Origin of the sequence: Planococcus ruber, from assembly GCF_022819085.1 — a bacterium.
In the GTDB taxonomy this organism is placed as follows: Bacteria; Bacillota; Bacilli; order Bacillales_A; family Planococcaceae; genus Planococcus; species Planococcus ruber.
The window spans coordinates 1-230,686 of record NZ_JALHAG010000004.1 but is presented as its reverse complement, the minus strand read 5'-3'; the positions used below and the strand labels follow the sequence as shown (position 1 = coordinate 230,686).

Annotated in this window: 225 protein-coding genes, 13 tRNA genes, 1 pseudogene, 2 riboswitches and 5 other annotated features (1 of these 246 cut by a window edge); of the genes and pseudogenes, 35 read left to right on the top strand and 204 right to left on the bottom strand. The window is 46.0% G+C overall.

Annotated elements, in window-relative coordinates; genetic code table 11:
- The 4 genes in view from tgt to ruvA are tightly spaced (at most 25 nt apart) and all read right to left on the bottom strand, a layout consistent with a single transcriptional unit that may run on beyond the window.
- On the bottom strand, window positions 1–911 hold the 5' portion of the coding sequence (tgt, locus tag MTR82_RS09040) for a tRNA guanosine(34) transglycosylase Tgt (RefSeq protein ID WP_052651852.1). It extends 232 nt beyond the left edge of the window; 911 of the gene's 1,143 nt are visible here — the first part of the coding sequence; it begins with the start codon at window positions 909–911; its stop codon lies off the left edge, out of view.
- Window positions 908–1,960: a tRNA preQ1(34) S-adenosylmethionine ribosyltransferase-isomerase QueA gene (gene queA, locus MTR82_RS09035; protein WP_246808774.1), complete on the bottom strand. Its 1,053-nt coding sequence runs from the start codon at window positions 1,958–1,960 to the stop codon at window positions 908–910. Before queA ends, tgt begins: the two co-directional genes overlap by 4 nt.
- A gap of 25 nt (window positions 1,961–1,985) precedes the next feature.
- Window positions 1,986–2,984 carry a Holliday junction branch migration DNA helicase RuvB gene (gene ruvB, locus MTR82_RS09030; RefSeq protein WP_052651854.1) on the bottom strand — a complete coding sequence of 333 codons (999 nt, stop codon included), beginning with the start codon at window positions 2,982–2,984 and terminating at the stop codon, window positions 1,986–1,988.
- 19 nt (window positions 2,985–3,003) lie between these two features.
- Entirely contained in the window at window positions 3,004–3,600 is a 597-nt protein-coding gene (ruvA, locus tag MTR82_RS09025) for a Holliday junction branch migration protein RuvA (protein WP_052651855.1), read from the bottom strand.
- Between the two features lie 126 nt (window positions 3,601–3,726).
- Between ruvA and MTR82_RS09020 the strand changes: the two genes are divergently transcribed.
- Window positions 3,727–4,260, top strand: coding sequence for a transcription repressor NadR (locus MTR82_RS09020; protein WP_246808773.1), 534 nt, complete (start codon window positions 3,727–3,729; stop codon window positions 4,258–4,260).
- Between the two features lie 217 nt (window positions 4,261–4,477).
- Here MTR82_RS09020 and pheA read toward each other — a convergent pair whose 3' ends face one another.
- From pheA to MTR82_RS08895, 25 genes are all read right to left on the bottom strand, one after another.
- Window positions 4,478–5,347: a prephenate dehydratase gene (gene pheA / locus MTR82_RS09015; protein ID WP_246808772.1), complete on the bottom strand. Its 870-nt coding sequence runs from the start codon at window positions 5,345–5,347 to the stop codon at window positions 4,478–4,480.
- A 15-nt stretch (window positions 5,348–5,362) separates the two neighbouring features.
- Window positions 5,363–5,815 carry an ACT domain-containing protein gene (locus MTR82_RS09010; protein ID WP_052651858.1) on the bottom strand — a complete coding sequence of 151 codons (453 nt, stop codon included), beginning with the start codon at window positions 5,813–5,815 and terminating at the stop codon, window positions 5,363–5,365.
- Between the two features lie 81 nt (window positions 5,816–5,896).
- On the bottom strand, window positions 5,897–7,186 hold the full coding sequence (obgE, locus tag MTR82_RS09005) for a GTPase ObgE (protein WP_052651859.1): 1,290 nt from the start codon (window positions 7,184–7,186) through the stop codon (window positions 5,897–5,899).
- A gap of 1 nt (window position 7,187) precedes the next feature.
- Window positions 7,188–7,700, bottom strand: a complete 513-nt coding sequence (locus MTR82_RS09000; RefSeq protein WP_246808771.1) for a Spo0B domain-containing protein — start codon at window positions 7,698–7,700, stop codon at window positions 7,188–7,190.
- A gap of 146 nt (window positions 7,701–7,846) precedes the next feature.
- Complete coding sequence (gene rpmA / locus MTR82_RS08995; protein WP_008431505.1) at window positions 7,847–8,137, bottom strand: 50S ribosomal protein L27; 291 nt, start codon at window positions 8,135–8,137, stop codon at window positions 7,847–7,849.
- Between the two features lie 13 nt (window positions 8,138–8,150).
- Entirely contained in the window at window positions 8,151–8,480 is a 330-nt protein-coding gene (locus MTR82_RS08990; RefSeq protein ID WP_246808770.1) for a ribosomal-processing cysteine protease Prp, read from the bottom strand.
- 3 nt (window positions 8,481–8,483) lie between these two features.
- Window positions 8,484–8,792, bottom strand: a complete 309-nt coding sequence (rplU, locus tag MTR82_RS08985) for a 50S ribosomal protein L21 (protein ID WP_052651862.1) — start codon at window positions 8,790–8,792, stop codon at window positions 8,484–8,486.
- Between the two features lie 14 nt (window positions 8,793–8,806).
- Window positions 8,807–8,890 (bottom strand) — a sequence feature (ribosomal protein L21 leader region).
- 181 nt (window positions 8,891–9,071) lie between these two features.
- On the bottom strand, window positions 9,072–10,010 hold the full coding sequence (locus MTR82_RS08980) for an NERD domain-containing protein (RefSeq protein ID WP_246808769.1): 939 nt from the start codon (window positions 10,008–10,010) through the stop codon (window positions 9,072–9,074).
- Window positions 10,011–10,105: 95 nt separating this feature from the next.
- Window positions 10,106–10,906, bottom strand: a complete 801-nt coding sequence (minD, locus tag MTR82_RS08975) for a septum site-determining protein MinD (RefSeq protein ID WP_052651864.1) — start codon at window positions 10,904–10,906, stop codon at window positions 10,106–10,108.
- A 1-nt stretch (window position 10,907) separates the two neighbouring features.
- Window positions 10,908–11,573 carry a septum site-determining protein MinC gene (gene minC, locus MTR82_RS08970; RefSeq protein ID WP_052651865.1) on the bottom strand — a complete coding sequence of 222 codons (666 nt, stop codon included), beginning with the start codon at window positions 11,571–11,573 and terminating at the stop codon, window positions 10,908–10,910.
- 34 nt (window positions 11,574–11,607) lie between these two features.
- Complete coding sequence (gene mreD, locus MTR82_RS08965; protein ID WP_052651866.1) at window positions 11,608–12,153, bottom strand: rod shape-determining protein MreD; 546 nt, start codon at window positions 12,151–12,153, stop codon at window positions 11,608–11,610.
- Window positions 12,150–13,034: a rod shape-determining protein MreC gene (gene mreC / locus MTR82_RS08960; RefSeq protein ID WP_246808768.1), complete on the bottom strand. Its 885-nt coding sequence runs from the start codon at window positions 13,032–13,034 to the stop codon at window positions 12,150–12,152. The genes mreD and mreC overlap by 4 nt, the downstream gene beginning before the upstream one ends.
- Before the next feature lie 14 nt (window positions 13,035–13,048).
- On the bottom strand, window positions 13,049–14,077 hold the full coding sequence (locus tag MTR82_RS08955; RefSeq protein ID WP_052651868.1) for a rod shape-determining protein: 1,029 nt from the start codon (window positions 14,075–14,077) through the stop codon (window positions 13,049–13,051).
- An 89-nt stretch (window positions 14,078–14,166) separates the two neighbouring features.
- A complete protein-coding gene (radC, locus tag MTR82_RS08950) occupies window positions 14,167–14,862 on the bottom strand; it encodes a RadC family protein (RefSeq protein WP_279577040.1) in 696 nt (231 codons plus the stop codon).
- Window positions 14,849–15,463, bottom strand: coding sequence for a Maf family protein (locus MTR82_RS08945; protein WP_246808767.1), 615 nt, complete (start codon window positions 15,461–15,463; stop codon window positions 14,849–14,851). Before MTR82_RS08945 ends, radC begins: the two co-directional genes overlap by 14 nt.
- A 195-nt stretch (window positions 15,464–15,658) precedes the next feature.
- Window positions 15,659–16,414, bottom strand: coding sequence for a prepilin peptidase (locus MTR82_RS08940; RefSeq protein WP_246808766.1), 756 nt, complete (start codon window positions 16,412–16,414; stop codon window positions 15,659–15,661).
- Between the two features lie 138 nt (window positions 16,415–16,552).
- Complete coding sequence (locus MTR82_RS08935; protein WP_246808765.1) at window positions 16,553–17,515, bottom strand: LysM peptidoglycan-binding domain-containing protein; 963 nt, start codon at window positions 17,513–17,515, stop codon at window positions 16,553–16,555.
- Window positions 17,512–18,276: a PilN domain-containing protein gene (locus MTR82_RS08930; protein WP_246808764.1), complete on the bottom strand. Its 765-nt coding sequence runs from the start codon at window positions 18,274–18,276 to the stop codon at window positions 17,512–17,514. Before MTR82_RS08930 ends, MTR82_RS08935 begins: the two co-directional genes overlap by 4 nt.
- Window positions 18,277–18,278: 2 nt before the next feature.
- Window positions 18,279–19,217 carry a type IV pilus biogenesis protein PilM gene (gene pilM, locus MTR82_RS08925; protein ID WP_246808763.1) on the bottom strand — a complete coding sequence of 313 codons (939 nt, stop codon included), beginning with the start codon at window positions 19,215–19,217 and terminating at the stop codon, window positions 18,279–18,281.
- A gap of 38 nt (window positions 19,218–19,255) precedes the next feature.
- Complete coding sequence (locus MTR82_RS08920) at window positions 19,256–19,714, bottom strand: prepilin-type N-terminal cleavage/methylation domain-containing protein (protein WP_246808762.1); 459 nt, start codon at window positions 19,712–19,714, stop codon at window positions 19,256–19,258.
- 134 nt (window positions 19,715–19,848) lie between these two features.
- Window positions 19,849–21,060: a type II secretion system F family protein gene (locus MTR82_RS08915; RefSeq protein ID WP_246808761.1), complete on the bottom strand. Its 1,212-nt coding sequence runs from the start codon at window positions 21,058–21,060 to the stop codon at window positions 19,849–19,851.
- Window positions 21,061–21,063: 3 nt separating this feature from the next.
- The gene (locus MTR82_RS08910; RefSeq protein ID WP_246808760.1) at window positions 21,064–22,104 is read right to left on the bottom strand and encodes a type IV pilus twitching motility protein PilT; all 1,041 of its coding nucleotides are present in this window, start codon (window positions 22,102–22,104) and stop codon (window positions 21,064–21,066) included.
- A gap of 2 nt (window positions 22,105–22,106) precedes the next feature.
- Window positions 22,107–23,765, bottom strand: a complete 1,659-nt coding sequence (locus tag MTR82_RS08905) for a GspE/PulE family protein (protein ID WP_246808759.1) — start codon at window positions 23,763–23,765, stop codon at window positions 22,107–22,109.
- 21 nt (window positions 23,766–23,786) lie between these two features.
- A complete protein-coding gene (locus tag MTR82_RS08900; protein ID WP_246808758.1) occupies window positions 23,787–25,274 on the bottom strand; it encodes a VanW family protein in 1,488 nt (495 codons plus the stop codon).
- A 1-nt stretch (window position 25,275) separates the two neighbouring features.
- Window positions 25,276–25,665 carry a hypothetical protein gene (locus tag MTR82_RS08895; RefSeq protein ID WP_246808757.1) on the bottom strand — a complete coding sequence of 130 codons (390 nt, stop codon included), beginning with the start codon at window positions 25,663–25,665 and terminating at the stop codon, window positions 25,276–25,278.
- A 341-nt stretch (window positions 25,666–26,006) separates the two neighbouring features.
- Between MTR82_RS08895 and MTR82_RS08890 the strand changes: the two genes are divergently transcribed.
- From MTR82_RS08890 to MTR82_RS08880, 3 genes are read left to right on the top strand one after another with little or no spacing between them, the layout of a single operon-like run.
- Window positions 26,007–26,423, top strand: a complete 417-nt coding sequence (locus MTR82_RS08890) for a prepilin-type N-terminal cleavage/methylation domain-containing protein (RefSeq protein ID WP_052651879.1) — start codon at window positions 26,007–26,009, stop codon at window positions 26,421–26,423.
- Entirely contained in the window at window positions 26,410–26,949 is a 540-nt protein-coding gene (locus MTR82_RS08885) for a PulJ/GspJ family protein (RefSeq protein ID WP_246808756.1), read from the top strand. Before MTR82_RS08890 ends, MTR82_RS08885 begins: the two co-directional genes overlap by 14 nt.
- A gap of 46 nt (window positions 26,950–26,995) precedes the next feature.
- Complete coding sequence (locus MTR82_RS08880; RefSeq protein WP_246808755.1) at window positions 26,996–28,795, top strand: hypothetical protein; 1,800 nt, start codon at window positions 26,996–26,998, stop codon at window positions 28,793–28,795.
- A gap of 40 nt (window positions 28,796–28,835) precedes the next feature.
- Here MTR82_RS08880 and MTR82_RS08875 read toward each other — a convergent pair whose 3' ends face one another.
- Together MTR82_RS08875 and MTR82_RS08870 are read right to left on the bottom strand one after the other, a co-directional pair.
- On the bottom strand, window positions 28,836–30,539 hold the full coding sequence (locus MTR82_RS08875; protein WP_246808754.1) for a sensor domain-containing diguanylate cyclase: 1,704 nt from the start codon (window positions 30,537–30,539) through the stop codon (window positions 28,836–28,838).
- 45 nt (window positions 30,540–30,584) lie between these two features.
- On the bottom strand, window positions 30,585–31,781 hold the full coding sequence (locus MTR82_RS08870) for a bifunctional folylpolyglutamate synthase/dihydrofolate synthase (protein WP_246808753.1): 1,197 nt from the start codon (window positions 31,779–31,781) through the stop codon (window positions 30,585–30,587).
- A 73-nt stretch (window positions 31,782–31,854) separates the two neighbouring features.
- On the opposite strand from MTR82_RS08870, the gene MTR82_RS08865 reads away from it, so the two are divergent.
- From MTR82_RS08865 to MTR82_RS08855, 3 genes are all read left to right on the top strand, one after another.
- Complete coding sequence (locus tag MTR82_RS08865) at window positions 31,855–32,718, top strand: ATP-grasp domain-containing protein (protein WP_246808752.1); 864 nt, start codon at window positions 31,855–31,857, stop codon at window positions 32,716–32,718.
- Window positions 32,715–33,494, top strand: a complete 780-nt coding sequence (locus tag MTR82_RS08860; protein WP_246808751.1) for an ATP-grasp domain-containing protein — start codon at window positions 32,715–32,717, stop codon at window positions 33,492–33,494. Before MTR82_RS08865 ends, MTR82_RS08860 begins: the two co-directional genes overlap by 4 nt.
- 135 nt (window positions 33,495–33,629) lie before the next feature.
- Entirely contained in the window at window positions 33,630–34,721 is a 1,092-nt protein-coding gene (locus MTR82_RS08855) for an NAD(P)-dependent alcohol dehydrogenase (protein ID WP_246808750.1), read from the top strand.
- A gap of 583 nt (window positions 34,722–35,304) precedes the next feature.
- Here MTR82_RS08855 and MTR82_RS08850 read toward each other — a convergent pair.
- The 25 genes from MTR82_RS08850 to MTR82_RS08730 form a co-directional block, all read right to left on the bottom strand.
- Window positions 35,305–37,941: a valine--tRNA ligase gene (locus MTR82_RS08850; RefSeq protein ID WP_279577039.1), complete on the bottom strand. Its 2,637-nt coding sequence runs from the start codon at window positions 37,939–37,941 to the stop codon at window positions 35,305–35,307.
- Window positions 37,942–38,355: 414 nt separating this feature from the next.
- Window positions 38,356–38,576, bottom strand: a binding site (T-box leader).
- Between the two features lie 22 nt (window positions 38,577–38,598).
- Window positions 38,599–39,648, bottom strand: coding sequence for an AbrB family transcriptional regulator (locus MTR82_RS08845; protein WP_246808749.1), 1,050 nt, complete (start codon window positions 39,646–39,648; stop codon window positions 38,599–38,601).
- 187 nt (window positions 39,649–39,835) lie between these two features.
- Window positions 39,836–41,122 carry a glutamate-1-semialdehyde 2,1-aminomutase gene (gene hemL / locus MTR82_RS08840; protein ID WP_246808748.1) on the bottom strand — a complete coding sequence of 429 codons (1,287 nt, stop codon included), beginning with the start codon at window positions 41,120–41,122 and terminating at the stop codon, window positions 39,836–39,838.
- Window positions 41,123–42,103: a porphobilinogen synthase gene (gene hemB / locus MTR82_RS08835; protein WP_052651891.1), complete on the bottom strand. Its 981-nt coding sequence runs from the start codon at window positions 42,101–42,103 to the stop codon at window positions 41,123–41,125.
- Complete coding sequence (locus MTR82_RS08830) at window positions 42,084–42,803, bottom strand: uroporphyrinogen-III synthase (protein ID WP_246808747.1); 720 nt, start codon at window positions 42,801–42,803, stop codon at window positions 42,084–42,086. The genes hemB and MTR82_RS08830 overlap by 20 nt, the downstream gene beginning before the upstream one ends.
- Entirely contained in the window at window positions 42,796–43,725 is a 930-nt protein-coding gene (hemC, locus tag MTR82_RS08825; protein ID WP_246808746.1) for a hydroxymethylbilane synthase, read from the bottom strand. The genes MTR82_RS08830 and hemC overlap by 8 nt, the downstream gene beginning before the upstream one ends.
- A 17-nt stretch (window positions 43,726–43,742) precedes the next feature.
- The gene (gene ccsA / locus MTR82_RS08820; protein ID WP_052651894.1) at window positions 43,743–44,573 is read right to left on the bottom strand and encodes a cytochrome c biogenesis protein CcsA; all 831 of its coding nucleotides are present in this window, start codon (window positions 44,571–44,573) and stop codon (window positions 43,743–43,745) included.
- Between the two features lie 84 nt (window positions 44,574–44,657).
- Window positions 44,658–46,025 (bottom strand): glutamyl-tRNA reductase, encoded by a 1,368-nt coding sequence (gene hemA / locus MTR82_RS08815; RefSeq protein WP_246808745.1) that lies wholly within the window; start codon window positions 46,023–46,025, stop codon window positions 44,658–44,660.
- Window positions 46,026–46,428: 403 nt separating this feature from the next.
- Window positions 46,429–47,010: a ribosome biogenesis GTP-binding protein YihA/YsxC gene (gene yihA, locus MTR82_RS08810; RefSeq protein ID WP_052651897.1), complete on the bottom strand. Its 582-nt coding sequence runs from the start codon at window positions 47,008–47,010 to the stop codon at window positions 46,429–46,431.
- Window positions 47,007–49,334, bottom strand: a complete 2,328-nt coding sequence (lon, locus tag MTR82_RS08805; RefSeq protein ID WP_246808744.1) for an endopeptidase La — start codon at window positions 49,332–49,334, stop codon at window positions 47,007–47,009. Before lon ends, yihA begins: the two co-directional genes overlap by 4 nt.
- 136 nt (window positions 49,335–49,470) lie before the next feature.
- Window positions 49,471–50,742 (bottom strand): ATP-dependent protease ATP-binding subunit ClpX, encoded by a 1,272-nt coding sequence (clpX, locus tag MTR82_RS08800; RefSeq protein ID WP_052651901.1) that lies wholly within the window; start codon window positions 50,740–50,742, stop codon window positions 49,471–49,473.
- A 213-nt stretch (window positions 50,743–50,955) separates the two neighbouring features.
- Window positions 50,956–52,269 carry a trigger factor gene (tig, locus tag MTR82_RS08795; RefSeq protein WP_246808743.1) on the bottom strand — a complete coding sequence of 438 codons (1,314 nt, stop codon included), beginning with the start codon at window positions 52,267–52,269 and terminating at the stop codon, window positions 50,956–50,958.
- Between the two features lie 103 nt (window positions 52,270–52,372).
- Entirely contained in the window at window positions 52,373–53,353 is a 981-nt protein-coding gene (locus MTR82_RS08790; RefSeq protein ID WP_246808742.1) for a tetratricopeptide repeat protein, read from the bottom strand.
- Window positions 53,354–53,445: 92 nt separating this feature from the next.
- Window positions 53,446–53,850 (bottom strand): transcriptional regulator Spx, encoded by a 405-nt coding sequence (gene spx, locus MTR82_RS08785; protein WP_052651907.1) that lies wholly within the window; start codon window positions 53,848–53,850, stop codon window positions 53,446–53,448.
- 17 nt (window positions 53,851–53,867) lie between these two features.
- Window positions 53,868–54,503: a TetR/AcrR family transcriptional regulator gene (locus tag MTR82_RS08780; protein ID WP_246808741.1), complete on the bottom strand. Its 636-nt coding sequence runs from the start codon at window positions 54,501–54,503 to the stop codon at window positions 53,868–53,870.
- 136 nt (window positions 54,504–54,639) lie between these two features.
- Complete coding sequence (locus tag MTR82_RS08775; RefSeq protein WP_246808740.1) at window positions 54,640–54,942, bottom strand: TIGR04104 family putative zinc finger protein; 303 nt, start codon at window positions 54,940–54,942, stop codon at window positions 54,640–54,642.
- 114 nt (window positions 54,943–55,056) lie between these two features.
- Window positions 55,057–55,130, bottom strand: a tRNA-Arg gene (locus MTR82_RS08770).
- Between the two features lie 139 nt (window positions 55,131–55,269).
- A complete protein-coding gene (locus tag MTR82_RS08765; protein ID WP_246808739.1) occupies window positions 55,270–55,875 on the bottom strand; it encodes an XTP/dITP diphosphatase in 606 nt (201 codons plus the stop codon).
- Window positions 55,872–56,621, bottom strand: coding sequence for a ribonuclease PH (gene rph, locus MTR82_RS08760; protein WP_246808738.1), 750 nt, complete (start codon window positions 56,619–56,621; stop codon window positions 55,872–55,874). Before rph ends, MTR82_RS08765 begins: the two co-directional genes overlap by 4 nt.
- A 76-nt stretch (window positions 56,622–56,697) precedes the next feature.
- Window positions 56,698–57,501: a glutamate racemase gene (gene racE / locus MTR82_RS08755; protein WP_052651958.1), complete on the bottom strand. Its 804-nt coding sequence runs from the start codon at window positions 57,499–57,501 to the stop codon at window positions 56,698–56,700.
- Window positions 57,502–57,517: 16 nt separating this feature from the next.
- The gene (locus MTR82_RS08750; RefSeq protein WP_052654547.1) at window positions 57,518–57,970 is read right to left on the bottom strand and encodes a MarR family winged helix-turn-helix transcriptional regulator; all 453 of its coding nucleotides are present in this window, start codon (window positions 57,968–57,970) and stop codon (window positions 57,518–57,520) included.
- Between the two features lie 75 nt (window positions 57,971–58,045).
- The gene (locus MTR82_RS08745) at window positions 58,046–58,510 is read right to left on the bottom strand and encodes an acyl-CoA thioesterase (protein WP_246808737.1); all 465 of its coding nucleotides are present in this window, start codon (window positions 58,508–58,510) and stop codon (window positions 58,046–58,048) included.
- 293 nt (window positions 58,511–58,803) lie between these two features.
- Entirely contained in the window at window positions 58,804–59,574 is a 771-nt protein-coding gene (gene sdhB / locus MTR82_RS08740) for a succinate dehydrogenase iron-sulfur subunit (protein ID WP_052651960.1), read from the bottom strand.
- 18 nt (window positions 59,575–59,592) lie between these two features.
- Window positions 59,593–61,341, bottom strand: coding sequence for a succinate dehydrogenase flavoprotein subunit (gene sdhA / locus MTR82_RS08735; protein WP_246808736.1), 1,749 nt, complete (start codon window positions 61,339–61,341; stop codon window positions 59,593–59,595).
- A 45-nt stretch (window positions 61,342–61,386) separates the two neighbouring features.
- Entirely contained in the window at window positions 61,387–61,977 is a 591-nt protein-coding gene (locus MTR82_RS08730; protein ID WP_279577038.1) for a succinate dehydrogenase cytochrome b558 subunit, read from the bottom strand.
- Between the two features lie 222 nt (window positions 61,978–62,199).
- On the opposite strand from MTR82_RS08730, the gene MTR82_RS08725 reads away from it, so the two are divergent.
- The gene (locus tag MTR82_RS08725; RefSeq protein ID WP_246808734.1) at window positions 62,200–62,601 is read left to right on the top strand and encodes a YslB family protein; all 402 of its coding nucleotides are present in this window, start codon (window positions 62,200–62,202) and stop codon (window positions 62,599–62,601) included.
- Between the two features lie 82 nt (window positions 62,602–62,683).
- Here MTR82_RS08725 and MTR82_RS08720 read toward each other — a convergent pair whose 3' ends face one another.
- The 13 genes from MTR82_RS08720 to zapA all read right to left on the bottom strand — a co-directional run bounded on the left by MTR82_RS08720 (window position 62,684) and on the right by zapA (window position 77,572).
- Window positions 62,684–63,898, bottom strand: coding sequence for an aspartate kinase (locus tag MTR82_RS08720; RefSeq protein ID WP_246808733.1), 1,215 nt, complete (start codon window positions 63,896–63,898; stop codon window positions 62,684–62,686).
- A 144-nt stretch (window positions 63,899–64,042) separates the two neighbouring features.
- Window positions 64,043–64,216: riboswitch (Lysine riboswitch) on the bottom strand.
- 37 nt (window positions 64,217–64,253) lie between these two features.
- Window positions 64,254–66,050: an excinuclease ABC subunit UvrC gene (gene uvrC, locus MTR82_RS08715; RefSeq protein WP_246808732.1), complete on the bottom strand. Its 1,797-nt coding sequence runs from the start codon at window positions 66,048–66,050 to the stop codon at window positions 64,254–64,256.
- Window positions 66,051–66,099: 49 nt separating this feature from the next.
- Window positions 66,100–66,414 carry a thioredoxin gene (trxA, locus tag MTR82_RS08710; RefSeq protein WP_052651965.1) on the bottom strand — a complete coding sequence of 105 codons (315 nt, stop codon included), beginning with the start codon at window positions 66,412–66,414 and terminating at the stop codon, window positions 66,100–66,102.
- A 496-nt stretch (window positions 66,415–66,910) separates the two neighbouring features.
- The gene (locus tag MTR82_RS08705) at window positions 66,911–67,876 is read right to left on the bottom strand and encodes an electron transfer flavoprotein subunit alpha/FixB family protein (RefSeq protein ID WP_052651966.1); all 966 of its coding nucleotides are present in this window, start codon (window positions 67,874–67,876) and stop codon (window positions 66,911–66,913) included.
- A gap of 87 nt (window positions 67,877–67,963) precedes the next feature.
- Window positions 67,964–68,737 carry an electron transfer flavoprotein subunit beta/FixA family protein gene (locus tag MTR82_RS08700; RefSeq protein ID WP_052651967.1) on the bottom strand — a complete coding sequence of 258 codons (774 nt, stop codon included), beginning with the start codon at window positions 68,735–68,737 and terminating at the stop codon, window positions 67,964–67,966.
- Between the two features lie 20 nt (window positions 68,738–68,757).
- A complete protein-coding gene (locus MTR82_RS08695) occupies window positions 68,758–69,531 on the bottom strand; it encodes an enoyl-CoA hydratase (RefSeq protein ID WP_246808731.1) in 774 nt (257 codons plus the stop codon).
- Between the two features lie 16 nt (window positions 69,532–69,547).
- Window positions 69,548–70,132 (bottom strand): TetR/AcrR family transcriptional regulator, encoded by a 585-nt coding sequence (locus tag MTR82_RS08690; RefSeq protein ID WP_052651969.1) that lies wholly within the window; start codon window positions 70,130–70,132, stop codon window positions 69,548–69,550.
- A gap of 144 nt (window positions 70,133–70,276) precedes the next feature.
- Window positions 70,277–71,968, bottom strand: coding sequence for an AMP-binding protein (locus tag MTR82_RS08685; RefSeq protein ID WP_246808730.1), 1,692 nt, complete (start codon window positions 71,966–71,968; stop codon window positions 70,277–70,279).
- Window positions 71,969–72,194: 226 nt separating this feature from the next.
- The gene (locus MTR82_RS08680) at window positions 72,195–72,608 is read right to left on the bottom strand and encodes a DUF350 domain-containing protein (protein WP_052651971.1); all 414 of its coding nucleotides are present in this window, start codon (window positions 72,606–72,608) and stop codon (window positions 72,195–72,197) included.
- Window positions 72,609–72,630: 22 nt separating this feature from the next.
- Window positions 72,631–74,991, bottom strand: a complete 2,361-nt coding sequence (locus tag MTR82_RS08675) for an endonuclease MutS2 (protein WP_246808729.1) — start codon at window positions 74,989–74,991, stop codon at window positions 72,631–72,633.
- 12 nt (window positions 74,992–75,003) lie between these two features.
- Window positions 75,004–76,707 carry a DNA polymerase/3'-5' exonuclease PolX gene (gene polX, locus MTR82_RS08670; protein WP_246808728.1) on the bottom strand — a complete coding sequence of 568 codons (1,704 nt, stop codon included), beginning with the start codon at window positions 76,705–76,707 and terminating at the stop codon, window positions 75,004–75,006.
- A gap of 62 nt (window positions 76,708–76,769) precedes the next feature.
- A complete protein-coding gene (locus MTR82_RS08665) occupies window positions 76,770–77,306 on the bottom strand; it encodes a CvpA family protein (protein WP_246808727.1) in 537 nt (178 codons plus the stop codon).
- Window positions 77,307–77,311: 5 nt separating this feature from the next.
- On the bottom strand, window positions 77,312–77,572 hold the full coding sequence (zapA, locus tag MTR82_RS08660) for a cell division protein ZapA (protein ID WP_052651975.1): 261 nt from the start codon (window positions 77,570–77,572) through the stop codon (window positions 77,312–77,314).
- Between the two features lie 84 nt (window positions 77,573–77,656).
- Between zapA and rnhC the strand changes: the two genes are divergently transcribed.
- Window positions 77,657–78,583, top strand: a complete 927-nt coding sequence (rnhC, locus tag MTR82_RS08655) for a ribonuclease HIII (RefSeq protein ID WP_246808726.1) — start codon at window positions 77,657–77,659, stop codon at window positions 78,581–78,583.
- A 143-nt stretch (window positions 78,584–78,726) separates the two neighbouring features.
- Here rnhC and MTR82_RS08650 read toward each other — a convergent pair whose 3' ends face one another.
- The 12 genes from MTR82_RS08650 to MTR82_RS08595 all read right to left on the bottom strand — a co-directional run bounded on the left by MTR82_RS08650 (window position 78,727) and on the right by MTR82_RS08595 (window position 89,574).
- Window positions 78,727–79,656: a hypothetical protein gene (locus MTR82_RS08650; RefSeq protein ID WP_246808725.1), complete on the bottom strand. Its 930-nt coding sequence runs from the start codon at window positions 79,654–79,656 to the stop codon at window positions 78,727–78,729.
- A gap of 11 nt (window positions 79,657–79,667) precedes the next feature.
- Window positions 79,668–80,066, bottom strand: a complete 399-nt coding sequence (locus MTR82_RS08645) for a type II secretion system protein (RefSeq protein WP_246808724.1) — start codon at window positions 80,064–80,066, stop codon at window positions 79,668–79,670.
- Window positions 80,063–80,440, bottom strand: a complete 378-nt coding sequence (locus tag MTR82_RS08640; protein WP_246808723.1) for a type IV pilus modification PilV family protein — start codon at window positions 80,438–80,440, stop codon at window positions 80,063–80,065. Before MTR82_RS08640 ends, MTR82_RS08645 begins: the two co-directional genes overlap by 4 nt.
- Before the next feature lie 183 nt (window positions 80,441–80,623).
- Window positions 80,624–83,026 carry a phenylalanine--tRNA ligase subunit beta gene (gene pheT / locus MTR82_RS08635; protein ID WP_246808722.1) on the bottom strand — a complete coding sequence of 801 codons (2,403 nt, stop codon included), beginning with the start codon at window positions 83,024–83,026 and terminating at the stop codon, window positions 80,624–80,626.
- Window positions 83,027–83,040: 14 nt separating this feature from the next.
- Window positions 83,041–84,078 carry a phenylalanine--tRNA ligase subunit alpha gene (pheS, locus tag MTR82_RS08630; RefSeq protein ID WP_246808721.1) on the bottom strand — a complete coding sequence of 346 codons (1,038 nt, stop codon included), beginning with the start codon at window positions 84,076–84,078 and terminating at the stop codon, window positions 83,041–83,043.
- 38 nt (window positions 84,079–84,116) lie between these two features.
- Window positions 84,117–84,344 (bottom strand) — a binding site (T-box leader).
- A 43-nt stretch (window positions 84,345–84,387) separates the two neighbouring features.
- Complete coding sequence (locus MTR82_RS08625) at window positions 84,388–85,155, bottom strand: TrmH family RNA methyltransferase (RefSeq protein WP_246808720.1); 768 nt, start codon at window positions 85,153–85,155, stop codon at window positions 84,388–84,390.
- A gap of 123 nt (window positions 85,156–85,278) precedes the next feature.
- The gene (locus MTR82_RS08620) at window positions 85,279–85,728 is read right to left on the bottom strand and encodes a small multi-drug export protein (RefSeq protein ID WP_246808719.1); all 450 of its coding nucleotides are present in this window, start codon (window positions 85,726–85,728) and stop codon (window positions 85,279–85,281) included.
- The gene (locus MTR82_RS08615; protein WP_246808718.1) at window positions 85,725–86,225 is read right to left on the bottom strand and encodes a hypothetical protein; all 501 of its coding nucleotides are present in this window, start codon (window positions 86,223–86,225) and stop codon (window positions 85,725–85,727) included. The genes MTR82_RS08620 and MTR82_RS08615 overlap by 4 nt, the downstream gene beginning before the upstream one ends.
- Window positions 86,215–86,430, bottom strand: a complete 216-nt coding sequence (locus tag MTR82_RS08610; RefSeq protein WP_246808717.1) for a helix-turn-helix transcriptional regulator — start codon at window positions 86,428–86,430, stop codon at window positions 86,215–86,217. The genes MTR82_RS08615 and MTR82_RS08610 overlap by 11 nt, the downstream gene beginning before the upstream one ends.
- 264 nt (window positions 86,431–86,694) lie before the next feature.
- The gene (locus MTR82_RS08605) at window positions 86,695–87,657 is read right to left on the bottom strand and encodes a nuclease-related domain-containing protein (protein ID WP_246808716.1); all 963 of its coding nucleotides are present in this window, start codon (window positions 87,655–87,657) and stop codon (window positions 86,695–86,697) included.
- A 272-nt stretch (window positions 87,658–87,929) separates the two neighbouring features.
- On the bottom strand, window positions 87,930–89,018 hold the full coding sequence (locus MTR82_RS08600; RefSeq protein ID WP_052651985.1) for a M42 family metallopeptidase: 1,089 nt from the start codon (window positions 89,016–89,018) through the stop codon (window positions 87,930–87,932).
- 70 nt (window positions 89,019–89,088) lie between these two features.
- The gene (locus MTR82_RS08595) at window positions 89,089–89,574 is read right to left on the bottom strand and encodes a dUTP diphosphatase (protein WP_246808715.1); all 486 of its coding nucleotides are present in this window, start codon (window positions 89,572–89,574) and stop codon (window positions 89,089–89,091) included.
- Window positions 89,575–89,664: 90 nt separating this feature from the next.
- On the opposite strand from MTR82_RS08595, the gene MTR82_RS08590 reads away from it, so the two are divergent.
- Window positions 89,665–90,045: a hypothetical protein gene (locus tag MTR82_RS08590; RefSeq protein ID WP_052651987.1), complete on the top strand. Its 381-nt coding sequence runs from the start codon at window positions 89,665–89,667 to the stop codon at window positions 90,043–90,045.
- Window position 90,046: 1 nt separating this feature from the next.
- Here the strand turns inward: MTR82_RS08590 and MTR82_RS08585 are convergent, their stop codons facing one another.
- From MTR82_RS08585 to MTR82_RS08440, 30 genes are all read right to left on the bottom strand, one after another.
- Window positions 90,047–90,319 carry a DUF1294 domain-containing protein gene (locus tag MTR82_RS08585; RefSeq protein ID WP_246808714.1) on the bottom strand — a complete coding sequence of 91 codons (273 nt, stop codon included), beginning with the start codon at window positions 90,317–90,319 and terminating at the stop codon, window positions 90,047–90,049.
- Between the two features lie 57 nt (window positions 90,320–90,376).
- Window positions 90,377–90,736 (bottom strand): 50S ribosomal protein L20, encoded by a 360-nt coding sequence (rplT, locus tag MTR82_RS08580; RefSeq protein ID WP_052651989.1) that lies wholly within the window; start codon window positions 90,734–90,736, stop codon window positions 90,377–90,379.
- Between the two features lie 176 nt (window positions 90,737–90,912).
- Entirely contained in the window at window positions 90,913–91,113 is a 201-nt protein-coding gene (gene rpmI / locus MTR82_RS08575; protein WP_033541514.1) for a 50S ribosomal protein L35, read from the bottom strand.
- Between the two features lie 28 nt (window positions 91,114–91,141).
- Window positions 91,142–91,648, bottom strand: coding sequence for a translation initiation factor IF-3 (infC, locus tag MTR82_RS08570; RefSeq protein WP_040852855.1), 507 nt, complete (start codon window positions 91,646–91,648; stop codon window positions 91,142–91,144).
- A gap of 279 nt (window positions 91,649–91,927) precedes the next feature.
- Complete coding sequence (thrS, locus tag MTR82_RS08565) at window positions 91,928–93,856, bottom strand: threonine--tRNA ligase (protein WP_052651990.1); 1,929 nt, start codon at window positions 93,854–93,856, stop codon at window positions 91,928–91,930.
- Window positions 93,857–94,253: 397 nt separating this feature from the next.
- A complete protein-coding gene (gene dnaI / locus MTR82_RS08560; protein ID WP_246808713.1) occupies window positions 94,254–95,189 on the bottom strand; it encodes a primosomal protein DnaI in 936 nt (311 codons plus the stop codon).
- Entirely contained in the window at window positions 95,190–96,551 is a 1,362-nt protein-coding gene (locus MTR82_RS08555) for a replication initiation and membrane attachment family protein (RefSeq protein ID WP_246808712.1), read from the bottom strand.
- Between the two features lie 11 nt (window positions 96,552–96,562).
- On the bottom strand, window positions 96,563–97,039 hold the full coding sequence (nrdR, locus tag MTR82_RS08550; protein WP_052651993.1) for a transcriptional regulator NrdR: 477 nt from the start codon (window positions 97,037–97,039) through the stop codon (window positions 96,563–96,565).
- A gap of 114 nt (window positions 97,040–97,153) precedes the next feature.
- Window positions 97,154–97,537, bottom strand: a complete 384-nt coding sequence (speD, locus tag MTR82_RS08545) for an adenosylmethionine decarboxylase (protein ID WP_246808711.1) — start codon at window positions 97,535–97,537, stop codon at window positions 97,154–97,156.
- Window positions 97,538–97,854: 317 nt separating this feature from the next.
- Window positions 97,855–98,874, bottom strand: a complete 1,020-nt coding sequence (locus MTR82_RS08540) for a glyceraldehyde-3-phosphate dehydrogenase (RefSeq protein ID WP_052651995.1) — start codon at window positions 98,872–98,874, stop codon at window positions 97,855–97,857.
- A gap of 219 nt (window positions 98,875–99,093) precedes the next feature.
- Window positions 99,094–99,699, bottom strand: coding sequence for a dephospho-CoA kinase (gene coaE / locus MTR82_RS08535; RefSeq protein WP_052651996.1), 606 nt, complete (start codon window positions 99,697–99,699; stop codon window positions 99,094–99,096).
- Window positions 99,700–99,709: 10 nt separating this feature from the next.
- Window positions 99,710–100,579, bottom strand: coding sequence for a bifunctional DNA-formamidopyrimidine glycosylase/DNA-(apurinic or apyrimidinic site) lyase (gene mutM, locus MTR82_RS08530; RefSeq protein ID WP_052651997.1), 870 nt, complete (start codon window positions 100,577–100,579; stop codon window positions 99,710–99,712).
- Between the two features lie 14 nt (window positions 100,580–100,593).
- Window positions 100,594–103,215 carry a DNA polymerase I gene (gene polA / locus MTR82_RS08525; RefSeq protein WP_052654550.1) on the bottom strand — a complete coding sequence of 874 codons (2,622 nt, stop codon included), beginning with the start codon at window positions 103,213–103,215 and terminating at the stop codon, window positions 100,594–100,596.
- A gap of 154 nt (window positions 103,216–103,369) precedes the next feature.
- Window positions 103,370–104,350, bottom strand: coding sequence for a protease modulator HflC (gene hflC, locus MTR82_RS08520; protein ID WP_246808710.1), 981 nt, complete (start codon window positions 104,348–104,350; stop codon window positions 103,370–103,372).
- A complete protein-coding gene (hflK, locus tag MTR82_RS08515) occupies window positions 104,350–105,315 on the bottom strand; it encodes an FtsH protease activity modulator HflK (RefSeq protein ID WP_246808709.1) in 966 nt (321 codons plus the stop codon). The genes hflC and hflK overlap by 1 nt, the downstream gene beginning before the upstream one ends.
- Before the next feature lie 212 nt (window positions 105,316–105,527).
- Window positions 105,528–106,742, bottom strand: a complete 1,215-nt coding sequence (locus tag MTR82_RS08510) for a carboxylate--amine ligase (protein WP_052652000.1) — start codon at window positions 106,740–106,742, stop codon at window positions 105,528–105,530.
- A gap of 14 nt (window positions 106,743–106,756) precedes the next feature.
- The gene (gene pnpS / locus MTR82_RS08505; protein WP_246808708.1) at window positions 106,757–108,154 is read right to left on the bottom strand and encodes a two-component system histidine kinase PnpS; all 1,398 of its coding nucleotides are present in this window, start codon (window positions 108,152–108,154) and stop codon (window positions 106,757–106,759) included.
- On the bottom strand, window positions 108,151–108,858 hold the full coding sequence (locus MTR82_RS08500; RefSeq protein ID WP_052652002.1) for a response regulator transcription factor: 708 nt from the start codon (window positions 108,856–108,858) through the stop codon (window positions 108,151–108,153). The genes pnpS and MTR82_RS08500 overlap by 4 nt, the downstream gene beginning before the upstream one ends.
- Window positions 108,859–108,917: 59 nt before the next feature.
- Entirely contained in the window at window positions 108,918–109,376 is a 459-nt protein-coding gene (locus MTR82_RS08495) for a MaoC family dehydratase (RefSeq protein WP_052652003.1), read from the bottom strand.
- 166 nt (window positions 109,377–109,542) lie between these two features.
- Window positions 109,543–110,481 (bottom strand): malate dehydrogenase, encoded by a 939-nt coding sequence (mdh, locus tag MTR82_RS08490; protein WP_052652004.1) that lies wholly within the window; start codon window positions 110,479–110,481, stop codon window positions 109,543–109,545.
- Window positions 110,482–110,545: 64 nt separating this feature from the next.
- On the bottom strand, window positions 110,546–111,814 hold the full coding sequence (icd, locus tag MTR82_RS08485; protein WP_052652005.1) for an NADP-dependent isocitrate dehydrogenase: 1,269 nt from the start codon (window positions 111,812–111,814) through the stop codon (window positions 110,546–110,548).
- A gap of 81 nt (window positions 111,815–111,895) precedes the next feature.
- Window positions 111,896–113,011: a citrate synthase gene (citZ, locus tag MTR82_RS08480; RefSeq protein WP_246808707.1), complete on the bottom strand. Its 1,116-nt coding sequence runs from the start codon at window positions 113,009–113,011 to the stop codon at window positions 111,896–111,898.
- 187 nt (window positions 113,012–113,198) lie between these two features.
- Window positions 113,199–113,582 (bottom strand): FxsA family protein, encoded by a 384-nt coding sequence (locus MTR82_RS08475; protein ID WP_246808706.1) that lies wholly within the window; start codon window positions 113,580–113,582, stop codon window positions 113,199–113,201.
- Between the two features lie 145 nt (window positions 113,583–113,727).
- Entirely contained in the window at window positions 113,728–115,488 is a 1,761-nt protein-coding gene (gene pyk, locus MTR82_RS08470) for a pyruvate kinase (RefSeq protein ID WP_246808705.1), read from the bottom strand.
- 22 nt (window positions 115,489–115,510) lie between these two features.
- The gene (gene pfkA, locus MTR82_RS08465; RefSeq protein ID WP_246808704.1) at window positions 115,511–116,470 is read right to left on the bottom strand and encodes a 6-phosphofructokinase; all 960 of its coding nucleotides are present in this window, start codon (window positions 116,468–116,470) and stop codon (window positions 115,511–115,513) included.
- 207 nt (window positions 116,471–116,677) lie between these two features.
- A complete protein-coding gene (gene accA, locus MTR82_RS08460) occupies window positions 116,678–117,649 on the bottom strand; it encodes an acetyl-CoA carboxylase carboxyl transferase subunit alpha (RefSeq protein WP_246808703.1) in 972 nt (323 codons plus the stop codon).
- Between the two features lies 1 nt (window position 117,650).
- A complete protein-coding gene (gene accD / locus MTR82_RS08455) occupies window positions 117,651–118,514 on the bottom strand; it encodes an acetyl-CoA carboxylase, carboxyltransferase subunit beta (protein ID WP_052652011.1) in 864 nt (287 codons plus the stop codon).
- A complete protein-coding gene (locus MTR82_RS08450; RefSeq protein ID WP_246808702.1) occupies window positions 118,489–119,151 on the bottom strand; it encodes a FadR/GntR family transcriptional regulator in 663 nt (220 codons plus the stop codon). Before MTR82_RS08450 ends, accD begins: the two co-directional genes overlap by 26 nt.
- Window positions 119,152–119,264: 113 nt before the next feature.
- Window positions 119,265–122,321 (bottom strand): DNA polymerase III subunit alpha, encoded by a 3,057-nt coding sequence (gene dnaE, locus MTR82_RS08445; RefSeq protein ID WP_246809050.1) that lies wholly within the window; start codon window positions 122,319–122,321, stop codon window positions 119,265–119,267.
- Window positions 122,322–122,343: 22 nt separating this feature from the next.
- The gene (locus MTR82_RS08440; protein ID WP_246808701.1) at window positions 122,344–123,282 is read right to left on the bottom strand and encodes a DHH family phosphoesterase; all 939 of its coding nucleotides are present in this window, start codon (window positions 123,280–123,282) and stop codon (window positions 122,344–122,346) included.
- 95 nt (window positions 123,283–123,377) lie between these two features.
- Between MTR82_RS08440 and MTR82_RS08435 the strand changes: the two genes are divergently transcribed.
- Window positions 123,378–123,677 carry a YtpI family protein gene (locus MTR82_RS08435; protein ID WP_052652014.1) on the top strand — a complete coding sequence of 100 codons (300 nt, stop codon included), beginning with the start codon at window positions 123,378–123,380 and terminating at the stop codon, window positions 123,675–123,677.
- Between the two features lie 57 nt (window positions 123,678–123,734).
- Here the strand turns inward: MTR82_RS08435 and MTR82_RS08430 are convergent, their stop codons facing one another.
- A complete protein-coding gene (locus MTR82_RS08430) occupies window positions 123,735–125,042 on the bottom strand; it encodes a DRTGG domain-containing protein (RefSeq protein ID WP_052654553.1) in 1,308 nt (435 codons plus the stop codon).
- 128 nt (window positions 125,043–125,170) lie between these two features.
- Window positions 125,171–125,851, bottom strand: coding sequence for a metal-dependent hydrolase (locus tag MTR82_RS08425; RefSeq protein ID WP_246808700.1), 681 nt, complete (start codon window positions 125,849–125,851; stop codon window positions 125,171–125,173).
- Window positions 125,852–125,941: 90 nt separating this feature from the next.
- Between MTR82_RS08425 and MTR82_RS08420 the strand changes: the two genes are divergently transcribed.
- Window positions 125,942–127,042 (top strand): M24 family metallopeptidase, encoded by a 1,101-nt coding sequence (locus MTR82_RS08420; protein ID WP_246808699.1) that lies wholly within the window; start codon window positions 125,942–125,944, stop codon window positions 127,040–127,042.
- A gap of 46 nt (window positions 127,043–127,088) precedes the next feature.
- Here the strand turns inward: MTR82_RS08420 and ald are convergent, their stop codons facing one another.
- The gene (gene ald, locus MTR82_RS08415) at window positions 127,089–128,204 is read right to left on the bottom strand and encodes an alanine dehydrogenase (protein WP_246808698.1); all 1,116 of its coding nucleotides are present in this window, start codon (window positions 128,202–128,204) and stop codon (window positions 127,089–127,091) included.
- A 287-nt stretch (window positions 128,205–128,491) separates the two neighbouring features.
- Here ald and MTR82_RS08410 point away from each other — a divergent pair.
- Window positions 128,492–128,941: pseudogene (locus MTR82_RS08410) on the top strand (universal stress protein); the annotation flags it as partial.
- Window positions 128,942–129,139: 198 nt separating this feature from the next.
- Here MTR82_RS08410 and MTR82_RS08405 read toward each other — a convergent pair.
- The 9 genes from MTR82_RS08405 to MTR82_RS08365 form a co-directional block, all read right to left on the bottom strand.
- Window positions 129,140–129,481 carry a hypothetical protein gene (locus MTR82_RS08405; protein WP_052652018.1) on the bottom strand — a complete coding sequence of 114 codons (342 nt, stop codon included), beginning with the start codon at window positions 129,479–129,481 and terminating at the stop codon, window positions 129,140–129,142.
- Between the two features lie 187 nt (window positions 129,482–129,668).
- The gene (locus MTR82_RS08400; RefSeq protein WP_052652019.1) at window positions 129,669–130,397 is read right to left on the bottom strand and encodes an alpha/beta fold hydrolase; all 729 of its coding nucleotides are present in this window, start codon (window positions 130,395–130,397) and stop codon (window positions 129,669–129,671) included.
- Between the two features lie 28 nt (window positions 130,398–130,425).
- On the bottom strand, window positions 130,426–130,764 hold the full coding sequence (locus tag MTR82_RS08395) for a zinc ribbon domain-containing protein YjdM (protein WP_246808697.1): 339 nt from the start codon (window positions 130,762–130,764) through the stop codon (window positions 130,426–130,428).
- Between the two features lie 98 nt (window positions 130,765–130,862).
- Window positions 130,863–132,248 carry a Na+/H+ antiporter NhaC gene (gene nhaC / locus MTR82_RS08390; protein ID WP_246808696.1) on the bottom strand — a complete coding sequence of 462 codons (1,386 nt, stop codon included), beginning with the start codon at window positions 132,246–132,248 and terminating at the stop codon, window positions 130,863–130,865.
- A gap of 395 nt (window positions 132,249–132,643) precedes the next feature.
- On the bottom strand, window positions 132,644–133,018 hold the full coding sequence (locus MTR82_RS08385; RefSeq protein WP_052652022.1) for a hypothetical protein: 375 nt from the start codon (window positions 133,016–133,018) through the stop codon (window positions 132,644–132,646).
- A 273-nt stretch (window positions 133,019–133,291) separates the two neighbouring features.
- A complete protein-coding gene (locus MTR82_RS08380) occupies window positions 133,292–134,188 on the bottom strand; it encodes a DMT family transporter (protein WP_246808695.1) in 897 nt (298 codons plus the stop codon).
- A gap of 55 nt (window positions 134,189–134,243) precedes the next feature.
- The gene (locus tag MTR82_RS08375) at window positions 134,244–134,780 is read right to left on the bottom strand and encodes a GNAT family N-acetyltransferase (RefSeq protein WP_246808694.1); all 537 of its coding nucleotides are present in this window, start codon (window positions 134,778–134,780) and stop codon (window positions 134,244–134,246) included.
- Between the two features lie 28 nt (window positions 134,781–134,808).
- A complete protein-coding gene (locus tag MTR82_RS08370; protein ID WP_246808693.1) occupies window positions 134,809–135,300 on the bottom strand; it encodes a GNAT family N-acetyltransferase in 492 nt (163 codons plus the stop codon).
- A gap of 131 nt (window positions 135,301–135,431) precedes the next feature.
- Window positions 135,432–136,682, bottom strand: coding sequence for an MDR family MFS transporter (locus tag MTR82_RS08365; protein ID WP_246808692.1), 1,251 nt, complete (start codon window positions 136,680–136,682; stop codon window positions 135,432–135,434).
- Window positions 136,683–136,780: 98 nt separating this feature from the next.
- Here MTR82_RS08365 and MTR82_RS08360 point away from each other — a divergent pair, with 98 nt between their 5' ends.
- Window positions 136,781–138,448 carry an ABC transporter substrate-binding protein gene (locus MTR82_RS08360; protein ID WP_246808691.1) on the top strand — a complete coding sequence of 556 codons (1,668 nt, stop codon included), beginning with the start codon at window positions 136,781–136,783 and terminating at the stop codon, window positions 138,446–138,448.
- Between the two features lie 113 nt (window positions 138,449–138,561).
- On the opposite strand, the gene MTR82_RS08355 is transcribed toward MTR82_RS08360, so the two are convergent.
- From MTR82_RS08355 to ezrA, 15 genes are all read right to left on the bottom strand, one after another.
- Window positions 138,562–139,347, bottom strand: coding sequence for a nucleotidyltransferase domain-containing protein (locus MTR82_RS08355; protein WP_246808690.1), 786 nt, complete (start codon window positions 139,345–139,347; stop codon window positions 138,562–138,564).
- A 66-nt stretch (window positions 139,348–139,413) separates the two neighbouring features.
- The gene (locus MTR82_RS08350; protein WP_246808689.1) at window positions 139,414–140,100 is read right to left on the bottom strand and encodes a tetratricopeptide repeat protein; all 687 of its coding nucleotides are present in this window, start codon (window positions 140,098–140,100) and stop codon (window positions 139,414–139,416) included.
- Between the two features lie 104 nt (window positions 140,101–140,204).
- Window positions 140,205–140,801, bottom strand: coding sequence for a histidine phosphatase family protein (locus MTR82_RS08345; RefSeq protein ID WP_246808688.1), 597 nt, complete (start codon window positions 140,799–140,801; stop codon window positions 140,205–140,207).
- A gap of 135 nt (window positions 140,802–140,936) precedes the next feature.
- Window positions 140,937–141,932: an S-layer homology domain-containing protein gene (locus MTR82_RS08340; RefSeq protein ID WP_246808687.1), complete on the bottom strand. Its 996-nt coding sequence runs from the start codon at window positions 141,930–141,932 to the stop codon at window positions 140,937–140,939.
- A gap of 73 nt (window positions 141,933–142,005) precedes the next feature.
- Window positions 142,006–142,881 (bottom strand): alpha/beta fold hydrolase, encoded by an 876-nt coding sequence (locus MTR82_RS08335; RefSeq protein ID WP_246808686.1) that lies wholly within the window; start codon window positions 142,879–142,881, stop codon window positions 142,006–142,008.
- Window positions 142,882–143,020: 139 nt separating this feature from the next.
- Window positions 143,021–143,206 carry a hypothetical protein gene (locus MTR82_RS08330; RefSeq protein WP_246808685.1) on the bottom strand — a complete coding sequence of 62 codons (186 nt, stop codon included), beginning with the start codon at window positions 143,204–143,206 and terminating at the stop codon, window positions 143,021–143,023.
- Window positions 143,207–143,281: 75 nt separating this feature from the next.
- Window positions 143,282–144,205, bottom strand: coding sequence for a class I SAM-dependent methyltransferase (locus tag MTR82_RS08325; RefSeq protein WP_246808684.1), 924 nt, complete (start codon window positions 144,203–144,205; stop codon window positions 143,282–143,284).
- Between the two features lie 54 nt (window positions 144,206–144,259).
- A complete protein-coding gene (gene tpx, locus MTR82_RS08320) occupies window positions 144,260–144,766 on the bottom strand; it encodes a thiol peroxidase (protein ID WP_052652032.1) in 507 nt (168 codons plus the stop codon).
- A 35-nt stretch (window positions 144,767–144,801) separates the two neighbouring features.
- Window positions 144,802–145,380 carry an RDD family protein gene (locus MTR82_RS08315; protein WP_052652033.1) on the bottom strand — a complete coding sequence of 193 codons (579 nt, stop codon included), beginning with the start codon at window positions 145,378–145,380 and terminating at the stop codon, window positions 144,802–144,804.
- A gap of 14 nt (window positions 145,381–145,394) precedes the next feature.
- Entirely contained in the window at window positions 145,395–146,408 is a 1,014-nt protein-coding gene (gene sppA, locus MTR82_RS08310; RefSeq protein WP_246808683.1) for a signal peptide peptidase SppA, read from the bottom strand.
- 78 nt (window positions 146,409–146,486) lie between these two features.
- Window positions 146,487–147,404, bottom strand: a complete 918-nt coding sequence (gene rarD / locus MTR82_RS08305) for an EamA family transporter RarD (protein ID WP_246808682.1) — start codon at window positions 147,402–147,404, stop codon at window positions 146,487–146,489.
- Window positions 147,405–147,684: 280 nt separating this feature from the next.
- On the bottom strand, window positions 147,685–149,259 hold the full coding sequence (gene mbcS / locus MTR82_RS08300) for an acyl-CoA synthetase MbcS (protein ID WP_246808681.1): 1,575 nt from the start codon (window positions 149,257–149,259) through the stop codon (window positions 147,685–147,687).
- 109 nt (window positions 149,260–149,368) lie between these two features.
- Window positions 149,369–150,571, bottom strand: a complete 1,203-nt coding sequence (gene thiI / locus MTR82_RS08295) for a tRNA uracil 4-sulfurtransferase ThiI (protein ID WP_246808680.1) — start codon at window positions 150,569–150,571, stop codon at window positions 149,369–149,371.
- A 63-nt stretch (window positions 150,572–150,634) separates the two neighbouring features.
- Window positions 150,635–151,732 (bottom strand): cysteine desulfurase family protein, encoded by a 1,098-nt coding sequence (locus tag MTR82_RS08290; protein ID WP_246808679.1) that lies wholly within the window; start codon window positions 151,730–151,732, stop codon window positions 150,635–150,637.
- 59 nt (window positions 151,733–151,791) lie between these two features.
- Window positions 151,792–153,495, bottom strand: a complete 1,704-nt coding sequence (gene ezrA, locus MTR82_RS08285; protein ID WP_246808678.1) for a septation ring formation regulator EzrA — start codon at window positions 153,493–153,495, stop codon at window positions 151,792–151,794.
- 154 nt (window positions 153,496–153,649) lie between these two features.
- On the opposite strand from ezrA, the gene hisJ reads away from it, so the two are divergent.
- Window positions 153,650–154,441 (top strand): histidinol-phosphatase HisJ, encoded by a 792-nt coding sequence (gene hisJ / locus MTR82_RS08280; RefSeq protein ID WP_246808677.1) that lies wholly within the window; start codon window positions 153,650–153,652, stop codon window positions 154,439–154,441.
- 45 nt (window positions 154,442–154,486) lie between these two features.
- Window positions 154,487–154,966, top strand: a complete 480-nt coding sequence (locus tag MTR82_RS08275) for a GAF domain-containing protein (RefSeq protein WP_052652040.1) — start codon at window positions 154,487–154,489, stop codon at window positions 154,964–154,966.
- Window positions 154,967–155,175: 209 nt separating this feature from the next.
- Here MTR82_RS08275 and megL read toward each other — a convergent pair whose 3' ends face one another.
- The gene (gene megL, locus MTR82_RS08270; RefSeq protein ID WP_246808676.1) at window positions 155,176–156,384 is read right to left on the bottom strand and encodes a methionine gamma-lyase; all 1,209 of its coding nucleotides are present in this window, start codon (window positions 156,382–156,384) and stop codon (window positions 155,176–155,178) included.
- Window positions 156,385–156,711: 327 nt separating this feature from the next.
- On the opposite strand from megL, the gene rpsD reads away from it, so the two are divergent.
- Window positions 156,712–157,314 carry a 30S ribosomal protein S4 gene (gene rpsD / locus MTR82_RS08265; RefSeq protein WP_052652042.1) on the top strand — a complete coding sequence of 201 codons (603 nt, stop codon included), beginning with the start codon at window positions 156,712–156,714 and terminating at the stop codon, window positions 157,312–157,314.
- 103 nt (window positions 157,315–157,417) lie between these two features.
- On the opposite strand, the gene nadR is transcribed toward rpsD, so the two are convergent.
- The 3 genes from nadR to MTR82_RS08250 all read right to left on the bottom strand — a co-directional run bounded on the left by nadR (window position 157,418) and on the right by MTR82_RS08250 (window position 160,306).
- Complete coding sequence (gene nadR / locus MTR82_RS08260; protein ID WP_279577036.1) at window positions 157,418–158,458, bottom strand: multifunctional transcriptional regulator/nicotinamide-nucleotide adenylyltransferase/ribosylnicotinamide kinase NadR; 1,041 nt, start codon at window positions 158,456–158,458, stop codon at window positions 157,418–157,420.
- A 2-nt stretch (window positions 158,459–158,460) separates the two neighbouring features.
- On the bottom strand, window positions 158,461–159,198 hold the full coding sequence (gene pnuC, locus MTR82_RS08255; RefSeq protein WP_246808675.1) for a nicotinamide riboside transporter PnuC: 738 nt from the start codon (window positions 159,196–159,198) through the stop codon (window positions 158,461–158,463).
- 259 nt (window positions 159,199–159,457) lie between these two features.
- Entirely contained in the window at window positions 159,458–160,306 is an 849-nt protein-coding gene (locus MTR82_RS08250) for an STAS domain-containing protein (RefSeq protein ID WP_246808674.1), read from the bottom strand.
- Window positions 160,307–160,537: 231 nt separating this feature from the next.
- Between MTR82_RS08250 and MTR82_RS08245 the strand changes: the two genes are divergently transcribed.
- Together MTR82_RS08245 and MTR82_RS08240 are read left to right on the top strand one after the other, a co-directional pair.
- Complete coding sequence (locus MTR82_RS08245) at window positions 160,538–161,053, top strand: hypothetical protein (RefSeq protein ID WP_246808673.1); 516 nt, start codon at window positions 160,538–160,540, stop codon at window positions 161,051–161,053.
- Window positions 161,054–161,307: 254 nt separating this feature from the next.
- Complete coding sequence (locus tag MTR82_RS08240) at window positions 161,308–162,114, top strand: cobalamin-binding protein (protein ID WP_246808672.1); 807 nt, start codon at window positions 161,308–161,310, stop codon at window positions 162,112–162,114.
- Window positions 162,115–162,161: 47 nt separating this feature from the next.
- Here the strand turns inward: MTR82_RS08240 and MTR82_RS08235 are convergent, their stop codons facing one another.
- From MTR82_RS08235 to MTR82_RS08205, 7 genes are all read right to left on the bottom strand, one after another.
- Window positions 162,162–162,743, bottom strand: a complete 582-nt coding sequence (locus MTR82_RS08235; RefSeq protein WP_246808671.1) for a general stress protein — start codon at window positions 162,741–162,743, stop codon at window positions 162,162–162,164.
- Between the two features lie 105 nt (window positions 162,744–162,848).
- On the bottom strand, window positions 162,849–164,132 hold the full coding sequence (locus tag MTR82_RS08230) for an FtsW/RodA/SpoVE family cell cycle protein (protein WP_246808670.1): 1,284 nt from the start codon (window positions 164,130–164,132) through the stop codon (window positions 162,849–162,851).
- 6 nt (window positions 164,133–164,138) lie between these two features.
- A complete protein-coding gene (locus MTR82_RS08225) occupies window positions 164,139–164,546 on the bottom strand; it encodes a PadR family transcriptional regulator (protein WP_246808669.1) in 408 nt (135 codons plus the stop codon).
- 2 nt (window positions 164,547–164,548) lie between these two features.
- Window positions 164,549–165,082 (bottom strand): sigma-70 family RNA polymerase sigma factor, encoded by a 534-nt coding sequence (locus MTR82_RS08220; protein WP_246808668.1) that lies wholly within the window; start codon window positions 165,080–165,082, stop codon window positions 164,549–164,551.
- 147 nt (window positions 165,083–165,229) lie between these two features.
- Entirely contained in the window at window positions 165,230–165,574 is a 345-nt protein-coding gene (locus MTR82_RS08215) for a hypothetical protein (RefSeq protein WP_246808667.1), read from the bottom strand.
- 24 nt (window positions 165,575–165,598) lie between these two features.
- Window positions 165,599–166,216 (bottom strand): NUDIX hydrolase, encoded by a 618-nt coding sequence (locus MTR82_RS08210; RefSeq protein ID WP_246808666.1) that lies wholly within the window; start codon window positions 166,214–166,216, stop codon window positions 165,599–165,601.
- 134 nt (window positions 166,217–166,350) lie between these two features.
- A complete protein-coding gene (locus MTR82_RS08205) occupies window positions 166,351–166,992 on the bottom strand; it encodes an FMN-dependent NADH-azoreductase (protein ID WP_052652054.1) in 642 nt (213 codons plus the stop codon).
- Between the two features lie 183 nt (window positions 166,993–167,175).
- Here MTR82_RS08205 and MTR82_RS08200 point away from each other — a divergent pair, with 183 nt between their 5' ends.
- Window positions 167,176–167,670, top strand: coding sequence for a hypothetical protein (locus MTR82_RS08200; protein ID WP_246808665.1), 495 nt, complete (start codon window positions 167,176–167,178; stop codon window positions 167,668–167,670).
- Window positions 167,671–167,723: 53 nt separating this feature from the next.
- Here MTR82_RS08200 and tyrS read toward each other — a convergent pair whose 3' ends face one another.
- Complete coding sequence (gene tyrS / locus MTR82_RS08195; RefSeq protein WP_246808664.1) at window positions 167,724–168,989, bottom strand: tyrosine--tRNA ligase; 1,266 nt, start codon at window positions 168,987–168,989, stop codon at window positions 167,724–167,726.
- A 52-nt stretch (window positions 168,990–169,041) separates the two neighbouring features.
- Window positions 169,042–169,233, bottom strand: a binding site (T-box leader).
- Window positions 169,234–169,340: 107 nt separating this feature from the next.
- On the opposite strand from tyrS, the gene MTR82_RS08190 reads away from it, so the two are divergent.
- Window positions 169,341–172,301 (top strand): transglycosylase domain-containing protein, encoded by a 2,961-nt coding sequence (locus MTR82_RS08190; RefSeq protein ID WP_246808663.1) that lies wholly within the window; start codon window positions 169,341–169,343, stop codon window positions 172,299–172,301.
- A gap of 351 nt (window positions 172,302–172,652) precedes the next feature.
- Here MTR82_RS08190 and acsA read toward each other — a convergent pair whose 3' ends face one another.
- The gene (gene acsA, locus MTR82_RS08185) at window positions 172,653–174,371 is read right to left on the bottom strand and encodes an acetate--CoA ligase (RefSeq protein ID WP_052654561.1); all 1,719 of its coding nucleotides are present in this window, start codon (window positions 174,369–174,371) and stop codon (window positions 172,653–172,655) included.
- A 170-nt stretch (window positions 174,372–174,541) separates the two neighbouring features.
- Between acsA and MTR82_RS08180 the strand changes: the two genes are divergently transcribed.
- From MTR82_RS08180 to MTR82_RS08170, 3 genes are read left to right on the top strand one after another with little or no spacing between them, the layout of a single operon-like run.
- Window positions 174,542–175,174 carry a GNAT family N-acetyltransferase gene (locus MTR82_RS08180; RefSeq protein ID WP_052652058.1) on the top strand — a complete coding sequence of 211 codons (633 nt, stop codon included), beginning with the start codon at window positions 174,542–174,544 and terminating at the stop codon, window positions 175,172–175,174.
- 21 nt (window positions 175,175–175,195) lie between these two features.
- The gene (locus MTR82_RS08175) at window positions 175,196–175,840 is read left to right on the top strand and encodes an acetoin utilization AcuB family protein (RefSeq protein WP_052652059.1); all 645 of its coding nucleotides are present in this window, start codon (window positions 175,196–175,198) and stop codon (window positions 175,838–175,840) included.
- Window positions 175,837–176,988 carry an acetoin utilization protein AcuC gene (locus MTR82_RS08170; protein WP_246809048.1) on the top strand — a complete coding sequence of 384 codons (1,152 nt, stop codon included), beginning with the start codon at window positions 175,837–175,839 and terminating at the stop codon, window positions 176,986–176,988. Before MTR82_RS08175 ends, MTR82_RS08170 begins: the two co-directional genes overlap by 4 nt.
- Window positions 176,989–177,015: 27 nt before the next feature.
- Here MTR82_RS08170 and ccpA read toward each other — a convergent pair whose 3' ends face one another.
- The 13 genes from ccpA to MTR82_RS08105 form a co-directional block, all read right to left on the bottom strand.
- Window positions 177,016–178,017: a catabolite control protein A gene (ccpA, locus tag MTR82_RS08165; protein WP_246808662.1), complete on the bottom strand. Its 1,002-nt coding sequence runs from the start codon at window positions 178,015–178,017 to the stop codon at window positions 177,016–177,018.
- Between the two features lie 95 nt (window positions 178,018–178,112).
- Complete coding sequence (locus tag MTR82_RS08160; RefSeq protein WP_246808661.1) at window positions 178,113–179,198, bottom strand: bifunctional 3-deoxy-7-phosphoheptulonate synthase/chorismate mutase; 1,086 nt, start codon at window positions 179,196–179,198, stop codon at window positions 178,113–178,115.
- 167 nt (window positions 179,199–179,365) lie between these two features.
- Entirely contained in the window at window positions 179,366–179,695 is a 330-nt protein-coding gene (gene ytxJ / locus MTR82_RS08155) for a bacillithiol system redox-active protein YtxJ (RefSeq protein WP_246808660.1), read from the bottom strand.
- A 16-nt stretch (window positions 179,696–179,711) separates the two neighbouring features.
- A complete protein-coding gene (locus tag MTR82_RS08150; protein ID WP_246808659.1) occupies window positions 179,712–180,434 on the bottom strand; it encodes a YtxH domain-containing protein in 723 nt (240 codons plus the stop codon).
- Window positions 180,435–180,459: 25 nt separating this feature from the next.
- Window positions 180,460–180,951 (bottom strand): DUF948 domain-containing protein, encoded by a 492-nt coding sequence (locus MTR82_RS08145; RefSeq protein WP_052652064.1) that lies wholly within the window; start codon window positions 180,949–180,951, stop codon window positions 180,460–180,462.
- A gap of 281 nt (window positions 180,952–181,232) precedes the next feature.
- Entirely contained in the window at window positions 181,233–182,546 is a 1,314-nt protein-coding gene (murC, locus tag MTR82_RS08140) for a UDP-N-acetylmuramate--L-alanine ligase (protein ID WP_246808658.1), read from the bottom strand.
- Between the two features lie 162 nt (window positions 182,547–182,708).
- Window positions 182,709–185,468 carry a DNA translocase FtsK gene (locus tag MTR82_RS08135; RefSeq protein WP_246808657.1) on the bottom strand — a complete coding sequence of 920 codons (2,760 nt, stop codon included), beginning with the start codon at window positions 185,466–185,468 and terminating at the stop codon, window positions 182,709–182,711.
- A gap of 6 nt (window positions 185,469–185,474) precedes the next feature.
- Window positions 185,475–186,083: a YtpR family tRNA-binding protein gene (ytpR, locus tag MTR82_RS08130; protein ID WP_246808656.1), complete on the bottom strand. Its 609-nt coding sequence runs from the start codon at window positions 186,081–186,083 to the stop codon at window positions 185,475–185,477.
- On the bottom strand, window positions 186,080–186,895 hold the full coding sequence (locus MTR82_RS08125) for a DUF1444 domain-containing protein (RefSeq protein ID WP_246808655.1): 816 nt from the start codon (window positions 186,893–186,895) through the stop codon (window positions 186,080–186,082). Before MTR82_RS08125 ends, ytpR begins: the two co-directional genes overlap by 4 nt.
- Before the next feature lie 98 nt (window positions 186,896–186,993).
- Window positions 186,994–187,311, bottom strand: coding sequence for a thioredoxin family protein (locus MTR82_RS08120; protein ID WP_246808654.1), 318 nt, complete (start codon window positions 187,309–187,311; stop codon window positions 186,994–186,996).
- A gap of 11 nt (window positions 187,312–187,322) precedes the next feature.
- Complete coding sequence (locus MTR82_RS08115) at window positions 187,323–187,838, bottom strand: hypothetical protein (protein ID WP_246808653.1); 516 nt, start codon at window positions 187,836–187,838, stop codon at window positions 187,323–187,325.
- 63 nt (window positions 187,839–187,901) lie between these two features.
- On the bottom strand, window positions 187,902–188,423 hold the full coding sequence (locus tag MTR82_RS08110; RefSeq protein ID WP_246808652.1) for a DUF84 family protein: 522 nt from the start codon (window positions 188,421–188,423) through the stop codon (window positions 187,902–187,904).
- 58 nt (window positions 188,424–188,481) lie between these two features.
- Entirely contained in the window at window positions 188,482–189,555 is a 1,074-nt protein-coding gene (locus tag MTR82_RS08105; protein ID WP_246808651.1) for a M42 family metallopeptidase, read from the bottom strand.
- A gap of 170 nt (window positions 189,556–189,725) precedes the next feature.
- Here MTR82_RS08105 and MTR82_RS08100 point away from each other — a divergent pair, with 170 nt between their 5' ends.
- A complete protein-coding gene (locus MTR82_RS08100; protein ID WP_052652073.1) occupies window positions 189,726–190,040 on the top strand; it encodes a PepSY domain-containing protein in 315 nt (104 codons plus the stop codon).
- A 53-nt stretch (window positions 190,041–190,093) separates the two neighbouring features.
- Here the strand turns inward: MTR82_RS08100 and MTR82_RS08095 are convergent, their stop codons facing one another.
- The 6 genes from MTR82_RS08095 to pepV all read right to left on the bottom strand — a co-directional run bounded on the left by MTR82_RS08095 (window position 190,094) and on the right by pepV (window position 195,471).
- Window positions 190,094–190,945 (bottom strand): YtnP family quorum-quenching lactonase, encoded by an 852-nt coding sequence (locus MTR82_RS08095; protein ID WP_246808650.1) that lies wholly within the window; start codon window positions 190,943–190,945, stop codon window positions 190,094–190,096.
- Window positions 190,946–190,964: 19 nt separating this feature from the next.
- Window positions 190,965–191,615: a tRNA (guanosine(46)-N7)-methyltransferase TrmB gene (trmB, locus tag MTR82_RS08090; RefSeq protein WP_246808649.1), complete on the bottom strand. Its 651-nt coding sequence runs from the start codon at window positions 191,613–191,615 to the stop codon at window positions 190,965–190,967.
- Window positions 191,616–191,673: 58 nt separating this feature from the next.
- Window positions 191,674–192,585 (bottom strand): diacylglycerol/lipid kinase family protein, encoded by a 912-nt coding sequence (locus MTR82_RS08085; RefSeq protein WP_246808648.1) that lies wholly within the window; start codon window positions 192,583–192,585, stop codon window positions 191,674–191,676.
- Between the two features lie 19 nt (window positions 192,586–192,604).
- Window positions 192,605–193,144 carry an RNA 2',3'-cyclic phosphodiesterase gene (gene thpR, locus MTR82_RS08080; protein ID WP_246808647.1) on the bottom strand — a complete coding sequence of 180 codons (540 nt, stop codon included), beginning with the start codon at window positions 193,142–193,144 and terminating at the stop codon, window positions 192,605–192,607.
- 74 nt (window positions 193,145–193,218) lie between these two features.
- Window positions 193,219–194,067 carry a D-amino-acid transaminase gene (gene dat / locus MTR82_RS08075; RefSeq protein ID WP_246808646.1) on the bottom strand — a complete coding sequence of 283 codons (849 nt, stop codon included), beginning with the start codon at window positions 194,065–194,067 and terminating at the stop codon, window positions 193,219–193,221.
- A 30-nt stretch (window positions 194,068–194,097) separates the two neighbouring features.
- Window positions 194,098–195,471: a dipeptidase PepV gene (gene pepV / locus MTR82_RS08070; protein ID WP_246808645.1), complete on the bottom strand. Its 1,374-nt coding sequence runs from the start codon at window positions 195,469–195,471 to the stop codon at window positions 194,098–194,100.
- A 300-nt stretch (window positions 195,472–195,771) separates the two neighbouring features.
- On the opposite strand from pepV, the gene MTR82_RS08065 reads away from it, so the two are divergent.
- Entirely contained in the window at window positions 195,772–195,993 is a 222-nt protein-coding gene (locus tag MTR82_RS08065) for a DeoR family transcriptional regulator (RefSeq protein ID WP_052652080.1), read from the top strand.
- A 197-nt stretch (window positions 195,994–196,190) separates the two neighbouring features.
- On the opposite strand, the gene MTR82_RS08060 is transcribed toward MTR82_RS08065, so the two are convergent.
- Both MTR82_RS08060 and MTR82_RS08055 read right to left on the bottom strand, forming a co-directional pair.
- The gene (locus MTR82_RS08060) at window positions 196,191–196,904 is read right to left on the bottom strand and encodes a pseudouridine synthase (protein WP_246808644.1); all 714 of its coding nucleotides are present in this window, start codon (window positions 196,902–196,904) and stop codon (window positions 196,191–196,193) included.
- A gap of 9 nt (window positions 196,905–196,913) precedes the next feature.
- Window positions 196,914–198,521 (bottom strand): putative polysaccharide biosynthesis protein, encoded by a 1,608-nt coding sequence (locus MTR82_RS08055; protein WP_052652082.1) that lies wholly within the window; start codon window positions 198,519–198,521, stop codon window positions 196,914–196,916.
- A 557-nt stretch (window positions 198,522–199,078) separates the two neighbouring features.
- Between MTR82_RS08055 and MTR82_RS08050 the strand changes: the two genes are divergently transcribed.
- Window positions 199,079–200,356 (top strand): BaiN/RdsA family NAD(P)/FAD-dependent oxidoreductase, encoded by a 1,278-nt coding sequence (locus MTR82_RS08050; RefSeq protein ID WP_246808643.1) that lies wholly within the window; start codon window positions 199,079–199,081, stop codon window positions 200,354–200,356.
- A gap of 214 nt (window positions 200,357–200,570) precedes the next feature.
- On the opposite strand, the gene leuS is transcribed toward MTR82_RS08050, so the two are convergent.
- The 4 genes from leuS to MTR82_RS08030 form a co-directional block, all read right to left on the bottom strand.
- A complete protein-coding gene (leuS, locus tag MTR82_RS08045; protein ID WP_246808642.1) occupies window positions 200,571–202,988 on the bottom strand; it encodes a leucine--tRNA ligase in 2,418 nt (805 codons plus the stop codon).
- A 43-nt stretch (window positions 202,989–203,031) separates the two neighbouring features.
- Window positions 203,032–203,237 (bottom strand) — a binding site (T-box leader).
- Between the two features lie 45 nt (window positions 203,238–203,282).
- Window positions 203,283–203,936 carry a 3-oxoacid CoA-transferase subunit B gene (locus MTR82_RS08040; protein ID WP_246808641.1) on the bottom strand — a complete coding sequence of 218 codons (654 nt, stop codon included), beginning with the start codon at window positions 203,934–203,936 and terminating at the stop codon, window positions 203,283–203,285.
- An 18-nt stretch (window positions 203,937–203,954) separates the two neighbouring features.
- Entirely contained in the window at window positions 203,955–204,647 is a 693-nt protein-coding gene (locus MTR82_RS08035) for a CoA transferase subunit A (RefSeq protein ID WP_052652086.1), read from the bottom strand.
- A 182-nt stretch (window positions 204,648–204,829) separates the two neighbouring features.
- Window positions 204,830–206,023 carry an MDR family MFS transporter gene (locus tag MTR82_RS08030; RefSeq protein ID WP_246808640.1) on the bottom strand — a complete coding sequence of 398 codons (1,194 nt, stop codon included), beginning with the start codon at window positions 206,021–206,023 and terminating at the stop codon, window positions 204,830–204,832.
- A gap of 158 nt (window positions 206,024–206,181) precedes the next feature.
- Here MTR82_RS08030 and mnmL point away from each other — a divergent pair, with 158 nt between their 5' ends.
- Window positions 206,182–207,135, top strand: coding sequence for a tRNA modification radical SAM protein MnmL/YtqA (gene mnmL, locus MTR82_RS08025; RefSeq protein WP_052652088.1), 954 nt, complete (start codon window positions 206,182–206,184; stop codon window positions 207,133–207,135).
- Window positions 207,132–207,683 carry a tRNA 5-(aminomethyl)-2-thiouridylate-methyltransferase MnmM gene (gene mnmM, locus MTR82_RS08020; RefSeq protein ID WP_246808639.1) on the top strand — a complete coding sequence of 184 codons (552 nt, stop codon included), beginning with the start codon at window positions 207,132–207,134 and terminating at the stop codon, window positions 207,681–207,683. Before mnmL ends, mnmM begins: the two co-directional genes overlap by 4 nt.
- A gap of 49 nt (window positions 207,684–207,732) precedes the next feature.
- Here mnmM and MTR82_RS08015 read toward each other — a convergent pair whose 3' ends face one another.
- Window positions 207,733–208,029: a hypothetical protein gene (locus MTR82_RS08015; RefSeq protein ID WP_246808638.1), complete on the bottom strand. Its 297-nt coding sequence runs from the start codon at window positions 208,027–208,029 to the stop codon at window positions 207,733–207,735.
- A gap of 152 nt (window positions 208,030–208,181) precedes the next feature.
- On the opposite strand from MTR82_RS08015, the gene MTR82_RS08010 reads away from it, so the two are divergent.
- The gene (locus MTR82_RS08010) at window positions 208,182–209,159 is read left to right on the top strand and encodes a TRM11 family SAM-dependent methyltransferase (RefSeq protein WP_246808637.1); all 978 of its coding nucleotides are present in this window, start codon (window positions 208,182–208,184) and stop codon (window positions 209,157–209,159) included.
- 70 nt (window positions 209,160–209,229) lie between these two features.
- Here MTR82_RS08010 and MTR82_RS08005 read toward each other — a convergent pair whose 3' ends face one another.
- The 3 genes from MTR82_RS08005 to MTR82_RS07995 form a co-directional block, all read right to left on the bottom strand.
- Window positions 209,230–210,204: a ZinT family metal-binding protein gene (locus tag MTR82_RS08005; RefSeq protein WP_246808636.1), complete on the bottom strand. Its 975-nt coding sequence runs from the start codon at window positions 210,202–210,204 to the stop codon at window positions 209,230–209,232.
- Window positions 210,205–210,558: 354 nt separating this feature from the next.
- A complete protein-coding gene (locus MTR82_RS08000; protein ID WP_246808635.1) occupies window positions 210,559–211,572 on the bottom strand; it encodes an LLM class flavin-dependent oxidoreductase in 1,014 nt (337 codons plus the stop codon).
- 22 nt (window positions 211,573–211,594) lie between these two features.
- Window positions 211,595–212,398 (bottom strand): alpha/beta fold hydrolase, encoded by an 804-nt coding sequence (locus MTR82_RS07995; RefSeq protein WP_246808634.1) that lies wholly within the window; start codon window positions 212,396–212,398, stop codon window positions 211,595–211,597.
- Between the two features lie 103 nt (window positions 212,399–212,501).
- Here MTR82_RS07995 and MTR82_RS07990 point away from each other — a divergent pair, with 103 nt between their 5' ends.
- A complete protein-coding gene (locus MTR82_RS07990; protein WP_246808633.1) occupies window positions 212,502–213,011 on the top strand; it encodes a gamma carbonic anhydrase in 510 nt (169 codons plus the stop codon).
- A gap of 45 nt (window positions 213,012–213,056) precedes the next feature.
- Here the strand turns inward: MTR82_RS07990 and metK are convergent, their stop codons facing one another.
- Window positions 213,057–214,253: a methionine adenosyltransferase gene (metK, locus tag MTR82_RS07985; RefSeq protein WP_246808632.1), complete on the bottom strand. Its 1,197-nt coding sequence runs from the start codon at window positions 214,251–214,253 to the stop codon at window positions 213,057–213,059.
- 200 nt (window positions 214,254–214,453) lie between these two features.
- Window positions 214,454–214,567, bottom strand: a riboswitch (SAM riboswitch).
- A 237-nt stretch (window positions 214,568–214,804) separates the two neighbouring features.
- Between metK and pckA the strand changes: the two genes are divergently transcribed.
- Entirely contained in the window at window positions 214,805–216,397 is a 1,593-nt protein-coding gene (pckA, locus tag MTR82_RS07980; RefSeq protein ID WP_246808631.1) for a phosphoenolpyruvate carboxykinase (ATP), read from the top strand.
- A gap of 385 nt (window positions 216,398–216,782) precedes the next feature.
- Here pckA and MTR82_RS07975 read toward each other — a convergent pair whose 3' ends face one another.
- From MTR82_RS07975 to MTR82_RS07965, 3 genes are all read right to left on the bottom strand, one after another.
- Complete coding sequence (locus MTR82_RS07975) at window positions 216,783–217,565, bottom strand: alpha/beta hydrolase family protein (RefSeq protein WP_246808630.1); 783 nt, start codon at window positions 217,563–217,565, stop codon at window positions 216,783–216,785.
- On the bottom strand, window positions 217,546–218,004 hold the full coding sequence (locus MTR82_RS07970) for an NUDIX domain-containing protein (RefSeq protein ID WP_246808629.1): 459 nt from the start codon (window positions 218,002–218,004) through the stop codon (window positions 217,546–217,548). The genes MTR82_RS07975 and MTR82_RS07970 overlap by 20 nt, the downstream gene beginning before the upstream one ends.
- Window positions 218,005–218,069: 65 nt before the next feature.
- Entirely contained in the window at window positions 218,070–218,516 is a 447-nt protein-coding gene (locus tag MTR82_RS07965; protein ID WP_246808628.1) for a Dps family protein, read from the bottom strand.
- Between the two features lie 108 nt (window positions 218,517–218,624).
- On the opposite strand from MTR82_RS07965, the gene yidD reads away from it, so the two are divergent.
- Window positions 218,625–218,855, top strand: coding sequence for a membrane protein insertion efficiency factor YidD (yidD, locus tag MTR82_RS07960; protein ID WP_052652101.1), 231 nt, complete (start codon window positions 218,625–218,627; stop codon window positions 218,853–218,855).
- Window positions 218,856–218,944: 89 nt separating this feature from the next.
- The gene (locus MTR82_RS07955; protein WP_246808627.1) at window positions 218,945–219,916 is read left to right on the top strand and encodes a metal ABC transporter solute-binding protein, Zn/Mn family; all 972 of its coding nucleotides are present in this window, start codon (window positions 218,945–218,947) and stop codon (window positions 219,914–219,916) included.
- A 33-nt stretch (window positions 219,917–219,949) separates the two neighbouring features.
- On the opposite strand, the gene MTR82_RS07950 is transcribed toward MTR82_RS07955, so the two are convergent.
- From MTR82_RS07950 to MTR82_RS07915, 8 genes are all read right to left on the bottom strand, one after another.
- Window positions 219,950–220,177: a hypothetical protein gene (locus MTR82_RS07950; protein WP_246808626.1), complete on the bottom strand. Its 228-nt coding sequence runs from the start codon at window positions 220,175–220,177 to the stop codon at window positions 219,950–219,952.
- Between the two features lie 41 nt (window positions 220,178–220,218).
- Window positions 220,219–220,956: an AAA family ATPase gene (locus MTR82_RS07945; RefSeq protein ID WP_246808625.1), complete on the bottom strand. Its 738-nt coding sequence runs from the start codon at window positions 220,954–220,956 to the stop codon at window positions 220,219–220,221.
- 106 nt (window positions 220,957–221,062) lie between these two features.
- Complete coding sequence (menC, locus tag MTR82_RS07940; protein WP_246808624.1) at window positions 221,063–222,127, bottom strand: o-succinylbenzoate synthase; 1,065 nt, start codon at window positions 222,125–222,127, stop codon at window positions 221,063–221,065.
- Entirely contained in the window at window positions 222,118–223,551 is a 1,434-nt protein-coding gene (locus MTR82_RS07935) for an o-succinylbenzoate--CoA ligase (protein WP_246808623.1), read from the bottom strand. Before MTR82_RS07935 ends, menC begins: the two co-directional genes overlap by 10 nt.
- A gap of 102 nt (window positions 223,552–223,653) precedes the next feature.
- The gene (menB, locus tag MTR82_RS07930; RefSeq protein WP_052652106.1) at window positions 223,654–224,472 is read right to left on the bottom strand and encodes a 1,4-dihydroxy-2-naphthoyl-CoA synthase; all 819 of its coding nucleotides are present in this window, start codon (window positions 224,470–224,472) and stop codon (window positions 223,654–223,656) included.
- Window positions 224,469–225,296, bottom strand: a complete 828-nt coding sequence (gene menH, locus MTR82_RS07925; RefSeq protein ID WP_246808622.1) for a 2-succinyl-6-hydroxy-2,4-cyclohexadiene-1-carboxylate synthase — start codon at window positions 225,294–225,296, stop codon at window positions 224,469–224,471. Before menH ends, menB begins: the two co-directional genes overlap by 4 nt.
- On the bottom strand, window positions 225,293–226,993 hold the full coding sequence (menD, locus tag MTR82_RS07920) for a 2-succinyl-5-enolpyruvyl-6-hydroxy-3-cyclohexene-1-carboxylic-acid synthase (RefSeq protein ID WP_246808621.1): 1,701 nt from the start codon (window positions 226,991–226,993) through the stop codon (window positions 225,293–225,295). Before menD ends, menH begins: the two co-directional genes overlap by 4 nt.
- A complete protein-coding gene (locus tag MTR82_RS07915; RefSeq protein WP_246808620.1) occupies window positions 226,980–228,371 on the bottom strand; it encodes an isochorismate synthase in 1,392 nt (463 codons plus the stop codon). The genes menD and MTR82_RS07915 overlap by 14 nt, the downstream gene beginning before the upstream one ends.
- A gap of 171 nt (window positions 228,372–228,542) precedes the next feature.
- Between MTR82_RS07915 and MTR82_RS07910 the strand changes: the two genes are divergently transcribed.
- Window positions 228,543–229,454, top strand: coding sequence for a 1,4-dihydroxy-2-naphthoate polyprenyltransferase (locus MTR82_RS07910; protein ID WP_052652110.1), 912 nt, complete (start codon window positions 228,543–228,545; stop codon window positions 229,452–229,454).
- A 122-nt stretch (window positions 229,455–229,576) separates the two neighbouring features.
- Here the strand turns inward: MTR82_RS07910 and MTR82_RS07905 are convergent.
- The 12 genes from MTR82_RS07905 to MTR82_RS07850 all read right to left on the bottom strand — a co-directional run bounded on the left by MTR82_RS07905 (window position 229,577) and on the right by MTR82_RS07850 (window position 230,680).
- Window positions 229,577–229,648, bottom strand: a tRNA-Glu gene (locus MTR82_RS07905).
- A 6-nt stretch (window positions 229,649–229,654) separates the two neighbouring features.
- A tRNA-Ser gene (locus tag MTR82_RS07900) sits at window positions 229,655–229,745 on the bottom strand.
- Window positions 229,746–229,749: 4 nt separating this feature from the next.
- Window positions 229,750–229,824, bottom strand: a tRNA-Asn gene (locus MTR82_RS07895).
- A gap of 1 nt (window position 229,825) precedes the next feature.
- Window positions 229,826–229,902, bottom strand: a tRNA-Ile gene (locus MTR82_RS07890).
- Window positions 229,903–229,912: 10 nt separating this feature from the next.
- A tRNA-Gly gene (locus MTR82_RS07885) sits at window positions 229,913–229,986 on the bottom strand.
- A gap of 5 nt (window positions 229,987–229,991) precedes the next feature.
- Window positions 229,992–230,067 (bottom strand) — tRNA-Phe (locus MTR82_RS07880).
- Between the two features lie 18 nt (window positions 230,068–230,085).
- Window positions 230,086–230,161: transfer RNA gene (locus MTR82_RS07875), tRNA-Asp, on the bottom strand.
- Between the two features lie 3 nt (window positions 230,162–230,164).
- Window positions 230,165–230,241 (bottom strand) — tRNA-Met (locus MTR82_RS07870).
- Between the two features lie 75 nt (window positions 230,242–230,316).
- A tRNA-Ser gene (locus tag MTR82_RS07865) sits at window positions 230,317–230,409 on the bottom strand.
- Between the two features lie 15 nt (window positions 230,410–230,424).
- Window positions 230,425–230,501 (bottom strand) — tRNA-Ile (locus MTR82_RS07860).
- An 8-nt stretch (window positions 230,502–230,509) separates the two neighbouring features.
- Window positions 230,510–230,583 (bottom strand) — tRNA-Met (locus MTR82_RS07855).
- Between the two features lie 21 nt (window positions 230,584–230,604).
- Window positions 230,605–230,680: transfer RNA gene (locus tag MTR82_RS07850), tRNA-Ala, on the bottom strand.
- Window positions 230,681–230,686 lie beyond the last annotated feature (6 nt).

Here is a 230,686-nt window from a genome sequence, read left to right as displayed (position 1 = left end):
TCGATCGGACCGAAATCGCGTTTGAACGCAGCATTTTTCACATTCAACCGGCCGGTGCTCGTCATCAATGTGCCGTTCCGTGCAATGCGGGTCGGCAAGACGCAGTCGAACATATCCACGCCGCGGATTGCGCCGTCAATCAACGAATCCGGCGAGCCGACACCCATCAAATAACGCGGCTTGTTTTCCGGCAAGAGCGGCGTCGTGAACTCAAGCGCGCGGTTCATCACGTCTTTCGGTTCCCCTACAGACAATCCGCCGATTGCGTATCCTGGGAAATCAAGCGATACCAAGTCGCGGGCGCTTTGTTTGCGCAAGTCTTCGTATTCGCCGCCTTGGACGATTCCGAACAAGCCTTGGTCGTTTTTGCGGGCATGCGCTTCCAAGCAGCGCTCTGCCCAGCGGGACGTCCGCTCCACACTCGACTTCATATAGTCATGAGATGCCGGATACGGCGGGCATTCGTCAAACGCCATCATGATATCAGATCCGAGGTCGTTTTGGATTTCCATCGCTTTTTCCGGGCTCAAGAACAGTTTATCGCCGTTCATATGGTTGCGGAAATGAACGCCTTCTTCTTTGATGTTGCGGAATTCACTTAATGAGAAGACCTGGAAACCGCCGGAATCCGTCAAAATCGGACGATCCCAGTTCATGAATTTATGCAGGCCGCCTGCCTCGCGGATGACGTCGTTGCCTGGGCGCAGCCAAAGGTGATACGTATTGCTCAAGATGATTCCGGCGTTCATCGCTTTCAATTCTTCCGGCGACATCGTTTTAACCGTCGCTTGCGTCCCTACCGGCATAAAGGCCGGCGTTTCAAATGAACCGTGCGGCGTGTGGACAATCCCTAAACGGGCGCCGGTCTGTTTGCATGTTTTAATATGTTCATACCATACTGCTTGCGTCATTGATGAGTCTCCTTTTTCTGTGGTTCAATGAACATCGCATCTCCGAAAGAGAAAAAGCGGTAGCGCTCATTGACTGCTTCATTGTAAGCATTTAAAATGTTGTCGCGGTTCGATAAGGCGCTGACGAGCATGACCAAAGTCGATTTCGGCAAATGGAAATTCGTGATCAAGCCGTCGATCGCTTTAAACTCAAAGCCCGGGAAAATAAAGATATCGGTCCAGCCGCTGTCTTCTTTCAATTCGCCGCCGAATTTGCTGGCGACGGTTTCCAGTGTCCGTGTAGAAGTGGTGCCGACTGAAATCACCCGGTTGCCGCGTTTTTTCGTATCGTTGATCAAATCAGCCGTTTCCTGATTGATGCGGTAAAATTCTGCGTGCATCGTATGGTCTTCAATGGAATCGACCGATACCGGCCGGAACGTGCCCAAGCCGACATGCAGCGTGATAAAGGCAATGTTCACACCTTTAGTCCGGATTCCATCAAGAAGTTCGTCGGTAAAATGAAGGCCGGCTGTCGGAGCAGCAGCGCTTCCCCGTTCTTTCGCGAAGACGGTCTGGTAGCGTTCCTGGTCTTCAAGCTTTTCACGGATATATGGCGGCAAAGGCATTTCGCCCAATTGCTCCAAAATCTCATAGAAAATGCCGTCATAGATCATTTTGAAATGGCGTCCGCCGTGGTCGAGGATGCCGGTGCATTCTGCTTTCAACAGCCCGTCTCCGAACGAAATCACCGTGCCGATTTTTACTTTCTTCGCAGGCTTTACGAGTGTTTCCCACACATCGTCTTCAATCTGCTTCAGCAGCAATAATTCGATATGGGCGCCCGTCTCTTCTTTCACACCCATTAAACGGGCAGGCAGAACGCGCGTGTCATTTAATACTAACGTATCGCCCGCTTCCAAATGTTCCGTGATGTCGCGGAAATGGCGGTGCGTGATCGCGCCTGTTTCTTTGTCCATCACGAGCAGCCGGCTCGAGGTCCGGTCAAGCAAAGGCGTTTGGGCAATCAATTCTTCTGGCAAGTGGAAATCAAAATCATTAACATTCATCTCTAAAAACTTCCTTCATTTGGAGTCATTCAGGCATTTCCATATTGAAATGCTCATATGCTGTATGAGTGACCACGCGGCCTCTCGGGGTCCGTTGGATAAAGCCGATTTGCAGCAGGTAAGGTTCATAGACGTCTTCAATCGTCGTCGATTCTTCCCCGATGCTTGCCGCAATCGTATCCAGTCCAACCGGGCCGCCACGGAAGCGCGTGATCATGCCCATCATCAATTTATGGTCGATATGGTCGAGGCCAAGCGGATCGACTTGCAGCATCTCAAGCGCTTGCGACGCCATTTCTTCTGTAATCGTTCCGTTGCCGCGCACTTGTGCAAAATCGCGGACGCGTTTCAACAGGCGGTTCGCAATACGCGGTGTTCCTCGCGAGCGGCGGGCAATTTCGACCGCTGCATTCGGATCGATTTCCGCTTCAAACAATTGCGAACTCCGGATCACAATATCCGTAAGGGATTCCGTGTCGTAATAATCAAGGCGTGCATGCACTCCGAAACGGTCGCGAAGCGGTGCAGATAAAGCACCCGCCCGCGTCGTCGCACCGATCAGCGTAAATGGCGGCAAATCAAGCCGCACGGACCGGGCAGTCGGCCCTTTCCCTACTACGATATCGAGGCAAAAATCCTCCATCGCCGGATACAGCACTTCTTCAATCGAACGGTTCAGGCGGTGGATTTCGTCAATAAACAGGACGTCGCCGGGTTCTAAAGACGACACTATGGCCGCTAAATCCCCGGGGCGTTCAATCGCCGGGCCGCTCGTCATTTTGACATTGACCGCCATTTCGTTGGCGATGACTGCAGCAAGCGTGGTTTTACCGAGTCCGGGAGGCCCGTATAACAATACATGGTCCAGACTTTCTTCGCGCATCTTTGCCGCTTCGATAAAAATCTCCAGGCTATGCTTTACTTTTTGCTGGCCGATATACTGCGATAAATACTGCGGCCGCAAGGACTGTTCAAAGCGTTCATCAAATTCGGAAATTTCGCCGCCAATTACGCGATCTTCCATGCCGTTCGCCTCCTTTTCATCAGTTTTGTTTCAATAACAATTGCAATGCTTTTTTCATGTAGCCTTCTGTATCGAGATCCAGGTCTTTCAGCTTCGGCTTCACTTTCGCAATTTCGCGTTCCGAATAGCCGAGCGCACCAAGTGCGAGCATCGCTTCTTCAAGTTCGATATCGTCATTCGAAAGCAAGCCTTGGAAGTCGTCCGATTCAAGCGGCTCTCCGAAAAATTCCGCGAGCTTTCCTTTCAAGTCCAGAATCATCTGACGGGCCGTCTTTTTGCCGACGCCCGGGAATTTCACCAAATAGGATTCATCTTCACGTTCGATCGCTTCGATGACGTGCTGCGGCTGCCCGCTTGCGAGAATCGCGAGCGCTCCTTTAGGCCCGATGCCGGACACGGAAATCAGTTTACGGAATAATTCCCGCTGTTCCAAAGTCGGAAAGCCGAATAATAATTGCGCATCTTCACGGACATGATGGTGCAGGAAAACCTGCAGTTCTTCCGATCCGAACGAATACGGATTCGGCGCAAAAATCTGCCAGCCGATGCCTTGCTGTTCCACTACTAAATATTCGGGCGTTACGCGCGTAACCGTCCCTTTTATGTAATCGTACATTCTTTTCGCCCCTTCAATTTAACCTATTGATTATAGCATATCTGTTCCCCTTTTACGAAACAAACCCGTTCTGAAAACGTCCGTGGTAAAATAGAAGAAATCATTCAAAAATGCTGGAGGATTCCTATGAAAAAACTTTACGGCGAACAGCGGCGCCAAATCCTGCTGGAAAAATTAAAAACGGCTGAAGAGCCGTTGACCGGCGGCGAGCTTGCCGCTTTTGCAAACGTCTCCCGCCAAGTCATCGTCGGAGACATGACGCTGTTGAAAGCGAAAAATGAACCGATCATTGCGACCAGCCAAGGCTATCTTTATATGAATAGCCAGGCCAATCAAGAAATCAGCCGCACCATCGCCTGCCATCACCAGGCGGAAGATACGGAACGCGAACTCAAAGTTCTCGTCGCGACCGGCGTAACGGTGAAAGACGTATCCGTTGAACATCCGGTCTACGGCGAACTCACCGCCGGCATCCACGTCTCAAACAGCGAAGAAGTCGACGCGTTCATGCAGCGAGTGCGTGAAACAGGTGCGAGTTATTTGCTGGAACTGACCGGCGGCACGCATCTCCACACGATCACCGCACCAAATGTCGCGATGCTTGAACAAGCAATTGCTGCCATGCGCGAGAATGGCTTTTTGCTGGAGGAAAATGAATAAAAGCTTTCTCGAAATCCTGGAACCGATCGCCGGTTTCAGGATTTTTTCGTTTATTTGCAGAATCTGCTCCGTTGTTTGCGGGATACACGGGTTTATTTGCGCGATTAGGAGCATTGCTTGCGGAATAAACAATATTATTTGCGCAATCCCCTCCTTTATTTGCAGAATCCGCTTTTCGGCAGAAAAAATCCCGCAGCGCCGTCGCCGCGGGATCTTGTCATTCACTCTTATACGTAAAATACGAACCCAGGCTCTTCACTTCGCAGCCAAGCGCCGTAAGCTCCTCGAATGCCCCTCGCATCATCGGCGCCTGTTCGTCTTCCAAAACATCGGCGATGAAGAAATAATTGCCGAGGCCGGTTTTCAGCGGGCGCGACTCGATTTTGCTCAAGTTGAGCTGGCGCCAGGCAAAAACGGAAAGTACTTGGTGGAGCACGCCGGAGCGGTCATCTTTGGGCGGCGATATCATCAGCGTCGTTTTCACTTGGCCTTCATGGCTCGGATCTTCCAAGCGGTGATTCGTTTTCGACAACACAAAAAACCGGGTATGGTTGAAATGGAAGTCATGGATATCGCGCTGCAGAATCGTCAAGCCGTATTTCTCGGCGGAAAATTCGTTGCCGATTGCCGCAATATTGCGTTCCGGCAGCTCGCTGACCATTTTCGCTGCAGCGGCCGTCGAACTGTATTGCTCAAGCGGCGTGTTTTTATATGTATAGTAAAGAAATTTATGGCATTGTGCCAGTGCGTGTGGGTGCGAATAGATCGCTTCCAGTGACTCCGCGCCTGCATTGTCCGGATGGACCAATAAATGCTGGCTGATCGGCGAAAGCACTTCCGCTACCACGTACAGCTGCGCTTCATGGAATAAATAATCGACCGTCAGCGGAACCGATCCTTCCAATGCATTTTCCAGCGGCACGACAGCGTACTCGACGCTGCCTTCTGCCACTGCTTCTATGCATTCAGGAATGGATGTGAATGGAACCAAGGTGCTGCCCGGAAATACACGTGAAGCTGCCAAATGCGTAAAAGACGCTTCCGGCCCTAAAAAAGAAATTCGGTTTTTCAAACTTGTTTCAGCCATCCAACCACTCCTCTATTAAGATAAACCACTTGAAACCACATCAGCCGACTCGACAAAATCGAGTTTTTTCAGCTGCTGCAGGAACGTTTCCAACTCCAAATCCATCGCCGTAACATCCAAAGACAGCGTGACGTTTGCACGCCCTTGGATCGGAATGGTCTGATGGATGGTCAAAATATTGCACCGGGCTTCCGCAACCGCCTGCAAGAGCGTCGCAAGCGTTCCGGAACGGTCCTCAAGCTGCAGGAACACCGTCAGGATCCGCTCTTTGACGATTGAGTGGAACGGGAATACAGCATCCCGGTATTTATAGAACGCGGAACGCGAAAGGCCGGTTTGATTGACTGCATCCAATATGGACATGTGTTCGCGCTGCAACAGTCTTTTCACTTCAAGCGTCTTTTGCATCGCTTCCGTCAAAACGTCTTCGCGCACCAAGTAATACCGTTGTTCTGATATATCCTTCATCCATTTACCCTCCATCTAAAGAGAAACTGAACCCAGCCGGCGCCAATGGCCAGCTGAGCTCGATCCGGGCTGATCGATTGATCAATCCATAAATTCAAATTCAAATTCCATCAAACGGACCGTGTCGCCGTTTTCAGCGCCGCGCTCACGAAGTGCATCATCAATGCCCATGCCGCGCATCTGGCGGGCAAAACGGCGGATTGAATCTTCACGCGAGAAGTCGGTCATCTTGAACAGGCGCTCGATCGCATAGCCTGAAAGCACAAACGAACCATCCGGATCGCGCGTAATTTCAAAGCCGTCGCCTTGTGCTTCATGTTTGTAAAGAACTGCGTTGTCCGACTCTTCATCCACTTCTTCGATCATCGGGAATTCCGGCGTGACTTCGAGCAGATCCGTCACGGCGAATAAAAGATTCGACAAGCCTTGGCGGGAAAGCGCAGAAATCGGGAAAATCTGTGCATCTTCCGGCAATTTCTCGCGGAATTTCTTCAAGTTCTCTTCCGAATCCGGCATATCCATCTTGTTCGCTACAATCACTTGCGGGCGTTCCGTCAGACGCATATTGTACTGCTTCAATTCTTCATTGATGGTCACGTAATCCTCATACGGATCGCGCCCTTCCATCCCCGACATATCGATGACGTGAATGATAACCCGTGTCCGCTCGATATGGCGAAGGAATTGATGCCCAAGGCCAACGCCTTCATGTGCGCCTTCAATCAGTCCCGGCAAATCGGCCATGACGAAACTGCGGTGGTCATCCGTTTCAACCATTCCAAGGTTCGGCACGATCGTCGTAAAATGGTATTCAGCGATTTTCGGTTTCGCAGCCGAAACGACTGACAATAGGGTTGATTTCCCGACGCTCGGGAATCCGACTAACCCGGCATCCGCCAATACTTTCAGTTCCAGGATCACATTGCGCTCAAATCCCGGTTCTCCTTTTTCCGATAATTCCGGAGCCGGGTTCTGCGGCGTGGCAAAGCGGGAATTCCCGCGTCCGCCGCGTCCGCCGCGAGCGATGACAGCCGTCTGCCCGTGCTCTACGAGGTCGGCGATGGTTTCACCGGTGTCCGCGTCTTTTACAACCGTGCCCGGCGGAACTTTGATGATTAAATCCGATGCTTTCGCGCCGTGCTTATTCGCACTCATGCCGTGCGTCCCACGGTCTGCTTTGAAAATCCGTTTGTAGCGGAAATCCATCAACGTGCGCAAGCCTTCTTCGACCATAAAGACGACATCTGCGCCTTTACCGCCGTCGCCGCCAGCAGGCCCTCCGTTCGGCACATATTTTTCGCGGCGGAATGCGACCATTCCATCTCCGCCGTCTCCACCTTTAACATAAACTTTTACGTGATCGACAAACATATTATCCCTCCATCTGTGCGCGTATGGCGATGTTCAAGCCATCCGGTCCGCACGCTTTCACTATCTCAAACTCCGTTTCCGGAACCGCTATTTCTGTCCATTCACCAGTCAACCGAATCTCTGCAATAAAATAAGAATCTTCGTTCAAAAACGTAAGGAAGCATTCGTATTCCTCGTACGGGTCCGTATCTCCCAGAGCCGCCTCGATCAACGCTTCGATCGTTTCCGCATACAGTCCATCCAAATGGACTGGTGCCTTTACCGCCTGGCAGCTGAGATGAAAACGGAATTCCGGGTAGCGCCATTGCGAAAGCAGCAGCCATTCTTCCAGCTTTTCCATTTTCAAACCCGAGAGCCGGCTCATCTGCACAGCCGCTTCGCCATGCGTGCGAATAATCGCCTGGACCTCATCCAAGCGCCCAAGATCCAAATTCATTTTGATCAATTGCAATTCATTTAAGAAATCATGGCGCGCATGCCGAAGCGATTGTGCCACTGTCATTGGTGTTTTCATAAGTCACGTCCCGTTCGTCTTCTTTTTTCAGTATACCAATTTTACCGCTGGATTTTCCAGGAAAAGAAGAGATGAGAGAGATTTTAAAACGCCGCCATAGTTTTTCAAAATAAAAAGGGCTGCATGCGCAGCCCTTTCGTTTTGTATTAAGCTTCTTGTGCTACTGGGTACACGCTCACTTTTTTCTTATCGCGTCCGTAACGTTCAAAACGTACGACTCCGTCGATTTTAGCAAAAAGCGTATCGTCTCCACCGCGTCCAACGTTTTCACCTGGATAAATTTTAGTACCGCGTTGACGGTATAAAATTGAACCACCAGTTACTTCTTGGCCGTCTGCACGTTTAGCGCCAAGGCGTTTAGATTCTGAGTCACGTCCGTTTCTCGTAGAACCTACACCTTTTTTAGATGCGAAAAACTGAAGATCTAATCTTAACATTCTGTCCCACCTCCTAAGCTGTGAAGGTTATTTTAATATATTCTTCATAGTCTTGTTCAATCGTTTTTAATGAAACAATCATGCTGCGAACAAGCAATTGCACCTGTCCATCCGTTTTCTCATCGAGTCCATCCGGGAAATCGACTTTTAAATAGCCGCTTTCAGATTGCGTGATGCCAGGTTCGATTCCGGTAAGTTCCATGATGGCGTTCACTGCTCCGAAAGAAACAGCGGATGCTCCGGCACATACCAAATCCCGCCCGTGTTCCGCAAAGTCCGCATGCCCCGACATTTCGAAAGAAGAAATGCGGCCTGATGCTTCTTTAATTTTGACGTTAATCATGTCTTACAGGTTGATCGCGTCGACAGTCAATTTTGTGTATGGCTGACGATGACCTTGTTTTTTACGGTAGTTCTTTTTCGATTTGTATTTGAAAACAGTAATCTTTTTAGCGCGGCCGTTTTTAACAACAGTTGCCGATACAGTAGCTCCTTCAACAAAAGGAACACCCACTTTAGAATCGTCTCCACCTACAAATAGAACTTTATCAAATGTGATCACGTCACCAGCTTCACCGTTCAATTTCTCAACGTAGATTTCTTGGCCCGCTTCAACTTTGATTTGTTTACCACCAGTTTCAATAATTGCGTACATATCCTTGCACCTCCTCTTAGACTAAGACTCGCCTATTCAGGTGACCGGCATTGCTGCTGGCTCTTCGAATAACCTGATTCGAGCGGTTGTAGCACAGGTGCGCTACAAACATAACAGTAGAATAATACCACGTATGCGCATGCCGCGTCAACGGTTTTATTCAATAGCGAGCAGGCTTTCGGTGTTGAGGTGCGAACTTTGGGCTCTGGGGTGCGGAAATTCCAGTTTGAGGTGCGGAGAAATCGCTGGGAGGTGCGAAACAATCGCAGCGAGGTGCGTTCAGCGCCAAATCGATCCAAAATACGCCTCCAACAATTCCCGCCTCGGCACAATCCACCGTCTGCCGCGTTCATTTCCCTGCAGGGCAGACTTCTCCAATAACCGGTAAAGCAAATGTTTGTCTTCTACACCAAGCAACCGGTAAGCAAAACTTGTAGGCAATTCCGCTCCGAATAAAACCGCATATTCCTGAAGCGTTACTTCATGTGCATCATGGAAAAAACCGTCGCAGCCACCGCAATGCCATTTTCGATTTTTTCTGCACAAAGCCGAATTCCTGCATCGCGGACACGTCACACCAAGTCGCAAGGAATCGATACGAAGCCCGTAGCGCTCCAACAAATTTTGATCGAAACTCCTCTTAGGCAAAGCGCGCACTTTCGCTGATAACTTTTGTTCATCAAACAGCTTTTTCCCGCTGACTAAACTTTCCAAATAAAACGGCAAATAGTCGAGAGACACTGCCGGATAGTTCTTCGGCCCCTCTACTACTCGCCCTGAACGGCTTGCCAGCACAATCACTCCGGCGACTGGAATGCCTAAAAACCGTTCTGTCGCTTTGACTGCACGATGCAGTTGTGACTCCGGGCTTTTCATTCCTTCCGTCCGCCCATCCACCAATCGATGAAACTGAAGATTTTCCGAATCAAAATAGAAATCGCCTTTCATATTCTTCACTTCAAGGACGCAAACCAATTTTTGATTTACAACAAGCAGATCCAGCTGGGCGTAACCACTTCCATTAGGAATCGATAAATCCGTCAAAATGATGGTTTCTCCTGGAAGGATTAATTCTCTTTTCAACAAGGATAGGGTTCGTTGTTCTCCTCCTGCTCCAGCCAACGAACTTTTTAGTTCGCTGCTTATCGAATTCCAGGCAGGATGGCTTTTTGACACTCTTTCCACCAATACCATTTGCGCCAACAATCGTTCGTTCATTTAGCACCTCCCAAATAAAAAACCCCCGGACCCAAATCATCCCTGCTCGTTTGTGAGCAGAAACAATTCGGATGCGGGGGCATCGTTATATTTCGTTATTTAGAAAAAATCGCTTTAATTTTCGAGAACACGCCGCCGCTCTTCTGATCCATCGTCATGAGCGGTACAGATTCACCTAAAATGCGGCGGGCGATATTGCGGTAGCCCATCGCTGCGCGGTTGTTCGGGTCCATTACGACAGGTTCGCCGCGGTTTGAACTTGAAATGACCGTTTCATCGTCAGCAACGATTCCAAGCAAATCGATCGACAAGTGCGTCGTGATTTCGTTGACATCGAGCGCTTCGCCCGCTTTCATCAAGTGCTGGCGAATGCGGTTGATGATCAACTTCGGCGGCTCGATGTTTTCTTCGAGCTCAAGCAAACCGATGATGCGGTCAGCATCGCGGACAGCTGAAATTTCAGGTGTCGTGACGACGATCGCTTTATCGGCGCCCGCCACGGCATTTTTATAGCCTTGTTCGATGCCGGCCGGGCAATCGATAATGACGAAATCGTATTCATCTTTCAGCTTCGTCACCAATTCTTTCATTTGCTCCGGATTGATCGCGTTCTTATCCGTTGTTTGAGCAGCTGGCAATAAATACAGCATGTCATCAAAACGCTTGTCCTTGACAAGCGCCTGGTGGACTTTGCAGCGGCCATCGAGAACGTCGACCAAATCGTAGATGATCCGGTTTTCGAGTCCTAATATTACGTCTAAATTCCGCAAACCGATATCGGTATCGATTAAGCATACTTTTTTGCCTTGAAGAGCCAATGCAGTGCCGAGATTGGCGGTCGTCGTCGTTTTACCGACGCCTCCCTTACCTGACGTTATGACTATTGCTTCTCCCACATTAGCTTCCTCCTTTAAACGTTGAAATTTGCGGCCGTATAAAGCGCAATTCCTGCAAGCGGTCGATGATGATATGGCCATTCGTATGTAAATAAGCACATTCCATTTCCGGCTGCTCGGAAAGCACCGTGAGTTCATCGGTCATCGTTTCAAGCGCGTCATCGATTTTCAGATGCGTCGCTTCCAGCCATGAAGCTGCAATGACCGCTTCACGGTTGCCATTTGCTCCGGCATGAGCGATCCCTTTTAAGCGGCCGAGCACATATATATTGCCTCCGGCGACCACTTTCGCGTTCGGATTGACGTCCCCGACCACGACCAAATCGCCTTCCGCTTTGACCACCTGGCCCGAACGCACAATGCCGACATACGTTTCGGATTGGCGTTCCATGATCCGGCGGTTGCTTTCTTCGACGGTAATGACATCGCTTCTCACGCTCGACACCCGCAGATGCGAATTGCTTTGCGTGATCGCAATGATTTCTTTCGTCTGCGCTTCCGTGCAGTACCGGTTCCCCAGATGAATCTGCACTTCCGCACTGCCATCAAGCGCAGGATCCGACACCTTTGCCTGCAGCTCCGTCAGCAGATCGGTGTAAGAACACTGGTCATCGAGCTGCAGAACGAGCCCTTGTTTCGTCCCTTTGATATAGACAAGATTCCTCAAAAATGTGTCACCTGCGCTTTCATTAAAATAAGCCTTACTGGCCGTTATATCCGGACATTCCCGGACTGTTCTGGCGTTCGATAAAACGGGCCACGATCACCGATCGGAAAGCCCAGCCCAAGATGAATAAAAACAGCGAATTCGCGATCATCGTCGGGAGCAAGCGGGTTCCCAAAAAGGCTTTAATCGGCATCGAAGCAAGCCCGATCAACGAAAAGAATTGAAACAGGACGAATTCGAAAAGCGCCGTCAAGACCAAAGTCAAAACAGTCGTGATGAATAGATTCCGGTGGATTGATTTTACGGTGTATCCGGCGATTACACAAACGGCCGGATACAAAAAAGAATATAAACCAATAATATCAATGAAAAAGACATCATACAAGAGTCCGAAAAATAATCCGTAGTACATTGCCCGTTTTGTGTCGTAATAAACGGACACGAATATCAGAAACATGATCAAAAAGCGCGGGACGATGTAATAAAAATCGCCATTCATCTGCAGCGGTGAAAAAAGTCCGAAAACAGGTTCAAGGAAAAACAGGACCAGGCCGATAAGCGGAATCAGATAACGGATCATGATTCACCGTCTCCTGTCTCCCCATTATCTTCCCCGTCCACTTCCGGCGTCAGCCGGTCCGCTATCACGACATGGTTCAGCAACGTGAAGTCTGCCGCCGGTTTGACGTAAGCGAGTTTTGTCAAACCGAATTCATCAATGGCCACTTCCGTAATTTCCCCGATGACGATGCCTTTCGGGAAAATCCCGCCAAGCCCGCTGGACACGACTTTTTGCCCTTCTTTGAGTTCGATTTCAGCATCAATCCGCTTCAAGAGCAATTCGCGGCGATCGGCGTCATAGCCTTCAATCAAGCCGAATACCGCTTTGTCGCCCCCGAGCACCATCGCTGAAACGCGATAGTTCGGGTTTTGAGTGGAAATCAATTCAACCGTTGAAGACAATTTAGTCACCAGCGTCACCTTGCCGATCAAACCGCGCGCTGTCATGACGGCCATATTCGGCTTCACGCCGCTCGTCTCGCCTTTATTGATGACGATTTTCTCTTCCCATTGGTCCGGGTTCCGTGCAATGACGGTTGCCTGGATTGGATTATAATCCCGTAAATCCTCTTCTTTGCCGACCAGTTCTTTCAGTTCCGCGTTTTCAGAACGAAGATCCGTGACTTCCGCCTGGACCGTTGCAAATTCTTCCAGACGTGATTTCAGGTATTTGTTTTCTTCATATGTATTCAAAAGCGAATCCACGTTATCGAAAACCCCTGTGACAAAATGTGCGGGCCTTGAAAAGACCGATTGCCCAGCACCAACGGCATCTTTGATGATCTGCTCCGGCAATGACACATTGTCCCGATCGCGCAAAGAAAAAGAAATCAATGCGACGAGCAGAATAACGCCGAGTAGCAGCAAGATAAGCCGCTTATTCGAAAAAAACTGTGGCATTAGTGCAATCCTCCTTATTTATGCGATTGCTGGCGTCGGATCTGATCCATATTATCTAAAGCTTTACCAGTTCCAATTGCGACACAATCCAATGGATCATCTGCAATGATAACAGGCATCATTGTAACATCTGAAATAACTTTGTCCAGGTTTTTTAGAAGCGCTCCGCCTCCGGTCAAGACGATTCCGCGTTCCATGACATCCGCTGATAATTCAGGCGGTGTCGTTTCAAGCGTTTTCTTCACGCCGTCGATGATTGCGGCAATTGACTCTTTCAATGCTTCCGCAATTTCATCCGCTGAAATTTCAATTGTTTTTGGAAGGCCTGTCAAAAGATCGCGTCCGCGGATCTCCATTTTCAAATTCTTCTCAGCTTCTGTTGCTGCACGAGCTGAACCGATTTCCATTTTAACCGCTTCCGCTGTCCGTTCACCGATCGTTAAGTTATACGTTTTACGGATGTATTGCGTAATTGCCTGGTCCATTGAATCGCCGGCAACCCGAACCGATTCGCTCGTTACAATGCCGCCAAGTGAAATGACTGCAACTTCAGTAGTACCGCCACCAATATCGACGACCATACTGCCGGTAGGTTCCCATACTGGAAGATTTGCTCCGATTGCAGCTGCAAAAGGCTCTTCGATTGTGAAAGCTTCCCGAGCTCCTGCCTGGCGGGATGCATCGATAATCGCACGGCGTTCGACTGAAGTGATGCCATAAGGCACACAAATCATGACGTTCGACTTTTTCCAAGTCCCGCCTGCCACTTTCATAGCTTCTTTCAAGTAATATTGAATCATTGCGGTGGTTGTATCATAGTCAGCGATAACGCCGTCTCTCATTGGACGGATCGCTACGATGGACCCAGGAGTCCGTCCGATCATATTGCGCGCATCGTTTCCGACAGCGACGATTTCACCTGTACTTGTGTTTTTCGCGACAACTGAAGGTTCACGAAGAACAATCCCTTTATTTTTTACAAAAACTAACGTATTAGCAGTACCTAAGTCTATTCCTACATCTTTTGATCCGATTCCAAACAAGTCAAATCTTCCCTTCTTTATATGCCAAAAAGCCATAGTGTTAACACAATACCTTTCATTATAGCTGAAAAGCAAAGAAAACAACAGTGTTACATATAGCCCTTTTCATTCAAAGAAATGAATTGATGGTCACCGATGATGATATGATCCAATAGTTCGATTCCGACAATGCTGCTAGCCTCCACCAAACGCTTCGTGACGGCGATATCTTCCGGTGAAGGCGCCGGGTTTCCGGAAGGGTGGTTATGGGCACAGACGATGGAAGCGGCCGATCTGCGCACCGCTTCGCGAAAAATTTCACGCGGATGGACAATGCTCGCATTCAAGCTGCCGACGAAAACGGTCTGCTTATGCATGACTTGGTTTTTGATGTTGAGAAAAAGAACCACGAAATGTTCTTGTTTGAGGGATGTCATATCCGCCATCAAATAAGAGGCGGCATCTTTTGGGGAACGAATGGTATATTTTGTGTCGGTTTGTTTGGAGGATAAACGGCGGCCAAGCTCAATGGCGGCGAGCAGCTGAACAGCCTTCGCCTGGCCAATGCCTTTAATGGAAGTCATTTCTTCGATCGTTGCATCTTTTAAATGATGGAGATGCTCAAAATGGAGGAGCACCTGGTTGGAGAGATGTAAAACGGATTCCTGCTTCGTTCCGGTGCGAAGCAAAATTGCAATCAATTCCTGATTCGACAAACTCATGGCGCCTTGGTTGACCAGCCGCTCGCGCGGCCGGTCCTGCGCATGGACGTCCCGGATCATCAACGGCTGTTCAGAAGTCAGCATGGACATGGCTCCCTTCGAGCGAAATATAGCCGGACGCTTCCAGCTTCCGGGCAAGGCTCGCAACCGGCAAGCCGACAACCGTTTGGTAATCGCCTTTAATTTCTTTGACGAATAACCCGGACGCCGTTTGGATGCCGTAAGCGCCTGCCTTGTCATACGGATCGCTCGTCCCGATATAGGCTTCGATCCATGATCTGTCCAAGTCATAGAATGTCACTTCCGTCGTCTCGTAAAAAGTTTGCTCATCCTCTCCCTTTATAATTGCGAGCGCCGTAACGACTTCATGCGTATTCCGGGATAAGCGCTCCAGAAAATTCCGAGCCTGCTCTTTGTCTTTCGGCTTCAGCAATACTTTCCCGCCAAGCACCACCACCGTATCCGAGCCGATCACGACGGATTCAGGCGTAACTTTTGCAATCTCTTTCGCTTTTTGAAGCGCACACTCCACCACGTATTCCACTGCGCTCTTGAAATGCTCCGGAGCCGGCTCCGCTTTTTTGCTCGGGATGATCGCAAAGTCAATGCCAAGGCTTTCCAATAATTCTTTCCGCCGCGGCGATGCAGACGCCAAGACGATGGGCTGATTGGTTTTGAATTTCATTTCAAATTCCTCCTTTTTTAGCATCATACCGAAAATGTTTCGGTTTGGAAAATTTCACCGGAATGTAAAAAATGAATTTTAAGGCGATGGACGGAATCAAAAACGGGATTTGCCTTAGCAATTTTTCTTTATTGCCTATCTGGCAGCTTTCAAAACTTTATTTTGAGGCAAAGAAAAAAGGATGAAGCGCATGCTTCATCCTAAAAATCCGAAATACCAATCAATGAGCGGTTCGCCCCAGAAATAGACGATCAGCGCACCGAGCGCAATCGACGGGCCGAATGGCACCGGCGTCTTGCGCCCCGCTCCTCTCATGCGCAGCTGGAAAATCCCGGCGATCGCTCCGATCAATGACGCAAGGAACAGCGTCAGCAACGTCCCCGTTGTCCCGAGCACCAAGCCGATGACAAAAAATAATTTGATGTCGCCGCCGCCCATCCCGCCTTTTGAAACGACCGCAATCAAAAACAAGAGAAGAAACCCGATAACGGCGCCGAGGATCGAATCCCACCACGGATCAAGCGGAATGAAGAAGCGGAGCACGAGCAACAGAATCGCAAACGGCAGCAAAACCCGGTCCGGAATGAGCATATACGCAATATCCGAAACCGTGATGATGACCAGCAGCGAGACAAAAAGAATCGCGATGAGAAGTTCCGGCGTCAACCCGAACACCCAGAAAGAGAACGCAAACAACACCGCAGTGATGAATTCCATCAGCGGATAAACCCAGTGGATCTTTTCCCCACACGAACGGCATTTGCCGCGCAGGAAGAGATAGGAAAATACCGGGACAAGATCAAGCGCCGTCAATTGGCGGTTGCAGTTGGTGCAATGGGAAGGTGGAAACGCGATTGATTCCTTTTTCGGCACACGCAGGCCCACCACATTAAAGAAAGAACCGAAAACCAGTCCGAAAATAAACGAAAACACAGTATAGGTGATTGTCATAGCGGCCCCTTTCATCCTTTATTGCATAGCAAATAAGCCGAATCCACTTTTTTATGGAAACAACCGTTTTATTTCCCATCTAAGGAATTTAACATTCGAAACAGCCCAGCGCTAGGCTCTTCGTCCATTATCTCTTTTTTATGTAAGTTCAGGAATGATTAATTGGTTTCCCGTTAAAATCAGCGTGCTGTCCAGTCCATTCGCTTCTTGCAGTTCCGCTACTTTATCGGCGTCGCCGAAATATTCGAGGGAAATCGCAGAAAGCGTGTCGCCGGCCTTGATCTGATGAATCTGCTCAGAAAGGCCGGCCACTTGGAAGCTGTCTTGTGTATCAATTTTTGAAACGTCTGTGCTTTCTTCTTCCGCGTCTGCCGGAGGAACTGAATCTGCAGCTGGCACTTCGACCGCTTCAGGCGCCGTCGTTTCCAGCTCTAAATCCGTCCCGTCATTTTGCGGCAATGGATTGCTTTTTCCAGCAGGAGCCGGTACCGCCACTTTCGGCATCGTATCTTGCAAAGCGATTAAATCCGGACGGTAAAACGCCGAGAAAGTGAGTGATGCGGTTAGCGTCTCTTCTTCTTCCGTAACTTGTGTCACTTCCGGGTTCGCGCCAAAATCGATGGCATCGATGATCATGATGCGATCCATCGCTTCGATTTCACGGATAAAACGCAGGATGCTGCCGTAATCCGCTGCTTCGATTTCCACCGTCGTCAGCACTTCCTGGATATTCTCGACGCCTTCAACCGGCTGCAGCAATTCAAGCGGCCCTTCCGTAAATGCGATCGATAGAGCAAGTGTATCCGAAATCAATTCAGCTTGTTCCACTTGCAACAGGATCAAATCCGTCAACGGTTCCACTGAAACTTTTTGCTGCAAGTCTGAGATGCTGATTTTTTCGCCGACCGGCTTTGATTTTACTTGCGTCTCAAGCGCCATCAGCACTTCACGTTCTGATGACAATAATTGCTCAGCCTGCAGTTTCGCGTCGCGGGCAGGCATATAAATGCCAAAATAGGAATAAGCGGCTAAAGCGAGAAGGAATACTACAGCCAGGACCACAAGGCCCATTTCTTTTTGTCTCCGAGTCAAACTGCTCATCGCAAATCCCCCTCCGTTTCAGCCGGAACGGCATCTGTGTCAGTTGCCGGTGCTTCTTCTATTGGCGCCTCTTCTACAGGCGTTTCTTCTACTGGTGCTGTCTCAGTTGGAACTTCTTCTGCCGGCGGTGCAACGACTTCGCCGTCCACCAATTCGCCTTCTGCCGTTCCTTCTGCCGGAATGCGCTCATCGACAAAACTGATTGTATATATCGCCAAATAGCGCGGATTTTCAAGAATTGGATCTTCCGGGACTTCTTCCCCTTCAACTACCGCCGTTTCCACGGCTTGATTCGCTACAGAATCCAAGGTCGCAGAAGCGATCAAGTCAGATGCTTTTAATTGCGTCAAATAATAAGCGGCTTCCCGCGTCGTATCAAATTGCAACGTCAACGTCGCCTGGTTAGGTGCTATGTAAGAAAAACTATTGAAAAATCCGCGTTCAGGCAAGATCGACACCAGTTCATCCAATAACGGAACGGTATCGTATTGATAGTTAACCGCCCAATCGACGGTTGCCTGCAATTGCTGTTCTTCATTCAAACCTGAAGTCTGCTCGATATCCGCACGCAAAATCGCTTGCTCCGCTGCAATTTGTTCGCTTTGTGCCAAATAATCGGATTGTTCAGCTGTATTAGCGCGAGCCATGAAAAAGAGAACCGCCCAGATAATGACAGCTACCAATAAAATCGAAAGTGCCGCAATCAGGAAAGCGGGACGGTCCCGTTCCTTTTGCGGCAATAAATTGATATCAACCAGCATGCTTACACCTCTTTCAATGCGAGACCGATCGCACGATTGAAGCGTACAGGTACACTTTTCAACTGATCGGACGGAATAGGATCAATGACGAGCGGCGTAACAGGCACCGCAAACCGCTCTTCGAGGCGAGACTGGAACGTAAACCAGTCTTCAAACTCCCCGTTGCAGACGATATGCGTAATGCCGGCTTCTCCGCCGTTCATGTTGTAGCGATAAAAATTAGCTAACTTTTCGGATTCGGTTTCAATGATAGACGTGATTGTTTCAGTATCCAAAACTAAACCGCCGAATGCATCAAATTCCACGGGACGCATGAATAACGGATAATGTTCATGGAAAATCGAGACGGTCATTTTTGTCGACTGGATATCGATTAACATGATGTGCTCGTCTTTCTGGAAATCATGTTGCAAAAACCCAAGGCGGTATAAGGCAAGCGGCGTAATATCCGCTACAACCGGATCAAGTTTTGCCCGGTCAAATACGCGTTCATAATCGGAAATCACCGATTCTTTTGAGGCAATGATGATTGCTTCCGGTTCTTCCGAATCCGATTCATAAGGCACAACATCGAATACAGGATCTTCGAACGGAAGGTAAAGCGTAGAGCCGATTTCAATGAAAAAGTGGCCTTTCAATTCATCGGCTTCAATATCTTCGGGGTAATTCACTTTGCGGATAATAACGAATTCGTCAGGGGCGAGGAATCGGACTGACTTCTTAGAGAGACCCCACTGATCAACAGCCTTATCGAGAATCGATTCGAGCGCATCGCTATCCACAATTTTGCCGTCTTCGATGATACCTTGCGGAAGATCCATCTCTTCCGCACAGCTCAACTCTAGCGGCGAAGCCGACTTGATATCCACATGCCGGATTGCGTCTTCTTCTATAGTAATGGTTGCGACTCGAGCTTTTCTCGATAAAAACGATAAGGCCATTTTTTCAGCTCCTAAATTCTTTAATAATCATCTTCAAATTAACGAGTTACTTCAATAGTTCCTGTCCCACTTGTTGGAGTAAAAGTACCACTTTGATTATTAGGCATACTATTTATAGTTGCTTTATTAGCAGTTTTAAATTCAACTTTTGCACCAGTAACATTTGCTGTTCCGCTAATTGTTTTATTAGCAATATGAACTGTAGCTGCACCAGGTATTTCTCCTAAATCATCTAAATAACCAGCAGTTTTTAATGCTGTAACTGTTACCGTTCCGTCCGTTCCAGCTTTATTACCATCTGTTTCATATAAAGTTGCTGCACTTAATACATTAATAGCATCAGACTTAACTGCTCCTACACGACTATTTTCAATGATATTACCAATTGCCGGAATCGCAATTGCAGCAATAATAGCGATAATTACGATTACTGCTAAAAGCTCGATTAACGTCAAACCTTTTTGATCTTTTAATTTGTTTTGGATGAATTTTTTCATCGGCGTTTGCCCCCATACATGGTTATTTTAGCACTTTCTCAAGCACAATCTTATTATATCAATAGAACTAAAATACACAATAGTAAAATCATAAAAATTTATAAAAAATTTACATTCAAAAAGAACTTTTGTCCCTACATATTGTCTATGTTTTCAAACATACCAAACATCGGCATCATAATAGCAAGGACTATAGTCCCGACAAGCAATGCCAGGAAGACAATCATTAACGGTTCGATCAATGCTTTTAACCGGTCCGTTTCCTGCTCCACTTCTTTCTCATAAAACTCAGCCACTTTTTCAAGCATATGATCGAGTGAACCTGTTTGTTCTCCGATTGAAATCATATGAGGAATCAGTGGCGGAAACGCCCAGTGATTCTTCATAGGCTCTGTTAAAGAGCCGCCCCGCTCAAGCGAGTCTCTCGCGGACAAGAGCACTTTCGACATGACCGCATTTCCTACAACTTTTTCAGTCATCGTCATCGCTTGAAGGATCGGCACAGAACTGGAGAATAAGGAGCTCAACGTTCTCGTGAGTCTCGCTAAAGCAGATTTTTTCATGATGTTGCCGAAAATGGGCACTCGCAAAACTGCTTTATCTAAAAGCATATTTCCTGCTTCGCTCTTTCTCATCAGCCAATATGTAGCGATGATCAAGACTACAGCCAGCACGAGAATATACCAATAGCCGATGACGAAGTCACTGGCTGTCATAACGAATTGCGTAATCCATGGCAATTCGCCGCCAAAACTCGCAAACATATCGACAAACATTGGTACGATTGAAGATAGGAGGAAGATTACGACACCTATTGCCAAGAATCCTACAACTGCAGGATACGTCATAGCAGAAATTACCTTTTGCCTTGTTTGGTAGGCTTTATCGTAATGAGTGGCCAGACGGTCAAGAGATTCATCGATGTTACCTGACATCTCCCCTGCTCGAACCAAATTGATCGTCAGCGGTTCAAAAATCTTTGGATATTTTGCCAAAGAATCTGATAGCGTATTCCCTTTTCGAAGCTCTTCATCCACTTCCACTAATGTTTTCCGCAGCGGTTTGGAATCGACTTGCTTTGAAAGGATGCGAACGGCATCAACAATCGTTACGCCCGCTCTCATCAACGTCGAGAACTGGCGAAGAAACATAATAAACTGGTCCCGTTTTACTGGATTGCCGATCACAACATCTTTTTGAAGGGCGGTCGCTTGGACTTCCCGGATATCGATCACTTTGATGCCTTCGTCACGCAACCGCTCGACTGCGTCACGCCGGCTAGCAGCTACTACAACCCCAGAACGGATTTTCTTCCGGTCACGGCCTTCATATTTAAAACGTGCCATCCTCTATTCCTCCCCTTCCAGGAAAGGCTGAGCTGTCTGACGGGAAATTTTCCCTTGCGAAAGCAAGTTTTGAATCGTGGTCAGCATCATATGCATGCCGGCAGAACGGTTCGTCAAGATCACATTCGGAATTTGGTGCACTTTTTCCGTGCGGATCAAATTGGCAATGGCCGTATTATTAATCATAATCTCCGTTGCGGCGACGCGTCCTTTGTTATCCGCAGTCGGCAGCAAACGCTGTGCAATGACCGCTTTTAACACCCCGCCTAGCTGAGTGCGCACTTGGGATTGCTGTTCCGGCGGAAAGACGTCGATAATCCGTTCAATTGTTGACGCGGCACTCGACGTGTGGAGTGTCGCCATGACCAAGTGGCCCGTTTCGGCAGCAGTGATCGCTGTTGAAATAGTTTCAAGATCACGCATCTCGCCAACTAAAATGACGTCTGGATCCTGGCGCAATGCCGCCCGCAAACCATTTGCAAAACTGCCTGTGTCAAAACCGACTTCCCGTTGGTCAATGATTGACGTCCCGTGCTGATGCAAATATTCTATCGGGTCTTCCAGCGTTATGATGTGCTTATTCATTTTTTCATTGATATGGCGAATCATGGCTGCGAGCGTCGTCGACTTGCCAGATCCCGTAGGCCCTGTCACCAAAATCAACCCTTGGTTGATTTCAGCCAAATTTTTTAAGGTCGGCGGCATATTCAAATCTTCAATTGTCGGAATGCCGGTCGGAATCATCCGGAACGCATGCGAAATCGAACCACGCTGCTGGAAGGAATTAACCCGGAATCTGGCAACGCCAGGCAACGAGTAGGAATAGTCCATTTCCCCTTTATCAAGAAAAACGTCCCATAACTTTTCAGGAATTAATGCTTTGCCGATTTCTCTAGAAAGTTCCGGTGTGATGCTTTCGTCTCCGAAGCGTTGAAGCGTTCCGTGCATCCGAAAGACTGGCGGAATTCCGACTGTGATGTGAATATCCGATACATTTTTTTCCTGGGCAGCAGTTAATACTTTATTAATATAGTCATTTGGCATAATTAGTCAATCATGGCAACGCGCATTACTTCCTCTGTCGTTGTCATGCCCTCCTTTACTTTCATTAAGCCATCGTCGATCAAAAAGATCGTTTTGTTTTTATTGGCAATTTCCCGGATTTCAGCTGCCGTACCGCCTCTGTTAATCACGTCTTTAATGGCTTCGTCCACAACTAGTACTTCGTGAATCGCCATCCGTCCGCGATATCCAGTCATATTGCACTGGGAACAACCTCGGCCACGAGCAATGATATCGATGTCGAATCCGCGTTTTTCAAAAATTTCTTTTTCACGCATAGTCGCCGGCTGGATTTCGCGGCAGTCGCGGCAAACGCGCCGAATCAAACGCTGGGCCACAACGGCATTTAAGGAAGCCGTCACTAAGAACGGCTCTACACCCATATCCATCAAACGTGAAATGGAGGCGATTGAATCGTTCGTATGGATTGTGCTTAAAACTAAGTGACCGGTCAAAGAAGCCCGGATCGAAATATCCGCTGTTTCTTTATCCCGGATTTCTCCTACCATGACGATATCCGGATCTTGGCGAAGAATCGAGCGGAGCCCAGCGGCAAAAGTCAAACCGACATTCGTATTCACTTGAATCTGGTTAATGCCTTCCAATTGATACTCAACCGGATCTTCAACGGTAATGATGTTCACTTCTTCTGCATTTAATTTATTCAATGCGGCATAAAGCGTAGAAGATTTACCTGACCCGGTCGGACCAGAAATTAAAATGATGCCGTTCGGCTTTTCGATCGCCTGCATAAAGCGTTCCATATTCGTTTCATTAAATCCAAGCTTCGAGATATCGGTCAAATTATTGCTCAAATCCAAAATCCGCATAACCACTTTTTCGCCGTAAACTGTGGGCAGAGATGAAACACGTAAATCGATCGGACGGAAGTCGACAGTCGACTTGATCCGTCCATCTTGCGGAATGCGGCTTTCTGTAATATCCAGATTGGCTAAGATTTTGATGCGGGCAGTAATCATTCCCTGCATCTGTTTCGGCAATGTCCGAACCGTACGAAGCGCCCCGTCAATGCGGTAGCGGACCAAAATCCGGCTTTCCTGCGGATCAAAATGGATATCACTTGCTTTTTGTGCCACTGCGCTGGAAAGAATTTGGTTTACTAACCGGACAATCGGCGCATCCAGATCGCTTAGTTCTTCTTGTTGCTGCTGGGTAACTTGCGGCATTTCTCCAAGCATTTCATCGTACGACTCTTCATCGTAGTATTTCGCAATTGTCTTCAAGATATCATCTTTCGAAGCGATGGCCGGCTCAATTTGGAAGCCGGTCGTCAAGCGAAGATCGTCGATTGTAATAAAATCCATCGGATCTGTCATCGCGACAAATAATTTATCGCCTTCAGTTTTTAAAGGCACCAGTAAATTGCGCTTTGCGAATTCCTTTGGCACTACATTGAAAAGATTTGGATCAAATGGATAGCGGAACAAAGTGACGTGCGGAATGCCGAGCTGAACTTCGAGCGTTTCGATCAATTGCTGTTCGGTTACTAGACCGCGCTGCAGTAAAGCATCCCCTAATTTCTGGTCAGCCGATTTTGCTTTTAACGTTTCTTTTAAATCTTCGTCTGTGAGCAAGCCTTGCTCAATTAAAATATCGCCTAGCCTTTTGCGTACGATTGCCAAGTCTACTCCCCCTCAAAGCTATTAAGGATTAATGATATTTCCGCCTTTATCGTAAGTTGGTGCGGAGCCGTTATTGCCCGCCCCAGTCGAGTTATTGTTTTCTGAACCACCAGCGTTATTACTGTTGCCCGTGTTCCCAGTTCCACTATTGTTATTTTCAGAACCACTGGCCGCACCATTGCCGCCAGTTTGGCTGCCATCTGTTGAAGAGCCGGATCCATCAATTCCTGTATCCCCTGAAGATGAACCCGTTCCATCCGTTCCTGTAGAAGGATCTACTGTATCGCCTGGAGTCGAATCAGTGCTTCCTGGAGTAGTGACTTCGCCAGTAGCTGGATCTATAATTTCTCCACCTTCTGGAACCACTTCTGTTGAAGTTAAAGGATAGACTTCAATCCGGTGTGTTGGCGGATAGAAATCGGTTGAAATCGGTTCAATTTCAAGCTCTTCTCCTTGAGCTAAAATCAAACGGCTGACATTCAAGCGGACTCCATCCGCTCCAGGTTCTTTCACCGTAGATCCATTCGACACGAACGCACTATATTGTTTGATTAAACGAGGTTTTACTTCTTCTTGTTCACCAATCTGAACGGAATACGAGTAGACAAACGGCAACCCGGTCATTGAAGCTTCTATTGCCGCTCCGTTTGTTCCGATATTCAAGATAAAACTGCTGTCATTCGGATTCGTAAATACAAAATCGACATTTAATGCTCGATTGATTGCCGCTTCCTGGCCTAAAGGAATAGCAGCAGGCGTTTTCGTACCGATGCTCCGTTCATCAATAATGAAATTTGATTGCAGCACCACTCTATAAATCGCCGAAGCAATTTCTGTCAGCTCCTCGTCCGAAACTTGCTGGAGGTCTTGTTCATCTAAGAAGCCAATAAGCGAGAACTGGGCATTCGGCGCAATTTGGAAACCGTTCAACGCAGCCAATGCTGCCTGTGCGCCTTTGCTTTTTAAATTATGGTTGAACGAAACGGAAGAAACGACTTCGCGTTCGACACTTAAATTGTCATCACTGATCGTGATGCGGGTTTCTGCTTGTCCGTTATGGAGGCTTTCTTCTAATTTAGCCGTCACGCTTTGAATTTCTTCATTGGAAAATACTGCAGAAGGAAACTGCTCCGCCAAAAAAGTTTGTGTCGTAGCATCCGATAATTCGAACACGAAATTGTTTTGCGAACTGCTTTGAGCACGTTGGACTGTTTCGTCCAATAGGATCTCTGCATTATCCAATGGATAGTTGGCTGTTGCATCTTGGTACGTGACAATGAGCTGAGCGGACTGTTTCCAGGATTCCACTCGGCCAGCAAATAGTTGTTTGGCTTCAGTAACTTCCATATTTGAAACATCCGTTGCACCGATATACGTATTGTCGCCAAATTTTTCGACTGGAAAAAACCATTTATCTACAGCCAAAGCCCCTGCATTTGCAACGCCGAAGAATAAAAAGGCTGAAAGGATAATCGCTAAAAATGTAGTCCCAAAAACTTTATTGTCCATCTTACGATTCCCTCCGCTTCGGATTCATGCTGTCCATCCCAGACGCTTTGGCAAGATCTTGATTATCATCCTTAACCAAATTCACTTTACTTTGACGTGAAAGGAATTTCTGGCGAGCTGCCCGGCGTTCTTCAGACTGTTTGACCTTCTCCAATTGCGCTTTTTCTAACTGCTTCATATAAATTAATGACGCCATCAAAGAAATTGCCACTATCGCAAGCAGCGACATATAAAATGGCATGTAATTTTGCATTATCAATCCGATTGCTGCCGCTGTCACCGCTCCTACTAAAATCGTCATTTTCTTTTTCATCGGGATTGCTTTGAATAAGGTATAAGCTAATGCAAAAACAATTGCCGCAAAGATAATTAAAATTAAAATACGAACCATAACGAACCTCCTGTATAAGTTGAAAAAAATTGAAATTGATTTTAAATCGACAAAACAATGATTATTCTACTAAAACTCGCTATTCACCTGATAAAATGTAAAATGAAGTAAAGCGCTTAGGTTGAGTTTACTACTAATCACTTGTTATCATACAAGATAATTGTTACAGATGAAAGTAGTTCTTGCCTCCTAGACGAAAATATTTTTATTGCAAAATAAAGTCCCATGATATAGATTAGCGAAGGGAAAAATGTTATATATATCTGTAGAAGCAAAAAAAAATCACCGAAATAGGTATTTAGTTCCAAATATATTTGTCCAATAGATAGACGAGGTGCTTTATGAAGAATGAAAAAGGATTAACTTTAGTAGAAGTATTAGCAGCAGTTGTATTAATTTCTATTGTTCTAATGGGATTTATGGCTCTTTTTGGAACTACGAATAAACTAGCGGTCACCAATAGCGAAAAATTAGTAATCATTAATCTAGCGGATGCAAACTTGGAACGCTTGAAATCAGATCCTGTTCTTTATTTTAAAAATACTGGTTATGCATTCCCCCCTACTACATTAAAGAGCGGTGTAGACTTTACCCGTACAGAAACCATTAATGGGAAGAATTATTTGATAAGCATTGATTTTACTCAAAACACTTCGGAATTAAATTTATCTATTTATAATGTCTCCGTGACTGCTAAGTCTCCAAGTTCAAATTTATCCAGTACTGTGGAAGGATATTTGCCTTATGTCAAGCCTTAAACCTAATAATGAAAATGGCATTACTTTAGTCGAAGTTTTAGCTACATTAGTGATCATGAGTATTATCGGTACCTTAGCGTATTCAATTCTTTTCCAGGGGTATAACAATTACAACCGGGTCAAAGTTGAAACCGAACTTCGGGATGAAGCCGATCTAATCATGGCGAATTACATTTCAGATTTCTATGTGATGAAAAAAACAGAGGCAAAATTAGTCAACTCTTGCACAAATGGATTTGTAAATTCAGAAGTAAGCGTAACTAAAAGCAACGGGTCTTCATACAAAACAGGCGTATTGAATAAAGAAGTAATTATACGGGGCCAGCCAGTAAGATTTAATAATGCAAATGTGAAATTTGTTCCCGTACCATGCACCTCTTCAAGCAACCTTTCAAATATCGCCAATATCAATACCAGAGATGGCGTTGAATTCACTATCAAATTCACACTTGAAACTACTGTAAAAGGAAGAACCCACCAAATGGATTTTAAAAATACTATTTCAATAATTGAGGATAAATTATAATGGTCATGCAAAATGGAATTCATTTAACTGGCAGGGGGCGTCATTGATGAAATACCTGAAACAGCAGAAAGGTTACGCTTTACTTGTTACATTGTTGATATTAGTTGTGTTTAGTATTTTAGGTGCTACCCTGATGATGTTCACTTTTAATGGTGGAAATAAAAACGAAGTTCGAGAAGATATTACACAATCCGCAGATTTATCTCAAAAAGGCATTGATCTAATGACGACCCAAATAAATGATGATCTTACCAAATATTTAGGTGCCAATGGAGTCCCAAGAACCGACTTTCTATTTCAGCTTGAAAGAGTTTTGGATAAATACAGATGTACAGCAACTAATTCTGCAGCTACCATATCTACAACTGGTTCTTATAAAGTTTGCATTGATTCCTATGTTGATAGCATTACGGAAGAAAATGAAGTAAACCCATTAAAGAAATTGGTTACTTTTAAAAGTATTGGAACTTCAGGCAAATCCAATAGAGAGCTGGTCAGCAAAATTGAAATTGGAGCTGAAACTGCCCCTGAAGCTTTAAGATATGCAGTTGGCACCAATATTGACAGTTCAGATGGTTTTCAACCGGGAGAAGGAAATTTGCTGATGCATGGCGGAGTGGATATTACAGGAGATGTGAAAGTGGACGGGAACATCGTAACCAGCTCGAATGGTTATGCTCAATTGGGCGGCGATCGATGGATTCCGAGTCTAGCGCCTTCAGCTATTCCTCTTCCTGGTACGGATTCTTCTCGGTTATTTCTTGGCAAGAAAGCTTATTTCTTTACTCATAGCCCTACTTATTCAAGTCATATTGCATTAACCAACTTTACTTCTAATGGTTATTCAGAAAAGAGCAATATTGACGATTTGTTTCGGCCTGGATTCGCTCCAGATTTGGTTTCTAGGGAGCCAGTTAGAAGTCCGATCGGTATTACAACTCAAAAAGCAAATTTTGAATATAGCCGTACAAGTGCTGGTGCCGAAAACTTAGATGCTGGAAGCAGCAAAACGATAAACGGAATAAACAAGCCTTCTTCAAAAGTATTCCTTAGCTATACATTTAGCGAGAGAGTATGTGTCGATGGTTGGTGGTGGTTCTGTAGTAAATATGATTATGTTAATTACTATGACGATAGCGGAACATTCACTTTTAAAGGCACCAATAAATTCAAACAAGTCTCAACAAACGGAAGCGCAACTTTTCTAGATACAAATTCAACATTTGAAAGCGGTATGTATGTAAACGGGAATCTTTTGATCGGAAATAATAGCACTTCTGAAAATGTTAGTAATTATTCGGCTATTACATTAGATGGCCCAATCTATGTTAATGGGAATGTTACTATTAAAGGTGCCGATTTACTTAGCAACGTACTCCTATACGTTAATGGAAGCGTAACGATTGAATACTCTCGGATCAATGGAAAAAGCCTTAGTTCCGGCAAAAGAGGCTCCCTGATTATTCTTTCCAAAGGAAATATTAAAATTTCCAACAACTCGGTCAACCAAGATGCTCCGAGTTACATCAAGGGATTCTTTTATACGGAACAAGATTTTGAGATGTTTGGAGTAGGGTCGAATATTAAGATTGATGGTGGAATTTCTGCCAGAAAAATTGTATTAAATGCAATTCGCGGCCGAGCAAAAGATACTTTCTTCACGGGATCTTATCAAATTCCAAATAGAGCTGATTATTTTGAAAATGTAAATGGACAGCAAACTAGAGATTCTCGCTTACAGGTTATTTACGATTCAGAAATCATCTCCACCTATTCCGATTTAAAACAGCAAGAGCCGGTCATCTACAAAGTTGACCCGCCTCTCGAAAAAGACCGCAGCTACTAAAAAGAGTGGAACTCCTGAGTTTTAGGAGTTCCACTCTTTTCTATTTCACATAAGCCGCAACCTTATTCCGCCCAGCCTGCTTCGCCCCAATGTACAACGCCCGGTCCGCATTGCGGATCAGCGCATTCGGTTCGTCGCTGTCATCTGGTGCAGTAGAGACGCCGATGCTTAAGGTGATATGGACGTCTTGGATGCTCCGGTCCGCACCTAGATCGGTTTTGATCCGGAATGGATGCTTTTCGATTTTCTTGCGCAAAGATTCTGCAAATAACATCGACAGGTCTTTGCCGTAATTCGGGAAGAGCACGACGAATTCTTCGCCGCCGTAGCGGGCAACAGTCCCTTCCTCCCCTACCTCTGCTTCAAGCAGCCTTGCAAGTTCGATCAGGATATCGTTGCCGCTTTGGTGGCCATATGTGTCGTTGATGCTCTTGAAGTGGTCAATGTCCATCATCACGAGCGAGAGTTTTTCGAGCTCGCCGGATTTGACTTTGTTCATGCATTTTTCAAGTGCTTCATCTAAATAACGGTAATTGTATAATTTCGTTAAGCCGCAGCGCTCACTCTTCGCAATCGCTTTTTGGACGTAGCCTGCTTTTTCGAGGGATACGGCGAAATACGTACTCAAGATATCGAGAATCTGCAGCTGGTGGCTGACGTACGCATATTTTTTCTTCGAAGCGAGCACGAGCACGCCTTCGATTTTATTGTTGCGGGCGACCGGTGTACACATGATGCTTTCCGCATCCACTGGGATATAACCGGTGACAATTTCATTCCACTGGCTCTTTTTCTCGTAGACGACCGGTGTGTTCGTGACGATGACATTTCCGGCAATGCCTTTATTGTAGCGGACTGCCGGTATGTCCAATTTGATGAATTCATTATTTTCAAACATCCGCAGCATGATCAATTCGCCGCCACGGTAGTCGATGACATAGGCGTAATCGCTTTTGAACATATCTGCTACTTGAAGAACGAATTGGTCGAGCACTTCGTCCGTTGACAGCCGGGCAGCCAGCTGATGGCCGATCTCCCCTGCTTTTTTCAAATCGATGTTGACTTGTTCCGAGCTGTTGTACATTTTCATGACCGCTGTCATGATGAAGAACGGAATGCCGAGCAGCACGAGAGCCGCACTGCCGATATAAGCTTCTGTAATATAAAGGGCAATAGCGTAAGGGAACACGCACAACGTCAGCGCAAAATCCCAGATGGCGTCAATGGAAAAGAATTTATTCGGCGTGCCGGTAATTTGATCGTAAATGTAAAAAATCACTTGATTGGCAACAACTGAAACAATTTGGAAAATTAAACCGAACACGATGATATGGACCAGATTGACCGATCCAATTTCCCCGCCGGCCAAGATAAATGCCATACCCGCTAAACAGGAAATCAGGAAAAACATGATCGAATTGAACGGGATGCGAAGGGATTGCGGTTCATCTGTCCGGCTTCTGAACAGCACCACCAGCATCGTCAGCTGGGAAATGAACAATTCTACGACAATGCCATATTTCAAGAATACAGCGACGGTCACCCATTGAACGAGAAAAGTCGATGCTCCGTTGATGTTCATGGGCATTAAACACATCAATACGAAAAATAAGATGAAGGCAAAAAGGTTCCATGGATCAATTTCCGGAGGCGGGAAATAATGGATGATCAAATAAAATCCAGGCAGAACGATCAATAGCCACAATGCCCAAAGAACTGTTCTTCTGTTGTTTGAATTCGGCATAGCATCTTCTCCCTAGCTGATTTTGCGCGAATTAAGGCTAAACCCTTAGCGGGCGGCGCTTTTATAGTTAGCAAATACCTTAAATTTTTCATTCCGTAGAATTGACAATAAATTCATTGAACCCGTGACTATTGTCATGACGTTTATACCTTGTACAGGTAATATATCATATTGATTTTGAATTGTCTTTATTTTACTTCTACTTTCTTCAAATAAAGTATTAGCTTCCAATGCACGCTCGCTTTCGAACGAGATAAACGTGAACTGATCGCTGATCGCTTCCAGTTTTCGCAAGATTTCTTTATAGTTCTTATCTTTTAAAATTCCTACCACAAAGTGAATTTCTTTTGTCGGAAATTGTTCTTTCACCGTTTGGATCAGCGCTTCGACGCTTTCAACATTATGCGCAGCATCCAAAACCAATCCCGGATAAAGTTCTTCGAAGCGAAAAGGAATGCTTGCTTTCGATAGCCCGGCATTCGCTTTTTCCTGGTCGAATGTCAGCAGCAAGATTTCCTTCGCTGCTTCCACCGCAAGTTGGGCGTTGCGGATTTGATGCTCCCCTTTCAGTTTTAATTCCACCGTAATCGGCTCTTTAGCTTTGATGACTTCGGAATGGAGTTTGTCAGCGTTTTCATTTACTACTGCCATTGCGGCTTCTGGGAGATTGCCGACAACGACGGGTTTCCACTTTTTGATAATCCCAGCTTTATGCCAAGAAATTTCTTCCAGTGTATCTCCGAGAAAAGCCGTATGTTCCATCGAAATAGACGGAATGATTGAAAGGAATGGATCGATGACATTCGTACTGTCGAAGCGTCCGCCCATCCCTGCTTCGATAATCACGGCGTCAAGCGGATGTTCACTGAATACCAGGAATGCTGCAGCCGTCAGCAATTCGAAATCCGTCAGCGGCGTCCGGAGAGATGCGAGCCGGTTCATCGTGCGGTCCATTTCTTCTTCTGGAATCGGCTCTCCGTTGATCTGAATTTGGTCATGGAGATCTTCAATTTCCGGGGAGAAGAAATTGCCGACCGATAACCCGTGCTCACGCAGGATGCTTGCCAGGAAAGTGGCAGTCGAGCCTTTGCCGTTGGTTCCGGCAATATGTATGAAAGTCCCTTTTTGATGAGGGTTGTCTAATTCTTTTAAAGCAGCCGTGATGGCATGCAGGCCGGGTTTGATAGCAGCTTCTGTCTGGATGTTCCATTTCTTCTTGTAGGCATCGAGTCCATTTATCATTTTTACCCTTCTTTCTCCGTTAAACGTGATACACTTTTTTTAAGATTAATTATACCATGAAGGAGAACTGGAAATGACAACATGTTGGGTAATTTATAACGGAAGTCTGGTCTCCGATAAATTCGCTGACCAAGCCCGCTTAACAGCCGATGCGGCGGAACACGCAGGTGTATCCGCCACAATCATGAAAAATTACGAGGCGATGATGGACTTGTCTCTCCCATCCGATCTTCCGGATTTTGCGGTGCTTCTCGACAAAGACATTTTGCTTGGCTATTTCCTGAAAAGCCGCGGAGTGCCCGTCTACAATGACCCGGCGATCATCGACCTTTGCGACAATAAAGCGAAGCAGTATATCGAGCTTGCGTCTCGTGGCCTTCCGATGCCGCGGACCATTGTCGCGCCGAAAGTCTATCCGAATTTCTCGATTCTGGAATCCGGTTATTTCGAACGCGTGATCGATGCCTTGAAACTGCCGATGATCATCAAAGAAGGCCACGGCTCCTTTGGCATGAAAGTCTATCTAATCGAAACAGAAGCGGAGTTTTATGAAAAAGTGGAATCGCTTCGCGGCATCGATTTCGTCTTTCAGGAATTTATTGCATCGAGCCACGGACGCGACATTCGCGTGAATGTGGTCGGCGGTGAAATCGTCGCCGCAATGTACCGCCACTCCGAAACGGATTTCCGGGCGAACATCACTAACGGCGGCACCGCTTCTCCGGTTGACTTGACCGAAGCGCAGCGGAAACTTGCGCTGGATGCAGCCAATGCAGTCGGTGCAGTTTTTGCCGGCGTCGATTTGCTGTTTGATGAACAGGAACAGCCGCTCGTCTGTGAAGTGAATGCGGCTGCCCATATCCGCAATATCCTGAATGTCACGGGCATTAATGTGGCGGATGCCATGATCGCATTCATATTGGAGGACTTGAAATGATTCTTTTATACGAAACAGCGGATGCTCAGCGCAATAAAGGATTTATCGATGAGCTGCAGAATTTCGGCAGTTTTGAGCTCATGTGCTGGGACGATTGGTCGAATGAAGGATTGGGTAAGCTTGCCGAAAAGCTTGAAGGTTCGCTCGTTCTGTTCAGGGTCCGCCGCCCTTCTGCTGCACGGTTATTGGAGGACCAAAAAATTCGCTTGGTCAACCGCGCTGAAGTGAACCGGATCGCCAATGACAAGTGGCAGTCGTATCAGTTCATGCAATTGATGGGAGTGCCTGTCATTCCAACTTACCGGGAAGCGATGGAATTTCCGTGTGTGGCGAAAACAGCGGACGGCCATGGCGGCACTGGCGTTGAACTGGTTCACTCGACGGATGAAATTCCCGACGGAGCTTCGATTTTCCAGCCCGTTATTGAACATGGAGCGGATGTCCGCGCTTATGTCATCGGAGACGAAGTAGCCGGTGCCGTGGAGCGGAGTTCTGCGGATTCGTTCAAAGCGAATTATTCGCTCGGCGGCAAAGCGGAGAAATACATCCTTTCTGCGGCGCAGGAACAGGACGTCTTGAAAATTGCCCGTGCATTGAAAAGCGATTACATCGGCGTTGATTTTCTTTTATTGCCGGACGGACGGCATGTGTTCAATGAAATTGAAGATCCGGTCGGTGCCCGTTCGTTTTATGAAACGCACGATGAGAATATTGCAGAGTTATTGGTGCAGCATCTTCAGAAATTGGCGAAAGATGCCCCTTTTCGCCCGCTATGAAAGTCCGCTGCTTGCGGACTTTTTTTATGGGACAGGGGAAATTGCAGGGACGGAGTTGATTGTCCTATAGAATGACTATTCTGTTATGAAAGCGGGTATCTTACTAAGTGAACAAAAAATGCCAGGAGGGATTCAATGAAGATTCAAGCAGCAGTGACGCACGGGTTGGGTGAAGATTTCACATTAGAAGAAGTGGAACTTGGCGAACCGAAAGACCATGAAGTATTGGTGAAAATCGTGGCGACTGGCGTTTGCCACACAGATGCCGTTGCCCGGGATTTGGGTTTATCGCCTTTTCCGGCGGTGCTCGGCCACGAAGGAGCGGGCATTGTGGAAAAAGTCGGGTCAGCAGTTACGACGATTGAGGCCGGCGACCATGTCGTTTTGTCGTTTGCCTATTGCGGCCATTGCGAGAATTGCCTGACCGGCCATCCGACGGTATGCCTGAATTTTAATGATTTGAACTTTGGCGGAAAGATGCAGGACGGCACAAACCGGATTCACCATCACGACCATGCGGTTTCAACGTTTTTCGGTCAGTCGTCGTTCGGTACATTCGCGGTGACCAATGAGCGGAATGTCGTCAAAGTCGACAAAGAAGTGGATTTGACCCTCCTCGGCCCGCTTGGATGCGGAATTCAGACAGGTGCCGGGACGGTATTGAACCGCTTGAAGCCGGAATTTGGCTCTTCTATTGCTGTGTTTGGCAGCGGTGCCGTCGGATTGAGTGCTATCATGGCCGCGAAAATTGCAGGCTGCCTCAACATCATAGCGGTCGATATCCACGACAACCGGCTGGAGTTGGCGAAGGAACTTGGCGCCACTCACATACTGAAAGGCAAAAATGTGGATGTCGTTCAAGAGATCAAGGCAATTACGGGCGGCGGCCTGCATTATGCAGTAGAGACGACCGGTGTTCCTCCGGTCGTTAAACAAGCCATCCATTCGCTTCGCCCACTCGGTGCTTGTGCAATCGTCGGAGTGACACCAGAAATGACTTTTGATGTCCACAACGACATCATGGCAGAAGGGAAAACCGTGATGGGCGTAATCGAAGGCGACTCGATCCCGCAAGTTTTCATTCCGCAGCTCGTGAATTATTTTAAGCGCGGCCTGTTCCCGTTCGACAAACTGACGAAAGTATATGATTTTGAACAGATCAACGAAGCCTTCGAGGATTCAAAAAGCGGTTCGACCATCAAACCGATTGTTAAAATCGCTGAGTAATAAAAACGCTCCTGAAGTTTTTCAGGAGCGTTTTTATTTTATGTGGTATTCGGCTGCAGCTAATTCATCGCCATTGCTCCCCTCTTCTTTAGTTTCAAAATTGGCGCATGGCTGTATTCTTAAACGCATGAAGAGATTCTTGTGGAATTGTTGATGCAGCATCTTCAGAAATTGGAGAAAGACGCCCCTTTTCGCGTGTGATGGAAGTTCGCTAATAAAGCGGGCTTTTTTATTTCGCTTTTCTGGCAAAGGCCGACACAATTGAAGTTGAAACTCGATTAGTGTCAGAAGAAACTCCCATCGTGTCAATTGAACTCCGATGAGTGTCGAAAGAAACTCGGGTAGTGTCGATAAAGAGTCGAGTAGTGTCAATAGCACATGGAAATCGGGTGTGGATGGCTAACTAAGCACCCCTTACTTCCGTTTTTGATGAAAACTTGTTGCTTGCAGGCTTTTTTTATTTGCTCGGATTGGATCAGTTGTCGATAGAAAGTGATTTAGTGTCGATAAAGAGCCGAGTAGTGTCAATAAAACACAAAAAAGCCGGCCACCCTCAGATTCTAGGATCGCCGGCTTTTAGCTATTATAGATTTTTTAATTCTTCGATGCGTTTTTCAACAGTTGCGTGCTTCTCCAAGTAGTCGGCTTCTTTTTTGCGTTCTTCCGCCACTACCGCTTCCGGTGCTTTGGAAACGAAGCGTTCGTTCGACAGTTTGCCTTGAACGAGTTTCACTTCTTTCGCCCATTTCTCAAGTTCCTTTTGAAGGCGCGCAAGTTCTGCGTCAACATCGATCAAGCCTTCAAGCGGCATGAAGAGTTCTGCTCCCGATACCACAGCGGACATTGATTTTTCCGGCGCTGCAATTGATTGCCCGATCGTCAAGGTTTCCGGGTTGCAGAAACGCTCGATATACGCTGCATTCGTCGTCAAGACATTATGCGTATTTTCGTCTTTAGCCGAAATCGTCAATGGCACTTTCTTGCTCATCGGCGACTGCACTTCTGCACGGATTGTGCGCACTGCTGTGATGATGTCCATCAATAATTTCATGTTCGTTGACTGGCTTTCTTCGGTCAAGGAGTCATCCACAACCGGCCAAGCAGCAATCGTGATCGATTCGCCTTGATGCGGCAAGTTCTGCCAGATTTCTTCCGTAATGAACGGCATGAATGGATGCAACAGGCGCATTGTGTTGTCGAGTACATATGCAAGAACCGAACGCGTCATCCGCTTCGCTTCTTCGTCTTCCCCGTACAATGGCAATTTCGCCATCTCGATGTACCAGTCACAGAAATCATCCCAAATGAAGTTGTAAAGCGAACGCCCTACTTCACCGAATTCGTAGCGTTCTGCAAGATGTGTTACTTGTTCGATGGTTTCATTCAAACGTGTCAAAATCCATGAATCGGCGACTGACCGTTTGCCGGAAAGATCAATTTCCTCATACGTCATGCCTTCCATGTTCATCAATGCGAAACGGGAAGCATTCCAGATTTTATTCGCAAAGTTCCAAACCGATTCCACTTTTTCCATCGAGAAGCGGAGATCCTGCCCTGGGCTTGAAGCCGTTGCCAGGAAGTAGCGAAGCGAATCCGCGCCGTATTCGGCAATGACGTCCATCGGATCTACCCCGTTGCCAAGCGATTTCGACATTTTTCGCCCTTCCGCATCACGAACGAGGCCGTGAATCAATACGTCTTTAAACGGTTTTTCTTCCGTGAATTCAAGCGCTTGGAAAATCATGCGCGAAACCCAGAAGTTGATGATGTCATAGCCGGTTACAAGTGCGTCTGTCGGGTAGTAGCGTTTCAGTTCTTCATTATCTGCATCCGGCCAGCCAAGCGTCGAGAACGGCCACAAGGCAGATGAGAACCAGGTATCCAGAACGTCTTCGTCCTGCGTCCAGTTTTCAGCGTCCGCTGGTGCGTCCATGCCTACGTAAATTTCACCGGTTTCGTTATGATACCAGGCGGGAATTTGATGGCCCCACCACAATTGACGGGAAATGCACCAGTCGCGGATGTTTTCCATCCAGTGAAGGTACGTCTTTTCAAAACGGTCCGGCACAAAGTTTACGCCTTCTTCGCCTTTTTGAAGATCCACCGATTTTTGTGCCAATGGCTTCATATCTACGAACCATTGCGTCGACAGGTACGGTTCTACAACCGCGCCGCTGCGCTCGGAATGTCCAACCGAATGCATATGCTCTTCAATTTTGAATAAAACATCCATGTCCTGCAGGTCTTTGACGATTTGCTTACGGCATTCGAAGCGGTCGAGCCCTTCGTATTTGCCGGCGTTTTCGTTCATTGTGCCGTCTTCGTGCATGATCAGGACGCGCTCAAGATTGTGGCGATTGCCGATTTCAAAGTCATTCGGGTCGTGGGCAGGCGTAATTTTCACCGCACCGCTTCCGAATTCCATATCCACGTAATCGTCCGCAACGATTTCCATTTCGCGCCCAACAATCGGAAGAATGATTTTCTTGCCGATCAAGTGCTGGTAGCGCTCATCTTTCGGGTGAACCGCGACCGCTGTATCGCCAAGCATCGTTTCCGGACGCGTTGTCGCGATTTCGATATGCCCGCTGCCGTCAGCGAGCGGATAGCGCATATGGTAGAACGCGCCTTGCACATCTTTGTAGATAACTTCGATATCGGAAATGGCGGTTTTCGTCGCCGGGTCCCAGTTGATGATGTATTTGCCGCGGTAGATGAGTTTTTTCTCATACAATTTAACGAATACTTCTTTAACTGCATCCGACAAACCTTCATCCAACGTGAAACGCTCGCGGGAATAGTCAAGCCCGAGGCCGAGTTTCGACCATTGTTCACGGATATGGCCAGCGTATTCTTCTTTCCATTTCCATGATTCTTCCAGGAATTTCTCGCGTCCAAGGTCGTAGCGGGATTTGCCTTCTTCACGCAATTTCCCTTCCACTTTCGCCTGCGTCGCAATTCCGGCGTGGTCCATCCCCGGCAGCCATAATGCATCATACCCCTGCATGCGTTTCATGCGCGTCATGATATCCTGCAGCGTTGTGTCCCATGCGTGCCCAAGGTGCAATTTCCCCGTAACGTTCGGCGGCGGAATCACAATCGTGTACGGTTTTTTGCCACTTTCCGGTTTCGCTTCAAAAAATTTGTTGTCGATCCACCACTCGTAGCGGCCTTTTTCAATCCCTTGCGGATCATACTTTGTCGGCATTTGTTCAGTCATTGAAATTCCTCCTTTTAAAATAAAGTACGGACTTGAGCGTGGCGCGTTGTTTTCATAACTAATAATGAAAGAATTATTAACTTTCATGACCACATATGTTGAACTAAAGTATTAGCTGTTACAAATCGCTTCGGCGCTTTGGGCATGGCTCACACAATAAGCCGAGAAGAGCACTCGTCTTATTGCTCCGCCTAGCCCCTGGACGCGCCGGCGCTAAGGGATGCCTTGATATGGAGCAAAACAGCGGAGACTCCTGCGGGACCAGCGAAGTGCTGAGATCCACTCGGGCGTATAGCCTGAGTTAGCTTAGCGCGAGCCCGCGGAAAGCGTAGCTGTTTTGCGGAATATCGGCTGCTGCAGTTATCTAATTCAACTTTTAAAAGTTATTTAGAAAACAAAAAAACCCCTTCGTCTGAAAAGGACGAAGGAGTTGTTCGCGGTACCACCTTTATGCGCAAGTTAAAGAAACCTGGCTCTCAAGTTCGATAACGGATTTCACATCCGGTCCCCGCTACTCGAATTTCACGGAAACTGCTCCGAGGTGACATTCAAATGCTTGTTCATGAAAGCCTTTCACCACTCGGCCTTCTCTCTGAAATGCACGCACATTTTACTATCCTCATCAACGCATTAATTATTTACTTGAATTCATTGTACTCAATTTGCGCTTTTAGCGTCAAGCTTTTTCACGATAACGGCCACAATCGGAGATGCAACGAGCAGGATAAAGAACAGGCGGAATAAATGAAAACTCGTAATGAGCGCCACGTCCGCTCCAGCATTAAGCGCTGTAATCGCCATTTCCGCCATGCCCCCTGGCGCTGCACTCAAGAAGAAGTCGAGGAACAGATATCCTGGAAGCCAGCTCGTCAACAGGAACGCGATGACAGTTGAGAAAACGATCAGCAGCACATTGTTCACCACAATAGCTGCACCCAGGCGGATGTTCATCTTTTCACGAACCTGCTCCATTTGAAGGCCCAAGTTCGCCCCGATGAAAATTTGCGCCATGGCAATCAGCCAATACGGCATTTCAACGAGCACTTCCCCCGTAATCGTCTGCATGCCCGCCATCGTCAGGATGGGTGCGAGCACTTCCGCTGCCGGGAATCCGATTTTTTTCATGCCGAAGTAAATCAGGATTCCCGCAGCAATCGCCAAAAAGAAATGGCCCGGTGCGAACGAAAATTCCTGCGAGAGGATTTCGCCCGCTTCCCGTCCATTTAAAAACACTGTCAAAAACGGCACAATTGTGACGACCAATAGGATACGGAACGTCTGCATCATCGTGACGACGGTGACGTTCGCGGACTTGACGTCTTCCGAAATGACAACCATTTGCGATAAGCCCCCTGGCATGGAACCAAGCAGACTCGTCGCCAAGGTTTCATTCGCCATCTTGCGGAAAAGCAGGCCGAGAAGTAAAGAAAGTGCGACAACGGAAAGTGTGAGAAATGCCATGAACGGCAAATCAAACCACATCAAAAAGACCGCTTCCCGTGAAAATGACGAACCGATTTGGACGCCGAGAAGCACGAGCCCCGCTACTTTCAAAAATTTCGGCCAGTAAAATTTCAGTTTTGTAAATTGATTTAAGATCAAGAGCACGAACATTGGTCCGAGCAGCCAAGGCAAAAACATGCCGACAGCTTCAAATAAAGCCCCTGAAACAATCGCGATCAACGCAGTTATAATAAACGGTCTCACTAAATTTCCTACTTTCACTACATAAGCTACTGTCCATTCTACACTAAAAGAGAAGCGCTATGGAGTTTATGAGCAGTTTTCCGAGTGCTATGAGCATATACGCAGATTCTTTGGACACTCACCCTATTTTATTCCACAAAAAAGAGCGGTGGATTCATCAAAATCCGGCCGCTCTTCTCTTTTCTTCTTAACGTGCTAATTTGGCAAATACGTTGTGGAATGCTTCCACCGTTTTTGCGATGTGATCTTCTGTATGGGCAGTTGATAGGAACATGCCTTCAAACTGGGACGGCGGCAGGAAGATGCCTTCTTCCGCCATCAATCGGTAGTAGTCGGCAAATAATGCCGTATCGGATGTTTTCGCTGATTCAAAATCCACGACGTCTTCATTCGTGAAGAAGAAGCCGATCATCGAACCCGCACGGTTAACGGTATGCGGAATGTTGTATTTCTCAGCAGCCGCACGGAAACCGGCTTCCAGCTGGTCACCGCGTTCAATGAACGTTTCATAGCTTGCTTCATTTAAACGGCTTAAAGTTTCATAGCCAGCTGTCATCGCAAGCGGGTTGCCTGAAAGCGTCCCTGCTTGGTAGATGGAACCGCTTGGCGCCACTTGTTCCATGATTTCGCGCTTGCCTCCGAATGCACCCACCGGAAGTCCGCCGCCGATAACTTTGCCGAGGCACGTCATGTCCGGCGTTACGCCGAAATAACCTTGGGCGCAGTTATAGCCGACGCGGAATCCTGTCATGACTTCATCGAAAATCAGGATCGTGCCATTTTCCGTCGTCAAATTGCGAAGTTCCTGCAAGAAACCGTCTTTCGGAGGAACGACGCCCATATTGCCGGCAACCGGCTCAACAATGACAGCCGCAAGATCATCGCCGAATTCGCGGAATGCGTGTCTCACGCTTTCCAAATCGTTATAAGGAACCGTGATGGTGTTTTGCGCAATCGATGCCGGCACTCCCGGTGAATCCGGAAGGCCAAGCGTCGCGACGCCTGAACCTGCTTTGATTAACAGGCTATCGCCATGGCCATGGTAGCAGCCTTCGAATTTCAATATTTTATTGCGTCCCGTATAGCCGCGCGCTACGCGAAGTGCACTCATCGTCGCTTCCGTTCCTGAAGAAACCATGCGCACCATTTCGATCGACGGCACACGGTCCATGACAAGTTTTGCAAGTTCGTTCTCAAGCAAAGTCGGCGCACCTAAACTTGTGCCGGACATGGCCGTCGCCTGAATCGCTTTCACAACTTCCGGATGCGTATGGCCCAAGATCAGCGGACCCCAAGACAACACATAGTCAATATACGTATTTCCGTCGATGTCCGTGATCGTCGCACCGCTGCCGGAAGCCATGAAAATCGGATCCATATAGACTGATTTAAACGCACGCACCGGGCTGTTGACGCCGCCCGGCATTAAATTTTTCGCTTCGTTAAATGCTGCAATCGAATTTTCGTATCCCATTTATTTCTCCTCCAGCCAGCGTGCCGCATCTTTTGCATGATACGTCATCAAGATATCCGCTCCAGCGCGTTTCATGCTGAGCAAAGTTTCCAAAACGATCTGCTTTTCATCAACCCAGCCGTTCAGCGCTGCGGCTTTGACCATTGCGTACTCGCCGCTTACGTTATAGGCAACGATCGGCACATCAAAGTTATCGCGCACTTCACGGATGATATCCAAATAAGAAAGAGCCGGTTTCACGATCATGAAATCCGCACCTTCTTCGATGTCTGATCCTGCTTCACGCAAAGCTTCCAGGCGGTTCGCCGGATCCATTTGATACGTTTTGCGATCGCCGAACTGCGGAGTTGAATGCGCCGCTTCACGGAACGGGCCGTAATAAGCGGAAGAGTATTTCACGCCGTATGACATGATCGGCGTGTTTTCAAAACCGGCCTGATCCAAACCGTAGCGGATCGCTGCGACAAAACCGTCCATCATGTTGGACGGGGCAATAATGTCAGCCCCCGCTTTCGCTTGAGACACTGCTGTACGGGCGAGCAGATCAAGCGATTCGTCGTTCAAGATCACGCCATTTTCGATCACGCCGCAATGGCCGTGGTCGGTATACTGGCAAAGGCATGTATCAGCAATGACCACTAAATCCGGATGGCGGTCTTTTGCAAAACGGATCGCTTCCTGCGTGATGCCGTGGTCGTGGTAAGCTTGGGATCCGACAGCGTCTTTTTCATTCGGCACACCGAACAAAATGACGGAAGGAATTCCTAAAGAAACCACTTCGTCCAATTCTTCGCCTAGTCTATCCAATGAAAAATGGAATACGCCCGGCATTGATGAGATTTCCTCTTTTACATTTTCGCCTTCTACGACAAAAATCGGGTAAATAAAATCTTCTTTCTGTACGCTTGTTTCGCGCACCATGGAACGGATGTTAGCCGATCCGCGCAAACGGCGATGGCGTCTAAAATTCAATTCTGTCATTCTTGCAACTCCCTTTCGCTATTTCGTTGATTACTTCTAAATACGTATACTTTTTCGGGCGGTAATCGACCCGTCCGCCATTCTGTTTAATGGCATTTTCCGTAATGTGGCCAATGGCCGCCGTCCGGATACCTGACCAATCCCCACCGGCTTCCCGGTAAGCCGAGACTGCCGAAGGGCTGGCAAATATCACAATCAGTTCTTTCATCTTCATCAATGTATGTGCATTGCCGATTTTAAGGGAAGTTTCGTAAATTGTCCATTCATCGATTTGAAGCGGCATCGAAGCAATCGTACTCTTCGCAAGCGTCCCTTTCACAAACAGGCATTTCACATCACTGCCGGCAAATGCGGGAAATTCTTTTATAAAGACATCTGCACTATAGATAGAAGGAATAAAATCCACCTGGTAGCCATGCTGCTCCAACGTTTCCGCCGTCTTTTCCCCGACCGCAGCGATTTTTGCACGAGTGGAAACGTGCAGTTGGCAGAAAGCCTCTGCACTCGTCGCACTTGTGAAAATCAGCCAATCGTATTGCTCGACCGAAGGGATTTCGCTTTGGCGGATGGACGTCTCAATGAGCGGCAAATACAATGCTTTGCCGCCCAATTCCTCTACTCTCGAGACCGCTTCTTCCGGCTTTCTAGAACCGGTGAAAACAATGGTCTCACCCTTTAAACGCTGTATATTCTCAGACATTGCTCTCAGCTTTTACTTTTTGGATCAAGTCATAGCCGCCTTGCGCACTGATTTTTTCAGCTACAGTACGGCCTGCTTCGATCGGATCGCGGCTGACAGCTGTTTCTTTGAACACTTGTTCAGCGTCCGGCGACGAAATTAAACCGGTAAACGAAACTTCGCCTTCAGAAACGGTTGCATAGCCCGCAATCGGCACTTGGCAGCTGCCATCCATATCTCGTAAGAATTTGCGTTCTGCATGAACTGCAAGCGCCGTGTTCTCGTCATTCAGTTTTGCCAGTTCCGCAAGCAATTCGGTATCTTCTCCGCGGCATTCAATGCCTAGTGCCCCTTGGCCGATCGCCGGAAGGCATTCATCGACTTCCAGGAATTCCGTCACGATGTCTTCTTTCCAGCCCATGCGCTTCAGACCGGCAGCAGCCAGTAAAATCGCATCAAAGTCGCCAGAGCGCAATTTCGCAAGGCGGGTATCAATGTTTCCGCGGATCCACTGGATATCAAGGTCCGGGCGCAGAAGCAGCAACTGTGAGCTGCGGCGCAAGCTGCTTGTCCCGACAACGGCGCCAATTGGAAGGTCCATCAATTTCACATGATCGTTTGAAATGAACGCATCACGCGGATCTTCACGTTCCGGCACACAGCCAATGACAAAGCCTTCCGGAAGTACCGACGGCATATCTTTCATGCTGTGGACTGCAAAGTCGATTTCTTTATTGTAGAGCGCCTGTTCAATTTCTTTGACGAACAAGCCTTTGCCTCCAACTTTCGAAAGCGTTACATCAAGAATCCGGTCGCCTTTTGTTACGATTTCTTTTATTTCAAATTCAAACGGCGCACCTGCCGTTTTTAATTTTTCGATAAACTGATTCGTTTGTGTCAACGCAAGTTTACTTCTTCTTGAACCTACAATAATTTTTCTCATTTGAATCCTACCCTTCTTTAATACCAGAAATGAAATTCAGATAATCGACTTCCTAAAAAGAAGTTGATCAATAATAATAAAAACGCATAAATATGTGCCATGGCATACGGCATGCCGCTGAGCGCGCCTTTGCGGTTGCGGTACAGGATCCAGCTATACACAAGCAGCAGGACGAATGACCCGACAATTTTCATATCGAAAACCGAGAATTCATTGAGCGAAATGACGGCCCATTGAAACCCGAGGACGAGCGATACGAACAGCAAGGAAATGCCGACCAGTATCGAAATCGTCATGCCGAGCTCCGCTTGCCCAAGCGACGGCAGATTGCTCCATTGCTTTGTCCACTTTTTCTTTTTCAGCAGCCGGTACAAAATCATGTAAAGCGCTGAAAAAACGAAAGACAGTGAAAACGCCACATAGGACAGGATCGCAAACGTGATGTGGATCAAGAGCAGCTCGGATACGAGCGATTCCCCGACCGGCGAACGTTCGATCTGGACCGGTGCAAACGTATGAATGGTCATAAAGATAAATCCGATGATGTTGATAAAAAATACCGCAAAGTCAAATCGGTAAAAGATGCGCAGCACGAGCGACAACGTCACGAGCAGCCAGGCATAAAAATAGATCCCTTCGAAAAGGGTCAATATTGGAAAGCGCTGCGTTTCAATAATATACAGCGCCAAAAACACAGTCTGCAAAACCCAAACAATTCCGAGCAACGTCATGGCAATGCGGCTGGCTTTTTTCTCTTTATATAAATAATCGATAAAATAAAAAACAAGGCTGACAGCATATAGAATAACCATAGCTTCATGCAGCCTTGCCATTGTTATATCAGCCATCCTATTCCCCTTCGTTTCCATAGTTAAAGGCGCTTCGTATCTACATTTTAACATATAGATTCGAAAACGCCTCTTTCAGAAAGCTTAAAATGAATATCCGGGAATTTCCTGTTGCTCTGCCTGTTTTGAAGAAGCGGCTGCTTTAGGTTTAACGGCTGCCGTCTGCTTCTGGATTTCTGCTTCAACTTCCTCTTCAATGCCAAAGATTTGCTGGAACAATTCGAGCTGTTCCCGCGCTTTTGGCGCACCGGCCATTTCTTTCGCCTGCAAAATCGGATCTTTCAACAATTGGTTGATGATCGATTTTGTATGTTTGTTGAGGATTTTCTTTTCGCGGTCTGTCAGATCCGGCATTTTGTTTTCAATGCTCGCCATGGTTTCCGACTGGATGGCCAATGCTTTTTGGCGCAAGGCCGAAATCACTGGAACCACACCGAGTGTCGCAAGCCAATCATTGAATTGGTTCGACTCCTGCCCGATCATGGCCATGATTTCCCCTGCAGCGCGTTCACGTTCAGCCAAATTCGCTTCAACGATTCCCTGCATATCATCGATGTCATACAAGAAGACATTCGACAAATCTCCAATGCGCGGATCGATGTCACGCGGTACGGCGATGTCGACCATGAATAACGGTTTGCCTTTGCGGAGTTTCTCCACATATTGCATCAATTCGAAATCGATGACAAAATCCGTTGCACCTGTTGAAGAAATCAAAATGTCTGCATCAAGCAATGCACATTGCAATTGGTTCATCGGCAACGCTTTGCCTTCAAATTTCTCGGCAACCGCTTCCGCTTTCTCAAACGTACGGTTAATGACCGTCACGTGATTAGCGCCGCTGCCTTGTAGGTTCTTAATCGCAAGCTCGCCCATCTTGCCGGCGCCTAAAATCACGACATGCTTGTTTTTCAAGCTGCCGAAGATTTTTTTGCCCAATTCAACCGCTGCATAAGAAACCGATACGGCGTTCTCGCCGATGGCCGTTTCAGAATGCGCGCGCTTTGCGAGCGTCACGGCTTGCTTGAACAATTGGTTGAATACCGTTCCGGTCGTCCCGTATTCCTGGCCAGCCAGGAAACTGTTCCGGACCTGTCCAAGAATCTGAGTTTCACCAAGCACCATGGAATCGATGCCGGCTGTTACCCGGAACAGATGCTCAACCGCTTCTTCTTGTTCATAGACAAATAAATATTGGGAAAATGATTCTTGCGGAAGCCCAAAATACTCCGCCAAGAATTGCTTCACATAGTAGCGGCCTGTGTGAAGCTGATCGACCACTGCATAGATCTCTGTCCGGTTGCAGGTCGATACGATGACATCTTCCAATATGCTTTTTTGTTCTTTTAGCGCTTGCATCGCTTGTGGAAGTTCAGACTCGATAAACGACAGTTTTTCTCTGATTTCCACGGGTGCAGAGCGATAATTCACCCCGACTACTAATGTATGCATGGGATCAAAACACCTTTCACGTTCAATATTTCCTATCTATAAGTATACCACTATTATAGTTCCATAAGCTTTTCAAAATGTGAACAAGCCATGAAACTCTTACATTTTGCTGTAAAGTGGGCGGTAATATTATTACTTTATAATTATTATAATGTAAGTTTAGCAAAGCATCCTTCCGACAACAAGTATAACGCTCTTAGTCGAAATAGTGCGGCAACTCGTTAAGCATGCGGTCCGTTGTTTGCGGAATAACTGCGTTTACTTGCGGAATACGGAAGCTTATTTGCGCAATAAATGATTTGTTTGCGGAATCTCCTGTTTTATTTGCGGAATAGGCAATTTTACTTGCAGAATGCCATTATAAATAAAAAAAGAGTGCAGCTGCGAGCTGCACTCTTGCACTTTACATTCTTTTTTCGATTTCAGCCCATGCGGCATCTTTGCCAAGCCCGGTTTCAGATGAAAAGACGATTAGCGGATCGCCTTTTTCCATTTCCAGGGTTTCACGGACAATTTTCTTATGCTTGTCCCATTTCCCTTTTGGAATCTTATCCGCTTTCGTGGCAATGATGATGCACGGAATGTCGTAATGCTTCATAAAATCGTACATGGCGATATCGTCGCGGCTCGGAGGATGGCGAAGGTCGACGATTTGGATAACCGCCTTCAATTCTTCGCGCCCCGTGATATACCGCTCGATCATTTTGCCCCATGCTTCTCGCTCCGTTTTCGCTACTTTTGCATAGCCGTAGCCCGGTACGTCCACATAGAATAATTTTTCTTCGATTTTGTAAAAGTTCAAGGTCTGCGTTTTCCCCGGCTTCGAGGAAATGCGCGCCATGCTTTTACGGCCGATCATTTTGTTGATGAAAGACGATTTCCCGACATTTGAACGCCCCGCTAAGGCAAATTCCGGCAAGCCGTCTTCCGGATACTGATCCGGCCGGACGGCGCTGATTACAAGTTCTACATTATTGACTATCATTCGTTTTCTCCTTCTAATGCGATTTCAAGTGCCTCTTCCGCTTGAGAAACAAGTTTGAACGTCAATTCTTCACGGACACTTTCCGGAATGTCTTCGATATCCCGCTCATTATCGGTCGGCAAGATGATCGTTTTCAATCCTGCACGGTGTGCGCTTAATGTTTTCTCTTTCACGCCGCCAATCGGCAACACGCGTCCGCGCAATGTAATTTCGCCGGTCATGCCGACTTCTCGGCGAATCGGACGTTTTGACAGCGCAGATACTAAAGCTGTCGCAATCGTAATCCCGGCAGATGGGCCGTCTTTTGGCACCGCTCCTTCAGGCACGTGGATATGGATATCCTGCGACTCATGGAAAGACGGATCAATGCCGAGTGATTCGGCATTTGCTCTGACGAATGAAAGTGCCGTCTGTGCCGACTCTTTCATGACATCGCCAAGTTTACCGGTCAACTGGAGTTTGCCTTTGCCGGCTGACAATGAAACTTCGATTTGAAGCGTATCGCCGCCTACTGTTGTGTAAGCAAGGCCTGTCGCCACACCGATTTGGTTGACGGCCTCCGCCATTCCATAGCGGAATTTGCGTTTGCCTAAATATTCTTCGACCAAATCAGCGGTTACTGCCACCGATTCTTTTTCGCCGCTGACAATCTGTTTCGTCACTTTGCGGCAAATGGAAGCAATTTGGCGTTCAAGGCCGCGCACTCCCGCTTCCCTTGTATAATAACGGACAATGGAAAGCAAAGCTTCGTCATTGAAAGTCAACTGGCCCTCTTCCAGCCCATGTTCTTTTAATTGTTTCGGCGCCAGATGGTTTTTCGCGATCATTTGTTTTTCGGCTTCAGTGTAGCCGGCAATCGAAATGACTTCCATCCGGTCGCGAAGCGGCCCCGGGATTGATCCAAGATCATTTGCCGTCGCAATGAATAGAACATTCGAAAGATCATACGTTTCTTCTATATAATGGTCGCTAAACGAATTGTTCTGTTCCGGATCCAATACTTCAAGCATGGCAGAAGACGGGTCTCCGCGGAAGTCATTTGACATCTTATCGATTTCATCCAGCAAGAAAACAGGATTGATCGTAGATGCCTTTTTCATTCCTTGAATCATGCGCCCTGGCATTGCGCCGACATACGTACGGCGATGTCCACGGATTTCCGATTCGTCGCGTACGCCGCCAAGCGATACCCGGACAAATTTGCGGTCAAGCGATTCGGCAATCGATTTTGCTAAGGACGTTTTCCCGACGCCCGGAGGCCCGACGAGGCAAAGGATCGGTCCACGCAGTGATTTCGTCATCTGCTGCACCGCTAAATATTCTAACACGCGCTCTTTGACGCTTTCCAAGCCGTCATGGTCCCGGTCAAGGACTTCTTCCGCATATTTGATGTCTAAACGGTCTTCAGTCGCGTTCGACCATGGGATCGTTACCAGCCACTCAATGTAATTGCGGATAATGCCGCTTTCCGCTGCTGCTGACGGCAATTTTTCGTAACGGTCCAATTCTTTTAGTGCCGCTTTTTCCGTAGATTCCGGCATGCCGGCTTCTTCGATTCGTTTCTTCAAATCAACGATTTCAGCAGATTTGCCGTCTTTGTCGCCAAGCTCTGTCTGAATGGCTTTCATCTGTTCGCGAAGATAAAACTCTTTTTGGGTCTGTTCCATCGACTTCTTCACGCGCTGGCTGATGCGTTTTTCCAAATCAATCACTTCCTGCTCATTGTGCAAGCGGGTGATCAGCAATTCCAATCGCTTATCGATATCGAACGTTTCAAGAATTTCCTGTTTGCCCGCAACTTTGATCGGCAAATGAGAAGCCACCATATCCGCTAAACGGCCGGGCTCTTCAATGTCGGCCACCGTATTATAAGTTTCAGTCGTGATTTTTTTCGAAGCTTTCGCATACTTTTCAAAGTGCTCGAGCAGCAAGCGCATTAATGCGTCTTGTTCCGCTGTCCGTTCCGTTTCATCCGGGAACGTCGTCACTTCAACCATCGTCAAGTTTTCTTCTTCTGTATACTGCTTCCATTGTGCACGTTCCTGCCCTTCTACAAGGACACGGATGGTGCCATTCGGCAATTTCAGCATTTGTTTAACGTAAGCAAGTGTACCGATTTTGTGAAGATCTTCTTTTTCCGGCTGCTCGATGCTCATTTCTTTTTGAGTCGCCAGGAAAATGATGTTGTCTTCGAGCATCGCTTGCTCTAGCGCCGCAATAGACCGTTCCCGGCCTACATCAATGTGCAGGACCATCGTCGGAAATACGAGGAGGCCTCGCAGCGGCAATAAAGGCACGCGTTTCGTTATTTTTTTCTTAGCCATTCGGGAGAACACCTCCGGTTATTTTCATCAAAAAAACAAGCTGACCCTAAACGCGCGGATGTGCACGATCAGAGTCAGCCCGTATCATCCTATATTCCGCAAATTTTCTGCGGCTTCTTGCTGAAAGCAGTAACTTTTAGGCGGATGTTTTCTCGTTATTGTCGCCTTTATATTCTGAACCGTCTTCTAGCAATAGTTTTGGCTGAGCGCTTTCAGTGACAGTTTCTTTTGTGATGACGCATTCCACGATATCTTCGCGGGATGGCAAGTCAAACATGACATCAAGCATGATGTTCTCAATGATTGAACGAAGCCCTCGGGCACCTGTCTTTCGTTCGATCGCCAATTTCGCGATTTCAACTAAGGCATCGTCTTCAAATGTCAATTCGACATCATCAAGCTCCATCATTTTTTGATATTGCTTAATCAATGCGTTTTTCGGTTCCGTCAAGATTTGCACCAATGCATTTTCATCCAATTGCTCAAGGCTTGCCAATACCGGCAAACGGCCGATGAACTCTGGAATCAAACCGAATTTCAGCAAATCTTCAGGAATCAATTGGCTGAGCAATGATTTCTGATCCAATTCCTCTTTGTTTGGATCTGCACCGAAACCGATGACTTTATTGCCCAAACGGCGTTTGATGATTTGTTCTACGCCGTCAAAAGCACCGCCGACAATGAACAATACATTCGTCGTATCGATTTGGATGAATTCTTGATGAGGATGCTTGCGTCCGCCTTGTGGTGGCACACTTGCAGTTGTTCCTTCAAGAATTTTTAAGAGGGCTTGCTGAACGCCTTCACCGGAAACATCGCGTGTAATCGATGGGTTTTCCGATTTGCGGGCTACTTTATCAATTTCATCGATATAGATGATGCCTTTTTCAGCACGTTCCACGTCATAATCCGCAGCTTGGATCAGCTTCAGGAGAATGTTCTCCACATCTTCGCCGACATATCCGGCTTCTGTTAATGACGTCGCATCTGCGATAGCAAATGGAACGTTCAAAATGCGGGCTAAAGTTTGAGCAAGCAATGTTTTCCCGCTTCCTGTCGGCCCAATTAAAACAATATTCGATTTAGACAGTTCGATGTCATCGATCTTGCTGTTTGAGTTAACGCGTTTATAGTGGTTATACACTGCGACCGCCAACGATTTCTTCGCTTTTTCCTGGCCGATTACATAACCGTTTAAAATGTCCAAAATCTCTTTCGGTTTTGGAACTTCTTTGAACTCAACTGCTTCTTCTGTACCAAGCTCTTCTTCTACGATTTCCGTGCAAAGCTCAATACATTCGTCGCAAATATATACACCTGGCCCTGCGACCAGTTTACGGACCTGCTCCTGCGGTTTTCCGCAAAATGAACATTTAAGATGGTCTTTTTCGTCATTGAATTTGAACAATGTATTCACCCCTATTCAAGCCATTATCTTACAAGATATTCGTTATTGTATCAACTAATTAGAATTAAACCAAAAGGAAAGCATTATGTACGTAATTAAAATGACAATAGTCGATTTTATATGTGCCGGTTATGTCGATTTTATTGGTTTTATGTAGAGGAAAACAAGGCACGATGCCGTGCCTTGTTTTCGGTTGTAAATTATAGGCGTTAATTATTCAGCGTCTTCAGCGTTTGCAATTTCAGTTGTGATGTTAGCATTTTCTACTAAGAATTCAACTGTGTTCTGCATACGGATATCGTTTTCAAGCATTTCAGTACCGCCTAAAGCCGCTTTGATTTGCTCTGCATCCATGTTAAATTGGCCAGACATTTTTTCAAGTTCTTTGTTGATGTCTTCAGTTGTCACTTCCATGTTCTCAGCTTCAGCGATTGCTTCAAGAACTAGTGATACACGAACTCGCGTTTCAGCGTCATCGTGCATTTGAGCGCGCAACGCTTGCTCGTCTTGTCCTGAGAATTGGTAGTAAAGGTCAAGGTTCATGCCTTGCTGCGTCAAACGCTGTTCGAAATCTTGCATCATGCGGTCCATTTCCGTGTGGATCATTGCATGCGGAAGGTCGATTGTTGCGTTTTCTGCAACTTTTTGTACCAACTCATCGCGTAGTTGAGCATCAGAAGCTGATTGTTTTTCAGCAGACAATGTTTCTTTCATTTTTGTGCGCAACTCTTCTAAAGAAGCGACTTCAGCATCGATTTCTTTAGCGAATTCATCGTTAAGTTCAGGAAGTTCTTTTGCTTTTACTTCATGTACTTTCACTTTGAATGTTGCTGCTTTACCAGCAAGCTCAGCTGCATGGTATTCTTCAGGGAAAGTGACTTCAACGTCTTTTTCTTCTCCTGCTTTTACGCCGACCAACTGCTCTTCGAATCCAGGGATGAATGAGTTTGAACCGATTTCAAGAGAATAATCTTCTCCTTTTCCGCCTTCAAATGCTTCTCCATCAACGAAACCTTCGAAATCGATAACAGCTGTATCGCCTTCAACGATTGCTTCGTCTTCTTTAACAGCAAGTTCAGCAAAACGTTCTTGGTTTTCTTTCAATTGGTTTTCGATTTCTTCGTCAGTTACTTCAGTATCTTGTTTTGTTACTTCGATGCCTTTGTATTCGCCTAGCTGAACTTCAGGTTTAACGATTACTTTAGCTGTGAATACCAATGGCTTGTTTTTCTCCATTGTATCGATATCGATTTCCGGGCGGTCAACTGGGTTGATTCCGGCTTCTTCAACAGCGTTCGCATAAGCGTCCGGCAAGATGAAGTCCAAAGCATCTTGGTACAATGATTCTACGCCGAAACGTTTTTCGAACATTTGGCGAGGCATTTTCCCTTTACGGAAACCTGGCACGTTGATTTCTTTTACGACTTTCTTGAATGCTTGATCCAATCCTGCATTTACTACTTCTACAGGCACTTCTACTGTTAACGTTCCTGTGTTACCTTCTTGTTTTTCCCATTTTGCTGACATATATTAGCCCTCCAAACATTTTCTGCAAAGTCATAGTACGTGTTTTCTACGAATTTTGACAACCTCCATATTATAGCATAGATGGCGCCATGTTCAACTATTTCTACCCATTCCGAATCTCAAACCAAGCTTCTGCCTGAATTATCAGCTTGTGCAGCTCTTCATCCACCCCATTCGGCGCTTCTCCCGTGAACAAACTGTCCAAATAGCCCATATAGGCTTCGGCCACTTCCCGCCCTTCAAATTCATCCCATGCAAAAGGATAGAACAAGTAAATATGCCGTTCAAACAGTTCAATAGCCATTTCCAGGCGGGTCGGGTCTTTCGATAATGCTTCTTCTAAATAAGTGCGGATTGTTGCAATGCGTTTATTGTTTATAGGGTCCGGCAAGGCGGCGGCAGAAAATTCCCCTTCGTAATGGAACTTTTGGATGTGAAGCCGGCCAGCCACTTTTTCCTGGTGAAGCATAAATAATATGTATGTTTTTGTGAGCAGATCGGTTTTTGGATGTTCAACCAGCGCAAACAGCTTCTCCTTCAGCGGCTCAAAGGATGTCGGCGGCAGCTCCATGATCAAATGCTCCTGCTCGCTCGGCCGCAGCGTGATAAAATGCTCAGCATCGTAAAGCTGGATATCCACTTTTTCTTTGGATACATTTGCAGCAATCCGTTCATTCAACTCGCGCAATTGCTGAAATTGCTCGAGCCGTTCTTCGGGCAAAACCTTTTCCTCGATCAGCATTTCGATCATTTGCTCTGCTTCTTCAAATTCCCTGACTTGCATCAACAAGCTTATGTATAATTCCATCGTCTCCAAATAATGGATCGGACCCACTTTCAACAGTTCGCGGCAGACGTCGAGCGCCTCTTCGTAATCCCCCAACTCAAATAAGCAATAAGCATAGGCCCCAAGCGCCCCCGCATGTTCAGGTTCATACGCCAGCACTTGGTAGAGCTTATCGCGGGCTTCTGCATACTGCTCCTCTTTCAGGAGATTCATGCCGTCTGTCAACAATCGGCTTATCGTGGTCGGAAATACAATGACATTGCCTTTCCGTTTGAGCTCCCTATATTTCTTCCGCATTTTAACCACCCCATTTATTGCCTCTATCATAACATAAGGGGATTTATCGGGAAAATAAAACCAAGAATTTTTTCATAAGAGGCTTTGCGCCATCATATATTCCCTGACAAGCTGATTAATTGTTTAAATTGATCCAAACGGAACCAGCGCGGCAAGAATTGGCGGATTTCATCATCGTTATAGCCCACCTGCAGTTTTCGGCCGTCATGGATAATCGGCAAGCGCAAAACGCCTGGATTGTCCTGGATGACTTTATAAAGCTGAGGCAGGGACAGTGCATCAAAATCGATTTTCAGCTTTTTAATGGCATATGCTTTTTTCGAAATGATTTCTTCTGTGCCTTCATTGGTCAGCGAGAGGATTTCTTGAATCTCTTCAATTGTGATGGGTGTCGTGGAGAGGTTTTTTTCTTCGTATGGAATATCGTACTCATCGAGCCAAGCGATTGCTTTACGGCATGAGGTGTTGCTGGTTGCAGTGAATAATTTAGCTTTCATCATTTCACATTCCTTTCTTAAATCTTTCCTGTGCGCATTTTCTGCAGGCTTTCCGGCGGGAACAAAGTTCGGCAAAATATTTTCGCGAATTGTTGGTAGTCCACTTCTTCGCCTTTGCTTACCCGATTCTGCAGCTTTTCTAATAAGGACTCCAAACACCACGTTAAAGTTTCAACATCGATGTCCGGCCAAAGATAGCCTTTCTTCTGCAAGACAGATAAATCCTTCACGAATTTCTGGTGGATGCGTTCTCTTGCTTTATTTACAATTTCAGCAAGTTCGGCATCACGCAGCAAAAGTTCCGGCATCAGCTTTTGAAGGTTGGATTCATTGATCTTGTGGTAATGGATTTCAAGGCGCCCAGCGAGCAGCTTTTCCGGGTCTCCCCCTCGCCATTCCAACTCAAGCGGCATCATCGAATCCAATTGGTTTTCGATCAGGGACATGAGAAGCTGGCGCTTATCGGAAAAATACCGATAAAACGTACCGGTCGCAACACGGGCGTGTGCAGCGATTTCTTTCGCAGTGGTTTGGTCGAACCCTTTTCGGCTGAATAATTCCTTGCCGCTGGCAATCAATGCTTCTTTTTTTTGTTTTGAGCGTGACTGTTTAGGAGAAGTTGGAAAACTTCCAACAAGGTCTTCATTTGGCATGTTCTCACCTCTTTTCTTAGAATAACACGTATCGGAGAATAACATGAACTCGAGTTCATATTATTTGCCATTTTTTTATATGGTGATTCACATTCTGGACAAATAAAGAAAAATCCGGAGCAAATGCTCCGGATCGTTACATTATTTTAAAAGTTTCCTCGTTTTGCACGCTCATCCAAAAAGGCATGGAAATCATGACAAGGATAAAAAATCCAATCATGAGGCTAAGAGTGGTCCAGACCCCAATCTCAAAAAGAGCTTGGAGCAACAGCGGCAAAAGAATCAGCATATTTAATAGAAACGTGCGTTTTTTGGATTTCGGAGTGGCATATTGTTTTTCGCCGCAATACGGGCACGTCATGCTTGTCGTCAAAACAAAAGAGCTCTTTAAGGTCTGTTTCCACGTCCATTCGGTTTTGCAGTTTTCGCATACCGGCAAATTTCTCCCCCCAATTACTATTAGATTCATAATGGTTATTGCTGCAATTATAATAAAAGAGGCCTGGAGCAAATTGCTTCAGGCCTCTTTCTATGTATCATTTCGATAATTTTACGTCCCAGGAGCGATTCGAACGCCCGACCGACGCCTTAGAAGGGCGTTGCTCTATCCAGCTGAGCTACTGGGACATGGCTTTCTTCTATTGAAACTCTCTAACCTTGTATGAGGTGTTCGGTTTTCAACTGAAAGACAATTTTAATTATAGAAATGATTTAACGAAAAGTCAACGCTATTTTAAAAAAACATTAGAATTTATTTCATTTTCTTTTATTGGCCGTTATTCAACCATTCCGGCATCGCTTTTTCCAATTCGCGCAGGGCATTGCCGCGGTGAGAAATGGCGGCTTTTTCTTCCGGCACAAGTTCGGCCATCGCCTTGCCCTCGCTCGGTACGTAGAAAATCGGATCGTAGCCGAAACCGTTCTCGCCTCTCCGTTCGGAAAGAATCACGCCTTCGCAGGATCCTGAATAAGTGACGGTTTCTTTATTCGGCGAAGCAATCGCCAAAACGCACCGGAACCGTGCTGTTCTCTGTTCTTCAGGTACCCCCTCCAATTTCCCCAATACTTTTTCAATATTGGCTTCATCGCTTTTTGCTTCACCGGCATAACGTGCGGAATAGACCCCCGGTTCACCGTTCAATGCATCAATTTCGAGGCCGCTGTCGTCCGCAATCACCGTCGTTTGAAGGGCTTCAGCTACAGCTTCCGCTTTAAGGATGGCATTTTCTTCGAAAGTAACCCCTGTTTCTTCAACGTCCATGTCTTTTGCTACATCGCGAAGCGTCAGCACTTCGTAGCCGAGCGGTCCAAAAAGGGCTTCAAAATCTTTTGCTTTGCCTTTGTTTTGAGTTGCAATGATTACTTGTTTCATAAATTCGATTTCACCTCTTCGCCGATTTTTTGCGCCAGTCTCCCCAGCACTTCTTTTTGTTTTCCGATCAATTGCTGGATGCCGGATTCACCAAGATCAAGAAGTTCATTGAGCTGCGCCCGTGTAAACGTCGATTCTTCCCCGGTCCCCTGCAATTCCACAAATTGGCCGGATCCCGTCATCACAAGATTCATGTCCACTTCTGCAGAAGAGTCTTCTACATAGTTTAAGTCCAGAATGGCACCATGTTCACTGTCGATTCCCACGCTTGTCGCTGCTAGAAAGTCGGTAACCGGAAATGCCGGAAGCTCCAATTTCCCTATGGCTATCGCCATTGCCACAAAAGCGCCAGTAATCGAAGCTGTACGCGTCCCGCCGTCTGCCTGGATCACGTCGCAGTCAATCCAAAGCGTCCGTTCGCCGAGCTTTTCCAAATCTACGACAGCGCGCAGCGCACGGCCGATCAACCGCTGAATCTCCATTGTCCGGCCGCTGATTTTCCCGGCAGATGCTTCCCGGCGGTTCCGGCTATTGGTGGCACGCGGCAGCATGGAATACTCTGCCGTAATCCAGCCTTTTCCCTGGCCGCGCAGAAATGGCGGCACTTTGTCTTCCACCGTCGCTGTACAAATCACTTTCGTCTGGCCCACCGTGATTAATACAGACCCTTCAGGGTGGATCAAATAATCCACTTCCATCTGCACCGGGCGCAGTTCATTTGTTGCTCGTTCATCAATTCTTGTCATGAGAATCCTCCTTGTATTTGCTCAAATAGCTTACCATATTTCCTTTAAGACAGCCAAAAACCTGATAGCTTAGCCATCAGGTCTTGGGGAATCGGATAGAGTGGATCAATGGATGTTCAATGTTCAGCCACTTTTCAATAATCGAAGTAAAGATCGGCGTGGAACCGGATGTATAAAAATGATGGACTGGCGGCTTTTGCCGGTCAGCAAGCTGTTTATTGTACCTCAAATGCCGCTCGACGTCTTTTGCCGTTTCTTGGGCAGAAGACAATACCTTTACACCGCTGCCGAAAACTTCTTCAATAAATCCTTGCAATAGCGGATAATGCGTACAGCCTAAAATAGCGGTATCAAATTCTTCCTCTTCAATTTGGGAAAGTGTATCCTGTACCATCGTCCGGGCAAATTCCCCTTCGTATTCATCACTTTCCACAAGCGGCACAAACCGCGGGCAGGCCAGTTGGACCACATGGGCAGAAGAAACCAGCGATTTGATCGCTTTTTCATACGCGCCGCTTTTCACAGTCCCTAGCGTTCCAAGAACTGCGATATTTTTGCTGTGTGAAGTTTTGATGGCAGCTCTCGCTCCCGGGAAAATTACACCAATGACAGGGATCGGCAAGTTTTTCTGCAAAGAATTCAAAGCAGCAGCCGTCGCTGTATTGCAGGCGATCACCAGCATCTTAATTTTCTTTTTCATCAAAGCTTCAGCCATTTGCCATGTGAATTTACGGACTTCTTGGAGAGAACGAGGTCCATAAGGGCATCTGGCATTATCCCCTATGTAATAAATCTGTTCGTTCGGCAAAAGTTTGATGATCTCTTTTGCCACCGTCAGTCCGCCTACTCCTGAATCAATAACTCCGATTGGCGCATTCAAATTAGTTACCTCAATTCTATTTCATGTTTGTATGAAGTTTTTCAAGCAGGAATGAAAACTGTTCAACTTCATCGGCGCTAAAATCTTCAAGCACCGTCTCTAAATAATCTTGTCTCTTTTGAATCACTTCTTCAATGATCCGTTCGCCCTCTTTTAGTAATTTGATTCGAACGACACGGCGGTCCTGCTCTTCCCGTACACGGACCACCAGCTCATTTTTTTCCATGCGGTCGACAAGATCTGTCGTTGTGCTGAAAGCCAGGTACATTTTGTTCGAAAGGTCTCCGATTGTCATATCGCCATGTTCAAAAAGCCACTGCAGCGCCACGAATTGGGGCGGCGTAATCGTATAAGAATTCAATATCTCTCGGCCTTTTTGCTTGATCAAGCCGGATATATAGCGCAATTCTTTTTCCATAAACGCTACTTTATCGGAATTGTGTGGAATATGGTTATTGGTATTTGTCATTTCAATCATCCACTCCTCGGTTACGTATCTTCTCTTCTATAGTGAAGGTTTTTTGCGGTTATGGCAAGAACCCAGTCAGTTTTCTATCGAAATCGCCTGTTTGCCGGTCAGCAATTCTTTTTCTTCCGCGTTCCAAGGGAATCCTTTTCCGGTTTTCTTTGAAATCTGCACCATCGCGCCTCTTCCGGTAAAGCAGGTTTCTTGTTTTTCATTGACTGCGTGGTAATGGACATCGATCGAAGAGTTGCCGACTGACGCAATTTTGACGAATACGTCCAATTTCTCGTCGAAGAAAACTTGCTTCACGTAGTCGACTTGCATATCCGCGACGACCGGAAACAAATCGCTGCCTTTTAGCCAGCGCTGCATTAGCCCCAGTTCTTTCATATACTCAATGCGCGCAAATTCAAAATAAGTAATCGGCACCGTATTGTTTACATGCCCGAACATATCTGTTTCTGAAAAGCGGACTTGGACTGGCGCAGAAAAGCGAAACTCTTCCTTCCACTCCTTAAAATCTTCGATGTATTTTGCTTTCATTTAAAATCCTCCAGTATGTAATACAAGGTCATATTTTATTAGTATAGCAAAAATCGGCCTTCCACCTGAAATCTTATGTAAATAAATCAAAAGAAAAAACCCCTGCCGGAGCAGGGATTTTGAACATTTCCTCTATCTAGACGTAAAAAGGCGTTTCCGCTTTTCGCGATGTCTAGCTGCAGTGCCCAGATTCTCGAGGCATAAGCCACTCCGGCTGTGCGGCTGAAAATATGCCGCTTCGCCCGATCGTCTTATGCCCTTCGAATCTACATGGGCACTTCCGCTTTTCGTTACTAGTCTACCATTCTGTCGCTTCCGAAGAAGTTGCGGAACATTTGAACTGTTGTGTCGCGGTTCAACGCTGCGATTGAAGTTGTCAAAGGAATTCCTTTAGGGCAAGATTCAACACAGTTTTGAGAGTTACCGCAGCTGCCCAGTCCACCCTCGCCCATGATCGCATTTAAGCGTTCATCGCGCGTCATAGAGCCAGTCGGGTGTGCGTTCATCAAGCGAACTTGTGAAAGTGGTGCAGGTCCGATGAAATCGGATTTGTCGTTGACGTTCGGGCATGCTTCTAAGCATACGCCGCAAGTCATACATTTTGAAAGTTCGTAAGCCCATTGGCGTTTGCGTTCAGGCATACGAGGTCCGTCGCCAAGGTCATGGGTTCCATCGATCGGCACCCAAGCTTTGACTTTTTTCAGTGAATCGAACATGCGGCTGCGGTCAACAATCAAGTCGCGGACTACAGGGAATGTTTTCATCGGCTGAAGGCGGATTGGCTGTTCCAACTGGTCGACAAGAGCTGTACACGACTGGCGCGCTTTGCCGTTGATGACCATTGAACAAGCTCCACATACTTCCTCAAGACAGTTCATGTCCCAAGTGACCGGAGTTGTTTTTTTGCCGTCCATTGTTACTGGATTCCGGCGGATTTCCATCAACGCCGAAATGACGTTCATGTTCAAGCGATATGGCAATTCGAACTTCTCGAAATACGGCTCTTCATCCGTAGAGTTTCGGCGTTCGATTTCAAATATAACCGTTTTTGCTGCTTCACCCATGGTAAATTAGCTCCCTTCTTAGTGTGCTGATGAGTAATCTCGAATTCGAGGTTCAACCAGCGATGTATCGACTTCTTCATAAGTGAAAATCGGCTCATCGTAGCCATTGAATTTGGCCATCGTTGTTTTCAAGAATTCTTCGTCATTGCGCTCCGGGAAGTCCGGTTTGTAATGAGCTCCACGGCTTTCATTGCGGTAATAAGCCCCAAGCGTGATCACTCGTGCTAAATGTAGCATATTTTTCAACTGGCGCGCGAACATTGCGCCTTGGTTGCTCCAAAGCTGAGTATCCGTGATGCTGATGTGGTTGAAACGTTCAAGCAATTCCTGGATTTTCTCGTCTGTCGCTTTCAAGCGGTCGTTATAGCGAACAACTGTTACGTTGTCTGTCATCCATTCGCCAAGTTCTTTGTGTAGAACGTAAGCATTTTCAGTTCCGTCAAGTGCAAGGATCTCATCCCATTTGCGCTGCTCTTCAGCAACTGCACGGTCATAGATGTCTGAAGGAAGATCTTCAGCCAATACGTCCAAACCTTGAACGTATTCCATTGCGTTTGGTCCTGCAACCATTCCGCCGTAAATCGCAGAAAGCAATGAGTTCGCACCAAGGCGGTTCGCGCCGTGCTGAGAATAATCGCATTCTCCTGCTGCCAAAACGCCAGGAATGCTTGTCATTTGGTGGTCATCAACCCATAGTCCGCCCATTGAATAGTGGACAGCCGGGAAAATTTTCATTGGTACTTTACGAGGGTCATCCCCAGTGAATTTCTCATAGATTTCAATGATTCCGCCAAGTTTGATATCCAACTCTTTTGAATCTTTATGGGAAAGGTCAAGATAAACCATGTTTTCGCCATTGATGCCTAGTTTTTGGTTTACACAAACATCAAAAATTTCGCGCGTTGCGATATCACGAGGAACCAAGTTTCCGTATGCCGGATACTTTTCTTCCAGGAAATACCAAGGTTTGCCATCTTTATATGTCCAGATGCGTCCGCCTTCGCCGCGAGCCGATTCAGACATCAAACGAAGTTTGTCGTCCCCTGGAATCGCTGTCGGGTGGATTTGGATAAACTCACCATTTGCATAGTAAGCGCCTTGCTGGTATACGATTGAAGCCGCAGATCCTGTGTTGATGACAGAGTTTGTCGACTTGCCGAAAATAATCCCAGGTCCGCCAGTTGCCATAATCACGGCATCTGCACGGAACGCACGGATTTCCATTGTCGTCATGTTTTGGGCAGTGATCCCTTTGCCGACGCCGTTGTCATCCAATACTAAGCCCAGGAATTCCCAGCCTTCATATTTCGTGATCAAGCCAGCCACTTCATGGCGGCGAACTTGCTCATCTAGTGCATAAAGCAATTGCTGGCCAGTAGTCGCTCCGGCAAATGCCGTTCTGTGGTGCATCGTTCCGCCGAAACGGCGGAAATCAAGAAGACCTTCCGGCGTACGGTTGAACATAACACCCATGCGGTCGAACATGCGAATAATTCCCGGTGCCGCATCTGTCATCGCTTTGACAGGTTTTTGGTTGGCCAGGAAGTCACCGCCGTAAACGGTGTCATCAAGGTGAATTGCCGGGGAATCCCCTTCACCTTTCGTATTTACCGCTCCGTTGATCCCGCCCTGTGCACAAACTGAGTGAGATCTTTTAACTGGAACGATTGAAAACAGGTCAACGGGTGAACCAGCTTCTGCAGCTTTAATTGCTGCCATCAAACCGGCAAGGCCGCCGCCTACGATAGAAATTTTGCCTCTCGCCATTTTGGTATTCACTCCTCTTTTAGTTCACCAATAATCAAAACGTTCTTAAACGAACGCTAACAAAGCTCTGATACCAATGATAGTCAGCACTACAAACACTAGAAGCGTGAAGTAGGATGCCATTCGTTGAGATTTTTCCGATTGCGTGATTCCCCAAGTGACTAAGAATGACCAGAAGCCGTTAGCCAAGTGGAAAGTCGCTGCCGTAACACCCACAATATAAAACGCTAACATTAATGGGTTGCTCAGGATATTTTCCATCATATTGAAATCAGCTTCTGCTGCATTGCCGATCGCAACTTGGAAACGAGTTTCAAAGACGTGCCACGCAATGAAGACTACCAGGAAAATACCTGTGAAACGTTGAGCAACAAATAAAATGTTGCGCATGTAGCTGTACTTGCCCGGGTTATGCTTAGACGTGAACGCTATGTATACACCGTAGAACGCATGGTACATTAACGGCAAATAAATAACGAAGATCTCTAAGAAAATAACAAACGGCAAGTTCGCCATGAAGTGAGAAGCCTTGTTGAAAGCAGCTTCACCTTGTGTAGCAAAGTGGTTGACGATTAAGTGCTGCGTCAAGAACAGTCCTACTGGAATGATTCCGAGTAATGAGTGTAACCTGCGCATTAAAAATTCACGATTGTCCAAAACTTTTACCTCCCTCAAGCAATAATACGCAGAAAAAAGAGCAAACGATATGTTACGAAAGCATCCATTGACTGCAACCAACATCATGATACAATAATATGACATATTTATTGTACTCCGCCCCAATTGGAGCGTCAAGGCAACTAGCATATTTCTAAGTGATTCTTACTATTAATTTATTATACTGAAAGTGGGTTTGACATGACTGTAAAAGATGCGGAAACCGATCAACAGTTCGGTTATGAAATTATACGCGACTATGTATTATCAGAAGTTTTAGGACAGCACGAAGGCGATATTCTCTACTGGGCCGGGAAATCGCTTGCCCGCAAATTCCCTCTTTTTACGATGGAGGAAGCGCCTGATTTTTTTAGCCAAGCGAATTTTGGCGAGCTGTCTCTGGAAAAGGACGGCAAGAGCGAAACCATCTACACTCTGCACCCCGACAAAATCGAAAACCGCTGCTTTAAACTGGAAGCCGGCTTTTTGGCTGAACAAAAACAAAAAGTGGGCGGTTTCTTGACAGAAGCCTACGAAGAAGTTTTCCCGAAAAAGAATTTCGTGCGGATCACCTTAAAAACGGATCTGCGTGAAAAAGCATAGCCTCACTTTTGAGCCATCACTGTTCCTTTCCATGAAAAAACCCCGAATCTGTTTATCGGGGTTTTCTTTTTTTATTCATCTGTTATTCATCCAAACCAAACGCCCGGTGCAAGGCATTGGCTGATTTTTGCATTTCATCGAGCGGCACAACGACCGATACTTTAATCTCTGAGGTGCTGACCATTTTCACCGGAATTTCTTCCATGCGGAGAATATCGAACATTTGCGCGGCGACTCCCGGATTTGAAACCATGCCGGATCCGACAATGGAGACTTTCGAGAGGCCTACTTCAAATTCGCAGGAGACAAAGCCGATTTCCTCTTTATATTGTTCGAGCACCCGGCGCGCTTCTTCCAGGCTTTCTTCTTTGATGGAAAACGAAACGGACGGCGGGAATGCATCCGTGATGCTCTGGACGATAATATCTACATCGATATGGTGTTCGGCAAGCTTGGTAAAGATATTTGCCAATGAACCATTGAACGGTTTTTTATATGTGACAGTGACGCGCGCAATGCCTTTTTCAAAAGCGACGCCTCGGACGATAAGATTTTTTTCCACAGTGACCACCTCTTGTATGATTGTACCGGGTTCATCGGAATAACTAGCTCTGACCGACAAGGAAACCTGGTTGTTTTTCGCAAATTCGACAGCTCTTGGATGCAGGACGCCAGCTCCCAGGTTGGCAAGTTCCAGCATTTCGTCATAGGAAATTTGCTCGAGCTTCCGGGCACCGCCGACAAAGCGCGGATCCGATGTATAGACGCCTTCCACATCGGTATAAATGTCGCAGCGGTCTGCTTTTAAGGCAGCGGCAAGCGCCACTGCTGTCGTATCAGACCCTCCGCGACCAAGCGTCGTAATATTGCCGATTCTGTCAACGCCTTGGAATCCTGCCACTACGCAGAAATAGCCATTGTCTAATACTTTTTCCAACCGATCGGTATGGATCTGTTCAATGCGTGCATTGCGCGGCACCGATTCGGTTTCGATGCCCGCTTGCCAGCCGGTAAAAGACAATGCTTCGTGGCCCAATGCTTTAAATGCCATCGCCAGCAATGAAATCGTCACTTGCTCCCCTGTTGCCAGCAGCATATCCATCTCCCGTTTCGGCGGCTCGGCTGAAATCTCGCTTGCCAACCCCAGCAATGTATCGGTTGTTTTCCCCATAGCGGATACGACGATGACTACTCTGCTGCCTTTTTCTTTTTCAGCAATGGCTCTTTTCGCGACACCGATAATTTTATCAGGTGTAGCGACAGACGTTCCTCCAAATTTCATGACAACTGTTTTCATTCCATTCACTCCCACATTTTTTCGATGTGGCCCTCAACATGAAAAGCAAAGACTGGATATAGCTTTGCCTGCCAAATAAAAAAGGCAGCTCGCCGATTGACCGGCAAACTACCTCTTTAGCATGTACGAATACGAAAAACGTCCATGTGAGATAGCCCTCCAGAGATAAACTCTGACAGCCCAGCACTTATTAAATGCAGGACCAGCATGCGAGTTGCAAACTACAGCACACTTCGGCGGGCGTCCCTTTCCCCATTCTTCATCGAATCTGCAAATCTCCGAATGGCTACTCTTGACGGCCGCACCTCTATCATCACTTTTCCAAGTGATTCAATTATTCTTCTACGATAACATGTTACTGATCAGTTGACAATGCATCATTTTGAAAATGCTGATGAATGGTCTGCGACAAGCCCTCCGGCATCCCCGCATCTTTCAGTTCATCTATAGACGCTTCTTTAATCCGCTTAACGGAGCCGAAATACTTCAGCAATTGCTGTTTGCGCTTCGGCCCGACGCCTTGAAGCCCATCCAGTGCCGACTGGATTGAATTCTTGCCGCGCAATTGCCGGTGGAAAGTGATGACAAAACGGTGAACTTCGTCTTGAATTCGCTGCAGCAGATAAAACGCTTCGCTCGTCCGCTTCAAAGGCACCACTTCTACGGGATTGCCATATAACAGCTGGGAAGTCTGGTGCTTCGCATCTTTTGCAAGACCCGCAATTGGAATGGACAAGCCCAGTTCGTCTTCGATAATTTCCCGGGCCGATTCCATCTGCCCTTTCCCACCGTCAATGACGATCAGGTCAGGAAGCGGCAAGTTGTCGCGCAAAACACGCGTATAGCGGCGGCGAATGACTTCGCGCATGGCGGCGTAATCATCCGGTTTAGACGCACTGCGTGTTTTATATTTCCGGTAATCTTTTTTGGAAGGCTTCCCGTCTACAAAAGCGACCATTGCAGAAACGGCATCGGCCCCTTGAATGTGGGAGTTGTCAAATGCCTCGATGCGAAGCGGCGTTTCGATATTCATCGCTTCGCCAAGCTCCGCACAAGCTCCGACTGTGCGCTCTTCCTGGCGTTCAAGCAACTGGAACTTTTCTTTGATGGCAATTTCAGCGTTTTTCTTTGCCAGCGCCACCAAGTCTTTTTTCTTACCGCGCTGCGGAATTAGGACGCGCATATCCAGCCATTCGCGAACCAAATCCGCATCTTCGCTTTCCGGCAATAAGATTTCATTCGGCTTTACATGGTTTGATTGTTCATAAAATTGTCCGAGGAATGTCATAAACTCTTCCTGTGGGTCCCGGTAAAGCGGGAATAACGAAACGTCCCGCTCAATCAGCTTGCCTTGCCGGACAAAAAACACCTGTACACACATCCAGCCTTTATCAATGGCATAGCCAAAGACATCCCGGTTCGTAAAGTCATTCATCGTCATTTTCTGTTTTTCCATAACCGTTTCGATGTGGGAAATCTGGTCACGGTATTCCTTCGCCCGCTCAAACTCCAAGTTTTCTGCAGCTTCCGACATTTTTTCAACGAGGTCCTGTTTCACTTCACGGAAACCGCCGTTTAAAAACCGGGAAATATCATCAATCATTTCTCGGTAAGTATCTTTTTCAACAGGTTTCACACAAGGCGCCAAGCACTGCCCCATATGGTAATAAAGGCAGGCACGGTCCGGCATCGTATGGCATTTGCGAAGCGGATACAGCCGGTCGAGCAATTTTTTTGTGGCACTCGCTGCATACGCATTCGGATAAGGGCCAAAATACTTTCCTTTATCGCGCTTTACCTGCCGCGTAATAATCAATTTTGGATGGCGTTCATTTGTGATTTTCAAATACGGATAAGTTTTATCGTCTTTTAACATGATATTGTATTTCGGATCATGCTTTTTGATCAAGTTCAGTTCCAAGATCAGCGCTTCTTTTTCCGAATTCGTGACAATGTATTCGAAGTCTACAATTTCCCCTACCAGGCGCTGCGTTTTCGCATCGTGGCTTCCGGTAAAATAAGAGCGCACACGATTTTTCAGCACTTTCGCTTTGCCGACGTAAATAACCGTTTCTTGCCGGTCCTTCATCAAGTAACAGCCCGGCTGATCGGGAAGAATCGCTAATTTGTGTTGGATCAATTCATTTGCCATTTTCTCACCCTATTAAAAAACCGGGGCCATCACTGGACCCGGTTAAGAATTATGCGTGTTGGTTAACTAATTCTGCCAAAGCTTCTTTTGGTCTGAATCCAACAACTTTATCAACTGTTTCTCCGTCTTTCATCAATAGAAGAGTCGGGATGGACATGATGCCGTATTTTCCAGCAGTTTCTTGGTTTTCATCCACGTCCACTTTTACGATTTTAACTTTATCGCTCATTTCAGCGTCTAATTCTTCAAGAACTGGAGCAATCATTTTACAAGGCCCGCACCAAGTAGCCCAAAAATCTACTAATACTAAACCTTCTGAGATTTCTTGTGAAAAGTTTGAATCTGTACCGTGTACTATTGCCATGAATAATTCCTCCTTATAATGTAACCAAACTATGTCTAGATTATAGCATGCCCTAAAAACCGTAGCTATTTATTTGCCTACTCCCTATCTACCCCGTACGCGGAAGAATAAAACGAAAAACCGGATAGAGGATTTTTAAACGGCAGCGCAGTTTTAAAGCTGACGAATCCATAAGACGACAGGATGCTTTGTTTTTTCGTTTAATAAGATTAAATTATTGCTGAGGTGAGAAAATTTTGCATTTAGGTGCGCAAATATCCATTTTAGGTGCGGAAAAACCGGTTTGGGGTGTGGAACTTCCAGAATGAGGTGCGTTCGCAGCAATGCCCATAAAAAAACGGCCCTCACTATCGCAAGGGCCGTCGCTTTTCTTTGTCCAGAATCCAGCGGGCAGGTCCTCGGGACACAAGCCAGTCCAGCTATGCGGCAAAGAGCGCCGCTTCGCTGTTCTGTCTTATGCCTTTCGGAGCTTAACGCCCGCTTGCGCTTTTCTATCTTACATTACTTTCTTGAATTCTTCTGTCAGCATCGGGATGACTTCGAACAAGTCTCCGACAATGCCGTAATCCGCAACTTTGAAGATGTTCGCTTCTGGGTCTTTGTTGATCGCAACAATGACTTTCGAGTTGGACATACCTGCTAAGTGTTGGATCGCGCCTGAAATTCCAGCTGCGATGTAAAGGTCCGGCGTTACCACTTTACCTGTTTGGCCGATCTGCAATGAATAATCGCAGTAATCCGCATCACACGCTCCGCGTGAAGCGCCTACAGCCCCTCCAAGAAGGTTCGCAAGTTCCTGCAATGGCTCGAAGCCTTCTGTGCTCTTCACTCCGCGTCCCCCGGCAACGATCACTTTCGCTTCTGAAAGGTCAACGCCTTCCGCTGATTTGCGGACAACGTCTTTGATGATCGTGCGCAAGTTTGTAATATCCACTGAAAGTGAACTGATATCGCCTGAACGCTCTTCTTTTGCTAGTGGCGTAATGTTGTTCGGACGGACTGTGATAAATGTAAGGCCTTCTTTTGATTTTACTTTTTCGAACGCTTTACCTGAATAGATCGGACGGACAAATACAGCGTCATCGCCTTCTCCTTCAATATTCGTCACATCCGAAATTAAACCGGACTGCAATTTCGATGCAATTTTAGGCGATAGGTCTTTTCCGACTGCTGTGTGGCCGAAAACGATGCCTTCCGGGTTTTCTTGATCGATGACAGCCATGAATGCTTGGCCATAGCCATCTGAAGTGTAGGATTTCAAATGAGGATGCTCCACCGTAATGACACGGTCAGCTCCGTAATTTACCAGTTCTGCGCCAAAGTCAGCGACTGAATCGCCGATCAACACGCCTACTACTTCTCCACCGCCAGAGATTTTTTTCGCAGCGGCAATTGCTTCAAACGTTACGTTGCGCAATGCGCCTTCACGCGTTTCGCCTAATACCAATACTTTTTTCGACATAGTCTGTTTACCCCCTAAGTAGATATGAAAATTAATCGTTCAGTTATTTTTAGTGTTCAGACTCCGGCTGCCTGCGCTTTTCTTATTTTAGATAACTTTCGCTTCGTTGCGCAGTAATCCGACCAATTCCGAAACTTGTGCTGAAATATCGCCTTCTAGCACGCGGCCAGCTTCTTTTTTCGGCGGCAAGTAAATTTCGATTGTTTCTGTTTTCGCTTCTACATCATCTTCTTCGATATCCAAATCATCGAGCTCCAGCTCTTCAAGCGGTTTTTTCTTCGCTTTCATGATCCCTGGAAGTGATGGGTAACGAGGTTCGTTCAGACCTTGCTGAGCTGTTACAAGCAATGGCAATGACGTTTCAAGCTCTTCTGCATCCCCTTCGATGTCTCTTACAATCGTTACAGTGGATCCATCGATTTTTAGGCTCGTAATCGTCGTCACGTAGTTGATGTCAAGCAAATCAGCAACGCGCGGCCCCACTTGGCCAGAGCCGCCATCGATTGCTACGTTCCCGGCTAAAATCAAGTCTGCTTCTTTGTCTTTTAAGTATTCAGCTAATATGTAGGAAGTCGTGAACTCATCCATTTCTTCCAAATCGTCTTCTGTATTGATCAAGACTGCTTTATCCGCACCCATCGCAAGCGCCGTACGAAGCTGTTTCTCTGCTTCTTCTCCGCCGATTGTGATAACGGTTACTTCCCCGCCGTGTTCGTCACGAACCGTGATCGCTTCTTCAATCGCATACTCATCATATGGATTAATGATGAATTCTGCGCCGTCGTCCTGGATTTTGCCACCAGAGATGACTAATTTTTCTTCTGTGTCAAAAGTACGTTTTACCAATACATAAATGTTCATGAACGTAAACCTCCCAAGTATTATTTCCCTTTAAAGTGTGCTTCGCGTTTTTCCAGGAATGCCTGGATGCCTTCTTTTGCATCTTCTGAAACGAAAACTGTTCCAAAAGAAGCCGCTTCTGCTTTTACGCCTTCATGGTAGCTCGCAGACTTCGAATACTGCAGCATATCAATGGCCGCTTTAACAGAAACTGGACTTTTCTTCGCAATTTTCTTTGCAATTGAAAGCGTTTCCGAAAGTAAGTCTGCTTCTGCATAAGCCCGGTTGGCTAATCCCAGCTGGGCTGCTTCCGCTCCAGTAATCGGATCGCTTGTCAAAAGCATTTCTGCTGCTTTTGCGACGCCTACGTATCTAGGCAAACGCTGCGTTCCAGCAAATCCCGGAATCAAACCAAGCTGAAGCTCCGGCAATCCTAGTTTAGCATTTTCAGATACAAAACGCATATGGCAGCTCATTGCCAATTCCAAACCGCCGCCTAGAGCCGCTCCATGGATGGCTGCAATCACCGGTTTATGAAAAGTTTCCACGCGTTCGAACACAGCTTGTCCGCTTGCTGCCAGTTTTGAAAATTCTTCGCCGCTGGTTACTTCTGTAAATTCTTTGATATCCGCTCCTGCAGAAAAGAATCTTCCTTCGCCATGCAAGACGATTGCACGGACTTCTTCATCATGTTCCACTTCATCCAGCAGACTGTTCACTTCCATGATCAGTGCACGAGACAAAGCGTTTGCCGGCGGACGATTGATTGTTGCAACCGCAACGCCGTCTTCTTTTTTCCAACTGATAAATTCCATTCGACGAACCCCTTCCCTAAGCGCGAATCCCCTTCATCAAGAGACGGTGGACTTTTGGCGCCAATTCGACTAAATCATATTTATGATCGTTCATCACCCAAGTGGTGATGGTCTCATCCATTGTACCAAAAACCATTTGACGGGCTAAACGGATATCCATTTTTTCATCGAATTCTCCGTCTTCCATTCCTTTGACCAGGATCTTGTCGAGCAGCAATAAATATCCTCTTAACACGCCATTTATTTTCATTCGAATCTCGGTGTTCGATTGTCTGAGTTCCAATTGGGTCACAATGGCGAGATGCAGATCACTTGCCAGCAGACTAAAATGGCTTTCAATCATCAAACCTAATTTATCCACTGCCGGAATATCGCGAACCAAGATCTGTTCGAGCTTCTCCACAAACACCGCCATCTTTTCTTCAAAAACGGAAATCAGTATATCTTCTTTGTTTTTGAAATAAAGGTAGATGGTGCCGTCAGCTACCCCAGCCTGCTTCGCAATTTTAGATACTTGCGCTTGATGATAGCCATTTTCTGCAATTACCACAACTGCAGCATCTATGATCTGTTTGTATTTTGGCTTATCCTTTTTTACCAAATCATCACCACCCAAAAAAAATATGAAAATATGAATGGCGCTTCATTCATATTTTCATATTATAGGCTATTTATTAAAGTGTCAAGCTTTTATCAGCGCTAGCTTCGTTATGACGGCGTTAGTGGTTGGCTCTTTCCTGCCAATTTAAGAAGGCACCGCTTCATTTTGCTTCGCGACTTCTTCGTCCACTAATGAACGGCGGAGGATTTTTCCGACTGCAGTTTTGGGAAGCTCTTTGCGGAATTCATAGACGCGCGGAACTTTGAATGCTGCCAAATGTTCACGGCAGTATTTATTGAACTCTTCCTCAGAAACAGTATACCCTTCTTTTTGCACAATGTAAGCCTTTACTGTTTCACCGCGGTATGGATCCGGGATTCCGGCTACGACACATTCTTGTACCGCTTCGTGCTCATAAAGGACTTCTTCGATTTCACGCGGGTAGATATTGAATCCGCCTGCAATGATCATGTCTTTTTTGCGGTCGACGATAAAGAAATGGCCGTCTTCATCCATATAGCCGAGATCTCCTGTCAGCAGCCAGCCGTTGACAATCGTCGCAGCGGTATCATCGGGCCGGTTCCAATAGCCTTTCATCACTTGCGGACCCGAAATCGCAATTTCTCCAATTTCTCCTGCCGGCACCTCATCCGTCGTTCCAGGAAGGAAAATTTTACAGTCCGTATCAGGGTACGGGAATCCGATCGACCCTTTGACGCGTTCTCCCCAAATCAGGTTCGAGTGGGTAACCGGCGACGTTTCGGTTAAGCCGTAGCCTTCCACCAGTTTGCCTCCAGTAATTTTCTCGAATTTCTCCTGTACATCAACCGGCAGTGGTGCAGACCCGCTCAGACTGGCTTCAATAGAAGACAAATCGTATTTTCCGATATCCGGATGGTTCATCAGGCCGATATAAAGCGTAGGAGCGCCAGGGAATAAAGTCGGCTTTTGTTTGTTGATCGTTTTAAGTGCCGTTTCTGCGTCAAATTTCGGCAGCAGCACCATTCGGTTTCCTTGCATGACGGAAAGGATCAGCACCGTCGTTAAACCATAAACATGGAATAGCGGAATGATGCCAAGAACCGTTTCTTCGCCCCTTTTGCATTTATAGAGCCATGTATCGCACATCGTCGCATTCGAAATCAAGTTTTTATGCGTCAGCATAACCCCTTTAGGCGAGCCCGTTGTCCCCCCTGTATATTGAAGCAGCGCAAGATCTTCGTTGAAGTCAAATTCAGCAGCTTCAACTTCTTTAGATGCGGTCTTCATCACTTCTGTAAACAAATGATTGACGCCGCGATGCTCCACTTTCACCGATAACCCAGTTTGGCGTTTCTGGATAAATGGGTAAATCATATTTTTCGGGAACGGAAGATAGTCTTTGACTCCAGTAATAATGACGTTTTCCAGTTTTGTATCTTTCACAACTTTTGAAATTCGGGGGAAGAGAATATCCAAAGAAACGATGGCTTTTGCACCGGAGTCGTTCATTTGGTATGCGATTTCCCGTTCTGTGTATAGCGGATTCGTCATCACCACTACCCCGCCAGCATATAGAATCCCGTAGAAACTGATCACGGCCTGCGGACAATTCGGCAGCATGACGGACACCCGGTCGCCTTTTTGGATGCCAAGACCTTGCAAATAATTGGCAAATTTCATCGAGGAATCATAAAGCTCTTCGTAACTCACATCTCTTCCCATGAAATGGATGGCCGTTTTCTTTGGAAATTGTTCATAAGCATGTGTCAGATATTCCTGCACCGGCATACTTTTGTAGTCCAAAGTTTTTGGGACTTCAGGCGGATAATGGGCAAGCCATGGCTTTTCTGTCATTCTTTTTTCCTCCTTTTGATTTTCAAATCGTGTGAATATTCCTATTTTTAATTATATCTGTAAATGATAACGCTTTCAACAGCAAATAAATCCAAGAAAAAAGCAGCCTGCCTTTTCGGCCGACTGCTCAGATTTAGATAATAAACAGAAAAACGATTCCTACGATGATGAATAATGCACAGCATACAAATAGGATCTTGATCAGGTTCTCCATAATTTACAACTCCTAAGAAATACTTGCACCGATGACGAAAGACAGGCCGACTGAGATGGTCAACGAGACGAAGCCGACGGAACGGTTGTCATTTTCAATTTCTTCATCCACTTTGAATTTCGGAGTCAGAAACTCAAATAAAAGATAAGCAAAAATCAATAAAGCAAACCCATACAATCCCCAGCCGATCATTTCCAGCAAGGTATTATGGCGTTCGATGGAAAAGCGGAAAATATTCGTGACGCCGAAAATTTTCCCGCCGGTAGCCATTGCTACCGCTAAATTTCCTTTTTTGATTTCTTCCCAGTTTTTATACTTCGTCACCAATTCAAAAATCACCATGGCGACGATTAAACATAAAACGACAACGCTGAAATATCCCGCCGTTTCCACTAACGGATGTGTCCAAAACCCAGTCTCTGACATGTCTATTCTCCCCTATACGAAATCACTTTAGCTCTGCGACTGTAACACCAGAGCCGCCTTCCCCTGCTTCCCCGAAGCGATAGCTTTTAACTCTCGGATGTTTCTTCAAATATTGCTGGACCCCTGTGCGCAGCGCACCGGTTCCTTTGCCGTGAATGATTGAAACTTGATGGTAATTAGATAGTAACGCATCATCGATATACTTTTCAACACGGACAAGGGCATCTTCATAGCGTTCTCCGCGCAAGTCGAGTTCCAATTTCACATGGCTGTCCCGATTCGACAAGGTTGCCATGGCTCTTGTCTCTTTTTGTTTTTCCGGTTTCGTATACGACAGATCAGATTCCGGCAGCTTCATTTTCAAAATGCCGATCTGGACAATCCATTCGTCCTTGGATACTTTTTCGATCAAAGTTCCTTTTTGTCCGAATGAAATCACTTTGACTTCATCATTCGGTTTCAAGGGCTTCACTTGGTTCGCTTTCGCCGCTCGTTTCAAAACGCGGTTTTCCGGCATTGCTGCCTCGAGACGTTTTTTCGCATCGATCAACTGATGTTCTTTTACTGAAGAAGCTTGGTCCATCTGCATTTTGCGGAGTTCAGACATGACGCTTTCGGCTTCACGGGTTGCTTGTTCCACAATTTTCCGTGCTTTTTCTTTTGCCTTTTCCTGCAGCTTCTCTTTTTGCTCTTCGTATTCCTTCAACTGATTTTCCAGTTCCTTTTTCAAGCGTTCGGATTCTTCCAGCACTTCACTAGAACGTTCCGCATCTTTCTCGGCTTCTCTGCGGCTCGTTTCAAGTGATGCAATCATGGAATCCACTTCACGCCGGTCCGTGCCAGTAAAACTTTTCGCATGGCTGATAATATGCTCCGGGAGACCAAGGCGCTTGGAAATTTCAAACGCATTGCTTCGTCCGGGAACGCCAATCAACAGCCGGTAAGTCGGGCTCAACGTTTCCACATTAAACTCCACGCTGGCATTGGCCACACCTGGACGGTTATAGCCGTACGCCTTCAATTCCGGATAGTGGGTCGTCGCGATGACTCTCGCACCGCGGCCATGCACTTCATCCAGTAAAGAAATCGCCAGCGCTGCCCCTTCCTGCGGATCGGTCCCTGCCCCCAACTCATCAAAAATGACCAGGGAGTTCTCGTCGAATTTCGTTAAGATATCCACGATATTGACCATATGGGAAGAGAACGTACTTAAGCTCTGTTCAATCGACTGCTCATCGCCGATATCGGCAAACACTTGATCAAACACCGCTAGTTCCGATCCTTCAAGTGCTGGAACCGGCAAGCCCGATTGTGCCATCAAGGTGCTTAGCCCAACGGTTTTCAACGTCACCGTTTTCCCGCCGGTATTCGGTCCGGTAATAACGATTGCTGTAATATCGCGCCCGAATTCGATGTCATTCGGCACCACTTCGTCAATTGGAATGAGCGGATGACGTGCTTTTTTCAAATTGATATAGCCTTCTGTATTCATTTCCGGTTTCGAGCATTTATTGGCTGCACCGTATTTCGCTTTCGCAAAAATCATATCGATTTCTCCAAGCACTTCAACCAATAAGAACAATTCGTGCGCCACTTCCTGCACCTGAGCAGAAAGCATTTGGAGAATGCGGTCGATCTCTTCTTTTTCTTTCATCTTCAATCGGCGAACTTCGTTGTTTGCTTGGACAACTGCATCCGGTTCGATGAAAAGAGTCTGGCCGGAAGATGATTGGTCATGCACGATGCCGCCGTAATGGCTCCGGTATTCCTGCTTGACCGGGATAACAAAGCGGTCATTGCGGATCGTCACAATGGAATCTGACAGCATTTTCGAGGCATTTTTTCCGCGGACCAAGCTTTCCAGCCGTTCGCGTACGCGGCTTTCCTGCGCACGGAGCTGCTGGCGGATGGTGCGAAGTGCGGAACTCGCACTGTCCAAAACACCGCCGTTGTCATCGATGCACATATTGATATCGTGTTCGAGCTGCGTCAAGATCGGCATTGATTCTTTCATTTCCAGGAAAAGAGGGATTTGGATCGTCTCTTCTTCCCGAATGCCTTCAAAAAACTGGCGGAGAATGCGGCTCGCCCGGATGGTCGATGACACTTCCATCAATTCCATCGGGCTTAAGCTTCCGCCGATTTGTGCGCGTTTTGCATGCATGCGGATGTCGAAAATGCCGCCCATTGGCACATTCCCTTTTACGCGCAAGATGCTTGCCCCTTCGTCCATCTGTTCCAATAATCGGTTGACTTCATCGATATCCGTCGACGGCAGCAATTTTTCAATATGGGCTTTCCCAAGCGATGAAGTGCAGAAACGTGCCACTTCTTCGCGGATTTTATAATATTCTAGTGTTCTCAATGCGCGTTCAGCGATCAAATGAGACACCTCCTACTTTTTCAAGAATTCTTTAAAGCGTTCAAGCGGCCATGTGTTGACCACATGATCCTTTTTCAGCCAAGCTTTTTGCGCATGCTTGACCCCGGTTTCCATAACATCCAAACCTTCAATGGCGTGCGCGTCTGTATTGATCGCAACCGGCACACCTTTTTCCTGCGCCATTTCCAAATGCTCTACCGCTAAATCAAGGCGGTAAGGACTTGCATTCAATTCAACGATTTTGCCGTATTCTTTTGCCCAGTCCATTAATTGTTCGATATCCGGGTCGTAGCCGCTCCGTTGGCCGATTATGCGGCCGGTCGGATGGGCGATCATATCCACGTGCGGATTTTTCATTGCCGTAAACAGCCGCTCCATGATCTGCTCCTGCGGCTGCTGGAAACTGGAATGGATGCTTGCGATGACAAAATCCAGCTGTTCCAATACCTCGTCGTCAAAATCCAGCGAACCATCCGGCAAAATATCCATTTCCGTGCCGGATAACACTTCAATGTCATCATAGTTTTTATTCAGCTCACGGATTTCCGCATTTTGTTTCAACAAACGTTCAGGCGTCAAGCCATTCGCCACTTTCAAGTACTCGGAATGGTCGGTGATGACCATATATTTATAGCCTTTTGCCCTGCAGCCATCGATCATTTCCGGCAGCGAATGGGCGCCGTCCGACCAAGTGGTGTGCATATGCAAATCCGATTGGATGTCTGTTAAATCGACAAGATCCGGCAATTCCTCAAGACGGTCGAGTTCCCGGCCATCTTCCCTGACAGACGGCGGAATGAAAGGCAGACCGAAATGGTCATAGAAATCCGTTTCGGAAGTGAACGTTGCAATCGAGCCGTCTTCCTGCTCTACGCCGTACTCACTGATTTTCTTGTTCTGCGATTTGGCCAATTGGCGCATTTTCACGTTATGATCCTTTGATCCGGTGAAGTGGTGAAGCGCTGTCGTGAATTCTTCCGGCGCCACCAGACGGAAATCGATATCGATCAGATCCTGGAATTCCACGGTCACCGATACTTTCGTTTCGCCGGAAGCAATCGTTTCCTGGACAGGCAATGCAGCTAAGAGCTGATCTTTGACGACTAGAGGAGCGTCCGTTGCTACAATAAAATCGAGATCCTTGCTCGTTTCTTTCGTCCGGCGGAAACTGCCCGCTACCGAAAATTCGGCGACTTCCTGGATGTTTGACAGAATCTCAGAGATAAATTCAACGGCTTCTTCCGTTTTCCAGATCGGATGTCGGCCTGGACGGGATTCAAAATCGGTCAATTCCTTGAGAATTTTGTCTTCTGACTTCGGACCGAATCCCGGAAGCTTCTGAATTTCGTGGTCTAGGCAAGCCTGCTTTAAGCTTTCCGCGGAATCGATTCCCAGTTCCTTGTAGAGCTTCGCAATCTTCTTGCCGCCCAAGCCCTGCAATTTCATCAATGGAATCAGCCCTTTCGGCACTTCTTCCTGCAATTCCTCAAGCACCGTGGATTTCCCGCTGTCGATCAATTCCAGAATGACATCACCCGTTCCTTTCCCGATACCTTTCAGTTTCGTTACATCTCCTAATTCATCCAAGCTCCGTTGGTCGAGCTCAAGCGCTTGCGCGGCTTTTCGGAAAGCCGATACTTTAAACGGGTTTTCCCCTTTTAATTCCATATATAACGCAATTTTTTCGAGTGTTCTGATGATGATTTTCTTATTCATACAGACAGACCTCCAGATTTAGACTTAAAAAAACTTCCCTCCAGTAAGAGAGAAGTTACTGCTTACATATAAATATACCACCATTCTTTTACTTTCTCCGAGAAATAAGGCGTATGCTCCAGCATCATTTGGGCGATTCCGGAATTCTCCAGCTGATTCTGGATTACCTCCATCGGAAGCAGTGCAAACACATAGATAAAGATGAATAGGAGTATGTATACTTCGATAAAACCGAGTACGGCGCCGAGCACTTTGCTGATAAATCCGAGCACCGGCAAATACTTCAAGAAATCGAACATGGACGCAAGAAGCTGCAGGCCGAATTTCACCGCAAAGAAAATCAAGGCAAAGGCAAACAACTGGTAAAACGTCTGGTCCAGATCCAGCTGTTCAATGGCAATCGTGAAACGCGATTCATCGTTGACAGCCGGATACGGGATCCACAGGACAAAATATTCCGAGAGCGGTTTATAATAGAGATAAGCGACAACGAGCGCCACGATAAAGCCAACCATATGGATCAGCTGAAGGACCAGTCCCCGTTTCGCACCGACAATTATGCCGCCGATCAATAAAATCAATAAAATAATATCAAGCATCTACGTCAACCCTTCAACTTTCTCAATTCATTTTCTAATTGTTCTACCCGCTCTTTCAGTTTAAGATATTCATGAGCCGTATTGACGGCGGCCAAAACGGCCAGTTTCGAACTATCGAGAGATGGATTCATCGCATGGAACTCGCGCATACTTTCATCCACCATCGATGCCACTTGCCGCATATGGCCGGATGTTTCCGTGCCGACAATTTTATAGGTATCGCCGTAAATTTCGACTGAAGTCGTTATTTTCTGTTCATCCGACAATGCTCCACCCCTCCTTAGAAATGCTATAGATAATCATAACATGAACACGCGTACAATGTGAATCATAAGAAAGGAGGCGCCTTCATGTCAAATATTGTGTTGAAACTTCCGGAGGAAAGTCTCCTCCAACTCATTGCCCATTACAAGCCGAACCAAACGGCTGCGAAAGCGCCTTATGTCCGCTTTACTGCCAAACTAGCGGATACAGTCGTCACAGTCTATACTTCCGGAAAAGCCATGTTCCAAGGCGCTGGCGCCGAGCGGGAAGCTGCGCGTTGGGGAGAACCTGAAGCCGCAAAATTAGTCGTGGCCAAAGGCGATCAGCTGCCGCCGGACTTCGAGAAACTTTCCGTACTCGGTTCTGACGAAACCGGAACCGGCGATTTCTTTGGGCCGATTACCGTGGCCGCCTGCTACGTACCGGCGGAGAAAGTAGCGCTCGCCCACGAGCTTGGCGTAAAGGATTCCAAGCAGCTGACGGACGATTGGATGCGCCGCGTGGCTCCTGATTTAAAGGCCGCTTTTGCCCATAGCGTCCTGACCTTAAAAAACGAAAAATACAACCGCGTGCAGGAGCAAGGCTGGTCGCAAGGAAAAATCAAAGCGTTGATGCACAACCAGGCATTGAAGCACGTGTTGCGGAAAATTGTACCGGAAAAGCCTGCTGCCATCTTAATCGACCAATTTGCTGAACGCGGCATCTACTACAAGCACATCAAAGATGAAAAAGAAATCATCCAGGAAAATGTCCTGTTCTCGACAAAAGCGGAAGGCCTCCACGTTTCCGTTGCCTGCGCATCCATCATTGCGCGTGTCGCTTTCTTGGAAGAAATGGACCGCATGAGCAGCGAAACCGGTATCACCTTGCCAAAAGGCGCCGGAAAAATCGTGGATGAAGCGGCCGCCAAGATTTTATTGAAGCACGGCGAGAGCTATTTAAAAAACATCACAAAAGCCCATTTTGCCAATACGAAAAAAGCTCAAGCATTGGCGAATAAAAAACGCTACTAAGATTCTTTTGGAATATTCTTATTTTATCATTCTTAAGAAAGATTACTAGCACATCTTGATTACAAAATGATTACTTGCATCCTTATAAAGATGGACAGAAAAAAGCAGAATCTTGGGATTCTGCTTTTTTCAATTATAATGAATTATTTATAAATCGGATTTACAGTTGGTTCAACTGACCATATTATTTCATTTGCTTTTTTAGGAGGCTCAGGACAACCAGCGCCAATTGGAATTGAGCCCTTATAATCAGACAGGTCTTGATCAGGTACTCCAGTAACTTTACCAGCTACATAAATCTGGGCGTTATTGATTTTTTCAGGAGGATTCTTAAAATATGCGTTCCCATAAACTACAATGTAAACTTTTCCGCTCATATTTTTTGTATTTGTTCCTAGTACGGTAAGGTTCCCGCCCACGACCACACATGTATGATTATTCATTACAAATCCGCCTTCAACATATAAATCGTTTTTTACTAGCATATTCGTATTTTTATTTCCGTTTACAGAATCTATGTTTCTAGTAACGTGAATATTTTCTTTATTTGAAAAATATCCATTTTCAGGAATAACCAAGTTTCCAATTACTTTCTCCGTTGAATTAGTTTGTGGAGGCGGCGAGTGATTACCGCTTCCAGACGTTTTTTCAGTGCCGCTAATTATTATTGTTGCGTCGATGTCCTTCGAGATACTTTTATTGTTTAAAACTTCTGACGTTCCTTTGCTTGTGATATATATTTCTATTTTATTGTTTTCAAAAGTCACCGGCTCTTTAGTTTGTCTAACTGTATACTGCCCTTCCGTTAAGATGCCTATTTTAATTAACTCTTTTTTTATAGCAGTTTTATCTAACTCTGCATTTAAGTTTAAAATTTTTACTATTTCTTCTTTATAATGCAGCACACCCATCTCCGCCTGATGCCTCGCTTGCACTTGATCTTCTTTCACATTAAATTGCTTGTTTGCGTTTATATTCATTGCTAACAAGCCCATGCCTAGAGTGGTGAAAACAACAACCAGCAATATAACCATGACTAACGCATAGCCATTTTCATTTTTGATATATCTCACTTTCATCCCCCTTACCGCAGCTTGCTAAAAGTGGTATTAATTTTGTGTTGGCTCCCTTGATTGGAGGTTAATTCCATACTAAATTTCACGTCTTGAACCCGTTCGATTGAAAGTGTAGTGGAATTATAATCATAGCCTTCTGAAATCTTATTTCCATTCAGGAATAAAAATTCCGGATTTCCTCCAGACTTTATTTCTAATTTGATTGGCTCTTTGCTATTCTTCAAATACTCGCTTCTAATCGCTTCTACTATGTAATTTGCTTCTTGTTGTATTCTTTGGTTTGCGGTAGATCTCACGGACGCTTTCGATCCATTGACGAATACAGATACTGCTAAAGCCATAATGATTCCCACAATTGCTAATGCCGCTAGTATCTCCATTAAAGATATTCCACGTTCATTCTTCATGGCGCCACACCACCAGCCGGATTGAAGTACATTTCAGTTACAAAATCTTTGCTTTTCATCTTGCTTTGAGAAGTGTTTTTTACGGTTATGATAGCTTTTGCCAACTTCGTGTTAGCTGGACCGCTAGCTACAGTGACGGAAATTTCAAAGTTCTTGTACTTATTATGCGGTATCGCCGTTTTTCCTTGCCGAATTTCTCCCATTACATCTTCCGCTACTTCTACCGCTGTTAACTTCTCGCTATTGTGGACAGTAAATTTCGCAGACTGAGCAAAAAATGACATGAATGATATTAGCACAATTCCTAAAATAACAGTGGCGGCTAAAATTTCTACTAATGTTAATCCTTTCTGGCTATTTAGCGTTTTAATCATTTAGAACCTCCGCTACCTGAATTTTTACCTTTTTCTTTATAATTAATTAATATTACAACTTTACCATATTTATGGAATTAAAGTAGTTAATTTTTTACTTTTTTTTTTTCGAAGGTCTTTATTCTCATAAAAAAAGAAGAAGCGGAATCTTATTGATTCCCCTTCTTCTGCTTATCCCTTTAGTTAACTCCGAAGTTCCGCCCCGACTTCTGTCAAAGCTTTCAATACTTTATCATGTACCGCTACAACTTCTTCATCTGTCAATGTTTTTTCTGGATCAAAGTACGTCAATGTAAACGCTACTGATTTCTTGCCTGCTTCCATCTTATCGCCTTCGTATAGGTCAAATACGCGGACGTCTTTCAGCAATTTGCCTCCAGCTGTTCGAATGACTTTCTCAATCGTGCCTGCTTCCACAATTTTTGATAGGACGAGGGCGATATCACGTGTGATCGATGGATAGCGCGAAACTGGCGTGTAAAGCAATGGATCCGCAGCCAGCTCTAGCAATGCTGCCAAGTTCAGTTCCAGCACCACGGTCGTTTTCAAATCACGTTCTTTTTGTTCGGTCGGATGCAATTGGCCAATAACGCCGATCCGCTGGCCATCAAGAATGATGAAAGCCGTTCTCCCTGGATGGAGGTCGTCCATCTGCCCGCGTTCAAATGTCAATTCAACGCCAAGCTTCTCAGCAAGCCCTTCGACGATGCCTTTCAATACAAAGAAATCAACCGGTTTCTTCTCGCCTTGCCAGCTGTTGTCGAGCCATAAGCCCGTCATCGCGATCGCCAGATGCTCTTCTTCATTCGATAGTTCTTCATCGGTTTTCAAGAATACAGCACCGGTTTCATACAGAGCGACCGAATCGATGCGGCGAGCCGTATTGTAAGTCACAGAGTCGAGCAGGTGCGGAAGCAAGCTTTGGCGCAGAATGCTACGCTCTTCGCTCATCGGCATCAGGAGTCTCGTTGTGTCCGTCTCCGTCAACGCAAATTGCTTCGCAGACTTCTCGGAAGTCAATGAATACGTCGTTGCTTGCAGGAGGCCTGCCCCTTCCAAGAAATGGCGCACAATGCGGCGCTTCGCTTGATACGGCGTCAAACCGCCTGGACGCGCTTCCGTTTCCGGCAAGGTGGCTGGAATTTCATCGTAGCCGTATAGGCGCGCGATTTCTTCCACAACGTCTTCTTCAATTTGGATGTCCTGTCTGCGGGTCGGCACCGAAATGATCAATTGGTTGTTCGCCGCTTCCGTTTTGAACTTCAAGCGCTCCAGGATTTCCAGCATATCTTCAAATGGAATTTTCATTCCAAGGCGGGTATTAATAAAATCAGGTCTTACTTTCACGATTTTCTCTTCGCGCTCTAATTCGTCGAAAATGACCGATCCAGCCAGCACTTCTCCGCCTGCAAGTTCAGCGATGAGGCTTGCGGCACGTTCAGCTGCTGGAATGACCCGGTTCGGATCGACGCCTTTTTCGTAGCGGGAACTGGCGTCGCTTCGCAAGCCGTGGTCTTTCGAAGTTTGGCGAATCGATCCCGATGCGAAATAGGCCGATTCGATGACAATCGTCGTTGTCGAATCGCTTACTTCTGAATTTGCACCGCCCATTACGCCTGCAAGTGCTACCGGTTCCTTGCCGTTTGTGATCACTAAATGATGAGGCGACAATTTGCGTTCTGCATCATCCAAAGTCGTGATCATTTCATCTTGCTTCGCATGGCGGACCGTAATGTTCCCGGTTTTCAAAGAATCGTAGTCAAACGCATGCAGCGGCTGGCCATATTCCATCAAGACGAAGTTCGTCACGTCGACGACGTTATTGTGCGGACGGACGCCTGCTGCCATGAGACGCTGCTGCAGCCACATCGGCGATTCTTTCACTTCGATGTTGCGGATGACTTTTGCGACATACAACGGATTTGCTTCCGGTGCGTCAATGTTCAATGTCAGCATCGACTCAGCCGTTTCTGCCGCTTCTGTATATGTGGCTTCCGGCAGCTTCACTTCTTCCGATAAAATAGCGCCGACTTCATATGCCACGCCCAGCATGCTCATGGCATCTGCACGGTTTGGCGTTAAGCCCAGTTCAAGTACCGTATCGTCAAGATCGAAGTTCGTCACCACGTCAGAACCGATTTCTGCGTTTTCCGGAAGCACGTATATGCCTTCTGCATAAGCTTTCGGCACCAATTTCCCTTCGATTCCAAGTTCCTGAAGCGAGCAGATCATTCCGTTCGAAACTTCTCCGCGGAGCTTCGCTTTTTTGATTTTGATGCCGCCTGGCAATTTAGCGCCTGGACGGGCAACGATCACTTTTTGACCTGCTGCGATATTCGGGGCGCCGCAGATGATTTGCTGGATGCCGTCTTCTCCGACGTTCACTTGGCAAATCGATAATTTGTCCGCTTCCGGATGCTTTTCGCACGATTCTACGTAGCCGACGACAACGTTCGTCATGCCGTGTGAACGGTCGATGACTGCGTCCACTTCGATTCCTGAACGAGTGATTTTCTCACCCAGTTCAGCGGGATCTAACTCTTGTGTATTGACATATTCTTTCAACCATTTAATGGATACGAGCATGTTTGATTTCCTCCTTAAACTTCAGTGCGCTGGAATTGGGATAAAAAGCGGACATCATTGGTATAGAAATGGCGGATGTCTTCTACGCCGTATTTCAGCATTGCGATACGCTCCGGCCCCATGCCGAAAGCAAATCCTGTCAGGCGTTTTGAATCATAGCCGGCCATTTCAAGTACGTTCGGGTGCACCATTCCAGCTCCCAGAATTTCAATCCAACCGGTTTTCTTGCAGACGTTGCAGCCAGTCCCGCCGCATTTGAAGCAAGAAATATCCATTTCAACGGAAGGCTCAGTGAACGGGAAGAAGCTTGGACGAAGACGGATTTCACGATCATTGCCGAACATTTTCTTCGCAAATACAGACAACGTTCCTTTTAAATCACTCATACGGATATCTTCGCCGATGACCAAACCTTCGATCTGTGTGAATTGGTGGGAATGCGTTGCATCGTCATTGTCGCGGCGATAGACTTTCCCCGGGCAAATGATTTTGATCGGCTCGCCGCCTTTCGCTTCCATCGTACGCGCTTGGACAGGCGACGTATGCGTACGAAGCAAAATATCTTCGGTAATATAGAAAGAATCCTGCATATCACGCGCCGGATGGCCTTTCGGCAAATTCAGCGCTTCAAAATTGTAATAATCTTTTTCAACTTCCGGGCCTTCCGCAATTTCATAGCCCATCGAAATGAATAAATCCTCGATTTCTTCAATAACACGCGTTAACGGATGCGGATTTCCGGTGCGGACAGGGCGTCCTGGCAAGGTGATATCAATGGTCTCGCTTTGCAATTTGATGTTGATCGCTTCTTCTTCCAAAATGACCATGCGTTCTTCTAATGTTGTCGTGACTTCTTCACGGACAACGTTTACAAGCGCGCCCATTTTCGGACGCTCTTCAGCCGGCAATTTCCCCATGCTTTTCAAAAGATCGGTAATCGGCCCCTTTTTCCCTAAATAAGCGACACGGACGTCATTCAATTCTTTCACATTCGCTGCTGCTGCAATTTTTTCAAGCGCTTCTGTTTTCAATGCCTGCAATTGTGCTTCCATCTTTTCTCCTCCTTAAACATAAAAAAGCCCCGTCCCCAAAAAGGGACGAGGCATTATTCGCGGTACCACCCTAGTTATTGCGCCAGGCGCAATCACTCGTTTACGTAACGGCTCTTCACCGGCCTATCTTTACAGCAGCTTGCTGGTCCCGACAGGCAGCTCGCGGGGTGAACTTCTGAAGTTTCTCGCATATCCGCACTTCCAGCCAAGGCGCAGACTCTCTTGATGCAACGGCACAACGTACTTTTCCCGGTCACAGCTTTTCTTATTTACTATTCAATTATACGAAATTGCGTCCATTTAATCAAATCAGTTTTTCGGAACTAAACTATACAGCAAAATTCCGGTTGCGACCGCTACGTTCAACGATTCCGCTTCGCCGTAGAGCGGCACCATCAAATTGCGGTCCGTTTTCTGCAAAAGGACCGGATCCACACCGCTTCCTTCATTGCCGACGATCAAAGCGAACGCTTCCTGGCTCTCCACTTCATGAACCGGTGTGGAATTAATCAAGGCCGTGCCGAATAATGCGATGCCGCGTTCTTTTAATTGCCCAGTCCATTCTTCCAACTCGCCTCGGACGACGGGAATCTGGAAATGCGACCCTTGCGCCGAACGCACCGTTTTCGGATTGAACGGATCCGCGCAGCCTTTTCCTAAAACGACCGCATCGATGCCGCTTGCAGATGCGGTGCGGATCATCGTGCCAATGTTGCCCGGATCTTGGACTGCATCAATCAGCAAAAGTTTTGTCCATTGCTGCTGATCCGCTTCTGTGAATTCCAGCTGCGCACAGTGAGCGAAAATTCCTTGGGAATGCTCCGTTTCGGAAATCTCTTTTGCAACAGCCGCTGTCACAGAATACATTGGCACATCGTCCACATTCCAATCAGCGGGGATGTCCACGCCTTCCCGGACGATCATTGACTTGATGGCATCTTTTTTCTTCAGCGCCTCTTCTGTCAAATGAAAGCCTTCTACCAGGAATTCGGTAAATTTATCCCGTTCTTTTCGGGTAGTGACAAGCTTCTTCCAATGCTTCACGAGCGAGTTTTGCGTCGATTCAATTCTTTTCATGTTCAGTTCACGCCTTTATTTCAGAATAGCTCAAGTATAGCATATTAAGGAAAAGCAGAGGTGCCTGTTCAGCTCTGGCAGCCGTTTAGATTCGACACGCATAAGATGGGCTGGCGCCCGGTGTTAAATTTCTCTCGTGAAAAAATCGAAGCCGAGTGCGGTTGCGAGCCCGAAAACAAGTGTCCATAAACCGATGCTGACGGTGAGCCAAATCGTCGTATTGCGTTTGGTGGCACCGAGCGTCATTCCGATAAATGCCGCAATATGAGTGCCGATTAAAATCGGGCCAAGCAATGCGAGCCCAGGCAATCCGTATTTATTCCAAATGGCTTTCGCCCGTTCGCTTTTCTTCGAACCCGTCTTTCCTTTCGCTTCTTGCCGCTTCAAGTACCAATCCTTGAATTTATCAAACCCGATGATCAAGGCGAGCACCGTCAACATATTGCCGACAAATGCCATGACCATCACCCAAAAAGGAGACAGGCCCCAGACAATGCCGAGCGGAATGACCAATGCAATTTCAAGCCACGGAATGGCGGCGCCAAGGAAAACGAGAAAGTATTCATAAATCATTCTGTTTCCTCCTTAAAGTGTTTTCGGACTTCGAGGTAGTAAATCAAATATTGGCCAAATGCGATCGCGAGAATTCCGTAAATGATGAGCAGCTTTGGCAACGGCAAGAGGATGACAAGAGTCGCGAGAAGCGGAAGCGCAAGCGTAATGAAACTATAAACTTTCTGCACCGCTTTTCGCGTAATGTACGTCATGCCTTCATCCTGCTCCAAATACTCAGGCGGACGGATGGCCAGCGGCGAAATCTTTTGCGACGGATTTTCCTTGTTGTGCTTTTTGAGCCGCGCCATAAAGATCACAAGCATTGCAAAATAAAGGAGGATTGAACAAAACACGAGAAAGCCTTCAAGCGCCTCCAATTTGATGGTGAAGCTCGTTTCATTCTCTGTATTGACGAACTCCGTAATTGGCGAATTCAACCCAAACGCCAACACGCCTAGCAATAAAATAAAAGCCATCATCCATAGCGGATAATTCAAGCGGAAATCATTTTTCATTGTACTCCTCCTCTTCGAGCCAAAATAAGTCGTCCACTTTTGTTTCCAAGGCATCAGCAAGTTTCAAAGCAAGCGTAATCGAAGGCGAAAATTCCCCTTTCTCAATAAACGCAATCGTCTGCCGCGTCACATCCACCCGCTTGCCCAGATCACTTTGCGTAAATCCATAGCGCGCCCGCAATTCCTTTACGCGATTTTTCAGCATCTACTTCCTCCTCCCTTTGTAGATGTTCGGTTTATATAACATAATGTATAGTATAGTTAACATTTAGTCAAGTAGGGTTAACATTAGATTCTTCTATTATTTCGGGTTTTGGGATTTATTTGCGGAATACTAGGTGTTGTTTGCGGAAAGAGGAAGTTTGTTTGCGGAATCGGATGTTTTATTTGCGGAATTTACACGTTTATTTGCGCAATAAGAGACTTTATTTGCAGCAACCAAAAAAAGCTCTTCACTAAGAGTGAAAAGCTAATCGTTTTTCTTTATTCGATAGGTCCGGTTCCGCAATGCGCCTGCTGGTTCAAGATCAAAGGCTGCCAATAAACGAGATGCAGCATACATTGATTCGAGCTTGGAAAATTTCCGTAGCTGTTTATTGCTGATCTGTTGGTCAATTAACGAAAAATATTCTTGGACAGTTTGTTGAAAAGCGCATGGATTCGCACCATTGCAGATTGCACAGACCCACCCGATTTTATGCTTGTGCAACATACTGTGCTTCTTGCAATGAGTGCACAGAATTCCGGCTTCCAATTCTTCCGGATCAATAACATATAATTGGCATAAAGGAAGTCGCTTATAAGGATTTTGGTGCTTTTGGAGAAGTTTATCTACTTTCGATAAATTTAGATGAGTGACTTTTGGGGGGAAAGTCTGAAGGATGGCGAAAAGATAATCGATCAGTTGATAGGTCTTGCACACGTAAATATTTTTAGGTTTTGCCATAAATTCACAATGCTTCGATGTAAAAACAACGACGCCTTTAACCGGCAAATTTATTTTATGCCGCTTAAAAAACATTGCCAGAAAACGAATGTGTTTATTCAATTGGATGGCCGGATCTTCCATTACAGTCCGAACGCCTTCCATATCGGTCCTCGAAAATTCATCTGTCAGTTCATCAAAATGGATTTGGCCACTGATGTTTTTAGACTCAATGATGACTGCTCCTCTTTCCGTCAGCAATAAGCCATCCATCTGCACTTTCCAATCTCCTAGCGACAGGCAAACATTTCGGAGAAAACGGTGACTGTCTTCCGATACAAATTCACTGAACTTCCTTTGCAGCCTCTCTTCTCCCCGCTTGCCGGCAGCCGTCCTGTAATGCTCGACTTTCAGAAACGGAAGCTTCGGATGATTTTCAGGCAGCCGGTACATCAGCCTTTCCAGCGACTCAGTTTCGGACAATAAAGAGATCCTTTTTTTACTCATTGAACACCTCCTAAAAGAATAACTGAAGTATATCACCGAATTCCCTATTTCAGATATAAAAATTTTCTACATATTTAAGAAGAAAGTGATCCTCATGCGGCAACCTCAATTTTATTTGCGGAATTCTGAAGTTTGTTTGCAGAATACCTTGCGTTGTTTGCGAAATAAGGAAGCTTATTTGCGCAATAACCAAGTTTATTTGCGGAATAAACCACTTTGTTTGCGCAACCCACAAAAAATCCCCTCCCACAAAACGCAGAAGGGGAAATCCTTTATTCAAATGTAATGCGCGCCACTGTGTCTTTGTCTAATTTTTTGATGACTTCGACAATCAGTTTCACTGCGTTTTCGTAGTCGTCGCGGTGCAGGATGCCTGCGTGCGAGTGGATGTAGCGCGTTGCCACCCCGATCGATAATGCCGGTACGCCGTTTGCCGTTAAATGGATCGATCCGGCATCGGTTCCGCCGCCGGCAATCGTTTCGAATTGGTAAGGGATGCCGGCTTCTTCTGCCGTATCGACCACTAATTCACGCAAGCCGCGGTGCGAAACCATTGACGCGTCGAATAGAAGAATTTGAGGGCCAGCGCCCATTTTGCTAGTGGATTCCTGCTGGGTGATCCCTGGCGTATCGCCAGCAATGCCCACATCAACAGCAAAACCGATATCCGGCTGGATTTTAGCTGTTGCCGTTTTGGCTCCACGAAGGCCGACTTCTTCCTGGACCGTGCCGACACCGTAAACGACGTTCGGGTGGTCTTGGCCTTTCAATCCTTTTAGGACATCGATCGCGATGGCGCAGCCGATGCGGTTGTCCCAAGCTTTCGCCAACAGCATTTTTTCATTGTTCATCACGGTAAATTCGAAATACGGAGTCACCATATCTCCAGGAGCTACCCCCCACTCTTTTACTTCCTCGCGGGAAGACGCACCGATATCAATGAACATGTCTTTGATTTCGACCGGTTTTTTGCGGGCTTCCGGCGGTAAAATATGCGGCGGCTTTGAACCGATGACGCCGGTTACTTCTTTTCCGCTGCGCGTTGTGATCGTTACACGCTGCGCCAGCATTACTTGGCTCCACCAGCCGCCAAGCGGTTGGAATTTCAAAAAGCCTTTATCGTCAATTTGAGAAATCATGAAGCCGACTTCATCCAAATGTCCGGCAACCATGATTTTCGGTCCGTCTGCCAATCCTTCTTTTTTCGCGATCAAGCTGCCAAGACCATCTGTTTCAATTGAATCTGCATAAGGTTCTATGTATTTTTTCATCACTTCGCGGGATTGGCGTTCGTTGCCCGGCACCCCGTTAGCGTCTGTCAGTTCTTTCAGCATCAATACGGTTTCATCCATTTTAGCCATTATTTCGACCTCCTAAATATTTTTACTTTTTTATTATAATCGATGCGCTTTCTTTTATCAAAAAATTCGTTTAATACCCTTCTTTTTGGCGGCGATAATTCTCTTCGTTCTTCGCAAAATATGCCTCCAGTACGTCTTCGTAACTAAAGCCAAGGGCCGAAGCAATTCCGCCGTACCAGCTCCAAATTTCCTGATACGTGAACATGGAATGGTTGTCCATGAATTTCAAAATCTTTTCCTGCGTTCCGATGAAAAGTTCCGTTAAGTCGGCATGCTTGACCGCATCCGGCCATGTCTCCAATGTGCTCAAGTTTTTTTCAATCCCCAGCGACAGCAAGAAATGAATGGAATCGACGTATTCTTCCAGCAGAACTTCACGATCGGATGGTCCTTTTGTGCTCCAAAATTTAAAACAACGGGTTTCATTTGCAAGCTCCGCCAGTTCGATTAGCAGCGCCAAGCCTTTTTTTCGGAAAACGTCTTCTTCGATGCCACGATTTGTCTGGATGTAACGGTCCAATTCTTCCTGCATTTCGAATAATTGATGCAAGTTCATAAAAATCCTCCTTTTTTCAATAAAATCTTGAAACCAAAGTACTTTTCGTCCGTATTATACAGTAGAACCTATAGAGATGGGGGATTTCTCATGGCTTTTTTCATACGCCTCGTTGTCATCGCACTTATCATTTATTTATTTTACCGTTTAATCCGCTATGTAGTAGATCCGAAACGGAAATTGGACGCAGCCATTGAAGCGAACTCTTATTACTTTTATGATGATGTTAAAAACGTCCGCAAGAATTTTTTCATTACGCTGAGAGGCGCTGTATTTGAAGGCGAAAAATATTTAGGAACGACCGAAGATGCTTTTGAAGTCGTTTCCATTTTCGTATGGGCGGAAAATCCGGATAAGCTGCAAGGCTTCACAAAAGAAGATTTCTATTTCCTTGAAAAAGAAATCCAGATGAATTACCCCGCTGCCAAAATCAATTGGAAAAATCCGATCGAACAGTTAATGAAACAGTAAATCAAACAAAATTCAAGTAGCTCCAAACCAAAGCGGCTGCATCAATGACTGCGAGCATTAGGAAGCCTATACGGAAATTGGTGTGCCGGGTCTTATGGCGGAACCACATCATGCCCATATAGGCGCCGATGCCGCCTCCTAGAATCGCAACAGACCATAGGTTTTTCTCTGGTATTCGCTGGCCCCGGCGCTGCGCTTGGGTTTTATCCACTTTCATCATAATAAGCGCCAGCAGCGAAAGCACGGTAAAGTATCCGGCAATGATTAAAAACAACTGAATCCCTCCATGAAAAAAAGACTGACGAAATTCGTCAGTCTTTTGTTTTTGAAATTATTTCGCTACTGCTTTTTTTGCAGCATCTACAAGTGCTGTGAAAGCTGCTGCATCAGATACAGCGATTTCAGCTAGCATTTTGCGGTTGATGTCGATTCCAGCAACTTTAAGACCGTGCATTAGACGGCTGTATGAAATATCGTTCATACGAGCTGCTGCGTTGATGCGCGTGATCCATAGTTTACGGAAATCACGTTTTTTGTTGCGGCGGTCACGGTAAGCATAGTTACCTGACTTCATTACCTGCTGGTTTGCTACTTTGAAAAGGATGTGCTTTGCACCATAATAACCTTTTGCTAATTTAATGACCTTTTTCCGACGCTGGCGCGTCACTGTTCCACCTTTTACGCGTGGCATATCACATTACCTCCTGCTTGAATATATAAAATTCGATTTTTTGTTCGTGTGTTTGTCTTGTCCAGACTCCAACGGCCAGATTCTCGGACATAAGCCGACTCGGCTGTGCGGCAAAGAACGCCGCTTCGCCGATTCATCTTATGCCTTTCGAATCTGAACAGCCGTTTCCGCTTTTCTTACTTCATGTTATAGATAAGAGATTTGATGCGTTTCAAGTCGCCTGCAGAAACAAGTTTCCCTTTACGTAGGTGACGTTTTTGCTTAGTCGATTTGTTTGCAAATAAGTGGCTTGTGTGTGAACGGTTGCGTTTTACTTTACCAGTTCCAGTTTTCTTGAAACGTTTCATCGCACCGCGGTGGCTTTTCATTTTCGGCATTTCGAGTTCCTCCTAAACAATTGATCTGTTATTCTTTTTCGTTAACTGGCGCTAGCATCAAGAACATGCTGCGGCCATCCATTTTAGGGCGCTGTTCAACCGTTGCAACTTCCTTGCATGCTTCTGCGAAGCGTTCAAGGACGCGCTGTCCGATTTCTTTGTGCGTAATCGCACGGCCTTTAAAGCGGATTGAAGCTTTGACTTTGTCCCCTTTTTCAAGGAACTTAATCGCATTGCGAAGTTTCGTGTTAAAATCATGGTCGTCGATTGAAGGGCTTAAACGCACTTCTTTTACAACGATGACTTTCTGATTTTTACGGATTTCGCGGTCTTTCTTTTGTTGTTCGAACTTGAACTTACCATGGTCCATAATGCGTGCGACCGGTGGCTTAGCTTGAGGAGCCACTAGTACAAGATCCAAGTTGACACGTGCAGCAATTTCAAGTGCTTCGTTACGTGTTTTAATACCGAGTTGCTCACCGTTCTGATCAATAACCCGTAACTCACGTGCACGAATACCTTCATTTACATTGATGTCTTTGCTAATATTAATCCACCTCCGGATAGTGTCGCGAATAGCTTAACATGTGTAACCGACCGTGTCGGCTTACAGGTCCGATCCAAAACAAAAGCGGATGGGCCTCGTTCGGCCCACCCGCAATTTATGACAGCACGCCGCAGCGTGAAAAAGTCAAAATCGTGTCTACCTGCCAACAACTGGTCGATCAGGTGAGAAGCGGGTGCTCCTGCTTGCACATATAAGTATTCTATAACCTTATTCATAATACCATGCACATATTAGCATGTCAACCCTTTAGCGAAGTTCGCTTTGGATCAGTTTCAAGAAATCATCGAACGGCATGCTTTCGGATTTTTGTTCGCCGTATTTGCGGACGTTGACCGAACCGTTTTCGACTTCCTGGTCGCCAAGCACCAGCATATACGGAACTTTTTGCATTTGCGCTTCGCGGATCTTGTAGCCAAGCTTCTCATCGCGTTCGTCGATATCGACGCGCAACCGGTGGGATTGCAATTTCTCTTGGATGTTTTTAGCGTAGTCGCTATGGGCATCAAGCGAAACCGGAATCACTTCCACTTGGACCGGCGCCAGCCAAGTCGGGAATGCGCCTTTGTATTCTTCGATCAAGAAAGCCACAAACCGTTCCATAGTTGAAACGACGCCGCGGTGGATAACGACTGGGCGGTGCTGTTTGCCGTCTTCTCCGATATAGCTCAAATCGAAGCGTTCAGGCAGCAAGAAGTCGAGTTGGACAGTCGACAATGTTTCTTCTTTGCCGAGCGCAGTTTTCACTTGGACATCGAGTTTCGGACCGTAGAATGCCGCTTCGCCTTCCACTTCTACATAATCCAGGCCAAGATCGTCCATCGCTTCTTTCAGCATAGACTGTGCACGTTCCCACATTGCGTCATCGTCAAAGTATTTTTCTTTATCCGCTGGGTCACGGTAAGAAACGCGGAACGAATAATCTTTCAAATCAAAGTCTTTGTATACGTCGATGACCAAGTTGACGACGCGTTTGAATTCGTCTTTGATTTGGTCCGGGCGCACAAAAATATGCGCATCGTTCAACGTCATGCCGCGAACGCGTTGAAGGCCGGACAACGCACCTGACATTTCGTAGCGGTGCATCAACCCAAGTTCCGCTATGCGGATCGGCAATTGGCGGTAAGAATGGATGCCTTGTTTAAAGATCATCATATGGTGCGGGCAGTTCATCGGACGAAGAACCAATTCCTCGTTGTCCATCTGCATGACCGGGAACATATCTTCCTGGTAATGGTCCCAGTGGCCGCTTGTTTTATAAAGGTCGACGCTTCCCATAACCGGAGTATAGACGTGGTCATACCCTAAGCTTTCCTCTTTATCGACGATATAGCGTTCGATGATGCGGCGGATTGTTGCGCCTTTTGGCAGCCACATCGGCAAGCCTTGCCCTACTTTTTGGGAGTTCATGAATAAATTCAATTCTTTCCCGATTTTACGGTGGTCGCGTTCTTTCGCTTCTTCGAGCATTTCAAGATGCGCTTTCAACTCTTCTTTTTTGAAGAAAGCAGTTCCGTAGATGCGCTGCAGCATTTTGTTGTCGCTGTCGCCTCTCCAGTATGCACCCGCAACGCTCAGCAATTTGAATTCTTTCAATTTGCCTGTGGACGGTACGTGGATGCCGCGGCATAGATCGAAAAATTCGCCTTGTTCGTAGATCGACACTTGCTCATCTTCCGGAATCGCTTCTAAAAGCTCCAATTTGTACGGATCTTCGATCGCCGCAAAACGTTCTTGCGCTTCAGCGCGAGATACGTCATGGCGGACGATTTCAATATTTTCATTGATGATTTTTTTCATTTCCTTTTCGATTGCCGGCAAATCTTCCGCTGAAATCGACTCTTCTGTATCAATATCGTAGTAGAAGCCGTTTTCAATCACCGGGCCGACGCCAAGTTTTGCATCCGGATAAAGGCGTTTGATCGCCTGTGCCAATAAATGAGCCGAGGAATGGCGAAGGATTTCCAGCGCTTCATCGGATTCCGGTGTGATGATCGCAATGCTGCCGTCTTCTGAAATCGGTGATTTCAAATCAATCAAATGTTCGCCTACTTTACCAGCAAGTGCTTTCTTTCGAAGGCCCGGGCTGATCGATTGTGCAATTTCTTCAGTTGTTGTGCCTTTTGGAAACTCCTTTACTGCGCCGTCTGGAAATGTTAATTGGATCATGTCTGACATTCTGCTCTCTCCTTTTTTATGTTCTAGGCCGAGCATCTAGCCTTATTTCGCGGCTTCCAAGATGCCTGCCCCAAATGAAACCAATAAAAAAAAGCCTCATCCCAAAGGGACGAAGCTTAAGTTCGTGGTTCCACCCTTCTTCTATCCTGGACGGACGTATCCTGTCCAAAACGAAGCTCTGCATCGGCTAACGGGCCGGTACCGTCAATTGCTACTGGAAAATTTCACAATTGCTGCTCAAAGGTGGTAAGTGTTTTTGCCGTACTGGGAAGCTTTCAGCCAGGGCCTCCCTCTCTATGAGCCGTACAAATCCACTCTTGTCCTTGTCAACGCATTAGTTTGTATCGATTGTTTTTACTATACGACGAAAACTTTAAAAAGACAACACCTTGATGGATTAAATTCTGCGGTTTCGTCCGTCCAGTTTGACCGGAGTTGTTAATGCACGGATGCGCTCCATCACACGCGCCGCTTTTAGGTCTTCCTTTTCGCCGCGCTGGGAATACGTCAAATGGTGCTGAAGTTCTGAATAGCTGAAATTCGACGTCATGAAAGTCGGCAGCTTTTCAGCCATCCGGTAATGAAGGATCGTGCCAAGCACTTCATCCCGCGTCCAGCTCGACATTGCTTCTGCTCCGATATCATCCAGCATTAAGACATCCGCTTTTTTTACATAATCCACTTTTTCCTGCAAGGTCTGGTCGCCGATCGCCTGTTTCATTTCACGCATGAATTCAGGAACGAAGACCAAAACCGATTTAATATTTTTCTCAGCCAATGCATTTGCCACTGCACTCAGCAAATAGGATTTGCCGATGCCGAATTTCCCGTAAAGGTAGATGCCTTTTTCCGGAAGTTCGCCCGGCCCCTTAGTGGCATCAAGGAAAGAATCGACGGCATTGAACGCTTCTACGCGGCTCGCATCCAGCTCAAATCCGGACAAAGTCGCTTCCATTACTTCTTTCGGCATATACATGCTATGGATCAATGAAGAAGCACGGCGTTTGTTGTCGTGCTCGTTCTTTAAGCGGCACGGCGTATAAGAAATCCCGATATTGCTGCGCTCTAGAACCAAGTTCGGTTCAAATCCTTTCAAATGATTGATGCAGGCTCCAAGGTTCGGACATTTATTGCAGTCATGGGACTGGTCGATGTATTCATACAGCTTGCCCATGCCTTTATCGACGATGCTTTTATCAATTTCCGAAGAATGTTCATCTAAAAAATGCTGAACGCCTGGATGCTCCAGCACTTCCTGCCGCATCGCATTGTAGCGCTCGGAAAAAGCAGGGGCATTCACGACACGTTTCAATGTCTCCCGGATCGGTTCCATTTAATCACCCTTACCTTTCTTCATCGCATATTTCGCTAATAGTTTTTGTTTTGCCGCTTCGAGGTCTTCAGAGTTGTCCGCCTCTTTTGGGGGCTGAACCTCATCTTTTTTATAAAACCATTCCGGCAATTTTTCTTCCCTTACCGGTTTCCGGCTGGAAGAAGAGCTTCTCGTTTTTGCTGCCGGAGATCCTTCCGATTTCCATTTCAAATACTGCTCGTGCTCAATGCGCGCAAGCTCCATCGCTTCTTTTGCCGTTTTGATATTTTTTCGAAGCCAGTGGGACGCCAATTTTTCTACATAAGCCTTAGTCAGTTTCATATCCGTCCGCAGCAGGACATATTGCAGCAGGACATTCACGACAGCGGGCTCCATGCCATGCTGGATAACCAGCTGATTCGCGAGCTGTACATCTGCCGGCAAAGGTTCCTTGCCATTTGCAATATCCCGCAGCACTTCGACCGGAGAAGCCGACTCCAGATAATCGATCAATTCGTCTTCTTTTGTTTTCGGCGCTTCTTTTTTGGCCGTTTCTTTTTTCTTCACTTGCACCAATTGAGGCGCTGTGGTGGCTACCGTCAATTTGTAATAATCAGCGGCTGCCCGCTTCAAACCTTCAAGCGTCAGTTTATAGTCATCATCAATGGCGAGCAGAATGACTTTCTGCATTTCAAGCGGCCCCCAGCTGTAGAGGAATGCCAGTTTTTCAATGAGCTCGCGGATGCTCGCTGTCAGCACTTTGTGCGGCACCAATTGCTCTGACAACCCTTGGCGCAATAAAGAAAAATCAAATTCCGCTTCCGTTTCATACGAACCTTTTTTGCGTTCCTGCAAGTCATCCGTCCCGGAAGGATAGCCTGCTTTCGCATGGACCGGCTGAAAGATATCGGTAAATGTACGTGACACTTCCGCATAGCCTTCCAATACTTCCCGGTGGACCACAAATCGGTCCCTTACTTTGCGATAAGTCGTTTCCCCCACTTTGCTGAAAAGAAACATCGACAGCAGCGGATCGGCAAAAAAACTTTTCGGATCAAGCGGCGGACAAAGTTCGTAGACAAACGAACGGTTTTCCTGGTCTTTGCGGTACGTTTTCAACAACCCAATGGCTTCCAATTGAATACGTGATTCAAAAATCCGCGAAATGGATACGCCAAGTGTGTTCATTAATACGTAATGCGTTGCTTCTTGCGCGCTTTCTTCCCCTTCCGCCCACAGCGTCAAGTAAAAAGCGATGGCTTCTGCACCGACCAGCGGCTGGTAGAGGAGCGTCAACAACTGGCGGTCATAATTGGAAAAAGGATACGGCATGAGAATTCGGAAGGAATCTGCAGGCTGAAGTTCGTTATACAGGGCTGTCATAATCCACCGCCTTACTCGGACTTCTTGTCATCCGGACTCTTTTTCAATAAATCCTTCAATTCATCGATAAATACGGTAATGTCTTTAAACTGGCGATACACCGATGCAAATCGAACATAAGCGACTTCATCGATGCCAGCTAAACGGTCCATGACCAATTCACCGACTTCCTCTGATTTTACTTCGGCATTTCCCTGTCGCCGAAGGTCTTTCTCAATATCGAATACAACGCTTTCAAGAACTTCCAGTGAAACCGGGCGTTTTTCACAAGCACGGATCAAGCCTCTCAACACTTTTTCGCGGCTGAACTCTTCGCGCGATCCATCTTTCTTCACCACAATCAATGGCATCTCTTCCACTTTTTCGAACGTCGTATAACGATAGCCGCAAGCTTCACATTCCCTGCGCCTTCTTATGGACTTCATATCATCAACTGGCCGCGAATCTACTACGCGTGTACCATTATGCTGGCAAGCCGGACATTTCATTTCGACATCTCCCTAAACTTTCTATCTGTTTTTTCTAGTATAACAAAATTTCTTTAGGAAAATAGAAAAAGCAGAGGAATTTATCCCCTGCTTGCTGTTTTTCAAAATAATGGATTATACAGTTACTGAAACTTTTGTTTCTCCAGCGCCAACTGGACCCATGCCGCGCGGCAATTCGGTCACTTCACTCGTTTGCGAGTTCAGCGCTTCAGCGATATACTTCGCTGCAATTGTCGGATCAAGATCTCCGCAAGTATAAACATCTACACTTGCATAGCCGTGCTCCGGAAAACTGTGGATTGTCAAATGCGATTCGGAAATGATTACAACTCCGCTTACACCTTGAGGTGCAAATTTATGAAAAGCTACTTCTCTGATTTCCGCTCCGGATTTCAGTGCTGCATCAACAAAAGTTTGTTCGATATAATCCATATCGTTTAATTTGTCAAAATCACACTGCCAAAGTTCTGCAATTACGTGACGTCCCATTGTTTCCATGGTTCGTTTCCCCCTTTGATATCATTTTGTTTTCGTGCTCAAAATATTCAAAGTTGACTACCACGGGGGAAAGTTAGTCCAAAGAGGTCCTAACCCTTTAAGCAGTCATGTGAATAAAACACATGCTTCCTAAACGCCTTCATGAAGTTCCATGAACACATAGAAGCTGGTAGTTAATTTTCAACTACGAATGTTAGTATAAGGTGTATCTGTATGAAATGCAATAAATTTAATTCAAGTTTTTTTCAGTGGCGTCGAGACCCGCCAAAGACATAGAAATGCCGCGTTTCCTGAAAAAGAAACGCGGCATTTTCGGGTTAAGCTTCAGCGAAGACTAAAGCATCCGCTACTTTTTTCGTCAAATCAATGACGCGTGCAGAATAGCCCCATTCATTATCATACCAGGCAAGAACTTTCACTTTGCGTTTGCCGATCACCATCGTAGAAAGTCCGTCAATTACTGCCGACTTCGGATTGGTGTTGAAATCCACTGATACCAATGGTTCCATCGTGAGCGCCAAAATCCCATCCAAACCTTCTTCAGAGGCTTTGATAAAGGCTTCGTTCACTTCATCAACCGTCACATCCCGCTCTAAATCCACTACTAGATCCACTAACGAGACGTTCGGAGTCGGCACACGCAGCGCCATTCCATGAAGCTTTCCTTCGAGTTCCGGCAAGACCAATGACAGCGCTTTCGCAGCACCGGTAGAAGTAGGGATAATCGACTGGCTGCACGCACGCGCGCGTCTCAAATCCTTATGCGGGTTATCCAGGTTTTTCTGGTCGTTTGTAAAAGAATGAACAGTCGTCATGAGGCCATTTTCAATGCCGAATGCGTCGTTCAATACTTTTGCGACAGGGGCAAGGCAGTTGGTCGTGCAGCTGGCATTGGAAATGATGCTATGTTCATCGACGTTGAATTTGTCTTCATTGACCCCCATCACAATGGTGATATCTTCGTCTTTTCCTGGTGCGGTCAATATGACTTTTCGAGCTCCCGCATCTAAATGAAGCGCCGCTTTTTCTCGCGAATTAAATTTGCCGGTTGCTTCGATTACGATGTCGATGTCCATTTCTTTCCACGGGAGATTCAAAGGATCTCTTTCGTTAACGAGTTGAACTCGTTTGCCGTTAACGATTAATGCGTCTTCCTCGGAAGAGACGTCACCCATAAAGGTGCCGTGATTTGTGTCATACTTAATAAGATGCGCGAGAGTTTCAGCAGGGTATCCGGCATTTACAGCACTGATTTTAATGTCGTCCATTAAAATTGCCTGTCTGAAAACCATGCGGCCAATACGGCCAAATCCGTTAATCGCAATAGAAATTGTCATTTTATGAGACCCCCATTTAAATAAGTCATACTGTTGATTTTTAATTTCTTATATAGTATAACACATTTACTGTTTTATGGAACCTTTAATTCGAACCCAATAAAAAAAGCCGGGCGACTGGCACCCGGCTTCGACTTTTCATGTTTTTGGATTGATTTTCAGCATTCACAATAACTATAAATAGGCTGCTTCGATAGTCGACAAGCCTATTATCCCGTTTTATTCTCTTCCCAATTGAACCTGCCAGTTATCCAAGATGCGGTTCAGCTGCCATTTTGTTTCATCAAAAGTGCCGTTGTTGTAAATGACCGCGTCGGCCCCTTCTTCTTTCACCGACATCGGCAATTGAGAAGCGATGCGCGCACGCGCTTCCTTCTCGTTAAGCCCGTTTCGCTCCATTAATCGTTTCAACTGATTCTCTTCCGTTACACTGACAACCAAAATTTTATCGACGAAATGCTGGAGCCGGCTTTCAAAGAGCAATGGGATGTCCATAATAATCGTTTCATGCCCCTGCTCCAGAAGTTCGCTGCGCTGCCGGAGCATTTCCTGCCGGATGGCCGGATGGATGACGTCGTTTAAACTTTTGCGGCTAGCCGGATCGTTAAAAATCAATTCGCCGACTTTGGCACGGTCCATCGTGCCGTCCTCTTTGATGACATCTTGTCCGAACAAAGCGGCGATTTTCACTAACGTTTCTTGCCCCGGCTCGACCACTAACCGCGCTACTTGATCGGCATCAATAATGGGATATCCTAATTCTTCAAGCATTTTCGAAACGGTGCTTTTTCCGCTCGCAATGCTGCCAGTCAGTCCTATAATCATTTTCTCGTCCTCACTTTTGGCAGGTCGGGCAGTAGACTGAAGTTCTTCCGCCAATTTGCAGAGACTTCGTCATGCTGCCGCATTCCATGCATTGTTTTTTGCCGTACATGCCAAAACGGTTCTGCATATTGCCAGATTCCCCATTGACATTGCGGTAGTCTGAAATCGTGCTTCCCCCTGCATCGATGCTTTCCAGCAAAATCGCAACAATCGTCTCGAACAGTTCAATTTTCCGCGTTCTGCTGATTCGTTTTGCTGCCCGGTTCGGATGGATTTTCATTTTGAACAGCGCTTCGGTTGCGTAGATATTCCCGCAGCCCGATATGACCTGTCCGTCCATGATCACTTCTTTGATCGGTTTATTTTGGTATTTTGGGCTTTCGGCCATTTGAAGAAAATGCGCCATGGCCCTTTCTTCGAATGGTTCCGGAGCCATCAAAAGCAGCGGCGGAAAGTCCGCTTCTTCTTTTAATACCCGCATTTCGCCAAAACGGCGGATATCGGAAAATGCCAATAAATTGCCGTCGCTCAGAGTCAGCACCACATGGACATGCTTGCGGAACTTCTCTTCCCCGATCGACAGCAGGCTGTCGACATAAAACCATGCCCCAGACATGCCGAGATGATTGACCAGCAAAAACTCGCCATCTTTTTTTAATGTAAAATAAATGTATTTGCTGCGCCGTTCTACGCCGATGATCTGTGCGCCCATCAACCGGCTGATAAACAAGTCTGTCTCCATCCGTTTGATGATCGCTTCCTTGCCGCTCGTTTTTGAAATCCGGATCGTATCCGAAACGAATACTTCCTCGATTCTCTTGCCGAGGGCAGCAGGCCGGATCTGGCGGACGACGCCTTCAACTTCTGGAAGTTCAGGCATTCAAAAGCCTCCTGTTATTTTGTATCGTACCACGTATCGCCAAAGGCAAAGTCCACTTTCAGCGGAACATTCAACTCAACGGCATGCTCCATTACTTGCGGAACCAATTCCTTCAACTTCTCCAATTCTTCCGGCGGCGCTTCGAAAATCAATTCATCGTGCACTTGCAGAAGCATACGCGTTTTTAGCCCTTCGCGCTCCAGAGCATCGGCCATGTCAATCATCGCTTTCTTGATGATATCAGCAGCACTTCCCTGAATCGGCGTATTCATCGCGGTCCGTTCTGCAAAGCTGCGCAAATTGAAGTTCGAACTTGTAATATCCGGCAAATAGCGTCGGCGGTTCATAAGCGTCGTCACAAAACCGTTCTTCTTCGCACCTGCCACGACATCATTCATATACCCTTTCACTCCCGGGAAGCTCGCAAAATACCGGTCAATAAAAGCTTGCGCTTCTTTTCGGGTAATATTCAAATTCTGGGAAAGGCCATAATCGCTGATTCCGTAGACGATCCCGAAGTTGACCGCTTTTGCCGCACGGCGCATATCGCCGGTCACTTCCTCTGCCGGAACATGGAACACATCCATGGCCGTCGTCGTATGGATGTCCCGGTCGTTTTTGAACGCCTCGATCAGCCGCTCATCTTTCGACATTTCTGCTAGGACGCGCAATTCAATCTGCGAATAATCGGCAGCGACCATTACCCATCCCGGGAATGAGGGAATAAAGGCTTTTCGGATTTTCCGTCCCTCTTCTAACCGCACAGGAATGTTCTGGAGGTTCGGGTTGATGGAACTCAAACGTCCTGTCGTCGTCAAGGCTTGCTGGAAACGCGTATGAACTTTGCCGTCTTCATGGATTTCTTTCAACAGCCCTTCGATATACGTAGAAAGGATTTTCCCAAGCTGGCGGTATAGAAGGATGTGTGAAATGATTTCGTGCTGTCCGTTTAGCTTTTCCAATACATCCGCTGCTGTCGAATAGCCGGTTTTTGTTTTCTTGAGAACCGGCAGCCCCAGCTTTTCAAAAAGAACCATACCTAATTGCTTCGGTGAATTGATGTTGAATTCTTCACCCGCCAAACTGTGGATCTCCGATTCGATTTTCACCAGTTTGCCGGATAATTCCTCTCCCATAGCCAGCAATTGCTCTTTATCCACGGTGACGCCAAGCGACTCCATGGCACCTAGTATCGTGGCAAGCGGCAATTCCAAATTGCGGTACAGATCGTATTGCTCATTTTCTTGTAATTTATTCAACACGAGCGGCCGCACAGCCCAGATCGTACGGGCTTTCCTTGCAATGTGCTCATGCAGAACCGCATCGGCCGGCACGGCTTTTTTAGCGCCTTTTCCGTAAATCTGTTCGTTTTGGGAAACTTCGCTGTAGCCGTATTCTTGAACGATATTCGCCAAGTCGGTATAAGTCAGCGAAGGGTTGACAATGTAGGCTCCGAGCATCAAATCGAAATCCACGCCGTCCACTTCGACGCCGCAGCGGAAAAAGGCTGCTGTCGATGCTTTGGAATCCGACATGTATTTCTTCTTCGTATCATCTTTAAACCAATCTTTGAACGCCTGCGATTCTTTGATGACGTCCATCGGAATCACATAGGTTTTTTCAGCTGTGGCAAGCGAAACGCCGAGCAAATCGCACGTATGGTACTGCTCATCGTATAATTCCAAATGGACAGCCATTTCATCTTCCAGAATCGATGCATCAATTTCGCTCAGCACTTCAAAAGTCAATTCTTCCTTTTCGGTCTCTTCTGCGGTGTATTCCATCTTTTCCAGCAACGATTTAAACGCCAATTCATTCCAGACCTTCACCAGTTCATCCTGGTCCGGCCCGCCGTAAGAAAGTTCATCGACCGCGATTTCAATCGGCGCTTGGCGCTCGATGGTTGCCAGCTTTTTGCTGATCAATGCCAAGTCTTTATTCGCTTCAAGCTTTTCCTTCAACTTGCCTTTTTGCTGGTCAATGGCTTCATAAACACCTTCCACAGTGCCATGGGCCGCAAGCAATTTAAGCGCGGTTTTCTCGCCTACTCCCGGCACCCCGGGAATATTATCTGAAGCGTCGCCCATCAGGCCTTTCATATCGATGATTTGCTCTGGCGTCAAGCCGTACTTTTCTTTAATGTGTTCTACCGTGTATTTCTCAATATCGGTAATACCTTTACGTGTGATGTAGACCGTCGTCGACGGAGAAGCGAGCTGCGTCAAGTCTTTATCGCCGGAAATGACAATCACTTCGTCACCGGCTCGTTCAGCTTCTAAACTCAATGTGCCGATAATGTCGTCCGCCTCGTAATTCGGCAATTCGTACCGTTTGATGCGGTAGGCATCGATCAGTTTTCTCAAATAAGGGAATTGCTCAGATAACTCAGGCGGCGTTTTTTGGCGCCCTCCCTTGTATTCACTGAACGTTTCATGCCGGAAAGTCGTTTTTCCTGCATCGAATGCCACGATCATGTGCGTCGGCTGCTCTTCTTCAAGGATTCTCTGAAGCATCATTGTAAACCCGTAGACTGCATTTGTATGGATGCCGTGTTCGTTCGTAAGCAAAGGCAGCGCAAAAAATGCGCGGTAAGCCAAACTGTTTCCGTCCAATAATAGAATTTTCTTCGCCACAATATTACCCCTCTCACTACTGACGATCTTCAAAAAGAATCGTTCATCTGCTTCGCCAAAATTTTTGGCGGCTTTTATGTCTTCGATGAAAATAAATAAGCCATCATTCCTATCATTTTACCATGCAGGCAAAAAGAATAGAAATGACGGCTCCCTTTTATTCCAAATTCCCTGTTAAGATATTGGCGTAAGGGGAATCAGATGGCAGGATGATGACTGTATCCTCGCCAATGGTCTTCGTATAGGAATCCAAAGACCGGTACAACTGGTAGAAATCCGGGTCTTTCGAGAACGATTGGTTATAGATTTTAGCGGCTTCAGATTCGCCTTCCGCTTGAATCAACGAGGCTTCTTTGCGGGCAGTTGCGATCAATTCCTGCGCTTCCCGGTCCGCTTGAGCTTCAATTTCCCGTTTTTTTGCATCGCCTTGAGACAAATAATCCTGGGCTGTAGAATCACGCTCAGAAATCATCCGTGTATACACCGACTGTTCGTTTTCTTCCGGCAAATCGGTGCGTTTGATGCGGACATCAATCACTTGAATGCCGTATTTGTCTGTCTTTAACAATTCATTTACTTTCTTTGTGACATTGTCGTTCACGCTGCCGCGAGAAGAATTTTCATCGTTGATGATTTCCTCGTAATTCAATTGGCCAAGCTCAGCCCGGACAACCGAATAGATAAATTCTTCCATACGCGATTCTGCATTAATGATCGTTCCGGCATTGGAGATTAGATCGATCGGGTTTACAACTTCCCATACTGCGTAATTATCGATGATGATCCGTTTCTTATCTTTTGTATTGATTTCGGCTTCTGAAACATCATAAGTCATTTGGTAGTTCGGCAGCGACGTCACACTTTGGATAAACGGGATTTTCATTTTAATGCCGGGATCGTCGTGAATGTCAACGACTTCTCCGAATTGGCGGACAACCCGGTACTCGTTTTCTTTAACGACATAGACGTTGGTCAAAAGAATAAGGAAGACAGCCAAAACGACAACTGCACCGACAATCAGTTTCCAATGCTTCTTAAAATTGATCGGCTCTTTCGGTTCTTTTTTCTTTTTCGGTTTTTTTGGATTTCCCCATGGATTCGGTTTCTGAGATTCAGGGATCGGTTTGTTCGGCTCCATTAGTTTCCGCCTCCTTCTTCAGTCTCAGCAGCCGGCGGCACGACAGACTGCATGCTCTCCAGCGGCAAATATTTCATCGTGCCGCCTTCGTCATTCATGATGTAAAGTTTTGCGTTCGGCAAAACAGTTTCCAATGTTTCAATGATCAGTCGCTGCTGTGTGACTTCAGGATTTGTCCGATATTCGGCATACAGTTTATCAAATACTGCGACGTCTCCGCGTGCTTGTTCAACACGCGCCACTTTTTGCCCTTCAGCACGCGAATTGATGGCTGCTTTTTCACCAAGCGCTTCATTGCGTTTCTGGTTTTCGTATTTTTTCGCTTCGTTAATTTTTGTATTCATCGTTTCCCGTGCATCCGTTACATTCGTAAAGGCCGCACGGACTTCTTCATTCGGCAGCTCAACGTCTTGGAGTTTGACGGCCAAAATAGATATGCCGATATCGTATTTGTCGATAAGCGATGCTAGCAAATCTCTTGTCTCCGATTCAATCTCCGCTTTCCCTGAAGTAAGGGCATCGTCGATCAGCGAGCTCCCGATGATGGAACGGATGGAAGCAGAAGTGGCATCATGGAGAATTTCCCGAGGCGACTCTGAATTGAACAAGTACTTTTTCGGATCTGTGATTTTCCATTGGACGATTAAATCCGCAAGGACGATGTTTTCATCTCCCGTAATCATCTTGGTTTCTGCGTCGTAAGAGGTGATTTCTCCTTGATCATTCTGGTTATAGCCGAATTGCAAGCTATAAGTTTCTTTGGAAAGCACTTCAGCTTTTTGGATCGGCCATGGCAATTTGAAGTGCAAGCCCGATTCTGTTACGGTTTCATTCGCTACCCCGAACGTGATAATGACGGCTTGTTCGGATTCGTCTACGGTATACCAGGAAGTAAAAACAGCAATTAATAGGACGATTCCCAACAAGGCTAAGCCAATGATGCTCAGTATTTTTTTTGTAGTCATAAAATGACCCCCTTATTATTATGTATACTCATTCTACGAAGCAATATTAAAATAGTTTCATGAAATTAAATAATCTCATAAAAATGCTTATTGCATTTGCACACGAAAAAGAGCCCCGGGTTAGAGGGCTCTTTTTCATTTATGCGGTTTAAAGGGGGTTCTTAAACACCATATCACTCTATTGTGAAGGCAGTGTGAATGTTTTGTAAATATTACCACTGATTATTTTTATATTTCTTATAATAATTGATTTGCCGCGCAAACAAATACAGCTTCCGCTTTAAATGCGTATCCTTTTTATAGAATAACGGATTTCCATATTTGCCTTTTTTCAATAATTCTTTAATATCACGCTGTACGGCTTTATTGTCTACGAACTTTTTCAAGACGATTTTCGGCACGACCGTGAATAGGAAATCTTCATTTAGATAAGTGACCGGTTTTTCAACGTGGTAAATGAGGTCGTCGACGAAACAAGAAGCCATATTATGGCCGAGCGCCGTAACGTAATAGCTCGAACGCCCCTGGCGGATATTCACTTCGAAGACTTTGAATTTCCCATCGCGTTCATCGTATTTCAAATCGAAATTCGCAAATCCGGTATAGCCCACTGCTTCAAGGAAATTCTGGAGCTTCACCATCATTTCTTTATCATAGCGGGTAATTAAAGCCGTATAGTTCCCGATTGCGGTCACGGTATGTTCCTGCAGTACGACTTGGGCAAACGTTACAAGCTGCGTTTTGCCCTTGGAACTTGCATAAATCACCGAATCCCACATATACGTATCATCGCCGGGAATGAAATCCTGGATGATCAGTTCATCATCATAGCCGCTTCCGATGATCGTATCGATGACTTGCTTCAGCTCTTGCGGATTTTCCACTTTATACACTTTTTGCTGTCCGGCAAACTTATTGAGATTGTATTTGATCCCGTTGCTCGGCTTGATAATGACAGGATACATCATCTGTTCTTCAAACGGCTTGCCGGAGCGGCAATCGTAAAAGAACGTCGTCGGTGTTTCAATGCCATGTTCTTTGCAAAGCTTATAGAAATTCGCCTTAACTTGAAGCTGATTCATCAAATCTTCATTGATGTAATTGAAAACAAAATGCTCTTTTAAAACAGAGGCATTCTCAATAATTAACCGAACATATAAATCGTTTGTGCCGATCAGCAACAACGTCTTGCCCGGCGTTCTGTATTTCCCAGCAATCTCGGTTAAGATTGAAGCAAATTGAGCAGAATCGGCCAAACCGGAGCGCAATTCGATCGTCTCCGTGATATTGCTCATTGCTGTGAATGACAAAGGTTCTTTTCCGACTAAAATCGGCTTAATTCCATAAGCTTCGTGAAATGAAATCGCCATATTGTAGGCGTTCATATCCGTTCCTACAATGATTGGCAAAAAAGGTAATGTATCCATGCTTTCCTCCTAAATTAACTCCCTAAAGGCAATTGAACAGTAAACTTAGTCCCCACTCCTACTGTGCTTTCCACATCTACTTTTCCGTGATGCGCCTCGATTAAATGCTTTACAATTGATAATCCTAATCCGGTGCCGCCCGAGTTCCTGCTTCTTGCCCGGTCAACTCGGTAAAAACGTTCGAACAAACGTCCAATTTCAGAAGCTTCAATCCCAATTCCTTGGTCTTCCACTTCAATTAAGGCGGATTTGCCTTTTGTATATAATCTTACCGTGATGGTAGTCTTAGACGATGAATAAGTAATCGCATTCACTAACAAATTCATCATGACCTGCAATAGACGGTCGGGATCGCCTTGCAGAATAACCGGTTCGAGCTGGAGATCCAGTTTGATTTTCTTTTCTTCGATTCTTTTGCTGACCATTTCTTCTGCCCGTTTGATCACTTTTTCCATATCAGTCGGAAGCGCATTGACTCGGAAACCGGCTTGCTCTACTTTGGAAAGATCCAGTAAATCGTTGATCAGCATTTCAAGCCGATTGCTTTCCGTATGGATAATTTCCAGAAATGACAGCAAGGTTGCTTCGTCCGTATAGGCTCCATCAATCAGCGTTTCGGAAAAGCCTTTGATCGACGTAACTGGCGTCCGCAGCTCATGCGAGACATTCGCTACAAAGTCTTTTCGGACTTGTTCGAGCCGTTTTAACTCGGTGATGTCATGCGAAACAATCACGATTCCAAGCCATTGTTCGTGGTCTCCAAGCACAGGGGCTCCGTATACGTCAATATTTTTCGTATGGATGCCTTGTTTAAACTCCAATTGATCCCGTGCCGCCTGCTCTGTCATAAAAACTTGTTCGATGAATCGTTCAAATACCTCAGGCAGAGGCACTTCTTTGTAAAACTTTTCCTGCACTTGTTCTTCAATCAAATGAAATTCACCCAAAAATGATCGATTCACTAAAGCAACGCCGCCTTGCCGATCAATCATGATTAAGGCACTGCCCATATTCTCAATCAAGGTTTTTAGGCGCTCCTGCTCCATTTCACGGACAGCCGTGATTTCCTGCAGATTTCGTGCCAATATGTTGATTGTAGAACTTAATTGAACTGCACCGACGTTGCCATACTCAAAAGCCCGGGCACGGTAATTTCCTTTGACGAGCTCCAGTGCAGTTTGAGTAACATTTTCAATCGGAAGAGCTTGGACTTTAATGATCCGATGACCGATAAGTGCTGAAAACAACAAAGCACCGATAAAAATCAGTGCCAAGATAATCCATACTTCCGTTTTGTCTTCCGCTTCTGCATACATCGGGAAAAGTTGGATGACTATAAGAAGAATACATGCTAAAAGCAAGCTGATCCATGCCATTATCGTCACCAGAAGCCGATGTCTGAATGACTTCATCCTGCTTTTGGCTCCTCAAATTTATATCCGAGCCCCCGAATCGTTTTTATGAAGAGAGGTTTTCGGCTATTTTCTTCTATTTTTTCCCGCAAATGGCTAATATGTACATCAACTATCCGTGTATCTCCGGCAAAATCATACTTCCAAACGGCACTTAATAACTGGTCTCTGGTCAATACCCGGTTTTTGTTTTCCATTAAATATACGAGAAGCTCGAACTCTTTTGGCGTAAATTCAATTTGCTCCTCATTCAAAAACACTTCAAAACGTTCTGGATAAACAGCCAAATTCCCCATGATTAACGGGGCAGATGAATCCTGTGCTTCTGCTGGCGCAGCTTGGACTCTCCGCAGTACCGCTTTGATGCGTGCGACGACTTCACGCGGGCTGAATGGCTTCGTCATATAATCATCTGCACCCAATTCCAGCCCCAATACTTTATCGAATTCATCGCCTTTTGCTGTCAGCATGATGATCGGCGTATTGATTTTTTGTTGGCGAAGCGATTTACACACTTCGACTCCATCCATAGATGGCAGCATCAAATCCAGGACAATGAGGGAAGGTTTTTCGCTCATCGCCATTTCATAGCCTTCTTTTCCGTCATAGGCAACAATCGTTTCGTAGCCTGCCTGCACCAGATTATAGGACAATAATGTTGCAATCGAATGCTCATCTTCAATGATCAATATTTTGTTCAGCATTTTACATCCTCCACATTCAGTTTGAAACCCCCATTTCAAACCGCATTACGGCTATCATCTTAATGGCTGGCCAACTGGCTCTCCAGCTTGGGCGGATTGACGAGAACTGTTCCCGAAATCAATAAATTGCCTTTTTCATCAGATGCTTCGACTTTTATCGTGACCTCGTTTCCTTCTACATCAATTTTCACTAATTCCAAAGAGAAATGAAAAGTTGAGTAGTGATAGACAGGCCGGTGAAATTTAATTTGCTGTTCATTAATATAAGATCCAGGGCCTGGTAAATATTTTGAAATGGCCGAAGTGATAATCCCCGTCAACATGATGGTTGGCACGACCGGTTTTTCGAAAGCCGTTTGTGCAGCGAAATCATGCTGGATGTATAGCGGGTTTCCATCGTTGGTAAGTCCGAGGTAAAGAAGAAGATCTTTATCTTCAACCGTTTCTGTCAACTGCAGATTCTCCCCTATTTTCAGGTCTTCTATTTTACGGCCTAATTCACGCTTTTTTCCAAGCAATAATAAGTTCCCTCCCCAACCTTAATACTCTTATAGTATCAATTATATGTTGAATTGTGCAAGCGTCCAGGCAATCATACAGACTCAGGCCTTTGCTCCTATCCCAACAATATTTATGCCATTAGAAAACCGGGCACGGAGTTCTCCTGCCCGGTTCAATATAGCGTTAAGCTAAAACTTTCATGACTGCTTTCACGGATTCGGCCGATTTTTTTAGCAATGCTTTTTCTTCTTCATTTAAATCGATTTCAAGGATTTTTTCAATGCCCCCTGCACCTAAAATGGTCGGCACCCCTAAATAGATGCCATCCATGCCATACTCGCCTTCCAAATAAGCGATGGAAGGCAAAATACGCCGTTGGTCTTTCAAGATGGCCTCGGCCATTTCAACCAAGGAAGCAGCAGGAGCATAATAGGCGGAACCGTTGCCCAGCAAGTTGACAATTTCAGCGCCGCCTTTGCGGGTACGATCGACAATTTCCGAAAGCCTTGCTTCCGGTATCAACGTTTCCAGCGGAATTCCGCCAGCATAGGAGTAGCGCACAAGCGGCACCATATCATCTCCGTGTCCACCTAAAACAAATCCAGTAACATCTTTGACCGAAACATTTAATTCTTCAGCCACAAAGGTTCGGAAGCGTGCTGAATCCAATACACCGGATTGCCCAATCACGCGTTCCTTTGGAAATCCTGATTCTTTAAAAACGGTATACGTCATCGCATCAACCGGGTTGGTCAAAACGATAATGGTTGTATTGGGTGAGTATTTTACGATATCTGCTGTAACAGCTTTCATGACTTTCTGGTTCGTTTGGACAAGATCGTCGCGGCTCATTCCCGGTTTACGGGCGATGCCGGCCGTAATGATCACCAAATCCGAGTCTTTCGTATCTTCATAATTGGCCGTTCCGCTCACATGTGCATCAAAACCTTGTACAGGAGAGGCTTCGGCCATATCAAGCGCTTTTCCTTTAGCCGGGTCCTCCATTTGTGGAATATCCACTAAGACGACGTCGCCTAATTCTTTTTGGGCCAATAAAAAAGCCGTGGTCGCTCCTGTAAAACCTGAACCGATAACTGAAATCTTTTTACGCTTCAATGTCATAAAAACTCTCCTTTATGGTTAAAGTGGATAAAAAAAAGAGAGGGATGGCCTCCCTCTCTTTATCTTATAGGTTTTTGATCAATTCGTCAGCAAACTCAGAGCATTTCACTTCTGTAGCGCCGTCCATTAGGCGGGCAAAGTCATAAGTTACAACTTTAGAAGCGATTGTTTTCTCCATTGAGTTTGTGATCAATTTCGCTGCTTCGTTCCATCCTAAGTGTTCAAGCATCAAGACGCCTGACAAAATGACAGATGAAGGGTTTACTTTATCTTGTCCAGCATATTTCGGAGCTGTACCGTGAGTCGCTTCGAAAATTGCATGTCCAGAAATGTAGTTGATGTTCGCACCAGGTGCGATACCAATTCCGCCAACTTGTGCAGCCAATGCGTCAGAGATGTAATCTCCGTTCAAGTTCATTGTTGCAACAACGTCGAACTCGCTTGGACGTGTAAGGATCTGCTGCAAGAAGATATCAGCGATTGAATCTTTAACAAGGATTTTTCCAGAAGCAAGTGCTTCTTCCTGTGCTTTGTTTGCAGCATCTGTTCCTTGCTCATCTTTAATCGCATCGTATTGGTTCCAAGTGAATACTTTGTCGCCGAATTCTTGCTCAGCCACTTCATAGCCCCAGTTTTTGAAAGCTCCTTCAGTGAACTTCATGATGTTCCCTTTGTGGACCAAAGTCAATGATTCGCGGCCTTCAGTGATTGCATAGTTGATTGCAGCACGTACTAAGCGTTTTGTTCCTTCTTCTGAAATTGGCTTGATGCCGATTCCTGAAGTTTCAGGGAAGCGGATTTTGTTAACGCCCATTTGGTCTTTAAGGAAAGAAATCACTTTCTCAACTTCCTCAGTGCCTTTCGCGTATTCGATACCAGCATAGATATCTTCAGTATTTTCACGGAAGATGACCATGTCTGTATCTTCAGGACGTTTAACCGGTGAAGGTACGCCTTCAAAATAGCGGACTGGACGCAAGCAAGTGTAAAGATCCAATTCTTGGCGAAGTGCCACGTTCAATGAACGGATACCGCCGCCGATTGGCGTTGTAAGAGGTCCTTTGATTGCGATCAAGTACTCGCGGATAACGTCAAGCGTTTCTTGTGGAAGCCATTCGCCTGTTTCGTCGAATGCTTTTTGGCCAGCAAGAACCTCTTTCCATACGATTGCTTTTTCGCCGTTATAAGCTTTGTTTACTGCTTCTTCCAATACACGTGAAGCTGCATTCCAGATATCCGGGCCAGTACCGTCACCGATAATGAATGGGATAACTGCTTGGTTAGGAACGTTCAATACGCCGTTTTCAACTGTAATTTTTTCGCCGTTTGTCATGTGTAATTGCCTCCTGAGTTCAAATTGATAGGGCTGCACAAAGTGCAAGCCCTATTGTTTATGATACTTTTACGCTAAATCCTATCGTTCTTCCACTGGGATGTATTTCTGCATGCCAGGTCCGATGTATTCTGCGCGTGGACGGATCAAGCGGTTGTTTGAATACTGCTCAAGAATATGAGCCAACCATCCTGAAGTACGTGAAACAGCAAAAATTGGTGTAAATAGATCATGTTCAATATTTAATGAATGGTAAACAGATGCAGAATAGAAATCCACGTTTGGTGGAAGGTTTTTCTGTCCCGTTACGATTTCATCAATTTTGACAGACATATCGTACCATTTTTCTTCACCGCGGATTTTTGTCAATTTCTGTGACATTTCACGCAAGTGTTTGGCACGAGGGTCACCTTTGCGGTATACGCGGTGTCCGAAGCCCATAATTTTTTCTTTGTTGGCAAGTTTCTCAGTAATGACAGATTCTACGTTCTCTACAGAACCGATTTCTGTCAACATTTTCATAACTTGTTCGTTCGCTCCACCGTGCAATGGACCTTTTAAAGCTCCAATTGCAGCTGTGATGCCTGAATAGACATCAGACAAAGTCGCCACCGCAACGCGTGCTGTGAAAGTCGATGCATTCAGTTCGTGGTCTGCATGAAGAACAAGCGCTTTGTTGAAAGCTTCGACTTCGATGTCTTCTGGCATAGAACCAGACAACATATAAAGGAAGTTAGCTGCAAAGCTTAGATCCGTTTTAGGAGCTACTGGCTCTTGGCCATTGCGGATGCGGCCGAAAGCTGTTACAAGCGTAGAAATCTTCGCCTGGATTTTAATCGCTTTACGGTAGTTTGCTTCAGTTTCCATAACTTCCGCTTCTTCATCGAATAAGCCGAGCATGGAAACGGCTGTACGAAGAGCAGCCATTGGATGTACTTTTTTAATATCGTATGTTTTGAAATGATCAAGAACCGCTTGCGGCACCGCCATGTTGTCTGCTAATTGCTGCTTAAGCTCTGCCAATTCATCAGCTTTTGGCAAGCGTTGATGCCAAAGCAAATAAATCACTTCTTCAAAACTTGCGTTGACTGCTAAATCATCGATATCGTAGCCAACATATGTAAGTGTGTCATCAATAATTGAACTGATGGCAGATTGTGTAGCTACTACACCTTCTAAACCTTTTGCCGATGTCATATAATTCGCTCCTTCTCCAGTATATTTCATCACTCCAAAAAAAAAGCCCGAAATGATGGGTTATCTGTCTTTTTGTAGACTTCCGCTGAATGCCTTACTAGACCATTATAATCAATGTTGAAGAATTTGTGAATGAAAACGCTTGTTTTTATTAGAAATTCCTTTAAAACGATGAATTCACTCGGAATTATCGTACGATAATCCGAGCGTTCTTCATCTTATTGTTCAAAAGTTTCATTATAAATGGTTTGTAGATTTTCTGTGTCGGAGCAAACAATAAAGATAAACCGATCGCATCCGAGATAAACCCTGGAGTCAATAGCATCACACCGCCTACCAAGACAAATGCCGCTTTCAGCAAATGGTCGCCCGGCGGTTCAAATCGATTAAAGCTCTCTTGAATATCCCGTATCGCTTTTAGCCCTTGCTTCTTCGCTAGAAAAGCTCCCAGCAAACCTGTTCCTACAATAATCAATAGCGTCGGGAAAAATCCAATGGCTCCTCCAGCCCAAATTAAAATGGCCAATTCCAGTGTCGGTACAAGGAGCAGCGCTAAAAAAATCCATTTCATCGTTTGCTTAGTCCCCTCTCTGCATCGATTTCGATTAGCAGCCAGCAAGAATCGATCGGATCCTTGCCGGCTTCCTAAACCGAAAATCCAGGTTGCCTTTCAGCAAAAAAAGCTGGTGAACGGAGTGGCTGATGTCAATGCTAGCTTATAGGACGCTGGCGTGGCCATCATAAATGATGCCTGAAGCGGCGTCAATTGTAATATCGTAATTGTTTTTGATCAACGACGTTGCGTTTTCAACGCCAACGATAACCGGAATTCCAAGGCTTAAGCCGACAACTGCTGCGTGGCTTGTCAATCCGCCTTCTTCCGTTATGATTCCGGCACACTTTTCAATAGCCGGCATCATTTCACGGTCTGTTCCGATCGTTACGATGATTTTTCCGGTCGTATCTTGAGCCAATGCTTCCTGTGAATTTTTCACAACGAGCGTGTTGCCGAAAGCAACGGATTTGCCGATGCCTTGCCCTTGTGCAATGCTGTCGCCGATCAAATGCACTTTCATCAAGTTTGTTGTACCCGCTTGTCCTACCGGTACGCCCGCAGTGATCACGACTAAATCTCCGTGCTTCACATAATGGTGCTTCAAGCTTTCATCTACTGCGTTTTCCAGCAATTCATCCGTTGAATGGACTTTGGATCCAACAATCGGTTGAACTCCCCACACGAGCGTCAATTTTCTAGAAGGAATATCAGAAGACGTCACAGCGATGATCGGTGCGCCTGGGCGGTATTTCGAAATCATCTTCGCTGTATGGCCGCTTTCTGTTGGAGCGATAATCGCCTTAACTTTTAAGTTTAATGCTGTATAAGCAACAGCTTGGCCGATAGCTTCTGTCATATTCGATTCTTTTTCTTTTCTTCTGTTCGAGACGATTTGCTTGTAGTTCAATGCATCTTCCGTTGTCATTGCAATGCGGTGCATCGTTTCAACGGATTCTACCGGATAAATGCCGGCTGCCGTCTCACCTGACAACATGATGGCATCGGTTCCGTCAAAAATCGCATTGGCCACATCACTTGCTTCTGCTCGTGTCGGACGCGGGTTGCGCTGCATAGAATCAAGCATCTGAGTCGCTGTAATGACCGGTTTGCCGGCGCTGTTGCATTTTTCGATCAATGATTTCTGGACTAGCGGCACTTCTTCCGCCGGAATTTCTACACCAAGATCTCCACGGGCAACCATTAAGCCATCAGAAACCATGATGATTTCGTCGATATTGTCGACGCCTTCCTGGTTCTCGATTTTCGGGATGATCTGGATATGAGATCCGCCATTTTTTTCAAGCAAGCTGCGGATTTCCATTACATCAGAAGCTCGTCTCACAAATGATGCAGCGACGAAATCGACGCCTTGCTCGATTCCGAAAAGAATATCCTGCGCATCTTTTTCAGTGATCCCCGGCAATTGCACAGATACACCTGGAACGTTTACGCCTTTTTTTGTTTTGAGCGTTCCTGCATTTTCCACGTACGTGTGGATCAAGCCATTCGCTTTGTCGAGGCTCTTTACACGAAGCTCAATCAACCCGTCATCAAGCAGGATAACCGATCCTTCCTGCACATCTTCGATCAGCTGCTCATAAGTGATCGAGAACATCTCGCTTGTCCCTACCACTTCTGTCATGGAAATCGCGATGTCCTGGCCTGTCACCAATTCAATGGAATCATTCTCCATTTTATGGGTACGGATTTCTGGGCCTTTCGTGTCTAGTAGGATCCCTACGATTTTGCCTGTTTTCGCTGCTGCATCACGGATGCGCTGAATGCGAGTTGCATGTTCTTCGTGGCTTCCATGCGAAAAGTTTAAACGGGCTACGTTCATGCCTGCCTCGATCAGCGATTCGAGCAATTCCGGTGATTCACTTGCTGGTCCGATCGTACATACGATTTTTGTTTTTCTCAATATACTCACTCCATTTGCCTTATTAAATTGATAGTTCTTTGGATAAGGTGTACAAACTCATATCTGTTTCATGCTTCGTCGTAAATGCCTTAGTCATATCATAGTCTACCACTTGGTGATTTTTCATGCCAACTGCCCGGCCTCCAATGTTTTGAAGGAGAACTTCCACTGCGTGAGCTCCGAACAAACTGCCGAGCACCCGGTCTCTCGCAGTCGGTGAACCGCCTCGCTGAACATGGCCAAGAACTGAAACACGTGTTTCAATATCCGCTTTAGAGGTAATCAAATCAGCCAGGGCATTGCCGTTCATAACGCCTTCAGCCACGATAATGATGCTATGGCGTTTGCCGCGTTTTCTCCCTTTTTCCAATCGATCAATGATTTCATCCAGGTCAAAATCATCTTCGGGGATTAAAATTGTTTCCGCTCCGCCAGCCAGACCTGCCCATAGAGCCAAATCTCCTGCATCCCGGCCCATTACTTCTATAATGAATGTCCGTTCATGGCTAGTTGCAGTATCCCGGATTTTATCAATCGCTTCGATTACTGTATTTAAAGCCGTATCAAAACCGATTGTGTAATCAGTGCCTGGAATGTCATTATCAATTGTGCCCGGAACTCCGACGCACGGGAATCCGTGTTTTGTCAAAGCCATCGCACCTTGATAAGAGCCATCGCCGCCTATGACAACAAGCCCTTCCAAACCATGCTTTTTCATTTGTTCAATCGCTTTTAATTGGCCTTCTTCCGTTTTGAAAGCTTCGCATCGTGCGGAATACAATTTTGTTCCGCCCCGTTGGATAATGTCCCCAACATCCCTGGCTTCCAAGGTCTCAATTTTCCCTTCAATTAACCCTTGGTATCCTTGATAGATGCCAGCGACTTCTAAGCCGTGGAAAATTCCTTTCCGAACAACTGCCCGTATTGCAGCATTCATTCCCGGGGAATCGCCTCCGCTTGTTAATACACCAATTCGCTTCATTTGTTTCGCCTCCCACTAATCCTTGTACTCTTTTCACCTTACCATGCAAAGCCTTTACTGTCAGTCTCCAAACCATAATACTTCCATTAAGAGCTGGTTTTTTTTATCTTTCAAAAACTGTAAGCGCTTATATTTTTTATTCGTAGTAAATTTCCTGCAAAAATGAAACAGCCAGGCATTTTCCGCCTGGCTGTCGATTGCTTGAGTTTATTCGCTGAAAATACCGATTGACCGGAATTTTTTGTAGCGCTGGTCGATCAGTTCTTCGCCTGACAGCCCCTTCAACTCTTCAAAAGAATTTCGGATGGCTTGTGCAATCATTTCGGCTTGCTTTTCATAATGATGATGCGCGCCTCCGCGAACCTCTGGAATGATCGCTTCGATGATTTTCATGCCAAACAAGTCTGGTGCCGTGATCTTCATGGCTTCGGCAGCTGTTTGAGCCAGTGCTGAATCTTTCCATAAAATCGAGGCGGCCCCTTCAGGCGAAATTACAGAGAACGTAGAATTTTCAAGCATCAAAATGTGATTGCCGACTCCAAGGGCAAGCGCTCCGCCGCTTCCGCCTTCGCCAATAACAATTGAAAGAACCGGCACTTCGAGGCCAGCCATTTCAACCAAGTTTTTCGCAATCGCTTCGCTTTGTCCGCGCTCTTCCGCTGCTTTGCCCGGATATGCGCCTTTTGTATCAATCAAACAAACGATTGGCCGATTAAACTTCTCTGCTTGTTTCATCAAGCGCAGCGCTTTTCGGTAGCCTTCCGGATGCGGCATTCCGAAGTTGCGGCGAATATTTTCTTTTGTGTCTTTGCCTCGCTGATGGCCGATGATGGTGACCGGCTGCCCATCAAACGAACCGATGCCGCCGACAATCGCTTCATCGTCTCCGTAAAGCCGGTCTCCGTGCAATTCGATAAAATCTTTGAAAATCAACGGAATGTAATCCAATGTTGTTGGACGATCTGGATGGCGCGCGACTTGAACGCGGTCCCATGGCTTCATGTTTTCATAAATATCGTTTTCCAAGCCTGCCAAGCGCTCTTCCAAGCTGTCAATTTCTGAACTGAGATCGACATCCGCAGTTGCGGTATATTCTTTCAATTCTTCGATTTTTTTCCGTAATTGAATCAGGGGTTCTTCAAAACCCATCGTTTTTGGAGCTGCGTTTTTTTTAGCCATTTCAAACAGCTCCTTTCGTATGCAGACGCACGATTGTACTCAATTTTTCTTTCATATCCGCTCTATGGACCACAGCATCTAGCTGGCCATGTTCCAACAGAAATTCTGCGGTTTGGAAATCTTCAGGCAGCTTCTCGCGCACAGTCTGTTCAATGACCCGGCGCCCCGCGAATCCGATTAACGCTTTCGGCTCGGCAATATTAATATCGCCCACCGAAGCAAAGCTAGCGGATACGCCGCCAGTCGTCGGGTGGGTCAAAACGGAAACAAACAGCAATCCTGCGCTGCTATGGCGCTTCAATGCCACACTTGTTTTGGCCATTTGCATCAATGATAAAACGCCTTCTTGCATCCGGGCGCCCCCGCTTGCTGTAAAGATGACGAACGGCAAGTTTTTCACGGTCGCAGCTTCCACAGCGCGTGTAATTTTCTCCCCGACTACGGACCCCATCGATCCCATCCGAAAATGGGAATCCATGATCGCTACGACGATTTCTTGGCCGTTCAATTTTCCGGTTCCAGTCAAGACCGCTTCGTTTAACCCCGTTTTTTCACTGTCGGAACGGATTTTATCGGTATACGCTGGGAACCCAAGCGGATTTTCAGATTTGATGTGATCGTCGATCGATTCGAAAGAGCCTTCGTCCAATAAACTTTCGACGCGTTCATAAGCCGTCATTTTAAAATGATGGTCGCACTTCGGACAGACTTTATGAAGGCTCTTCAATTCTTTCGTCAATGTGATTTGTTTGCACGAAGGACATTTTGTCATTAATCCTTCCGGAATATCTTTTGAATCTTTATTTGGCATTGTGGTGCCTTGTTTGTCTTTGTTGCGCTTAAAGATCTCGCGAATCATTGCCATTTTGCATTCTCCCCTTTTGTATCCAACAGCTCCAAGTTTTAAATAAGTCAATTGCCGAGCTCATATCTTGCTGCTCAAGCGCAGCCAATAATGGTAGCAGCATTTCTTTTTCAGTTGCTGTAACGGGCTCCTGATAAGGATTTCCGCTGTACTGCTGCAGCAGGAACCAAATTTTCAATGATAACCGGTTCCCGGACAGCACCATCAGTTCACGGACAAAATCTTCCCGGTAGAAGCTTTCATTTTCATTCAGCCGATTTCTGAAGCTATCCCAAACTTTTAAGCTCGCTAATTTGCTGTTTTGGCAAATCGTCTGGATAGCGGACACTTCATGGATCAGCCGTGTTCCCCAAACATCTTCCTGAGACTGTTTATCCTGTAAGATGAACGTCGATAAAACTTCCACCAATTGATGGTTTCGATGGTCAGAAAGAAACGTGCCTTCCCCCCGTCTCGTTTCGATCAAGCCAAGCAGCTCCAAACTTCGCAGCGCCTCTCTCAGCGTTGATCTGCCGACTTGCAATTTCTCGGCCAGCTCCCTTTCGGATGGAATACGATTGCCCGGTTTGATCTTTTCCCGCCGAATCATGTCACGAATGTCTTTTACTATGTCTAAAAATCGTTTTGACTGATTCATGATAGCTCCTTACTTCCATAAATTTGAAAGTGGTCTGGCCACTCATATTTTCTAGAATACAAAACTTTTCGGCTGCCGTAAAGAAAAAACTGCCTTTCTCAAAAGAAAGGCAGTCAAGTATGAATAGATTTACAAATAACGGAAGTTTTATGGTTCCGGTTTTCTACCGTTCCTTGTACTTCCAAAACGCTGTGCGACTCGAGCAAGTGATTATATTTGGCATATTCCGCCGGAAATAAGGTGACAGAAGCCTGGCCGGAATCATCTTGCAAACTGACAAAAGCCATTGCATCGCCTTTTTTGGTGCGTATCCGTTTGATATCGTCCACCATTCCGAGAACCGTCACCGATTTTCGGTCTTGGATATTCTTCAAATTCTTTAAATCGGTATAGGGTTTATTGCGCTGCTGTTTTTCTCTCGCCATAGGATGCGTCGACAAATAAAATCCTAACGCTTCTTTTTCATAGTCGAGCTTTAAAGTTTCCGGAATAGGAGAAGCTTGAATGTATTTCGGTTTCATAAAGCTCGATCCCATTTCATCAAATAGGCCCGGCTCTTCGTTCGGCTTCACCAATTCCGCATGCTTGACGGCACTGTCCAGTGAAGCAAGCACCGTCGCGCGGTCGAGCCCAAAATCATCCAAGGCGCCTGCTTTTGCCAGCGGTTCAAAAGCCTTTCTGGTAAAATGGATGGCCGAAATGCGTTCGGCTATCGCATAGAGGCTCGAAAACGGACCTTCTTTCCGTGCTGCCAATAGCGCTTTAATGGCACTCCCTGGCACTCCTTTGACTGCATTCAAGCCAATACGGATCTGGCCTTCTTCAACAGAAAACGAATAGCGGCTCTTTTGGACAGAAGGCGGCAGGACCGGGATGCCTTTATCCTTGATCTCCTGCAAGAGCTGTGCGGTCTTTTCAGCATTGCCTGCGCTGTTAGCGAGCAGCGCCGCATAAAAGTAAACGGCGTAATGCGTTTTCATATAGCTCAGCTGATAGGAAATCATGCTATAGGCCACTGCATGGCTTTTTGGAAATCCGTAATCGGCAAACCGGACGATCAAGTCATAAACTTGCGATGCTTCCGATTCAGAGAACCCTTTTTTCACCGCACCTTGCGTAAAATGCTTTCGTTCTTCGTCCAGGATTTCCCGTTTCTTTTTGCTGACAGCGCGTCTCAGCAGATCCGCTTCGCCAAGAGAAAAGCCGGCGATGCGGGAAGCAATCTGCATGATCTGCTCTTGATAGACGATGATGCCGTATGTTTCTTTTAAAATCGGCTCAAGCAGTGGGTGGATATAGTCCACCCGTTCCTGCCCGTGCTTACGCCGTGCATATAAAGGAATGAATTCCATCGGGCCTGGACGGAACAGCGCGTTGACGGCGACAATGTCGCCGAAAGCCGTCGGTTTGATCTGCCTTAAGGCACCGCGCATGCCATCCGATTCTAATTGGAAGATGCCCGTCGTATCTCCTTGCGCTAAAAGCGCATACGTTTCGGCATCCATCAAGGGAAGCTTCCGGTAATCCATCCACTTTTTCGTATCTTTAAAGAGCAGACGCCGGATTTGTTCAAGAATCGTCAAATTGCGGAGTCCTAAGAAATCCATTTTCAGCAAGCCGACCGCTTCCAGTTCCGCCATTGGCCACTGCGTGATATATATGCCTTCGTTCCCTTTTTCGATCGGCACATGGTCGACGAGCGGCGTCGGGCTTAAAATTATGCCGGCAGCATGGGTAGAGGCGTGCCGCGGGAGCCCTTCCAATTTCAAAGCGGTTTTAAACCATTTTTTGCGTTCTTCCTTTTCGATGATCCAATCATTCAACCGTTTGTTTTCTTTCAAGGCAGAGCGCAATGTCGTGCCTGGCCGGTTCGAAATCATTTTCGAAATCGCGTCCAGCTCTTCTGGTTCAAATCCAAATACACGAGCGGTATCGCGTGCCACCGCTTTTGCTGAAAGAGTACCGAATGTAATGATTTGTGCGGTGCGCACTTCCCCGTATTTTTTTACGACATATTCTACGACTTCATGGCGCCGGTGATCGGCAAAATCAATGTCGATATCCGGCAATGTCACCCGTTCCGGATTTAAGAAACGCTCAAATAGCAAATCGTGTTCCAGCGGGTCGACATCCGTAATCCGTAAACTGTATGCGACGAGCGAGCTGGCTGAAGAGCCTCGGCCCGGCCCTGTTAGAATGTCATTGTCTCGCGCAAATTTCATGAAATCCGAAACGATTAGAAAATAATCGATAAAGCCCATTTTCCGAATGACCGAAAGTTCGTACTTCAACCGCTCCAAATAGGTTTCCCCGTAAGTTGGAATCCGTTCGGCCAAGCCCGCTGTACAAAGATCCCAAATATAAGTGGAGCGGTCTGTACCGTCCGGCAATGGAAATACCGGCAGCAGCTGTTGATTCAAAGGAATGCTCACGTTGCAGCTTTCAAGCACCTGCCGGGTTTTCTGTAGCCATTCCGGACGATCCGAAAACCAGGAGGAAAATTCTTCTGCAGAAGGCACATGCGCTTTTTGATGCGCAGGGCGCTTGCGTTCCGGATCGTTCATCTTCAAGCCTTGTGAAATAGCCGAAGCAACTTCGTGGGAAAAAGCATCGCCTTCATGCAAATAGCGGCTTTCTTGCGTCGCCATCATTTGTAAACCTTCTGTTTCGCATAAAGCGATAAAGGCTTCTTCATGGTTATTGCGCCGTCCTCCGGGACGTTCGATGCTGCCATAGCAAAAACTGCCGAAAATTTCCTGGAGAAAATGGACCGCTTCGCTTCGGTCGGTCATCACCCATTCCGCTTTATCAGGAATCACACAGATTAATCCTTGCCGGTAGGCTTTCAGCCACTGTTCGGGAATCGCCGCTTTATCCCGTGTCGATAAGGCGGACGTAATTTTAAGCAAGTTTTTATAACCCGCATTTGACTGGGCATAGAGTACGGCTGGGTACTCCTGCTCCTCAAATTCGATAAACACAGAAAGGCCGACCACCCCATGGATGCCGGCCTTATGGCACGCTTCCCAAAATGGAAGAATGCCGTATAATTTCGAGTTGACGATTGCTGCAGATGCCGTCCCCTGTTCGATCAGAAAAGGGAAAAGTTCATCAAGGCGAACCGTGCTTTTCAGCAAATCTGCTGACGTGCTTATATGCGGATAAACCATTGACAATCCAATCCCTCCTTTCTTATGAAGCGCAAATTTTTGTCAAACGTTCGATGACCTGTTCGGCTTCTTCCCATGAATAGGCTGTGGCTCCTGAAGCCATCGGATGTCCCCCGCCGCCGAACTCTTTTGCCAGTCCATTGATGACCGGCCCTTTCGAGCGCAGCCGAACGCGGATTTCCGTATTTTCTTCGATAAACATGACCCAGGCTTTTAAGCCTTTGACATTTCCGAGAGAACCGACCAACAAGGAAGTTTCCGATGCCGTAACGTCAAAATCCTTCAAAACGTCTTTCGTAATTTTCACGTAAGCTGCGCCGCTTTCGTTCATCACAAAATTTTGATAGATATAGCCTTGCAAATGCAGCAATTTCCGTTCCATTTCGTACATGCCGTTATGCAATTCATCGCGGTTAAAATTGTATTTGATCAATTCTCCGGCAATTTTAAACGTTTTTTCCGTCGTGCTCGGGAAGAGGAAGCGGCCAGTATCGCCGATGATTCCAGCATATAGGAGACGCGCAGCCATATCCGGCATCTCCCAATTTTCCTGCTCTTGGCCGTATGTAAATAATTCATAAATCAATTCGGAGGCGGAGCTTGCATTGGTGTCCACCTGCAAAAGATCTCCGTATGCGTCATCATTCGGGTGATGGTCAATTTTAATGATCTTTTCGCCGTTTTGATAACGCTGGTCGTCCACCCGCTCGGTATTTGCGGTATCTGTGACAATGACTAAAGCGCCATCAAAGTCGCCGTCTTCCACTTGGTCTGGAAAATCCAAAAAGTCCAAAGTGAAATCATGTTCGCCTGCAGCCAAAATCCGCTTTTCGGGAAAATTGTGCTGAAGCAAGTATTTCAAGCCTAATTGGGATCCGTAAGCATCCGGGTCCGGCCGGACATGGCGGTGGATGATGATGGTTTCGTATTCTTTAATTGTGTCGATGATTTGACTGTACATTTTGCTGTTCCTCCGTTTTTTAAGGAAATCCATTCGCATTTTTGTCCATTTCTCAGTACAATAGGAGTGAGTTATGGAATACAGGAGGTTCTCCAATGATCGTATTAGTAGGTATGATAATTATATCATTTGTTTTTTATTTTTATTATAAAACAAAACAATTCCGTGCAACTTTGCCCATCCGGAGAAAATGGTATGCCTCCATCGCGTCTGTTGCGCTTGGCAGCTTCGTGCTGTTTTTTGGCATCAACCAATTGTTCGTCTTCCAATCGATTGTGACGTACATTATTTCCGGCATTTTCATCATTCTTGGCCTCGCTTTGATGATCTACAATTACAAAGCGGCGAAGCATTACCACTCGTTCGTAGCCGAAGAAGCGCGTTTGAACCAATAAGAAACCTCTCCTTTTATAGGAGGGGTTTTTTATTGTCTAGCCTTACCGGGCGCTTTTCTAGCGGTCCAGCAATTGGAACGTTAGTAACGCCTTTCCAACAATCTTATTTTCGAAGCTCACTTCGACGTCGACTTTTGCCGATTTTCGGCTCATGTCCAAAATCACCGGTTTGATCAGCACCGTCGAGTCCAGTTGAACGGGATTCAAATAATAGACCGTCATATTCTCCAGCGCACTGTCTTTCCGGTTTTTGGTCTTTAACGCTGTTGTAGCCGCTTCGATTAAAATCGCCGAATATGCTCCGTAGGAAATCGAGCCGTACGCATTGGTCATTTGCGGGGTCACCCGGAAATTCAGAACGACTTTATCCGTCGATTGCAGATGCATCTGCCCCATAATGAGATCATCAATTGTTTCGCCTTGCTGCGGCTGGCGTTGTGCGGTTTGAATGGCTTTCAGCACATCTTGCCGGCTGATGACGCCTTTTAGCTTGCCGTGGTCATCTGCCACCGGCAGCAAGTCGATGCCTTCCCAAATCATGCGATGCCCCGCTGAAGCGACGCTCGTTTGCATGGAAACCGTAATCGGATCTTTCGTCATTACTTTTTCAATCAATTCGGCATCGCCGTGCCCGATGACATCACGTGATGTGATGATGCCGACCAGCTTGCCGTGGTCATCGACGACCGGGAAGCCGCCATGCGTGGTTTCCTTGTTCAATTCGTGGTAATGGCTGATCGTATCTTTGTCCTGCAGAAAATTTGTATTTTCCAAAGGAATCAAAATGTCTTCAATCAATAAAATTTCTTTCTTAATCAACTGGTCATAGATGGCACGGTTGATCATGGTCGCTACAGTAAACGTATCGTAGCTCGTTGAAATAACGGGAAGCTCATATTCATCCGCTAATTTCTTTACCGTATCCGAAGCTTCAAAGCCGCCGGTCACAAGCACGGCGGCGCCTGCTTGTAAGGCATATTCGTGGGCTTTAAAGCGATTGCCGACAATCAGCAGATTCCCCGCTTCTGTATAGCGCATCATATCATCCAATTGCATGGCACCGATGACAAATTTGTTCAGCGATTTATGCAGCCCGGATCTCCCGCCCATCACTTGGCCATCGACAATGTTGACAATTTCCGCGTAGGTGAGCCGTTCGATGTTCTCTTTTTTCTTCCGCTCGATCCGGATGGTCCCAACACGTTCAATCGTTGAAACAAGGCGCTGGTTTTCCGCTTCTTTGATTGCCCGGTAGGCCGTCCCTTCACTGACTTGAAGATCTTTTGCAATGCGGCGCACAGAGATCTTTTCGCCCACCGGGAGCGTTTCGATATACTCCAGTATCTGTTCGTGTTTCGTCGCCATAATTTCACCTGTTCTTTCTCGCATTCTATACTTCCAAGTGTATCATAAGTCATAGAAAAAACAGACTGAACCGGCATCCATAAAAAAGAGTCGTCCCTAACTAAATGGGGACAACTCCTTGCTGAAAATTAATAGTCGATAACGTCTCCAGGTTGCATAATTTTGACTTCTGCGCCTTTAACAAGACCTTTGAAATATTCAGGATCCTGGTTGATTGGCGGAAACGTGTTGTAATGGATCGGCACCACGGTTTTCGGCTTGATCAATTCCACCGCATAAGCGGCGTCGTCCGGCCCCATCGTGAAAAAATCGCCGATCGGCACAAACGCCAAATCTATTTCATTGCGGTTCCCGATGATTTCCATATCGCCGAACACTTCAGTATCGCCTGCATGGTAAATCGTCTTCCCTTCCGCTTTAAAAAGGATACCCGCCGGCATTCCGCCGTAAATGGCATCGCCTTCAGGAGTGGTATAAGAAGAACTATGGAAGGCTTTCGTGTATTTGACGGTGCCGAACTCGAATTCTTTTGCGCCGCCAAGATTCATGCCAACCGTTTCAACTCCTTGGCCAGCCAAATAATTGGCAAGCTCCACAGGCGCCACTACTTGCGAATTGTTCCGCAGCGCAAGTTCTACCGTATCGCCGACATGGTCGTTGTGTGCATGCGTCAAAAGAATGACATCCGGCTTTTCTTCGCTTGCCACGAGATCCGTCAACGCGTTCCCTGAAATGAATGGATCAATTAAAATCACTTTGCCTGCTGTTTGAATTTTCACTACCGAATGGCCATGAAATGATACTTTCATTTAATCCCCTCCAGCTCTCATTATCGATCTTTCCAAGCTGTATTATACCCCGATTTTTGATATGCTACACATAGACAAGGAGGAATAAATATGAATAAAATTGAGCAATTGCAAAGCTATTTAAACGAAATGGAAATCGACGCGGCATTTATCACCAACCCGGATAACGTATTTTACTTGAGCGGTTTTAAAAGCGATCCGCATGAACGGCTTCTTGGGGTTATGGTTTTCAAAGATGCGGCACCGTTCCTCATTTGTCCGCAAATGGAAATACCGGATGCACAAAATGCCGGCTGGTCTGGGGATATCATCGGCCATGTCGATACGGAAAACGCCATGGAAGCCCTTCACCGGACAGCTTCAGCCAAATCGGATTCCATCCGTACATTGGCGATTGAGAAATCCCATATGACCGTGGACCGTTACGAGGCATTGAACGAATTCTTCGGCAATCCGTCCTTCTTTGCCTTAGATGACAAAGTCAACGCGATGCGCGTCATCAAAGATGAAGCGGAATTGGAAATCTTAAGAGAAGCTGCAGCACTGGCTGATTACGCAATCGAAGTGGCAGCCAAAAACTTGCGCGAAGGCATCACCGAAATTGAGTTGATGACCGAAATTGAGCTGGCGCTGAAAAAACGCGGTGTCACCCATATGTCATTCGATACTACGGTTTTAGCCGGATCTAAAGCGGCTTCTCCCCACGGCAAGACCGGTGATAGAAAACTTCAGAGCGGCGACCTCGTACTCTTCGACTTAGGCGTCGTCCATAAAGGCTATTGTTCGGATATTACTCGGACACTTGCCCTTGGCGAACCTTCCGAAGAGCAAAAAGAAGTCTATGAAATCGTCAGACGAGCCGAAGAAGCTGCATTGAACGCGGTAAAACCCGGCGTAACAGCTGCTGAACTGGACAAGACTGCCCGCGATGTCATTGAAAAAGCGGGGTACGGCAAATATTTCACGCACCGCCTAGGCCACGGACTTGGCATTTCTGTCCATGAATTCCCATCGCTTCACGGCTCCAATAATATGGTTATGGAAGCAGGGATGGTCTTTACGCTAGAACCAGGCGTATATGTGCCTGGAAAAGTTGGCGTCCGCATCGAAGATGATGTCGCTGTTACCGAAACTGGCGTTGAAGTATTAACGAAGTTTCCAAAAGAATTGCAGATCATTCACCATTCATAAACGAAAAAAAAGCGGTCCAGGAATTTTTCCTGGGCCGCCTTTTCAATTAGCCAATCAATTCTTCGACCGGCCGAAACTCTTCACCTTGATCGTCTGCCACTGCTTTATAAGTGACAAAGCCATTAAACGTGTTCACGCCTTTTTTTAATGCTTCATTATCCATTATTGCTTTTTCAAAGCCTTTATTCGCTATTTGCACGGCATAGGGCACCGTGACATTCGTCAGTCCTATAGTGGAAGTTCTCGGCACCGCTCCCGGCATATTGGCCACGGCGTAATGAACGACGCCGTGCTTCATATACGTTGGGTTGTCATGGGTGGTGATTCGATCACTTGTCTCGAATATACCGCCTTGGTCAATCGCAATATCCACCACTACCGATCCCGGTTTCATCGATTGAATCATTTCTTCCGTCACCAGTTTTGGCGCTTTGGCTCCAGGAATCAACACAGCACCGACAACAAGATCCGCTTCTTTCACTGAATCCGCAATGTTCATCGGATTGGAAATCATGGTTTGGACATCAGTTCCAAATAAGTCATCCAATTGGCGAAGACGGTCAGGATTTAAATCGAGGATCGTCACACTTGCACCCATGCCAACGGCCACTTTCGCTGCATTGGTCCCGGCCACTCCGCCGCCGATGATCGCTACTTTACCCCTTGAAACTCCGGGGATGCCGCCGAGAAGAATGCCGCCGCCTCCATGAATCTTTTCAAGAAATTGCGCGCCGATCTGCGTCGACATTTTGCCCGCGACTTCGCTCATTGGCGTCAGCAATGGCAAAGAGTTATTTGGCAGCTGCACCGTTTCATAGGCAATGCCTGTCACTTTTGCCTGCAGCATCGCTTGTGTCAATTCAGGTTCCGGCGCAAGATGCAGATACGTAAAGAGAATCAAGCCCTCTCTAAAATATCCATATTCTTCCGGAGTCGGCTCCTTCACTTTCATGACCATTTCTTGCGCCCATGCTTCTTCGGCTGATTGGACAATTTGGGCTCCAGCCACTTCATAATCCGCATCTGTAAACCCGGAACCTGTTCCTGCATCCGTTTCGATCACGACTTCATGGCCGTGCACTGCTAAATTGACCACGCCAGCCGGTGTCATCGCTACCCGGTTTTCATTATTCTTAATTTCTTTCGGTATGCCTATTCGCATAACAAACCCTCCTATTTATAAATTCCGTTTACATGCTTCTATTAAATAAATGGCCGGGCGTTTCCCGCCTTCATTAACTGTATTACCCTTTTGCCGGCTTTCATGCATCTTTTTGGATTATTCTTCATAACGGAAGAGATTTCTTAATTCATCCATTTACAATGTTATTGTACGAAAGCGTCTGCTTCACAATTTATCCATTTTTTCTCGTACATTTTCTGTTTTAAAAGAAGGATTTCTCTCCAGCTCTAGCGAAATTAAACAATATAGACAAGGAGGAATGCAATATGACACTGAAATATTCACAAATTTTAGTAGCAGTTGACGGCTCCAAAGAAGCAGAATGGGCATTTAAAAAATCAGTCGGCATTGCCAAGCGGAACCACGCCACATTGAACTTAGTGAACATCATCGACACTCGTTCATTTGCAGCGATTGAAGCTTACGACCGATCCATTGCAGATCGCGCCCAAAAGTTTGCAGAAGATTTGCTTGGCGGCTATAAAAAAGAAGCACAGGCAGCAGGCGTTGAAAAAGTTAACATTTTGGTCGACTACGGTTCTCCGAAAACCATGATTTCCCGGGAACTTGCCAGAAAAGTAACTGCAGATTTAATCATTTGCGGAGCTACTGGATTGAATGCAGTCGAACGTTTCTTGATCGGCAGCGTATCCGAGCATATCGTACGTTCTGCTAAATGCGACGTATTGGTCGTACGGACAGAAGATACCGAAGACGACGATATCGATGCCAGCACCTACCGTACAAGCGATGAATTGGAAAGCAATAGCCCCACTGATTATATTGTCGGCGATAAAACACCGCTCCAAGATCCGCAAAAACCGGATGTCGGATCGGATATCGGGCGCCGATAAACCGAATCAAGCTGTATCCAGAATTTCTGGATACAGCTTTTCATTTGGCTGGATAGCCGTTTATTGAATGCGGATCAAGATCAAACGATTCGAGGCAGAAATGACATCTATTTGTTCTTCGCCTTTCGTGTAGCGTACAGAAGCACCTTGCCTCGAACCTTTTTCCCAGCCGTTCGCTTTTAACACCACTTCATAGCCAAAAGGAATTCCTTTTTCCTCAGAAGCCCGGCTCCATTCGTATAATTTCGCCGCTTCATTTTCTTCGGTCAGCTTTGCGCTTTTCGGTACGGGAAATCCTGAAAGCGCGGCCGATGATGCCTCGTAGGAAAAGAAGGTGGTAAAGTAAAAAAACAAGCCGCTAAACAAGACAATTCCCAAAATCCATCCCCAAGTACGTTTCACAACGCCTCTCCTCTCTTTATAGCTTATGTATACGCATGAAATCTTTCCTATGTTCGATGTATTTCCTATTAGTATATACGAACAACTTGGCAGAAAAGTTTCAGAAAATGAACAGTCTTTGAATATTTGTCTAATAACTTTGGAAACGTAAAGAAGCGGATGATTCGTTTAAATCATCCGCTTCTTCCTATCCTAGAAATTTTTCTTTTTTGTCCAGCCATTTTAAAAATCCGGCAATAAGCCGAATGAAGTTTTCCTTATCGGGTTCCCAAAGTTCATGGCCAGCGTCTTTTACGGTCATGATTCGGACATCTTTTAAATGCTTTTGGAAAAATTCCACGTCGCTTTCTTTTAACAGGGAGCCTTCTTTTTCGCCTCTAATGACCAAAACCGGAATATCAATTTTTGCCAATTGCTCTTCTAAGCTGAGCGAAACAGATTCTTGCTGGATCGCATTCGGTACATGGGAATTTTCTTGAGGGACAAAACCACTGGCTCTTACCCGGTTCACCCATTGTTCGGGAATGGATGGATATTTTGCAGGATAATCGCAAAGGATCATCCCTTTTAAATGAGGATTTTCTGCAGCAAAATCGATGGCATAAGGAACGCCCATCGAATATGCGAGAAGGCAATATTCTTTTACTCCGCTTCTCCCAACGACTGCTTCAATATCTGCAACATGGTCTTTGAATGCATAGCCTGAGTGTGGCGCTTCGCTTTTGCCTCGCCCTCTCAAACTCATGCTGATCCGTCTTCTGTCTTCGAAATAGCCCAATAGCTCAGTCGCTTGTTCTGCTTGGTTTAAGGCCCCCGGCACGTAGACTAAAGGAGTCATCATATCATCAAAAATAGCGGTTTCCATATAGTGCAATTTCACACCATTTGCTTCTGCCCATCTGTCTGTCCAATACATTGAAACTCCCCTTTCTTTCATATGCCTTTTATCCTTTTTTCACGAACTCTGATTTCAGCTTCATCGGCCCGAAGCCATCAATTTTGCAATCGATATTATGGCCCCCTTCAACAAGGCGGATATTTTTCACTTTCGTCCCTATTTTTAAAACAGAAGAACTTCCCTTCACCTTCAAATCCTTAATAACCGTAACAGAATCCCCATCCGCCAGTAAATTGCCATTGGCGTCTTTGACTTTCGGTTCGTCTGTCTCTTCACTTTCGGCAGCCGGATTCCATTCATGGCTGCATTCCGGACAGACTAACAAATTACCGTCTTCATATGTATAAGGAGAATTGCACTTAGGGCAAATCGGCAGTTCGTTCATAAAAAGCTCCTCCGATACTAATTGATGTGATAAAAGCTGACTATTTTTCCATTATAACTTTCCCTTTAAATTCCTGATACTTTTCCCTCTTTTAAAAATCAAGCCTTATCCACATAGGTCAGTGTTTTATTGGTAAAGCCGAACAAGACCGTTAAGATCGGGGAAAGCAGGCAGAAAAAAGCAAACGGCAGGTACGCGAGCGTAGAAATTCCGAGCACGGATGTAATGAAAATGCCGCATACACTCCATGGCACCAGCGGATTCACAACGGTCCCGGCGTCTTCCATGACGCGGCTCAAGTTTTTACCAGCTAAGCCAAGTTTGGCATAGGCTCCTTGAAAAGCCTGCCCCGTCAATAGAATCGACAAGTACTGTTCTCCGATTAAAATATTGACGCCAATGGCCGTTAAAGCAGATGCCGCGACAACGGAAGCCACTTTTTTTAACAAGCTTTCTATTTTGGCCAGCAAACACTGGATGATTCCCAGCTTGAAGAGCATTCCACCCATGCTGAGCGCAAGAAGCACAAGCCCGATGGTAAAGAACATGCTCTGCATACCGCCGCGTGTGAGCAGAGCATCAATTTCTTCAATCCCTGTATTAGACACGTAGCCGCCGAATAAAGTTCCGAGCACGCCAGAAAACGGGATGCTTTGATGAACGAAAGACAAGCCGACGGCACTGATCGAGCTGATGGCCAATGTCAACAAGGCGGGCACTTTTGCTAAAGTTAGGAATACCAACAAGATGAGCGGCAGCAAAGCATACCAATGGATCAATCCGGTCTCTTGCAGGCCACTTTTGAAGAGTTCAATATTTGCTGTATCTTTCAATTCCACACTTGGCGATAAGACGGCAAAGAAAATAAAGCTTAGAACAAATGCCGGAATAGTCGTCCAGCCCATATTCCGGATGTGCTCGAATAAATCGGTGCCCACAATGGAAGCCGCCAGATTCGTCGTGTCGGAAAGCGGAGACATCTTATCTCCGAAGAAAGCACCGGACACGATTGCGCCTGCCGTGATCGCCAGAGATAAATCCATCGCTCCTGCGATCCCGATAAAAGCGACGCCCACTGTTGCGACCGTCGTCAATGAACTGCCGATTGACAGCCCAATGAGAGACGTCACAACAAAAACGATGGCAAAAAAGAATAACGGGGTGACAAGGTTAAACCCTGCATAGATCAAAGTCGGAATTGTACCGCTCATCATCCAGCTGCTGATTAAAATGCCGATGAGAAAGAATAGGAAGGCTGCGCCCATTCCGGCTCCGGCACCTTCTACCAGCCCTTTTTCCAGTTCACGGTAAGGCACTTTCTTTGCCAGCCCGTAGCAAATCAATAAAAAAATTGAAAAGAGAATGGGCATGTGCGGCGCTGCCTCAAACCGGATAATGCTCACACTGATGATTGCCACAACCAGAGCCGTTAGCGCAATCGCCTCTTTAAAATTTGGTGAAATCACTGCTTTAATCTGAAACATTCTTCACGACTCCCTTTCCTGAAACCCAATCTTTTATCCAAACAAAAAAACCTTCCATCCCTATAAAGGGACGAAGGTTTTCTCCGCGTTACCACCCAATTTGATGCCTCGCTTCCATCGACGCATCCACTTCATTGTTTGCTGAAAAATACAGATGGCGTAATTCATTTGATTTGCTGCCTGGACTTCCACCTGCCGTCCAGTCTCTTTTGGCTGCACACAATCAAACTACTTTTTCATCATTCAACAAGTTCTATCGATTTCTAATTTCTTTAAATCTTATCATGTCTTTTTTACAAGTCAAGCCTTCTTTTTATAAAGAAACAAGAATAGGGATTGCAAGAACGAAAAAAACTTCAGATGGAATCATTTGATTCCATCTGAAGTTTGATCGTTTACGAAATGGCTTGTTCCATAGATGCGATTCCTTTTGATACAGGCAATGATTCCTCGTCAGCTTCATTCGCAATTCTCATTTTTTCAAACCGGGAAATCTCCTGCAGGCTCGCAAGCATCTTTTCGGCGATTTCGTCTTTTGCGTACGAAGGGATAATCGATAGATGCTGGACATTAAACTCATTGGCTTCTTTGGCCACGCCGATCAATCCGACGATTTTTTCGTTTTCTTTCCAAATATATAATTGATAAAGCGGATCGCTTTCATACAGATCGATTAATTGCTGAAGACTTCTCAATTCTTTATCTTTCACAACCAAAGCGAGAAGGCCCATTGCGATTTTTCTATAGGATTTCTTATATCTGCTTAACATTCTGCTACCCCTCTTTTCCAGCTGATGTCAGATTCATCTGTGATGCGTTTCATAACTCCCAACTATGTATACACTTTTCTGTTATCTTTTAAACCTGTTTTTGTAACTAATTCAATAAAAAAAGATCTGAGGTTCAGGTCAGATTTCACTCTTTTTTTAATATGCATTAGCACCTTTTATTTAGTTGTGTTTTCGCTAAGTTATAGGAATTAATCCCAATATAAGGAAATAAAAAACGTTCCAGCAATGTGTAAGTCCGCATAAGCCACCTCTTCATCCTTTTGCAATTTCTTCTTGCACTGTTCCTTCTGCCCTTTTGTCCGGCCAATTCACCAAGAAAATTCCTGCAAAAATCATAACACCGCCAATTAGCAGCGTAATTCCAATTTTTTCGTCCAACAACAGCCAACCCGTAAGGACGCCAAAAAATGGGGCGAGGAATAGAAAGGCACTGACTTTTCCAGGATTGCCGTTTTGCAGCAAATAAAACCAAACCGAAAACTGGACAATGGATGCCGGAATCGCAAGCCATAGAATAATTACCACAGAAGCGGCCGTGAACACAGGAGGCTTACTTTCCAGGAACAAGCTCATCCCCAAAAGAAGGATGCCGCCAAACAACATTTGATAAGCCGTCAAAACCCAAGTATCAAATTGCCAGCCCCATTTTTTGATCAATAAAGTTCCGACTGCCCAGAAAACCGCGCTTGCAAAACCGAAAAGAGTGCCGACTTCCATTTGGACTTGGCCGCCCATCGTAACGGCCACGCCTAAAAAGCCTAAAAACACACCTGCCCACTGCAGGAAACGATACGAAATCTTCAAGGCAAGCGTACCGAATATTACCACCAGCAACGGATTCATAAAAGTGAGAATAGCAGATTCCCCAGCCGTAATCGTTCGAAGGCTAAAAAAAATCGCACCCATCACACCCGCTGTCTGGAGAGCACCGATCAGCATGATTTTTAGCCAGTCTTTGGCTTTTACAGGGTGCTTCTTTTTTAAAACTTTTACACTAACAGCCATCAGTATACCTGCTAATGTAAAACGGAGGCCGACCAGCAAAAGCGGCGGAAGGAATTCCAAGCCCATTTTGCCCACTGCAAAAGAGGACCCCATCAAGCTGGTCGTCAATACCACCAAAAAAGCAAAAATGACTTTGTTCTTCACTCTATCGCCTCCTTGCTCGGAATTCGCAATTTTCAGCACCCGCTGCCATTCGCAATTACGCCTTTTTGCATTCCATCAGCCAGCAATCTCTCATTTTCCCTTCGTGCAGTTCATGCTTTTCCAGAAGTTTCACTTTCCGGTATCCACATTTTTCGTAGCAGGCTACCGCCCGCTTATTTTCAGTCTGCGGGTCCATGACGATGCGGTCTGCTCCTAATGATTCGAACAAATAAGGTTTGATGAACTTCACCAATTCGGTGCCGATTCCTTTATTCCAATAATCCGGCTCTCCGATAAATTGATCGGTGCCGAAGATTTTCTCCTGGCTGCCGTACCCGTAAATTTTCCGTTCTTCCGCTAAGACGGGGTAGAATTGAATATAGCCAATCGCTCTTCCTTTGTATTCCACGATGCATCTTGCTGTTTCGTCATGGCGATTGATAAAACGAGCCGCGACCAGCTGTTCATCATGGGGATTGTCCCGTCCTTCATAGAATTGGAGGACACGCGGATCTGACAGCCAATGAGCCATGATTTCTTTATCTTTTAGCGTTATTTCGCGGATCGCAAGATGTTCATTTTGAATAATCAAAGCTACATTCTCCTTTTATAAAGTCGGGTTATCCGATAATCTTCGCCATATAATATTCATTGACGAATTGGCCATTCACAATCAATGAATCCCTTTTTGTTCCTTCCACTTCAAACCCCGCTTTTTTATACAAAGCCTGTCCAGCTGCATTCGTTTCCATCACTGTCAATTCAATGCGTCGAAGCCCTTTTTTTCTTGCCCAACTTTCCAAAGCTGCGAAAAGTTCCGTTCCGATCCCTTTTCCTCTATGTTCCTCGGCAATGCCTAATGCAATGGAGGCCGAGTGCCGCTTTCGCTTCACACCTTCTCCCATGGCAAATAAATAACCGATGAGTCCGCTCGCATCTTCTGCTAAAAAAATGGCGGAATCTTCGCCTAAAGCCTCGATTCTTTTACTGAAGTGTTCCGGATGCGTATTTCGCTCTCCAGGTTCGAACAGCATCAATCCCGATTGTTCTACATGCTTCATTAAGTCTATTAATTTCTCTGCGTCTTCCGGCAATGCTTTTCGTATGTTCACAGCTGCTTCCCTCCTATTAAACCTTGCCAATCCGATAAAAAAGAAATAGCTTTAGTCAGCTATTTCTTCCTTGCTATTAATCAGAATTTTTCATTTCTTCTATTAATAGTACACTATTCTATTGGGATCTACTAAGACAATTTGGTAATTATTTCTTTCTGAGCTGTATAATTTCTGACGAATAAACCCGTGTAAACTAAGAACGTGCCAATCATCAATAAGACCCCGATATACACGGACATCATCGACGGCACGAGATAAGCGCCTATGATAATGGTCGAACGCGCCAGCAAGTCCGCTCCGCTGAATGAGATGTTAGAAAAAGCGGAGTAAGAGCCGCGTTTGTCGGCTGGAATCATGTTGGCTTGTTCGGCATTGCGGACTGGTGAATAAATCAGTTCCCCGATCGTCGCAATGAAGTTAAATAGAATTAAGATATACCAAACGTCCGCTGACGTAATGGTAATATATCCGATGCTGTAGACGATCAGGCCAGTCAGCAAGACTTTCTGTTTCGAGAATTTATCTGTAATCCGGCTGACAAAAAACGTCAAGCATACGACCAAAAGCATGTTCTGGATATTTAACAGGCTGAGCATGCGAACGCCCACGATTTCAAAACTGCCGATGCTGACGGCTTCAAACGTTTCCGCCAAACGGACGCCGATGTAGCTGTTCAAAGAAAATTCAGCCGCAAAAATGAACATGGAGCCGACCACAACTTTCACAAACGGGAAATCGCGAAAAGCGACACGGTAATTTTGCAGCACATCCATTAAAACATTTTGATGCTGCTGTTTCCGCTGCTCCACATCCCCGTCCTGCAACCAGATTTGAAAAGCAATCGGAAGCCCTGATGCCGTAATGGTCAAGAGAATAAATAGCTCGATTTGATGATTGACGTACAGCAATCCGCCAAGCGCTGCCCCGATTGCCATGGAAATATTTGTCAGCCAGTACTCGATCGTATAAACTGCTTTCCGGTTTTCGGGAGTAGTGGAATCAATGATCAGTGCATGCATGGCTGGCCGCCCCAAACTGCTGGTAAAGACAAAGAACAGATAGGCTGCAGCAAATAGCCAAATCCAATTTTGATCAGGTAATAAACTGATCGTCATCAAGAGGAAAAAAATAGCGCTCAAAGCGGAAGTCCATACGACTACCTGTTTTCTCGGAAAACGATCCGACACATAGCCGCCGATTAAATTAATAAGAAACCCGATAATGACTGTAAATACCAAGAAGGCTCCTGCCCATACCTTGCCTACTTCCTGGGCGAAAAACAATGCCATAAAAGGCATTACTGCAGAAGATACTGCCCGGTTAAAAAATGAAGTGATCAAACGGACTTTGATGTTTTGTGGATAGTCTTTCCATTTCATGTTGTCAGCCTCCTTTATCTTATGTATATTAAACTAGACAAAACAATTAGAAAATAGACATTTATTAAAATTAATGTCCACTTTAAAAGGAGGAACCCATGGATCAGCAATTATTGAAAATGTGGCACGCCGTCCCTTCAGGTGCGGCTAAAAAGCAAGATCTTGCAGAGATTCTCCAGTTAAGCTTGAAGCAAACTTCGCGACTTCTCCAAAAATGGAGCGTTGAAGGCTGGCTCACCTTCACCGCAGGCAAAGGAAGAGGAAATGTCTCCAAACTGGAGTGGCTGAAAGATGTGGAGAAATGTTTGGAAGAGGAATTGATGAAAATAATTGAACAGGAATCAGTGGAAGTCAGCAGCAAGTATCTTTTACTCGACTGGTCAATGGAAAGCAAAATGCGTTTGGTCGATAAATTTCGAATGAACTTCGGGTATGTCCAGGACACGAGCGATGCCGATAAATTGATTGTTCCGAAGAAAAATCCGCTGCTCACGAGACACCCTTTAGAAGCTGCGGACATTTATAGTGCCAATATGATTGCGAATGTCTTCAACCGTCTCGTTTCTGTTGACAGTAAAGGCAATGTGGAACCGGAACTTGCCCACAGCTGGGAAATGAGCGACACGACACTGGTGCTGTATTTACGAAAAGATGTGAAATTTCATGACGGCTCCACCTTATCCGCTGAAGATGCAGCAAAATGCTTGAACCGTTTGCGCCTCCATAGCCATTTCCAGGAACTGTGGCAACCGATCACTTCGGTCAAAGCGATCGCTCCGCTCGTTTTGGAAATCAGTTTTCCAGCCGGCTGCAGCTATTGCCTTCAAATGATTGGGATGATCAATTCGAGTATTTTTAAAGAGCTTTCTGGAGAGGGGATTGGAACGGGGCCGTTCTGCTTCGAGGGAGATGGATTGAGCAAGACGACATTAAGGGCATTCAATGATTATTTCCGGGAACGTCCGTTGCTGGATGCTGTGGAATTCATTCAAGTACCCAAAGATTTTGATTCGATCATTTATCGTTCGACGTCTCAAGACGCGTCCTGTGATACGTTTATCGTTGAAAGTGATTCAGGGGTCGGCATGGTCATCTTCAATGCTTTTCGGGACTCTCCCATCCAGCGGAAAGAAGTCCGTGACTACATCCATTTTGCGATAGCTAAGCACCGCCATAGAATCGAAGCCCATTACCCTCGGGCTAAAGCCAATCATCAGAGCATACTGATCGGCGAATATCCTGATTATCCGATTCCGCGTCCGCCTCGCCCGGAATTAGACCGTCCACTCATCATCAAAACGACCGATTATTTAGAAGGGGCCACAGCTTGGCTGAAAGAGGCCCTAGAAGAGGAAGGAATCCCTGTCGAAATCCAGCGCCTGTCGTTTAAAGAAAAATTGAACGACAACGGACTGGATCAGCAAGCAGATCTTTTTGTACATGGCGAAGTCTTTGAAATGAACCAGAGTTTTTCCTTCTACCATTTTTTCCGAAACGGCTATTCTCCCCTGGCGGCACATTGCAAAACAGATTCAACGTTGAGCAATCTCTTAAACCGGCATGCCCATACGCCGTTTTCAGAATGGACTCGGTTGAACTTGGAACTTGAAAAATATTTGGTCGAATCCTCTCTATTGATTCCTCTGTATTATGAAAAGAGGCAGATTCCCTTTTCTGCAGATTTAATGAATATTTCCATCAGCCACTTTGGCTACGTGGATTTTTCCAAGCTTTGGGTGCGCCCTTCCAATTTATCTAATAGATAATAAAAACAGCTGCCCTGTTATAAGGCAGCTGTTTTATGGAATTGCATCATAATAAATTCAGGTGAATGTTTAAAATAATATTCCTCATAATAAGTATATTGTAAACTTAACGTTTATATCTTTCCTTTAATCGGCAAATGCCATTCTACCATCCTTCTAAGGAGCTCTTCCGTTTGTTTGTCGCCTTCGAGTTTCCCGACGATCCATTCCATTTCGTTATGAAGCAAATTGCTCAACCGGACGACCGCGTCCCGGTGCCGATTCGGCGTGATCGTTTCCAATAGTGCCGCAAGATCTTCCTTTACTCCGTTCGGCAAGGCAGCACTCATCGCTTTTAATCCGAGCTGGGCCCGATCGGGTTTGTATTTGTGCATCAGCACCCGCGCAACATGGTCGATCGAGTTGGTCAGCATGCGGGATGCCCATACATCGTTTCCACGGGCAGCCGCTTTTTTGTATTGGAACATAAACCAGGCCACATCAATCACCGCATCTTTGAATTCCTGCGGACTGATTGTCAGCGATTGGCTTTCTTTAAATTCTTCCATTGCCCCATGCGGGTCATACAGCACTTTGAAGTAATCCTTTTTCGTAAAAGATTTCGCGGTCACGGTGAAAAGGTCCATATGCAAAAGATCGTCGAATACCGCAATAAGCTGCGGGGCAATGATAAAGATATCATCTTCAAAAATAATCGGGCGATACGATTCAAGATGGGCTTTTCTGTTTTTCAGAAAAGCTTTTTCGTCCTTCCCATCCACTAAACAATAGAGGTCGATATCCGAATGTTCATCGTGTTCGTTTCTCCCCATTGATCCTTTTAAAAATACTGCTTTTATGAATGGATCACGTATCAAACTTTCCGTTATTTTCTGGACTGCTATTTCCTGTGGCAGCATTTTTTCACCTTCCTGCATCTCATTGCCAAAGCGGTTCATTATTTTATCAGACTGGTGCAGCAGCCTCTATAAAAGTTCACTTTTGCGGTTATCTCCCGAACCTACACTTTCCAATTCCGCAATAATTGCCTGCACTTCTTTGATCGCAAGTTTTTCTTTTGCCTGTGCAAACATTTTATTTGCGGTAGCAAAAGACTTCATCGCCTCTTCATTTTGACCGGTCGCTTGCAGCACTGCCCCGTTGCCTCGATAGGAATAGCCAATGCTCACCAAATCATCCGATTTCATTGCATAATCCAGCGACGTCTGCATCATTTTTTTGGCTGCTTTAACCTTTCCTTCGCTCAACGCAATAAGTCCATGCTCATAATAATTTGCCGCGAACAAGGCATTAGAAGAAGGCATATGCTTTTGAAGGACGTCATATTCACGGATAAAGGTTTCTTTTGCTGCTTTCAGCTTGCCGGACAAACGCTCCGCCGCCCCTAACTGATGCAGCGCAACCGCACTGTATTCCCAATCGTTTTCTTGAGAAGCTGCCTCGTAGAGCTGATGGTAGATTTTTTGCGCTTCATCAAATTTACCCTGCGCGCTTTTCACATTGCCAAGCCCCAAAAGAGCCGATTTGAATAAATCCAGATTGCCTTCACGGCATTCTTCCATGCATTCCTGATAAAGAAACTCAGCCTGCCCTAAATTTTTCTTTTCCAATTGGATAAAAGCTTCCGCTACCTTCTCCTTCAACTCGTCCATGCCGTCCCTCCTTGCTTGAACTCCTTTTTTCATACTTTCATTATAATGTAAAACTTATGTAATTGAAAAAATATTTAGAAAAGGGCTGGGACGGCGGGGCAGCATTATTCCATTGGTTGCAGGGCTGTTAAATGCTTTGTGCAATTATACAAAGGACATTGCCAGAGACCTTCTGCCTGTTCAAGAATCGTGATGGACGTATTGTCCAGATCCGTCTTAAGAAATTGGTCCGGCAGCAGCGCCTGTAAAGTTAAGCCGATCAATGCTCCATGGCTGACCATCAAAATCCGTTTTCCAGGATGCTGTTCGGCTAGTTCTTTAATAAACGCCAATCCTCTGGCTGCCACATCTTCCGTTTTTTCCATGCCAAGGTCTAAGCTTCGCCAATCCGCACCCCATTTTTCTAAGCGCTCCGCTTCCGTTGTCCCTTCAATTTCTCCGCAGGAAATTTCGCGGATCCGCTGATCCAAACGGGAAATCGGCATCTGCAGTTTTTCAGCTATAATTTCTGCCGTTTCTCTTGCCCGTGAGAGGTCGCTTGAAACGATCAAATCCCAAGGGCTTTCTTCTGCTAGGCGTTGAGCGATTGCTGCTGCCTGTTTGCGGCCTGTATCGTTCAACGGCACATCTGCACAGCCCTGCGAGATTCTGAGACGGTTCCATTCTGTAATCCCATGTCGTACAATACCGATTGTCGTCATTTTATGATTCCCCTTCCAACTTATCATTTTCTTTAATTTTCCATTTGTTTCATTATACGTTAAACATCAGTCGGATCACAGACTAAATTTTTCGATAAGAAAAGCCTTTGCTTCCGTTCAGCAAAGGCCCTTCATTTATTCTTTTCTTTCAAGTGTTGTCGGCACTGAAAAAATGGTGTTAATATCTTCCGTTACTTGAATGCCTTCGCCTGATGTCATTTCAGGAACTGTAAAATCGAACGGGATCTCTACGGTGCTGTCAAAATCACTGATGACGATGACGCCTTTTTTCCCCGCCATGTCGTCGTTTTTATGATTGATGACAAAGGTTTTCCGGTCCGGGGAAAGCTGGAAAGAATTCGGCGTGAAGTCGATCAGCGTACCATCATCCAGCCTCGCCGAATAGAAAAAGTAATAGCCTAAGTCACGAGGAGAAAACTCTGCCGGCACTTCTTTTTTAGCCACGATTTGAAACGAAGTAGAAGAAGTGACTTCCGCACGTTCAATTTCAAACAAGTACATATTATCAATGATATAGGATATGGTTTTATACAGTAAATTTGCAAATTCCCCGCGCGTGATGTTCAAATAAGTTCCGTAAGACGTTTCTGTTTTTCCGTTGGTAATGCCAAGGCCATACAATGAATTGATAAAGGGAGCAAATACACCGCCGACATCGGTAAATGGCGTTTCGGATTCCTGCTCTTCCTCCAACGCGAAGCCAAGCACCAGGAATTTCGCCATGGCGCCGCGCGTCAACTTGTCATTCGGCTTATATTGGGTATCGGTGACGCCAGCCACAATGCCGAGTTCAGCAAGGGCGTTGACAGAGCCTCGTACACGGTCATTCAGATCGGTAAATCCGGCATCCGGCGCCAGCTCCGTGTCTACGCCCAATGTGCGGGCCATGATGACCGCCGCATCGCCTCTTGTCAATGCTTGCTGGGTCCCGAACTGAGTTGGCGTTTTGCCGCTGAGTATTTCATTTTCGAAGAGGAAACTGACAGCTTCTTCGTATTTTTCCCCGACATCTGTAAAAGGGTGCGCTGATGCTGCACTAACCGGTGCGGCTACACTGGCGGCTGCGATGGCGGCTGCTGAAGCGGCCATAAAAAATTTATCTTTGTTCAACTCAATATGCTCCTGTCCTACGAACTCTATTTTTCCTGATTGTACCATCAACGAAATTTTCTGTATACAATTTTCAAACGTCCATTTGAGCTTTGTTTTGGTGACTTACTTCTGCAATGAACGACTGGGCATCCGATACGAATTTTGGCTTTTCTTCTAAAAATGGATAATGGTTGCTTTTGCTGAAAACCGCCAATTGCGAATTCGGAATCCCCTCTTTCATTTCTAACGAGTAGAGAAGCGGGCACTGGACATCATGTTCCCCACACGCAATCCACACGGGTACTGTAATCAGATGCAATTTCCGCGTCACATCGAAAACCTGCAGCTCGCGGCTGAAAAAGTCCAGGCGGATTGCGGAAATCGTTTTTGCATGTTTGCCGTGAAAATATTGTTCATAGCCATCGGGTTGATGGAGCGAAAGTTTGGTCCGTTGAATCCCGAGCTCCTTCCTTTGCTCCGGCTCAAGCCCCTCTTGTTTCAAAGCTTCCAATAAATCTTGCATCTTTTGGAATTCGGGATGGTCTTCGTTGTAAATGCAGACGGTTGAAAAAGCCGCGTAATCTCTGGCTGCCGCACCGACTAGCATCAATCCCGTTAAACTTGCTGAAGCCGCTATTCCATAAATGACACCAAGCATCCCACCGGTCGAATGCCCGGCAAAGATCCACTGGTGAAATCCAAGCGCCTTCCGAACCGCTTCCAGGTCAAAAACAGTCTCAAGCATACTGAGCTGATACGGCTGCTCCGCTTTAGCTGATTGGCCCGCTTCCCTTAGATTTACTAAATAGACGGTGCAAAACGGTGTAAAAGTTTCGGCAAAATAGTCGCCCGTTGCATTGAAAACGGAATAGTGATGCGTCACACATATCGGCGGCCCTTCTCCTTTAGCGAAAACTTCAAAAACGCCTCTTTCCGTATCGATCAATTGCTGTCTCCATTTGTCCATCTGGCGGCACCCCTCTATCTTCTGTTTCCTTTTATTTCTCTAACAATAGAGACATTTCCTGTGCCATTCACTTTTCTTCACCAAACCGCCATAAAAATGCAAAAGAAAAAACCTCCAGCATTGTGCTGGAGGTTCTCGTTTACACGCCCATTTTGCGGCGTGTGTTGCTCACTTTTTTCGTTTGCTGGCTCTTCATCTTTTTCGTTTCCATTGAAGATCCGCCACCGCCTTTATTGTTTGCGGCCTGATTTTTCTTTGCTTCCAGCTGGCGTTTTACCGCTTCCTGCAAACTGACTTTTTTCGGTGTGTCGTTCGATTCAGCCATCGTTCATCCCTCGTTTCTTGTATAGATCTTATACAGTTAGACTATTGGCTTCTATTATATCATAAAAATAGGAAATTAAGCTTTGTTTTCCTTGAACCAACCGCTGACTTGAGAGAAGAATTTTGCCATCGGCTCTGGCTTCGACATATTCGGAACGACGGCGAGCAGCACTTCTTTCGGCGCTTTTACGCCTTCTTTTTTCTTTTGCAGGATCAAAATACCTTTGGCATACGTTGAGTTCTTGAACAAAGTGTTTGGCAATTCCATCACCGACTGGATATGCGCATGCTTTTTCAGGAACGTATGAAGCTGTGCAGATTGCGGCGATTCGAAGAGCCCTTTTGGAATGACGAAAAACAAATAGCCGCCATCCACTGTGTGCTTCAGCGCCTGCTCGATAAATAAATGATGGGCATACGACATGCCTTCTTCCGCTTTCAACTCGTATCCGCCGGCTGTTTCTTCATCCGGATAATAGCCGACCGGAAGATCCGCGATTACTGCATCCACCGGATCGATCAATAGTGGCTGAAGCGCGTCTTGCCGGTAGAACGTGACGGGCTGTTCCACTAAATCAGCTGTAGAAGCCGCCAAGCGGATCAGCAAGTCGTCGATTTCAACTCCGACACCTGTCAATTGGCCGTCCAGGTAATTCATGACCGTCAGCAGCAAATTCCCGGTACCAAGCGCAGGATCCAGGATCGTCGCTTTCTGCTCTTTGATGAACAGCTCGACCAAATAGCCCATCAAAAGCCCAAGGGCATCCGGCGTCATCTGATGGTGCGGCTGGACATGTTCTTTCATCCCTTTCAGGACTGCCAGCTGGATCGCTTTTCGCACATCTTCTTTTCCGGCATCTTCTTCCGGCTTGATATGGCCGTCCAGCCACGTTTCTGTCGTTTCAAGCAAGCTTTCCAAATACGAAAGGTCCTGTTCCTTCTGTATGTCCGTCGCGTGATTATCAATAAAATAAAATATCTTTTCCATTGCTGAATTCATTTTCTTAACCTTCCTCAATAAGGAAACCCACTCAGTATGAGTGGGTTTCTTGTATTAGTTTGTCAATTCTTTTACTGCTTGGATCGCTTTGTCGTAATCCGGATGGTCTGTGCCTTCTGGAACATATTCCACGTAAGCCACACGGTCGTTTGCATCTACAACGAAAATAGAACGCGCGAGTAAACGCAGCTCTTTCATCGTGACGCCGTATGCTTCTCCGAACGATAAGTCCCGGTGATCCGACAGCGCCGTGATGCTGTTCACGCCGTTGATTTCAGTCCAACGCTTTTGGGCGAATGGCAAATCCGCGGAAACTGCCAATACCTCTACATTGTCGCCAAGTGAAGCGGCTTCTTCGCTAAAACGTTTTGTCTGATCGGAACAAACGCCCGTGTCAAGAGAAGGCACCACACTGATCAAACGTACTTTCCCTGCCGTTTCCTGTAAGGTCACGGGGCTCAAATCATTTGCCAGAACTGTGAAATCCGGTGCTTGGTCTCCTACTTTAACTTCATTTCCTGGCAGCGTCACAGGATTTTTCTTAAACGTAATTTGTACCAACAAAAACGCCTCCTTTTTCTCCACTTACAATCTTACTAGAATGCCTCGTTGTGTTGCAACTCAGACCCATCCGCTGCTTTTTTCTTCATTATTGCGCTTTTGCGGTAAGCCTGCTCATGGATCACTGTCGTATCTGCAACAAAATCATGGATTCCCTGTTTCAAAGGAGTAAATCCTACAATCCAATACAGCGGCAAAATTGTCGCAGAAATAAAGCGGCCAATCCATTCGCGGAAAAGCAGCGTGCTCCAAGACAATTTATCGGTTTTCAATGAAACGACCCGGATGCCCATAATCATTTTGCCGACTGTCTGGCTCAAGTATTTTGTCATCAACACAAAATACGCATAGAAAAGAACCGCGGAAATGATGGCATACGGTGCATACCAAGGCGATCCGCTCGTTTCAAGCCCCAATAAAAGAAAGATCGGTTTCACCGATATCGAAGTGACCGCTGAAATGAGCAGCAAGTCGATCAAATAAGCCCAAAACCGCACCCAAAATCCGGCAGGTTTGCGTTCGTAAAATAGAACTTCTTCATAATCCGGAGTTGAGGGACGAGCTGCGTGTTCACTTGGCACAGCCTGATTTCCCTCATTCAAATGGTCCGTCATCAATCGTCCCTCCCTTATTTTTCACCGTAAAGATACATCATCCGCGGCGAGTTGTACTCTGAAAATAATTTGGCCATCATTTTTGATTCAATATCATTCCCTAAGAATGAGTTGAGTTTAAATGAAAGCAGAGATCCCAGGCCATCCGATGCGCCGTATTCGAAAACTTCCGCATTCTCTAATCCGAAATCTTCCTTCACTGCTGCAATGACATCTTCTTCATAGCCGAAGTCATCTGCCAAATTCGCTTCTACTGCTTGGCGGCCATTCATGACGCGGCCATCTGCCACAGCTTTGACTTCAGCTTCTGACATGCCGCGGCCTTCTTCAATAATATCAACAAATGACTCGTACGAATCATCCAGCATATCTTGAAGGATTTTCTTTTCTTCGTCTGTCATATCACGTGTCGGACTCATGATATCTTTATATGGTCCCGATTTGATCGTCACAAAGTCGATGCCGTATTTCTCAGCAAGCTTTCCGTAGTTGACGCTTTCCATGATGACGCCGATCGAGCCAGTCAAGGTTTCGCGGTTGACAAAAATCTTATCGGCCGGTGCTGCAATGTAATAGCCGCCGGAAGCAGCTGTCGCTCCCATTGACACATACATCGGCTTTTCCGTCTCTTCCTGGATTTCTTTGATCTTATCGTAAATTTCAGCAGATTCGACCACTCCACCGCCTGGTGAATTCACGTTTAAGACAAACGCTTTAATGCTGTCGTCTGATTTCACTTGCTCCAGCTGCTCCATGAAAAATTCATGGTTGTAGCCGGCGCTGCCAAATAGAGGCGACGCTTCTCCCGTGTCTTGAATCACACCTTCTACATTCAATACTGCGATGCGTTCGTCAAAATCACCCGATTCAATCACATTTTCGGCAAAACTTGTTTCGCTTGTTGCCAACATTTCATCAAAATTCGTATTCATCGCAGATTGGAAAAACGCAAATGCAGAGTTAATGACAAGAGATAGCCCTAACACGACTGCGGCCACCACTAACGCGATCCATCTTTTTGTATTCATCTATGCAGTTCCCTCCTTTAAGTCTACAACCCATTATACGTGCAACCCTAAAAAATGTTTCATTTCTGCGGGAAGTTATTATAGCGGCGCATTGGCATTTGCCCGTTTGCCGTTCCGCGCCTCGATAATCTTCGATCCCGTAAACAGCGCTAAAGCAAACCAGATAAATGAAAATGAAATCAAATCAATGCGGTCAAAAGCTTCACCGTAAACCAGCACGCCAAGCAGCAGCATCAGCGTCGGCGCAATATATTGAAGGAAACCGATCATATACATCGGAATCAACGGCGCCCCCGTGGCAAACAGGAACAATGGCAGCGCAGTCGCTGCACCGCTTAAGATCAGCAAAAGATCCGTTGTGCCGGAATCGTGGAGGAAAACTGCCTGTCCGGAAACAAACAAATAACCCATGTATGCCGCTGCAAGCGGAAGGACAAATAAAGTTTCAAGCGCCAGTCCCCGAAGCGCATCAAATTTAATCGTTTTCTTGATAAAGCCATAGAAGGCAAAACTAAATGCCATTCCAAAAGCAAGCCAAGGAAACTGACCGTATGAAATCGTCAAAATCGCAACGCCCGTTGCCGCAAATACAAAAGCGACTTTAACTGCCGGCGCCATTTTCTCTTTCAGGAAAAACACTCCGAGCAGCATTGATACAAGCGGATTGATGTAATAGCCGAGACTGGTTTCTACGATCCGGTCGTTTGTTACGGCAAAAATATACAAGAACCAGTTCGCTGTAATTAAATACGAGGCCAGCATCAATGTAAAAAATGTTTTTTTTGATTTCCACAAAGCTTTTAAATCGGCTACTAATAATTTAGCCCGCCCGATTAATACGATAGCCGCCAAGGTAATCAGAAATGACCAGACAACACGGCCGCTCAAAATTTCATCCGCCGGCACATGGTCGACCGTCTTCCAATAAATCGGCAAGATCCCCCAGATGGTATAAGTCAGTATTGTAAACAGTATGCCTCTTTTTTCATCGCTCATCTTGAAATACTCACCATTCTCTCTTTATTTTGTCTCTCGAAATAATAGTCTAATTATATGCCCCTATAATTTTTAAGTAAACAAGAAAAGCGGAAGCGGCCGTTTAGGTCCGAAAGGCATAAGACAGATTGGCGAAGCGGCGTTCTTTGCCGCATAGCCAAGATGGCTTATGACCCGAGGGCCTGGCCGCTGGCGTCTGGACAATAAGAAAAGCGGAAGCGGCCGTCTAGATTCGCCGGGTTAAATAAAAAAAGCGGCCGAATGAACCGGCCGCTTACTGCTAGGATTTATTTTTTTCGTTTTGCCGGAGCTCCACTCGGCGAATTTTGCCGGAAGCGGTTTTCGGAAGTTCTTTTAAAAACTCGATCGCTCTCGGGTATTTATACGGGGCTGTTAGCTCTTTTACATGATCCTGCAATACTTTTACCAATTCGTCAGATGGTTCATTGCCTTCTACTAGAACGACAAATGCCTTGACGATGGTCCCGCGAATTTCATCCGGTGCGCCGATGACCGCACATTCTTGAACGGCCGGATGTTTGACGAGAGCATCTTCCACTTCAAATGGCCCGATCGTATAGCCGGAAGAAATGATGATGTCATCTCCTCTTCCTTCAAACCAGAAATACCCGTCATCGTCTTTTGATGCTTTATCGCCGGTAACGTAATAATCGCCGCGGAATTGCATTTTCGTCCGTTCGTCGTCTTTGAAATAGCCTTTGAATAACGCAGGCGTTGAAACATGGACCGCGATATCGCCGACTTCGCCTTCCGCTGCCGGCTGGCCATTTTCATCGATGATCTCCACCCGGTTCCCTGGAGTCGGTTTCCCCATGGAACCGATGCGGATTTCCATCCCTTTCATAATTCCCACCAGCAAGGTGTTTTCTGTTTGGCCGTATCCATCCCGGACTTCCAAATTGAAATGTTCCTTGAACACATTAATGACTTCCGCATTTAACGGTTCGCCAGCTGATACCGCACTGTGCAGAGAAGACAAATCGAAGGACGCTAAGTTCTTCTGCTTCGCCATCAACCGGTATTCTGTCGGCGTGCAGCATAAAACGTTGATTTTCTGCCGTTCTAAAATCTGCAAGTAAACTTCCGGATCGAATTTGCCATTATACACATATCCGGTAGCCCCGCTTCCGAGTGTCGCAAGGAACGGGCTCCAGATCCATTTCTGCCAGCCAGGGCTTGCCGTTGCCCAGACAAGATCGCCTTCTTTCGCGCCCAGCCAATGCTCAGCGGAAGTGCGTAAATGTGCATACGCCCATCCGTGGCTATGGACAGCCCCTTTTGGATTGCCCGTCGTCCCGGACGTATAGGACAGAAATGCCATGTCGTCGTTTTTCGTTTCTGCAGCCTGGTATTCATCAGAAGCTGTTTCCATCTCATCAGTCAATGAAATCCAGCTCGTGTCCGATTTGCCGATGACGAATTTTGTGACCTTTTTCATTTCTTCCACTTCTTCAAACTGATCCATGAATGGTTCGTATGCGATGACCGCTTTTGCATCACTATGGTTCAAACGATAAGAGATATCTTTTGCCCGAAGCATTTCAGAACTTGGAATCACGACAAGCCCCGCTTTTAGAGCCCCGGTATAAGCAATATAGGCTTCGATTAAGCGAGGCACCATCACTAAGACGATATCTCCTTTTTGGAGCCCTGCTTTTTCAAAGCTGTTTGCCGCTTTATTTGCTTGTTTAATTAATTCATCGTATGTAACTTCTTTCTTTTCCCCTTGGCCGTTCTCCCAAATGATTGCCAGTTTGCCATCACCTGTTGCAAAGCGTTCAATTTCTTCCGTTAAATTATAAGATTCCGGTGCCAATAAGTCTTCTCTGTTCACTAGGCTGTCCCCCTTGGATGGTAAAAATTATTATATCTCTATTATTATAACCCAACTATTTTATTATTCAAAATAATTATAATAAAGGAAAAACTGCCCTTTCAGGCAGTTAGAGAAGGTCTTCAAACTTATTTTCTTTCTTTCGTGGGAATTTAATGACTTCCCGGTTCTGTACTGCTTCTTGGATCAATTCATCAAACGAGACAAAGTTCTCGTAATACTCCACTTTTTCCAGTTTCGGCTTTGTTTTCGGATTTGCTGGCGTAAAAATTGTACAACAATCTTCAAACGGCCGGATGGAAATATCGTAAGTCCCGATTTTTTGAGCCGTTTCGATGATTTCAAGCTTATCCGCTGCAATTAATGGCCGCAGCACCGGTGAGTTGGTCACGGCGTTGATGGCATTCAAGCTTTCCAGTGTTTGGCTCGCTACCTGCCCCAAACTTTCACCGGTAATGATTGCTTGGCTTTTCGTTTCCGCTAAAACCAAATCGGCTATTTTCATCATCATTCGGCGCGTCGAAGTCATCGTAATATTATCCGGCACTTGCTTATGCACTTCCTGCTGCAATTCGGTAAAAGGAATCACATGCAGATTTACCGAAGATCCAAAATGGCTGAGTTTTTCGGCCAAATCAAACACTTTCTCTTTTGCGCGGTCGTTCGTGAAAGGCGGGCTGAAAAAGTGGATCAGTTCCAGGCGAACTCCCCGTTTCAGCATATGATAGCCTGCTACCGGACTGTCAATGCCGCCTGACAGCATCAATAACGCTTTTCCGCCAGCTCCGACCGGCAGGCCGCCGGCTCCTTGAATGACTTCCGCCATTAAAAAGGCACCGTTTTCGCGGATATCGACTTTTAATTCGATGTCCGGTTTTTTCATTTGAACCGTGAGTTCGGGGAAATTGCGCAATACACTCGAACCGATTGCTTGCATAATTTCCAGCTTTTCGTGAGGAAAATCTTTATTCGCCCGGTTAACGTTCACTTTAAACGTTTTGCCTTCAAGATCGAGTTTATCGATCACGACAATCGCAGCTTCTTGCATCGCTTCCATCGTTAAAACCGTTTCCGTCACCGGGCTGAATGACTGGATGCCGAAAACTTTCGGCAGCCTTTCCAAGATTTGCTGCATATCTTCTTCGCTGTCTGTAAAGATGAACATCCGGTCGCGCTCTGCTTTGACTCGGATGCTCCCTAAATCTGCGAACATTTGGCGGATATTATCACGCAGGCGCCCAATAAACGAGCTGCGATTTTTTCCTTTAGTCGATAATTCCCCGTAACGGACGAGGATTTGATTTGTTTTCATCCAATAAATCTCCTTTTTTGGCGAAACTGATAAAATTTATATTCCTGGCTGTAGACTAGCCGATTATTTTATAAGCTTATGCATATTTGCGAATGCTTCTTTTAAACGCGCAATGTCTTCTGCTGTTGTAAATGCCCCGAAACTGATGCGCATGACGCCATCTTTATATTCCCGCGAAAGTCCGATTGCTTCAATTACATGGCTTGCCTTTTTGTTTTTTGAAGAGCAGGCGCTCGAAGTCGAAACGATGACAGATTCGGTTTGAAGCCCGGATACCAAAATTTCCCCTTTGACGCCTTTTACCGCAACGGCCAGAATATGTGGAGCTGCCCCATTAGGGCTGACCACTTTGACTCCGGCAAATTCCGAGAAAAATTCCCGCAGTTCCTTATTCCAATCAGCAAAAGCGGGATTGGGTTCAGCTAGCCGGAGTGCTTTCGCGAAAGCGGCTGCATGCGGCACAGATACCGTTCCGCTTCGCAAGCCGGATTCCTGGCCGCCGCCAAATTGAACCGCAGAAAGTTCAAGTTGGTTGAAAGCCAACACGCCGCTGCCTTTCAAGCCATGGATTTTATGGCCGGAAACCGTCAATAAATCCGGCATGCTTTTGGCATTTAACTGGATCTTCCCTATGCTCTGCACAGCATCCACGTGCAGTAAAGTACGCGATCCTTGCAACAAAGCTTTTACTTCAGCAATCGGATGGATCGTCCCGATTTCATTGTTGACATGCATGAGGCTTACAAGAATCGTATCGTTTCGAAGCGCATTCTTCAACTCATCCAAACTGATTTCCCCTGATGAATTCACGTTTAAGATTGTAATTTCGAACCCTTCCTTTTCCAATTCTTTCAATGAATTCAAAACAGAAGGGTGCTCGGTAGCTGAAGAAATAATATGCTTTCCTCGATGCCGGTTAGCACGGGCAGCTCCAAACAAGGCTAAATTATTGGATTCTGTTCCACCCGAAGTGAAAATTACGTGCTCCATATTTAAAATGCGCTTGATTTGCTCTCTTGCATTTTCCAGCAAGTCTTCGGCTTCATTTCCCATCTGATGCAAAGAAGCCGGATTGGCATAATATTGTTCGTTGGCTTTCATAAAGGTTTCCAGCACTTCTGTTCTCGGCTTGGTTGTTGCACTATTATCCAAATAAATCATTTCAGGCACCTCCGAAAAAGAAACCACCAGCTCAAGTGGCTGGTGGTTTCTTTTTGTATTTACGTACGCCAAGCGTCTTCTTTGACCAGCACTTCAATGCGTTTCATTGAACCCGGTTCAAACGTTTCGACAGCTGTAGCGGCTTCTTCCAATGCTTTTGTATACCGGAGCTGGCGGAACGATTCTTCCGCTTCCATCAACTTGGCATTCATTTGCGGATTCGTTTTGCGGTAGCGGTTTCCATACTGGATGATGCGTTCAATCAATTGAACATTTTCCACCATCTCTGTCGCTTTTTCATCTACCTCATCGATGCACTTCTCCGCTTTCATCAAGTAGTTATCAACTAATTTCATATTCAATGGAACTTCCTGCAGCCCTTGCATAGCTACAAATAGATGCTCTTCCGCTTCTTCTAAGCGGACATCCATTTCTTCTGGAATTCCCGGCATATTCGCTTTATGGAGCATACGGTCGGTTTCCTGCAACTGACGTTTTAGGCTTTCTAATTTCGTGCGGGCTGCATTTTCATCGATGCGCAGGCTTCTCAACGAATTAGAGAAATCATTTTGAATGACATCAATTTTCGTCAATTCTTCCCGGATATAAGCAAGCTCTTCTTCTAAACTTGAATACGCCGATTGCGCTTCTCCCGTACGGGATTCTAATAAATCAAAGCGGCTCTGCAATTCTTCCAATTTGTCCAGGCAATCGACCGGAATGGAAGCTTCGCTTTCCGGAATCTTATAGCTTTGCTGGACAATGGCACATTCTTCCGCCATGGCGTTTGTTTCGCGGGAAACGATTTCCAATTGGCGTCCCGTCTCCACTTTGTATTGATCCACATAGTGCTTCGCTTTGACTTCTTTTTCAAGCAACTCATAGAAGGAATCGATGCGGTCTTTCATCATTTCGGCTTCTTCTTTTGCTTCGGCAATGTTAAGCTCCGCAATATTTTGTTTCAAAACAGCCAGTTCATCTTCCATGGCATTCAGCTGTCCTGCCAGTTCCAGATGGTTCAGGTAATAGGATTGAGACTCCATTTCCCGTTGGCCATTGCGCAATTCGTTTATATAGGAAGGAATTTTAGATTGGACATCCGTAAGCAAAGGCGGAATATCGTCGATTAACGAAAAGACATAATCCCCTTCAGCCGCTAAATTCATGACTATTTCACGTGCTTCCAAGTAATTTCCCTGTTCCGTCAACGCATCATATTCATTGAAAAGCGGTGTGAACGATTCCAGTTTTTTCTCGAGCGGACCGGCGGCAGCGCCGTAGGAATGCTGATGGGCCAATAAATTCTTGCGAGCTTGGCGATATTGCTCTTTCATCAGGTCCATTTCGCTGCGGTTTTTTTCTTCACTGCCAATCAATTGTTCCAACTCGACCAAAATATCATTCATTTGCTGATCCACATTTTCAATGCGGGCTTCAATGTCTCTTTCAATCGATGAAGCTTTTCCGAATTTAAAGCGGTCGATGGCATCTTCAGCGTCAAATAGAGAAGCATCGATTTTCGGAATATGTACATCCATTACTTCCGTCCATATGTTGCGCCAGCGTTCGAACATTTCCTCCGTCTGGCCATTCATATTCAATTGCTTTACTTTCGTCAGTTCTTCAAGTATCGGTTTATTTTGTATTTGCAGTTTTAACTGTTCTAAGCGTTCGATTTCCGCGCTGTGTTTCTTGCGAAACAAAAAGCCGACGGTAATTGCCGCTAATAGAATGATGACCGCAATGATGATATACTTCATCATAAGTCATATAGCCCCCTGTTCCAAAATCACATTTGCTGGTCTATGTAAATGTATTTCATGATTCTACTATTTTAACATGTATTCCATTCTTTTGTTTGTCAAATTGGAGAAAACGGATAAATATTTTTCAACTCGAAAGAAAGCTGGTGTTTTAATGAAAAGAGACGGGCATATCCACACGCCTTTCTGCCCTCACGGCACGCAAGATTCACTCGATTCCTACATAGAAAAAGCGATTAAATCCGGTTTTACCGACATTTCCTTTACGGAACATGCTCCCCTCCCCTCCTCATTCGTTGATCCAACGCCTGAGCAGGACAGCGGCATGAGATTAGAAGAGATGCCTCCATATATAGACGCCATTCAACAGGCAAAAGATGCATATAAGAACGATATTCGCATTCGCTTAGGCCTGGAAATTGATTATATCCGCGGCTACGAAAAAGAAACGCAGGCATTTTTGGATGAATACGGGCCTGTGTTAGACGATTCCATCTTGTCTGTCCACTTTCTTGAGTCAGCCGGCCAGTTTTATTGCATGGATTTCAGCAAAGAAGTTTTCATGGAACTATCGAGAAAAATGGGTTCAGTTGAAGCCGTCTACAGCCAATATTACGATGCGGTAGAATCTTCTGTTCTAGCGGAACTCGGCGCTTTCAAGCCTAAGCGGATCGGCCATCCGACATTAGTGCATAAATTCCAGCTGGCACACGGCGAACAAATCGATGACAGTTTCCGCATAAAAGCACTATTCAACCGGATCAAAGAAGCAGGAATGGAAATTGATATGAACGGCGCCGGTTTTTCAAAACCCGATTGCCTGGAACCGTATCCTCCGTTTCCTTACATCGATTATGCAAAATCGCTTTCTATTCCACTTGTTTTTGGCTCGGATGCCCATAGTGCGAATGGCTTGCATAAGCATTATGAGAAATTCTATACTTAACAAAGCAAAAATATAGATCACCCTTAAACGAAAAGAGGTTTTTGAATGTTTACTCAAACAGATTACAGCGGCACCCGTGCAGACCAGTATGCGATGCTCGGCAAACAGCTGGATGCATTATTAGAAGGTGAAACCAATACAGTCGCAAACTTAAGCAATGCTTCTGCGTTGCTCAATCAGTTTTTGGAACGTATTAACTGGGTCGGCTTTTATTTGATGGAAAATGGAGAGTTGGTTCTCGGACCTTTCCAAGGCCTGCCTGCTTGTGTCCGCATCCAAGTCGGAAAAGGCGTCTGCGGCACCGCCGTATCGGAAAAGAAAACGATGCTGGTTGAAGACGTTCATGCTTTTCCTGGACATATTGCCTGCGACGCAGCTTCGCGTTCTGAAATCGTGGTGCCGCTCGTAAAAGACGGCACTGTAATCGGCGTTCTGGATATCGACAGCCCAGAACTTAGCCGCTTCACTGCAGATGATCAAGCGGGCCTTGAGCATTTTGCAGAAATTCTGCTAAAACATCTATAAGCGTGAAAAGCCAGGATCTCATAAAACGAGATCCTGGCTTTTTTGGTAGAAGTTTGAAGCCATCATTGTTAGCTAGGCGCTTCCGCTTTTCTATTGTCCAGACTCCAGCGCCTAGCTCCTCCGGCCTTAAGGCAGACCACTACGGAAATCAGAATTTCCTTCGTGTACTGCCTTAAGTCTTTCGGAGCTGAACAGGCGCTTCCGCTTTTCTAGGCTTCCTGCAATTTCGGTTTTACCGTTTCAAATGCTTTTGCCAAATCTTCGATTAAGTCGTCTGTATGTTCAAGTCCAACCGAAAGGCGCATGAGCGATTCGGTAATGCCCATCGCTTCCCTTTCTGTTTGCGGCACCACTGCATGGGTCATGGAAGCCGGATGTTGGATCAAGGTTTCTGCATCCCCTAAGCTGACCGCGATTTTAATCAGCGACAAGGCGTTCATGAAAGCCTGCGCTTCTTTTTTGCCGCCTTCAATTTCAAATGAAATCAAACCGCCGCCGTCTTTCATTTGCGCTTTTGCGATTTCCACTTGCGGATGGGCATCGTCAAATGGATAGTAGATTTTTTTCACCAGCGGTTCCTCTTTCAAGAACGCCAAAACCTTCTTTGCGTTCGCGATATGGCGGTCCATTCTGACATGCAATGTTTTTAAACCGCGGATGATAAGCCAGGCATCGAAAGGCGACATAATTCCTCCAACGTCTTTTTGCACAGTCATGCGGATATTTTGCATCTCTTCCCCATCTTTTCCGACAAGAATGCCCCCAATGACATCGCCGTGTCCGTTCAAATATTTTGTCGCACTATGCAGAACAAAATCGGCTCCCATTAAAATTGGATTTTGAAGATACGGCGAACTGAAGGTATTATCAACGATTACGCGCAAACCATGCTTTTTGGCTACAGCCATAACCGCTTCCAGATCGACAATTTCCATCGTCGGGTTGATCGGCGTTTCTAAATAGATGCAGACGGTTTCCGGACGGAGCGCCCCTTCAATTTCCTCTTCGGTTGTCATGCTGACCAAGTCGTGCGTAATCTTATATTTCTCTTCCATCATTTCCAATAGACCGAACGTACAGCCATATATGCCGCGCGAGCACAGAACATGGTCTCCCGCTTTTGTTGCATGGATTAAAATCGCACTGACTGCCGCCATCCCCGAGCCAAAAGCCAGCGCCCCTTCGCCGTATTCAATTTCAGCCATTCGTTCTTCCAGAATGCGCACTGTCGGATTTCCAAGGCGCGAATAAATATTGCCAGCTTTCTCTCCCACAAAACGGCTTTCCCCTTCTTCTGCCGTTTCAAAAGAAAAAGTCGAAGTCTGATACAGCGGAGCAGCTAAACTGTCGTGATGAACAGCACTGCCATACCCCTTATGAATTACCGCTGTCTCCATATTCATCCTTGATTTCTTCATTTCCCTACACCCCTTAGTAGTTTTTGAAAACGCTTACATTATAACTAATTTCATTCTACCTTGGAAAATAAAAAAAAGAAAGCCGTTGCTTCAGACAGTTTTTTCTTTTCGTTGACTTTTTCTTTCGATTTCAGTTATACTAGACTTTGTGTAAAATAATCGCAGCAGTTGTATGTGCGTGTTTGTTCATTTTGTTCCTATCTGCATAGGTGTATCGCGTAACTCATGGCTGCAGAGCGAAGGTACATGAAAACAAAATGGCTTACAGCATGAATGCATCTGGTTTTTATTTTACTTCAAAAACCAAAAAAAGAGGAGGAGACATATATGTCTCGTTATACAGGTCCATCATGGAAACTGTCACGCCGCTTAGGAGTTTCCCTAACAGGCACAGGTAAAGAATTAGAAAAACGCCCTTACGCACCAGGTCAACACGGTGCTAACCAACGCAGAAAAGTTTCTGAGTACGGTTTGCAACTTCAAGAAAAACAAAAACTTCGTTTCATGTACGGTGTAAACGAACGCCAATTCAAAACTTTGTTCAACAAAGCTGGTAAAATGCCAGGTAAACACGGTGAAAACTTCATGATCTTGCTTGAAGCTCGCCTTGATAACGTTGTATATCGTTTAGGTCTTGCGCGCACTCGCCGCCAAGCTCGTCAATTAGTTAACCACGGCCACATCCTTGTTGATGGCAAACGCCTTGACATTCCGTCATACAGCGTGAAACCAGGACAAACGATTTCTTTCCGTGAAAAATCTAACAACCTTGATGTAGTTAACGAAGCAATCGAAGTAAGCAACTTCGTTCCTGAATATGTTACTTTCGATGCTGATACTAAAACAGGTACATTCGTACGCCTTCCAGAGCGCAGCGAATTGTCTGCTGAAATCAGCGAACAGTTGATCGTTGAGTACTACTCACGGTAATTGAAAAAACCTCGAACCGGTCCTCCGGTTCGAGGTTTTTTTGTGGAAAGAAAAAGGGCTCCCTATTAAAAGGAAGTCCTTTTGATATACTGGTTTATTCAGGTTAGGAATAGAGTTTTTCTTCCAGCACTTCATCCACGAGTTCGATCGCTTTTTCCAGCCGTTCGTTATAATCGCCGCTTATGGAATGGTACCGAATACCGCGTTTATCCAAAAGCCCTTTGAGGTAGGCATGATTCTTCTGCCTTACGGATGGGTCACCGAAAGAACGCATGCCGTCATCCACCCATTCCACGTCAGGCTCCAGGAATAGCCATAAATCATACCGTTGAAGATCCGCGACATGATCCAAGATTGGCTGTTCGTAGCCGAGGTAGGCCCAAGAAAAGTATTGGGTCACATTCGCTTCTGTATCAATGAACAGCAATTTGTTGGCACGCTTCGCCTGTTCTTCTTCATGGTACTTGTGTTCAAAGGCGATTTTCGGAAAATCGGACTCGATCGCAATTTCTGCGCCGATGTCTTCGTAGAACGTGCGCCCGTATTCTTCTACATAACTCGTATTGTACAAATTGGCCAAGTTCTTGACCAATGTCGACTTCCCTGAACTTTCAGTGCCGACCACCACTATTTTACGGACGAAATATGGCTGGACGACGCGGGGAATGATTGCCCAATGCTTCATTGCCCCTTCTTCCCGGATTTGCGTCGCAGAAACCGGATAAGTCCGTCGTTCTGCATCCAGAACAATATGCTGCGCATTCGGATACAGCTTCTCAAAATGCCGCCCATATTCCGGTTCGGAGCTGAACACCGTATCAATCTCTGTTCCAATGGCCGATTTAATGCTTTCGGCCCCTTGTTCCCAATCTGAAAATTCGCCGGTCTGCTTTTCAGAAATTGCATGGACTTTAACATGCGGCAAGTCTTTCGTCAGTTCATTCCACCACCGGAGCCGTTGATGGAATGGGATCGGCTTCATCGTCGTTCCTTTAAAATAGAATTCCTTTTCATATTCTTCATCATGCGTAATCATGACGTGCAATTCTTCGACCATCGTACTGGCTCGAATCATGGCACTTACATGCCCTTGATGGACGATTAGAAATTTCCCGCCATACATTCCTACTTTTCCTATAGCCATCCCTACATGCTCTCCTTTGCCAAATCCTGCTTCTTGGCCATTTTTCTCCAGTTATAGTAGCCGTAAATCGAATTGAATAAAAATGCCGTCCACATGACAACCAATGCATAATCGTTGCCGCCTGATGCATCGAGCGTAATTACCCATAAGGCAATCGACAAGATATTTACTAAAATCCAAATTAGCCACTGTTCTGCAAATCGCTTAAGCATCAGAATTTGCGCCATGACCGAAAGAATCGTCGTCGCCGAATCCAATCCGACAGACCGCCCGCCTATCACCTGAAGCAAAATAGCATACAGCACAGTCCCGGCAATGACGGCAATTATTGAATATATCCAAGATTTGATGCTCATTGTTTTTACAGCGACATCTTCGCCTTGTACACTGTCTTTGTTTTTTATGCTGTTGCGGTGCCATAAGTATAATCCGATAAACTGAATCGGAAAATAGAAAAGCCCGTTCAGCATGGCTTCTCCGTACAGCCCATAAGTGAAAGAAATGTAAGCATAGGTGGATGTTTGGACCATCCCGAAATAATAATTGCTGATTTTTCCCTTTGCGACTAGCAGCACACAAAACATTCCGGTCAAAGAACTGATTAACCCAAGAAGTGTATCGTCCCAGGCAAAGAATAAATAGATATTAATCGCAGCAAAAACAACCAGCCAACTTTTTTCAAACAGAGTCCAATCTTCAAAAAACTTTTTTCTTTTTGAAAGTGCAGCAGTACCGACCATTCCCTCGTCCTCCTAGTTGTACAAGCTCGTAACTTTCCTTATAAATCCTTCGTATGCAGCAGTAACTACGGGCAAGCGCCTTGCTGTTTGAGGCAATCCTTTCCCCCGACTCTATCAGTATACTTCTTCGAAAAAGCAACTTGCATCATTTTTTTAGAATAATTTTACATTTCTTTCATTAAAAAGATCGCATAAAAAAACGGCGCTTTCGCTGCTAGATCCAACTAACAACGAAAGCGCCGCTTTAATGAGGGCTTTATTATCCATCTATTAACGAAATGCCATTTTCTTTTAGCGCTTGTGCCAATGTATTGTAAACTTCAATGTCCACAAATTTAATTCCGAGATGGACGGCTGTTTGTGCGATGACCGGGCTTAGGCCAGACAAGGCTGTTTTGACTCCAATAATCTTTAGGCCGTTGATCAGCTGAAACACTTGCTGGGCGACCATCGTATCGATGATCGGCACCCCGGAAAGATCGATGAACAATTTTTCGATATTGTGTTTAGCGCTCTGGCGAAGCGTTTTTTCAAAAACGATTTGAGCACGATGGGTCGTAATCTCGCCGATCAGCGGAAGAAAACCTGAGTGTTTCGTTAGCAAGATAACGGGTGCACTCATTTCCACGATCATTTGCTGCTGGGCATGCAGGCGATCTTGAGCGGCTTTTGTATTTTGGGAAGTGAACTCAAGGATGACCGAACTGATTGAATTCACTACTGCAAGGTTCCATTCATTTAATTGTTCTATTGTGACCGTATCTTCATTCTCTTTGGCATACGATCCAATCATTTCTAAGTATTGTTCCTGCGTCCGGAAAAATTCGCCGAGTACACTGACTACCGGCGTGGAGAGATGGTCTTCATCTTTGGCAATCGTTTCGATCCAATCTTGGAAACCCGCAAAAAACTCTTCCTTATCTTTTTCAAACATGGCACAGAAACGCACATGAAATTCATGGTTCTGATGCTTTAACGTTTCTATTTTTTCAGGGTCAGTCGAACTGTAGACTCCCCCTTTATTTTTGTCCAACCCTTCATACCATTTTTCGGTTAACTCCCATGTACGTTCAGTCAAATAATGATATAAACCCTGATTTTTGAGCATATGTCTCTCCCTTTGCTTCCAGAGGCATTTTCGGACGGGCTTTATTGTCTTGAAAATCACCTTAGTTTCTAAATTAAATTGCCTTAATGTAATCATATACGATTCTTTAAGCAAGAGCATAATTATAAGCGAGACATTTTTTATTCTTTACCCTTTTTGCCTTTTTGTTGTCGATTTATAGCGGAGGTGCTAATCTTGTATTATCATGAAAACCGAAATGAGGTAAGGCGTATGGCGAAAGTTTCACTTGCAGAGGCAGTCAAATTAAAAAGTATTTTGGCAAAGCGGATTCACGAATTGGAAGAGGAAATGGTGCGTGTCTCTTTTGCAGAGATTGAAAAAGGAGGCAGCTTGCCTAAACAAGCTCGTTCAATCGCAGATGCTGAATACGATTTGGAAAACGTCCGCAAGGATTTTAGGACATTGGACAAATTAATGTATGAAGCAAACATTTCGCATGTCATCGAATTCAACGGCGAAGCCCTAACTATCGTTGAGGCGATTGAATACGCTACCCAGCTTCGCGCAAAAGCCCGACTCTACAAAGTTTTTGGCGCTTCTAAAAAAGAGGAATTCCCTTATAATTTCGGCGAGGCTGCGGCGCTTATCAGAGTCGCCTTATTCGATCCCGAGGAATATCGCTTAAAAGCACTGGACATTGAACGCCAGGCGAACCGGCTATCGAATGCCATCAACGCTAAAAATTATACGATAGCACTTAATTTCGATGGTTCAACATATTTTTAACCTTGAAGGGGTGAGACTCCGCTTCAAGGCATAGAGGAAGAAAATTGCTGCGCTTCGGTGCACTTACTCGAACAGGAAATGGCCAAACCCATGACTTATCACCCGTTCCCAAGTTACCTGTTACCGATTCCCAACTATCAGCAATAGCGGCGGAATGCCAAACTTTGTATGACTGTCTTCTTCTATGAGTCCCTTTGCCTGTTTGGCAGAGGGATTTTTTTAATGGTAAACTGGTTAAAACGGAGGTGCAGATAATGCGGATTATTTCAATTTGTCCAAGCAATACCGAGCTGCTTGCATTTTTAGGGGCAGAGGATTTGCTTGTAGGAATCGATGATTATTCCGATTGGCCGAGTTCAATTACTCACTTGCCTCGGCTCGGGCCTGATTTATCGATTCGAATGGATGAACTCGAAGCGTTGAAGCCCGATTTGGTTCTGGCTTCCCTCAGCGTACCGGGAATGGAAAAAAATGTGGAAGAATTGGTAAAAAGAAAGATTCCGCACCTTGTGTTGGATCCCCAAACTTTAGAGGAAATTGGCCATGACCTTTTAACAATTGGCCAAGCTTGCGGCATAGACGCCGTTCCCATTCAACAGGAATTTCTATCTGTTGTCGCTGATTTAAAAAAGCGGGCGGCAGCCGTTTCTTCTCGCCCTTCCCTTTACTGGGAATGGTGGCCGAAGCCTGTGTTCACGCCAGGCCGCGTCAACTGGCTGACGCAGATCAGCGAGCTCGCTGGCGGGCGCAACGTTTTCGAAGACGTCGATTCTGCGAATATCCAAACCGATTGGGAAGATGTGCGAACACGAAATCCCGATTATATTCTGCTCGCCTGGGTCGGCATCATGACCTCCAAAGTCAAACCCGAGCTTGTCCGAAAACGCCCGGGCTGGGATGAAATGAAAGGCTTTGAAAACATCCATGTAATGGAAGAAGAGCTGTATTGCCGGCCTTCTCCCCGCTTGATTGAAGGAGCAGTGAAGCTCGGAAAACTTCTTCACCCAGAACAGTACAGGGATATGGAATTGCCGCGATTCATCAAAGCGAAACAAATGTAAAAACGAGCAGCCGCAAATCGGCTGCTCGTTTTTATCTATTTCGTTTTTTAAAGTCCCGCAGGTCCACGTTTTTCAATTGAACGAGCGTCATCTAGGCCTTGATCACCTCTAATGGTCGTTGAAGAATTCCCGCCGATCAATGGATCTTTATTATCCACAAAGCCATCTCGGTCATTATGGTCTGGAATGAAATCCTCCTGGTCTTCCACTAATACTAAAATGCTGCCTTCATTAAATTGAGATTCATAGCGCTGTGCTTCGTCTTCAGGAATGCCCATCCCGATCAAAGCGCCAGCCAAACCACCGATGCCTGCGCCAGCGGCAGCTCCCGTCAATCCAGCAACAATGGGTCCAGCTGCTACAATCGGACCGATTCCGGGAATGGCTAGAGCCCCAATTCCTGCCAGCACGCCGCCGAGACCACCTAAGGCGCCGCCTGTTAGAGCGCCAGCAGCTGCACCTTCTTCGACATGCGTATCGGTTTCTTCCATAATATTTTCTGCTTCTCTTTTATCCTTGCTTAGTACGGAAATATCTTCTGAACGATAACCTTGCCGCTTTAACTCCTCTATCGCGGCAATTGCTTCATTTTCTGTTTGATACGATCCTGCAACTCGTTGTTTTGCCATTCTGAACGCCTCCTCTGGATTATGTTCTGCCATAGTGACAAATTACCCGCAGAGAGAGGAGGTAAACATTTTCCTTTTGATCCAATCATTACGGAATTTCAGTACTTAATGCAAAGACTTCGGTTCAGCTCTAATGTTAAAGTTTTTGCGGCGATAAACACTCAGGAAAATGCCCACTACTAAGGCACCAAGCATAGTCGGCCAGAATCCGTAACTGAGAAGCGGCAATGACATGCTGATCAACGGCAGCACTCCAAAAATCATCCCGATATTATAAATAGCTTGAACTACAAATAGAGCAACTCCTCCGCTCAGCAACATCTTTCCATATGGATCTTTTAGTTGGCGAGCAATATAGACCATGCGAACGGCCACTCCAGTTAACGCAAGTAAAAGAAGCAACCCAGCTGCCCATCCAAAATGATGAATAATATTTAAGAAAATGAAGTCTGTATGCGCAGAAGGGATAAACTGCATGTCGCCAAGATTGCCAAACCATGTGGATTCGCTTACTATTTGGTTAATTTGAATATACATGTATCCAGAAGTTTCACTATACATTTCAGGATTCAAAAACGCATAGAACCGCTCTAATTGATACTCTTTCAGAGAAGTGAATATGATAGCCAGTATAGAAGCGATTAAAGCCAAGCAAACTGCTGCAAACCCGAATATTTTCTTGTTGCTCAAGGAGCTGGTTATCAACATAATAAAAACCATTACACTATAAATCATGAACGCAGCTATTCCGCCTGCATTTAGCATTAAAGCGGAAGTCAGGAGAAAGAAAAGAGCAGCTTTCCAGAATACCGCTTGTTCCTGCACTAAAAAAGAAGCCCAAAACAGAAATAAAATTGGCAAGGTATGTAGAATTTGAAAAGACAGCGGACCAAAATCGATAATTGGATAACCGTTCATCATTCCAGTGGACAGGAAATTCAACAGAAGCAGCAATATAATCCCAATCCCCAGAAATAGCCAATGTAGATTTTTTAATTTCCGGTAATCAAAGAACATTAACCCTATTGCAGCTACAACTCCAAGCACTGCCATGACACTTTTCTTCCCGATATAACTGCCGAGGTCTGCGGCATTTATTGCTACGAGAGGCAAGAAACTAAATCCGATAATTAACAGGAACAGCGTTAGCATGGCCCAATCCAGTTTTGGCCGGTAAAGCGAATTCAGCTGTATCCCTAGATGAACTGGACTTCCCATCTGTTCAATTGCCCTTTCTTCTGCTTGCATCTCATTAAGTCCTTTATTAAGCAATGCCTTTTGGGTTTCTCTTAAATGATAAGTTAATTCAGCTTCAACCTGTTCTTTCGCTTCTTTTGAACGAACTTGCTCAGTCACTTTCTTCACATAATGGTTTTTTCTATTCCCCACAGCTCTTTACACCTCCAATATCTCTTTTAAATAAGACTGTTTAACAGCATATTTCTTTTCAGCTTTCCTTAATATTTTCTGGCCTTTATCAGTTAAACTATACAACTTTGCTTCATTCTCTTCCCATTTGCTGACCAAAAGACCATTCACTTCTAAACGATGCAATAAGCTATATAGCAATCCCTCATTATCTTCAAACCTTTTAATGCCCCTGCTTCGAAGGTAAGTGATTAAGACAACACCTGTTTTTTCTTGTACGAGAAGTTGCAGCACAGACAAATAGACATATTCATCACTCTCCACCTGCTTTCTTATTTCCGTGTGGATGCTGTTTTTAAGTTGATCTGTAAATTCCAATTGATTGAATACTTTTTTCTTCATCACTTGTCTCAGTTCTTTTAAACGTTCTTCCATTGTTATCCCTCCAAACTTTCTTTAAGAAGTTCTTTAGCCCTCTTTAATCTTGTTTTGATGGTACTTTCATTCTTCATTAAAGTTGCAGCAATTTCACGGATTGAGAGCTCTTGAAAATAATAGAGATAGATTACTTCCCGATAGATGACGGGTAATTTCATGACAACAGCAGCCAGTTCCTCATCTTCATCTTTTTGGATAATTGATTTTTCCAGCGCAATGTTGCTGTCCTCATGAAGGAATGGCTCTTCTATAGCGAGAACGATATTCTTGTAATGCCAGCTTTTCAAATAATCTTTGCTATGATTGATAGCAATTCGCCAGAGCCACGTTCTGAATGTCGATTTCTGCTTGTATGTATGCAGTGATTTATAGCACTTAATGAAAATTTCCTGAGTTAAGTCTTCTGCTGCCGCCCGGTTTTTCACATAAGAATATACGAGCTGCAAAATTTCCTTTCCATATTCTTTCATAGCTTCGTTAATAATTTCCTCTGAACTTGCTGTACTGATCTGGTCAAACGTTATTTCGTCCACTGCTTAGCCTCCTGTCTTAAATTTAGACGACCCAGACAAAAAGAAAGTTTGGAAAACGCCGTAAAACTTTTAAGCTTTGGAGCCGAAAAGAAAACACCGTTTAGATCATAAACGATGTTCAGCCAATCTATTCACTTGCCTATCCCTTTATTCTCCACAAAATTCTTCAAGTTCTGAACGGACATAATATCCCTCAATCACCGCATGCCCTGAAGGATAAAACGTCGTCTTCCATTCACTGCCATCATCAAATCGCAATGTTGCAGTATGGCCTTCCGCCAGTTCGAACTCTTCTGTTCCTTCTCGTTTGCTTGAATTGATTTCCTCTTTTACGGCCTGTATACGGACCGGATCTGTGATTTCAATTAACTCCTCCGTTTCCAGACAGCGAATATCGATTTTTTCTATTTCTTTCTCGATAATCGGACTGGTAGGCATACAAGCTGTAAGTGCCGCTATTATTATTACCAAACCCGCATGCTGCCGCTTCATCCATACCCCACCCTACTTTTAAATTCAATCCAAAATCGCTGCTTTTTCTGGATGATGTAAAAACGAAAAAAGCATCTCGATTTGAGCTTCTGTGTTTCGATTCAAAGAAAGTTCAGGCAAAGAAGCAGCTGAGAAAAATTCGACTCCGTCCGTCTCTACTCCAAATGATGCCCTACCGCCTACAATTTCACATTGAACAAATAATTTATAATAATGATAGGGCTGCGGCGGATGGCCGTGTTGGTTCATGTCCAAAAGAGCCAATAGTTTTACTGGAACAGCTAGAAAACCGGACTCTTCCCTTATTTCTTTCACAATATTCTCGCTTGGGGATAGGCCGATATCACAAAAGCCGCCTGGAAGCGCCCATTTATTGTCGACTTTCTCTTTGACCAATAAAATTTTCCCATCCCGGAATACGGCTCCCCGGACATCCATCTTGGGGGTTTGATAACCTTTTTCACTCGCAAATAAGTCTTTGATCTTTTCCATTTCCACTTCGGTATGTTCAGCCATAATTTCTGTACTGATAGTGCGCAATTCTTCAAAACGCTCCATATCGTATACATCTTTCGAGTAAGTTAACCCTGCTTGAGACAGAGACTGAATGCGTTTAGCCCATTCCAACCATTTTGTACTCATCAAATCCCTCGATTCAACTAATAATATCCTCTTAACTGCATTCTCTGGGGAATGCCGCTATTCCTCTTTAAAATAAAAAAAACCGCCTACCAAGCAAAATTGCTCGATAGACGGTTAAGCGCTTCTTCAGTTGATTATGCGTTTTGATGAACCAATTTAGAAGCTGCCTCTTTCACGCGCTCAAGGCCTTCTTCGATAATCTGTGCCGCTTTGTCCGGTGTTGCGTTATGGCCTTCGATGATGACTTCATCAACAATCTGCATGCCGAACACGCCGCCGAAAACATTGCGCATATAGTTAACAGCCATTTCCATTGGTGCCGCTTCCGGAGAAGAGTAGACGCCGCCGCGTGCATTCAGGAAAATTGCTTTTTTGTCTGTCATCAATTGAATCATATTGCCTTCTGCATCGTATTTGAATGCAAATCCAGCGGCATACACATAGTCGATAAATGTATGCAATTTAGCAGGAATCGTCAAATTCCATAATGGGAATGCAAATACCACAAGGTCAGCTGCAGAAATGGCATCCATTGCTTTTTGTTTCGCTGCTAATAGACGTTGTTCGATATCTGTCAATTCTTCTTCATTTTGCAATTTGCCGAATGCATTGAAAAGATCTTGGCCGAAATAAGGCATATCTTCTTCGTACACATCATAAGTGGTTACGTTCAAGTCTTTATTATCTTTCACCGACTCCATGAAAGTTTCGTACATCTTGCTTGAAATGCCTTCAGTTGCCGGACGGTTGTTCGCTTTTACTACTAATACATTCATTTGTTTAAATTCCTCCAATAAATTATATTCACATCCCCTATCATATAATGAATACGTATTTTTTTGTTGTCAGACGACTTATCCTGACTTCAAGATATTCATTTCGTGAACATTTTATGACTTTTTCCATTTACTGGTGAAACCTTTCGATTCTAGCTCCGTATTAAGACCAGGAGGGATGGCATGATTTCATTTGTATTGATTTATTTGGTTGGCCTACCGATTGCAGTCCTTCTTCATGAAGCCGGCCATGCCATTGGCAGTGCTTTGTTATCCAAAGAAAAAGTAAGAGTCTATCTAGGTCCGTTGGATGACAGCAATAAAGAAAATTTTCGGTTCGGAAAGATTTCGTTTCATATCCGGTGGGCTTATTACGGATTTTGCGCTTTGGTGAAGCCAAAAGAAAAACGATCAAAAATTCAACGATTCTTATTCTTAGCAGGAGGCCCTGCTGCTTCATTAAGCCTTGCACTTTTGTCTTTCGCCGCTTTAAATCAGCTGACGAATTGGGACCTGCAGAATTTCAAGAAAGGTTTCATGTATCTTAATCTTTGGTTATTTGCCGGCACGTCAATCCCGGTAGTTTATCCGAAATGGATGGGTCCATACGCAGGACACTCATCTGATGGCTATCAGCTCATACAATTAATGAAGAAAGAAAAAACAATTGCTTCATAAGTGAATTAAAAAACGCGGCCTCCCAATGGAAACCGCATTTTTTTATTCCCTTATTAATTAAATTGAACCATATGGTATTTTTTCTTGCCCCGGCGAATGATGGAAAACGCATCTTCCAACCGGTCTTTTTCATCGATAATGTAGTCCAGATCGGTGACTTTTTCCCCGTTCACCGAAATTGCACCATTGGTGACGTCTTCACGCGCTTGGCGTTTAGACGAAGAAATGCCCGCTTCGACGATCAAGTCAACAATCGATTTCGCTTCTTTCGCGAGTTCAACGGATGGCACATCTTTAAAAGCAGCGCGCATTTCCTCTGCTGATAAAGCCTTTAAATCTCCGCTGAACAAGGCTTTCGTGATGCGCTGCGCATCTTCAAGCGCTTTTTCGCCGTGGATCAATTTGGTCATTTCTTCAGCTAAAACCGTTTGCGCTTTACGCAAATGCGCTTCCGTTTCCACCGTGGTTTCAAGCGCTTCAATTTCTTCGCGGCCAAGGAAGGTGAAAATCTTCAAGTATTTGATGACATCTGCATCCGCTGTATTGATCCAGAACTGGTAGAACTCGTAAGGAGAAGTCTTTTTCGCATCGAGCCAAACAGCGCCGCCTGCAGATTTCCCGAACTTCGTTCCGTCCGCTTTCGTCACTAACGGAATCGTAATGCCGAATGCTTTTGTTTCTTCCTCATGCGTTTTGCGGATCACTTCAAGCCCAGAAGTAATATTTCCCCATTGGTCGGATCCGCCGATTTGTACGCGGCAATTGTAATGATTGTACAAATGGTTGTAATCGATTGCCTGGATTAACGTGTACGAGAATTCTGTGAAAGAAATCCCCTGCTCGAGACGGGACGCCACTGAATCTTTCGCCAGCATGTAATTCACGGAAATCAATTTTCCGTAGTCGCGCAAGAATTCAATAATGCTCATCTGCCCTATCCAATCGCGGTTGTTAACCATTTTCGCACCATTTTCAGAAGCAAAATCAAAAATTTGTTCCATTTGGACTTTAATGCCTTCCACGTTCTTATCAATCTGTTCCGTTGTCTGCAATTGGCGCTCTTCATTTCTTCCAGAGGGATCGCCGATCATGCCGGTAGCTCCGCCGACTAAAAGAATCGGCTGATGCCCGTGCGTCTGAAAACGTCGCAATGTCAATAGCGGCACGATATGGCCAATGTGCATGCTGTCCGCTGTCGGGTCTACACCGCAGTACAACGAAATCTTCTGTTCATCCAGTAATTTCTCCATACCTTCTTCGTCGGTTTGCTGGTAAAGCAAGCCTCTCCACTTTAAATCTTCCAATAATGCATTTGCCATTTCCATTTCCTCCTTGTTTCAGCTAATAAAAAAAGCCCCTGCATGAAATTCATGCAGGGACGCTTTTGCGCGGTACCACCCAGCTTGGAGAATCTGATTCTCCCGACTCAATATGTGCCGTACGGGGCACTTCCGTAAACTCCAAGACTGTAATTCAGCTGCTGCACTTTGACCGGTTTGCACCAACCACCGGCTCTCTCTACAAAGTTTGCAACGCCTACTTCGGACTCTTCATCGTTTGAATATGAAAATATATTAGTTAGTTTACTTTATTATGACATATTGTCAATCTTTTTAGTTGCTTTTGTGTGAATATGCTATAATAAAGCGAGATTTTAGGAGGTTGATAAAGTGCTTGAAAAGATAAGGGACGGCCTTAGGAAAACCGAAGAAACTTACAATCGATGGACTTCCGCAAAATGGGCAAAGCGACTGAGCATCACTAGTGGTGTGCTATGGAACTTAGCTATTTTGCTTGCAATTATATTTGTCGTCGGCGGTGTATTTGCCGCTTCCGTTGGAGCCGGTTATTTCGCTTCCCTGGTGGACGAAGAAAAACTTCGTACGCCGGATGAAATGCGCGGTGAAATTTACAGCTATGCCGAAACCTCTGAGATGTTTTTTGACAACAAAGTCTATATCGGTAAATTACGCACTGATTTAGAACGGAAAGAAACAAAGCTCGATAAGGTTTCAAAATTTGCAATTGACGCGGTTCTTGCGACAGAGGATGAATACTTCCTAGAACATGACGGAATCGTGCCAAAAGCGATTTTCCGTGGATTGTTCCAAGATGTTTCAAACTCTGACAGCCAAACAGGCGGATCGACATTGACGCAGCAGTTGATCAAGAACCAAATTTTAACCAATGAGGTATCCTACGAACGAAAAGCCAAAGAAATTTTGCTTGCGATGCGCCTCGAAAAATTCATGTCGAAAGATGAGATTTTAGAAGCCTATTTGAATATCATCCCTTACGGAAGAAACTCTTCCGGCGCGAATATTGCCGGGATTGAAACTGCAGCAAACGGTTTATTCAACGTATCTGCCAGTGAGCTGAATTTGCCGCAAGCAGCCTTTATCGCCGGGATCCCGAAAGCGCCTTTCCGCTATACGCCTTATACATCGAACGGTGATCCGAAAGACGATGAAGGATTGCAGCACGGAATTGACCGAATGAAGACGGTGCTATTCCGGATGAAGGAAACAGAATACATTACCCAAAAAGAATACGATGAAGCAATCGCTTATGACATCAAAAAAGATTTCCGTTTGGACGAACAGCGTTCTTATGAGAAATACCCTCACATCACAGTGGAACTTGAAAAACGTGCATCCCGCATCATTATGGATGTACTCGCTGAACAAAATGGAATCGACCCTGCTACATTAGAAGAAAATGATAAATTGTACGAAGAATATGCCATTTTGGCAGACCGTGCCGTGCGTTCGAATGGCTACCGCATTTACTCTACGATCAACAAGGAAATGTTCGATGCTCAGAAAAAAGCGGCACAGTCTTACGAATCATACGGGGCGACTTTAACTGCTCCTGCCCTTAACGCAGAAGGAGAAGAAATCCAAAAGCAATACCCTGTCCAAGTCGGCAGTATGACGATCGAAAACAGCACCGGCAAAATTTTAAGCTTTGTTGGCGGCCGCGATTTTGAAATTGAGAAGTTGAACCATGCCACACAGGCTTTCCGTTCAATCGGTTCAACAGCTAAGCCATTATTGGTTTATGGACCTGCGATTGAACTTGGAAAAATTGGAGCTGGCAGCCCAGTTGTCGATGTGAAATTCACTCAAAACATTCCTGGCCAAAAGCCATACAAACCGAGCAACTTCGTTCCAACGAGCGAACAAGGCATCATGCCTGCCCGCAATGCTTTAGCAGAATCACAAAACTTGCCGGCACTTCGTCTATATTCGCAAATACAAGGCCAAGATCCTAGCAGCTATATGAGAAAAGCTGGGATGACGAGAGTGGTTGAAAACAAAGAGAAAGTTAATGCCTTCTTGACTTCGGCCCTTGGAGGCGGTGTCGAAGCTTCAGTTGAACAATTGACGAGCGCTTACTCCATGTTTGCTGCTAATGGCAAACACAAAGATGCCTACATGATTCAACGCATTGAAGATGCAGACGGTAATATCGTATTTGAACAGAATACAGAAGACGGCGAACAAATATTTTCACCACAAACTTCTTATATCCTTACGGATATGATGCGCGATGTCTTTAAAACGGAACGTGGTACTGGTAACCGTGCAAACAGTTTACTTAAATTCAGCTCAGACTTTGCCGGCAAAACCGGAACCACCCAAGATGCAAAAGATGTGTGGATCGTCGGCTTAAATCCGAACGTAACGATGAGCGTATGGCTCGGCTATGGAACAGAGAAGTTCCAATTAAATGACCGGCCAAACAGCGAATTACAGCCTTCTGTCCGGGTTAACCAGTTATGGGCGCGCTTAATGAATGCCGCTTATGACACTAACCCTGAATTAATCGGTACTAAAGAAACGTTCAAAGCACCTGAAGGCGTTGTCACCCGCTCATTCTGCAGCATTTCAGGGCTTGCCCCAGGCGGTGCATGTTCGGGTGCAGGCTTAGTGAAAGCCGACTTGTTCAATGCCAACGTTATGGTTCCGACAAAAGCAGATGACAGCTTGACTTCAGGATCTTATACGACTGTAAATGGTTCCCGTTACTTGGCACTGGATAGTACGCCAAGAGAATTTGTCAGCAGCGGCGGTGCCGGTGTTTCCAAAGCTTATATTGACCGCATGCTCGGTACATTGGGCGGAGACGCAAGCAAGCTCTTCCCTGGCAATTCACGCTTCTCTAACATCGTTTCAGGTTCGACTTTGAACCATGATGGCATCGCTCCATCCGGCGTCCAAGCATCGCTAAACGGAAGAACTCTTACTTGGAGCAATTCCGCTTCGAATGATGTCGTCGGCTACCGCATTTACCGGAGCGGCGGAGGCAATTCTTTACTCGCTTCCATCTCGGAATCTCGTGGAAATTCTTATACTTTGCCGGGTCCAGGCAGCTATTTTGTCGTAGCTGTGGACATCACCGGCCAACAATCGCCGCTCTCCAATACAGTAGGCATTGAAGCGCCAAAACCGGCGGCTCCTGCCAAACCGGAGGAAAATACAGCTCCTCCGGCTGATGAAGAAGACGAAACGGAAACGCCTCCTGAAGAGGAAGAGGAAGAAGAAGAAACTACTCCTCCTCCAGCTAATGGCGGCACTACCCCTCCTCCGGCTGAACCAACAGAACCGGAAGAAGGCGACGGTGAATAATTTATTCCCGCAACTTAAAAAGGCACCAGCTGAGAAAAATCTCAGCTGGTGCCTTTTATGTTTCAAGCTTTCGGATCTAAACGGCTGTTTCCGCTTTTCTTTGTCCAGACTCCACCAGCCAGATCCTCGGGTCATAAGCCAATCCGGCTGTGTGGCTGAAAACACGCCACTTCGTCAGCTCGTCTTATGTCCGGCGAATCTAGATGGCTGTCTCCGCTTTTCTCTATTGTCTAGACTCCAGTGCCCAGCCCCTCGAGTCGCTTCGGTCTCTCAGCAAATGGCAAAGAGCGCCATTCCCTGAAAGCCCTCCAGCGCTTGTCGGGGCTAGACTGGCACTTCCGCTTTTCTCTATTAATCTTCCATCGTCGACAAATCGCCTGTCGGCAAGTCGAGTTCCCATGCTTTCAAGACACGGCGCATAATTTTACCGCTTCGGGTCTTCGGCAGTTTGTCTTTGAATTCGATTTCTTTCGGCGCCGCGTGGGCAGCCAGCCCTTTTTTGACGAATTGCTGGATGTCTTGGACCAATTCTTCAGAAGGTTCATGGCCCGCATTTAACGCAACAAAGGCTTTGATGATTTCCCCGCGTACCGGATCCGGTTTTCCAATGACCCCTGCTTCTGCCACCGCTGGGTGCTCAAGCAATTTGCTTTCTACTTCGAATGGACCTACGCGTTCGCCGGAAGTCATGATGACATCATCTACCCGTCCCTGGAACCAGAAATAGCCTTCTTCGTCCATATAAGCCGAATCCCCGGAAACGTACCATTTATCATTCAAGAAATACGATTCGTATTTTGATGGATTGTTCCAAATTTGGCGCATCATGGACGGCCAGCCTTTTTCGATCGCCAAATTGCCCATTTGGTTTGGCGCCAGTTCGTTTCCTTGATCATCAACAATGGCCACTTTGATGCCCGGAACCGGTTTGCCCATCGAGCCCGGTTTGATTGCCATGGATGGGTAGTTGCAAATGGTCTGCGCTCCCGTTTCTGTCATCCACCATGTGTCGTGGATCCGTTTATCGAATACTTGGACACCCCAACGCACAACTTCCGGATTCAAGGGCTCCCCAACGGATAAAACATGGCGAAGCGTTGATAGATCGTATTCTTTTACCAATGCATCTCCTGCGCCCATCAGCATGCGGAAAGCTGTCGGCGCACTATACCAAACGGTGACGCCAAAATCTTCAATCGCTTTGTACCAGCCATCGGGAGAAAAACGTCCTCCTAAAATAACAGTAGTCGTACCGGTCAGCCATGGAGCAAAGACGCCATAAGCTGTCCCCGTCACCCAGCCAGGGTCGGCTGTGCACCAGTAGATATCTTCCTCCTGAAGGTCCAATACCCATTTGCCGGTCTGGTATTGCTGGACCATCGCATATTGGGCATGTAGAACGCCTTTCGGTTTTCCGGTCGAACCGGAAGTATAATGGAGCACAAGGCCGTCTTCTTTATCCAGCCATTCAATTTCAAATTTATCAGAAGCCCCGTGAAGATGCTTCATGAAATCAACCGTATGATCATTTTCTTCAATTTCTTCCCCTACAAGGAAAACAGTTTTAAGATGCGGCAGCCGGTCAAACGGCACGCGCGGCAATAATTCCGGAGTCGTAATAATCGCTTTCGCGTCGCTGTCATCCAAGCGGTCGTAAATGGCGCCTTCCATAAACGCTTCAAATAATGGCCCGACGATCAAGCCCATTTTCAAGGCACCGAACATGGCAAAATAGAGTTCCGGAGAACGCGGCATAAAAATAAACATGCGGTCGCCTTTCTCCAGTTCCGAATGGGATTTCAATAAATTCGCTGCACGGTTTGTCATACGCTTCATTTCATAGAACGTATACGACTCGTTTCGCGATTGGTCTTTGTAGTAAAGAGCTACTTTATTCTTTCGATAGGATTCAGCGTGGCGGTCGATCGCTTCGTACGCCATATTTACTTTACCGCTTTCATACCAACTGAATTCTTTTTCAACTTCAGTCCAGTCGAAATTAGCTGCGATGTCTTCATAATTATGTAGATGATGCTCCCCTTGTTTTGCTGGTATCGCTTCCACTTTCATCCAAATCATCCTTTCCCAATTGGTTCTCCTTCATTCTACAACATTCTGACAATTGATTGCGAATAATTTTAACTTTTTAGAAAACAATGGATAATTTCACTTTCCAAATCCCATTTCTATTTTTATTTCATGTATAATGTACCTAATTGTACCTAACAGGCGGTGAAAAGATGGAACATCAGAAGGAATACCATTCAATGAATCTAGAAACAAAAAATGGTCCGCTGCTTCTTGAAGGGCCCGTCCCTTCAAAAGAATTGAAAGCGCTTGAATTCCACGAAGACCTCGTGGCATTTAGACAGCCGGCCCAACAGCACAAAGCCATTACGGAAATTGCCGATCTCCCGGAAGGCCGCATTCTTATTGCCCGAGTGGAAAATACCATTGTCGGCTACGTAACTTTCCTCTACCCTGATCCTCTTGAACGATGGTCGGAAGGAAAAATGAAAGACTTGATTGAACTTGGCGCCATCGAAATCATTCCTAAATACCGCGGCGGCGGTGTCGGAAAATCTTTGCTGCGCTTATCGATGCAGGATGATTATTTCGAAGATTTCATCGTCATTACGACTGAATATTATTGGCATTGGGATTTAAAAGGCACCGGATTAAATGTCTGGGAGTACCGAAAGATTATGGAGAAGATGATGCAGGCTGGCGGATTGGAATATTTCGCGACTGACGATCCGGAAATCAGTTCCCATCCCGCCAATTGCTTGATGGCCAGAATCGGCAGCAGAGTTCCGCCAGAGTCGGTCCAGCAATTTGACCAGCTCCGTTTCATGAACCGCTATATGTATTAATCGAACAAAAGGGGTGTTTCCATGTTAATAGAAGAAATTATGAAAACGGAAGTGCAAACTTTATCTGTGGACCAAACCGTCCAAGATGTATTTGAACTTTTTGAAAAACAGCGAATCCGCCACGCACCCGTAGTAGAGAATGGCAAAGTCGTAGGCGTCGTATCTGACCGTGATTTAAAAGATGCCCTGCCCTCCCGTTTTACCGTCTCTCCTAAAAAAGACGCTTACGAAAAAAAAGTGGAAGACATCATGACCAAAAATCCGATCACGGCTCACCCGATGGATTTTGTGGAAGAAATCGCATTGGTTTTCTATGATCAGCAAATTGGCTGCCTTCCGATCATCAGCAATAGCAAATTGGTGGGCTTTATCACCGAAACGGATTTATTGTACAAATACATTGAATTGACCGGGGCCCATCAGCCAGGCTCGCAAATAGAAATAAAAGTCCCTGACCGCTCCGGCGTTCTGTTTGATGTATCCAAAGTTTTCCATGATAAAAACGTGAATATTTTAAGCGTGCTGGTATACCCCGACAGCAGCAATCGCGCGAACAAAATCCTGGTGTTCCGGGTTCAAACGATGAATCCGCTTTCGCTCATTGAGGACTTGCGAAAAGAAGGTTTCGATGTCTTATGGCCGAGCGCACCGCAAATGAACGAATGAAACACGCAGTATTTATTTTTTCAGAAGATCAATTGGGGTATAAATTTTCTGATACGCATCCATTCAACCAAAAAAGGCTTGTGCTGACCATCGATCTTCTCCGCGAAATGAATGCGCTTCCAGAAGACTTGATTGTGCCTGCCCGAGTCGCTTCAGATGAGGAATTGCTGCTTGCCCATGACGAACGCTATATTGAAATCGTAAAAAAAGCAAGCAGAGGCGAAATCACACCGGAAGCCGGTGAAAGCTATGGCATCGGAACCGAAGATACGCCGATTTTTGAGAACATGCATGAAGCGAGTGCGCGATTAGTCGGCGGCACATTGACTGCTGTCGATTACGTTATGGAAGGAAAAGCCCAGCATGCTTTGAACCTGGGCGGCGGCCTCCATCACGGGTTCCGCGGAAAAGCTTCAGGCTTCTGCATTTACAACGACAGTTCAGTGGCCATTAATTACATCAAGAAAAAATACGAAGCGAGGGTCCTCTACATTGACACCGATGCCCACCATGGGGACGGCGTCCAATGGAGCTTCTATGACGATCCGGACGTCTGTACGGTCTCAATTCACGAAACCGGACGCTACCTCTTCCCTGGAACCGGCAATATCAACGAACGCGGGAGCGGCCAAGGCTATGGCACTTCTTTCAATTTTCCGATCGATGCCTTTACGGAAGATGAATCGTTTCTTGATATTTACCGGACAGCGATGAAAGAAATTGTAGAATTCTTCAAGCCCGACGTTATCCTTAGCCAAAACGGTGCTGACGCCCATTATTTGGACCCACTTACCCATTTATATGGAACGATGAATATCTATCGGGAGATTCCTAAAATCGCCCACGAACTGGCTCACACGTACTGCGACGGCCGGTGGATTGCGGTCGGAGGCGGCGGTTATGACATTTGGCGCGTTGTCCCTCGCGCTTGGTCGATGATTTGGATGGAAATGAATAATTTCCCTTTGCCGCATGGCAATTTGCCAGAACCATGGCTTTCCAAATGGCAGCCCGAATCGCCTGTGCCACTGATTAAAACGTGGGAAGACCCCGTCAATATGTACCAAGCCATTCCAAGAAAAGAAGAAATAACCGACAAGAACTTCCAAATGCTCAATAAAGCCTTATATATGATTCGAAATGCATAAAAAAGAGCCCTGATGAGGGCTCTTTTTTTATGCATTATTTTTTGTCGATTGGCGTTCTTCAATGCGATACGGCAAAATGACTTGTTTTTCTTCGATTTCTTCTTCATTCATATACTTTGTCAATAAACGCATGGAGACGGCTCCGATATCATATAAAGGAAATGCGATGGATGTCAGCATTGGACGTGCCATGCGAGCCAGTTTGGAATTTTCGTAGCTGATGATTTCTGCATCTTCAGGCACTTTTTTCCCGCTTTCTTCAAGCGCATGAATGACACCGATCGACATTTCGTCATTGCTGACGAAATAAGCGGTTGGCTCATAAGGCTGCAAAGTAGCGACTGCTTCCATTCCTTCATCATAAGAGTTATTGCATTCTACGACCAATTTCTCATCATAGTCGATGCCTGCGTCCTCCAACGCTTCTTTATAGGCTTTTAATTTGAAGTCTTTATTGATCTTAGAGCTTAACGGACCCGAAACAAAAGCTATTTTCTTATGTCCGTTATCGACCAATTTTTTAACCGCTTCATAGGCAGCTCCATGATAATCGATATTTACGGATGCCACTGCATTCGTTTCATCAATCGATCCGGCTAGAACGATCGGAGTTGGCGATCTTTCCATTTCATAAAGAAGTTCAGTTGAGATTACATCGCTCATGAAAACTATGCCATCCACTTGTTTTCCAAGCATTGTTTCCAGCAATTGAAGTTCCTTATTTTGATTTTGGTCTGAGTTCGACAAGATGATGTTGTAGCGGTACATGGTCGCAATGTCTTCGATTCCCCGAGCTAATTCTGCATACATACTGTTTGAAATATCGGGAATGATGACGCCGACCGTTGTCGTTTTCTTGCTGGCTAACCCTCTAGCCACTGCGTTAGGGCGATACCCCAATTCTTCAATTACTTTTAATACTTTTTTTCTTGTAGCAGGTTTTACGTTTTGGTTGCCATTCACTACGCGCGAAACGGTAGCCATGGATACATTCGCTTCTCTTGCTACATCATAAATCGTAACGGTCACGGTGCGCCCTCCTTTCCTATATCTATAATCATACGATAAAGCGTTTCCTCTAATCAACTAAAAAAAGAAAAGCCGGGGGGCCCGGCTCTTCGGAATTACATTTTCAATTCGTATTGCTTCATGAATTTCATCAATGAATCGTAGTATTCATCGAATTGCTGCAAATTCATTTGCTGAGCTGCATCGGACAATGCGACTGCTGGGTCTGGGTGGACTTCAGCCATAACGCCATCAGCTCCGATTGCGATTGCCGCTTTAGCAGCTGGCAATAAGAGGTCGCGGCGGCCAGTAGAATGGGTAACGTCTACAAATACCGGCAAATGCGTTTCTTGCTTTAAGATCGGCACTGCTGAGATGTCCAGTGTGTTTCTTGTCGCTTTTTCGTAAGTGCGGATTCCGCGTTCGCAAAGGATGATTTGATCATTTCCTGATGCGATGATGTATTCTGCTGCATTGATGAATTCATCGATTGTAGCAGCCATCCCTCTTTTTAGAAGAACCGGTTTGTTGATTTGCCCAACCGCTTTCAGCAATTCGAAGTTCTGCATATTGCGCGCTCCTACTTGAACTACATCCAAGTACGGCAATGCGTCTTCCAAATGCGAAGGCGTCACAATTTCCGTCACGACAGCCAAATTGTATTGTTCTGCTGCCGCTTTTAACATTTTCAAGCCTTCAAGGCCTAGACCTTGGAAATCGTAAGGAGAAGTACGCGGCTTGTATGCTCCACCGCGAATTAAACGAAGGCCTTTTCCGCCAATTGCTTCTGCAACTTTCGATACTTGCTCTTGCGATTCAACTGCACATGGCCCGAAGATGAATGAAGGAGTTCCTTCACCGATGCGTTCCCCGTTAACTGTAATTACGGTATCCTCTGATTTCTTTTTACGGGAAACCAGCAATGCTTTGCGTTGGTCTTCTTCTTGCATGTCCAAAGCGGATTTGAAAATTTCCTTGAATATATGGTCAACGGTTTTTTGATCAAGCGGGCCGTTGTTATGGTCTTTTAATAAGTTAAGCATATGGCGTTCACGCAGCGGATCGTAGCGATTGACACCTTGTTTTTCTTTGATCTTTCCGATTTCCTGGATGACTGTTGCTCTTTCGTTGATAAGAGAAAGGATTTGCAGGTTGACTGCGTCAACTTTTTCTCTAAGCTGTTCTAAATCTAATTGGCTCATTTTCTACTTCCCCTTTCGAGATTCACCTTACTTAGTGACTCATATTAACATATTAGGACTATTATAAGCAAAGTATTCAATAAAGTCACGAAATTTATTTTAGCGATTCAACGCGCTAAAGTGTTTTGGAATGAAAAAAGCTGAAGCACAAGGCTTCAGCTTACTTTTTAAGCGATAAATTCAGTCATGGATTTGCTGGTTATATCCCCGTGAGAGGCATGCCAATCCACTTTTTCGCTTGAAAAATGGAACAATTGAGGCGATTCATGTTTGATTCCGGTGATTTGCGCAATATTTTGTGACAATTCCCGGTCTTCCTGAACCACTAAAAATAAAAACAGTTGATTTGGATGCAATGAACAGTATTCGTTGAATTCATTCCATGCGGCGGCTGAAACCGGGCATGTACTGCTGTGTTTAAATAGCCAATAATGCTGGGCTTTCCCTGCATGCTTCTTCAAACTGTCCAGATCCTGTACACGCACTAGATTTTCCATTTAACCCGCTCCTAAATCAGTTTGATGATTTGTTGTTGTTTTTGTTGCTAGAGTTATTGCTGTTTGAATTATTATTTTTGTTGCTTGAGTTGGTTGAGTTGTTGTTTGATTTATTGCTGCTGGAATTGTTGTTGTTTGAGCTGTTGCTTGATTCGGATTTCTTTTCTTCTTTCACTTCTTCTACTGCTTCGCGCAAAGCATTTGCAGTTGACGTAAAAGCTTCTTTGCCTGATGATTCTGCTTTATCCACTGAATTTTGCACCGTATCCAACATTTCAATCGATTCTTCGCCTTCTGATGAAGCCGTACCGTCATCCATCGGAGACTGGCCGCCTTTCAGATTTTTTACTTTATCCACAACTTTAGAAGACTGGTCTTTAACTTGCTGCGTTAATCCGCCGGATTTTTCTTTGGCAGTATCTGTATAAGTCGCTGTTTTTTCTTTTAAAGTAGTGGCATGCGTATTTAAATCCGAACGCAATTCTTTGCCTGATTTAGGCGCTAAGAACAATGCTGTAGCAGCACCGATAATTCCGCCGACTAAAGCGCCGATGATAAAGTCTTTTGAGCTTGACTCGTCCTCATAATCGTAAAGGTCATCATAGCGGTTTGTCATGCCGTAAGATTGCGGCACATAATCATTTTGCTGATAGTTTTGGCCGTTTTGAGAATAATAGTCACGATTGTATTGCGGTTCATTATAAGTTGGGCGTTGGTTATTGTCGTTGTTATGAGTCATTTGAACATTCCTCCATTAAAGTAGTTTAATATTGATCGTTATGCGGCAATTGCTTCTGCCCTGGAACAGGTGCATAAGACGATGCAGCACGGGATTCATAGATTTTGCGCTCTTTCCACTTGTCGCGGATCCCCATGACAACATTGCTCCATTGAACAACTTGGGCAATCTTGTCTTGGTTCAATTCGACTTGAGTGGATACTTCAGAAGTGACGCGGCGGATAGACGAATTCAAATCCGTTACCGAATTCCCTACGCCTTTCACTGCATCTACCACTGTGTTCAGTTTTTCAGATTTAACTTGAATGTCTTCAGCTAATTCATTGGTTTTGTGCAGCAAGTTCGTCGTCTCCAACGTGACCCCCTGCAATTGATTTTCAAGGCCTGCTACTGTTCCAGTTACCTCTTTCAATGTGTTCTTCAGCGAATTCAACGTCATCGCCAATGCTACGCATAGAATTAAAAATCCGATAGCTGCTACGATAGCTGCTATGTAAAGCAGTATTTGCCAATCCATGCTTTTTCCTCCTTTTGCGAAACTGTTATATCTCTTTTGTACCCTGCTGCTTATACACCTAAACACCGGTACTTTAACTTAATTCAACAAAACTTAAGGAAATCCTCCTATAGAAAAGATGATTTGGCTCAGAAAACTAGAAACTCCCGCCAACTTCTCTTCCCACCTCCCTCACCCGCCTTTTTCTGCTTGGCATAAATCGGGCTTTATTCAATTCTTCTGTGATCCCTACATCCCATTCTCGAAGAATTTCTGCATAAAAAAACAGCTTAACTTAAAAGTTAAACTGTTTCCTCAGTCTTCAATAATTTCTCGAATGCTTCTTGGAATTTCGTCACATCTCCGGCACCCATGAACAAAAATACGGCTTGTCCATGTGCGAGCAGCGGCTTAACGTCATCTGCCTGGAGAATATAACTGCCTTCAATTTTCTCTTCAAGGTCTTTAATCGTCAAAACGCCCGCTTCTTCCCGGGCAGAACCGAAAATATCGCATAGATAAATATGGTCAGCTTCGCTCAAGCTGTCGGCAAACTCCTCAAGGAACGTTTGCGTCCGTGTAAAAGTATGCGGCTGGAAGATGGCCACAAGTTCCCGATCCGGAAATTTTTGGCGTGCAGATTGCAAAGTCGCACTGATTTCAGTCGGATGGTGCGCATAATCATCGATCAGAATATGCCCGTCGATTTCAGTTTGGGTGAACCGACGCTTTACTCCTTCAAAATCCGCTAATTGCTGCTGGACAATTTCTGCTGGAATATTTTCATAATGGCAGAGGGAAATGACTGCCAATGCATTTAATATCGCATGGTCGCCAAACATCGGAATCGTGAAGGTATGGTAGAATTCATTGCGGATTACCACATCAAATGTCGTGCCTTCTGTCGACTTAACGACATTTCTCGCCTGAAAATCATTTTCCGCTCCGAATCCATAATAGACGACCGGAATCGGCGCTTGGATCCGTTGAAGGTATTCATCGTCTCCGCAAGCAATGATGCATTTTTTCACTTGCTTTGCCATTTCTTCAAAGGCATTGAACACATCATCGATTCCCGCAAAATAATCGGGATGGTCAAAATCGATATTTGTCATGATCGCATAATCCGGATGATAAGCCAAGAAATGGCGGCGATATTCACACGCTTCTGCTACAAAGAAATGCGAATCTTCTTTGCCGAATCCGGTCCCGTCCCCGATCAAATATGAAACGGGTTTATAGCCATCAAGTACATGCGCCATCAATCCGGTAGTCGACGTTTTGCCGTGCGCTCCTGTGATTGCCACCGATACATATTGATTCATCAAGTCCCCAAGAAACTCATGGTAACGAATGATGGTTGCGCCAAGCTCTCTCGCTTTTACAAGTTCAGGGTGATTGTCATTAAAAGCATTCCCTGCAATTATTGTCATGTTTTCTTGAATATTATTTTCGTCGAAAGGCAAAATCGTGATGCCTCTTTCACGCAAACGGTCTTCTGTGAAAAAGTGCTGTTCGATATCCGAGCCTTGGACCTGTTCCCCCATATCGTGCATAATTTGCGCAAGTGGGCTCATACCGGAACCTTTAATGCCGGTAAAATGTAGTACTGTCATAAATGAACCTCCTGTGGGAGTTGAAAATTAGTCTAATCAATTCGTCTGACGGACTGAATAGCTGCTTGCTTATGTTAAAACATAATCACTCGATTATACCATTTTTTATGAAAGAGCAATATACCCGATATATCCTTTTAATTTTCAAGTATTTTGAAATTCTTACTGAAATACTTCAGTAATGTCTTCTTCTGTCATAAGAACCGCTCTTGCTTTGCTTCCGTTCTGTTCCGAAATAAAGCCGTGCTCTTCAAGCAAGTCCATTAATCGCGCCGCCCGGTTGTAGCCGATATGGAATTTGCGTTGAAGGAGGGACGTCGATGCGCTTCCTTGAGACATGATAAAACGGCATGCTTCTTCAAACAAATCATCTTGAAAATCGGCTCCGCTCGCCCGCTTGATCAATTCTTCTTCTTTGAAGAAATATTCCGGTTCGCCTTGAGCTCTTACGTGGGCGATAACATCTTCAATTTCTTCATCTGTCACAAACGTACCCTGGATGCGGACAGGCGCTGACATGCCATTTCCTAAATAAAGCATATCTCCCCTGCCGAGCAAGCGTTCCGCTCCTTGCGTGTCCAGAATCGTCCGGCTATCGACCTGGGAAGAAACCGAGAACGCGATGCGTGTCGGAATATTGGATTTGATCAACCCTGTAATTACGTCTACCGATGGCCGCTGCGTCGCAATTACCAGATGGATTCCGCACGCTCTCGCTTTCTGGGCAATCCGGCAAATCGCATCTTCAACGTCTGAAGGCGACATCATCATCAAATCGGCCAATTCATCAATGACGATCAGAATATAAGGCAGATGTTGGGCATAATCGCCTTTTTCTTCTACCATCTTATTGTAGCGGTTTAAATCACGGACCCCCGCATGGGCAAATAATTGATAGCGCCGTTCCATTTCTTCGACTGCCCATTTCAAAGAAGCGGTAGCCGCTTTCACATCCGTAATGACTGGGCTGACCAGATGCGGAATATGGTTATACGGGGCCAACTCCACCATTTTTGGATCGATCAGCAAAAGCTTTAAATCTCTTGGAGAGGATTTATACAATAAGCTCACCAACAAGGAATTGATGCATACACTTTTCCCGGATCCTGTAGCTCCTGCTATCAAACCATGAGGCATTTTCCGAAGATCCAGCGTCACCGGCTTTCCGGTCAGGTCAAGGCCAAGAGCCGCTTCCATCGGTGATTCCGATTCCAGGAACACACGGCTTTCAATAACTTCCGAAATACGGACAGGCCGGGATTTGCGGTTTGGAATCTCAATGCCGATTGAGCTTTTCCCAGGAATCGGAGCTTGAATCCGAATGTCTTTGGCAGCTAATGCCAATTTCAGGTCATCCGCCAAGTTCCGGATTTTGCTGACTTTTACGCCTTGTGCAACTGTCACTTCAAATTGCGTAACAGCAGGCCCTTGAACAATGCTTAATATGGACGCCTGGATCTGGAAATGGGATAACGCTTCAATGAGCCGCTCTCCCTGTTCCTCCATCCAGACCTCGTCCACTAAATCGTTTTCGGGCGGCCGGAGATAATCGGTTCCCGGACGCTCGTAGGCCTTAGCTTCTTTACCGGAATCCTCTGTTTCTGCTTCAACCGCTTCTAGCGATTCCGTTTCAGGCGCATTTTCGGCAGACAACACTTCCGACATCATTTGCCGTTTGACTTCCAATTTCTTTTCATCCGTCGATGCTTGCATTTGGCCCGATGATTCAGCTTCCACAGCTGGAACATCGGGGGTATTTTTTTCAGGCCGAGGACCTGCAGGAATGGACGGCTTTTTGATCCGCTCTTTATCCGACTTTAACATCATTACATTGAACGGCACTGTCTTTTCCCGTTTCTCAGCTGGTATCGCCGTTTCAGCCGGCAGCACTGCAGCAGCTTCACGTTCAGTATGTACGGGATTTTCATTTTTGATTTCATCTACTTTTTCTCGCGCTTCTGGAGCCGGATCAACTGATAGACCTACAGCAGGCGCTTCCACCGTTTCTGATTCGGGTTCGCTTGAAGCTTCCACTGCCATTTCCGGTACCGCTTCAATTGCGGCTTCAACTTCATCCCCTGAATCCCCATTCGGCGCTGGCGTTTCGTCAAGATTTATAGGTCTAGAATCCAATTCCATCGGTGTTGCTTCTTTTTTCGCTGTCAAAAGCTCAAATGTTGGATCAGGCGAATCGTTGTCAATCGGCTGAGGCGCCGCCTCTTTTGGTTGTTCAACTGGATCCGGCGCGAAATTCAAAGCCCGAGCTTTTGTTGCTGCAAGAATCGCTGAAACTTCCTTCTCGTCGTTTTTCAATTGCTCAAAAGTTGTAGCCTTTTTTACAATCGGATTGTTGCTGCGGATTTCCGGCGTGTCATTGTAGCCGTAAATCGGTGAAGGTACGCGAGTTGGTTCAAAGCGCCGGGTTTTTTTAACGCTTTTCGGCGCTTCGTATTTGCGGCTTTTCGGCGGCGCAGGCGGTTCATAGGATTGAACGATTGGCTTCGGTGCTTCATAGCTGCGCGGCTCGCGGCTTCGGCGCGGTTCGTAAGTCCGGGTAGGTTCAACATATTGACTCGGCTCACGATGCCTCACCGGCGTGTGTTCTTTCACCGTTTCCGGCTGGTCTTCCTGCAAGGATTTCGCGTCGTAGTTCAACGCACGCTGGATAGCCGGATTCACCGGCCGTCTTCTTGGTGCAACCGGCTGCTCATCGCCTCTTCTGAAACTGTCGCCAAGCTTACCGTTTCTAGGATTTTGTTTGATGAAAGATCCTTTTTCTTCGTCCGTTATGACAGGGAATCGAAAAGGTGCTCTTTTAGGGCGAGCAGAAGAAACCGGCTCGGATTCTTTTTCAATTTCCTCATAATCTTCTTCCGTGTCTTCGGGGAACATACGGCTCCATAAATTTTTAACCCAACTCATTTTGCGTCACGCCTTTACTTCAAATGGTGATCCCGTTTCTGCATCTTCCGGTAAAACGAGTATCCCTTTTTCTTGGGGCGCATTCGGCAACGCCAATTCTTTCGCAGAACAAATCATCCCGCTTGAAGCCACTCCGCGAAGCTCTGCATCTTTAATGATCATTCCAGATGGCATCACAGCTCCCACTTTGGCAACAACCACTTTTTGGCCTGCCTCCACGTTCGGCGCGCCGCAGACGATCTGCAATTGTTCAGATCCGACCGCTACTTGGCAAATGTTCAATTTGTCCGCATTCGGGTGTTTTTCTTTCGATTCCACATATCCGACCACGAATTTAGGAGATAAATCGACTTCTAAAATATAGTCAACGCCATTTTTCTCCAAGGCATTTTGAAGAACCGTCACCAGTTCTTCCGTCACTTCAACAGAAGCTGCACTTTCCAACTCCATGTATTCACTCGCATTAAACAAATTGAATCCGGCAATCGCGCCAGAAGCGTCTTTAATCAAAGTAATATCCCCTGTTTGTTCCGGGTGAATTTTTTCTGGTGTTTCTGTCTGCAATTGGACTAAAAGCACATCGCCAATTCCTTGTTTGTTGTAAAAAGCATTCATTTCTTATCGTTCTCCTCTTCTTTTCGATTCTTCGCCATAATGAAAATCGGTTCCAGCTCGCCTTTTTCATAAATGAACGAAAGTGACGTGATCGGCACTTTGCCGTTCGTGAAAAAGTGCATTGCCATTTGAGCCAGCACATCATAGCCTGTTTCGTTCCGGATATCTCCAATGATCAGCACATCTTGGTGAGGCACAGAAACAGTCATATCACCGGTTATTTTTGTTTTCATCTCTTTTAGGAAACTGTCATTTAAAATACGGGAAGCATCGTAGCCGTCATTTTCATTTAGAAAATAAAACACGTTGCCCGCCACTTGATCTTGTTTCACTGCAGTTTTCAGCTTCTTCACCTGGAATTTGGCAATTTCTTTGAGCTGCTCGACTGTCAGACTTAATGAATTTAACATATTTTCGTCAATTAAGCGATAGGTAGTCCCGGCATCCAAAGCATAATAGATCCTTGTTTCTGCCGTATGTTCGCTCGTTACGAACTTATTTCCTTCTTTCGACTCTTTCGGAAACGAAGTCGAGCGGATGACCGGAAAAATATGTTCCGTCGATTTCAATTCACCTTTCAGCTCTTTTTCCATTGCTTCAAATGTTTCCGTGATGATGTAGACGATTTCTTCAATCGCCGGTTCCCCTTTTGCTTCGTACCGGTTGATCACTTGTGGAAGTGAAATGCTTGTGCCTTTTTTCAATGTTTCATGATTGATGTGGAGCATGTTCTTTTCCCGGTCGAAACGCCAATTCAATTGCGGATTCGGCATCCGCTCTCTTAGAATATTGACAAGTTCAAATGATTTCATCGGTTTGCTTCCCTTCTTTCATAAATAAACGGTTCTGCCATAAATGGCGAACCGTCATTTTTTTATCCCGCCGCCTCTGCTTTAATGAAACCAATGCTTTAAGCAGATAAATTCGTGATAAATGATTCGATTTCGTCTTGCGTTTTGCGGTCTTTGCTGACAAACCGGCCAACTTCTGACCCGTCTTTATAAGCGAGGAAACTTGGAATGCCGTAAATATCCTTTTCGATGCACAAGTCGATGAACTCATCACGGTCTACTGATACAAAGGTATAGCCGCTGAATTTCGCTTCCACATCCGGCATAATCGGATCGATGACGCGGCAGTCCGGGCACCATCCGGCAGTGAACATGAATACAACAGATTCTGTAGCTGCCAGTGTATTGAATTCTTCAACGTTCGCTAATTTTCTCATCATCTAAACTCCTATTCTTCGCTGTCGATTGAACGGACCGTCTTCATCATCCATTCCAGATTGCCGTCAATTTTGCTTTCTTCGGAAATGGTCGTCATTTTGACGCCTCCGGCACTGACCACCAATTCATAGCGGTCTTCTGCAATATTCCGAACGGTTGCAAATCCAAAACGCCCATTTTCTTCGAAAGTTTCATCCGCTATCCACTCCTGCTCCGGATTAGCTTTTTGAAGGTCGTAGAACAACCGGCTGTCTGCTGATTCATTCGGATTGACGAACAACACAAAGGAATCGCTGCCCTTTGTGATAATAATATTGTTTTCATCAGAAGGTTCTTCGACTGTGTAGCCTCCCGGCAGATAGAACTCCACATGGTCTGTCTGTTCGTTCGTATTTTCCGGCTGCTGTTCAAATGCCAATTCAACTGATTCCATTCCATTCGCCACTCGTTCTTCCGGCGTCGCAACGCATCCGGCAAGTAAAAATGCAGCGGCTATCACTGCCAATCCCAATTTCCTACGAGGCACACAAATTCCTCCCTAACTTCGTAACTAACCCTTATTTTAAAGGTGTTTTAAGGGACATGCAACTTAATCGCTGTCTTTCAGGAATTGGCCAGCCAGCAGTTCGACAATGTGCTCAAACATTTCATTCCGTTTGACGAGCCCTGACGTTAAAATGCCGATCGCCCCTTTATGATGGCGGATGCCGATTTCTCCGGCATATTCATCCATCACCGGACCCAGTTCCCGCCCGGCGCGCAGCTGTTCAGAAATCCGCTCCGGCAACGGCAGCTGTGCTCCCGCAGCAGTATAGATGCGCCCTTCTTTTGTTGCCAGGGCTCCCCAATTGCACAAGTAAAGCGACTCTTCTAATACATATACGCCGCCTTCAAGCCCGAATGCCAGATCGTATTTTCCGAGGAGGGCTGTCTGGGCCCGATTTACAGCTCCTTGGCGTGTTTCTTCCAATGAAAAGGGCTGGGCGGAGACGCCGGATCCAGCATCCACCGGCACAATTTCGGCTCCTAGTTGCAACTTTTCCAAAACAGCCGAGACTGCATCGATCTTTGCCGGATTTTTCGAAGCGACTGCCACAGTTAACTTTTTCATCCTGCTTCTCCCTTTCTATTTTGAGATCAATTCAAAAAAAAGCGCCCGAAGGCACTTTTTAAGCGTTTTGTTTGATGGTATCCACCGTCGTCTGATCGGCTGCCTTTACAAGTTTCACCAACAGCTCTTTTGCTGCTGCATAATCGTCTGTATGGATGATCGAAGCCGATGTGTGGATGTATCGCGAGCAAATGCCGATGACCGAGCTCGGCACCCCTTCGTTTGTTAAATGGACTCTTCCGGCATCGGTACCGCCTTGAGAGACAAAGTATTGATAAGGAATGTTATGGGTCTCTGCCATATCCAGGATAAATTCCCGCATGCCGCGATGCGTGACCATGCTCTTATCTGTGATGCGCAGGAGCGTGCCTTTACCGAGCTGGCCAAATTCGTTTTTGTTGCCGTTGGCATCGTTTGCCGGGCTAGCATCCAGTGCAAAGAAAAGATCCGGTTTGATCATCGTCGCAGCCGTTTGAGCACCTCGAAGGCCGACTTCCTCCATTACAGTAGCGCCAGAAAATAATTGGTTCGGCAGCTTTTCATCTTTTAATTCTTTCAACAGTTCGATGGCTAGTCCGCAGCCATAGCGGTTATCCCACGCTTTGGCCATGATTTTCTTGTCATTGGCCATCGGCGTGAATGGGCTGTAAGGAACGATTTGCTGTCCAGGGCGAATGCCGAACGACAACGCATCTTCCCGATCGTCAGCTCCTATATCAATCAGCATATTCTTGATTTCCATCGGTTTGCTGCGCAATTCATCGCTGAGTAGATGCGGCGGAATCGACCCGATGACACCAGGAATGATCCGATCGCCTGCAATAATTTCTACACGTGTCGCAAGCATCACTTGATTCCACCAGCCGCCTAAAGGCTGAAAGCGAATCATGCCGTTGTCGGTAATTTGCGTGACCATGAACCCAACTTCATCCATATGGCCTGCCACCATAATTCTTGGCGAATCTTCGTTGCCATGCTTAACGCCAAAAACACTTCCAAGGTTGTCCTGAATCAATTCATCAGAATACTTTCCAAGTTCCTGCCTCATGAATTTTCTGACCGCATGCTCGTTTCCAGGCGCTCCCGGAAGTTCTGTTAAGGTTTTAAATAACTCTTTTGTCTCAGTATTCATGCGTCTAATTCCTCCTAAATAACTTGCCTTTATCTAGTTTAGTTCTTTTATCAGTTTATTTCCAGCCTTACATTTCGTTTTCCGAAAGAATTCTTCTCCGCATTCCCTTTTAATTTCGCATCGAAAACTTCTATGGTACAATTTAAACAGTACGTATAGGAGGGATTTCAGTGAAGAATCGTGATTTATTGATCGGCTTTGTTACAGGTGTAGCAGCCACTTTCATCATCAAAGAAGTGTATGACCGCAAAGAAAAGCTCTATCCTGCAGACGATGTATTAAGCAGTGTGAAAGCAGCATTTAAAGAAGAAGGTCCGATTGACGGCTCGTGGATTTTCATGAAAACCGAGCCATACAAACAGCATGCGATTACGACAGACGTTTATAAAGGCGGCATTACGCGCCACAGCCAGGATGAACTTGAGCAATTCGAATTCCTTGCAGATGCGTACACAGGCGCAGTTCTTGAAGTTACAAAAGTTTAAATATAAATGAGTAAAGGAGTTGTCCCAAATTGCTTTTGGGACAACTCCTCTTTTTATGGCTTCTGTTTATAGGCAACAGATTCGACGATTTCTTTGCCGTCGCTGCTCCATTTTAAAATGCGGAAATAGGCGTCGTGGTAGAAGGAGAAATAATAGCCTTTTTCCAACGCTTCTTTCATCAGCTTTTCTTTCGCAAAAATCGAATCCATTGGGTAGTCGTCATAGGCGAGGACCCATAGCGGATTCTGATGGGCATGCGTGGGCATAATATCTCCCATATGCAAAATCGTTTCCCCGCCGCTTTCCATTTTCACAACGCTGTGGCCGTTAGAATGGCCCCCGGTATGGATCATCGTAAAGGCATCGAACAAGGTCTTTTCCCCTTCAAATGTTTCCACTTGGCGGACGATCGGCTCCCAATTCTCTTTCCAATATGTATTTTTGGAACGGATATTCGGATGCTGCATTTCTTCCCATTCGACTGCAGAAACATGGATAGTCGCATTCGGAAAAACCGGTACGTACTGATCCCCCTGCAATTTCGTAAGCCCGGCAGCATGGTCGCCGTGCAAATGCGTCATGATGACCGTATCGATGTCTTTTAAAGTTAAACCGATTTCTTTCAAGTTTTCTTCGATCTGAGACTCTGAAGAAACCCCTAAATTGCGTTTTTGGCGATCGGTCAATTTTCCAGAACCGAGTCCGCTGTCAATGAGGACATTGTGCCCTTTATATTGAACTAGAATCGGATGGGTCGGCAATTCAATTTGATTGCCTTCATTGACCGGGTAGCGTTTTGACCAGACCACTTTCGGCACCACCCCAAACATTGTGCCGCCGTCCAGCCAAGTTGTGCCTCCGTCCAACCATGTTAATGCCATATCGTGAAATTGAAATTTCTCCACTGTAAATCCCCCTTGTGAATTAATTTGCTTGAAACTGCGCTTCCATCCGGTAAATCGGCTGGCCTTTTTTAGAGAACTTCTCTTCGTATTCCGTCATGATGTTCCATTCCGGCTCGTTAGCATGAAGATCAAGGGAAACGTTTTTCAACAGCATCCCGTATTCTGAAATGCTTACCAGTGAATACTCGAACAGGCCGCGGTTGTCTGTTTTAAAATGGATTTCGCCATCAGCCGGCAAAATTGATTGATAAATCTTCAAAAAAGATTCATGCGTCAATCGGCGTTTTGCATGGCGCGTTTTTGGCCAAGGATCGGAAAAGTTCAGATACAGGCGATCCACTTCCGCTTTTTCGAAGTAATCTGCCAGATTTTTCGCATCGACGCGCAGCAGCCGAAGATTCGGTACGCCTTCCGGACTTTCCAATACGGACTCAAGCGCCGTAACAATGACACTGTCGAACAATTCGATCCCGATGTAATTGATTTCCGGGTTCGCTTTTGCCATTCCGACGATGAAGCGTCCTTTTCCGGTGCCGGCTTCAATATGAAGCGGCTGGTCGTTGCCAAATTCTTGCTGCCATTTTCCTTTTAATAAAGTTGGATCTGGAATAACGATTTCCGGGTGCGATTCGATTAAATCCGCTGCCCATGGTTTATAGCGTGCTCTCATTTTGCATCCTCTTTCTTTCTTATAATGATAAACAGGCAACTTGCCTTCGTTCTCCTTATTACTGGATAACCTGCCATTTTGAAGCGCTCACAGCATACGTCACTGTTTCCGCCAAATCGGTCTTGGCAATCGCGTCTCCATCGACATGCCGGTGGACCGAATGATGCGGCGTCGCAGCAAAAATTTCTTTAGCGCTGAACTGGGCCACTTCCTTAAAACGTGTATGGGTTCCGCTAAAAACCGTACCAAAGACCAGCAGCAGTTTCAAGCGCGAAATTCCATGGACCACCGTTAATTCAAGCAAGCCGTCATCTGTTTTTGAATGGGGAGAAATTTTCATGCCGCCGCCAAAATACGGCTGATTATGGATGGTCGCAAACCAAACGTCCCTGAATTCTTTTTCCTCTCCATTAAGGTGGACCGTTAAATCGAATTTCTGAAAACGGATCAACGTTAGCACAACATACATCAAATAAACGAGTTTGCCGGCACTGATCCGGTTTAAATACTTTTTCAACCGGGAGCGGTTGACGACCTCACAGATTTCCGCATCAAACCCAATGCCGCTGCTGCTGACGAATTGATGCATTTCCCCATTGCTGAATTCGCCCAGATCTTCAACAGAACTTTTCGGCGACTTTAAAAAATCTGAAATTGCTGGACCGTCTTTAAATGATTGGAACCCTCTCCCAAAATCATTGCCAGACCCTGCCGCTACCGAGCCCACCACAAGATTTTTTGCTCCTGCTGCACCAATAGTGATTTCCCGCTGCGTGCCGTCTCCGCCAAAACCAATCACCAGATAGGAATCTTCCGATTGCTGCAATGACTTCACGATTCGAATGGCATGGCCCGCGTACTCCGTGATTTTCGCTTCAAAAGGAAAATCCAGTGTTTTTTTAAACGTTCTCCACTTTTTCATGGCATTGCCGTTCCCGGCTGCTGGATTGATGATAAATAATGTTTTCATATGGCCTCATCCCGGCGCCTTACACGCCTTCTTTCAAATGATAGGTATATTCCTCAATATATTTCGGTTTGTGTCCAGGAGCGATGCGGAAAATCGCAAAGCTGTCTACTGGAAAAGTGAGCGGTTCAAGCTGCCAATCCGGTTCGATAGGCGGACCGCCTTTCCATTTCGCCGCTAGCGTAATATGGGGCACGAATGGCTTTAAATCCGGATTCATCTGAAATTTCAAGATTTTTTCTTTTACGTTCGCCTGCAGTTTTCGGAGCGCTTCGCTTTCCTCCACAGCTGCATAAACGATGCGCGGCGTTCCCGGGTTCCCGAAAAAGCTGATGCCGTTCATCGTCAACTCAAAAGCGGCAGCATCGATTTCTTTTAAAGCCTCCGCTGCTTGTGCAATTTCTTCGTGTGGAACGTTGCCAATAAACAAGAGAGTCAAATGCATATCTTCTGGTGCCGTGTAGCGTTTGTGGCGATCCATCCCCCAAGAACTTCTGGCCTGCTCCAAAGCAGCTGCAGCAAAAGCAGGAATTTTGATTCCAATAAAATAATGGGCTTCCATCAGCTTCACCTCTCTTCAGTCTACCATTTGCAGCAGAACAAAAAAATAGCGGCCGGCTTTTGCCGGCCACTTTATTAAGATTTTACGGTCAATTTAAGGTTTGCTTCAAAAGCTTCCTGCAATTTGCGGGTAAGTTCTCCAGGAACGCCCTCTCCGATTTGCTGCCCATCGATCTGGACAATCGGCATAACCTCAGTCGTCGTTGAAGACATGAAGAACTCATCCATTTCAAGCGCTTGCGTTTTCGTGAAGGCAAGCTCTTGGACTTCGATGCCAAGATCTGCACATAAGTTTAAAATTACGCGGCGGGTGATGCCGTTTAAAATTAAGTTCGTTGCCGGATGCGTATACAGCACTCCGTTTTTCAAACCGTACATATTGGAAGAAGACCCTTCTGTGACGACTTCGCCGCGGTGAAGAATGGCTTCAAAACAACCTGCTTCGTACGCTTCTTGTTTCGCCAGGATATTTCCAAGCAAGTTCAGGCTCTTGATATCGCAGCGCAGCCAGCGGACATCTTCGATAAATTTCGCATGGACACCCGTTTCCATCAATTCAAGCGGACGCTCCAGCTTTTTCGGATAGGCAATGAGCACAGGCGCCGTATCGGATGGGAATTGGTGCTGGCGCGTATACGCTCCGCGTGTAAGCTGCACATACACCTGCCCATTTTCGATTTCATTCATTTCCACCAAATCGTACATCAATTTATGGAAGACGTCTTTTGTGTAAGGAATGATGACCTTAATCTTTTCCGCACTTTCATAGAAGCGGTCGATATGCTCTTCCGCCGTAAATAGATTGCCTTCATACACACGGATCACTTCGTAGATCCCGTCGCCGAATTGATAACCCCGGTCTTCTTTTGAAATGTTCAATTCCTCTTCACGAATAAATTCATCATTATGCAATATCCAATCCATCAGCAGTCCCTCTTTTCTCAATTTCATTTCTTATTTTTTGCAAGCTAATTCATAGATGGCTTCTGCGTAAATCGCAGTCGCTTTAATCAAATTGTCGATATCGACAAATTCATCCGCTTGATGGGCAACATCTTGTTCACCTGGGAACAGCATCCCGAAAGCTACGCCTTTGTCTAGAACGCGCGCATAAGTGCCGCCGCCGATCGCTAAAAGATCAGCTTTTTCGCCGGTTTGCCGTTCATAGGCTTGCTGCAGCGTCTTGATGAACGGATCGTTTTCATCAACATGATGTGGAGGGGAATTGGATTCAACCGTCAATTCGTATCCGAGCAGCCCCACTTTCTTCACTTGCTCTTCGAACGGGTAAGTGATCGAATAGCGCATGCTGATTTCTACAGTCGCTGTTTCATTTCGTTCAAAACGGAAAATTCCGGCGTTGAACGTCGTGTCTCCAGAAATGTCATCACGGAATGCCAGACCTAAATTACGCCCGCGAGAGTCCTGATAAAAATTAGCAGAAATGAATTCGGTGAATTCCTGGCCATCTCCAGTTAAATGATCTTTTAAAAACAGTGCCAGGAGAATTCCAGCATTTACTCCGTGGTCCGGCTCCATCGCATGGGCTGACTTTCCAGAAAGGAGCAATTTGACGCCTTCACCTTGTTTTTCAGCCGACCCTGAAACGGAGTGTTTAGTGCAGAACGTTTCAAAGGCTTGCTGCCAATCGGAAAGGCCGCCTTCGACAACCGCTTCAGCCAAGTCCGGCACCATGTTCGTGCGTTTGCCTGAAACGAAAGAAATCAATTCATCCGGCATCTCCCAAATGTTTTTGGAAAGACGAAGGCCGGCAATTCCTTTTTCTGCATTGATGATTGGAAAATCTGCATCCGGTGCAAACGCAATCGTCGGCATTTCTTCAGTTTCAAAATAGCGGTCGACGCAGCGGAAGCCGCTTTCTTCATCTGTTCCGATAATTAAGCGAACCCGCTTTGAAAATTCAAAGCCGGCTTCTTTGACGATATTTAAAGCGGCCCAAGCAGCAATTGTCGGACCTTTATCATCGATGGCGCCTCTGCCATATAATTTGCCATTTTCAATTTCACCGCCAAAAGGCTCTTTTGTCCAGCCATCGCCAACAGGAACCACATCGACATGCCCTAAAATCCCAAGCAGTTCTTCGCCCGTGCCGATTTCCAGGTGTCCGGCAACATCCGCCACATTTTTCGCTTCAAAGCCCTTTTCCTCGCCTTTCGCTAAAAACCAGTCGAGCGCTCGTTTAACTTCCTTGCCAAAAGGGGCATCTGGTGCTGTCTCTTCACTCAGCACACTCGGAATCGCGAGCAATTGCCGCAATTCGGTAATTATGCTTTCTCTTCGTTTTTCCGCTTCTTGTAGCCAGTCCATAATTCACTCCCCTTTTTTGATTAAAGCTATTGTACACCTTTTTAGATTTTTTTGAAGGAAGATCCTGAAAATCTCCTGAAAAATCCTGATTTCATATATTAAGATTGTGTGAAATCGGTAATAATTATGGATATTCTATTACTTTTTCGATATAATCAAATTGTCAGATAATAGATTTGGCATATTTATTAAGAAAAGGGGCTGTCTTTGGCATTTATTTCAAAACCGTTGAGTATACCTCAACAATTCGTCCGCTAGTCTTTGCCTATGGGAAAAAAGATGAAGGAGTGGTTCTCTTACATGAAACCTACAACTGATCGTATGCTCATTCGAATTAAAGATATGTATAAGTACATCCGTGACAACGGAACTGTAACTACGCAAGATCTTGTCGATGAATTCGGCATCACTCCTCGCACCATTCAAAGAGATTTGAATGTGTTAGCCTTCAACGATTTGGTGACGAGTCCAACTCGCGGCAAATGGACAACGACGCATAAAAAGGTGAAGATGACTTCCTGACGGAAAAGCGCAAGCACCCGCTAAGCCGCGAAAAGCGCTGGAAGGCTTATCGGAAATGGCGGTTTTTGCCATTTTAGATAAGACTGAAGCGATTCGAGAGGCTGGGTGCTTGCGCCTGGACATGAAAAGCGCAGGAAAATCGTACAGACAGCTCAAGAAACCTTCTTAGACAAAGAAAATGACCGCAAAGGCTGCGGTCATTTTCTTTGTTTTAATTGCTCTATTTCTTCTTCTGCCAAATGGCGGTATTCGCCGAGTGCAAGCGCCGGATCCAATTCCAGCGGCCCCATCGATAGACGCTTTAAATACGTGACTTCCTTCCCCACGCTTTGGAACATCCGCTTCACTTGATGGAATTTGCCTTCCGTAATCGTCAATTCAATTTCGGAGACTGCTCCGCTTTTCAGGATTTTCAGCACAGCCGGTTTGGTTTTATAGCCATCATCGAGGACGACGCCGTTCTCAAAAGCCGCACCGTCTTCTTCCGTAACTTCTCCGTCTATGATAGCAAAATACCTTTTGTCTACATGTTTCTTCGGTGACAGGAGTTCATGGGCAAGTTTTCCGTCATTCGTCAGCAAAAGAAATCCTTCGGTATCTTTATCCAGGCGCCCGACCGGAAACGGCTCAAAGTTCTGTTCTTCTTCCTCAAGCAGATCGATGACCGTTCGGTCGTATTTATCTTCCGTCGCCGAAATCACGCCTTGCGGTTTGTTCATCAGCAAATAGATGAATTCTGCATATTCTACGCGTTCGCCGCCGACCGTCACTTCATCCGAAAGTTCGTTGATATGGACTTTCGGGTCGCGGATTTCTTTCCCGTTCACTTCGACCGCTTTTGATTTCAGTAAAATTTTCACTTCTTTTCTGGAGCCATACCCCATATTCGACAAGAACTTATCGATGCGCATGTCTTCCTCCTAGAATCCGAATTTTCTCGTGTATTTTGTTAAACGCTCACCCAATAGTTTTTGGGCAATTCCTGTTTTCAATCCAAGATAGCCGTAAACCGCCCCGCCAATTGCTCCGACAATCAGGATACGGAAAATCGAATGGAGTTTTGTATCCATATCAATGAATACATCGACTCCGGCTAAAGCTGCAAAAACCGCAATCGCCATGACGATGTTCATCAAAACGATCAGGAATAGCCGGCGCAGCACCATATTCGAACGGTAATTCATGGTCACTTTAATGACCGCTAAATTCATGCCGATTGCGACGACATAGCCGATAATGGTGGCAGCGATCGCCCCGTCTGTTTCAAAGCGTTCGATCAATGGAATATTCAACGCCAATTTCAATAACAAGCCGACCAATAAATTCAGGATAATCCATTTTTGCTGGTTGATCCCCTGCAAAATAGATGCGGTAACCGGGAACAAAGCGAAAAGAATCGCTACCGGCAAGTAATGCGACAGCACTTCAGAACCCATATCGCTGATTTCGTAGAAGATATGGTAAAGCTCATCGGACAAGAGCGTCATTCCGACAACTGCCGGAAGCGTCAAGAACAAGAGAATCTGGAATGTCTGATCAAGTGTCCGGTTTACCGCTTTATGGTCATTGATTGTAAAATATTTCGTGATCAACGGTATGAGCGCCATGGAAAATCCAGTCGCAAGCATAACCGGGATCATGACCAGTTTATGCGTCTGGAAGTTCAGCATACTCAAATAGATGCTTGAGTTTGCCGCTCCTTCCGTAACGGCCATTGCGTTATTGAATGTTAGCATGTCGACAAATTGGAATAACGGATTGGCGATGCCCAAAAACACGACCGGAACCGCATAGATTGCGATTTCCTTATACATATCGCGCAGACTGACATCATAAGATTCAACCGAGTTCGCACGCAGCTGATTGTATTCCGGTTTTTTCTTTTTCCAATAATAAAATAGGACAAGGACCCCGCCGAGCGCGCCGACAAAAGCGGAAAGCACTGCAATCTGGACCGCAGTTTCCGGCGTTCCGCCAAAAACGTTCAAGACAAGATAAGCGCCTGCAAGCAAGAACACAATGCGCACAATCTGCTCGATCAATTGCGAGACAGCGGTCGGCATCATGAAATTATAGCCTTGGAAGAATCCGCGGAACAAGCTCATGAATGGCACAACCAGCAGCGCAAAGCTGACCCATTGGATCACTTCTTTCACGTCTGCAACTGTGTGGACTTTATCATTTGAATCGATGGTGATTTCCGCCAGCGGGCCGGCAAATAAATACAGGAAGACAAATGCAGCAAAGCCGGTGACCATCATTGTGGTCAATCCCGATTTCAACAGCCTTCTTCCGGTTTCATAATCACCAAGCGAATTGTATTTGGCGACAAATTTCGAAAACGCAATCGGCGCTCCCGAGATGGCCAGCGACAGCATCAAATTATAAGGTATGTACGCATATTGGTACAGGCCGATATTTTCTTCTCCGACCATGCCGTAAAATGGAATAACATATAGGACTCCGAGGATTTTTGACAGAAATAAACCTAAGGTTAAAATGGCGGTTCCTTTAATGAGTGATGACATTTTGCACTTCCTGACTTGTTCATTGTTAAAAGCAATCTACACGATAGTTTACACCTATAGAAGAAATTACTCAACGAGTTTCGACGCATCGTGTATACTGTAAGAAAAGCGGAGATGCCTGTTCAGCTCCGGCAGGCATAAGACGGAACAGCGAAGCGGCGCTTTTTGCCGCACAGCTGGGCTGGCTTATGACCGAGGAGCTAGGCATCGGAGTCTGGACAAAGAAAAGCGCAAGCGCCCATCTAGCCCCGACAAGCGCTGGAGGTCTTTCAGGTAATGGCGCTCTTGCCATTACCTGAAAGACCGAAGCGACTCGAGGGGCTGGTCGCTGGAGTCTGGACACCAAGAAAAGCGGAGATGCCTGTTCAGCTCCGGCAGGCAAGAGATGAGCCAAAAGAAGTTTGGCTCATCTCTTTGCGACGAAGTACGAAGTGCTGCAGGAGCAAGAGGGAGTTAACAAGGATGCCCTATAAGCGGCGCTTTTTGCCGCTGAACTCTAAACATTAAATCCACTTCCTTTATTTTCTAAAATCAAAACGAAAGCGAGTTCTTCTATTATGTATGACGTTATCATTATCGGCGGGGGTCCCTCAGGATTGATGGCTTCCATCGCCGCTGCCTCATCAGGGCAGCAGGTTTTACTGATCGAAAAAGGCAAAAAGCTCGGAAAAAAACTGGTCATTTCCGGCGGCGGACGCTGCAACGTGACCAATCGGCTGCCGCTTGACGAAATTGTGAAAAATATCCCGGGCAACGGCCGATTCCTGCACAGCCCGTTTTCCGTCTTCAACAACGAAGACATCATTTCCTTTTTTGAAGGCTTAGGCGTTGCTTTAAAAGAAGAAGACCATGGGCGCATGTTCCCTGTGTCCAACCGGGCGCAAGACGTAGCCGATGCGATGTTCCGCGAAATGGACCGGCTGAACGTGAAAGTCATGCTGGATTCGCCGGTCAAGAAATTGTTGATGACCGATGAAAAAGTGACGGGCGTCCGCCTGCATTCCGGTGAAGAATTTACAGCCAAAGCCATTGTCGTCGCAGTCGGCGGAAAAGCTGTTCCGCAAACCGGCTCAACGGGCGACGGCTACCCGTGGGCTGAAAAAGCGGGCCACTCCGTTACCGACTTGTACCCGACCGAAGTGCCTTTATTATCAAAAGAGCCGTTTATCGTCAGCCGCGAACTTCAAGGGCTCGCACTGCGCGACGCCGCAGTGTCCGTATTGAATAAAAAAGGGAAAAACTTGGTGACCCACCAAATGGATATGCTCTTCACCCATTTCGGGCTTAGCGGGCCGGCGGTGCTTCGCTGCAGCCAGTATGTCGTCAAAGAAATGAAGAAAAATGGCGGCGAGCCGGTGGAGATGCGCATCAATACCTTGCCGGAGGAAAATGCCGAATCCGCGTTCCAACTGCTTCATAAAATGATGAAAGACGAACCGAAAAAAGCGGTGAAAAATGTCTGGAAAAGCATTACGCAAGAGCGCTGGCTGCTGTTCTTAATGGCGCGTGCAGGCATCGACCCGCAAGCGGTCGGTGCAGAGCTTGCCAGCGACAAAGTGCGGGCTTTCGCCCAGCAATTGACGGCGTTTTCGATGAACGTGACCGGCACGCAGCCGATCGAAAAAGCGTTCGTCACCGGCGGCGGCGTCTCAATCAAAGAAATCGAGCCGAAAACGATGGCTTCGAAGAAAAAGCCCGGCCTTTATTTCTGCGGCGAGATTTTGGATATCCACGGCTATACCGGCGGCTACAATATTACGTCCGCGCTCGTGACCGGAAACGTTGCCGGACGCAGTGCCGCAGCTTTTGCAGAAGAACTGAAAGTGACTAATTGATGACAAAACCTGTTTGCTTCCGAGCAAATGGGTTTTTATTTTAGGCGTTTTCGGAGTTATTTGCGGAATCCTTGTGGTTGTTTACGGAATTTCCTGTTTTATTTGCGGAATCCCACGGTTTGCTTGCGCAATCGCTTATTTTGTTTGCGGAATCCGGGAGTTTATTTGCACAAAGAAAAAACCTGCCGGGAAATTCCCGGCAGGTTTTGCTGTTTTATCCGACGACCACGTTGACCAGTTTTCCTGGTATCGCGATCACTTTACGGACTTGCTTGCCTTCTGCAGCTTTCTTGACATGCTCATCCGCAAGTGCTGCCGCTTCCAGCTGTTCTTTCGTGCTGTCTTTAGAAATCACTAGTTTCGTTTTCACTTTGCCGTTCACTTGCACGACCACTTCGATTTCATCATCGACCATTTTCGATTCGTCGAACGTCGGCCACGCTTCATACGTCACCGTTTCGGTATGGCCCAATTTCTCCCATAGCTCTTCTGCTACGTGCGGAGCGACTGGCGACAACAATTTCACAAAGCCTTCAACGTATTCTTTTGGAATCGCGTCAGCCTTATAGCCTTCGTTGATAAAGACCATCATTTGCGAAATCCCGGTATTGAAACGAAGCCCTTCAAAGTCTTCCGTTACTTTCTTCACGGTTTGGTGATAGACTTTTTCCAGTTTGCTGTCGTTTGCATCGACGATTTTCGCGCTCAATGCATCTCTTTCTTCATCGATGAACAAACGCCATACACGGTCAAGGAAGCGGCGTGCACCGTCAAGTCCGTTTGTTGACCAAGCAATCGAAGCTTCAAGCGGACCCATAAACATTTCGTAAAGGCGAAGCGTGTCTGCTCCGTGGCTTTCGATGATCTGGTCCGGGTTCACCACATTGCCTTTGGATTTCGACATTTTTTCATTGCCTTCTCCTAGGATCATTCCTTGGTTGAACAGTTTCTGGAACGGCTCTTTCGTCGGAACGACGCCAAGATCGTAAAGCACTTTATGCCAGAAGCGCGCATACAATAAATGAAGGACGGCATGTTCCGCTCCGCCGATGTAAACATCAACCGGAAGCCAGTGTTTCAACAATTCCGGATCTGCTAACATTTCGTCGTTTTTTGGATCGATATAGCGCAAATAATACCAGCAGCTTCCTGCCCATTGCGGCATTGTGTTTGTTTCGCGGCGGCCTTTCATACCGGTTTCCGGATGGACAACATTGACCCATTCCGAAATATTCGCAAGCGGCGATTCGCCTGTTCCGCTCGGTTTGATATCCGTCGTTACCGGCAGCATCAGTGGCAAGTCTTTTTCATCGACCGGCGTCATGGTGCCATCTTCCCAGTGAATGATTGGAATCGGCTCACCCCAATAGCGCTGGCGGCTGAACAGCCAGTCACGAAGGCGATACGTAATTTTCTTCTCGCCGACGCCGTGTTCTTCAAGCCAAGAAATGGCTTTGGCGATGGCTTCTTTTTTGTTCAAGCCGTTCAAGAAGTCCGAATTGATCAATTCGCCGTCGCCTGCATAGGCTTCTTCAGCGACATTTCCGCCGGATACCACTTCGACGATCGGCAAGTCGAATTGCTTCGCAAATTCATAGTCGCGTTCGTCATGCGCCGGTACCGCCATGATCGCACCTGTTCCGTAAGTCGCAAGCACGTAGTCCGCAATCCAGATTGGCATTTTTTCGCCGCTTACCGGGTTGATTGCGTAAGATCCTGTGAACACACCGGATTTCGATTTCGCCAAATCAGTGCGTTCCAAATCGCTCTTCGTTTTCACATCATCGATGTATTTTTCAACTGCCGCTTTTTGGTCTGCTGTCGTGATGGAAGCGACCAATTTATGTTCTGGTGCAAGAACCGCATAAGTGGCACCGAAAATCGTATCCGGACGTGTGGTAAATGCGCGGAATGAGTGCTCCGTACCTTCTACCTTAAACTCCAATTCCGCTCCTTCAGATTTCCCGATCCAGTTGCGCTGCATATCTTTCAAGCTGTCCGGCCAGTCCAGCTCTTCCAAATCTTCCAGCAAACGGTCCGCATATTCCGTAATGCGCAGCACCCATTGGCGCATTGGGCGGCGTTCAACCGGATGCCCTCCGCGTTCAGAAACGCCGTCGACCACTTCTTCGTTGGCCAGAACCGTGCCAAGCGCCGGACACCAGTTCACGGCCACTTCATCTACATACGCCAAGCCTTTATTGTAAAGCTGGATAAAAATCCATTGTGTCCATTTATAGTAAGACGGATCGGTCGTGTTGACTTCGCGGTCCCAGTCATACGAAAATCCAAGTTCCTGGATTTGGCGTTTGAACGTTTCAATATTCTTCGCCGTAAATTCCGCCGGATCGTTCCCTGTGTCGAGTGCGTATTGTTCTGCCGGAAGGCCGAATGCATCCCAGCCCATCGGATGAAGGACGTTATAGCCCTGCATGCGTTTCACGCGGCTCAAAATATCCGTTGCCGTGTAGCCTTCCGGATGGCCCACATGGAGTCCAGCTCCAGATGGATACGGGAACATGTCCAATGCGTAGAATTTCGGTTTATCAAAATCGGTTTCCATTTTGAACGTTTTGTTCTGTTCCCAGAACTTCTGCCATTTCTTCTCGACTGTCTTGTGCTTGAATGTCATCTCAAATTCCTCCTCAAAATAAAAACTCCCGCCCCTCATCTTCATAAGGGACGGGAGTCTCCCGCGGTACCACCCAAATTAGCGATTGCTCGCTCAACTTGATTCCTTAACGCGGAAAACGGTGTATCTTACTTGGTTTCACATACACGGACTCCAAGGCGAGTTCAATTGCTCCAGACACCGGCTTGCACCACCCGCCGGCTCTCTACAGAATGAAAACAATTTACTGATCCTCTTCACTGTCATAGGTTATTACCCTTTATTTTAGCGGAACCGCCGTTTTTTGGCAATAGCTCAGGACACTTTCACGTTCTCGGCATTCAGCGGAGCATCCGTCGAATCAATGATATCCTGGACGCTGAAGCCTTCAAACACTTCCGTCAGCACCAAACCGTCCGGCGTCACTTCGATGACGGCACGATCCGTGATGATTTTGTTGACCACGCCTTTGCCTGTCAGCGGCAAATCGCACTGTTTTTTGATTTTCGGGGAGCCGTCTTTCGACACATGGTCCATGATGACGATGACTTTTTTGGCGCCGTGAACCAAGTCCATCGCGCCGCCCATGCCTTTGATCATTTTCCCGGGGATCATCCAGTTGGCCAAGTCCCCATTTTCAGCAACTTCCATTCCGCCTAAGATCGCTACGTCAATATGGCCGCCGCGGATCATGGCAAACGATTCAGCACTAGTGAAAAAAGAGGAGCCTTTGATCGTTGTCACGGTTTCTTTTCCGGCATTGATCAAATCAGGATCCACTTCCTCTTCTGTCGGATAAGGCCCGATGCCGAGCAATCCATTTTCCGACTGGAGCACGACGCTTTTATTGTCGGAGATGAAATTCGCCACCAATGTCGGCATGCCGATCCCTAAGTTTACGTAGTCCCCGTCCTTGATCTCTTTTTCTGCACGTCTCGCAATTCTTTCTCTTACTTGGTTTTTATCCATCGCTGCACACATCCTTTCTTAGACCGAACGGGTCGTTAGCCGTTCAATGCGTTTTTCCTGTTTCGCCTGCAATAAACCTTGCACATAAATGCTCGGTGTTTGCACGTGGTTCGGGTCGATGTCGCCGGTTTCGACGATTTCTTCGACTTCCGCAATCGTGATTTTTCCAGCGGCTGCTGCCAGCGGGTTGAAATTCTGCGCCGTTTTGTTGTAGACAAGATTCCCCATCTTATCCGCTTTATGCGCACGCACTAATGCGAAATCGGCACGGAGCGCATGCTCCAGTACATATTCCTTGCCGTCGAATTCACGGATTTCTTTTCCTTCAGCGACCGTCGTACCGACGCCAGCCGGTGTGAAAAACGCCGGAATCCCTGCTCCGCCTGCGCGCATCTTTTCAGCTAATGTACCTTGCGGCGTCAATTCCACTTCAATTTCACCGGACAGCACTTGGCGTTCAAATTCTTTATTTTCTCCTACATAAGAGCCGATCATTTTCTTAATTTGTTTATTTTTTAATAACAACCCAAGCCCCCACTCATCGACTCCGCAGTTATTCGAAATGACGGTCAAGTCCGTTACCCCTTTGTCGACCAACGCCAAAATCAGCTGTTCCGGAATCCCTACGAGCCCAAACCCGCCAACCATAATTGTTGCGCCGTCTTGAATCTGTTCCACCGCTTCGCGTGCGGATCCATAAATCGGTTTCATTTCAGCCATCCCCCGTTCTTTCCATTGACAGAATTATGTAAATAAAAAACGCTTTCACTTTCAATTTAAACAAAGTCTCAGCCAAAAGGCAATACAGGGACCCAAAACCAAAAGGAATAACCTCTGCTGCAATTTTTACAAATAAAAAAGAAGGCCCGTTTCCGGCCTTCTTCTCCATTTCCTCAACTATACTTTTCTTGAAGCTGCTCTGCCAGTTCTTTTTTCAACGGACGGTCATATAGCAAGGAAGTGACAATGGCGATTGCCACCAATACCGTCACGAGCACAAATAATGCCGGCATCCCGTAGACGTCGACCATGACACCGCCGAGCAGCGGCCCGACCATGCGCCCACCGGTTGCGACGCTGTTGACGATCCCTTGATAAAATCCTTCACGGCCTTTCGGAGCAAGCTGATTCGCAAGTGCCGGCACAGCAGGCCACACGAACATTTCCCCGACGGTCAAAATGGCCATTGCCACAATGAACATCGAGAAATCTTGCGCAAATGCAACGACGACATAAGAAACCATCATGATCAAGATTCCGATAATCAATTGCTGCTTGATATTGTCTTCAATGCGTTTCATGATCGGACGGATAAACGGCTGCCCTGCGACAATCAGGAACCCATTCAACGTCCATAAGAAACTATACTGCGTCAATGTGATCCCGATTTCCTGTGTATAAGCAGAAATCGTTGACTGCCACTGCACATATCCGACCCAGCAAAGAAAATATCCGGCAGAAACAATCATCAACGCATTGAAAGGCGCCCGTTTCCGTATTTTTTTTCCTTCATTGATCACAGAAGTATGGGACAGCGGAGAAATTGACATCGATTTGAAGCCGAATAAAGCGATGAAAAAGAATAGGATATACATCGCTAAGTTCGCTCCGAATATATAGTCGAAGCTATAGGCAGCTAAAATTCCCGCCATCGCAGGCCCAATCGCTACCCCGACATTCTGAGCCAAGTAAATGGCATTAAACGCTTTGCGGCCGCCTTCCGGCCAGACTGTCCCAACCATCGCGTACATGCTCGGGAAAACGATTCCCCCGCTAAAGCCAATGATGGTATAAAAAACGACAAACGGCAAAAATTCATGCCAAAGCGTCAAACCCGACAATGCAAGAATGGTGATGATAATCCCGCTCATAATCGATTTGTAGCCGCCGAATTTATCAAACAGCGCCCCGCCAAGCAAATTCCCGATAACAGCTGCCCCGGCGTTGCCCATTAAAACGAGCCCGGCAAGCGACAACGATTTCCCTAAATGATCGTGCATATATATAGTAGTCAATGGCCATAAAAATGAATTCCCTGTGACGTTGACGAGCATTCCAATGATTAATAGCCATACGCGTTTCGGCATGTCAATTCTTCCCTTCGAACTAAATTCCAAGAGTCATTGTATTCCTTTTGGACCGTCTCTACAAGAGAAATTAACCGATACCCTCAAAGACAGATTTTTCTGCCGTTGAAGCGCTTTTTTAGCCCGTGCTACAATAGTGGAAAGAGGAGTTGTTAACGATGGAAATGAGCTTACCTTTTTCTTCTGACGGCAAACGCTATTACACATGGAATCGCCATTTGCGCGACCATTTTGGATTTAAAGTGATGAAGATTGCACTCGATGCCGGCTTTGATTGCCCCAATCGCGATGGCACAGTCGCGCACGGCGGCTGCACATTCTGCAGCGTTGCAGGATCGGGTGATTTCGCTGGAGACCGGGTCGATTCCATCCCCGTCCAATTCGAAAAAATAAAAGAAAAAATGCACCGGAAATGGAAAGACGGAAAATATATGGCGTATTTCCAAGCTTATACGAATACACATGCCCCGCTTTCGGTGATCAAAGAAAAGTTTGAAGCGGCGCTGGAACAGGAAAACGTCATCGGATTGAGCATCGCAACACGCCCGGACTGCCTGCCGGATGATGTCGTTGACTATCTCGCGGAATTAAACGAACGCACCTATCTTTGGGTGGAGCTCGGCTTGCAGACGGTCCATGAACGCACCGCGCTTCTTGTGAACCGGGCGCATGATTTCCCTTCGTATGTGGAAGGCGTCACAAAACTTCGGAACCGCGGCATCCGCGTCTGCACCCATATCATCAACGGCTTGCCCTTGGAAGACCGGGAGATGATGATGGAAACCGCCCGCGAAGTGGCAAAGCTAGACGTCCAGGGCATCAAAATCCATCTGCTTCATCTATTGAAAGGAACGCCGATGGTGAAGCAATATGAAAAAGGAATGGTTGAATTTCTGGAAAAGCAGGACTACATCCATTTGGTCGCAGATCAGCTCGAAGTGCTGCCGCCTGAAATGGTCATCCACCGGATCACTGGAGACGGCCCCATCGATTTGATGATCGGACCGATGTGGAGCGCCAATAAATGGGACGTTCTAAACGGCATTGATGCGGAACTTGAAGCCAGAAATTCTTGGCAAGGAAAAAATTACCGGGAGCGTGTCAATGCATGACCTTGCAGCGAGTATTGCCTTATACAAAATTCTTACTGGAACAAGCGGTTGAAGCCGGCGACCACGCCATTGACGCGACTGCTGGAAATGGCCACGATACACATTTTTTGGCCGGGCTCGTCGGTGATGCGGGCAAAGTCTTCTCATTTGATATTCAGGAAGAAGCGATCCAAAACACGAGAGAACGCACAGCGGGATTTTCCCAGGTCGAATTGATCCATGACAGCCATGCGAAGATTTCAACCTACGTAAAAGATCCCGTTGCCGCGGCCGTATTTAATCTCGGCTATTTGCCAAAAGGCGACCACAGCATCATTACAAAATCCCAGTCAACATTGGCGGCTATCAGCCAATGTCTAGGCTTATTGAAACCAAAAGGCGTTGCGCTGATTGTCATTTATTCGGGGCATGAGGGCGGCAGCGAAGAACGGGATGCGGTTATGGATTATGTTGTCCAATTGCCGCAGACTTCTTTCGACGTTTTGCAGTACGGCTTTATTAACCAGCGCCACTCCCCGCCATTTTTGGTGGCAATCGAGAAGAAATAGGAAAAAGAGGCAATGCTCAAATGGCATCGCCTCTTTTCTTTCTCTTCATTCATTGAACATCTACTTCGACGCGGCCATCTTCCCAGATGCGAATGGGCTGGTAGCTCTTCAAAAAATCGAAGGGAATATTCCCTGTGGAATTCATTTCCGTTACCCCTTCAATGTAGGCGGCTTCATCAATAATCAATCGGTAGAAATAACAGGTTTGTTTGCCTCCATCTGCCGATTCTTCAAATACGATTTTTTCGCCATACTTTTCTTCAAAATAATGAAATGCCGCCTCGTGACTTTTAAATGCCGGCATTTCAAGAGCTTCTTGCTTCGCAATGCGTTGTAATTCAGTCATGCTTATCCCTCCGCTATCTCTCATTCCGTACTAGTTTAACTGAATACTTCATCCGCCGTCACTCATTAAACGGAAACGGCAGCTCATCGCTGAGCAGATATTGGTATACTGTTTGATAAGACCCTAATAACCAGAATGAAGGACGGGATGGATTGAAAAACTTAACCACCACAGGTGAATTTATTTATACATATGCCTATCATCAAGACGAAAAAGACTTATGCCTACTGGAGATGCGATCTTTCTTCGGAGAAGATACGGAGGAAAAAGTCTTAAAAAGCAACCGGAAAATCGAGCCCAGCAGAAGCCCCTTCATCAAGGAGCGGATTGAATTGCTGTTTGAAGCGCCTGCACTTGCTGATATCGTCTATCAGGCGGCTAATATAAACATGGGGAGTGCCACGTTTAAAATCATTTTTCCGAAATTGAACGGCTTGGCCCCTGCTGATCAAGTCGACTACACAGAAAAACGCGGCATCGAACGGCAGGTAGGCTTTGTCATCAAAGGAAAAGCAGATGTCCATCAGCCGGACGTCGTTTTCGGGTTGATCCTGTTCGGCGGCCGTTGGTATTTCGGCCACTACCTGCAAACTGAAGCTGTCTGGTTCAAGCATCAGCAAAAACCGCGCGAATACTCGACAGCTCTCAGTACAAAAGTGGCGCGGGCGCTTGCCAATATTGCCGTACCGGATCCAGCTGGAGTGAAAGCGATCGATCCTTGCTGCGGCATTGGCACCGTACTCGTCGAAGCACTGTCAATGGGGATCGATATTGTCGGGCGCGACATCAATCCCCTTGTCGTCGAAGGTTCGCGCGAGAATATTGAACATTTCGGTTTAACGGGTGCTGTCGATTTAGGCGCCATTGCCGACATCAAACAGCAATACGATGTCGCCATCATCGACATGCCCTATAACCTCTACACGAATGCTACAAAGTCTGAGCAACAAGAAATTCTGAAAGACGCGCTGCCGGTCACCGAAAAATTGCTTGTGGTGACGATTGATCCGATCGACTACATGATCGATGAAGCCGGGTTTTCGATCACCGACCGCTGCTTGGTGAAAAAAGGCCTGTTTCTTCGAGAGATTCTTGTTTGCGAAAGAAGCAAGAGGTTGCAAGAAGCTTAAGCAATTATCAGTTCCGCACAATGAAGAAAGCACCCGGTGAATATTCTCCGGGTGCTTTTCTTTTACTCCTCTAATGCGCCAACATATCACGGACTAGCCCTTCTGCATCTAAATTTGAAGGATAATAAGTTGGCCAGTGCGTAACTTCTTCCAGCAATTCTTTCCGGTCCTCTCCCCAATACAAATGGAAATGGGAAGATTTGACCGGATAGATATGGTGGTCGCTAAACTGGATAAAGGCAGGTGCTTGTTCGGAGCCTGCCGTCTTTTTGAAAATAAAACGGACCCCGCGATTTCCTTTTTCATACGTAAGAATTTCATAGCCGTCTGAGGCATACTCTCCTGAATATTCCTCTTTCCCATCAAAAAATGTCACACTCTCGTCTTTGATTAACACCCGATCGATATTCGTTTTGTAGCCGGTTGTGTAGTATTGTTTGTATTCTTCCGCTGTCATATCACCAGTTTCAGCTTTGTGTGCAAAAACTTCATCTAAATCCCCTGAAACGAGATAAGGGTAAACAGATTGCCAATCCCCTTCCCAATCCGATAATCCCCGGTCCGCTACTTGTTCGTCTTCAAAATAACCGTCATAGATTTGAGTCGTGGCTTCATCATGGACATGATGGTCATCAATCACAATTTCGGCAGGTGCCGACTGGACTTCTGAACCTTTTCCCTCACCGTAGAAGACCGCTTTGATTTCTGCTACTTCACTCGTTGCTTTTCCGGTAAAACCGGCTGATTCCTGTCCAGAAATCATTTCCCATTCATCGGAGCTGCTAGCCCTGCTGTACCAGAGCCAATGGCCGCCTTCAGCTTCTTCTTTTAAGAATGCTGTCAGCTCGATTTTATCTCCTGTATGATAATGTGCTGCCAGCCCTTCAATCAATACGCCTTTAGGCACTTCCTGATCCGATTTTTCGCTTTCTGAATGAGCCCGCTGCTCAGTGGCGCTGCCCGTGTTTGTTTCGTCAGTTGACTGGCATGCGGCTAATACTAAAACTAATAGCAATAACCCGAATCCTTTTATTGTTTTCTTCATTTTCTATTCCTCCTGAAATTAAATGTCTTATCTTTATGTACAGTCTTTCAAAACCCAATTGCCTTTCTTTTTTATTCGTAATCATTACGTTTTGTGAAACTTTAAAAATTTTTCCCATTCTTATACATCAAAACCCTCAGCTCAATAAAAAATTCTGATTCGCTCCTTTTAAACATTTTTTACAAATTGTAATCATTACGTTTTAAAGATTATATTTTTTGCTTCCTAATTGCAAGCCTTTTTTTATTTTCTAGGGCAATAAAAAAACATCCGCAAATGTTGAAAACATTTTACGGACGTTTATTCGTCTTAAGAAGCGATTCGATTTTTTCAAAAGCAAATCGTTTAATTGCTTTATTTGCTTTGCCGTTTCTGCATTTCTTCTGCCACTAATCGGTAAGAAGTTAATTTATCCGCGAAATCATACGCAATGGTCACGAGCATCAATTCTTCTGCACCATAGCCTTCTGCCAACGCCTCCAAAGCATCGGCCACCTTTTCCGGCGTCCCGACAATCATCCGTCGGCGGTTTTCTTCCACCAGCAGGCGTTCGAATTTCGAATAAGGATAATTGAATGCGCGCTCTGGTGGCGGCGTACCGTTTGACGGCATTCCCTGTGCCCCCATAGCTAAAGACAAATCCATGGAAGATGCCACCCACTCCGCTTTCTCTTCCGTTTCTTGGCACACAACGAAAATTGCCACACCTTGATATGGCTTTGATCCATCCTTTGACTCGAAACGTTCGCGGTAGGTTTTGGCAAAACTTTGGCCGCCTTCTCCGTTGATGAATTGGGCGAACATATAAGATAAGCCTTTTTCAGCAGCGAGTTGCGCAGAACTTTGGCTAGAGCCAAGCACCCACACAGGCGGCGCTGACTTTGTCACCGGCGTTGCTTTCATGCCGTAGTAGGGATGGTCTTCCGGAATCCGGTCTTCCAAATACATGCGCAGTTCATCTATTTGAGTGGGAAAACGGTCTACATCCCGTTTCCGGCCTTCATTCAGCGCGTAGCTCGCCCGCGGCATTCCGCCCGGCGCCCGCCCAACACCGACGTCAATCCGTCCCGGATATAAAGTTTCAAGGAGCTTAAAGTTCTCAGCCACTTTAAAAGAAGAGTAATGCGGCAGCATGACCCCTCCTGAGCCAAGCCGAATTGTATTTGTCATTGCCCCCAAATGGGATATCAATATTTCCGGTGAAGAACCTGCGAGCGTCATAGCATCATGGTGTTCGGAAACCCAAAATCTCGTATAGCCCCATTTCTCTGCCATTTTTGCGAGCTTCGCTGTTTCTTTCAGCGCTTCCTGGGGTGTACGGCCCTCTGAAATCGGCGATTGATCTAATATACTAAAGGCTAAAGCCATGTCATCCCTTCTCTCACAAAACTTATTGCACCACGTATCCTAACGAACGCAAAACATTTTTGATGAATAAATGCGAAGAAATGAAAATGTCTTCGCGTTCAGGCTCCTGGAATAAATCATGGTAGCCGTTTGTCCATTCTTTATAGCTGAATTCCTTCAGGTTCTGCTGTTTGAGCCAACGCTTCGCCATTTCTTTATCGGTGATGTTGTCCCGTTCTCCTGTATGGATGAACACCGGAATATCCGGAAATGCCCCTTTGCTTTGGGCCAGCTGCTTTAAATACGATTGAAGTTCATGATACCAGCCAACTGAAATCTCAGTCCTGTAGAAAGGATCCTCTTTTTCCTGCTCAATCACTTCCTGGTTCTTGGTCAATTCTTCAATGGAAATATGGTGATTGATCTTTACTCGGGATGTTACTTTATGGAAGCCGGTCAAGGCATTCGAGAATTTAGAAGGGGTCTTGATCAATTGCAGCCAAGGCGATGTGAAAATAGCGCCGGCGATGTTTATTCTATTTTTGGAAAGCACACCCATCGCGAGAGTCGCACCTAACCCATGGGCCACGATAAATACCGGCAATTCATTTTCCATCGCGACTTTCACAGCTGTTTTGATGGATTTCTCATATTCGTCAAACGATTCCCGGTGAGCGCTCTCATTTCCAGCATTTTCGCCATGCCCGGGCAAATCGCCCATGATGACGTGGAAGTTCTCGCCGCGCCATTGATCGATTTGCCAGGCATAGCGCAGATGATGTTCATATGCACTGTGTACAAGGACCACTACCGCTTTCGCCGGTCCGATCGATTCCCATTTCCACATGTATTGCCCCCCTTTCCTTAGCGCAGCCTGCAACGCCCATTTGACCTTTGCGCTTATTTTGATAGGATTAATATTATCTTATCTTTTTTACTGGAGGTTTTCCATGATTTACCCATTCAAAGACAAGCATCCATCTATTCATCCTTCGGCTTTTATCGCTGACCATACAACGATTACAGGCGATGTTGTAATCGGTGAAGATTCATCGGTTTGGTTCAATACCGTCATCCGCGGCGATGTCGCCCCTACGGTCATTGGCAAGAAAACCAATATCCAGGACCTGTGCATGCTTCACCAAAGCCCGGGGAACCCGCTGATTTTGGAAGACGAAGTGACCATCGGCCATCAAGTGACTTTGCATAGCTGCAAAATCCGCAAAGGGGCACTAATCGGAATGGGTTCCATCATCCTAGACGGAGCAGAAGTTGGAGAAGGTGCATTTATCGGCGCGGGCAGCCTCGTTCCGCAAGGCAAAGTCATCCCTCCTGGCATGCTGGCATTTGGGCGGCCGGCAAAAGTGGTGCGCGAGCTGCGCGAAGAAGACATCGAAGACATGCAGCGCATCGTCCGCGAATACGCTGAAAAAGGCGCTTACTATAAATCGCTCCAATAAAAAAAGACGGCTGAGCAAAATTTGCTCAGCCGTCTTTTCTCTTTATTATTGGGCGGATTGCTCTTTCAAAGCAGCTGCTTTGTCCGTGCGCTCCCACGGAAGGTCGATATCCGTGCGGCCGAAGTGGCCATAAGCTGCCGTTTGTTTGTAGATTGGACGGCGAAGATCCAACATTTTGATGATGCCTGCTGGGCGAAGATCAAAGTTTCCGCGCACAAGCTCAATCAATTTGTTTTCTTCTACTGTGCCTGTTCCAAATGTATCAACGGCAATTGATACGGGATGTGCGACGCCGATTGCGTAAGCAAGCTGCACTTCACAGCGTTCAGCAAGGCCGGCTGCGACAATGTTTTTCGCTACATAGCGAGCGGCATAAGCTGCCGAACGGTCCACTTTCGTTGCGTCTTTCCCAGAGAAAGCTCCGCCGCCGTGGCGTGCATAGCCACCGTAAGTGTCTACGATGATTTTGCGTCCTGTAAGGCCGGCATCTCCTTGTGGTCCGCCGATAACAAAACGGCCAGTCGGGTTAATGAAGTATTTTGTTTCTTCATCGATCAAGTGTGCAGGAACCACTTCGTTGATGACATATTCTTTAAGATTGCGCTGGATTTGCTCAAGCGTCACTTCTGGGTGATGCTGCGTCGAAATGACAATCGTATCTACACGCAATGGTTTATTGTTTTCATCGTATTCGATCGTTACTTGCGTTTTCCCATCCGGGCGCAAGTAAGGAAGAATTTCTTCTTTCCGCACTTCTGCAAGGCGGCGCGCCAATTTATGCGCCAAAGCAATCGGAAGCGGCATGAATTCTTCGGTTTCGTTTGTTGCATAGCCGAACATCAAGCCTTGGTCCCCTGCTCCGATATCGTCCATTTCTTTATCTGTCATTTGGCCTTCACGCGATTCAAGCGCTACATTGACTCCGGCAGCAATGTCCGGTGATTGTTCGTCAATCGCTGTCAAAACGGCACTTGTTTCAGAATCGAATCCGTATTTTGCACGGGTATAGCCAATTTCGCGAACGGTTTCACGAACGACTTTCGGAATATCAACATACGTAGAAGTCGTGATTTCTCCTGCGACTAAAACGAGTCCAGTCGTTACGGTTGTTTCGCATGCAACGCGTGCATTTGGGTCTTCTGTTAAAATGGCATCCAAAATGGCGTCTGAAATCTGATCGCAAATTTTATCCGGATGCCCTTCTGTTACTGATTCTGACGTGAATAATCGACGGTTTGTCAAAATGTGTTCCTCCTTAGATCCTGCGAGATTGCTCTCGAAATTGATACGGTACTCGTTTCCCATGTCAAGTCCGTTCCCAAAAGGGATTGAACTTTAAGCCGTTGTGGCTCTTGCACACGAGGATTAAGGGCAAAATTTCATAAAAAAATCCCTTCCATCATTTGCATGAGGAAAGGAGAAATCATCAGCAGCACCTTTCACTCTTATCATCCAAGGCCTAAAAGCCTTGCTACAGGTTTGGCACCATCGCTGCAAATCGCAGCAGGTTGCCGGGTTTCATTGGGCCTGACCCCTCCACCAGCTCGGAATAAGAGTATCCGTTCAATTTTTCATCATACGGAATGTGCAAAGCGATGTCAACGTTTTAATGACCATCTGTTTGAATAAAAGATATTATGGGTTTATTGGCCTTCAAAAAGCACATTATTTTCGTTTTTTTCGATTCCATCCGTTATTAGTATAGACTATTTAATACAATGTGTTATACTAATCTTCGAATATACATCCTCCCCATTCGCAATGGGAATAACCGAAAAGGAAGGTACATATAAATGAATCCAGTGAATATTAAAAACAACCTAAAGGATCTTTTAAATGGCCAAAACGTGCACGTCCAATTATCAGTTCCACAATTAGTGGAAGCTGCAACATCCCGTGGGGAAGCGGTATTGACTCGAGAAGGCGCTGTAGCAGCTGAAACCGGCAAATATACAGGCCGCTCGCCAAAAGATAAATACATCGTTGATGAAGCGATTTCGAGAGACAAAATAGATTGGGGCAATGTCAATCGCCCGATTTCTTCTGAGATTTTCGAGAATTTGTATGCGAAAGTCATCGACCATTTGAAGCAAAAAGATGCGTTATATGTATTTAAAGGCTTCGCCGGCGCAGACCACGAATCACGCTTGGCGATCCAAACCATCAATGAATACGCGTGGCACAATCTGTTTGCGCATCAACTATTCATTCGCCCGACAAAAGAAGAGCTGGCTGCGCACGAAGCGGAATTCACGGTTGTCTATGCACCGACATTCCATGCGGATCCTGCGGTTGATGGAACAGATTCTGAAACGTTCATCATCGTTTCGATGGAAAAGAAAATCATTTTGATCGGCGGAACAGAATACGCAGGCGAAATGAAAAAATCCATCTTCTCGATTATGAATCACATCTTGCCGGAAAAAGGGATTCTTCCGATGCACTGTTCAGCGAACGTCGGCAAAGATGGGGATGTTACGTTGTTCTTCGGATTGTCCGGTACAGGGAAAACGACCTTGTCAGCAGACGGCGACCGCAAATTGATCGGCGACGACGAGCACGGCTGGTCGGATAACGGCGTTTTCAATATCGAAGGCGGCTGCTATGCGAAGACCATCAATTTATCGCGTGAAAACGAACCGCAGATTTATGACGCGATTCGTTTCGGATCGGTTCTTGAAAATGTTGTTGTAGATCCGGAAACGCGCATCCCTGATTATGACAATGGTTCCCTAACTGAGAATACACGAGCAGCTTATCCGATTCAAGCAATCGATAATATTGTAGACCCGTCTGTAGGCGGACACCCTAAAACGATCGTGTTCTTGACGGCGGATGCATTCGGCGTATTGCCTCCGATCAGCAAACTATCAAAAGAACAGGCGATGTACCATTTCCTAAGCGGCTATACATCAAAGCTTGCCGGTACAGAACGCGGAATCACGGCACCTGAAGCAACATTCTCAACTTGCTTCGGTTCACCATTCCTCCCGCTTCACGCAACGGTGTATGCTGAAATGCTTGGTGAGAAAATCGACGAGCACAATGTCGATGTTTTCCTAGTGAATACAGGCTGGACTGGCGGCGAATACGGCGTCGGAAACCGCATGAAGCTTTCTTACACACGGACGATGGTGCGTGCAGCCATGAAAGGCGAATTGCACAACATTGAAACCGAAAAAGAAGCGATCTTCGGCTTGGAAATTCCAAAAGAAATTCCAGGAGTTCCGACTGAAGTGTTAAATCCGCGCCATGCATGGGCAGACAAAGAAGCATACGATCAAAAAGCAAAAGAACTTTCATCTAAGTTCCAAGACAACTTCAAAAAGTTCGGCACAGTTGATCCAGCGATCAGCCAACTTGGCGGACCGGCTCCACTGTCATAAGCTAAAAACGGAAAGAAGCTCTCCAGTTAATATGGAGAGCTTCTTTTCAGGTTCTCGTGAAACTGGTTGAATTGGAGTATCTGCTTCTATAAACCGCACTTCGGCGCCATGGACAAGGCTCCCACAATAAGCCGAGAAGACCACTCGTCTTATTGCTTCGCCCAGTCCTAAGCCACGCCGGTGCTAGAGAACTTTCTAGAGATATGGAACAAAACAGCGGAGACTCCTGCGGCTTAGCGAGTCGACCGATACACCGCAGGGAGCGCAGCGAACGAGGAGGATTGGGCGTGAGCCCGCTGGAAAGCGCAGCTGTTTTGTGGAATATCGGATTCCTGAATGAAACTTATTTTAGTTTCTATCTTTTTTATTTTCTGGTTCCAATCGGTCAATTTTTTTCCTGTTCTTTCATCCATATAGTCAATGCTTTTGCCACTTTCCGGTTGGCGGCCGGCGGGAAGAAATGCGTGTATTCCGGGAAATACCACGTTTCATGCGTTTGATTATTCATCTTCAACGCTTCTTCCAATAAATAGGCCTGCGCAGGGAAAACATTTTCATCTTGCAAGCCATGGATAATCAAAAATGGCATATGTGCTTCTTCAATCCGAAGCAGTGGATTCCGTTCTTCAAACGCAGTCAAGGCTGTGTTTGGGGTACCGCCGTACAAGCGTTTCATCATGCGGCGCATATCCGGGCGCTCTTTATACGTGAGCACGGTATCCGTCACGCCTGCCCAAGTCACCACAGAAGCAATATCATCCCGCAAGACAGCTGTCCAAAGAGCCATGATGCCGCCGCGTGAAAATGCCAATAGATGGACCGGCCCTGGACATTTCTGCTTGAGCACCTCCACGGCATGGACCGCATCCCAGCGGTCAGCTCCTGCGAATTCGTCGCGCCCTTCCCCGCCGCGGTTCCCCCGGTAATAAGGCGCAAACACGGTAAATCCGTATGACGCAAATTGCGCAATACGGGCCGGGCGCACCATGCCGATCGATTGGATGCCCCCCCTTAAATACAGGATGCCGCTCGTGCTTTCCCTATTCACCGGTTCAGCGAGCAGCCCTTTCACTTTAAGGCCTTCCGACCAATAAACGATTTCCGTCAACTTGACTTGCGGATTAGGCGAAGGATAACGTTTCGCCGATTCAATCTTCCCATTTTCCAAGCGCTTTCACCTTCTCCATAATTTTCAGCATTCCAGGATCTTTCATAAGGAAACTGAAATTTCCTGTGTCCTCTAATGTCTCTTTCAATACGGCGCCTCTTGTCTCCAGCATTTTTACCGAATCGATTCGCTCCACTTCGGCAGCAAAAACCGTTTTGCAGAAAGCTGGCCCGCCATAAACGGCGTATGCGGCAAACCATTCCAGCTTTTCCACTACGCCTCCTGTTTCTTCATATACTTCCCTGGCGGCGGCAACCTCTAAACTTTCGCCCGCTTCCACTTTACCGCCCGGAAATTCGATTCCACGCTGTGGATGGTCGGTCATTAGCCATTTTCCCTCGTGCTTAGCAATCACCAGCACATGCTTGCTTGGAATTTCAAAACTTCCGGGAATAAAAGAAAGTTCACAGGGCAGTCCGTTTAAATCGGTATATTTCATCATTTCACCTCTTTGCCATCAAAAAAGCGTACACTCGTTAAAGTGTACGCCCGAGTCCTTCTATTTTACTTCTTTTCGCCTAAGAATGCAGAAAGCATCCAAGAATGCTTCTCTAAGTTCTGGTGGATCGCGTTCAACATATCTTCTGTCATGTCGTCCCCGTCCGCTGCTGCAAGCTCCATGCCTTTTTTCAATGATTTCATGATTTTATCATAATCGCTGACAATGATATCGACCATTTCTTCTGCCGTTTCTTTGCTTGTCGCTTCCTCAACGACTGAAAGCTCGAGCTGCTCTCTCATTGTCGCCACCGGTTTGCCGCCAAGCGCAAGCAAGCGTTCTGCAATTTCATCCATATGAAGCGTCGCTTCATTATATAATTCTTCAAATTTCACGTGAAGCGTAAAGAATGACGGCCCTTTTACGTACCAATGGAAATTATGTAATTTCGTATAGGCTACTGACCATGTTGCGACTTGCACGTTTAATTCGTGGTTTAATTCTGCTGACATTAAAATCACTCTCCATTTGTATTTGATAAGCTCTTATACTTTATTTATACCTCCAATCTGCCTACAATAAACATAAGGAAACTTTCTCTTGAAAGAAGATGAGCGACTATGAAAACTGCCTTAATTAAGATTTTCCGCTTTTATCAGCGGTTCATCTCGCCGCTGTCACCGCCGAGCTGCCGGTTCTATCCGACCTGCTCGCATTATGGAATCGAAGCTGTGGAAAAGCACGGTGCGTTCAAGGGCGGCTATTTAGCCATACGCCGCATCCTGAGCTGCCACCCTTTCAATAAAGGCGGAATCGATTTTGTTCCGGAAGAATGGCCACCAAAAAAATAATTTTGGTGGTTTTTCTTGTGTTTTGAAAACGCATCGTGTAATATTCTCTAAGTAAATAAAACGTAACCGTTACATTTTGGAGGAAACTCATGAAGAAACTTATTCCCTTGTTTATCCTGGTTTTATTATTGGCCGCTTGTGGAGACGCATCTTCCGGCTCACTACCTGAACCGGAAGACGATTCGAAGCTCCATGTCTATACGACCGTCTATCCGCTTACTTACTTTACGGAACGGATTGGCGGCGATGCCGTTGCCGTTGAATCCATTTATCCCGCAGGATCCAATGAACATAGCTTTGAACCGACCCAGCAAGACATGATCGCGCTTGCTGAAGCGGATTTGCTGTTTTACGTTGGCCTTGGCCTGGAAGGATTTATCGACAGCGCCCAAAAAACGCTGAAAAATGAGAAAGTCGAGTTTGTCGCAACCGCTGATGCCATCACGGATGAAGAATTGGTTGCGGCGACCAGCCACGAAGAAGATCATCACGGCGATGATGCCCATGCAGAGGACTCGCATGATGGCCACGACCATGGTTCAACGGATCCCCATGTCTGGATTTCTCCTGTGCTTAGCCAGAAATTAGCGGAATCGATCAAAGATTCCTTGGCGGAGGCAGATCCGGAAAACTCGGAAATCTACGAAAGCAATTACGCCGATCTGAAAATTGAGCTGGAAGAATTAGACCGCTCCTTTGCGAAAATGGCCGAAGAAGTGGACAAGAAAACCTTCTTCGTTTCCCATGCGGCATTCGGCTATATGGCTGAGCCATATGGATTGGAGCAAGTCGCAATCGCCGGTCTAAACAGCCAAGATGAACCATCGCAGAAAGAACTGACAGAAATTGTTGATTTAGCAAAAGAGAAAAACATCAAACACATCATTTTCGAACAGAATGTATCATCGAATCTTACGGAAGTGATTCAGAAAGAAGTCGGTGCAGAAGCGCTTGAAATGAACAATCTTGGCGTTCTCACCCAAGAAAACATCGACAACGAAGAAACCTATTTCAGTTTGATGGAAAAAAATCTTGAAACGTTGAAAACAGCTTTGCAATAAAAGAGACGGATTCCGTATGGAGTCCGCCTTTTTTTATGTTTTTATTGATTTTTGTGAAATGCCGAATGCCAATGTCGCGATCAATAAGAGGGCAGCGAATGAAACAATCGGTGGAAGGCTAAAAACTGCGCCTCCATCCCTTGTAAGATTCGCATTGGAGAGGTCCGGTGTATAAAGCCCGGTAAGCAGCCAACCTGAACCGATTTGAGCAGCCGTAAACAGTACCGTAAAGCTTACAATAAAAATGATGTATTTTTTCATCCTTTTCCGAGCCGCCTTTCGCTTTCCATAATGGACTTCTGTCATTCTTCTTCATCTGCCATAATTTCTGTTAAAAATCGTTCCCGATGGTCCAAGAATGATTTCGTGATGCGGTAATGGTCTGTTTCTTCATATTGGATTTCTTGAATCTCTCCATGGTCGAAGCTAAGAATTTGAGCTCCGGGGAATCCAAGCAAAATCGGAGAATGGGTCGCAATAATAAATTGGCATTCTTCGTCTTGCGTCAATTCGTGCAAAATCCGCAAAAACATCAATTGCCGCTGAGGGGAAAGCGCCGCCTCCGGCTCATCCAGTAAATAAATGGCTTCGCCGCTAAAGCGGTTTAAGAATAGGGACAAAAACGATTCACCATGGGACTGCTCATGCAAGGATTTCCCTCCATATGCCCGGTATGGAATCATTTCTTCTTTTGCCATTTCATCAATATGCGTTGCGAAATGGTAGAACGATTCCGCTCGCATGAAAAAGCCGTTCCCGATTTTCGGAAGCCAGGACAAACGGATATAATCGCCCAATACCGACTGGGAAGCATGGACATCGTATATATTATTGCGGCCCCCGCCAGCTGTATTGAAGTCGCATTTATCAGCAATGGCTTCAAGCAGCGTGGATTTTCCGGATCCGTTTTCCCCGACAAAAAAAGTGACCGGGCTTGTTAATTCCAATTGCTCAAGTCCACTGATCGAAGGAATGGTAAACGGATACTCCACCCGATTTTCAATTTTTTCATGGAGCAATGTGACTCTTTTTAAGAACATCTGGCGCCTCCTTTTATCGGTTTTCTTCTATTACCTTATACGCTTCAATCTTGAAATGGTTCCAAAAGCATGAAAAAAGCACGGATTCTGTTGAATCCATGCTTGTTTAATAACGGACCGCATAGCCGATGCCCGGTTTCTCGCTCAACGCAATTTTCCCATTCCGGACTTTTATTCCAGAGTCAATAATGTCTTGTCTCCAGAAATGATCCGAATCTGAAAAATCGCCAGGCAAAGAAATTCCGGGAAGTGCTGCAAGAGCGAGATTATGGGCTTTTGACACACCGAACTCAATCATGCCGCCCACCCACATCCCAATGGAATGCTGCCGGCACAATTCGACGATCCGCAGCGTTTCGCTCCAGCCGCCGAGCCGGGCCATTTTCAAAACAATGATGTCGCCTGCTTGCTCATCAATCATCCGCTCGACGTCTTCTAAACACGTGATGCTCTCGTCCAAACAAATCGGTGTTTTCATTTCCCTTTTTGCTCTCGCATGCAAATGCCACTCCTGTTCCCCAAATGGCTGTTCAATCAAAGTCAATCCGATTTGGTCAAACTGTTTAAGCTGCTCGAAACTCTGCTCATCAAATGCACCGTTTGCATCAGCGAAGAACAGCGTATCGGGATAACGGGAAACGATGCCGGTAAGCAATTCTATATTGGTGGAGGGAGTAATTTTTATCTTAACGCGGCTGTACCCTTTTTCAATCACCGCTTCTACCTGCTCAGAAATTTCCGTCTCATCTGCTGCGACTACAACACCTGCTGGAATTGCCTCGCGAGTCCCGCCAACCATTTGCCAAAGCGGCAGCTCTTTTTTCTTCGCAAACAGGTCCCAGACAGCCATTTCAATCGCCGCTTTCGCCATTCGATTGCCTTTTACCCGGCTAAAAAGAGGATGGATCTCTTCCGGTCTCTCCACCACCTTGCCTTTCAATAAAGGAATCAGCACATTTTCCATCACAAAGCGGCAGCTCGCAACCGTTTCTTCTGTATACCAAGGTGTGGAGAACGCTACACATTCCCCGTAGCCCACTAATCCTTCTGATGACTGCACTTTTACCAGGATCACTTCGCGCTCTTCTACGCGCTGCAAAGAGGTTTTAAACGGCTGCTTCAACGGCTGCTTAATCGAAATTAAATCGATTTCCGAAATCGTTACAACCATGCTTTCAGCTCTCTTCGCAATAGTTTATTGGAAGCATTCCGCGGCAGCGATTCCACGAACTTCAATTGCTTTGGCGTTTTATAGGAAGCGATTTGCTGTTTGCAATAAGCGAGCAGCTCTTCAGCCTCTGCCGGTTTGTTCAAGACGACAAAAGCCACCGGCACTTCTCCCCATTTTTCATCCGGTGCGCCGCATACCCCTGCTTCCCGAACAGCTGGATGGGCGAGCAGCACTTTCTCGATTTCAGCAGGATAGACATTTTCGCCTCCGGAAACAATCAAATCTGACCGCCGATCTACGACAAACAAAAATCCTTCTTCGTCCAAATAGCCGATATCGCCTGTATGAAGCCATCCGTCAGCTTGCACTTCCCGCTCCGAAAAGCGGCCAATATATCCAGGCGTCACTTGCGGCCCGTGGATGAGAATTTCGCCGGCTTCACCAGCGTTCTCAGTCCCTTCTATTTTCACTTGATACAGAAACAGCGGTTTGCCGGATGAACCGATTTTCCGCTCGGCATCAGCCGGCTGAAGCGTCGTCGTTTGCGAAGAAGTCTCCGTCATTCCATATGTCTGGAGGACAGGAATCTGCAATTCCTCTGCACGTTGAATGTATGCAACCGGCACTGGGCCTCCTCCTACCAGGATGGCTTTAAATTTCGGTGAAGCTTTAGCTCCCCGCTCTTCAATCGTGCGGAGGATGCGCTCTAAGGTGACACTGACCACTGACACATGTGTCACCGTTCCGTTGCAAATTTCTTCAACACTCCGCTCTGCATCGAATTTTTCATACAAGCGTACGCCCATGCCGTAAATCAGTGAACGCATCAATATGGAAAATCCGCTAATGTGAAACAGCGGCACAGAGCAAAGCCAGACATCTTCCGGCGCAATCCCGATATTCAATGCCGACGAAACAGCGCTCGAAAAGTGGTTTTCGGCCGTTTGCCGGACACCTTTTGGATGTCCCGTCGTCCCTGAGGTATACATGATCGAAATCGTCCGATCTTTTTTCCATTCGCTCGCCGGCACCCAGTCGGACGGAGCAGCTGCTTTGATTTGGCTGAATAAAACCGGTACATGCTCTTCGATTTTCTCCTGCAGCACATCGTCTACTAAAACAAAATCGGCCGCAGAATCTTCAATCTGGTAAGCCAATTCTGCTGGAGCCAAACGCTCATTCAGCATCACCATTTCGCAGCCGGCATGCAGGCATCCATACATAATAAAAACAAAATCAGGCGTGGATTTCGCAAGAATGGCGACACGGGAATCCGTGTTGATGCCAAAAGAAGCCAGCTTTCCTGCATATTCAAGTGCTAACTCATTGACTTCAGAAAAAGTCCATTGCTGATCATGAAAAGACAGCGCCATACGGCTGCCGCTTAAATGGCTGCGCTGAGTCAGCCAGTTTGGATAGGTCATTATAAAAATCCTTTCTTGTAAGACAGCTGAAATCCCAGTTCCGCGTTTTATTTTTCTAAAAAAAGCTGTCCCCTGAGAGGACAGCTTTTGAATATTCGTTGATCAAGGGAAACGAGGGAATTGGCCGAAGTCCGGTTTGCGTTTTTCTTTAAACGCGTCGCGTCCTTCTTTCGCTTCGTCTGTTGTGTAATAAAGCAATGTAGCGTCTCCAGCCATTTGCTGAAGCCCAGCAAGGCCATCTGTATCAGCGTTCATCGCCGCTTTTACAAACCGAAGTGCAGTCGGGCTCATTTCGAGCATTTCCTCGCACCATTTAACCGTTTCATCTTCAAGCTGCTCATATGGCACGACTGTGTTGACCAAGCCCATATCCAATGCTTCCTGTGCGTCGTATTGACGGCATAGGTACCAAATTTCACGCGCTTTCTTATGGCCGATGATACGTGCCAAATAGCCTGAACCGTATCCAGCGTCAAAAGAACCGACGCGTGGGCCTGTTTGGCCGAAACGTGCATTGTCAGCTGCAATCGTCAAATCGCAGACTACGTGCAAGACATGTCCACCGCCGATTGCATAACCTGAAACCATTGCTACGACCGGTTTTGGAATTACACGGATTAGACGTTGAAGGTCCAATACGTTCAAACGTGGAATTTCATCTTCTCCTACATAGCCCCCGTGCCCGCGGACACTTTGGTCTCCGCCTGAGCAGAATGCTTTTTCGCCTTCGCCGGTCAAGACGATAACGCCTACTTTAGAATCGTCGCGTGCACGAGAAAATGCATCGATCATTTCTTCCACTGTTTTCGGGCGGAATGCGTTGCGCACTTCCGGACGGTTGATGGTAATTTTAGCAATGCCGTTATACGTCTCATATTTGATGTCTTCATATGTACGTTCTGTTACCCATTCACGAGTCATGATTTTCCTCCTTGGATGTTCAATCTCAAATACTCATCTACTATTGTAGCAAACTCAGCCGGTTTTTCCACGTGAATTGCATGTCCTGCATCGACTATTTGATGCTCCGCCTGCCAAAAAGCCATTTTCATCTCGTCAGCAATGCCTTGGAATTTCAAATCCAAGCTCCCCGTGATCAGCAATACCGGAACACGAATGCCTCTTAACTGGTTCCAATAAGACGGCTGCGAGCCGGTTCCCATACCGATTAAGCTGTTTGCAAGTCCCAGTGGCTGTTGGCTCAGCCGTTCTTTTTTGATTTCTTCCTTTATTTCTTTCGGCAATTTTTTTTGGCTGTCAAAAAGAGGGATGTTTTCCCACTTTTCAACAAAAGATGGCATGCCATTCGCTAAAATCTTTAATGCAAGTTCACTGTCCCGCTGTTGGCGTTCTAACCGCTCCTCAGCCGTTTTAAGTCCGGGCGATGCACTTTCCAGAACGAGCGCCTGCAAGCGTTCCGGATACGCAGCAGAATAAGCGAGAGCGGTCCGGCCGCCCATTGAATAGCCGACTAGAATAAATTCCTTTAAGCCAAGTTCCATCAACAAAGAATTTAAGTCACGGACTTGCAGCTCCATGACGTAGCGGGAAGCATCTTCCGGAATCGCAGTTTTGCCGTGGCCCAGCAAATCCACAAGAACGATTTTATAGTCCGGCAGCTTATCAGCTATCTTCCGCCACGTTTGGGTGCTTCCTGTAAAGCCATGCAGAAAAACGATAGACGGAGACTGGTCTTCATTCCGTACTTCCACATGGTAATCCAAGCCGTTAACCTTCATTTTCATTGCTTCGCCAGCTCCTCGTTAAATCGATCCCATAGTTTCCGGTGGCTCAACACGTTTTGCTGTCGATCAGTAAAGACTTCAATGATTTTGACTTGTTTTTCTTTCGGCAGTCGCAATGCCTCGACCAGTTGCTCTTTTGTTTGAACAGCAGCATATTCTGTATCGTACATGCGCGCTGCATCTTCAAATTTCAAGCCGGTCGGTGTACCAAACAACGCTTCAAAATGCCGCTCTTCTTCCGATTGAGGCAAATAAGAGAAAATTCCGCCGCCGTCATTGTTCATGACGACCACTGTCAAATCCGTTTCTTGCATTTTAGATGCAATCAATCCATTCATATCATGCAAAAACGACAAATCGCCTATCAATAAATAAGCAGGGCGTTTGGAAGCCGCCTGTACACCGAATGCCGTAGAAACGACTCCGTCGATTCCGTTAGCTCCCCTGTTTGCATAAATCATGGCATCTCGCCCGTTCGTACGGAAGAATGTATCTACATCCCGAATCGGCATACTGCTGCCAACGATCAAATCGCAAGCATCTAATTCTTCGAACAGCACTTTAGCAAGAACCCCTTCATCCATTTCATCCTGGCAATGCTGCTCAACAATTTCCCAGTACAGCGCCGATGCTTTCTGCCATTTCTCGGTAAATCCCTGCTGCTGCCGCGCCTCCAGTCCAAGCTTCCATAATTCTGTTGGAGGCGCTTGGATATGATGGGTTACAACAGACTGCGCATCGCGCATCATCGGACTTTCATCAAAAACAACATACGTTTCCGGTTTAACGCTTGCCAAAAATAATGTCAACGGCTTGGAAACGGGCTGCGGGCCAATCCGAATCACTGCATCAGGGACCATGGCTTCTTTAAATTCCCCATTCTTCAATAAAGCGTCATAGGCATCAATAATTAAATGCCGGTCCTCGGCCTTAACCCCTGAACGGAGATTGGATAAAGGATCTGCTAAAATCGGCCAATTTAATTCTCGAGCAAACTTCCAAAATTCCGAAGGCATCCGCTCTGTCATTTCACCGACTACTAATAAGCCCCGTTCTTTAGCCATTAGGTTTTGAAGGAACGTTTTGGTTTCTTCATTCAAGACAAACTCCCCGGTAAAATGCATCATCTCTCCCGAGCTTTCATAGCTTTGCTCAAAATCGATCCGCAATGGTTCACGGAATGGCACATTTAAATGTACAGGGCCTTTTGGCGCCGTTTTCGCTGTGGCAATCGAACGGTGCAAATGCCGGGAAAGAAAACTCAATTGATTTTCCGGTTCTGGCATCGGCAAATCTGCTGACCACTTCACATGGGAGCCGAACAGATTGATTTGATTGATCGCTTGAGGCGCACCTACTTCGCGCAATTCGTGCGGCCGGTCAGCCGTCACTACTAATAAAGGAACTCGTGCATAATACGCTTCTACAATGGCAGGAAAATAATTAGCTGCCGCAGTTCCAGATGTACAAAGAAGCATCACTGGACTGCCGGAAGCTTTCGCCATCCCCAAAGCAAAATAAGCTGCTGAACGTTCATCGATTTGACGGCAAACCGTCAAGCCTTCCTGCTTCATACACGCATAAGCAAGCGGCGTCGAACGGGAACCTGGACTGATAACTACATTTTTCACTCCAAGATGAACGAGTGAATGGGTAAAAGCTGATACATACTCTGTTAATGATTTACGATTCTTCACTCATTTGACCTCCAAGTACACGGAGCATCGGTCTGAATTTAACCCATGTTTCGTCATATTCTGCTTCCGGATGGGAATCTTCAACTATTCCCCCACCCGCATATAAATAAGCATCTTTTCCATCAAGCAAAGCTGAACGGATTGCGACAGCGAATTCGCCGTCGCCTTTTGCATCGATCCAGCCAACAGGAGCAGCATAATAGCCCCGGTTCATCGTTTCGTACTGGCGGATCAAACTCATCGCCTCCTGTTTCGGTTCTCCTCCAAGAGCAGGCGTCGGATGCAGATCCCGTACAAGATCCAATAGATTGGATCCATCTTTCAACTCCCCTTCGACTGGCGTATAAAGGTGTTGGATATCCCGTATTTTCATTAGCTTCGGCGTTTTCGGCACAAACATCTTCGAACTATGTGCATCGAATACCTGGCTGATCATCTTCACGACAAATTGATGCTCCGAACGGTTTTTCTTATCATTTAGTAATTCATTGCCAAGTGCGGCATCAATTTCTACCGTTTTGCCGCGTGGAGTCGATCCTGCTAAACAAGTTGACAATGCTTGGCGGTCCTTCACTTTAACCAATCGTTCAGGTGTCGCCCCAAAGAAAAACTGATTTTCAGCTTCCATTCCGAAAAGAAAACTTTCCGGCTGTTCTTCTGAAACTTGGGAAAGAGCAGATGCCGGTGCCAAAGGCTGATCAAAATTCAGCTTTAGTGCTCGGGCAATTACGACTTTTTCCGCCTGTTTCGCTTTAATAACAGCCGTCACTTTTTTAATGGAATCAAGATATTCATCTTTTTTCAGTTCTGTCCGTTTAACGACTAGCGGTTTACGGTATTTTTTGAGTTCTGATACTTGAGCGGAATGGATTAATCGATCCCGTTCTTTACGCAATGCATCAAAAGCAGTAAACGTATCTTTATCCTTTGTGATGAGATGGATACTGACATATGCCCGTTCACCTTTAATAATCATTTGAAAAGTCGGCACAGCAAAATAGGCTTCTGGAAATTTTGTCCATACGCTATCTTTCTCATTTAACGGATCAAAAGAGAAGCCGCCGAAAAGAATGGGCTGAACTTCCCGCTCTTCATTGACAATTTGTTTGCATAAACTTTGCCACTCTTCTTTAATTTGCTCAAAGCGGCCGTGCGGGCTATGGGCTGATATTACATGCGCATGTCCAAGACCGACCCACGTAAACGTCTTTTCCCGGTTCTGCCAAAACATCCGTTTCCCTTTAAACTGCTGTTCACCCGCTTCAAAAAAAGCCAAAGCCGACATTCTGGATACCTCAATCGTTTCCGTATAAAATCGATACGCCAAGTAACGCGTATCCGTAAAATTTTCCGGCGATGAATACTGCTGTGAATTCATCAAATTACCTCCGTTTTTCATTTAAATGCAAAATACACGTGATAGTTCACTTTTTAAATCTCTACCCTCTATCATACTCTTTTCTTCCAATTTCAGCACACCATATGCTGTATTTACCGTGAATTTGAAGTACAATAAAGGGTGGAAAGAATTAAAGGAGAGGTACACAACATGACACATTCCATTCAGGCAGACAGCGGCTGGCGCGTATGGTGGCAATTAACTCGTCCACATACATTAACCGCATCGTTTGCTCCCGTATTTTTAGGCACCATGATCGCCATCAATTATACCGATATCCATTGGGGATTATTTCTCGCCATGCTGATTGCGAGTTTATTGATTCAAGCGGCAACCAATATGTTCAATGAATATTATGATTTTGCCCGTGGATTGGATAATGAAAAATCTGTCGGTATCGGCGGTGCTATTGTCCGGAACGGGGTCAAACCCAAAACTGTTTTATCACTTGCTTTGCTTCTCTATCTAATCGCTGCTGTTATCGGCATTTGGATTTGCTCTCAAACCAGTTGGTGGCTGCTCGTCGTAGGCGGTGCAGCGATGGCTATTGGCTATTTGTATACAGGTGGCCCATTTCCAATTGCTTATACCCCATTTGGTGAATTGTTCTCAGGAGTCGTTATGGGCTATTTAATTGTAATTATTGCGTTCTATATCCAAACGATGTCTGTCACAGTAGAAGCATCCTTGCTTGCCGTGCCAAGTACCTTATTAGTTGCAGCGATCATGATGACAAATAATATCCGGGATATGGTCGGAGATGCTGCAAGCGGCCGAAAGACATTGGTTATCCTGACAGGCAGACCGGTCGGAGTAATGATTTTGGCTTCATTCTTTGCTATTTCATATTTATGGATCTTGGCTTTAGTGATTTTCAATGATTTAACCCCGTGGACCCTTTTAGTATTTCTAAGTGCCCCTAAAGCATTCAATGTTGTGAAAACTTTCAAACGCTATACTGCGCCGCTTGAAGTTATGCCAGCAATGAAGGCAACAGGAATTACCAATACTTTATTTGCCTTCCTGCTTGGGATTGGGCTCTTGATTCATCATCTACTATAGAAAAAAGAGGTTCTTCTTAATTGAAGAACCTCTTTTTTCATCTAAAGAAACAGCCATTCGTTAAGGTAAAGTTTTGAACAAAAGAAAAAGTGCCATGCAATTGAATGCATGGCACTTTTATATGACCCCTACGGGATTCGAACCCGTGTTACCGCCGTGAAAGGGCGGTGTCTTAACCGCTTGACCAAGGGGCCAATTACTGGCGGAGAAGGAGGGATTTGAACCCTCGCGCCGGTTTCCCGACCTACACCCTTAGCAGGGGCGCCTCTTCAGCCACTTGAGTACTTCCCCAGTATGGCTCCGAAGGTAGGATTCGAACCTACGACCATCGCATTAACAGTGCGGTGCTCTACCACTGAGCTACTTCGGAATGGTGGGCCTAAATGGACTCGAACCATCGACCTCACGCTTATCAGGCGTGCGCTCTAACCAGCTGAGCTATAGGCCCATATGTATAATGGAGCGGGTGAAGGGAATCGAACCCTCATCATCAGCTTGGAAGGCTGAGGTTTTACCACTAAACTACACCCGCATAAATGGTGGGTCAGGACGGAATCGAACCGCCGACACTTAGAGCTTCAATCTAATGCTCTACCAACTGAGCTACTGACCCACATTTGAAAGATAAAAATGGCGGTCCCGACCGGGATCGAACCGGCGATCTCCTGCGTGACAGGCAGGCATGTTAACCGCTACACCACGGGACCATTTGGTTGCGGGGGCAGGATTTGAACCTGCGACCTCCGGGTTATGAGCCCGACGAGCTACCGAACTGCTCTACCCCGCGATAATGATAGTCTTACTAGTTTCTTCTATTATATAGAAGTTTTTAAAAGGATAGTCCACACATTTTTTATAAAGATGGAGGAGGAAGAGGGATTCGAACCCCCGCGGGATTTGACTCCCCTGTCGGTTTTCAAGACCGATCCCTTCAGCCAAACTTGGGTATTCCTCCGTGATAATAGATAAATGGTGGACCTTGCAGGACTCGAACCTGCGACCGGACGGTTATGAGCCGTCTGCTCTAACCAACTGAGCTAAAGGTCCTAAAAAAGTGGCGGCAGAGGGGATCGAACCCCCGACCTTACGGGTATGAACCGTACGCTCTAGCCAGCTGAGCTACGCCGCCAGGATCTTTAAAATATATAGTTGGTGGAGCCTAGCGGGATCGAACCGCTGACCTCCTGCGTGCAAGGCAGGCGCTCTCCCAGCTGAGCTAAGGCCCCATTGAA

Coding starts and splice junctions, on each gene's coding strand:
- MTR82_RS09020 (WP_246808773.1), top strand. CDS start 3,727: ATGAAAAAACTTTACGGCGAACAGCGGCGCCAAATCCTGCTGGAAAAA.
- MTR82_RS07970 (WP_246808629.1), bottom strand. CDS start 218,004: ATGAAATATACCGATTTAAACGGACTGCCCTGTGAACTTTCTTTTATT.
- MTR82_RS07965 (WP_246808628.1), bottom strand. CDS start 218,516: ATGTCAGCAGAATTAAACCACGAATTAAACGTGCAAGTCGCAACATGG.
- MTR82_RS08920 (WP_246808762.1), bottom strand. CDS start 19,714: ATGAAAAAATTCATCCAAAACAAATTAAAAGATCAAAAAGGTTTGACG.
- pepV (WP_246808645.1), bottom strand. CDS start 195,471: ATGGACTGGCTACAAGAAGCGGAAAAACGAAGAGAAAGCATAATTACC.
- rpmI (WP_033541514.1), bottom strand. CDS start 91,113: ATGCCGAAAATGAAAAGCCACCGCGGTGCGATGAAACGTTTCAAGAAA.
- MTR82_RS08435 (WP_052652014.1), top strand. CDS start 123,378: ATGATCGTATTAGTAGGTATGATAATTATATCATTTGTTTTTTATTTT.
- pnpS (WP_246808708.1), bottom strand. CDS start 108,154: ATGAAGTCATTCAGACATCGGCTTCTGGTGACGATAATGGCATGGATC.
- MTR82_RS08945 (WP_246808767.1), bottom strand. CDS start 15,463: ATGAAATTCAAAACCAATCAGCCCATCGTCTTGGCGTCTGCATCGCCG.
- spx (WP_052651907.1), bottom strand. CDS start 53,850: ATGAAAGCTAAATTATTCACTGCAACCAGCAACACCTCATGCCGTAAA.
- MTR82_RS08665 (WP_246808727.1), bottom strand. CDS start 77,306: ATGCTTGATATTATTTTATTGATTTTATTGATCGGCGGCATAATTGTC.
- thpR (WP_246808647.1), bottom strand. CDS start 193,144: ATGGAAGCCCATTATTTTATTGGAATCAAAATTCCTGCTTTTGCTGCA.
- ald (WP_246808698.1), bottom strand. CDS start 128,204: ATGCGAATAGGCATACCGAAAGAAATTAAGAATAATGAAAACCGGGTA.
- mreC (WP_246808768.1), bottom strand. CDS start 13,034: ATGCCACAGTTTTTTTCGAATAAGCGGCTTATCTTGCTGCTACTCGGC.
- MTR82_RS08085 (WP_246808648.1), bottom strand. CDS start 192,585: ATGAAAACATTATTTATCATCAATCCAGCAGCCGGGAACGGCAATGCC.
- MTR82_RS08135 (WP_246808657.1), bottom strand. CDS start 185,468: ATGAGTTGGGTTAAAAATTTATGGAGCCGTATGTTCCCCGAAGACACG.
- yihA (WP_052651897.1), bottom strand. CDS start 47,010: ATGATAGTCAATAATGTAGAACTTGTAATCAGCGCCGTCCGGCCGGAT.
- pilM (WP_246808763.1), bottom strand. CDS start 19,217: ATGGCCTTATCGTTTTTATCGAGAAAAGCTCGAGTCGCAACCATTACT.
- nadR (WP_279577036.1), bottom strand. CDS start 158,458: ATGGCTATAGGAAAAGTAGGAATGTATGGCGGGAAATTTCTAATCGTC.
- MTR82_RS08625 (WP_246808720.1), bottom strand. CDS start 85,155: ATGAAAAGAATTGAATCGACGCAAAACTCGCTCGTGAAGCATTGGAAG.
- ruvA (WP_052651855.1), bottom strand. CDS start 3,600: ATGTACGATTACATAAAAGGGACGGTTACGCGCGTAACGCCCGAATAT.
- megL (WP_246808676.1), bottom strand. CDS start 156,384: ATGAAGAAATCAAGGATGAATATGGAGACAGCGGTAATTCATAAGGGG.
- ezrA (WP_246808678.1), bottom strand. CDS start 153,495: ATGATGAAGTATATCATCATTGCGGTCATCATTCTATTAGCGGCAATT.
- MTR82_RS07910 (WP_052652110.1), top strand. CDS start 228,543: ATGACACATTCCATTCAGGCAGACAGCGGCTGGCGCGTATGGTGGCAA.
- MTR82_RS08350 (WP_246808689.1), bottom strand. CDS start 140,100: ATGGACGAGTTGAAGGAGAAGGTAGCGGAAGCTTTTATCCAATTGGAA.
- acsA (WP_052654561.1), bottom strand. CDS start 174,371: ATGAAAGTGGAAGCGATACCAGCAAAACAAGGGGAGCATCATCTACAT.
- tyrS (WP_246808664.1), bottom strand. CDS start 168,989: ATGGCAAATGCATTATTGGAAGATTTAAAGTGGAGAGGCTTGCTTTAC.
- MTR82_RS08050 (WP_246808643.1), top strand. CDS start 199,079: ATGTATGACGTTATCATTATCGGCGGGGGTCCCTCAGGATTGATGGCT.
- MTR82_RS07935 (WP_246808623.1), bottom strand. CDS start 223,551: ATGACCTATCCAAACTGGCTGACTCAGCGCAGCCATTTAAGCGGCAGC.
- citZ (WP_246808707.1), bottom strand. CDS start 113,011: ATGACATCGGCAAAAGGTTTAGAAGGTGTAGTAGCTACACAATCTGCC.
- MTR82_RS08030 (WP_246808640.1), bottom strand. CDS start 206,023: ATGCCGAAACGCGTATGGCTATTAATCATTGGAATGCTCGTCAACGTC.
- pheS (WP_246808721.1), bottom strand. CDS start 84,078: ATGGAAGCACAATTGCAGGCATTGAAAACAGAAGCGCTTGAAAAAATT.
- MTR82_RS08335 (WP_246808686.1), bottom strand. CDS start 142,881: ATGGACAAATGGAGACAGCAATTGATCGATACGGAAAGAGGCGTTTTT.
- accA (WP_246808703.1), bottom strand. CDS start 117,649: ATGGCTAAAAAAAACGCAGCTCCAAAAACGATGGGTTTTGAAGAACCC.
- MTR82_RS08420 (WP_246808699.1), top strand. CDS start 125,942: ATGAATAAAATTGAGCAATTGCAAAGCTATTTAAACGAAATGGAAATC.
- MTR82_RS07955 (WP_246808627.1), top strand. CDS start 218,945: ATGAAGAAACTTATTCCCTTGTTTATCCTGGTTTTATTATTGGCCGCT.
- MTR82_RS08240 (WP_246808672.1), top strand. CDS start 161,308: ATGCGGATTATTTCAATTTGTCCAAGCAATACCGAGCTGCTTGCATTT.
- MTR82_RS08850 (WP_279577039.1), bottom strand. CDS start 37,941: ATGACTGAACAAATGCCGACAAAGTATGATCCGCAAGGGATTGAAAAA.
- MTR82_RS08065 (WP_052652080.1), top strand. CDS start 195,772: ATGAAACCTACAACTGATCGTATGCTCATTCGAATTAAAGATATGTAT.
- dnaE (WP_246809050.1), bottom strand. CDS start 122,321: ATGGTTTATCCGCATATAAGCACGTCAGCAGATTTGCTGAAAAGCACG.
- MTR82_RS08170 (WP_246809048.1), top strand. CDS start 175,837: ATGAAACACGCAGTATTTATTTTTTCAGAAGATCAATTGGGGTATAAA.
- MTR82_RS08500 (WP_052652002.1), bottom strand. CDS start 108,858: ATGCTGAACAAAATATTGATCATTGAAGATGAGCATTCGATTGCAACA.
- speD (WP_246808711.1), bottom strand. CDS start 97,537: ATGGAAACAATGGGACGTCACGTAATTGCAGAACTTTGGCAGTGTGAT.
- MTR82_RS08475 (WP_246808706.1), bottom strand. CDS start 113,582: ATGAAATGGATTTTTTTAGCGCTGCTCCTTGTACCGACACTGGAATTG.
- rarD (WP_246808682.1), bottom strand. CDS start 147,404: ATGAGCGATGAAAAAAGAGGCATACTGTTTACAATACTGACTTATACC.
- mdh (WP_052652004.1), bottom strand. CDS start 110,481: ATGACATTGAAGCGTAAAAAGATTTCAGTTATCGGTTCAGGTTTTACA.
- MTR82_RS08365 (WP_246808692.1), bottom strand. CDS start 136,682: ATGAAATGGAAAGACTATCCACAAAACATCAAAGTCCGTTTGATCACT.
- MTR82_RS08120 (WP_246808654.1), bottom strand. CDS start 187,311: ATGAGAAAATTAGCGAACGTTGAAGAATTCAATACACTGGCAGCTACA.
- MTR82_RS08150 (WP_246808659.1), bottom strand. CDS start 180,434: ATGACTCATAACAACGACAATAACCAACGCCCAACTTATAATGAACCG.
- yidD (WP_052652101.1), top strand. CDS start 218,625: ATGAAAACTGCCTTAATTAAGATTTTCCGCTTTTATCAGCGGTTCATC.
- menH (WP_246808622.1), bottom strand. CDS start 225,296: ATGAAAATGAAGGTTAACGGCTTGGATTACCATGTGGAAGTACGGAAT.
- MTR82_RS08330 (WP_246808685.1), bottom strand. CDS start 143,206: ATGGCTGAATCGAACGACACACCGAAAAAAGTCAGTTTGCAGGAAGCG.
- MTR82_RS08765 (WP_246808739.1), bottom strand. CDS start 55,875: ATGAAACAAGTAATCATTGCAACTCAAAACAAAGGCAAAGCAAAAGAT.
- sdhA (WP_246808736.1), bottom strand. CDS start 61,341: ATGGCGAGAGGCAAAATTTCTATCGTAGGCGGCGGCCTTGCCGGTTTG.
- rnhC (WP_246808726.1), top strand. CDS start 77,657: ATGTCAAATATTGTGTTGAAACTTCCGGAGGAAAGTCTCCTCCAACTC.
- MTR82_RS08110 (WP_246808652.1), bottom strand. CDS start 188,423: ATGAAAAAGTTAACTGTGGCAGTCGCTTCGAAAAATCCGGCAAAGATC.
- MTR82_RS08035 (WP_052652086.1), bottom strand. CDS start 204,647: ATGAAACCGATTTATGGATCCGCACGCGAAGCGGTGGAACAGATTCAA.
- MTR82_RS08175 (WP_052652059.1), top strand. CDS start 175,196: ATGTTAATAGAAGAAATTATGAAAACGGAAGTGCAAACTTTATCTGTG.
- MTR82_RS08430 (WP_052654553.1), bottom strand. CDS start 125,042: ATGGCGACGAAACACGAACAGATACTGGAGTATATCGAAACGCTCCCG.
- MTR82_RS08540 (WP_052651995.1), bottom strand. CDS start 98,874: ATGACAATTTCTATTGCGATTAACGGATTTGGCCGTATTGGCCGCATG.
- MTR82_RS08915 (WP_246808761.1), bottom strand. CDS start 21,060: ATGGCACGTTTTAAATATGAAGGCCGTGACCGGAAGAAAATCCGTTCT.
- MTR82_RS08200 (WP_246808665.1), top strand. CDS start 167,176: ATGATTTCATTTGTATTGATTTATTTGGTTGGCCTACCGATTGCAGTC.
- MTR82_RS08875 (WP_246808754.1), bottom strand. CDS start 30,539: ATGCCGAATTCAAACAACAGAAGAACAGTTCTTTGGGCATTGTGGCTA.
- dat (WP_246808646.1), bottom strand. CDS start 194,067: ATGGATTGGATATTGCATAATGATGAATTTATTCGTGAAGAGGAATTG.
- MTR82_RS08210 (WP_246808666.1), bottom strand. CDS start 166,216: ATGAGTACAAAATGGTTGGAATGGGCTAAACGCATTCAGTCTCTGTCT.
- mreD (WP_052651866.1), bottom strand. CDS start 12,153: ATGATCCGTTATCTGATTCCGCTTATCGGCCTGGTCCTGTTTTTCCTT.
- sdhB (WP_052651960.1), bottom strand. CDS start 59,574: ATGGGTGAAGCAGCAAAAACGGTTATATTTGAAATCGAACGCCGAAAC.
- MTR82_RS09010 (WP_052651858.1), bottom strand. CDS start 5,815: ATGAAGGATATATCAGAACAACGGTATTACTTGGTGCGCGAAGACGTT.
- MTR82_RS08325 (WP_246808684.1), bottom strand. CDS start 144,205: ATGAATTCAGCAATGGAAAAGATATTTTATTTTATTGATAATCACGCG.
- nrdR (WP_052651993.1), bottom strand. CDS start 97,039: ATGAAATGTCCGGCTTGCCAGCATAATGGTACACGCGTAGTAGATTCG.
- nhaC (WP_246808696.1), bottom strand. CDS start 132,248: ATGTTTCAGATTAAAGCAGTGATTTCACCAAATTTTAAAGAGGCGATT.
- MTR82_RS08695 (WP_246808731.1), bottom strand. CDS start 69,531: ATGGAATTTATCAGTTGGAAAAAAGAAGACGGCGTTGCGGTTGCAACA.
- MTR82_RS08000 (WP_246808635.1), bottom strand. CDS start 211,572: ATGGCTTTAGCCTTTAGTATATTAGATCAATCGCCGATTTCAGAGGGC.
- rplT (WP_052651989.1), bottom strand. CDS start 90,736: ATGCCACGCGTAAAAGGTGGAACAGTGACGCGCCAGCGTCGGAAAAAG.
- MTR82_RS08620 (WP_246808719.1), bottom strand. CDS start 85,728: ATGATTTATGAATACTTTCTCGTTTTCCTTGGCGCCGCCATTCCGTGG.
- MTR82_RS08700 (WP_052651967.1), bottom strand. CDS start 68,737: ATGAACATTTATGTATTGGTAAAACGTACTTTTGACACAGAAGAAAAA.
- rplU (WP_052651862.1), bottom strand. CDS start 8,792: ATGTACGCAATTATTGAAACTGGTGGTAAACAAATCAAAGTTGAAGCG.
- MTR82_RS08345 (WP_246808688.1), bottom strand. CDS start 140,801: ATGACGACAATCGGTATTGTACGACATGGGATTACAGAATGGAACCGT.
- lon (WP_246808744.1), bottom strand. CDS start 49,334: ATGGCTAAGAAAAAAATAACGAAACGCGTGCCTTTATTGCCGCTGCGA.
- MTR82_RS08910 (WP_246808760.1), bottom strand. CDS start 22,104: ATGCCAAATGACTATATTAATAAAGTATTAACTGCTGCCCAGGAAAAA.
- MTR82_RS08705 (WP_052651966.1), bottom strand. CDS start 67,876: ATGTCGAAAAAAGTATTGGTATTAGGCGAAACGCGTGAAGGCGCATTG.
- pheT (WP_246808722.1), bottom strand. CDS start 83,026: ATGCTCGTATCCATTAAATGGTTGAAAGAATATGTCAATACACAAGAG.
- MTR82_RS08725 (WP_246808734.1), top strand. CDS start 62,200: ATGACTGTAAAAGATGCGGAAACCGATCAACAGTTCGGTTATGAAATT.
- murC (WP_246808658.1), bottom strand. CDS start 182,546: ATGACAGTACTACATTTTACCGGCATTAAAGGTTCCGGTATGAGCCCA.
- tig (WP_246808743.1), bottom strand. CDS start 52,269: ATGTCAGCAAAATGGGAAAAACAAGAAGGTAACACAGGAACGTTAACA.
- MTR82_RS08885 (WP_246808756.1), top strand. CDS start 26,410: ATGTCAAGCCTTAAACCTAATAATGAAAATGGCATTACTTTAGTCGAA.
- MTR82_RS08865 (WP_246808752.1), top strand. CDS start 31,855: ATGACAACATGTTGGGTAATTTATAACGGAAGTCTGGTCTCCGATAAA.
- MTR82_RS08125 (WP_246808655.1), bottom strand. CDS start 186,895: ATGAAATCATTTGAACTTGTCAATATTCTAAGAGAGCGGATGCCGAAT.
- leuS (WP_246808642.1), bottom strand. CDS start 202,988: ATGACATTCAAGCACAAGACAGTCGAGAAGAAATGGCAGAAGTTCTGG.
- MTR82_RS09000 (WP_246808771.1), bottom strand. CDS start 7,700: ATGAAAACACCAATGACAGTGGCACAATCGCTTCGGCATGCGCGCCAT.
- ytpR (WP_246808656.1), bottom strand. CDS start 186,083: ATGAATGCTTTTTACAACAAACAAGGAATTGGCGATGTGCTTTTAGTC.
- MTR82_RS08250 (WP_246808674.1), bottom strand. CDS start 160,306: ATGCTCAAAAATCAGGGTTTATATCATTATTTGACTGAACGTACATGG.
- menB (WP_052652106.1), bottom strand. CDS start 224,472: ATGACTCGTGAATGGGTAACAGAACGTACATATGAAGACATCAAATAT.
- polX (WP_246808728.1), bottom strand. CDS start 76,707: ATGAATAAGAAAATCATCATCAGAACACTCGAAAAAATTGCGTTATAT.
- MTR82_RS08890 (WP_052651879.1), top strand. CDS start 26,007: ATGAAGAATGAAAAAGGATTAACTTTAGTAGAAGTATTAGCAGCAGTT.
- queA (WP_246808774.1), bottom strand. CDS start 1,960: ATGAATGTTAATGATTTTGATTTCCACTTGCCAGAAGAATTGATTGCC.
- MTR82_RS08360 (WP_246808691.1), top strand. CDS start 136,781: ATGGATCAGCAATTATTGAAAATGTGGCACGCCGTCCCTTCAGGTGCG.
- MTR82_RS08645 (WP_246808724.1), bottom strand. CDS start 80,066: ATGAAGAATGAACGTGGAATATCTTTAATGGAGATACTAGCGGCATTA.
- MTR82_RS08605 (WP_246808716.1), bottom strand. CDS start 87,657: ATGAGTAAAAAAAGGATCTCTTTATTGTCCGAAACTGAGTCGCTGGAA.
- thiI (WP_246808680.1), bottom strand. CDS start 150,571: ATGAAAACAAATCAAATCCTCGTCCGTTACGGGGAATTATCGACTAAA.
- MTR82_RS08750 (WP_052654547.1), bottom strand. CDS start 57,970: ATGACAAATACCAATAACCATATTCCACACAATTCCGATAAAGTAGCG.
- MTR82_RS08055 (WP_052652082.1), bottom strand. CDS start 198,521: ATGTCATCACTCATTAAAGGAACCGCCATTTTAACCTTAGGTTTATTT.
- rph (WP_246808738.1), bottom strand. CDS start 56,621: ATGACAAGAATTGATGAACGAGCAACAAATGAACTGCGCCCGGTGCAG.
- MTR82_RS08400 (WP_052652019.1), bottom strand. CDS start 130,397: ATGTATTGGACAGACAGATGGGCAGAAGCAAATGGTGTGAAATTGCAC.
- MTR82_RS08610 (WP_246808717.1), bottom strand. CDS start 86,430: ATGCTGAAAAATCGCGTAAAGGAATTGCGGGCGCGCTATGGATTTACG.
- ytxJ (WP_246808660.1), bottom strand. CDS start 179,695: ATGGAAAATCTAGTGCGTGTACAGGATCTGGACAGTTTGAAGAAGCAT.
- MTR82_RS08685 (WP_246808730.1), bottom strand. CDS start 71,968: ATGACAGAAAAGCCATGGCTTGCCCATTATCCGCCTGAAGTCCCAAAA.
- radC (WP_279577040.1), bottom strand. CDS start 14,862: ATGCTGACTTCTGAACAGCCGTTGATGATCCGGGACGTCCATGCGCAG.
- accD (WP_052652011.1), bottom strand. CDS start 118,514: ATGGCAATGATTCGCGAGATCTTTAAGCGCAACAAAGACAAACAAGGC.
- MTR82_RS08935 (WP_246808765.1), bottom strand. CDS start 17,515: ATGAGCAGTTTGACTCGGAGACAAAAAGAAATGGGCCTTGTGGTCCTG.
- MTR82_RS08720 (WP_246808733.1), bottom strand. CDS start 63,898: ATGAAAACAGTTGTCATGAAATTTGGAGGAACGTCTGTCGCTACACCT.
- MTR82_RS08600 (WP_052651985.1), bottom strand. CDS start 89,018: ATGGCTAAAATGGATGAAACCGTATTGATGCTGAAAGAACTGACAGAC.
- ccsA (WP_052651894.1), bottom strand. CDS start 44,573: ATGGCTGATATAACAATGGCAAGGCTGCATGAAGCTATGGTTATTCTA.
- MTR82_RS08790 (WP_246808742.1), bottom strand. CDS start 53,353: ATGCGGAAGAAATATAGGGAGCTCAAACGGAAAGGCAATGTCATTGTA.
- MTR82_RS08830 (WP_246808747.1), bottom strand. CDS start 42,803: ATGTCTGAGAATATACAGCGTTTAAAGGGTGAGACCATTGTTTTCACC.
- pnuC (WP_246808675.1), bottom strand. CDS start 159,198: ATGGTCGGTACTGCTGCACTTTCAAAAAGAAAAAAGTTTTTTGAAGAT.
- MTR82_RS08180 (WP_052652058.1), top strand. CDS start 174,542: ATGGAACATCAGAAGGAATACCATTCAATGAATCTAGAAACAAAAAAT.
- MTR82_RS07995 (WP_246808634.1), bottom strand. CDS start 212,398: ATGTGGAAATGGGAATCGATCGGACCGGCGAAAGCGGTAGTGGTCCTT.
- MTR82_RS08640 (WP_246808723.1), bottom strand. CDS start 80,440: ATGATTAAAACGCTAAATAGCCAGAAAGGATTAACATTAGTAGAAATT.
- uvrC (WP_246808732.1), bottom strand. CDS start 66,050: ATGGCAAATGAATTGATCCAACACAAATTAGCGATTCTTCCCGATCAG.
- MTR82_RS08450 (WP_246808702.1), bottom strand. CDS start 119,151: ATGAATCAGTCAAAACGATTTTTAGACATAGTAAAAGACATTCGTGAC.
- MTR82_RS08680 (WP_052651971.1), bottom strand. CDS start 72,608: ATGTCAGAGACTGGGTTTTGGACACATCCGTTAGTGGAAACGGCGGGA.
- MTR82_RS08900 (WP_246808758.1), bottom strand. CDS start 25,274: ATGGACAATAAAGTTTTTGGGACTACATTTTTAGCGATTATCCTTTCA.
- MTR82_RS08745 (WP_246808737.1), bottom strand. CDS start 58,510: ATGAAAGCAAAATACATCGAAGATTTTAAGGAGTGGAAGGAAGAGTTT.
- icd (WP_052652005.1), bottom strand. CDS start 111,814: ATGACAAACGGCGAAAAAATTACAGTTGAAAACGGCGTATTGAACGTT.
- MTR82_RS08780 (WP_246808741.1), bottom strand. CDS start 54,503: ATGCCAAATGAAGACCTTGTTGGAAGTTTTCCAACTTCTCCTAAACAG.
- coaE (WP_052651996.1), bottom strand. CDS start 99,699: ATGATTATAGGACTGACTGGCAGCATTGCGAGCGGAAAAAGCACCGTT.
- MTR82_RS08595 (WP_246808715.1), bottom strand. CDS start 89,574: ATGAACTTGCATCAATTATTCGAAATGCAGGAAGAATTGGACCGTTAC.
- pckA (WP_246808631.1), top strand. CDS start 214,805: ATGAATCCAGTGAATATTAAAAACAACCTAAAGGATCTTTTAAATGGC.
- trxA (WP_052651965.1), bottom strand. CDS start 66,414: ATGGCAATAGTACACGGTACAGATTCAAACTTTTCACAAGAAATCTCA.
- MTR82_RS08290 (WP_246808679.1), bottom strand. CDS start 151,732: ATGATTTATTTGGATAATAGTGCAACAACCAAGCCGAGAACAGAAGTG.
- MTR82_RS08225 (WP_246808669.1), bottom strand. CDS start 164,546: ATGGAAGAACGTTTAAAAGAACTGAGACAAGTGATGAAGAAAAAAGTA.
- MTR82_RS07950 (WP_246808626.1), bottom strand. CDS start 220,177: ATGAAAAAATACATCATTTTTATTGTAAGCTTTACGGTACTGTTTACG.
- obgE (WP_052651859.1), bottom strand. CDS start 7,186: ATGTTTGTCGATCACGTAAAAGTTTATGTTAAAGGTGGAGACGGCGGA.
- rpmA (WP_008431505.1), bottom strand. CDS start 8,137: ATGTTAAGATTAGATCTTCAGTTTTTCGCATCTAAAAAAGGTGTAGGT.
- MTR82_RS08015 (WP_246808638.1), bottom strand. CDS start 208,029: ATGACTGAATTACAACGCATTGCGAAGCAAGAAGCTCTTGAAATGCCG.
- MTR82_RS07915 (WP_246808620.1), bottom strand. CDS start 228,371: ATGAATTCACAGCAGTATTCATCGCCGGAAAATTTTACGGATACGCGT.
- MTR82_RS08895 (WP_246808757.1), bottom strand. CDS start 25,665: ATGGTTCGTATTTTAATTTTAATTATCTTTGCGGCAATTGTTTTTGCA.
- trmB (WP_246808649.1), bottom strand. CDS start 191,615: ATGAGAGCACGCTATAAACCATGGGCAGCGGATTTAATCGAATCGCAC.
- hemA (WP_246808745.1), bottom strand. CDS start 46,025: ATGCATACATTAGTAGTCGGGGTGAATTATCGCTCTGCACCCGTGGAA.
- MTR82_RS08440 (WP_246808701.1), bottom strand. CDS start 123,282: ATGTACAGTCAAATCATCGACACAATTAAAGAATACGAAACCATCATC.
- MTR82_RS08590 (WP_052651987.1), top strand. CDS start 89,665: ATGGCTTTTTTCATACGCCTCGTTGTCATCGCACTTATCATTTATTTA.
- MTR82_RS08160 (WP_246808661.1), bottom strand. CDS start 179,198: ATGAGCCAATTAGATTTAGAACAGCTTAGAGAAAAAGTTGACGCAGTC.
- MTR82_RS08145 (WP_052652064.1), bottom strand. CDS start 180,951: ATGGATTGGCAAATACTGCTTTACATAGCAGCTATCGTAGCAGCTATC.
- MTR82_RS08235 (WP_246808671.1), bottom strand. CDS start 162,743: ATGGCAAAACAACGAGTTGCAGGATCGTATCAAACAGAAAATGAAGCA.
- MTR82_RS08940 (WP_246808766.1), bottom strand. CDS start 16,414: ATGACAATCACCTATACTGTGTTTTCGTTTATTTTCGGACTGGTTTTC.
- menC (WP_246808624.1), bottom strand. CDS start 222,127: ATGGTTGTAACGATTTCGGAAATCGATTTAATTTCGATTAAGCAGCCG.
- MTR82_RS08315 (WP_052652033.1), bottom strand. CDS start 145,380: ATGACGGACCATTTGAATGAGGGAAATCAGGCTGTGCCAAGTGAACAC.
- thrS (WP_052651990.1), bottom strand. CDS start 93,856: ATGTCAGACATGATCCAATTAACATTTCCAGACGGCGCAGTAAAGGAG.
- dnaI (WP_246808713.1), bottom strand. CDS start 95,189: ATGGAACCGATCCGGGAGACATTGAAACGTGTCGTGAATGCCCCTGCT.
- MTR82_RS08205 (WP_052652054.1), bottom strand. CDS start 166,992: ATGAATGTATTAGTAGTAAAAGCGAACAACCGTCCGGCAACTGAAGGC.
- hemB (WP_052651891.1), bottom strand. CDS start 42,103: ATGACAGAATTGAATTTTAGACGCCATCGCCGTTTGCGCGGATCGGCT.
- MTR82_RS08870 (WP_246808753.1), bottom strand. CDS start 31,781: ATGATAAATGGACTCGATGCCTACAAGAAGAAATGGAACATCCAGACA.
- pheA (WP_246808772.1), bottom strand. CDS start 5,347: ATGGCTGAAACAAGTTTGAAAAACCGAATTTCTTTTTTAGGGCCGGAA.
- MTR82_RS08040 (WP_246808641.1), bottom strand. CDS start 203,936: ATGGATAAAAACCAAGTAAGAGAAAGAATTGCGAGACGTGCAGAAAAA.
- MTR82_RS08990 (WP_246808770.1), bottom strand. CDS start 8,480: ATGATTAACGTCAAAATTAAAGAAGCATCAGGCCGCATTTCTTCTTTC.
- MTR82_RS08555 (WP_246808712.1), bottom strand. CDS start 96,551: ATGACAGCCCTGTATAACGAACTTCAGCCTGCAGATTCCTTCCGAATT.
- MTR82_RS08215 (WP_246808667.1), bottom strand. CDS start 165,574: ATGAAGCGGCAGCATGCGGGTTTGGTAATAATAATAGCGGCACTTACA.
- MTR82_RS08385 (WP_052652022.1), bottom strand. CDS start 133,018: ATGTTAAGCAGATATAAGAAATCCTATAGAAAAATCGCAATGGGCCTT.
- MTR82_RS08005 (WP_246808636.1), bottom strand. CDS start 210,204: ATGAAGAAAACAATAAAAGGATTCGGGTTATTGCTATTAGTTTTAGTA.
- rpsD (WP_052652042.1), top strand. CDS start 156,712: ATGTCTCGTTATACAGGTCCATCATGGAAACTGTCACGCCGCTTAGGA.
- mutM (WP_052651997.1), bottom strand. CDS start 100,579: ATGCCTGAACTTCCAGAAGTTGAAGGCGTCGTCCGCCAGATCCGGCCT.
- MTR82_RS07990 (WP_246808633.1), top strand. CDS start 212,502: ATGATTTACCCATTCAAAGACAAGCATCCATCTATTCATCCTTCGGCT.
- hemC (WP_246808746.1), bottom strand. CDS start 43,725: ATGAGAAAAATTATTGTAGGTTCAAGAAGAAGTAAACTTGCGTTGACA.
- MTR82_RS08060 (WP_246808644.1), bottom strand. CDS start 196,904: ATGCGCATCGATAAGTTCTTGTCGAATATGGGGTATGGCTCCAGAAAA.
- ruvB (WP_052651854.1), bottom strand. CDS start 2,984: ATGGAAGATCGCGTAATTGGCGGCGAAATTTCCGAATTTGATGAACGC.
- MTR82_RS08245 (WP_246808673.1), top strand. CDS start 160,538: ATGGCGAAAGTTTCACTTGCAGAGGCAGTCAAATTAAAAAGTATTTTG.
- hemL (WP_246808748.1), bottom strand. CDS start 41,122: ATGGGATACGAAAATTCGATTGCAGCATTTAACGAAGCGAAAAATTTA.
- mnmL (WP_052652088.1), top strand. CDS start 206,182: ATGGAAATGAGCTTACCTTTTTCTTCTGACGGCAAACGCTATTACACA.
- MTR82_RS08980 (WP_246808769.1), bottom strand. CDS start 10,010: ATGAACGAACGATTGTTGGCGCAAATGGTATTGGTGGAAAGAGTGTCA.
- MTR82_RS08880 (WP_246808755.1), top strand. CDS start 26,996: ATGAAATACCTGAAACAGCAGAAAGGTTACGCTTTACTTGTTACATTG.
- MTR82_RS08855 (WP_246808750.1), top strand. CDS start 33,630: ATGAAGATTCAAGCAGCAGTGACGCACGGGTTGGGTGAAGATTTCACA.
- MTR82_RS07945 (WP_246808625.1), bottom strand. CDS start 220,956: ATGTTCTTAAAAAGAGTCACATTGCTCCATGAAAAAATTGAAAATCGG.
- MTR82_RS08730 (WP_279577038.1), bottom strand. CDS start 61,977: ATGCGCAGGTTACACTCATTACTCGGAATCATTCCAGTAGGACTGTTC.
- MTR82_RS08510 (WP_052652000.1), bottom strand. CDS start 106,742: ATGGATACATTACCTTTTTTGCCAATCATTGTAGGAACGGATATGAAC.
- sppA (WP_246808683.1), bottom strand. CDS start 146,408: ATGAATACAAAAAGATGGATCGCGTTAGTGGTGGCCGCAGTCGTGTTA.
- hflC (WP_246808710.1), bottom strand. CDS start 104,350: ATGGAGCCGAACAAACCGATCCCTGAATCTCAGAAACCGAATCCATGG.
- hisJ (WP_246808677.1), top strand. CDS start 153,650: ATGAAAAGAGACGGGCATATCCACACGCCTTTCTGCCCTCACGGCACG.
- MTR82_RS08355 (WP_246808690.1), bottom strand. CDS start 139,347: ATGCTGCCACAGGAAATAGCAGTCCAGAAAATAACGGAAAGTTTGATA.
- pfkA (WP_246808704.1), bottom strand. CDS start 116,470: ATGAAGCGAATTGGTGTATTAACAAGCGGAGGCGATTCCCCGGGAATG.
- hflK (WP_246808709.1), bottom strand. CDS start 105,315: ATGACTACAAAAAAAATACTGAGCATCATTGGCTTAGCCTTGTTGGGA.
- MTR82_RS08930 (WP_246808764.1), bottom strand. CDS start 18,276: ATGCTGGTTGATATCAATTTATTGCCGCAAAAGGAACGGGACCGTCCC.
- MTR82_RS08395 (WP_246808697.1), bottom strand. CDS start 130,764: ATGAACGAACTGCCGATTTGCCCTAAGTGCAATTCTCCTTATACATAT.
- mnmM (WP_246808639.1), top strand. CDS start 207,132: ATGACCTTGCAGCGAGTATTGCCTTATACAAAATTCTTACTGGAACAA.
- MTR82_RS08425 (WP_246808700.1), bottom strand. CDS start 125,851: ATGAAAGTATCATTTCATGGCCATTCGGTAGTGAAAATTCAAACAGCA.
- MTR82_RS08275 (WP_052652040.1), top strand. CDS start 154,487: ATGTTTACTCAAACAGATTACAGCGGCACCCGTGCAGACCAGTATGCG.
- MTR82_RS08615 (WP_246808718.1), bottom strand. CDS start 86,225: ATGAAAAATGATTTCCGCTTGAATTATCCGCTATGGATGATGGCTTTT.
- MTR82_RS08105 (WP_246808651.1), bottom strand. CDS start 189,555: ATGAATACTGAGACAAAAGAGTTATTTAAAACCTTAACAGAACTTCCG.
- MTR82_RS08860 (WP_246808751.1), top strand. CDS start 32,715: ATGATTCTTTTATACGAAACAGCGGATGCTCAGCGCAATAAAGGATTT.